This is a genomic window from Bacillus cereus group sp. MYBK245-2 (assembly GCF_051916145.1).
Classification (GTDB): Bacteria; Bacillota; Bacilli; order Bacillales; family Bacillaceae_G; genus Bacillus_A; species Bacillus_A pacificus.
In genome coordinates this window covers 688,985-908,778 of sequence record NZ_JBQAGB010000001.1, presented here as the reverse complement: position 1 = coordinate 908,778, position 219,794 = coordinate 688,985, and the positions used below count along the sequence as shown (strand labels likewise).

The following is a 219,794-nucleotide window of genomic DNA, read 5'->3' as shown; positions in this document are numbered from 1 at the left end:
TAAACGTGTATTGGAAGGAAGTTTAAAAAGTCCGGTTCAGATAACTGTCGCATCTCGTCGTTGCTTCGCCAGTCCGGTGCTCGAGTAGTAACGCTACACTGCGCTCCTCCTAGCATACGTGTCTCGATCTGCTCGGCCCTCTGAATCCTCCTTTTTAAACGTGTATTGGAAGGAAGTTTAAAAAGTCCGGTTCAGATAACTGTCGCATCTCGTCGTTGCTTCGCCAGTCCGGTGCTCGAGTAGTAACGCTACACTGCGCTCCTCCTGGCTTCAGTGCCTCGATCTGCTCGGCCCTCTGAATCCTCCTTTTTAAACGTGTATTGGAAGGAAGTTTAAAAAGTCCGGTTCAGATAACTGTCGCATCTCGTCGTTACGTATGCTAGTCCGGTGCTCGAGTAGTAACGCTACACTGCGCTCCTCCTGGCTTCAGCGCCTCGATCTGTTCGGCTCTCTGAATCCTCCTTTTTAAACGTGTATTTAGGAAGAAACAAAATCCCGGTTTACACTATGTTTTTATTTTCGAAATATGTATTTTTAGGAATTCTATAACTTTTTCTATACAAATAGTCGGAAAAACGCTAGAATACATGGTAGACCATTTTTGTAATAGGAGTGTAGAGCTGAATGTTACATCAATTTTCACGTAATGAATTAGCCTTCGGTAAAGAAGGACTTGAAATATTAAAAAATAGTACAGTCGGTATTTTAGGAATTGGCGGCGTAGGTTCTTTTGCAGCTGAAGCGTTAGCACGTTCTGGAGTTGGGCGTCTCGTATTAGTAGATAAAGATGTTGTAGATATTACAAACGTGAACCGTCAAATTCACGCTTTAGTATCTACTGTAGGACGTTCAAAAGTAGAATTAATGAAAGAGCGTATTGCAGACATTAACCCAGAGTGTGAAGTAATTGGACTAGAAATGTTTTATACAGATGAAACATATGAAGAGTTCTTTAAACACGGTTTAGACTTTGTAGTGGATGCATCTGATACGATTACGTTCAAAATCCATTTAATTAAACAATGTTTACGTCGTAAAATTAAAATTATCTCAAGTATGGGTGCAGCAAATAAAATGGACCCAACTCGTTTCCGTATTGCGGACATCTCTAAAACACATACAGATCCAATTGCGAAAGTCATTCGTACGAAGCTTCGTAAAGAGGGTATTAAAAAAGGTGTAAAAGTTGTCTTCTCTGACGAAAACCCAATCGTAATTCGTGAAGAGGTACGTAAAGAAATTGTACCAGACGAAAATGCAAAAATTCGTAAAGCGAAATTACCACCTTCATCAAATGCATTCGTACCATCTGTGGCAGGCTTAATTATGGCAAGTCACGTTGTACGTGAACGCATTAAAAATGTAGAAATGAAACGTGTAGGGCAAGAATAAAATGAAAGCATATATCCATTTCGGATATATGCTTTTTTAGATGTGCTAAAGAAATAGGGGTATTTGCATTGCTACTAGTTCAAATGTAAGCAAGGCCAGTAAGTAATAATCATATTTGTCTGATTTATAACCTGAGGTCTTTTTTAAACTGTGAATGGTAAAAAGACCTAACGTTAGAACGAGAATACCGAGTGTTATTTTGAAGGCTACTAATGAAATGGCAATCAGCTCCTTTCAATCGTATATGTTTATAGTAACATTTAAGTAAAAAATATCCAGTTGATTCGGGGGGGGCTTTGTATAGCAGGTTTACTTATTTTGTAAATATTTGTCGGTAAATCGATATTCCTTGTCGAATAGTCGATATAATTAAAAAATCGTTGATATATTGTAAGTTACGATAGATATATTCGAAAAATCGTCGATATAATTTCATTTACCAATATGCTATCCACCGAAGAGACAAAAAAAGGATGTCACTTAGCCGGAAAATTGGGCTAGGTAACATCCTTTTTTAATTCTCTGCAGAATAAATAATATCTAAATTTCCATTTTGATCTGTCTTGAAAATGGGAGCGATCTGCTCTTCTTGTTCTTCAACTGAAACGAGTTTTCGAGCACGATCCATAATTCTAACGAGCATTGCATAATCTTCTTCGATTGCTTGTTGTTTTTTTGTGAGTACAGCTAATTTAGTTTCGAGCTCATCATTCGTTTTTTGCAAGGAAGTGAGCTGAGTTTGTAATACTTCATTTTCAGTTTGTAACTTTGCGAGTGAAGGATTATTGTGCTCCAAGTTTTGCAAAAACGAGATGACATTTTGCATTGTAAGTTCTTGTTTACTTGGTACAATATCTTCTGAAAACTCAGCGTCGATTACGAGTTGTTTCGTTTTTGTGAACTGATCTTTTTCTATTTTAGCTTCAGAACGCTTTAATTCTTTACGTTGTTTTTTCGCAAGCTGCACCGCATCTTCATAATTCGGCCTTACTTCAGCATTCCATCTAAAACCGCAAGCTGCGGAAGTGCGGTTTAAAGCATCGCCGACTTCATCGAATGCTTTTATTTGTGTACTGCCGCTGCGAATATGTCGTAAAACAGTTTCTGCTAAAAGGAGATCGTCTTCTTTTGTCCATGCATCTTGACGTGTTTTCATAAGCGAAGCCTCCATAATGGTGACGTTTTCGCTTATGTTACCCTTTATTTTTCGTTTTATTCGAACTTTGTAATTTTTCATATACAGTAGAAAGTGCTTGTTCAAATTTCCCTGTCATTTTCGGTTTATAATATTGTTTGTTTTTTATTTTATCAGGTAAGTATTGTTGCTGTACCCAACCATTTGGATGGTCGTGTGGATATAAGTAGCCAATGCCTCTTCCAAGTGCCTCTGCGCCTTTGTAATGACTATCTTTTAAATGAATTGGGATGTCGCCTGTTTGACCGTTCCTTAAATCGTGTAAGGCAGCATCAAGTGCTTTATAAGCTGAGTTTGATTTTGGTGATAGGCAAAGCTCAATAACGGCATTTGCAAGTGGTATGCGTGCCTCTGGGAATCCAACTCGTTCAGCTGATTCTATAGCGGCTAGTGTACGCGGTCCAGCTTGCGGGCTAGCAAGTCCAATATCTTCATATGCCATAATAAGAAGACGTCTACCAATGCTTTGCAGGTCACCGGCTTCAATAAGACGTGCTAAATAGTGAAGTGCTGCGTTTACATCACTTCCGCGCACTGATTTTTGAAATGCTGATAATACGTCATAATGAGCATCTCCGCCTTTATCGTGAACGAAGCTCTTTTTTTGTAAGCATTCTTCCGCGATTTCCAGCGTAATTTCCGCAGCTTTGTCATCAGTTGTAAAGCTAGATAAAACAGCGAGTTCCAGTGCATTATAAGCGGAACGCATATCTCCGCCTGATGCATTTGCGAAGTGATGTAATGCTTCAGGCGTAACAGTTACATCATATTCCCCAAGACCTTTTTCTTTATCTTCAAGTGCTCGTTTTAAGCCAATTAAAAGATCATTTTCTGTTAATGCGTGTAATTCGAAGATTTGACACCGACTTCGAATAGCAGAATTAATAGCATGGAACGGATTACTCGTCGTCGCACCAATTAAGGTAAGGAGTCCACTTTCTAAATGAGGTAATAGAAAATCCTGTTTTGCTTTATCTAGACGGTGGATTTTTGTATAACTTATTATGATTGGATGAAATTATTAAACGTTGATTTTAAAGGATTGTATGGTTTTTATCCAAAATTTGACGGATAAAATTATAGCTCGATAAAATTAGACTACATTTTTTGTGTACTAAAGTAGAAAAATGGACATTAGGGATATCTGAATGATTATGTTGTCAATACACAAATGAGGAGCTTTTTTTGTAATACAGACTAAGGAGTAAGGTATCAAAAGAAACGGAATTTAGAGTGTATTTGGATGGAGGTTAGTACTCGTTTGCTAAAATTCTCTTCATTGGAAAATTTCTAGTTCGGGTGATGCAGAAGATATTTTGTAAAACAATGTATAAAAATGTATGATTCTTGTACATTGTGTGAGGAATATTTGGTAATATCAAATATAAAGGACATTTAACTGGAGTGAAGAGAGAATGAATTTTGATATTGCCGAATTAAATAAGTTATATCAGCAACAAAAAATTGTACCCTTAATAGGAGCGGGATTATCTTTACCGTTTGAGCTACCTTCATGGGGAAAGTTAATTGAGCTTTTAATGAAAAAAACCGTTAATGAAAAATATTATGAATTTATTCAAGAGTATATAGATGAATATGAATATGATTTTGCTTTAAAATTGATCAGTAAACGTGGGAACTTATCAGAGAGGGATATTCAAGAATGTGTAAAACAAATAATTGAAGAAGAATTTGTTGAGGTAGATAACGATTCTTTACATAATTATAGCGATTTGGCATCGTTAGATTTTCCTGTTTTCTTAACAACTAACTATGACAACTTATTATTTGAACATCTACAACCAAAAAGATTTAAAGTTCACTCTTTAAAAGATACTACATTAAGCTCTCATGAAATAACAAATTTAGAGAAGGATAAGCGAATTTGGCATATTCATGGAAATGTTGATGAGACAGGTTCTATTGTATTAACAGAAAAACAATATGATGAATTATATAGCAATGAGAAATTTAAAACTTTATTTTCCCTGTTTTGTGGTCAGTATACAATGCTCTTCTTAGGGTTCTCATTAAATGATGAATATTTTAAAGGGTTACTTGACCACTACCAAAAATTTTATCAAGGAAAACATTATGTATTATTAGATAATCCTTCTGAAGCAGAGGTTCAAGAATTGAATGACAATTATAGGATTAGAGTAATCTCGTATGATTCTTCTGAAAATGGACATGTTGAAAGTATTAGAGAATTTCTTCGGGAAATTTCAAAAGGAACTCAACCCTCGTCACCCAAAAAAAAAATCATAATACCAACAGAACTTCCTTCTAAAGAGGAAAAAGAAACCCTTAATGATGATTTATTTCACCAAAAATTATTAGTTGAAAATATTGATGAGGATACAAGAGATTTAAGTCAAGAATATTTTTTGTTTGCAGAGAAGTATATTCGTGAACTAACAGAATACGATGGTTTTGATCAGAAAATCATTGGCTCTATGCTAAATTTATGTCGAATGAGGCATAAGGAGACTTATAAAAAGTCCTTCAAAGATCATGAAGATAGCCAAAGTTTTGTGGATGAAATGCATACAATCTTAAATGAGATGAATTATGGACGGATAGAAGGTGTATTAGGAGAAAATAGACCTATGGAGTTTGAGAATAAAGGCTTTATTCATGTTCTTGCTAATAACCCTGAGATGGATATTTGGTGGGGATATAAGAGAGAGATAGGGTGATCACTATGACGAATACAAATGTTTTACCACTATCAATAAGATTGCTTTTTAATAATGTTCATTTAGAGACAGCTAATATGTTATGTGTGTTAAATGAATTTAAATCTAAGAGAAAAGGAATACGAGTGTCTGAATTACTTTTTTATTATGTAATTGTTTCATCAAAAGATTATGAAATAATTTTTAAACACTTAAGTAATCCAGGATCTGAGAAAAAAATCAAAACACAATTTCAAAGATACGAATCTAAAGTGAAAAGTATATTAATAAATTTAGAAAGTACGGACTATGTGGAATTGCCGCTTCGGAGAAGTCAGATGTTTATGTGAAAATTACTAAAAAAGGTATTGATTTTGTAAATGGTTTAGAGAAGGAATATTTCGAATTGTTGCAGCAAAAAACAAGAGAAGCGAAGACGATTCCGTATACAAAAAAGAATGAAAAAACTTTAATGGGTGATTTTTAATGGCTGGAAAAAAATTATTTGTCAGTAAATTAATGTTAGATGGACCTGAATATTGTAGAACTTTAACTTTTGATAAAGGATTAAATGTTATTTCTGGAGAAGCAACATCGGGGAAATCATTAGTATTAAAATTAATAGATTATTGTTTAGGTAAATCAAGTAAGTTCGATTTTAGTGTGCAAAAAGAATTGGGACAATACTGTGAGAGTGTATTTTTAGAAATATATATAGACGAACAAGTATTAACTTTGAAAAGAAACTTAAAATCTAATCATACGAAAATGGAAATATATTATTCTAATATTAGTGATTTAGATAACTATATTCCAAAAGTAGTATTAGTAAAAGATTTAACAGAATTTTTATTTGAATTATTGAATATTCCGATGATCAATCGAGTTAAAAATAAGCCTCGTTCCAATGATAAAACAGTAGAAAAATTCTCTATAAGAGATGTTATGCGATTTGTTTTTATGAGACAAGAGCATATAGGAACACCAAACTTTTTGGAAAACAATGATAAAGATGTGCGATATAAAAACTCTCCAACGTTCGAATTGTTATTTAATTTTTTAGATGCTGACATAGTAAAGATAAATGAACAGATTGCAAAAAAAATAAATGAAATTGAACGAAAAAAACGAGAACGTGGTGGATTATTACAATATCTTCAAGAAAGAGATGCCACATTGAGAGTAGAAGTAACAGAGAAGATTGAAGAAATTGAAAATATCGTAAATAAGGTAGTTGAGCAGAAAAAAGAATTATTAACTTCCAAAGAAAAACAAAAAGAAGTTAGTGATACATATGGAGAAATAAATGAACAGTTGATGACGTTAGAGGATGAAAAATCTCAATTAATTCAAAGAAAGAAAGAACTTTTATTTTCGAAAAGTAGTCATACGATTTTGTTAGAACGATATAAAAAAGAAAAAGAATCATATTGTGCAACACAAGAAGTATTATATAAATTAGAAATTTCAAATCATGAAAAAGTCTGTCCTCTGTGTAATTCTCACGTTCAATGCGATGGGGTAGAAGAAATTCATTCTCAAGATATTAGTGCTTTAATTAAAGAAGTTGAATCCAAAGAAAATACTGCAAATGAAATAATAAAACGTATTGATGAACAACTATCTACTGTTGAAAAGCAAGTAGTAGAATTTAATAAAAAAGTGAATTACTTTAAGGGTGTAAAAAGTAGCTATTCGCAAAATATCAATGTACCTCTTTTGGAAGAAATCGAAGCTCTAAATAAGGTGATATTGGAACATAGAAATCAGTTAAGCTTTTATAAAGAATTGGAAAGAGTATATAAGAAAATTGATGAAAAAGACAGAGATATTACTGAACTAGATAAAGACTTGGAAATTCTCGAAGGGAAAAAATCTAATATTGAAGTGGAAATTGAATATAAAGATAGAATCTTAAAGGATTTAAATCAAAAATATATTAATTTGCTTAAAAAATTCCATTATCATGTGGATGAGAGCACGGATTATATTGATTTTCTAACTTTTATGCCACATTATCAAGATGTAGAGGTCTTTAAACATGAGAGCGGGGGCCTATTATTATGTATACAATTAGCGTATATAGGAAGTATATTGGAAAATAAGCTTGTAAATAATGACAATAAACATCCCGGATTTCTTATGTTGGATAGTATCAGTAATAATTTAGGTACAAATAAAGATGCGAAGAAAGTTGACAATTTAGACCCCGAAAGTTATGAGGCGATATACAAACTGTTACTGTCATTAGCGAAAGATTTTCAGATTTTTGTTGTGGATAATACACCTCCTGAATTTATTAAACCAAAATTCACTTTTTATAGACATAATAAAGAAGGATTGATTAATCCGAAACTTAATGAAAAAAGTGAAAACTAGTTTATAAATAATAGTAATAGTTTAAGATATGTAACGTTAGTATTTTATTAAAAATCAATATATTTCTTCAATATCCTAACAACACTAAGTTTTTATTTAATGTCAGACATTATATGGATAGTAAATTAAAAAGGATAGGAGAGCAGAATAAAATATGCTCTATCTATCTTAAGTTTATGATGTTTTAAACGACTTTATTGTAAATTAAGCAACTTAATTATCTCTGTACAATCACATGTTTTCGAGAAGATTTAGTTGATTATTCGAGGGAAAATGAAGCATAAATTGGCCTTAAACTAAAAGAAGCATAAGTTGACCAAAACGGCCATCTTATGCTTCTTGTTATACTACATATATTAGGATCATGGATAGAATATAAATTTACAAGTATAGTTTCATCCTTTTATAGTGAGTTTTATTAGAAAGGGAAGCCTTCTTCCGTAAGTTCAATCTCCCATAATACTTTCTCAATTTCCACAATATACTTTAAAAGTAGCAAACCTTTTTCTACTGTATTTGTGGGAAGAGAATTAAAGGTTGCCAAATAAGACTGAACTTTATCATGATTCTTTAAACCGAGTTTACCTAATAGTTCTTTAAAACTATCTTCTAACTGGTTAATACTTTTGTGTATAGCCCATGAAATAGCCTCATTATATTTGTCAGGGCTTAAGTTACCAGTAAATGCTTGACCAACTGATGCTCTAAACTGCTCCTTTTCTTCTGCTGTTAAAAACCCCATCAATTTGTTAACATCCAAACTCTTTTTCAAGCTTGTGATATTATCAACATTCTCCTCATCAAAGGCTTTATTAAATCTAAACTTACTAGAATACTCTTTTTCCTCTGATTTCCTAATGTTTTCAACTTGAGTAGTGAGCTTTTCTATTTGTTCCTCAGACACAGCTGCATTTAAATAGAGTTTTGCATTTTCTACAAACTTTTCAATTCTAAACATGTTGAATTTCTGACTTGTTTTCTCAAGAAATTCTTGTACTAATTGAGGTTGTGGTTTCTTAAAAGCTTTTTTATCTTTCTCCCACCAATCGTCTTTCTTTTCCTCAGTTATAAAAATAATTGGTTTAGAAGAATTTTTTGCTTTATCTATCATCTGATGCCACATAATCAAATCACCATATTTTTTTTGATACCTCATAGCACCATAATTCCTAAATCCTTGTTTATCTGGGTCATTTTTATCTGCCCAACCTGGAGGAACCTCATGTGTGTATCTTATTTCCCCGTCTATTTCAATCTCATGAATCTTTCTTTGGGCATAAGGTTGACCAACAATACCATCTAACAAGTCTAAAATATTCTCCTGAATTTCTTTAACATCTGGTAAAGCCTTAAGCTCTATATCTAGCTGTTCCTGTACTTTTTTATTAGCTTCCTCTAATTCCTTAACAAGAAATCTAAAATCATCAACTTTTATGAAAGGATACTCACTTTCAATAGACCTTATGCTAGTATTTGCAGTATCCTTTAAGCTTACTAACTTACTTGCTAATTTTTTATAGCCCTCATGCTGTAAGAACATATTTTTTTCATAGTTATGGAAATATTCTAAGGCAACTTGGTGAGGGATATATAATTTTTGTTTATTCTTTAAATCTTTAAGAATATCAAAAAACATTTTATATGTATCTTTTGTTGTATATTTGTAAAAGTTTATTAATACATTTGTATCTACAACAAATAAAGCGTCATCCCATAATTCTTTATATTCTTTCTCAGTATATCTTATGAAACCTTGAAACATTTCTCTCAACTGCTATTCCCCCTAAAACATTTATAAGATACTAAAAAACATATCATTATTTTACCAAAAATTTCTTTTCATATATATATCATAAAATAATTAAATAAAGCAGATAAAGCGATAATGCTCAATTCCATAGCTGCTTTTTAAATATAATGTAAAAGATGAAAACTTACATTGAAACAAGGGATTTCTCGCGTTAGTTTGAAATAAAGTACAATTAAAAGCAATTCCGTATCCTCTAAGAATTTGATTTGCGTTCGGCTGTTAGTATAAATAAAGATGTTTTGAACTATTTTTATTAGGTAATATATGGTAAGGTTATGTTATTTAAAGGAGAGGATTAATATGGGAGATACTAAGGTACAGATTGAAGAAATTGAAGAATTACCTACACATAGGTTTTATTTTTCATATCAATTTTTAAGGTCGGATGTATCCTATGAAAGGCTTATAGGTGAAAATACAATCAATGAATTATACATTGATATGTACTCCTATTATGAAGAATCATTAGGACTATTACGATCAACCCGAAAATTGTTTGAAACAATAAATAAGGATATTCAAGCTTTTGAAGAAAGATATAGAGAAATCGGTGAGAAGATACAGAAAAGAAAAGAAGAATGTGAAACTGAAGAAGATTTTGCTGATTATGAAATTGTATTATCCAGGTATTTAGAAAGACAAAATCTGTATTATAGAGATAGGGATATAGAAATTAATGCATTTTCTTCAGGAATGATTGTACAACTTTTAAGTTTGTTTGAATCTACATTACACTCAATTTGTAAAAAATTAATGGAAAGTGATCAGAATTTACAAGATATAAAACAAGTTTGTAGTCGTGATAAAGGTTCTGTGAAGTACTTGAAATATATGGATAAATGTTTAAATCCGTCAGTACAGAATGTGTTGATAGGAACACCTAACTATGAAAAACTATGCTCATGGATAGCAATTAGAAATAATATTGTTCATAATAATAATGAGTTTAGGGAAGAACTAAATAACAACATTAAGAAACATGGATTTTCTGTAAATAAATTAAGAAATAAATTTTTATTCAATAAAGATAGTATTCAAGAATTAGCGGATATTTGTGGTATAACAATGGATATTATAGTTGAACAAAAGTTAAGACTCCATTTTATGGAATTAAGAAAAAGATAAACACCGTTTGAAATAAAGTTTGATTCAAATCCAATTCACACGCACATTTTTATTTTGATTTTCAGTTTCATGTGATGATTTATTCAAGCAGTAATATAGTTGATGAACCGGTAGGTTCTGTTTTTGACACCATGCAACTTTGGATAATCCATTGTTTTTATAGTCTTGAATATAAGTTTCCCATTCTTTCTTTAATGGGTGTCTTTTCATAAAAAACTTCACATGTAGTATGTAAGGAGATTATCGCGTGGGTTATTTACAAATAGTATGTGGGAAATATTTGACGTTTACAAATCAAGTCGCCCCAAAAACAAAAAATTCACTTCTTATCTGAAAAGAGATAAGAAGTGAATTTTTTCAAATGCTACTAATAATGTGATCTTATGTATTTAATAAAAGGGCACCCTAGTAGTACCTTTTTATATAGCTTATATGTTTAATCAAATCATATTAAATGTACATAGAGTAGTCTTCAAAATTCCAGAAAAAGTCAATATTCATTTTCATTTTTAGGCTAGGGTTATCTTTAAAATGCCAGATTAGATCTTCTGTTATTTTTTCTACCTTCTCCCTTTCTACCTGTGATATATCATAATATTCTACTTCTCCATATCTCGCCTTATAGAAAGCTACTTTCTTTATGTTTAAATCCTTATAAGGAAAAGGCATACCTATTTCTGCAAACCGTGACGATATGTTATTTAAACAATAATATCCAATTAATTGCGCAACTTCATCCCATGCATAACCTGACTTTTTGGTGGTTTTAAAATCATATAACACCCCATCAATGATTATGTCTGCATCAGCTCCGTTAACCATAAGAGAAGCTACACCGCAATTAGGATTATATATCACTTCACTTTCTGAGGATATAACTTTAGGTATAAGGAATTTATCTTGGAATACCGAGCACATATCTGCTAATTCTCTTATTACATCTTCAGGCTGTTTAGAAAAGAAACGTTTCTTTTCCTCATTAGCAAGTTTGCGCCCACTTCGATAAACATTTTCTAATTTAGCAAAGAAGCATGCTACTGGAATCATCTTGTTAATATCTTCTTCTCCAGCAATATACAATTCAAACAAGCTCATACCTTTTTCATAAACAATCTGCAACTTATCTAAGGGGATTAATGCATCTTCCTTATAAAATCGTTCCATTACCTCATAACCATCTGTTGCTTTTAAATTATTTAGAAATTCTTTTTGGTTGCTTTTAACGATTCTAGCGATCATCAATCTAGCCAAGTAATCAAATGCAGTACCAACTAGCGCTGCATTTTTAAAATTAACTAAATTAAATGGTACGACCATCTTATAATCATTAGCGAAAGCGGGATGGCCAGACAAAGTATAGAACTCATTTGCTTTGGGGATGAGTTCATTCAAGATGGATTGAAACTTTCTATCTGTTTCATTATTGCTTTTAAGCACCTTAGTTAACACACAATCACCTCGTTTGTTTAATTATAATATCACTATTATATAATGATAATAAATAAAATGGATTATATAATTTGTTTATTACACTTTAAGAACGGTAACGTCAACCGTATCAGAAATGGACACGACCTTTGGTAGTAAGAATTTCACTACTTCATATTCAGGAATCCCAATTTTCAGCTCATTATTAAACTACTGAATTTACTTCCCAATATAATTTTTCTATTTTACCATCCATAAAATGAAATTTCATAATTCCAGTTTCTTTTTTATTTCGATTTTCTGGGGTGAATGTTATAAATTCGTCTGTATAAGTTAAGTATCCAGTATATTCAACAAATATACAATCTTCCTTTTCAATTAGATTATTGATAACCCATCTATTAGGGTGAATCATATGCAAGTAAAACGCCATGGATTCTTCAAATTCTTCCCTATTCACAATATTAGATTTTTTTATACCATTATTTATAGAATGAAAGGTAAAATGTGTAGTTATAAGTTCTTCTAATATATTGAAATTGTGTTGAGTAAGGAATTCATTAAACCAAGTTTTAATAATTCCTTGTTTTTCTATGATGTTCATAAGTGCCTCCATAAAATAAAAAAATAGAAAGAAGTGGGGTATGCGATTAAATAGGGCTTATACCCCCTATGAAGAAAGAGCAATAGACTCTTAAGAGTTTTCTCTTTCTCAATTATTTGCAGGAGTTCTTCTATTCTTTTCTTTCTTAGTTGTTTTTGTTCAATTTCATTAGGATTTTCTATTTCAGTAAGAAATCAGTATACCATCCTATATAAAAAATAGTGAACTACAATTATAATTATTATATTCCATAAAGAAACATAAATTAGAGCTAAAAAAGCTTCAAAACGATAAGTGATATAAAGGTTAATAATGTATACCGGAGGACTAATTGAATGAGTAATATTAATAAAATTGCAGGTGAAAATATAAGAGTATTCATTGAATCTAGAGAGTTAAAGAATTCATGGGTAATGGAAAGAGCTGGAATTGGCGAAAATGCTTTTTATGATATGTTGAACGGCAAGGGTAACATAGAAGAGCATATAAAGAAGCTAAGTGATTTCTTTAAAATAGACGATCCTATGTACTTTTATAAAACTGATTATGACTATAACAAACCCAAGAGTATATTGAGTCGTAAAGAAATGGCTCTGAATCTAGTTGGTGGCGAAGACAATCAAGAACTGAACGAGGGGATTGAAGTATTCCTTGAGCTCGTAGAATTAATTGATGTTTTGAAGGTCGCACAGGAGTAAAGACAGAGAGGTAATTAATCCTCTCTGTTTTATTGTATTTGTTACATTAGTAATAATAGTGCTAAACATCTATAAAGTTCAGACACTTCTTTTACTGTGTATTCCTTCAAAGATTTCCCTCTAAACCGAACTGATTATATCTTCTTGTTTTACTGAAACTTTTTATTGTTGTAAAGTGTTCCCTTTTTAAGGTTGTTTTAATAAATGAGGTCTTTTAGACGGTCTAATAAACAAAAAGTACACCACTTTTATATAAGTGATGTACTAAATTTTCATTTAATGTCAGACATTAAAGACAAACTTCTACTTTTTCAGTAATAAGGTACATACACTTGTCTTTAATTTTACAAAGTAGCATCTTAATTATGTGAAATGAATTTATTGGAGGTCTTTTGTTATTTTAATATGTCCCTAAAATTCTAAATTGTGTATTTTTATATTGTTTTTATATTAAAGTCTCTAATAATGATGTGGAAAATACAAAGGGGAAATTCCTTTCAATTGACAGAGTAATTTAAACAAGAATTTAATAAATTTTTCACTCATCCTACTTTATGGTAAGTTTATTAAAGACATAATCTATTTAATAGTGTGCTTTAAACTGAAGGGGAGATATATATAATGTTTTACAATGAACCTTTATCACATAGAATGAGACCGCGAACAATCGATGAAGTAGTTGGACAAGATGATGTAATAGGCCCCAAAACAGCCTTATATCGTATGCTTCAAAATGGACATATCCCATCCCTTCTTTTCTATGGACCGCCAGGTACAGGGAAAACGTCTCTTGCTTTTGCAATTGCAAATACAGCAAAGAAAGAATTTTATGCCCTGAATGCCATTAGTGCTGGAAAAAAAGAAATAGAAGCCGTTATAGAAGAAGCAAGATTAACTCGTAATGCAATTTGTTTTATAGATGAGATTCATTTGTTAAATCGTACACAGCAAGATTCACTGCTTAAGGCATTAGAGGAGGGAGTATTTACTCTAATTGGGGCAACAACAGAAAATCCTTACCATAGTGTGAGAGGTGCGATTTTATCAAGAATTGGACAAGTAAAGCAATTAAAATCTTTGTCTTCTTCTTCTATTCTAAAACTGTTAAGAAGGGCGTTAGAGGATCAAGGAAACGGTTTAGGGAAAATGAATATTACTATATCCGATGAGCTATTAACATTAATTGCTCAAACAACAGGGGATGCGCGTTCTGCACTCAACTTATTAGAAGATATTGCATTCGGTTCTGAAAAAGGTGAAAATAACAAAATTATTGTGACAGAAGATACCGTGAAACAATGTATCCAAAATAAAGGGTTCTCTCATGATAAAAAAGGGGATATTTTTTATAATTTACTATCCAGCTTTCAAAAAAGTGTCAGAGGTAGTGATGTAAATGCAGCCCTTCATTATTTGGCAAGATTATTAGAAGGTGGAGACTTAGTTTCTATTTGCAGGAGATTACTTGTTATGGCGTATGAAGATATTGGGTTAGCCAATCCCGAACTCTGTGCAAGGGTTTTACCTGCAATAGAATCAGTGGAGCGAATAGGGTTACCTGAGGGAAGAATACCTTTATCCGTTGTAACAATTGAATTGTGTTTATCTCCTAAATCCAATTCAGCATATAAAGCTTTGGACAAAGCAATTGACGATGTGAAAAAAGGACGTACAGGTGACATACCTGCACATCTAAAAGATTCCCATTATCAAGGTGCAGAAAAGCTAGGGCATGGTCAAGGATACTTATATCCTCACAATTATCCAAATGGATGGGTGAAACAAGAGTATTTGCCTAATGAATTGAAAAATACTATATATTATGAACCAAAAGTGGCTGGAGAAGAGAAGCAGTTCGGTCGTATTTATCAGAGACTGACTGATTTAAAAAAACAAAATTAATAATAAAAACAGATCTCCCCACCAATTTATGAATAGGTGGGGAGATCTATTTAGAAATCAAAATCGTCTAAAACGCTTCCTTCTTGTTGTGTTGGAGGATTTAGAGGCAATATTTCACTTTGTTTTACTTCGCGTAATGAAGTATTTTTATTGAGCTCATTCATTTTACTAAAAATCTCAACAGGGTTATCTGATAGTATACTTTTTAACAATTCTTCAGCGATGGGTGTTCTTGTTTTACCTACTGTTAATAAATTTGCTAATGGAATATCTTTGTTCATACTGAATTCCATCCATTGGAATAAAGTGTCTTGATAGGATTCTACACTATCTTTAAGGTCTTTATTTTGTTCTGTTGCTTGTACTAAAGCAAATTTCGTTTTAAGTAATTCTTTCTCTAGCTTCTTGCATTTTTTAATATATTGTTGGAGCTTTAATTCATTCATTCCTAAAGCTCCAATTATTTTATTTTTATCGGAGCTTTTTCCTGTGAAAAATTTATTTACGATATCGTTTGTGTTAATAATTGATTCATCTTCTTGAATCTCATTAGGAATGTGGTGTTGCATGACTTGATTTGTTTTGTCAATTGTGTCACGCCCTTCACCTTTGCGCCAAAAAAATTCGCCGATGTTGTGTTCAATCTCACCATTTTCAAACAACTCTTTGGAATAGCGGTATACATCCATATACGCTATTTTTCCAGTAACTTTTCTTTCTTTAGTATAACGGTAGATGATATCTTGTATGAGCTCTGAAGGAAATGTTTTTTTAGGTCTGCCTCGCCTTTGTGTCATTTTTTACTTCGTTCCCTTCATCGTATTTGCTAATTTGGATGAAAAATTCAACATTTTATGCACACTTGTATCTAATTGATTTTTAGTAACGAGTAAATTTCTATTAAATTCTTGGTTGAATTCTGAAAAATCATCTTCAAAAGATTCATTTAAAGCTATGCTATATAAATTGTTCAATGTCTTTATAAGTGCACTTACTTCATTTTTACACTGTTGCAGCTCATGTTCTATTTGTTCTTTTTTTGACAAAAATTCTTCATGACCAATTTTCCAATAATCACAAAAATAGCATTTATCTACTTGGCAAAATACATTTGGGTCTGTACAATAACCTGTTTCAAGCTCCATTTCAAAGCCTGTATCATTAATTTTCAGTACTTTTTCTCGCACAAAATCATCATCTAAGCAGTTATAATATGAATTAGGAGTGGAAGAATTGTCTTTATTTATTTGTTGTTGGAATTTAAATTTTTGCATTAATTGAAGGATTTCAATGTCTACCCAGTATTCCATATGCTGTTGATAATGATATTGTGATTGAACAGAAGTATGACCGCCTAAACGAGCAATTTCCACTGGATGATAGCCCTGTCGCATTAAATTTAAAAAAGCGAAATGCCGTGTATCTCCAAGACGAATTCTATGAGTATATTCTACTTGGTACGCATTTTCTATAATTTGGTCATAAAAGTCATTTAAAAGAAATTTAAGATGATCATATCTGAACCTATTTTTGAAATATTCAGGCTGGTTAAGTTTTCTTTTTAGCCCAGTGGATGCATCTGAAATTAACGTTTTTGATGGGCCGAAAGCATTTGTCATTATGATGTAATTTTCTATTTCCTGATACAACTTTTTGGGTATAGAGATTTTATCGATGATTTGAATTTTATGATGGTTTGCCTTTTGTTTTAAGCGAGGCAATCGTATATAGTGTCTATCATTTTCTGTACTTAGTGCACTTCTATCTATATCACAAAATTCTGCCGGACGCATAGGAATCAAGTTGCTTAGTGTCCACCACAAGTAAATTGGATAGTATCTTAAAAACTGTTGTTCTTCTTTGGATATTTCTTTAAAGAAACTTTCAATTACCCATGAAAATGTTAATACATCGTTTGATGGAGGGAGTTTTCGAACCATTCCGCCAACCTTTTGAATATCAATATCTTTTTTTATGTCTACAAGCATTTTTTTATAAGTTTGCTTAACGTCAATTTCTTCATAAAAATCAATGAAATTGAGAGTAGGAATACATAGGTTCCATCGTGCTCTATCATCGCATTCATAAAGAAGGTGATTGTTAGTTTGTTCTAATAAATCTTCACTACATGCATGAGATAGCGTAAGAAAGTTCTCAACATATTTATGGTATTTATTAAGGGATTCTAAGGAACGATAGGGAATTAAAGTAACAATCCAACATTTTAAAGCTTGAACGATAAGAGTAGAATCTACATTCCAAAATGTCATTCTTTCTCTCATAGTTGAAAAATTAAAGTAAACGCTCGAATGACGAGTGTCGCATATAAAGCGCCACTCATCATTTTCAAAAGTACCTTCAATCAGTAATCCTTTTGACTTTTGCTCTTCTAAAATTTCAATTGCTTGTTGAATCATATTATCTACATAGAACTGGAAATCATTGAATTCTTCAAAGGTTTCTTCAATTGCTTTGTCTTCCATTACAGACATGCTTATCGCCTACCTTAACGTTGAATAGTTACATACTCTTTAATATTAGGAATTGATCGTAAATCTTTTTTTAACTCTTCTAATCCATTCTCAAAGAAAGAAGATACTACGTCCTTTCCAAATTTTTTTACAGCAGCTTCTATTAAATATAGGTAATTATATAGGGTATTAGAAAGACGGATTTTTTCACCTTGTTTAGTTGTTGTATTAAATAGTTCTTTAAAATTGCTGAAATTTAATTGGAATTCTTCTTCTAATTGTGACAATGCATAAAAATTTGGAACCGCAAACTGGCATTTTTCGCAATCTCGATTTGGAAATTTACAGATTGGATAAATACATTGGAAATATTCCTTTTTCGAGGGTTGTTGTCCTAGCCTTATGGACTCGTATATATCTTTTCTTTCTTCAATTGAAAGTCCTTTGATAACTTTGTAAACAATTTGTTGTTCTTCACTTAATCTATTTAAATAGCGAGCTACTTGTTCAATATGATGTACATCACCAAATACTTCTTTTAGTGCTAGAGAAGTTTGAGTTCGCTCTTCTCTGTTATCAATAGATTCTTGTAATATCAATTCACTTAAAGCATCATATGCATAGCCAAAGTGACCGAGATCAAATAATTGTTTTGTTATGAAATCCATTTGTTCTTGAGGTATATCAATATAAATGTTCGTTGTTTCTTCGTTACTGTGACCCCGTATGAATTTGGTGATTTCTAAAGGATTGCGTTTGGTCGTCTTTTTAATCACACTATAAACGTAGCTAATCAATGTGCGATTCATTTGTTTAGATTTAAAGATAAAATTATCGTTATGACTTTCGAAGAAACCATTTTTTTGTCTTGCAGTAAAAACTCTTTTGCTATTATTAAAATTAATTAGAACTTCTGATAAAGGTTGAAAGATTTGACAGCGAAGTTCACATAATACAGTAGAATGCGCAAAGGCAGCCATAAGTTCATATGAACAAAAGAAATGACGTTTTTTCTTTGTTTTTGAATGTACGAACGACATAGCTTTTACTTGATTAACAATATTTATAACATCGTCGTCACTTAAACTATTCCTTTCTAGCCACTCTAATGCCTCCATTACTTCCATATTTCCAAGTTGTGTATGTTGTAAGTTTATTCTGGGAAAAGAGGTTACATCATAATGTCGCCATGCATTGTTCAAATGCAGTAATACATATAACCAGGAAGAATCCCTGTGTAAATGTAGTTCTTTTTGGATTTGCAATCGAATATCTTCTATTGCTCTTTTTTTATGTTTTATAATATCTTTTGTATAATCTAGTAAGCTAATATATTCTTCGAGTGAATAAATGTTTTTTTCTCTTTGTGTATTTTTGGGTTCCTTATAAATATTATGGAGTTTACTGAATTCATAATTAGTAGGTAAACCCGCAATCTCTCTTGTTTCAAATAGTTGTCTTAAAAATTTATACATTTCGGTCTGTACAGTTTTGTTTATGTTTGAATTGAATACTGCCAAATTTAATTCATTATCTGTATAAATGAAAATTTCCTTTAAATCTGTTAATTTACTTAATAATATTGAGGTGTTAAAGAGCATGCGTATTTCTTTTTTCATTGTGACGCTAGATGCTTTACTTTTTGATGATTTTCGTTTTACATATGAAAACCAATATGTTGCAGTTGCTTTTCCTTTATCGCTGAAATTAATACTAGCCTCTCGTAATGCTGATTGTAGTACATCATAGGTGGTTGATTCGGAATTATATATGATGTTTTCAATGCCTTTCTCTCGTTGTCTGCGTTCATTGAGGGATAATACATCTGTTTTTAAAAATATTAAAGCTCGACGAGTGCGAAAATTAATACCATCTCGATTTGTGCATATAAGGGGAGGGATAAAGATTGAATGTATTTTATTTTTAAAAACTATTTGTGTTAATGTGCTCCTAGAAATATTAAGTGCTCTGATTGTTTCGTTGGTAGTAAGGTACTCGTTTCGCACTTTTCCCCACAATTCATTTTGTTTATCGATGAGAAATTGGACATCTTCTTTTTTTATATAGGTAATCGGAGACCCTTCCCTTTTTACAGTTACAATATTGTACTCTTTTACTACTTTTTCAACACTGTCTGCGGTAATACCAAGTGTTTTGGCAACTTGTTCTTTTGCTATGTATCCAACCTTTCTTTTTTCTGTTAGAAATGACTGCCAATCTTTTTTATTAAGGTACATATAATGAAAATTCTTTTGATAGAATCGAACAATCTCTTTGGGGTATGTTTTCAGCCAGTATTGTTTAAAGCTTACCAACAGAACACCGGCTTCTTGAGCAGCATGTACTATTGAGATATATTCCTTTTTAAATCTTGTAATATCTTGTTTAGGAATAAAAAGTTTATTGGAATTTATTTTATGATCAAGCAATATGAGGTTTATATAACCATTTTTGTGTAAGTAGTGAAAGTGTTGCTCAAGCGTATATGGATAGATATGGATATCCTTTTCCTTGTCAGCTAATTTTAAGAAAGCTTCTGGAGTTGTATAAAAATATTTCTTTAACAGTTTTAATGATAACTTATATTTAGCTAATGAATATAGAGAATATAACGAATTTCCTTTGAACTTCTTCTGAGAGACTATACCTTCTTTCTCTAAACGTTTAATAACACTAATTCCAGTAAGTTCAATTAATTTTGGATTTTCTTTCTCAATAGTACCGAGCGTTTTAAATTGACCTTTATAACATTGTAATTCTTTGATTTCTTTTTGGTACTCTTCAAGATGTTGAACAGCTTCTTCAATAGAAATAGGGTTTGGCTTCATTTTTTCACTTCCCAAAAATTAAAATTATCTATATTCTTTTTATTAATATCTGCATTCTTCGTTTCGGCCGCTATTCGTATATTATCAATTGCTTCTTGTGTTATGTGCAGGGCATTCTTTTCTTCTACATAACTCATTATGGAACTTGCGTACTTATCTCCTCTAGCAATTACAACCTCAGGAATAGTAGCGCCAACTTGAAGAAGAAGGTTGGTGAAAATGCCTCGCCCAATATGAGTAGACCATTTTTTATCAGTGAGAAATAAATAATCATCCATTCGCCCTTCATCACTTATACTTTTTAAGAACCCTTTTTTTACTTTATTAAATAACTCTTTATAAGTTTTTCCTGACATTGGTTCTCCTGTCCTTTTTGCAATGAATAATGCATTTTGATTTTTTATATTCATTTGATTATTCAGTCTTTTTAAGAGTTGTTTATGTTCTTTGTAAACTTGAGAAAGAAGTGGATTAATTAACAAAGCTTGATTACGAGGACGTTTTACGCCTTCATGTTGGTGGTTTATTTTATTTTTAAATAACTCTAAATGCCTTTCTCTTACTTTTAAAATGAATTTACGTTCCCCTAAATTTGTATCATCCCAATAGTATGGTGATTCGATTGCCTCTTTAGTTAGATTTACAATTTCTCCTGTTCGTAAACCTCCATAAACCTGGAAACAAACCCCAAGCGCTATATCAGGTGCGATATCCTGAGCGATTCTAATAAATTTTTGAACCAGTTCGTATCTGTTTTCACCAAAGTCCACTAGTTTGTCTGATACTCTTTCGTCTCGGCCAGGATAAATTGTACCTAATTCTAAATTATTAAAAGGAGAGCCTCTCTCTATATTAATCTTTTCTTGAATAATTTGATTAGTCGATAACCATTGATAGAATTTAATTAAATAGCCTTCTATCCTATATACATAATCGGAAGATAATTCTTCGCTTCTTGCTTTGAGTGATAAATAGGATATATATTGTGATCCATGGACTAGTCTTAAGCCGAATAAACCTTTCTCTTTCAAAGTAACAAATTCTGTTCTTTCATTCTTGACCTGATTGCTAATATAGTTTAAAAACTTTATTAGTTCATATGCAGCATTTCTTTGTGAACTCAAAGATTTAGATGCTCCACGATAATATGTCCGTATATAGTGTGTTAAAGGAGAGGGGTATAATCTATTTGTTTCTTTTTCCTTTATTCCTATACCAACCACTCTCTCTTGTATTACCCTTCCATTAATATAATGAAACTTATCATATTCTTTCACTACAAATGTATAATCATGTTCAAACTGCACTTCACGTATCTCCCCCTATATGAACAAATATTATTCGTAATCAATGTTTATTTTTTATCCATTACATATATTCGTGGATAAAAAAATAAACCCTTCTATTATAAGGATTTAATGCATATTTTTATTGGATTTATTATTTACTACCAGATAACGTTATACAAGTACTTCATCTAAAATTAAAACGAGGTGTCGATGCATCTTTGCCTCTTGTACGACAACTTCCATATCTTTTTTATTGTGAGTAACAGCGTTTAATAGGCGAAAAGGGGTTCCGGTACTTCCTGCAATTGCGCTCGCGATGGATGTTTTTCCAGTGCCTGGAGGGCCATATAAAATCATAGATTGAAAATGATTTGCTTGGACCATTCGCCATAAAATTTTTCCTTCACCAACTAAATGTTGTTGTCCGATAATTTCTTGAATATTTGTAGGGCGCATTCGATGTGCGAGTGGTTGTTTCATTTTTACCGTCTCCCTTAATGTATAATCTCTTTCTATCGTATCATTTTTTTTAGTGGAATTTGAAATAGGATGCTGTTTTGTGGGAAAAATGAATATGAATATTTTCATTTTTCTTTCAATTGTAATAATTTCCGAGTTTTTCAATGTGATTTTATGTTATCATTTTGATACACAAGTTGAAATTTCTTATAATACTATATTATGCTATAATTTCATAGGATTTTAAATTGTGTTCTTTTATAAATAAGATATAACCAATAGAAGTGAAAATTTGAAAAGAGGTGCAAAATAGATGAAGATTTCAACGAAAGGCCGTTACGGCTTAACAATTATGATCGATCTTGCAAAAAAGTTTGGTGAAGGTCCAATTTCCTTAAAATCAATTGCGCAGGCACACGATTTATCGGAACATTACTTAGAGCAATTAATCTCACCACTTCGTAACGCGCGTCTAGTAAAGAGTACACGCGGAGCATATGGCGGGTATGTATTATCAGATCAGCCAGCTAACATTACAGCTGGGGATGTAATCCGTGTATTAGAGGGTCCGATTAGTGTTGTAGAAATGATAGAAGAAGAAGAACCAGCACAACGCCAATTATGGATGCGTGTTCGTGATGCGGTGCAAGAAGTGTTAGATAGTACAACGTTAGAAGATTTAGTACGTTATGAGGAAGAAAATCACGGGGGCTATATGTTTTACATTTAATTCCTTGTGAAACGATTTGGAAAGAAGGAGATTTAATGGAACGCATTTATTTAGATCATGCTGCGACATCTCCGACTCACCCGGAAGTGGTCGAAAAGATGATTCCATATATGACAGAAACATTCGGAAATCCGTCTAGTATTCACTTTTATGGACGTCAAACGCGCCATGCAGTAGATGAGGCGAGACGCGCATGTGCACGTAGCATTCATGCGAATCCGAATGAAATTATATTTACGAGTGGTGGTACGGAAGCGGATAATTTAGCGCTTATCGGTGTAGCACGTGCGAATCGTCATAAAGGTAACCATATTATAACGACGCAAATTGAACATCATGCAATTTTGCATACGTGTGAATTGTTAGAACGTGAAGGATTTGAAGTGACATATTTACCTGTTGATGAAACAGGACGCGTTCAAGTTTCTGACATACAAAAAGCATTAATAGAAGAGACAATTCTTGTATCTATTATGTTTGGGAATAATGAAGTTGGGACGATGCAACCAATTGCGGAAATAGGTAAGTTGCTAAAAGATCATCAAGCTTATTTCCATACAGATGCGGTACAAGCTTACGGTTTAGTAGAAATTGATGTGAAAGAGTTTGGTGTTGATTTATTATCAATTTCGGCTCATAAAATTAACGGACCAAAAGGTGTCGGGTTCCTATATGCTGGTGCAAACGTGAAATTTGAACCGTTATTAATAGGTGGGGAGCAAGAAAGAAAACGCCGTGCTGGTACTGAAAATGTGCCGAGCATCGTTGGGTTGCAACATGCAATTTTGCTAGCTGAAAAAACTCGTGAGCAAAAAAATGCCCAATATGAAGAGTTTAAAGATATAATGGTATCTGTCTTCAAAAATGAAGACATTACTTTCGAGGTAAACGGAAACTTAGAATATCGATTACCACATGTGCTTAATATTAGTTTTACAGGAATGAACATTGAACCGTTTCTTGTGAACTTAGACTTAGCTGGCATTGCAGTATCAAGTGGTTCGGCTTGTACAGCTGGTTCGATTGATCCATCACATGTATTAGTGGCGATGTTCGGAAAAGACTCCGATCAAATACGTTCATCCGTACGTTTTAGTTTCGGACTTGGAAATACGAAAGAGCAAGTTGAGAAAGCGGCGTACGAAACAGTGAAAATCGTGAAGCGATTAACACAAAATTAGCATGGGAGGTGACATGATGAACAAACTACCTCACGAAACACGCGTTGTCATTGGGATGTCCGGTGGCGTCGATTCATCTGTAGCGGCTCTTTTATTAAAAGAGCAAGGTTATGATGTAATCGGAATTTTTATGAAAAACTGGGATGATACAGATGAGAATGGTGTTTGCACAGCAACAGAAGATTACAATGATGTAATTGAAGTGTGTAACCAAATTGGTATTCCGTATTATGCAGTAAACTTTGAAAAACAATACTGGGATAAAGTATTTACGTACTTCTTAGATGAATACCGAGCTGGTCGTACACCAAACCCAGATGTAATGTGTAATAAAGAAATTAAATTTAAAGCATTTTTAGAGCATGCCATTGCGCTCGGTGCTGATTATGTAGCAACAGGTCATTATGCACGCGTTGCTTATATGGACGGCGAATATAAAATGCTTCGCGGCGTTGATGACAATAAAGATCAAACGTATTTCCTAAATCAATTAAGCCAAGAGCAATTATCAAAAACAATGTTCCCGCTTGGTGAACTGAAGAAACCACAAATTCGTGAAATGGCGAAAGAAGCTGGTTTAGCGACAGCGGCGAAGAAAGATAGTACTGGTATTTGCTTCATTGGTGAGCGTAACTTTAAAGATTTCTTAAGTAACTATTTACCAGCACAACCAGGTGTGATGCAAACGTTATCTGGCGAAGTGAAAGGGAAGCATGACGGTTTAATGTACTACACAATTGGACAACGTCATGGCCTTGGTATTGGTGGTAACGGTGATCCGTGGTTTGCTGTTGGGAAAAACTTGAAAGAAAACATTTTATATGTTGATCAAGGATTCCATAACGAACTTCTATATGGCGACGAAGTTATTGCTACAAATGTTGGCTGGGTAAGTAATAAAGCGAAAGAGAAAGAATTTAAGTGCACAGCGAAATTCCGTTATCGTCAAGAAGATAATAAAGTAACGGTTCAAATCGTTGATGAAAATACAGTTCGTATTCTTTGTGACGAGCCAATTCGTGCAATTACACCAGGACAAGCAGTTGTTTTCTATGATGGAGATGAGTGTTTAGGCGGTGCTACAATTGATGAAGTGTACCGTAGCGGTAAGAAATTGGATTATTTAGGATAAAACGAGAAGCCTCTACCGATTCGCGGTTAGAGGTTTCTTTTACATAAGGCGAATTTTCGTTCGCTTGGAAAATACATTCTTTGTTATAATTTGTTGTAGAGGTGAAGGACATGTCAAACAAACTTGAAACAGGTATTCAATATATGCAAGAAGGAAACTGGGAAGAAGCTGCTAAAAATTTCACAGAAGCAATCGAAGAAAATCCGAAAGATGCGCTTGGATATATTAATTTTGCAAACTTATTAGATGTACTAGGTGATAGTGAGAGAGCAATTTTATTTTATAAACGTGCATTAGAGTTAGATGATAAATCTGCGGCTGCTTATTATGGATTAGGAAACGTATATTACGGTCAAGAGCAATTTGCAGAGGCTAAAGCTGTATTTGAACAAGCGATGCAAGCTGGATTACAATCAGCTGATGTAACGTTTATGTTAGGTATTACACATGTGCAACTTGGAAATGATCGTCTTGCACTGCCGTTTTTACAAAGAGCAACAGAATTAGATGAAAACGATGTAGAAGCTTTGTTCCAGTGTGGACTTTGCTTTGCGCGACTAGAACATATTCAAGAGGCGAAACCTTATTTTGAAAAGGTATTAGAAATGGATGAAGAGCATGCAGATGCGTATTATAATTTAGGTGTTGCCTACGTATTTGAGGAAAAAAATGAGAAGGCTCTCGCTTTATTTAAGAAAGCAACTGAAATTCAGCCAGATCACTTTTTAGCGGGTAATGGTGTTCGTTTATTAGAGCAAGAAGCTGAATAAGAAAAATGTAGTTTAATGGGTAGTTATCCCTCATCTAAATAGGTGGGGGATGTACTGCTCATTAAAGTGAAGCGAAACCGGAAAGGAGAGGAAAGATGGGAAATCAACATGCAATGGATTTGTTTGAGGAAGAGAAAAAGTTTATAAAAGCGCAAGTTCTTCATACCATTTTCCACAACGAAGAAAACCTCTATTCCGTTGTCAGTATGAAAGTCATTGAAACGAATGAAACGTACGACGAAAAAAAAGTGATGATAAACGGTCATTTTCCCCGCATGCATGAAGATGAAGTGTTTACGTTGACAGGGCATTTTAAAGACCATCCGAAGTATGGGAAACAATATTTAGTTGAAACGTTTAAGAAAGAATTGCCGCAAACAAAAGCAGGTATGGTGCAATATTTAGCGAGTGATTTATTTAAAGGGATAGGAAAGCGTACAGCTGAAAAAATTGTGGACCATCTAGGGGAACATGCTATTTCTAAAATTATGGATGATCCTGAGGCTTTAAATGGTGTTGTAAACAAGCAAAAAGCGCAAGAAATATATGAGACAATTGTTGAACATCAAGGATTAGAGAAAGTAATGAGTTTTTTAAATGGTTACGGTTTTGGAACGAAGCTTTCTATTAAGATTTACCAACAATATAAAGAGATGACATTAGAAGTGATTCGTAATAATCCATATCAGCTTATTGAAGAAGTGGATGGAATTGGATTTGGAAGAGCGGATGATATAGGACGTGCGTTAGGGATATCGGGTAATCATGATGATCGTGTACGTGCGGGATGTTTTTATACGTTAGAGAATGTATCATTACAACTTGGTCACGTTTATATGAGAAAAGATCAACTTGTAAGAGAAACGATGTCACTTTTAAATAATCAAGAAGGAAGAGTGACGGAGGAAGACATTATAGGTTGTATTGAAATGATGCAAAGTGAAGGGAAAGTTATTATTGAAGAAGAACGAGTGTATTTGGCATCGTTATTCTACTCTGAAAAAGGTGTTGTAAAGTCTATTCGCAGGCTCATGAATCAGGAGGAAACACCTTCATTCCCTGAAGCAGAAGTGTTAAAGACGTTAGGTGAAATTGAAGAACAACTGAGCGTACAGTATGCACCACTTCAGCAAGAAGCAATTCAAACGGCACTTCATAAACCGATGATGTTATTGACAGGTGGACCAGGAACAGGAAAAACAACAGTTATTAAAGGAATTGTTGAAATGTATGCGTCACTTCACGGGCTATCGTTAAATCCGAATGAATACAGTGATGATAATCCATTTCCGATATTATTAACGGCCCCAACAGGAAGAGCAGCGAAGCGAATGAGTGAATCAACAGGTCTTCCAGCTTGTACAATTCACCGTTTACTTGGCTGGACGCCAGAAGGGTCTTTCCAGCGTAATGAAACGGATCCGGTACAAGGGAAATTACTCATTATTGATGAATTCTCAATGGTTGATATTTGGCTTGCAAATCAGCTATTTAAGTCATTGCCCACGAACATTCAAGTTATCGTTGTAGGAGATGAAGATCAATTGCCATCTGTAGGACCTGGACAAGTGCTGAAAGATTTATTGAATGCAGGTGCAGTTCCAACAGTAAAGCTTACTGAAATTTATCGTCAGGCGGAAGGCTCATCAGTTATTCAACTTGCCCATGCGATAAAAAATGGAACACTCCCTCCAGATTTAGCGCAAAATCAAAAAGATCGTTCATTTATCGGCTGTACAGGAGCTCAAATTGTTGAGGTTGTTAAAAAGGTTTGTGAAAATGCTAAGACAAAAGGATTTAGCGCAAGAGATGTACAAGTATTGGCCCCGATGTATCGTGGACCGGCCGGTATTAATGTATTAAACGAAGCGTTGCAAGAAGTGTTTAATCCGAAAAGGGAAAAGAGTAAAGAAATTGCTTACGGTGATGTTGTATACCGAAGAGGCGATAAAGTCTTGCAACTTGTTAATCAGCCGGAGAGCCAAGTGTTTAATGGTGATATCGGCGAAATTGTTTCGGTGTTTTATGCGAAAGAGAACGTTGAGCAACAAGATATGATTATCGTTTCATTTGATGGAATTGAGGTAACATATACAAAACCAGATTTAAATCAAATTACACATGCCTATTGCTGTTCGATTCATAAATCGCAAGGCAGTGAGTTTCCGATTGTGATTATGCCGATAGTAAAAAGTTATAATCGTATGTTACGTCGTAATTTAATTTATACTGGTATTACAAGAAGTAAGAAGTTCCTTATTATTTGCGGGGAGGAAGCCGCTTTCCAGTCTGGTGTAAATCGCCTTGATGATGCAATGCGTCAAACGACTTTAGCTAATCGCTTGCAGGAATCGCAAGGAGAAGTACAGATGGTAACAGTGAATGGCGAAGAAATGGACGTGGAAAACATTTCACCGTATGATTTCATGTAAAAAGGTGAAATTATATAGTGAAACTTTCAAACGTATAACGTTGAAAGGCTCCAGCAATGTATAAATGAATGCAGTTTGGAAATAATGGCGAATAGAATCCGGGAGACTGTAAGGAGATGAACGCCATATGTTTATTTGTCCAAATTGCAAAGGAAAAGACATTGGGAAAATAGGTGTCAACCAATTTTATTGCTGGAATTGTTATATCGAATTATCGGTTTCAAAGGGGAAAATCCATACGCATCAAGTAGAAGAAGATGGTTCGTTAAGTTCTCTTGATGATTTATTTGATGAGAATGAAAGAACGATCGGATAACGAAAAGGGGGATTTACTTTGAATCTACGCAATTCATTAATCGCATTAGGTGTTGGAGCGGCAGCATATCAATATGCTCGCAAACAAGATGTCTTTTCAAAACGCAATATGAAAAAAGCACGTAAGATGATTAAATCTTATTTATAAGCGTAAAAAACTCCCTTCATCAACAAGGGAGTTTTTTTATGCATTTGTATGCAAATATAAAAGTCCAATTTCAGAGAAGAGATAAGATAGGCCGTAACATCCAACGCCAAGCATTCCGTAATGAAATAAATGCTTCGCTCTTTCTTTTCGTGAGGAACGAATAAAGAAACCTTTCCAAATACCAAACCCGATACAAATCCATTCAAGAATCATAAAAAGTGCTGATAATACGAGCATAAATAAAACCATTATGAGCCCTCCTGATTAAATTGTTTCACGCTGCGTTCTCAGGGGTGGTTGTCCTTGTTATGTATATATATGTGCGTCTTTACAAAACAGTATGGTCTGCACAAAAAGATTTTAAAACTTTTGCACATAACCTACCCTATTTATTTTCACAATAAAGGTGGAGGAGGTTTTTCGTGTGAAGAATCTTAAAATCATTTGGATATACCGTTTAGGATTATTGTTACTTGTCTTTCTTTGTTTGCTCGTCTTTTTAAAAATTAAGCCGCTATGGGCACCGATTATTTTTGTATGTAAAGTGGCCATTACACCGTTTCTTATCGCGTGTTTTATTGCGTATTTATTGCATCCTTTAATTGAAAAAATTCATAAAGAAGGGATGCCGCGCACACTCGCTATTTTGCTCATTTACATCCTTTTCTTTGGCGGAATTGGTTATGGAATTTATAAAGGAACGCCGGTTGTGATTAAGCAATTACAAGAAATCAATGAACAATTCCCGCAGTTTACAAAAATGTATGATTCTTGGATGGATGGTGTTACAGAACAAACAGCGAACTTCCCGTCATTTATTCATGAAAAGGTGAAACAAATTTTTGTTGGAGTAGAGACGAAGATACAAGCACTTTTAAATAAAGTGATGAGCACAGCTCGCGGTGTACTGGATTCGTTACTCATTATTTTCTTAATTCCGTTCATTGTATTTTACATATTAAAAGATTACGGCGAGTTTTATCATATTTTTTGGAAACTAGTTCCGAGTAAGTGGCGTAGTACGGGGCAAATGCTGGCGAAAGAAATTGATAAATCACTTGGAAGTTATATTCGAGGACAGTTATTTGTTTGTTTAGTATTAGGGGGCGTATCTGCTCTTTCCTTTTGGTTTATCGGTATGAAATATCCATTGTTACTCGGTATTATTATTGGGGTGACGGATATAATACCGTACTTTGGCCCTATTTTAGGGGCGATTCCGACATTAATGATTGCGGCAACGGTATCAACAAGTTTACTCATTAAAGCGGGGATTGCGATTGCTATTTTGCAATTCGTAGAAAGTAACATTTTATCCCCTTATATCGTTGGTAAGTCCCTTCGCATGCATCCTGTCATTATTATGCTTGCACTACTAGTTGGGGGAGAAGTGGGAGGAATTGTAGGGTTATTAATATCAGTTCCTATTTTAGCGGTTATTCGTACAGTAATCGTTCATGTAAGGCCTCTTTGGAAAAAAGAAGATATGCAATAGGAAGGCCCTCTACTTATAAGAGTAGAGGGCTATCATTATTTAGAGAGTTGTTCGTTTATTTTTTGAACGAGAGAGCTTACATCATTTGTTTGAATATGTTTTATTTTTTTCCATTCATTATCATACATAAATACAATTTGATTGCTGAAAAGTCGCTGTTTTTCTTTTAAATTAGAAATTTTCGCGAAAGCGTACTCTTCAAATAATGGGTTCTTACTTACATCTGGTCCATAAAAGAAGAGGCGTTTGTTCGTTAAAATTAACAATCCCGGCCTTGCGACGGAACGATAAATAAATATGTCTAGTGAACAGGCTACGTAAAACAATATTGTTTCATCAGTCTTTAACATATTTTTAGCTTTGCTCAATAAGGTTGTCACTATAATCGCTCCTTTATTATTAATAATTTAATTATAACAAAAATGAAATATTCGGAAAAGTACGCGGGAGTAGTACAATTTAGTAATACATGCATAATATATGAAAAGGCTGTTAAGAATGAATAGTAGAATAGCTATGATTAATAAGTAATTGATATAATATAAATGATTATCTACATTGACAAACTTAAGAGAATTCTATTATATTTAGTCATATAATACATTAAATCAATGACGGAACAAGTACGTTACAGTCCATTTATAGAGAGAAGCTTCCATATGGCTGAAAGAAGCTTTAAATGAAGGGTAACAGAAAGCTAATCCTGAGAGCAGCTAATCACTGCCGTTTTGCCACGTTACGGCACCATGAGGTGATGAATTGATTCATATAGTAATCAATTCATAATTAGGGTGGTATCGCGAGTTAACTCTCGTCCCTTTTATAGGGGCGGGAGTTTTTTATATTTAAGGAGGAAAATACAATGAAACAACTAACAGGCGCACAAATTCGTCAAATGTTTTTAGACTTTTTCCAAGAAAAAGGACATGCAGTAGAACCTAGTGCATCACTAGTTCCACATGAGGATCCATCTCTTTTATGGATTAACAGTGGTGTAGCAACATTAAAAAAATATTTTGATGGACGTGTAATCCCGCAAAATCCACGTATTACAAATGCTCAAAAATCAATTCGTACAAACGATATTGAAAACGTAGGGAAAACAGCTCGTCACCATACATTCTTTGAAATGTTAGGGAACTTCTCAATCGGCGATTACTTCAAAGAAGAGGCAATTACTTGGGCTTGGGAATTCTTAACGAGCGACAAATGGATCGGATTCGATAAAGAATTATTATCCGTTACAATCCATCCAGAAGATGAAGAAGCATTCACAATTTGGAATGAGAAAATGGGTGTTCCAAAAGAGCGTATCATCCGCTTAGAAGAAAACTTCTGGGACATCGGTGAAGGACCAAGTGGACCGAATACAGAGATTTTCTATGACCGCGGAGAAGCTTACGGTAATGACTTTAGTGACCCAGAATTATATCCAGGAGGAGAAAACGAGCGTTACTTAGAAGTATGGAACCTTGTATTCTCTCAATTTAACCATAATCCAGATGGTTCATATACACCACTTCCTAAGAAAAACATCGATACAGGGATGGGTCTAGAGCGTATGACATCTATCGTTCAAGATGTACCTACAAACTTTGACACGGACTTATTCATGCCGATGATTGGTGCAACAGAAACAATCTCTGGCGAGAAATATCGTAATGGTGACTTAGAAAAAGATATGGCGTTTAAAGTAATCGCTGACCATATCCGTACAGTAACATTCGCTGTTGGTGACGGCGCTCTTCCATCTAACGAAGGCCGTGGTTATGTATTACGTCGTTTATTACGCCGTGCTGTTCGTTACTCTAAGAAATTAAACATTAACCGTCCGTTCATGTTTGAATTAGTACCGGTTGTTGGAGAAGTAATGAAAGACTTCTATCCAGAAGTACTTGAAAAGAAAGATTTCATTGCAAAAGTTGTGAAAAATGAAGAAGAGCGTTTCCACGAAACACTTCATGATGGTGAAGCAATTTTAGCTGAAGTTATTGCAAAAGCGAAAGAAGAAAAAACAACTGTTATTTCTGGAGTAGATGCGTTCCGTCTATATGACACATACGGTTTCCCAATTGAATTAACAGAAGAATATGCAGAAGAAGCTGGTATGACAGTTGATCATGAAGGCTTTGAAAATGAAATGGAAAAACAACGTGAGCGCGCACGTGCTGCTCGTCAAGACGTTGATTCTATGCAAGTTCAAGGCGGTGTCCTTGGAGAAGTGAAAGTAGCGAGCGAGTTCGTTGGTTACGGTACGGTTGCAACAGAAAGTAACGTTGTTGCACTTGTGAAAAACGGTGAATACGCAGACAGCTTGCAAGTAGGTGAAGAAGGACAATTAATGCTTGATGTAACACCATTCTATGCTGAGAGCGGCGGACAAATTGCAGACCGTGGTTACCTTCTTGCTGATGGTGTGAAAGTTCTTGTAAAAGACGTACAAAAAGCACCAAACGGCCAAAACTTGCACAAAGTTGTAGTTGAAGAAGGTACATTAACGAAAGATGCGGCTGTAAAAGCTATTATCGATACGAAAAACCGTAGTAGTGTTGTGAAGAACCATACAGCAACTCACTTACTACACCAAGCGTTAAAAGACGTACTTGGAACGCACGTTAACCAAGCGGGTTCTCTTGTAACTTCTGAGCGTTTACGCTTTGACTTCTCTCACTTTGGTCAAGTACAAGCTGACGAATTAGAAAAAATTGAGCGTATCGTAAACGAGAAAATTTGGGAAAGTATTGATGTTGAGATTTCTCAAAAAGCAATCGAAGAAGCGAAAGAAATGGGCGCAATGGCATTATTCGGTGAAAAATACGGTGATGTTGTACGCGTTGTACAAGTTGGCGACTATAGCTTAGAGCTTTGCGGTGGTTGTCACGTTGATAACACAGCTTCTATCGGTATTTTCAAAATCGTTGCTGAGTCTGGTATTGGTGCAGGAACTCGTCGTATTGAAGCAGTAACTGGTAAGTCTGCTTATGAATTAATGAACGATCAAGTAGGTTTATTAAAAGAAGCAGCTGGAAAAATGAAAACAAATCCAAAAGACATTTTAACAAGAGTAGATGGTTTATTTGCTGAAGTAAAACAACTTCAAAAAGAAAACGAATCTCTTGCAGCAAAATTAAGCAATATTGAAGCTGGAAACTTAACTGATTCAGTAATGACAGTTGATGGCGTGAACGTATTAGCGGCAAAAGTAAATGTTGCAGACATGAACAACTTACGTACGATGATGGATGACCTAAAAAATAAATTACAATCTGCAGTTGTCGTATTAGCGTCTGTAAATGATGATAAAGTAAACATCTTAGCTGGCGTAACGAAAGATTTAATTAGCCAAGGATACCATGCTGGTAAACTTGTGAAAGAAGTAGCTTCTCGTTGTGGCGGTGGCGGTGGTGGCCGTCCTGATATGGCACAAGCGGGCGGTAAAAACCCAGCGCAAGTTGAGGAAGCTTTAGCGTTTGTACAAGAGTACGTTAAATCTGTTTCAAAATAAAGAGATAGTAGTGTACAATGGTAGGGAGAGGAGAAGTTCTTCTCCCTATACTTACTATATAAGTGAGGTGCTTGAAATGGACGGTTTTGATAAAACAATGAAGTTTAGCATTCAAGATGAAAAACAGAGTGTCCATGTAAATGATGTACTTTTAACTGTGTATGATGCACTTCAAGAAAAAGGCTATAATCCGATTAACCAAATCGTCGGTTATTTATTAAGTGGAGACCCAGCATACATACCTCGCCATAAAGATGCGCGAAGCATCATTCGCAAGCTTGAACGTGATGAATTAATTGAAGAGCTTGTGAAGTCTTACTTGAAACATCATCGTGAGGAGTAATTTATGCGGATATTAGGTTTAGATGTAGGTACAAAAACAGTCGGAGTTGCAATTAGTGACGAAATGGGCTGGACAGCGCAAGGGCTTGAAACAATCAAGATTAACGAAGAACGAGGTCAATTTGGTTTTGACCGCATTTCTGAGTTAGTAAAACAGTATGATGTGGACAAGATAGTAGTAGGTTTACCTAAAAATATGAATGGTACAATTGGCCCACGTGGTGAAGCATGCCAACAATTTGCAGAAAACCTACGAGAGCTGTTACAATTAGACGTTGTAATGTGGGACGAGCGTTTGTCAACGATGGCAGCGGAACGTCTACTCATTTCGGCCGATGTAAGCCGTAAGAAGCGAAAGCAAGTAATTGATAAGATGGCTGCAGTCGTAATCTTACAAGGATTTTTAGATAGTAAATAAGAGGTGACCAAAATGGAAGAAAATCAAATTACAATTGTAGACGAAAAAGGTAACGAACATTTATGTGAAATTATTTTCACTTTTGATGCTGAAAAATTTGGCAAAAAATCATACGTAGTCTTCTCTCCAATCGGTGAAGTAGACGAAGATGGAGACCAAATTTATGATGCAATGGCTTATGAGCAAAATGAAGAAGAGGGCGGAACTTTACTTCCAATCGAATCTGAAGAAGAGTGGGAAATGGTACAAGAAATGTTCAACACTCTAGCTGATGAGCAAGAAGCTGAATAATAAGTACTGAAAAGGTGGACGGTATATCGTCCGCCTTTTTTATATGTAAAATGAAAGATTTTTTGTCGAAACTGCGTAATCCTTTGTAGTATAATGAGACGGATTGTAGAAAATAAAGTATCTGTCAAAAATGATAGGTAAATGTATTGTGATTTTTTATCGTGTTGTATAGAAAGATGTACATATGGCCTACAATTGAATAAGGAGGAAGAGTTTTGGTAGAGAATCAAGTGAAAAAGAAGCGTAGACGCATTTTTTTATTCTCGATAATTGCACTGCTTTTAGTTTGTGGTTCAGTCTATGCGTATATTTCATCCGCATTAGGACCGGTTGATAGCGGGAATAAAAAAGAGATTGAAGTAGAAATTCCAAAGGGATCATCTACTAGTAAAATTGGTGAGATTTTAGAAGGAAAAGGTGCTGTGAAAAACGGTACAGTTTTTAGTTTTTATACAAAGGCTAAATCTAAAAATTTACAAGCGGGTACATATTTATTAAATCCTTCAATGAGTGCAAAAGATGTTATTGAGCAAATGTCATCTGGTAATGTACATCGTCCAGCTCTTTATAAAGTGACGGTAAAAGAAGGGGCACAAGTAACTGAAATTGCAGAAACGGTTGCAAACGAATTAAAGTGGAATAAAGATGATGTTGTACGTCAATTAAACGATAAAGCATTTATTCAAAAAATGCAGCAAAAGTATCCCAAGCTGTTAACGGATAAAATCTTTGATAGCAATATTAAATATCCATTAGAAGGTTATTTATATCCTGCGACGTACTCTTTCTATAAAAAAGATACGACGTTAGAAGAAATTGTCATTCCAATGCTTGAGAAAACGAATGCAATCATTGTTCAAAACGAAGCAAAAATGAAAGCGAAAAACTGGGATGTTCATCAGCTTTTAACATTGTCTTCACTTATTGAAGAAGAGGCAACAGGCTTTACAGATCGTCAAAAGATCTCTAGTGTCTTTTATAATCGTTTAGCAAAAGGTATGCCGCTTCAAACGGATCCAACGGTATTATATGCACTTGGAAAGCATAAACAACGTGTATTATACGAAGATTTAAAGATAAACTCACCGTACAATACGTACGTTGTGAAAGGATTGCCGGTGGGCCCGATTGCAAACTCTGGTAAACATTCAGTGGAAGCAGCGCTAGAGCCTGCGCAAACAGATTATTATTATTTCTTAGCTGCACCAACTGGTGAAGTGTACTATGCGAAAACATTGGAAGAGCATAATGCACTAAAGCAAAAATATATTACGAAAAAACAGTGAAATGGGGAGGGATAGCGAAAAAGGTCGCACATCCCTCTTTTTTGTGGTAAAATATATCGGGTTAAAAACTGGCAGAAGAATCGTTTTTAATATCAAAACGGGACGTACAAGCTAAGGGTAAAGCTGGCTTGTATTTTTATTGCATTCTATGTGTGAAAAGACGTCATAGAGGCACTTCTCCATGTAAATAAGGAGGACCATTATGGAGGATGCAGTTAACGAGTACCTATTATCATTTATTGATCCGAAAGATAAATTAATTCTTGAAATGGAAGACTATGCGAAAGAAAATCATGTGCCAATTATGGATCGACTTGGAATGGAATTTATGTTGCAATTTTTACGTTTAATTGGACCGAAGAGCATTTTAGAGCTAGGTACAGCAATTGGCTATTCTAGTATTCGTATGATGCAAGCTATTCCAAATTCTCGCATTGTGACAGTTGAGCGCAATCGCGATCGATATGAAAAAGCACTTGAATATATAGAACGTTCACCAGTTAAAGAGCGTATTTCCGTTATTTACGGTGATGCGTTAGAAACAGGCGAGCAAGTAGAAGAACATGGAACATTTGACGTTATTTTTATTGACGCAGCAAAAGGACAATATCGTCGCTTTTTTGACTTATATGAACCGTTATTAAATCCTGGTGGCGTAATTATTTCAGATAATGTTATGTACCATGGCCTTGTAACGACGAAAGAGAAAATTGAAAACAGACGTACACGTGGTTTAATCCGTCGTATTAAGACGTACAATGAATGGCTTATGAACCATGAAGGATATGATACAACGATTTTCCCAATTGGTGATGGAGTAGCTGTTAGTAAAAAGAAAGGGTGACCAAGGTATGAAGAAACCAGAATTGTTAGTAACGCCAAAAGCAGTGGCGGATATCGAACCTCTTGCGAAAGCAGGAGCAGATGCGGTAATGATCGGTGAGCAAAAGTTTGGTTTACGTTTAGCAGGGGAATTTTCACGTGAAGATGTGAAACAAGCTGTGAAGATTGCACATGAAAATGGTGTAAAAGTATACGTAGCAATGAACGCTATGTTCCACAACGATAAAGTAGAAGAATTAACAGACTATGTTGCATTTTTAAACGAAGTACATGTAGATGCAATTGTTTTCGGAGATCCAGCAGTATTAATGGCGGTTCGCGAAGTAGCGCCAAATATGCAATTGCACTGGAATACAGAAACAACAGCAACAAACTGGTTTACTTGTAACTACTGGGGACAAAGAGGAGCAAAACGTGCTGTATTAGCTCGCGAGCTTAGCTTAGATGAAATTGTTGAATTAAAAGAAAATGCTGAAGTAGAACTTGAAGTGCAAATTCACGGTATGACTTGTATGTTCCAATCGAAGCGTTCGTTAGTAGGAAACTACTTTGAGTATCAAGGACGTCATCTTGATATCGAAAAGAAAAAATATGAAGAGAATATGTTCTTATATGACCCAGAGCGTAACAATAAATATCCAATTTATGAAGATGAAAATGGTACTCACATTATGAGTCCAAATGATATTTGTTTCATCGATGAGTTAGAAGAGCTAATTGATGCTGAAATTGATAGCTTAAAAGTTGATGGTGTACTAAAAAGCTCTGCATACATTATTGAGGTAACGAAGAAATATCGTAAAGCAATTGATTTATGTGTAGAAGATCGTGATGCGTATTACGACGTGAAAGACGACTTATATAAAGAGATAGAAGAAATGCAACCGGTGAATCGTCCGTTAGATACAGGATTCTTCTTTAAAGAGACGGTTTACTAAACGAGGAGGGTGTAGGAAATGACTGTACAAGAAATTTCACGAGTGATCGATGGCAAACGCGTTATTGTGAAGAAACCTGAACTGTTAATCCCTGCGGGTAACTTAGAAAAATTAAAAGTAGCTATCCATTACGGGGCAGATGCTGTATATTTAGGTGGACAAGAATTTGGTCTTCGTTCGAATGCAGGTAACTTTACACTGGAAGAAATGGCAGAAGGTGTGGAATTTGCAAAGAAATATGGAGCAAAAATATATGTAACAACAAATATCTTTGCACATAATGAAAATATGGACGGGCTAGAGGAATATTTAAAAGGGATTGAAAAAGCTGGCGTAACGGGAATTATCGTTGCTGATCCGCTTATCATTGAGACTTGTAAACGTGTAGCGCCTTCTGTTGAGGTGCATTTAAGCACACAGCAATCACTATCCAACTGGAAAGCAGCACAGTATTGGAAAGAAGAAGGTTTACATCGTCTTGTATTAGCTCGTGAAGCAAGCTATGAAGAAATGAAAGAGATTAAAGAAAAAGTGGATATTGAAATTGAAGCATTCGTCCATGGTGCAATGTGTATCGCATATTCAGGAAGATGTACGCTAAGTAACCATATGACAGCGCGTGACTCTAACCGTGGTGGTTGTTGTCAATCTTGTCGCTGGGACTATGATTTAGTTCAAACAGTATCACAACATAAAGATGCAAAAGAGCTTCCTCTATTCCAAGAAGAAGATGCTCACTTTGCAATGAGTCCAAAAGACTTAAATTTAATTTTATCAATTCCGAAAATGATTGAAATTGGAATTGATAGCTTAAAAGTTGAAGGACGTATGAAATCAATCCATTACGTAGCGACTGTAGCGACAGTATACCGCAAAGTAATTGATGCATATTGTGCGGATCCTGATAACTTTGAGTTTAAACAAGAATGGTTAGATGAGCTTGATAAATGTGCAAATCGTGATACAGCTCCTGCATTCTTTGAAGGGGTTCCAGGACATCAAGAGCAAATGTTTGGAAATCATAGTAAGAAAACAACGTATGATTTCGCTGGTTTAGTGTTAGATTATAATGAAGAAACGGGCATCGTAACGATTGAGCAACGTAATCATTTCAAACCAGGACATGAAGTGGAGTTCTTTGGGCCAGAAATAGAAAACTTTACGCAAACGGTGGAGAAAATTTGGGATGAGGATGGAAACGAATTAGATGCAGCGAGACATCCGTTGCAAATCGTGAAATTCAAAGTGGATCAACCAGTGTATGTGAATAATATGATGCGCAAAAGCATACTTCAATAAGAAAGAGTGATAGTCGAATGGGGACGAATAAGCCTGTTGTAATTGGAATTGCTGGTGGTTCAGGGTCAGGTAAGACAAGTGTAACGAAAGCGATTTTTGACCATTTTAAAGGTCATTCCATTTTAATCTTAGAGCAAGATTATTATTACAAAGATCAAAGCCATTTACCAATGGAAGAGCGTTTAAAAACAAATTATGATCATCCATTAGCGTTTGATAATGATTTGTTAATTGAACATTTGCAGCAGTTGCTTGCATATAAACAAGTAGAGAAACCTGTATATGACTATACATTGCATACGCGTTCAGATGAAATTATTCCAGTTGAGCCGAAAGATGTAATCATTTTAGAAGGAATTCTTATTTTAGAAGACCCACGTCTTTGTGAGTTAATGGACATTAAGTTATTCGTTGATACAGATGCTGACCTTCGTATTTTACGCCGCATGCAGCGTGATATTAAAGAACGTGGTCGTACGATGGATTCAGTTATTGATCAATATGTAAATGTTGTACGTCCAATGCACAATCAATTTATTGAGCCTTCTAAGAAATTTGCGGATATTATTATCCCTGAAGGTGGACAAAACCACGTTGCAATTGATATTATGGTTACAAAAATTGCAACAATTCTTGAACAAAAAGTAAATTTGTAATAGCATAGTAAAAGATATACGATAGGAAGGGATTTTTTCCCTTCCTATCGAATACAATGAAACATGCAACCTCATCTATATATAGGTGAGGGCATATTTATATCAACTTTCCATACATATCTTCTTTATATAAAGAAGAATTGGGAATACGGGGTTGTATGTGACAACTCCGCTAGTACAGGCGTGCTAGAAACCTCCGCTTTACATATAAGCGGGGGAGTTTTCATATGGAACTCCTCTTTTTTTCGGGGGATTGGTATATAAAAGGAGTGGAAAATATGGCAACAGAAAAAACATACCCTATGACGCAAGAGGGTAAGCAAAAGCTAGAGAACGAACTTGAGGATTTAAAAACGGTAAAACGTAAAGAAGTTGTAGAGCGCATTAAGATTGCACGTAGCTTCGGAGATCTTTCTGAGAACTCTGAGTATGATGCAGCGAAAGATGAGCAAGCGTTCGTAGAAGGACGTATTACACAATTAGAAAACATGATTCGTAACGCAGTTATCATCACAGATAACGGTGAAGAATCTACAGTTGTTACATTAGGTAAAACAGTAACATTTAAAGAACTACCAGATGGAGATGAAGAAGCTTACACAATCGTAGGTAGCGCAGAAGCAGATCCATTTGAAGGAAGAATTTCTAACGATTCTCCAATCGCAAAAAGCTTATTAGGTAAGCAAATTGGCGAAAAGGTAGCAATCCAAACTCCAGGTGGAGAAATGCAAGTAGAGATTATCTCTGTAAAATAATTAAAAATCACTCGTGTAAAAGCGAGTGATTTTTTTATCCCGCATTAACGGGCAGTAAGACCCCCCACCTCAAAAATCAGCGAAAGCAAAGAAGTTAGGTGGGGATCGGGCTGCTTAAAGTTTCACTTTATTTGTATAAAAAATGAAACACTCCGTCCAAACTATAGTAGACGAGGTGTTTTTTTTATGAAAATAAAACAGAGAATTACAATTGTTTTAATTTGTTTTATATGTGTCATGTTTATGTTACTTTGTCGTTTAATTCAAATACAAATTATAGATACGGAATCATTTACGGATCGTAAGATTAACTTAATTGAAAAAAGTGTTACACAACGGACGCAATCCATTACAGTAGATGATGGACGCGGCCATTTTATAGATCGTAATGGTAAGGAGATAGGTGAGAAAAAGTATCCTGTTTTAATTGTTTTTCCATTTCTACAATTAAAAAATGACATGTTGGAGAAAATTGCGCATATCATTGGTATGTCGAGACAAGAGATTGAAAGTCAAATGAAACATAAGAAAAGTGCATTTATCCTGCAAAGAGGAAATGAACCACTTCGCTTGGGACGAGAGCAGATGGAGAAGGTGAATCAATTAAATGTATTAGGCATTGTAGCAGCTGAAGTTCGTTTGCGGCAAACTAGCGTGATGAATCATTTAATTGGTGATGTGGGTGAGAATGAACGAGAATTTCAAAAACGATACGGAGAAGTTAGAAAAATTTCAAAACAAACACCGATTGGCATTTCAGGATTGCAGCAATCATTTGATGAATTTCTTTTGACCGATGGAGAGGCAAAAGTATTGTATCAAGTGGATCGGCAAGGAGAACCGATTTTTGGAAAACAAGCGAAATATACATCGCCTGGAAATCCGTTTTATCCAGTGACGATTCAAACTACTTTACATAACGAGTTACAGAAAAAAGCAGAAGAAGTAGTTGAAGCAAGTGAAATTAAGAAGGGAGGAGTAGTGCTACTTGATGTAAAGAAAAATGAAATTTTAGCAATGGTTAGCAAACCATCTGTACAGGTGAAAGATGAGAGTTTATATAAAACTACACTTGAAAATCAAATGTTAACACCACATTTTCCCGGTTCTGTTTTTAAAACAATAATTGCGGCGGCAGCGATTGATCAAAATGAAAATGTTTTTAATCGCGTATTTAATTGTAATAAAGATTTATATGGTGAAGATCACCCACAAGTTAAGATGGGGACACTTAGTTTTAAAGAGAGCTTTGCTAGAAGCTGTAACAGGACATTTTCAGAGTTAGGCAATGAGTTAATAGAAAAGGATAAGATGGTGTTAGAAACTTATGTAGCGGCTTTAGGAGGCGCTGAGAAGGTTGGATGGAGAGGTTCTGTATTTCATACAACGCATTTTGAGCAAATGCCAGAGGAGAAGAGTGTTACGATTTGGGGGAGTGAAGGAAATAAGAATAGTAAAAAAGCGGTAGCGCAAACAGCAATTGGACAGAAAGATGTACGTATGTCACCTCTAGCGATTGCAAATATGATGGCGACGATTGCTAGAGGGGGAGAAAAGATGGAAGTGAAAGCTGTTGAAAAAATAATGTATAAAAATGGAACGGATTTTTATACATTTGAAGACCATACATTAGGTGGAAAACAGCTTTCATATGGAACAGTGAAAACATTACAACAGTTATTAAGGAGCGTTGTAATAGCGGAGAAAGGCACAGGATCAGCATTCAAGTCGTTACCACTAAGTGTTGCTGGAAAATCTGGGACAGCACAAACAGGAAAAGGAACGAAAGAGAATCGATGGTTTGCAGGTTATTTTCCATATGAAAATCCAAGGTATGCTTTAGTTGTCGTGGATATAGAAACGAATAGCGATGTAAATAAAGTTACACCTATTTTCAAATCTATCGTAGAATCAATCTATCGATTAGAGAATGAAAAGTAATCTTGCAATTTATAGTAAAATGTTTTCATTTCATGAAAATATTATTGTAAATGTTCAACCTTTCTAGATTTAATGTTACAATAGCAAGTATGAAAAACTGCATGGAGGTTTGAAGAATGGCAGGAGGATCTAGATTCCAACAGAAACAACAAAAACGTCGTCAAAACGGTGTTTTAAATATTGCAATCGCTATTGTACTAGTAGCAGTAGCTATTGTAGCATATCAATTGTTTGTTCCTGACACGAAAGAGCAAGCGTCTTCTAGCGATAAAAAGGTAGCTCAGCAAACAACGAAAGAGAATAAGTCTGAGAAAGCTAAAGGCAAAGAAGAGACGAAGAAGAATGAACAAGAGAAAACAGAGGCTAAGAAGAAAGAAGAAGAAGAGAAGCTAAAGGCTGAAGAAGAACAGAAAAAAGCTGAAGAAGAAGCGAAAGCTAACGAGAAAGTACCAGCTGAAAAAACACAGCCAAAGGCAACTGACGCTTATACGAAACCTTCTTGGAAGCCAGTAGGCACAGAGCAAGGTGCAACACCTGCGATGACGTTTAAAAAAGGTACAGCAGATTGGAATGAGATGAATCAAGCGATTTCAGCTGCAATTGACGTTCCAGTAGAGCAATTAATTATTCATCGAATCGGAAATAACGGTAAGAATAAAGCTTACGGTAACGTACAAGATAAACAAACAGGTAAAAGATATTATGTAAATATTGATTGGGTAGACAATGAAGGCTGGAAACCAGTACTTGTTCAAACTCTAAACTAAAAAAGAGAAGCTCCTAAGGAGCTTCTCTTTTTTAGTTAGCGTAATTTCTTTAATTTAAAATGAACAACCGCGCTATAATATGGTCTTTTACTTTCAGGATCCATAACCATTTGATGCGAGATGTGATGAACTTCAAGCATAAGTGCTTTATTATTATCGATTTGTTCACTGATTTTTCGTTCTAAAGAAGCTAAGTCTCCCGCTTCAAAAAATTCTACTTTATCTTCTAACATTTCAAAGGTAAATGACATGAAGACGGCCCCTCTCCTATGTAATCAACTATAGTGTAACAAAGAAAAGAAGGAAATACCATGTACATTTCAATTGACATTTTTAGAAAGAGGGAATATCATACTGATAAAACCGATAAGAAAAAGGGGAATTTTTATGGGTACAGAATTTAATGGTTTATTTGATGAGTGGGCTCATACGTACGACTCATTTGTACAAGGCGAAGATATACAATATAAAGAAGTTTTCGCCCATTATGAGGACATTCTAGAGGATGTAGTTAACAAGTCATTTGGTAACATATTAGAATTTGGTGTCGGTACAGGTAATTTAACAAATAAATTATTACTTGCTGGCCGCACAGTTTACGGTATAGAACCGTCACGTGAAATGCGCATGATTGCAAAAGAGAAATTGCCAAAAGAGTTTTCCATTACAGAAGGTGATTTTCTTTCGTTTGAAGTCCCGAATTCCATTGATACCATAGTAAGCACCTATGCATTTCATCATTTAACAGATGATGAAAAAAATGTAGCGATTGCGAAGTATAGTCAATTGCTAAACAAAGGTGGTAAAATAGTGTTTGCTGATACGATATTTGCAGATCAAGATGCATATGATAAAACTGTTGAAGCAGCAAAACAAAGAGGTTTTCATGAGTTAGCAAATGATTTGCAAACAGAATACTATACACGTATTCCAATTATGCAGACTATTTTTGAAAACAATGGCTTCCATGTAACGTTTACGAGATTAAATCATTTCGTTTGGGTAATGGAGGCAACTAAGCAATAGAAAGAGGGATTAGATTGAGAATTGCTGTAATTGGAGCAATGGAAGAAGAAGTACGTATTTTACGTGATAAATTAGAACAAGCAGAAACAGAAACGGTTGCGGGTTGTGAATTTACGAAAGGACAATTAGCAGGACATGAAGTAATCTTGTTAAAGTCTGGTATTGGTAAAGTAAATGCAGCGATGTCAACGACAATTTTATTAGAAAGATATAAGCCTGAAAAAGTCATTAATACTGGTTCAGCTGGTGGATTCCATCATTCTCTAAATGTTGGGGATGTCGTTATTTCAACAGAAGTTCGTCACCATGATGTAGATGTAACAGCATTTAACTATGAGTATGGGCAAGTACCAGGAATGCCGCCTGGATTTAAAGCTGATGAAGCATTAGTTGCATTAGCTGAAAAATGTATGCAGGCAGAAGAAAATATTCAAGTTGTAAAAGGTATGATTGCAACAGGTGATTCATTTATGAGTGATCCGAACCGAGTTGCAGCAATTCGTGATAAATTTGAAAACCTTTATGCAGTAGAAATGGAAGCAGCAGCTGTTGCACAAGTATGCCACCAATATGAAGTTCCGTTTGTTATCATTCGTGCACTTTCTGATATTGCTGGTAAAGAATCAAATGTTTCATTTGATCAATTTTTAGATCAAGCAGCTCTTCATTCTACAAACTTTATCGTAAAAGTACTAGAAGAGTTAAAGTAATGTAACAAAAAGGCAACTGTCTCATATAAAGAAAATACATACAGTTGCCTTTTCTTTATTGGCAAATAAGGGGGAGAACACGATGAATGTATATCGTGGAGTTCATGAGTTAATTGGTCATACACCAATTGTGGAAATTACTCGTTTTTCACTTCCAGAAGGGGTCCGTTTATTTGCAAAGCTGGAATTTTATAACCCAGGCGGAAGCGTTAAGGACCGATTAGGAAGAGAATTAATCGAAGATGCGCTAGAAAAAGGGCTTGTTACAGAGGGCGGAACAATTATTGAACCGACAGCTGGAAATACTGGTATTGGACTGGCACTCGCAGCGTTACAACATGATTTACACGTTATCGTTTGTGTACCAGAGAAATTTAGCATTGAAAAACAAGAATTAATGAAAGCACTAGGCGCAACGGTTGTGCATACGCCGACTGAGCAAGGAATGACCGGTGCAATTGCAAAAGCAAAAGAGTTAGTAAATGAAATACCGAATTCATACTCTCCAAGTCAGTTCGCAAATGAGGCGAATCCTCGTGCATATTTTAAAACATTAGGACCTGAACTGTGGGACGCATTGAATGGAGAGATTAACATATTTGTTGCTGGAGCAGGAACTGGCGGTACGTTTATGGGGACTGCATCTTACTTGAAAGAAAAAAATATAGATATTAAAACAGTTATCGTAGAGCCAGAAGGATCTATTTTAAATGGTGGTAAGGCTGGTTCACATGAGACCGAAGGAATTGGACTGGAATTTATCCCGCCATTTTTGAAGACATCTTATTTTGATGAAATTCATACGATTTCTGATCGAAATGCATTTTTACGAGTGAAAGAATTAGCGCAAAAAGAAGGACTTCTTGTTGGGAGCTCTTCAGGAGCAGCATTTCATGCAAGTTTACTTGAAGCAGAGAAAGCGGCGCCAGGTACAAATATTGTAACGATTTTTCCTGATAGTAGTGAGCGCTATTTAAGTAAAGACATATACAAAGGATGGGAATAAAAAATGAGAGCAAAGACAAAGTTAATTCATGGTATTCGCATAGGAGAACCTTCAACTGGATCTGTAAATGTACCGATTTATCAAACGAGTACGTACAAACAAGAAGCAGTTGGTAAGCATCAAGGATATGAATATTCACGTACAGGCAACCCAACACGTGCAGCTTTAGAAGAAATGATTGCGGTATTAGAAAACGGCCATGCTGGTTTCGCATTTGGTTCAGGAATGGCGGCTATTACAGCTACGATTATGTTGTTCTCAAAAGGTGACCACGTTATTTTAACAGATGATGTGTATGGCGGAACGTACCGCGTGATTACGAAAGTATTAAACCGTTTCGGTATTGAGCATACATTTGTAGATACAACAAACTTAGAGGAAGTTGAAGAAGCGATTCGTCCAAATACGAAAGCGATTTATGTAGAAACACCAACGAATCCGTTACTAAAAATTACTGATATTAAAAAAATATCTACTCTTGCTAAAGAGAAAGATTTATTAACAATTATTGATAACACATTCATGACGCCATATTGGCAGTCGCCGATTTCTTTAGGAGCAGACATTGTACTTCATAGTGCAACGAAATATTTAGGAGGTCATAGTGACGTAGTTGCAGGTCTAGTAGTTGTAAATAGCCCGCAATTAGCAGAAGACCTTCACTTTGTACAAAACTCAACAGGCGGCATTCTTGGCCCGCAAGATAGTTTCTTACTACTTCGTGGTTTAAAAACATTAGGAATTCGAATGGAAGAGCATGAAACGAATTCACGTGCAATTGCTGAGTTTTTAAATAACCACCCAAAAGTAAATAAAGTATATTACCCAGGCCTTGAGTCACATCAAAACCATGAACTGGCAACAGAACAAGCAAATGGATTTGGTGCTATTATCTCATTTGATGTAGATAGCGAAGAAACATTAAATAAAGTGCTTGAGAAATTACAATACTTTACGCTGGCTGAAAGTTTAGGAGCAGTAGAAAGTTTAATTTCTATCCCCTCTCAAATGACGCATGCATCAATCCCAGCAGATCGTCGCAAAGAATTAGGAATTACAGATACATTAATTCGAATTTCTGTCGGTATTGAAGACGGAGAAGATTTAATTGAAGATTTAGCACAAGCGTTAGCGTAGTAAAGATGCACTGCTAGTATAGGCAGTGCATTTTTACTACATTATTTTGTGAAATATTTCACAAAATAGACATACACAAATAAAATGATTTCATGTATATTGAATTCATGAAGTGTTACTCACGAACAAACTTGTGAAATATTTCACAAACAATGAAGTTCATGTAGGAAAGCAATTCTATTTTTTTACGCTAATCGGGACTAATTATGACCTATAGGGCCTTATTTAGTCCAAGATAGCAGAATAGGAGGAATTTACATGGTAGTCAAAGAGAAAATTGTAAATGAAATGCAGGAAGTAAAAGAGATGATTGATACGTTAGTGAATAACGGTCGAAAGGCTTTACAAGCATTAGAAAGTTTTACACAAGAGCAAATTGACAACATTGTTCATGAAATGGCATTAGCAGGTGTTGATCAACATATGCCACTTGCGAAGTTGGCTGTTGAAGAAACAGGTCGTGGTGTATACGAAGATAAATGTATTAAAAATATTTTTGCTACTGAATATATTTGGCATAGCATAAAGAAAGATAAAACAGTAGGGATTATTCACGAAGATCCTCATGAAGAAATAATAGAAATTGCGGAGCCCGTCGGTGTAGTAGCTGGGGTAACACCAGTAACGAATCCAACATCGACAACAATGTTTAAAGCATTAATCGCGATAAAAACGAGAAATCCAATTATTTTCGCATTTCATCCTTCCGCACAAAACTGTTCTATTGCAGCTGCGAAAACAGTATACGATGCAGCGGTGAAGGCGGGGGCACCAAAATATTGTATTCAGTGGATTGAAAAGCCTTCTGTCGAAGCAACGAAACAATTAATGAACCATGAAGGTGTTGCGCTTGTTTTGGCAACTGGAGGGGCTGGTATGGTGAAATCAGCTTATTCTACTGGAAAACCAGCGCTAGGTGTAGGTCCTGGTAATGTACCATGTTATATAGAGAAATCAGCGCATATAAAACGAGCGGTTAATGATTTGATTTTATCTAAAACATTTGATAATGGTATGATTTGTGCATCAGAACAAGCAATTATTGTAGACAAGGAAATTTATGATGATGTGAAAACAGAAATGATTGCAAATGATTGTTATTTTGTAACCGAGGAAGAGAGAAGTAAATTAGAAAAGCTTGTTATTAATGAAAATACATGTGCAGTAAATAGTGATATTGTAGGGAAATCCGCACAGTATATTGCCAAATTAGTTGGAATTACTGTACCTAAAAATACAAAAATGCTTGTAGCTGAAATACAAGGCATCGGAGCCGCATATCCACTATCTCGTGAGAAGTTAAGTCCAGTATTAGCTTGTGTAAAAGCAAATTCATTAGAAGAAGGATTTACATATTGTGAAGAAATGTTAAACCTCGGTGGTTTAGGACATTCAGCAGTTATCCATTCTGTAAATAAAGAAGTGCAAAAGCAATTTGGATTACGTATGAAAGCTTGCCGCCTTATTGTAAATGCCCCTTCATCACAAGGTGGAATCGGTGACATATATAATGGATTTATTCCATCACTTACGCTTGGCTGCGGTTCCTACGGGAAAAACTCGATTTCTCAAAACGTAACAGCGACGCATTTATTAAATATAAAAAGGTTGGCAAATAGAAAAAAGAATATGCAATGGTTCAAATTACCACCAAAAATTTATTTTGAAAAACATGCGACAGCATATTTAGCAAATATGCCTAACATTTCACGTGCATTTATTGTAACGGATCCAGGAATGGTTGAGCACGGATATGTAGATACGGTCACGCATTATTTACGTAAACATGTAAATGATGTGAAAGTTGAAGTTTTCTTTGAGGTTGAGCCGGATCCATCAGATGAAACTGTGTTTAAAGGTGCAGAAATGATGAGAAGTTTTCAGCCAGATGTAATTATCGCACTTGGTGGTGGTTCAGCGATGGATGCCGCGAAAGGGATGTGGCTTTTCTATGAGCATCCAGAAACAACATTCTATGGAATTAAACAGAAGTTTTTAGATATAAGAAAACGAACATGTAAATATCCGGAATTAGGAAGTAAGGCGCAGTTTGTTGCCATTCCAACAACATCTGGAACAGGATCAGAAGTGACACCATTTGCGGTTATTACAGATAAGAAAAATAATATAAAGTATCCACTCGCGGATTATGAATTAACGCCAGATGTAGCAATTGTTGATCCACAATTTGTAATGACAGTACCACCACATGTAACAGCAGACACCGGCATGGACGTATTAACGCATGCAATCGAGGCGTATGTGTCTGTTTTAGCGAATGACTATACAGATGGATTAGCATTAAAGGCCATTGATCTCGTATTTAAATATTTACCAAGAGCATTTAAAGATGGAAATGATGAAGAAGCACGAGAAAAAATGCACAATGCTTCTGCAATCGCAGGAATGGCATTTGCAAATGCTTTTCTAGGTATTAATCACAGCTTAGCACATAAAATTGGACCAGAATTTCATATTCCACATGGGCGTGCGAATGCAATTCTTATGCCGCACGTAGTTCGCTATAATGCTATTAAGCCAAGAAAACACGCATTGTTCCCAAAATATGAGCACTTTGTAGCCGATGAACGCTATGCACATATTGCGAGAATGCTCGGGCTTCCAGCAAGTTCGACTGCAGAAGGTGTGGAATCACTTGTCAAAGCAATTATTGAGCTCGGAAAAAGTTTAAATATAAATATGAGTATTGCAGGACAAGGAGTTGCTAAAGACCAATTTGAAGAGGTTGTTGGATTATTAGCAGAAAGAGCTTTTGAAGATCAATGTACAACAGCTAATCCAAAATTACCTCTCATTTCAGAGCTGAAAGAAATTTATATGAAAGCATATAAAGGTGAGTAATGGTTATGAAAGAGTCGCAATAAAGCGGCTCTTTTTCTTTTGGAAAACATCTCCCAGAATGGCTGTATTTACTTGTCTTTCAGTTTAATAGAATATGATACAGTGAAATGGAGGAGTGAGAATATAATGAAGGAATTACAAGAAAAGATAGAAGATTATACTCGGTTCGGACAAATTCTTCTCGCTGTCAGTACATTGTTAATGGTTGGCTTATTGATTCCGACTGGAGCAAAAGAAACGATACAATTTTTTGTTATGATGGGGAGCATCGTTATATTTTTAAGTTTATCTTTCTTTTTCTTTCAGCGTGTGAAAGTGATGCGAGACAAGTTAGAGGGAAACGAATGCGAATAATATTGATAAATAGTGCGTTACAAAAAGAAGGAATCTTTTTTGTAACGCTTTTTGTTTTTTTTCTAGAAAATGTATGCGTTTTATATTGACAATGATAATCCTTATCAATTAAAGTAGAATAGTAGTTAATGATTATCATTATCAATTAGAGGTGGAGAATGAAAAAATCTATTACGCTATTTACAGCGATTTTATCTGTTTTTTTCTTATTAATAGGTTGCAGTGCAAAAGGAGACGAAAAAGCAGCGGCAACAAAAACAGAAAAAGGAAAAGAGAAAATAGAAGTTACCGACCTGTCAGGAAGAAAGGTAACATTCGATAAAGTGCCAGAGAGTTTTGCAACATTAAGTATGGGAGACATGAATATTATTCATGCTTTAGGCGGAAAAATAGTGGGTCGTCCGGATGCAAAAATAACTCTTCCAGAGGATATAAAGAAAGTACAAGTAATCGGGAATGCACATCAGCCGAATTTTGAGCAAATTGCTAGCTTAAAGCCCGATGTACTTATTGCTAATAATGGGTTCCAAAAGAATGTTCCAACGGTTGAAGGGCAAGGAACGAAAGTAATGATTTCTTCTGCGAATTCTGTACAAGATATTCAAAAGAATATTGAACTATACGGAACGATAATGAAGAAAGAAGATAAAGCGAAAGAACTTAACCAAAAAATTACGAATCAAATGAAGACATATGAGAAAAAGAGTGATGTGAAAGCATTGCTAGTGTATGGAGCACCTGGTACTTATTTAGCAGCATTACCAACCTCTTTATCAGGTGATATTTTAGAAAAAACAGGTGGGAAAAATATTGCAGCTGATTTTCCAGAAATGAAGGAATATCCGCAATATGCACAGCTAAGTGTAGAACGCATTATTGAAGCGAATCCGGATGTAATTTATTTAATTACACATGGAGATCCAAATAGCGTTAAAAAAGCATTTGAAGGCGAAATGATGAAAAATGAAGCGTGGAAAAATTTAGATGCAGTAAAACAAAATCGCGTAGTTATTTTGCCACCAGACTTATTTGGATCAAATCCTGGAACAAAAGTTACAGAAGCGATGGACTTTATGTATAAAAGTATACAAGATGTAAGGAAATGATAAGTATGGAAAGTAGTGAAGTAGTAAGGGAAAAGGAACATCCTTTTGCGAAAAAAAGATGGATCATAGCAGTTACTTTAGTTGTATTAACGGTTTTATGTCTTTTTTACGGTCTTTTCGCAGGAAGCCTATCCTTTTCTTTACGAGATATTGTAACAGGGATACAAGATGAAGGTTCGACAGTTCATCGAATTGTATGGGACCTTCGTATACCGAGAGTGCTCGTTGGATTTATAGTAGGAACATGTTTAGCTGCATCTGGTGCACTGCTGCAAGGGGTGATGAGAAATCCTCTTGCAGACCCTGGTATTATCGGGGTGTCATCTGGAGCAGGCCTTGTCGCAATTGTAATTATGATTTTATTCCCTCAGCATATGGCGTTTTTACCACTCGGTGCGTTTTTAGGAGCTTTCATAACGGCGATGATCATTTATGCTTTATCATGGCAAAAAGGGGCACCACCTTCAAGAATTGTCTTAGTAGGTGTGTCAATTAATGCATTAATAGGTGCAGCGACGTCAGCATTAATGTTATTACATAGTGACAAAGTACAATCCGTGTTACCGTGGTTAGCGGGTGGTATTGGCGGTGTAAGTTGGGCACATTTAAACATGATTATTTATTATGCAATATTCGCTATTATATTGGCCTTCTTCGGTATCAAACATATTCGAGTATTAATGCTTGGAGATGAAATGGCGAAATTATTAGGTCATAACGTGGAGAGAAGCCGTTTTTATTTAATAGTAGTAAGCACATTATTAGCTGGAATAGCAGTTAGTGTTTCTGGTCTTATTGGATTTGTTGGCCTTGTTGTACCACATATGTTACGTTTATTAGTTGGAAATGACTATAAATATTTACTGCCATTATCATGCCTTGGTGGAGGGATATTACTTGTTTTCGCGGATGCGATAGCTCGAAGTTGGTTTGATCCAATTGAATTGCCTGTCGGTATTTTATTATCCTTCTTAGGCGGTCCGTTCTTCTTATATTTAATTCATAGAGGGGGGAAACAGCGTGATTTCCGTTAATAAAGTGTTTTACGCACATTCTGAAAGATTTCAAATGCAAAATATGAATGTACATATTAAAGCTGGAGAGGTCGTTAGTTTAATTGGACCGAATGGATCTGGGAAATCTACTTTGCTTCGTTTAATAGCAAGACTACTTAAACAAAGCGAAGGGGATATCGTTTTAGATGGAAAAAGTATTCATACGATGAAAAGTGCCGATGTAGCGAAGCAATTAGCGATGTTACCACAAATGCATGATCATCAATTAGATTTAACAGTGAAAGAATTAATTGAATTTGGAAGAGGCCCTCATAAATCATGGAGAGATCGCTTAAATAAAGAAGATGAAGAAATTGTTGATTGGGCATTGTCTGTTACAAATCTTGAAGGGTATGAATATCGTCTTTTACAATCTTTATCAGGAGGGGAAAGACAACGTGCTTGGATTGCAATGACGCTAGCACAACGTACGAACGTCTTATTATTAGATGAGCCAACAACTTTTTTAGATATCGTTCATCAGTTGGAAGTAATGGAACTTGTGAAACGATTAAACGAGGAATTTGGCATGACAATTATAATGGTTTTACATGATATTAACCAAGCGGCTCAATATAGTGATCGTTTACTCGTATTAAAGCGAGGGAAGCTTCAGTATGACGGTATACCAGAAGAAGTGTTATGTCATGAAATGTTTCAACATGTATTTGGCATAGATGTAGATATTTTTCAAGGAAGCGACAAGCCATTTTTTACACCGAAGCGAATTTCTAAAAAAGGAGGAGCAAGATGCGAACAGAAGAACGTATTACCACTGAGTTAGTAAGGGAATTTGTTATGGCAGCTCACGGAGATTTAGAAAAAGTACAAGAACTGTTGGCTGAATCGCCAAGTTTACTTCATGCCTCTTACAATTGGGGCGGATCAGATTGGGAAAGTGCGTTAGGAGCAGCGGCACATGTAGGGCGTAAAGATATTGCTCTTTATTTATTAGAAAAGGGTGCTCGAATGGATATTTTCGCGGCCGCTATGCTTGGAGAATTAGAAGTTGTACAAGCTATTTTAGTAGCACAACCAGAAGCATTACGTGCATCTGGTCCTCATGGTATTTCTCTTCTTCAACATGCACGAATGGGTGGAGAAAAAGCACAGCGTGTATTTGACTACTTAATGGTGCTTTCTTAATGATCGCTAAAGTTCTTATGTGCGGTAAACTTTTCACTTTCATATAATTGGAAAGTTTACCGCCCGTTAGAACGGGATAAGTATCTAGTATATTTGAAAAGCCTACACCCCCCTCAATTGTAGTTTTCTTTATGCTAGTTATGATATGGATGCAGTAGACAATATTTGTCTACTGCCTTTTTTTAATTGTTTAGAGATTGAATATTCTGTATTTTACCTTTAGTTCCTTTATAATAGATAGTAACATTAAGTATATATCCAAAACATGATCGTGTAGGTAAGTACAAATTCGTGGGAAGGAGTGCAGAAATGTTTCATACAGATCGTTTACAAATTCGTAAATATACAATGGATGATTTACAGTTCTACGCTTCATTATGGGGAAATGAGAAGGTAATGCGCTATATTGGAAATGGGACGTTAAAAACATATATGCAGTGTAAAAAAAGTTTGGAAGAGTGGGTGATTCCTAGCTATAAAAACGGTCTCGGTTTATTTGTATTGATTGAAAAGGAAACGGGAATACGAATTGGTCATGCAGGATTAGTAAAGCAGCAAATAGATGGAAAAGAGGAAATTGAAATTGGTTATTGGTTATTACCTCGGTATTGGGGAAAAGGGTATGCGAAAGAAGCAGCGGCAGCATTTCGAGATTATGGCTTCCAAGCGTTACGAATGAATAAATTAATTTCTCTTATTAATCCGGATCACCCCGCCTCAATCTTTGTTGCTAGAAAAACGGGTCTTAGTTATGAGAAAACAACTTCATTTCATGGGATGGATGTTCTCGTTTATTCCATTAGGCGCATTGGATGAAAAAAGGTTAATTGCATCTTTTGAAGAATGGTATATAAAAATAAAGGGGGGATTACATGTACATTTATCATAATGGACTTATTATTCGTGAGGGAACGAATGGTGTACCTGCATATGCAATTAAAACTTTATTCGAAGATGCCGGTTGGAGCAATGATAATATCCCTTCTTGGCAAATTGAAAAATTCACGATAGCATTTGAAAATTCAACATGGGCATTCACAATTTGGGATGAAGAAGAGATGATTGCGATGGTTAGAGTCATTTCTGATGGAATCATGGTCGCCAACATAGTAAATTTAGTTGTGAAATGTGAATATAGAGGGAAGGGATTAGGTAAGAAACTTGTTGCTCTTTGTTTGCAAAAATTGCCACATGGTGACTGGTTTGCGCATACTTCTGCGAGTAATTTTGATTTTTATAGAAGTTGTGGTTTTGAGGTGAGAGAATTATCGAGAAATGGAACATGTGCGTACTATGGATACCAAGCTGCAAAAAGAGATGGGCATCGGTAAAGGAGCGAAAAGTAAGGAAATAGTACAGCTATAAGTATTTTTCGTTCTTTTTATAATAGAAAATGAATTGAGACTCATTTTATGATAAAATGAAAGAAAATTCTGTTTATTATTAGGGGGATAAAAATGAGTATAAAAGTTGGGGATGTATTTAAATATGAAAGAAGATTTACTGAGGAAGAGGTTTTTGAATTTGCAAATATTACAGGGGATAAAGGCAGGCATCATATGGAATATGATGAAAATGGACGTTTAATGGTTCATGGTTTATTGACTGCTAGTATTGGAACGAAAGTAGGCGAAGAATTACATTACATAGCAAGAGAATTAGTAAGTGAGTTTATTAGACCAGTTTTTACAGGAGATACGATCACTTGTGAATTAACTTTAACAAATATTGAACAAATGGAAGGATACAAAAAGGTTTCAATCGAGTCAGTTTATCGCAATCAACACGAAAAGACTGTACTAGTTGGGACAAGCTATGGAGTTATAAGAGGATAAAAAGAAGCCTGATTTACAGGCTTCTTTTTTGTTTAATAAACACGTTTTCGATTTTCTGCATGACTAGAGATGAGTAATAATGCAGTTTCTTCTCCTATATTACGAACGATATGAGGAACACATGCATTCCAGGAGAAAGAATCTCCTTCTTCTACAATTGCAACATCTTCTCCATGTTGAACTTCTAGTGTGCCGCGTAATACAAGGTGACATTCTTCTCCTTCATGGGCATTTGGTGTGTTTTCTTTCGGAAACCCAGCAGGAATTTCTACGAGATTTAGGCGAAGGCCACCTTGCTCTGCAACATGCTCAATTCTTTGTTCATCTTTTCCGTATACACTATATTTACGTTCTACCTTTTTGACAACTTTCAATCGATCTTTTTGTTCTAACAATAAATAGGGAAGAGGAACGTTTAAAAAATTGGAGATCGTTTCTAAAGTTGAGATAGATGGTGATGTTTTATTATTTTCAACCTGACTCATAAACCCTTTAGAAAGACCTGTTCCTTCACAAATTTGCGCGATTGTTATGCCTCTACGCTGACGAATTTCACGTATTGCAGAACCAATATTCATAAAATCAAGCTCCTTTTTATAAACAACTATTTGTATCATAGCAAAAAAAATATATATTTTCCCAGTGAAAATGAATTGACGAATAAAAAAAATTAGTGTATGTTTTGTAATGTAAATAAAAGTTTTGTATAAGAAAACTATAAAGGAGAGAAAGAAATGAATCAACATATTGGTAACTTAATTATTCGTATCGTGTTAGGGGTAACGTTCTTTATGCACGGTTTAACAAAATTCCAATCAGGGATTGACAATATTGCAGGGTGGTTCACAAGCATTGGTTTACCAGGAGGACTTGCATACGGTGTAGCAACAGTTGAATTAGTTGGCGGTCTATTATTAATTCTAGGTTTAGGTGTAAGATATATTGGATTATTATTTGCACTAGTTATGGTTGGAGCAATTGTAAAAGTAAAATGGTCAGCTGGTTTATTAGGAGATGGAAAAAATCCTGGCTTCGAATTAGAGCTTGCATTGTTAGCAATGGGTGCTTACTTATTTGTTGCGAAAGCGGATGGTTTTGTAGATAATTTCTTAAAAGAGAAAATGTCAAAGAAGAACTAATTTAAATGGGAGGCTAACAAGATGAGTTTTCAACTTCATCCCGATACAACACTTGATGTTGTTCATTTATATGTATCAAATATAAAGAAATCACTAGAGTTTTATACAGAAGTACTAAGTATGAAAGTACTAAAAGAAGATGAAATGGTCGTTACATTTGGGAATGAAAATAACGAACCACTCCTGATCATTGAAGAAAAGAAAGAAGCCTTACCGAAGCAAAGAGGGAGAACGGGTTTATATCATTACGCAATTTTATTACCGAGCAGACAGGATTTAGCGAATATCCTTCGTCATCTTGTAGAAATGGTATATCCACTGCACGGCGGAGCTGACCATTACTTTAGTGAGGCCCTTTATTTAGCTGATCCAGATGGAAACGGGATTGAAATTTATCATGATCGTCAAAAAGAAGTTTGGCGTGATGAGAATGGAGAGCTACCATTTGTTAGTAACCCGTTAGCTGGTGAAGAATTATTGCAGCAAGGAAGTACATGGAACGGATTTCCAGCTGGTACTGTGATGGGACATATTCATTTCCATGTAGCTGATTTGGAAGAAGCGAAACGTTTCTATGTGGATGGTCTTGGTTTTGAAGTAACGATCCCAGCTCGTAATGGGGCGCTCTTTGTATCGGCAGGTGGCTACCATCACCATATCGGTTTAAATACGTGGCAAGGTGAAGGAATACTACCGCAAATGCCAAATTCCGTTGGCTTGAAATATTTCACAATTGTATTAGCAAATGAAAAACAAAAAGAGCAAGTATGTGAAAGCTTAAAAAATATTGGCAAGATTGCTACGTACAAAGATGGAATATTACAAGTAGAGGATCCATTTGGACTTTGTATCCATTTCAAAATAAAAGGAGAAGCCTAATAAAGGCTTCTTCTTTTTACTTTCTTATAATGGCTTTTTCATTTTGGACAAATAGTTCATCAAATTGCTTCGCAAGCTCAAAATCGAGTTTCGTTAAACCTTTTGCATTCCAAGATGACAAAGTAATAATGACTGCTTTATACTGGATAAGGATAAATGGGTGGTGATTATGTTCTTCTGATAGTTTGGCGGCTTCAGAGACAAATTCGACTCCTTTTAAGTAGTCGGAAAACATATATTTTCTTTCAATCCATTTTTCATCTTTTACTACCCATTTATCTAACTTCAATAATTCCTCTTGAACTTCTTCTTCAGTTAATCGTAGCATCATTTTTCACATCCTTTACTGGAAGTAGCGTAAGACCATTGTTAATAAGACGTGTCACAGCTTCATCAGTTGTGAAAGTAGAAAGTTGTTGTAATAATGCTGCTGATGTTTCATGCCCTTTGTTATGCTCTAAAAGCAATTCTAATATTTCAAGGCGAAGTAACCATTCTTTCGGATACAATTTATTTAATACCTCTTGAATTGCTACTAATTGCTCGATATGCGCGTCGTGTAAAATACCTTCATTTCGAATGTCACGAACGGTTTGATACATACGTTCAAGTTCATTCAGTACAAGTGGAGCAGGTATTTTTTGAACTTCTTCATCCGTTGGGAAAAATGCTGCAGCATCTGCGGCACCTGGGAATACCGAAGTAATTGTTGAACCAACAGCCATATCAAATGCGCCCCATGAAGCATCAAATAAAACGCGGTCGTTATAAGTAACTGTGCAACTGATAAAGGAAATAAGCGCAATTTTTTTATCGTTTTTTACAATATCAGTCACTGTTCCTTTTACATGAATACCACTTGCAAAAGTAAACTCAGCAACATTTCCAATTGTAATTCCTAATGATTGTAATTGTTCATCTGTACAATTTTCTAGTGCAATATTTTCAGTGAGTAATCCAATTGGTGTTCCAAACCCGTCACTGTGTACAGACGTAGAATGATTCGCTAGCTGTTTATTGTGAATTGCTAATGCTGTTGGCGAACTCGTTCGCATGTAGATCAATTCACCTGCATCGTTTTCAATTGTCTCGGTAAATGTACCCGTAATTTGTAAGCCGCTATTTAATTCAGCAGTTGCATGATTTTCAGAGCGAATTGCTTTTTCTAATCCTTCTTTACCACCTGTTTTAAAGGCCATCGTTTCAGAGAATTTCTCAAGTGCTTCTGTTAATTCTTCAAATGATTCACAAACAAATAGTTGTGGTTGCATTTTTGTTACGTCATAAGTTGTACTTGTACATGCCTCTATAGAGAATGGAACCTTTTCTACAGCGTCTGTTAAGCAATGTTTGCTTTCGCCAACAGAAGAAAGGAGACCAGCACCATATATTTTTGGGGCATCTATATTTCCGATTAATCCATATTCTACTGTCCACCAGAAAAGACGTGAAATTTGTTCCGCTTCTGATAAGCCAGAAACTAACTTTTGTTTTTCAAGTACATTATTCTCAGCAGCTGTAACTTCATCAGGAGTAGAAGTAGGGCTTTCTTTTACAATTGTTAATGTACGAACAGCTTCGAATGCATCATGTTCTTCTTTTGTTGAGAAAGCTTTTGCACCAATTTGTCCAAATCGTTTCACATATTTTGCATATGTAGGATCAAGTAAAATAGGTGCGTGTCCTGCTGCTTCGTGTACAATATCTGGAGCTGGTGTATACTCGATATTCTCTACCTTGCGAATATCTGTTGCGATTGGTAATAATCCGTGTCCTTGAAAATCAAAGAAGGCTACGCCAGGAATAAGCCCGTCAATCGTTACAGCACCCCAGCCGCTTGGTGCTAAACACTCATTCATTTCTTCTACCTTTGGAATTGCATCTATATTAATACCAGATGATTGTAATCCGTTCACATAGGCTGGATGAGCAACGTCTTTTAAGAAACTATGATTTTGTCTCATAATGTAACGCCACACAGCGTGATTCACCGGTGTATATTGATCATAATGCTGTGTGGATACGAATGGTTTTAAATGCGATGGAATTTCTGTTTTCTTTGTCATTTAGACATCCTCCTTTTTTTAAATAAAATTAAGTATCTGTTTCGTATAGCTTGTATCACCCCCTTTCAAAATTGTAAGCGCTTATAAAATTTTATCATAAGATTCGGAATTATTTAACATTTGTTTCTGTGAGAAATAGAAAAAGCCCCTATCGGAAAATCCGATAGGGGCGAAAGAATCGCGGTACCACCCTATTTGTAAGTGAAAATATACTTACATCTCAATTAATGATAACGGAAAAACTCCGTCTTTTCCTTCATGCCTATAAGCACTACGAAAAAGAAGCTCCAGAATTGTAATTCATACTTATATATGTGCTAATTTCCACCGACCATTAGCTCTCTGTAACAGGGATATAAGATACTACTGCGATTCTTTCAACGCGTATATTATGAAATTATGTAAAAGGATGGACGCAAAAAAGTCCCTATCGGAAAATCCGATAGGGACGATAAAAATCGCGGTACCACCCTATTTGTAAACAAGTAATTGTTTACCACTCACTTTAAGATAACGGAAAGATCCGTCTTTCTCTTCATGCATAAAAAGCATTACGGGAAAGAAGCTCCAGAATTGTAATTCACGCTTGTATATGTACTGATTTGCACCAACCATCAGTTCTCTGAGACAGGGATATAAGTCGCTACTAGTATTCCTTCAAAGCCGATATATAATTCGTTCAACTAAACTATGTTTTGTATTATAAAACTATATTAAAAAAATTGTCAACAATAATTTTTTATTTCACATCTAAATCAACATTTAAATTAGATGTATTTCCAGCTGCATCAGTTGCTACAATATGAATTGTATTCTTTCCTTCTTGTAATTGACTACGATCGAAATAAATGCTGTAATTTTTCTCCCAAGGATTTAGGAACACACTTTCCCATACACCATTTCCGTTGATTTCATATTGCATTCTCACTGGAATACCAGGTGCTACCCAACCAGATTCTGTCATCCAATCTAGCAGGATATCATCCACTTTTCCTGTAATTACAAGGTTTTCTTGGTCAACTTCGTATGTTAACTTAGGTGCAGTTCGATCAAGAAATACAGCAGCTGTTTGTTTCGTTTCCCCACCAGAATTAGAGGCAACTGCTTCGATTTGGTATAGACCGTCAGCTAACGGAGTACCATCTGTTTTTGTACCATTCCATTTGAAAGGTTTGTATCCAGCTGTTTCATTTTTAGCTTGATGGATAATCCCTTGGTACGTTACATGTTCTTTTGTAACTAAATTTGCATGCAATGTTACATCATCCACAGGTGCAACTAAATAGTAGTTGATGAGATTATCGTCTAATATTTGGTCACCATTTGGACTAAAAGTAGAATTAATAATTTCGAGTCCATCTATACGTTTGTAATCTTTAGGATCGATACTAAATGTAAATGGAATGCGAGTTTCTTCATTCTTACCTTGTTCTTTTACATACACATTTCCAGTATATACACCTTGGGGTAGCGAACTATCGACAGTGATAGTAAATGGTTTTTCGGTACTACTATTCGGCTGTATGCTAATCGATGAAGGTACAGAAGTTTTTACTTTTGTTTTTGTGTTTGCATCTAGCAATTCCACACGAGTTGAAAAACTTTTCTTTTTACTAGATAGATTTTGTAACGTAATATTTTGCGTCAGTTTTACTTTACCACTGTTTGGCTTAATAAGACCGAAGCTCACATTGTTAGGTTTGACTAATACATCTGTTTGAGCTGCTTTCGGGATGTTAATTAAACCAGATCCTTGCGCCATGACAGGATATGTATTTTCATTTACATCTTTTAAAGTTTTTGCTGTATTGGCAAGAGATGCTTTCAATTGTTCTGGCGTCCAATCAGGGTGCATTTGACGTAATAAAGCAACAGCTCCAGCTACTTGAGGGGCAGCCATACTGGTTCCGTTGTGAGACTCATAGCCACCTCTAGGTACAGTACTCGTAATTTGTACTCCTGGTGCAACGATATCTGGTTTTATAAGCCAACTACCTTGTGATGGTCCTCTAGAACTAAAGTTACCAATTAATTCAGTTGGAACTGGTTGTCCAATTTTTATATTTTTCTTGCGTTTTGTAATTAAGTTTTTTAGCTCTTCACCATTTGCATTTGATAATTGCATAACTGGAAGAGCTAGATTTTCTCGTGCAAAGTATTCAGGCATAATATTGATTTCTTTTTCGTTAGAAATTAATAGTACACCAATTGCACCAGCTTGTTTCGCTTGTTCAGCTTTTACTAACGTACTTGAAGTACCTTGTAAAACAAGTGCAAACTTTCCTTTCATATCTTGTTTTGCATAATCGCTTGGATTACCATAGCCAACATATACAAGTGGAGAATCATTTCCTATTGGGAAATCCGATTTTGATAACGGTAACCCTTGATATGTTTTGGTAGAACCAGCTACTTGGAATGTTGGAAACGGGATAGAAACTGTAGATGCTCCAACTGATATAACACTACTTGCATTGGCAGGGGCATCAACAGACCACGGTTTTGGGCCATCATTTCCATTTGAAACGACTGCAGTAACCCCAAGCTTTGCTGCACGTTCTAACGTTAAAGTTACAGGTTGATCAGGTACATTTAAATCTTGTCCAAGAGACAGATTTAACACATCAGCACCATCTTGAATTGCTCGTTCAATACCTTGAATAATATCGTCTGTTGTACCAGTTCCACCGTCATTCATGACACGATAGGCTAAAATAGAAGCGTTTGGAGCAACGCCTTTAATTTTTCCATTACCAGCAATAATTCCTGCTACATGAGTACCATGTACGTTACCATCCATAGGATCATTATCTTCATCGACTGTGTCATATCCACCAATATAATTTGCTTTTAAGTCAGGATGTGTATAGTCTACGCCAGAATCGATAATTGCTACTTTCATCCCTTTTCCATCAAGAGGTTTGCCAGATGGGTCTTTTAAATTCCACGCTTCAGTTGCACCAATTGTCGGTCCGCCGATGTTTGGTGCTTCTTCATTAGTAGTACTTTTTGATGTTTCATGTAGTTTATATGTTAAGTTCGGATAGACTGCTTTTACTTCAGGTAAAGAAGCAAGAGCAGTAATTTGATCTCCAGGAACTGAAATAGAGAATCCGGAAAATAACGTATTATACACTTCTTTAATTTTTGCACCAGGTGCTTTTTCTTTTATTTTCTTAGTCGTATCTTCTTGTGCTTTTTTTAGCTCGGCATGATAAGACTGTGCATGATTACTTTGTAAATCTGGAGCATGCTGAATATTACCTTGTGCTGCGAGAGGTGCATGTTGCAATTCTACAATGACTGAAATTTCTTTTGCAGTTTTTGTTTCAACATTTTGCGCAATTTTATTTTCTCCCCACTGTTCAATCGTTGTTTTTAGTTGTGGACTAAATTGCTTCTCCTTTTGCAGTGATTCAGCATGTGCGCTTAAAGCTCCAAAACTGGAAAAGACGAGCGCCATACTTAATAGTGTAGATGTAGTTTTTTTCATTGAAACTCCCTCTAATAAAAGTGCTAATATTTAGAAAAATAATCTTGCAAATTTATCCGACTTTAATGGGCAGTAAGACCCCCACCTCAAAATGCAGCGAAAGCAAAGAAGTTAGGTGGGGGATCAACTGCCCATAAAAGTCCGATTGGTTCAACTAATAATCAGTGGGGGATGAAGAAAACCCCCACTGATTAAAGTTTCACTTTATCTCGAATTACATAATCGGATGTTAGCTAAACTATATTTTCGACATAATTCATACCAATCCTCTATGAATTTGAAATTTCTTGGGAAATTTTTTCTGATTATGTCGAATAGGTATTTTTTACATATTGTAGGTGGACATTGAGGAATGCTAGGAAGGAAATGGAGGGGTGTTATGAAAAAGGTTATAGTAAGTGCCATCGTAGTATTATTTATATTTTTAAGTTCAATTACTATTATTAAAGCAGAAAATAGTGGTGTGAAAATTGCTTTAGTTCGTCATCATGACCTTTGGATTAAAATTGATGGAAAGGAAAAACAAATAACAAAAGGTGAATACATAATAGGGCCGAAATGGTCTCATGATGGAGAATGGATTGCCTATGTTAAAGGGAAGAAACAAAACACCTTGGAATTGTACCGACTGGAAGATGGAAAAAAAGTTAGGCCATTGCAATCTGAAGTATCAAATTATCAATGGTCACCGAAAGAGAATACAATTGCATTTGTATTTGCGAATACGTTAAATACGTTTGATGTTCAAAAAAAGAATGTGGATTTTGAAAATGTATCGGCAGGTGTAGGAGATTATGCATGGTATCCTGATGGAAAGAAGTTTTTTGTATCCTCTGAAGCACACTTACTTCCAACAGGATGGACAGGAGCACAGCTATATGAAGTGCAAAAAGATGCCCATATGAACCCTCATAAAATGAAACATTTGTATGCATTGCCAAATGAACATGATGATTTCCTAGCGCTAGTTGCAAGTGGCTTTAAGTGGTCACCAGATCAAAAGTGGATTTCATTTTTAGCGGTACCGACAGCTTCATGGTCAGCTGATAGTAATACGCTTTGCTTAGTTCGTGCAGATGGCAGTCGGTTTGAAAAAGTAGATCAAATGTTATTAAACGCACAATGGTTTCAATGGTCACCATCAAAAAATATATTAGCTTATATTGAAGGGAGCGGAAGAGTTGCGTTAGAGAATAAACATTTAAAAGTAAAAGAACTGCCGGCACTTCAGCAAAATATTTTTACGCCGAAAGGATATGTCGATTGGGATTTTGCATGGAAGAACGATAACATAATTATCGTCTCTCGAGCAAAAGAGGGAGGATTTGAAACATTGCCAGAAAAAAGGCCACTACCATCTTTATATGAGGTTGATAGTACAAGCAATGTACAGCATCGAATCACAAAGCCACCTCATAAGCAGGGTGATTATCATCCAATCTTTATGAAGAAGAGCAATCAATTAATATGGATACGTTCAGACCGTAAGAAAGCAGATGTATGGCTTGCTCATAGAGATGGAAAGCATGAAATGAAGTGGATTGAAAATATAGATGTACCAGAGTGGTATTATGAGAAATGGAATTGGGGAAATGTCATCTCGGTAAAAGAAGAATAAAAAATGTGCCTAAAAGATCATTTTAGGCACGTTTTTTTATTATTATTTATGTGTTTTATTTGGCTTTTTTTTCGCTGGGTTGCCGTTTCCCTGACGCTTTCTGTTCTGTTCATCTTTTGCTTGTTTTTCATGCAGTGTATCTAAAAAATCATTCGAGTTACTCATTTTTATATCGCTCCTTTCATTTCGTCCTAATTACTATAACCATTTAGGAGGATAATCATGAGATGAAAGTTAAGCACTTAGTTTTCTTCGATAGTATACGTAAAATATGCCATACGTAATAAATAGCATAAATAAAATTTGTAACTCTACATTTTCTTTTAAAATAGTTGCGATAGAAGATGGTAAGTAAGGTGATGTATCGCTCGTTCCTACACCTAACCATTTGTTTAAGAGGTTAATGGTACAAAACATAAAAACACCGGACCAGCTTGCAATAATTGCTTTCTGTTTAATTTTTGTTTCCCGTTCATCATCTGTAATCCAAGGATTAGCAGTTTTATCACTGCTGAAAAATCCGTTTATATATCCCCATATAATCATGCCAATTAAGATGGTTATCCATTTCATATGTATGCTTCTCCTCTCCCCTGTAAAAAGTATTTTACATATACAATTGTAATGTTTTCCAATTCGATATGTCAAATGTTTTTTACATATCAGTTTTGTATATAGCAGGAATAAAGGATCAGATAGGGAAGAAATATGTGAGAGAATTTCATAGTGAGAGGAGGATGGGCATGAAACTCGTCTTTGTTCGGCACGGTGAAGGAGAACATACAAAAGATTTGCCGGCAAGTTTACAAATATTGAATCCATCATTAACAGATGAGGGAAGGAATCAAGCTAAATTACTTCAATGCAATGTACCCTTGCAAGAAACGGATATATTAATCGCTAGCCCTGCACTTAGAACTTTGCAAACGGCGGCGATATGGAGTGAGAAGGTAGCTTGTCAAAAAATTGTCCATCCATATGTATCCCCGCGTATTTTTCCTTATCGAGAAGGAGCGAAAACATTACCATGCGATCACATAGTAGATCAGGGAATAATAACAAATTTATTTCCACATTTTTCGATAGAGAAAAACACAAATCAGCAGTTATGGACGGAAGGTATAAATACTATTTCAGAACATAGCTTTCAGCAAATAGTAGATGAATTTCTTCTTTTATGTTATGAGCTCGGTGCGGAAAGAGTTTGCATTGTATCTCACGACGGGACAATTACAGCATATAGGCAATATTTACAGAAGGTCGTGTTAACTAGATCTGATTTTTTGCAAGAAACGGGTATATATGAAATGGATGTATCCCTTAAAAGTTGGATTGAGGAGATCTAATGATAGGATGGAGGGTGTATGTTGAATGTTGCACTAGTAGTTGGCTTTAATTCGGATTTAGAGGCGCAATCAATCAGAGCATCACTTGAATATTTTGGGGCGAAAGTTATAACGTACTGGATCGGTAGACCGAAAGAGTTCGTCGATATTCTTTCTGGAAACGGTTTATATAATGATATCGATTATGTTGTCTTTTGCTTCCATGGTGAGGAAGGAAAATTTGTCATGGAAGAGTTAGGTGAAGATATATATGAACAAGATGAACCGCAGGGATACTTTGGTGCAGCAGAAATTTATAAATATGCAAAATTGCATAATGTAAATATTGTAAATAGTGGGTGTACGTTAGGGGAGCGAAAATTAGCAGAATGTTTCTTACGTAGTGGCGCAAAATCGTATATTGGATCAATAGATTATGTAGATGGGAATGCAGCACTTATGTTTACAATACGCTTATTTTACGGGCTTATTAACCATGAAAAAACGTTAGGAGAGGCTTTTGAAGAAGCACGGTTAATTGATAAAGAGACACATACATTTCAATTATATAAGTAGTGTGAAACACGTTTATTCTATATTCGAATAAACGTGTTTCACATTTAACTCACATTTTTTTACATTTTCTTCAATGAAAACCATTATCACTTATGGTATGATATGTTCAAGTTTTTACAGGTAATAAAAGTTACTATATAAACGTTAGTTTTTGATGTTTCATACACATGTCACGAATTATTCATAATTAACATTTTAAAAATAAGTAACTAATGTTATTATATTATCTGTAACTAACTTAATTACAACTTTAGGAGGAAGATATGGTTATTCAATTTTTAAGAGAAAACAAAGCAGTTTCTTTTGTGTTAGCGGTAATTCGAGTGTATCTTGGTTACACATGGTTAATGGCTGGAATCGGTAAACTACAAGGAAAAGGATTCGATGCAACTGGTTATTTACAAGGTGCAATTGAAAAATCTAAAGGAGCACAACCGGCTGTTCAATCTTGGTGGGCATCATTTTTACAAGATTTCGCAATTCCAAACGTTGATCTATTTAATACACTTGTAACGTGGGGAGAAATTTTAGTCGGAATTGGTTTAATTGTAGGCTGTTTAACAAAAACAGCGGTCTTTTTCGGTCTTGTAATGAACTTTTCCTATATGTTTAGTGGGTCAATTGGTGTGAATCCTGAAATGGTTATTTTATCAATGTTCGTTCTAGTTTCTGGTATGAATGCTGGTAAATTTGGAATAGATGGTTTCGTTATTCCGAAAGTATTAGGTTCAAAAACTCAAAAACGCCAAAAGCAAGCTGCTTAATATATGAAAGCGGGTATCTCAAAATGAGATACCCGCTTATTTTTCAGCTATTATAGGGTTTTTGTCAAAGAAGTCTTTCACATACCCTACAAACTCCTGTGGTTCCTGACGAAATGGTGCGTGATAACCTTTTTCGATAATATGGAAAGTACTATTTTTTAAAAATTGATGATACGTTTCTCCCTCTTCCCAAGAAACGCTACTATCATTTCTTCCCCATATAATTAAGGTTGGCTGTTTTATTTCATCTGCATTAATTTGAAGACGTCTCGGCCATAATTTCATTTTATTGTAATGCTCTTCATCATTACGTTTAAATTTCACTTTGCTCTCATCATAATCTGTAATAGCAGAAACGGTATTTAAATCAGTCGACAACTGTGGTCTTGGTGATCCTTGTTTATTAACGAGTGTATGAGGACCGCCTGTAGCATCAGTTAAAATAAGGTGGGTAACGGCTTCTGGATATAAATATGTTAAATTAAGAGAAATTTCTCCGCCCATTGAGTGGCCCAGTATTGCAAACGAATCGTAACCTAGTTTTTTCATTAATTTATAATACAAATTTGCATGGGTTGGGAAAGAATAATAAAAATCCATCGGCTTAGATGAGCGTCCGAAGCCTAAAGCATCTACAGAAATAATTGTATGATTTTTTGCTAAGTCTGAGTAAATCTTTTGAAAACCATCTGATGATCCTCCAAATCCATGGATCATAAGTAAAGGTGGTTTTTCATTACCAATCTTTTTGAAGTAAATGGTTTGACCATCTATTTCTATCATTTTTTCCTCGGTAGCTAGTTTTGCTGTAAGTGTATTTTTAACTTGTTTTACTTGTTCTACTGGTTTTTCTGCTGCACTACATCCTACTAATAGTGTAAGAGTAAGACAACCTACCATAAAGTAGCTAAATCGCCTCAATTAGGTGTCCCCTTTCTAACATAACGCTGTATCTATCATAGCAAATAGCATATTACGATTTCCAGGAAGTTGGCTACCATTTTTGATCATAAGAGGTGAAAGGAGCGTTTCTTGGAAATTTTCTGTTTGAAGCAATTTGCGAAATGAAAATTGTGAATGTGGGACATCAAGCCTTACTGTGCCATTCCAACATTCACATATCTTTTGTAGTAATTGAATAGCATCTTCTTCTCGTTTGGCGATAAGTGGATTGATACATAATATATTACCTTTTTGTATGCATAAGGAAAAAGCTTCTATACAGTTATGTCTCTCAATTTTAAAAGAGTGACTTGTTCTTGGTAATAGTAATGAATACAGTAAAGAACGATCGGCACCAGTTGTACTTTGATCGAGAGAAATAAGCGATATAATGTCTTTTTCTTTTACTTGTTGCGTATGAGTAATATGTGTTTTAGTAGTTTGTTTCTCAAAACGATGAATCGTCGTTACTGTTTGAAATCCGCATGATGTATAAAGAGGCTCGCCAGCTTTTGTTGCAATAAGTGCAATTGGTTGTTTTGGGTGAGTGTGTGCTAAGCAATGATTTAGCAATGTTCGCCCGATGCCCTGGCCTTGAAAATCAGGATGGACGATTAACATGCCAATAGTAGAAAAACTATCTTTAAAAGGAAATACTCCTCCAGTTGCAATCAGCTTATTGTCATGCATATAACCGATAAGTGTGCCAAGAGAAAAGTACATTTCAAATTGTTTTTTCATAAATGTTTTCTCTTGTAACCATCCAACAGCTTTACAAAGGTCGAGTAGATCGAAAATAAAAGATTCATCTAGCTGTATTGTTTTCATAAATGCTCACCACATTTCTATTAATTTTTATAAAAGTAGATTGAAAATGTTAAAGTAAGAGATTTACGTTAAATGAAATCCAACTTGTTTATATTTTGATTGTAAAGAGGAAGATGATTGATATGAACAGACAAACTTATACAAATTATAACTGATATTTACATAAGTTAACAAAAAATTTACATATAACTAATTTTGTCTTAATAGTCTTCTATTAAATTTGATAGTGGGAAATGAATAACCTAATTAGGGGGACAATACAGTGAAAAAGTTTGTGAAAAAAGCATGGCCATTTGCAGTTGTGGCGTCGTTAGCAGTTACTTCGGTGGCAACATGGAATTTTACACGTTCTAGTGAAGTGAATGCAGATGAGAGCGGAAGCAATGCAAAGATTAAAAATGTTATTGTGTTAATTGGAGATGGTATGGGCCCTTCATATATGACGGCTCATCGTTATATGAAAGATAATCCAAAAACATTCGAGATGGAATCTACAGAGTTTGATAAGCATCTTGTAGGAACACAAAAGACATATCCGGAAGATGAACATGAAAATATCACAGACTCTGCCTCAGCAGCAACAGCTATGTCAGCAGGAATTAAGACATATAATGCGGCAATTGCAGTTGATAATGATAAAGCAGAAGTGAAAACTGTCCTTGAACAAGCGAAAGAGCAAGGGAAATCAACGGGACTCGTTGCTACTTCTGAAATTACACATGCAACACCAGCTGCTTTCGGTGCGCATGACATTAGTCGTAAAAATATGGACGCAATTGCAAATGATTATTTTGATGAGAAAATTAAAGGGAAGCATAAAGTAGACGTTATGCTTGGTGGTGGTGTAAATAACTTTGTTAGAAAAGATCGTAATCTTACAGAAGAGTTTAAGAAATCTGGTTATAGCTATGTAACAGATCGTAATCAATTGTTAAATGATAAAAATGATCAAATTCTAGGTTTATTTGCGCCAGGCGGTTTAGATAAAATGATTGACCGTACTGATAAAACACCTTCATTAGAAGAAATGACAAATGCAGCAATTGAGCGTTTAAACAAAAATAAAAAAGGTTTCTTCTTAATGGTTGAAGGAAGTCAAATTGACTGGGCAGGACACGATAATGATATCGTTGGCGCAATGAGTGAAATGGAAGACTTTGAAAAGGCATTTAAAGCAGCGATCGAGTTTGCGAAAAAAGATAAAAATACGTTAGTCGTTGCAACGGCAGACCACTCTACAGGTGGATTATCTTTAGGTGTGAATGGTGAGTATAACTTTAAAGTAGAGCCAATTAAAGCTGCAAAACGTACACCAGACTTCATGGCAAACGAGATTGCAAAAGGTGCAAACGTAGAAGAAACATTGAAAAAGTATATTGATTTACAATTAACACCGGAAGAAATTAAAGCGGTAAATGATATAGCTCCTTCAAAAGATGTAACGAAGATTGATAATGCGATTGAAGATATTTTCAATAAGCGTTCGTTTACTGGATGGACAACAGGTGGACATACAGGTGAAGATGTAAACGTATATGCATTTGGCCCTGGTAAATACTTGTTCTCTGGCGTTCAAGAGAATACAAATATCGCTAAGCGTGTCTTTGATATTGTTGGCGGTGGCGACCCGAATAAAGGAAGACGCTAATTATAAACGAAAGTGAGGCGAAATGCCTCACTTTTCTTTTTAGGAGATGGGAAGATGAGAGCTTTTTTCAGAGGGATAGTATCCTTTCTAATAGGTGTATTATTGCTAGTTGGATGTCAATCCAAAGAGAATCAGATAGAACAAAAAGCTACTACTACAAAAGATGAAGAAAAGGTACAAATAACGAAAGGAGAAGAGAAAACGATTCAAGGTGTGATAGAGAAATTTGTACGGACGACAAATGAAAAAAATCTTACTGAACATATGGAGTTATTTTCAAAGAACATGCCTAGTGCTGAAGACTTAAAAACGCAAAAAGAAGCAGCTTTTCAAAAGGGAAATAAAAAAATTGAATTGGAACATATAGACATAAAAGCTAGTAAAGCAGGATATGTTGTTGTTGAAACAAAAGAAAAGGAAACAGATGGAGAGGTCACACTTCAGAAGAAAGTACAGTATGCACTTGGAAAAGAAGAGGATGGCTGGAAAATTGAAGAGGTTCGCACGATAGAGAAGAAATAAAGTGAAACTTTCCGTAAATAGCGCAAAAAAGGTTCTCATTGACGAGAACCTTTTTTTATAGTGGTAACATAATTTGATCTGAGCATGCCTCGATATCATCAATATCTTGGCGAATGGTTGCCATTTTATTATCAAGATCTTCAGCTTTCATTGCGGCATCATGTAGTTCATCTTTTAAATACTCAGGTATTTTCCCTTCATATTTATAATAAAGTTTATGTTCTAAACTTGCCCAAAAGTCCATTGCGAGCGTACGTAATTGAATTTCTGCAAAGACTTCTTTTGTACCAGAATTCAGTGATAAAGGATATTTAATAATCATGTGTAAACTTTTATATCCATTTTGTTTTGGATTAGCGATATAATCTTTTATCTCTATGATTTCCATATCTTCACGCTTTTGAATGACTTCTTTTAAATGATAGATATCTTCTACGAAGCAACATGTAATACGAATGCCGATGATGTCTTGTAAATGCGTTTGCGCATTTTCAACTGTCGGTAATAAATTTTTACGTTCAAGCTTTTTAATAATACTTTCAGGTTGTTTTAATCTTGTTTTTATATGTTCAAACGGGTTGTAATCCTCTAAAAATTGGGCTTCCCGGTTCATAATTTCAAATTTAGTTTTTAACTCTTCTAAAGCAAATGTATATGGTAGTACAAAAGCTTTCCAGTAGTTAACTGTTGATTGATTATATTCCATTTCTATACACACCTTTTTCCTATTTACAAGTGAGGTTGTTATTATACTAAACACCAAATCATGTAGGCGCAAGCAGCAAATGATGAGATCATAAAACGATATTTAGTTTTCATACTTTCAACTCCTTTCAAGTGAAATTCTATATAAATAAACGTGATTGTTAATAAGTTCACTATGTACAATTTCTATAGTAATAGATTCGTGTGAATTTCGTATGAACTAATTGTTTCAGATTTTTGTCTTTTTTTGCAATTGACAAATAGAATGAAGTTATATAATATTTAAATCGTAATCATTACGTTTTAGTTTGCGATCTTTAAAAGAAAGGAGAATTACATATGCGTGTAAATATTACATTAGCTTGTACAGAGTGCGGTGATCGTAATTATATTTCTAAAAAAAATAAACGAAACAATCCAGAGCGCATCGAACTAAAAAAATATTGTCCACGATTAAAGCGAGTAACGTTACATCGTGAAACGAAGTAGAAGACTAGAGATATCTCTAGTCTTTTTTCGTTTATCCCGCTATTTGCCGGACAGTAAGACTCTTACCTCAAAATTCAGCGAAAGCAAAGAAGGTAGGTGGGGGTCTTACTGCCCGTAAAAGCCCGATTGGTGAGGGCTGATTAAAGTTTCACTTTATATTTCTTTTGTTTGTTATAATTACCTTAAATTGTAATAAAGGGAGCGGTATGATGAATCAAAAAGATAAAGAAAGAAAAGAGCAAGTGGCTCATATTATTGACATTCCAGATGATTATAGGCTTGTTGTAGATGATCAAGAAGGTGTGGATGACCCATATCATCTATTATGGTGGGAACATAAAGAGGATGGGGAGAGAACAATACAGATTACGTTGAATAGACATACTGGTAATTTAATTGACTTTAGGATAGAGGATGAAAAAGATTTTTCGAACGGTAAGGAAGCGATAGAAGAGAATAAAGCAAGAGAGGTTGCAAATACATTCTTAAAAAAATATACAAAAGAAGGATATGAATTTTATACATATGTAACTGTTAAGGATGATTGGCGCGGTTGGAAAGAAGTAAATTATATGCAAGAAGTGAATGGCTATCCATTGCCGAATACGGGGTGTGTTGTGCTAGTACATCCATTAGGTGATGTGATGCATTTTCATTATAATGGACAAAAAGCTATCGAGAAAAAACCGTTATGGCCAAGTGATATTGTTGAGGAGAACGTCGTCTTAGAAAATTTGAAGGCTAGACAAGATATGAGACTTGTATTTGTAGATTTAACACACTCCTCATGTGAGTATGAAAATGGAGAAGAAGTAAAAGGGTACCACCTTGTATATGAACCAGATCCTAGCCATGCGAGTTCATTTAGAATGGTTTTTAGAAAGAACGATTATTCTTCGTATGTATCAATTTTATATAACCACTTCTGTACACTAGCAGGTGGTCCTTCTGTTCTCCACTTTATTGTACACATTCCACAAGAACAGTGAACTTTTCCTTTTGCAAAAATACCGGCAATTTCAGGAGTATATCCCCATGCGTGTTTTGCAATATTCATTTTTCGACGCATTGTACGTTGACGTTGGTGTCTTGTATAAGCACGTGTTCTTTCAAATTTCATATTTGTAATCCCTCCTTGTAGTACAAGTAGCTTGCAAGAGCGTACAAGGAGTTCATCTCTTACAAGCTACTCAGGTACAAGAGGGAAATGAAATATTTCATATTTCACTCTCCAATCTTTTGTTTAAGTATACGTAGTGAAGCTTTATGAAACAACTATTATGCTTAAAAACATATGGGAATGATATCGTACAGACACAAACAACCTCACGCCCACATACACTTAGTAAAGACCACTATTTTGGCGGAGGTGAAAGGTTTGAGTCTATTCGCCGCAATTGGATATATGGTTCGAGAAGTGTTTGTTTTTGTTTCTTATGTGAAGAACAATGCGTTTCCGCAGCCGTTATCATCAGACGATGAGAGAAAGTACTTAGAGTTAATGGAGCAAGGTGATGCTCAAGCGAGGAATCTGTTAATTGAACATAATTTACGGCTTGTAGCTCATATCGTTAAAAAATTTGAAAACACAGGGGAAGATGCAGAAGATTTAATTTCAATTGGTACAATCGGGCTCATTAAAGCGATCGAGAGTTATTCGGCAGGAAAAGGAACAAAACTTGCGACGTATGCAGCACGCTGTATTGAAAATGAAATTTTGATGCATTTACGTGTACTAAAGAAAACGAAAAAGGACGTTTCACTTCATGACCCGATCGGGCAAGATAAAGAGGGGAATGAGATATCGCTTATTGATATATTAAAATCAGAGTCTGAAGATGTAATTGATATGATCCAGCTGAGTATGGAGTTAGAAAAGATTAAAGAGTATATCGATATTTTAGACGAACGAGAGAAAGAAGTTATCGTGAAGCGTTTTGGACTGGGGCTTGATAAGGAGAAAACACAACGAGAGATTGCAAAGGCGCTTGGTATTTCCAGAAGCTACGTATCAAGAATTGAAAAGCGCGCTTTAATGAAAATGTTCCATGAATTTGTAAGAGCAGAGAAAGAGAAAAAAGCAAAAGAATAATGTACATTGCAAGCAGCCGTATTTTAAAATGGGCTGCTTTTCTTTTTGTAAATAAGGAAAGAAAAAGAGTTGTGTTCAGAAGAAATCCATGTTCACTGTTGAAAATGACGGATTCTATCTGTAATATTAGAAGGTGCTAAACAATTTAAGAATAATACCATACTTAGCTTTCTGCATCTATACTGAAACAGTTCTATATGATATGTGGGAATAAGAACCAATTTTACATATGATATAGGAGGAAAAGAAGGGAAAGCTAAAGTTATAGACTAATTAGGAGGTTCCGCAATTTGCGACGTACATTATATCGACTTATGATCGAACTTACAAATGGTCGTTTTACTTCTTATATATTACGTAAATTTGCACAATCTCGTTTAAGCTCTATCATTATTCCATCGTATGCGAAAGTGTTTCAAATTAATCAAGATGAGATGGAAAAGGGTTTGAAGGAATATAGAACATTGCATGAATTATTTACGCGTAAGCTAAAAGAAGGAAAGCGTAGTATTGATACAGATGCATCGAGTATTGTTAGTCCTGTTGATGGTGTTTTTGCTGATCACGGTCCTATTGAGGACACAAAAACATTTGATATTAAAGGCAAGCGTTATTCGATTGTGGATATGCTAGGTAATGAAGAACGTGCACAGCGATATGCAGGTGGTACATACATGGTTATTTATTTAAGCCCAAGTCATTATCATCGTATTCATAGTCCGCTTTCTGGTTCTGTGACTGAAAGATTTGTACTCGGTAGAAAATCATATCCGGTAAATGCAGCTGGTATGGAATACGGGAAAGAACCATTGTCAAAAAATTATCGTTCTGTTACAGAAGTGAATAGTGACGGTGAACATATGGCGCTTGTAAAAGTAGGAGCTATGTTTGTAAATAGTATTGAGCTGCTGCATGAAAGAGACACTGTTCAAAAAGGTGAAGAAATGGCATACTTTACATTCGGCTCAACGGTTGTGTTATTGTTTGAAAAAGATATGATAGAAGTAGTGCAAGAATTGAAGAGTGGACAAGAACTTCGCCTTGGTGAAAAAATTGCTACTCGATTGGCTCATAAGTAAAAAAGATTTTATAACTGTAAGCAAGATTTATGGACAAAGATGCGTAATGATGAAATTCCCTAGATGGGAGTACTTGTTTATTCGAGAGCCATCGCAGGATGGCTCTTTTTACAAGTTAGTTACTTAAAATTTCACTTTATATGTAATCAAGACGATTTGACGAGCTTGTCCTCTAATGAGCGTCTAATAATTTCTTGTTTTATAAGTAAAATGAAGTCGGGATTTAATTTTAGTTCTTTTGCTTTATAATAAGACTCAGTGAGTAACTCAGTAGATAACTGTTCCATATGTTTTGTTTTCAAGGTGAGTCACCTCCTAATAATATAAGGATTGATTCGTTGTTGCATTTAATGTACCAAAAAAATATGACAGTCACAAACGAGTGGTTATCCACATACCTAGGTGGATAAAATGTGTATAGATTGTTAGTAAATTCCAAATTAACTGAAAAATTAATGTGGAAAATGTGTACAATTTTATCCACAGGCCATATATCGAAATATGTTGTCGAAAAATTTTTATGAAAACTCCTCAAAGAGGTGAAAGAAATTGAAACTATTTTTACCAAATGAATATGTGAAAAATGTATATCATGTTCAACCAGAAGATTTGAAAAAACGTGGAATTAAAGGTGTTATTACTGATTTAGATAACACTTTAATTGAATGGGATCGTCCAAATGCAACGCCACAACTTGAAGAATGGTTTTTGAAAATGAAAGAGCAAGGCATTCAAGTAACGGTCGTTTCAAATAATAATGAGCAACGAGTGAAAGACTTTGCTGATCCATTAGGCATTCCATTTATTCATAGTGCACGTAAGCCATTTGTCCGTGCGTTTAAGCGTGCGATACAAGACATGCAGTTGCAGCCAGATGAAGTTGTAGTAATTGGAGATCAATTACTAACGGATGTGCTAGGTGGAAACCGAGTTGGACTTCATACAATTTTAGTTGTACCAGTAGCACAAACGGACGGATTAGTAACGCGCTTTAATCGAAAAATTGAACGAAGAATTATGAGAAACATGAAGAAAAAAGGTTTAATTAACTGGGAGGAATAAAGTTTGACTGAAACAATTAAATGTATTGGTTGCGGTGTAGAAATTCAAACAGAAGATAAAAATGAAGTGGGATATGCTCCTGCCTCATCTTTAGAAAAAGAACAAGTCATTTGTCAACGTTGTTTTCGATTGAAACATTATAACGAAATTCAAGATGTATCATTAACAGATGATGATTTCCTACGTATTCTAAACGGTATTGGAAAATCAGATGCGTTAGTAGTTAAGATTGTAGATATTTTTGATTTTAATGGTAGCTGGTTACCTGGCTTACATCGTTTCGTGGGAAATAATAAAGTATTACTTGTTGGGAATAAAGCTGATTTAATTCCTAAGTCAGTAAAACATGATAAAGTAAAGCATTGGATGCGCTATAGTGCAAAGCAGCTAGGATTAAAGCCAGAAGATGTCTTTTTAATTAGTGCAGCAAAGGGACAAGGGATTGCTGAGCTGGCAGATGCGATTGAGTATTACCGCGGCGGAAAAGATGTTTACGTTGTTGGATGTACAAATGTAGGGAAATCAACATTTATTAATCGTATGATTAAAGAATTTAGTGATGAGACTGAAAATGTAATTACAACATCTCATTTCCCAGGAACAACGCTTGATTTAATTGATATCCCGTTAGACGAAGAATCTTCTTTATATGATACGCCAGGTATTATTAACCACCATCAAATGGCTCATTATGTTGGAAAACAAAGCTTAAAGCTTATTACACCAACAAAAGAAATTAAGCCAATGGTATTCCAATTAAATGAAGAACAAACATTGTTCTTTAGCGGACTGGCACGTTTTGATTACGTAAGTGGCGGTCGTCGCGCATTTACTTGTCACTTCTCAAATCGTTTAACAATCCATCGTACGAAGCTTGAGAAAGCAGATGAATTGTATAAAAATCATGCAGGGGATTTACTAAGCCCGCCAACACCAGAAGAATTAGAAAATATGCCAGAGCTAGTGAAATACGAGTTTAATATTCGTGAACCAAAAACGGATGTTGTATTCTCTGGATTAGGATGGGTTACTGTGAACGAACCGGGAGCAAAAATTGTTGCACACGTACCAAAAGGAGTAAGTGTTTCATTGCGTAAATCTTTAATTTAATATGGAGAGGGATTTATGAAACAATTATATGGTGTAATCGGAAATCCAATTGGACATTCATTATCACCCGTTATGCATAACGATGCATTTGAACACTTGAATATGGATGCCCATTATCATGCCTTTCTTGTTAAAGAGGAAGTGCTAGGGGAAGCAGTAAGAGGTTTAAAAGCGTTAGGTATTTCAGGATTTAATGTAACAACTCCGCACAAAGTTGCGATTATGGATTATTTGGATGAGATTGACCCGCTAGCAAAACAAATTGGTGCAGTAAATACGGTGGTTCATAAGGATGGGAAATTGATTGGCTACAATACAGATGGAATTGGTTTTGTCCGAGCACTGCAATCCATTAGTAGTGAACCACTTCAAGAGAAACGTATTTTATTACTTGGCGCAGGCGGTGCTAGTCGAGCTATTTATTTTTCACTTGCTGATGTAGGTGTGAAAGAGATTGATGTAGCGAATCGTACGGTAGATAAGGCGAAGGAACTTATTACTGCATGTAAGGCTACTGTCCATTCTGTTGCTTTATCGCTAGAGAAAGCAACAGAAGAACAAGGGAATTATGATATTATCATTCAGACGACAACAATAGGTATGCATCCACGCGTCGAACATACGCCGTTACAAATTTCTTCGTTGAATAAGGGAACGATTGTATCAGATATAATTTATAATCCATTTGAAACGAAAATTTTATGTGAGGCGAAAGAGCAAGGTGCAATGATTCAAAATGGTATTGATATGTTTGTTTATCAAGGAGCGCTTGCATTTGAAATGTGGACAGGGCGTACGCCAAATATCGAACGAATGAAACAATTAGTTATAAGAAAGCTTGGAGGCTAACATATATGTTAACAGGAAAACAAAAAAGATTTTTACGTGCACAGGCACATCATTTAACACCAATTTTTCAAGTAGGAAAAGGCGGAGTAAATGAAAATATGATTAAACAAATCGCAGATACTTTAGAAGCTCGTGAGCTATTTAAAGTAAGTGTGCTACAAAACTGTGAATTCGATCGCCGTGAAGTTGCAGAAGAACTTGCAAAAGGTGCACGTGCTGAAATCGTTCAAGTAATTGGAAGCACAATCGTTTTATACAAAGAGTCAAGAGAAAATAAACAAATTAAGCTTCCTCGATAAAAAGATTAGCATGCGCTATTTTTATCGCTGATGCGTAATGATGTAGAGAGCGAAACCAATTGAACTTTTATTAATAGTAACTCTCTTCTGTTAGGAATGAAGAGAGTTGCTGTACGTAAAAGGAAGGGGCGTTTCTTTTGAGGAAAATTGGCATCATTGGCGGTACATTTGATCCGCCACATTATGGACATTTGCTCATTGCAAATGAAGTATATCATGCTTTGAATTTAGAAGAAGTATGGTTCTTACCGAACCAAATTCCGCCGCATAAACAAGGGCGGAATATTACAAGTGTAGAAAGTCGTTTGCAAATGTTAGAGCTTGCGACTGAGGAAGAGGAACATTTTTCTATTTGTTTAGAAGAGCTAAGCAGGAAGGGCCCATCTTATACGTATGACACTATGCTACAATTGACGAAGAAGCATCCGGATGTGCAGTTTCATTTTATTATTGGTGGAGATATGGTTGAGTATTTGCCGAAGTGGTATAACATTGAAATGTTACTTAATCTTGTAACGTTTGTTGGGGTTGCAAGACCTGGGTATACATTGCATACACCTTATCCTATCACCACTGTGGAAATTCCGGAGTTTGCTGTTTCTTCATCTTTATTACGTGAGAGATATAAAGAGAAGAAAACATGTAAATATTTACTTCCTGAAAAAGTACAGGTATATATCGAGAGGAATGGGTTGTATGAATCGTGAGAAAGCACTTCATATTGTGAAACAACAAATGCATGAAAAACGTTATATACACACAATTGGTGTAATGGAAACAGCAATTGAACTTGCTAAGTTATACGGTGTGGATGAAAAAAAAGCTGAAGTTGCAGCTATATTTCATGATTATGCGAAGTGTAGAGCGATTTCAGAGATGGAAGAGATCATTAAAAGTGAAGATTTGCCGAAAGATTTACTTTGTTATAACAAAGAGTTATGGCATGCACCTGTTGGGGCATACTTAGTAGAAAAAGAAGTAGGTATTACAGATCCTGAAATCCTGCAAGCTATTACATATCATACAAGTGGTCATGAGAAAATGACGATGTTAGATAAAGTAATTTATGTAGCTGATTACATTGAGCCTGGGCGAAAGTTTCCAGGGGTGGAGGAAGCTCGTAAACTCGCATATACGGATATAGATCAAGCTTTATTATTTGCGCTAAAGAGAACAATTCAATTTTTAATGGAAAAAGATCAAACGATTTATCCATTAACATTCCAAACATACAATGCAGTTATCAAGGAGGAAATGAGTAAATGAAAGATAAAGATTTATTAGTATTAGCAGCAAAAGCAGCTGATGATAAGAGAGCGGAAGATATGGTTGTCCTAAATATGCAAGGTATTTCACCAATTGCAGATTATTTCATTATTTGTCACGGTAACTCAGATAAGCAAGTGCAAGCAATTGCGCGTGAAATTAAAGCGAAAGCACACGAGTTCCAAATCGACGTACAACGTATGGAAGGTTTTGACGAAGCTCGCTGGGTATTAGTTGACCTTGGAGATGTAGTTGCTCATGTATTCCATAAAGATGAGCGTAATCACTATAATTTAGAGCGTCTATGGGGCGATGTGCCACGTGAAGATATTACAGAAGAGTTAGGCCAATGAACTACGAGCAATTTGCGTTGCTGTACGATGAACTAATGAATGATGTCCCCTATGATAAATGGGTGGAATTCACAGAGGAAAGCTTACAGCAAGCGGATGTGAAAGAGGCGAAGATTCTTGATGTAGCATGCGGTACTGGTAATGTAACGCTTCCGCTTGTACAAAAGGGTTACGATGTAATCGGTGTCGATCTTTCGGAAGAAATGTTAGCAGTCGCACAGCAAAAACTAGGCGAGGCAGGATATTTTATTCCTTTTTACCAACAAGACATGCGAGAGCTTGATGTTCCAGGTGAGTTTGACTGTGTAACGATCTTTTGTGATTCATTAAACTATGTATTGCAAGAAGATGGAGTGCAAGAAACATTCCGAAGAGTGTTTCATCATTTACGTCAAGATGGTTTGTTTTTATTTGATGTACATTCTTTATATAAAATACATCATGTATTTCAAAATGAAACATACACAGTGAATGGAGAAGAAATATCTCTTATTTGGAATTGCTTCCCTGGTGAAGATTCAAACAGTGTAGAACATGATTTAACATTCTTTGTTCAAGACCCAGAAGAAGATGTGTACCATCGTTTTGACGAATGTCACGTACAACGTGCATATCCGGTTGAAGAGTTAACGAAATGGCTTGAAGAAGCTGGTTTTACAGTGCTTCGTGTAACTGGTGACTTTGAGCGACTTGAAGTTACAGAACAAACAGAGCGTATTTTCTTCATGGCGAAGAAAAACGGATAAAACAAAAGCAACCGAGAAGGTTGCTTTTGTTTTGTAAAGAAGCTGTAATTTTAGTTGTAGGATAATAAGAAGATGATATACGTGAATTTTGAAAGTGCTAGTTTAAGTAAAAATGTAATGTGAAAAATTAAGTATTTATAAAAAGGATTTGGAATGACGATGACGTATTTATTATGTGTGCTTATTGAATTGCTGATCAACGCATTTTAAATCTTCATCAAATTTCTCGTGTGTCCGCTCGATTAATTTATGAAACATATCCCCAACATGTTCTTCTAAAACCCGAATGCCTTCTCCTGTAACGCCGCCTTTCACACATACTTTTTCTTGTAAAGTAGGCAATGTGAAAATCCCTTTTTCGAGTAGTTTCCCCATTCCAACGACCATTTCACTTACTAAAGTAGTGGCTTCTTCATGTGTAATATTTGTTTTATCTACAGCAGCATTAATGAAACATTGTAATAAATAACTAAAGAATGCGGGGCCGCAGCTTGCTATATCAGATGAAACGCGCGTTATATCTTCTTCTATTACAAGGGGAGTAGAAATGTTTTTGAATAAGCGAAATAGTTTTTGTTGCCATTCTTCAGAGCAGTTACTTCCAAATGTAAATAGTGATGCGCCGGATAGGGCGCGGTTTGTAATGCTCGGAATAATACGAGCAACATGGCAAGGTACAAGTGTCTCTAATTGTGATGGAGATATTGGACTTGTGATAGAAACTAAGCACTTTTCATCAGAAAAATGTTCAGCGTATTTTTGCAAGATCGGGTATATATCTATCGGCTTTACGCAAATAAAAATAAGATGTGATCGTTCGATTACCTCATCAATAGTTTTGGCTATATGAACAGAAGGGTGTTTTTCCTTTATATGATATGCTTTGGCGGGCGTTCGATTAATAATCGTAAGGCACGAAGGTTTGACAGCACGGGTTTCTAAAAATGCATCGATTAGTATATTCCCCATGTTTCCTGTCCCTATAATTCCTATGTTCAATGTTTCATCCCTCCTTCGTAACAGCTTTCTCCTAAACAATATGAATGATGTTATAAATTTATGATTAGAGGTGAAAAATGATGTGGGATTTTCCAAAGAAATGGTTAGGATTAGCAGCTATTATTGGAACTGTGCTTTTTCTTCTTTTTTGGAAAACGAACGAGCATACAGAGCGATCAGTTATTGCAACGGATGTTCAAGAGAAAGATATAGAGAAGAAAAGTAAACCGAAAATATCGGATACAAAGCAGCAGAAAAAAATAATTGTAATTGATATGAAAGGGGCTGTTGTTAAAGAGGGGGTGTATGAAATGAAAGAAGGGGACCGGGTCAAGGATGCTATTGAAAAAGCAGGTGGTTTTTTGCCTGAGGCAGATAGGATGAAGGTAAATTTAGCACAAATGGTACAAGACCAAATGATTCTTTACGTACCGAATAAAAACGAACAAGTGCAAGAAGTAGCTGCTGTTTCAAAGGGAGAGGGAAAAATTCAAATAAATGCAGCTTCTAAAGAACAACTTGAAAAAATTACAGGTATTGGTTCTCGGAAAGCAGAAAGTATTTTGAAATATCGAGAGGAACATGGTCCGTTTCAAAAAATAGAAGATTTGTTAGAGATTGATGGGATTGGTGTGAAGTCTTTGGAGAAAATAAAAGATCAAATTATTATTCCGTAAAAGATTGACGAAGTTTTTCTTCATTCGCTACACTACAAGTAGACAAAAAAGTAGGTGAAGAATATGGAACGAATTTCATGGGATCAATATTTTATGACGCAAAGCCATTTGTTATCTTTACGTAGTACATGTACAAGGCTTGCAGTAGGAGCGACAATCGTTCGTGATAAACGAATTATTGCTGGTGGATATAATGGTTCAATTAAAGGTGGCGTACATTGTATAGATGATGGATGCTATGTTATTGATAATCATTGTGTTCGTACAATTCATGCAGAAATGAATGCTTTATTACAGTGTGCAAAATTTGGCGTGAAAACGGAGGAAGCGGAAATTTATGTTACGCATTTTCCTTGTTTACAATGTTGTAAGGCGATTATTCAAAGTGGTATTACAGCAGTTTATTATGCACAGGATTATAAAAATCATCCGTATGCCGTAGAGTTATTTGAAAAAGCGAATGTAACGGTGAAACACGTTCCACTAGAATATGATATTGCAGCATTAGAGGATCAAAAGCGTCATATGGAGTTAAAAGAACTATTTGCATCTTTAGAAAAAGAGAACTTATCAATGGAAGAATTACAGCATGTATTCACGAAAGCAAAAATGATGCTATAAGGAGTGAGTATGAGTTGCAAGGACAATGGGGCTATGTTGCAATCTCATTTATAATAGGGATTGCAATTGCCTTCTCTTCTTCAGTTGTATGGCTGACTTGTTGTCTCGTTCTAAATGTTTTCTTTTGTTTGTATCGTACTCCGCGTAAAACTTTCTTTTATTGTATGGTAGCGTGTTTAAGTGGCGCTATGTACACCACGTATGTTCAAGGGCAAAACAAGCCTCTGGGAGAGTCCTACGAAACTACAAGAGGAGTGATACATAATACACCTCTTATTAACGGAGATCGCCTCTCATTTCAAGTTGAAGATCAGAATAAAAATATAGTGCAGTTAAGTTACAAAATGAAATCAGCCTTGGAAAAGAAACAAATGCGACAATTACATGCAGGAGTATCATGTGTATTCGAAGGTGAGAGGAAAGAACCGCAAATAGCTCGGAATTTCCATGGGTTTAATTATCGTGATTATTTATATAAGCAAAATATTCATTTCATATTGGACGCTACATATATTTCTGAATGCCATAAAACATCGTTGTCACTCGTGCAATGGATTCTTCTTTTGAGGCAACAAGCAATCTCAGAAGTTACAGAAATGTTTCCAGAGCAATCAGGCGCTTTTATGAATGCATTAGTATTTGGTGATAGACAACAAATGACATTTGAAGTTGAAGAGCAATATCAACAATTCGGTCTCGTGCATTTGTTGGCGATTTCAGGATCGCATATCGTATTGTTAATGGTAATCGTGTATTTTATTTTGCTAAGAAGCGGTGTGACAAGGGAGGTAGCAACAGTATGTCTTATCTTCTGCATTCCTCTATATATGATTTTAGCAGGAGCGTCACCATCTGTTATAAGAGCTTCTATAACAGGAGTTTTCATGTTAATTGCTTTTATGTGTTCTATTCGTTTATCTAGCTTAGATGCTTTAAGTATAACAGCTATATGTATGCTTATATTTGATCCATATCTCGTGTTTAATATTGGCTTTCAGTTTTCTTTCGTCGGTAGTTTTGCTTTACTTTTATCTGCCCCGCTTTTACTAGAGAGTGGTAATGGAGTAATTCGAAATTCTATTTATATTTCTTTCATTTCACAGCTCGTTAGTACTCCGATTTTGTTATATCACTTCGGTTATTTTTCTCCATATAGTATTTTCTTAAATATCTTATACGTTCCGTTTTTATCTCTCGTTGTATTGCCGTGCAGTATTGTTATTTTGATATGTATACCGATCATCCCGTTTCTTGCAAAAAGGCTTGCGAATGTACTATCAATAGGTTTGAATCTTTCTAATGATTTTTTAAGTTATTGTGAAAACTTACCATTTACCCGTCTTAATTTCGGACAAACACCTATACTTCTTATAGCCTTATATTGCGTGAGTATTATTAGTATATTGATGGTTTGGGAAAGGCGAATGGCAAAGGGGATTCTGTTTATATCTGCGGGTGTATTTCTTTTTATTAGTACATGCCATTATGTATATCCGTATTTTCGAGAAAGTGGGAGTGTTACCTTTCTCGATGTTGGACAGGGAGATGCAATATTAATTCGCCTCCCGTATGATCAAGAGATTTACCTTATTGATACTGGTGGAACAATTCGTCCGAACAAGGAAGAATGGCAACGGAAAAAGCATGAATTTTCTGTCGGAAATGATATTTTGATCCCTTATTTACAAAAGGAAGGTATTAAAAAGATCGATAAATTAATTATAACGCATGGAGATGCGGACCATATAGGTGCTGCGCAAGAGTTATTATCAAATATAACCGTAAAAGAAGTTGTATTTGGCCGAAAGGAACAAGATGCGGAATTAGAAAAAATAGTAAAGAAACAGGCTTTAGAAAAGGAAGTGAAAATAAGAGAAGTGAGAGAAGGAGAAAGTTGGAGCATAAATGGAGCGGAATTTTTCGTATTAGCGCCAATAGGAAAGGAGAACAGTGAAAATAACGCTTCAATTGTAATGTTGGCAAAATTAGGAGGACTAACGTGGTTGTTTACAGGTGATTTAGAAGAAGAAGGCGAGAAGTTTTTAGTAGCTACGTATCCAGAGTTGCGAGCGGATGTTTTAAAGGTTGCTCATCATGGGAGTAATACGTCATCTACAACACCTTTTCTGAGCGTCATACAGCCTAATATAGCGATTATTTCTGTCGGTGAGCGTAATAGGTATGGGCACCCTCATAAGGACGTTATAGAGCGTTTTGAGAAGAGGGGGATTGAAATATGGCGTACGGATAAGCAAGGGGCTATCTCCTATGTTTTTAAAGGGGAAAACGGAACCTTTCTCAGCAAAATCACATATGATGAAACACATAATAGATAAAAAAGACTGCCAGTAAGCAGCAGTCTTTAAGAACCGATAAATTTAATAACAGTTGCAATGATGAAAAGTGTTGCGAAAAAACCAAATGAGACGATAAATCCTACCCCTGAATCAATAGCGTCATTGCGTTTACTTTGAACGTTTTGTTCAAAATCATTCATTTAGAATCCCTCCCCAACATTCCACTTTAGTATAAAATATTGTCAGAAAAAAATCTACAATTTCCATATGAAGAGAAATAGAGCGTTTTTACTACTTTTAGATCATGAAGTAACGTGAGTTTTTGTTTCCAAGCATGTTAACAGTTGGCACTTATACTCGAATTTTTATTGCGAATAATAAAGGGAAGGTGATTACCGCACACCAATAAGAAACCCGGGGCTTATTGCGTGGCGTTTAATATAAATAAAGGGACGGGTTATATTGCCTGTTCCTTTGTACTTGTAAAACAAAAGCTAGGGCATTAGTATAAATATATATTGCCAAGTTAGGGAGTAGGAAAAAGTATGAGTGATATACATAAAAAGATTAAAAAGAAGCAGTTTGCTCCGTTATATTTACTATATGGAACAGAAGCGTTTTTTATAAATGAAACGATAAAGCTTATTACAACAGAAGCGCTTGAAGAGGAAGATCGCGAGTTTAATGTTGTGACATATGATTTAGAAGAAGCATATTTAGAGGATGTGGTTGAGGATGCACGTACACTTCCTTTTTTCGGAGAACGTAAAGTGTTATTAATAAAATCACCACTCTTTTTAACTTCACAAAAAGAAAAGTTAGAACAAAATATAAAAATTTTAGAAGAATATATTGGGGAACCTTCTCCCTTTTCTATTCTTGTTTTTGTTGCGCCTTACGAAAAGCTGGATGAACGAAAAAAAATTACAAAACTATTAAAGAAAACAGCGGATGTAGTAGAAGCGAATGCAATGCAAGTGCAGGATGTTCAGAAGTGGATTGTTGCTCGGGCAGATGAAGTGCATGTGCATATTGATCATGCGGCTGTTAGTTTGTTGTTAGAGCTTGTGGGAAGTAATGTAACGATGTTGGCGAAGGAAATGGACAAGTTAACGTTATATGTCGGTATGGGCGGAGATATTACACCGAAACTCGTTGCAGAGCTTGTGCCAAAATCAGTTGAACAAAATGTGTTTGCTTTGACAGAAAAAGTGGTAAAAAAAGATATCGCGGGTGCGATGCAAATTTTGGATGGATTATTTACGCAGCAGGAGGAACCTATTAAATTGCTTGCGTTATTAGTAAGTCAATTCCGTTTACTGCATCAAGTGAAAGAGTTACAGCAGCGTGGTTACGGTCAAAATCAAATCGCGTCTCATATTGGTGTGCATCCATATCGTGTAAAATTAGCGATGAATCAAACGAAGTTTTTCTCTTTTGAAGAATTAAAAAAAGTGATAATGGAATTAGCGGAAGCTGATTATAGTATGAAAACGGGAAAAATGGATAAGAAACTTGTGCTCGAGTTTTTCTTAATGCGGTTAAATCATATGTGATGAAACAAAAAAAGTTCACGTGCTAAGAGCGTGAACTTTTTTGTATATAAAAAAACGATCCGAATGGATCGTTTTTTAAACGCCTTACGCGTTTACTTGTTTCGCTAAGCGAGATTTTTGACGAGCTGCAGCGTTTTGGTGGATAAGACCTTTACGAGCTGCTTTGTCAAGTTTTTTAGAAGCAGTTTTGAAAGCTTCTTTAGCATTTTCAAGATCGTTATTAGTAACTAAAGCTTCTACAGTTTTAACAGCAGAACGCATGTCAGACTTGATAGAAGCGTTATGTGCACGACGCTCTTCGCTAAGTTTAGCGCGTTTGATAGCAGATTTGATGTTTGCCATACTTTTCACCTCCCTGGTGCAATCGAATGACTCGATTCTTAACATAGAACAAGTGATATTCTATCAAACGGTGAAGAGAATTGCAATAGTATATCTATGAAATTTCACGTAAAGGAAAGAATGACCTTATATAACTTTGGGAAATCTAACGATATTTACTATGAATGACGGAGGAGATACGATGAAAGAACCATTAGATTTAAGTAAATATAGTGTTAGAACGGACCTTGCTGTAGAGGCGCATCAAATGCTGCAAGAGCGTCAAGAAGAGCAAAAAGAGATAGAAGGCGTTATTGTAAAAGAGAGGGAAGAAGAAGGTATTACCGTTACAAAAGTTACAATTGATGAAGCTGCCTCTGACTCGATGGGTAAAAAACCTGGAAATTATTTAACGCTTGAAGTACAAGGTATACGTCAACAAGATACGGAGCTGCAACAAAAAGTAGAGCGTATTTTTGCAAAAGAATTTTCTTATTTCTTAGAAGAGGTTGGCGTTACGAAAGAAGCGAGTTGTTTAATTGTTGGTCTTGGAAATTGGAATGTAACGCCGGATGCGCTTGGACCGATAGTTGTAGAAAATGTATTGGTAACGAGACATTTGTTTCAATTGCAGCCTGAAAGTGTAGAAGAAGGGTTTAGGCCTGTTAGTGCAATTCGGCCGGGGGTAATGGGGATTACAGGGATTGAAACGAGCGATGTTATTTATGGAATCATTGAGAAGACAAAACCAGACTTTGTCATTGCAATTGATGCGTTAGCTGCTCGTTCTATTGAAAGGGTAAATAGTACGATACAAATTTCTGATACAGGAATTCATCCTGGGTCGGGTGTTGGGAATAAACGTAAGGAACTCAGTAAAGAAACATTAGGTATTCCTGTTATCGCAATTGGTGTTCCGACTGTGGTGGATGCCGTTTCGATTACAAGCGATACAATTGATTTTATTTTGAAACATTTTGGCCGGGAGATGAAAGAAGGAAATAAACCTTCCCGATCTTTGTTGCCGGCTGGTTTTACATTTGGAGAAAAGAAAAAATTAACAGAAGAGGATATGCCGGATGAAAAGAGCCGGAATATGTTTTTAGGTGCTGTAGGTACACTGGGAGATGAAGAGAAGAGAAAATTAATTTATGAAGTGTTATCTCCTCTTGGTCATAATTTAATGGTGACTCCGAAAGAAGTGGATGCCTTCATAGAGGATATGGCAAATGTAATAGCAAGTGGTTTAAATGCAGCGCTGCATCATCAAATTGACCAAGATAATACAGGAGCATATACACATTGATGGGAAGTGACGATAATCATGTAAGTCGCTTTTCGCTTTTATGTATATGTAGTGTGGCTATATGCTTACTTATGGTAATAGCAGGGGTGGCACTTGCAAATCATGGGTTGAAAAGTATGAAAGGTTATCAGCAAATGTCGTATGAACAAATCGCTCATATGACAGGAACAAAAGGTGAGGCCACTGAATCAGAAACTTTGGAGAGTTCGTTTTCCGCTACTGAAAAACAAAAACAATTAGAAAGCTTAAAAAGTTTTAATATTGTAGAAGGAATGGGTATGGCGATAGCAAGCGTTGCCTATGAAATAACAAAGTTTGGAACAGATATAGTTGTTGGGAAAGTAAAAGGGATTTTTAGTTAAGAGTCAAACGGAGGACGGTTGTTTTACAGGTTTGTAAGGCAGCCGTTCTTTAATTTGAAAAAGGTTTGTCTCTTATGGTTTGTTCGCATAAGATATAAATAGAATGATTTGTATCGTAAGCAGCACGAGTTTTCATTGAATCTTTGCTGCTCTATTGATATAATCAGTGCTAGTGTATATTGGCGAGACTATTAGGAGTTGAGAACATAGATGAACAAAGAAGAAAGAGCAAAAAGACAGTCCAAAATTCGTAATTTCTCTATCATTGCTCATATTGACCACGGAAAGTCAACGTTAGCAGACCGTATTTTAGAGAAAACAAACGCGTTAACACAACGTGAAATGAAAGCTCAGTTGCTTGACTCTATGGATTTAGAGCGTGAGCGTGGTATTACAATTAAATTAAACGCAGTACAATTAAACTATAAAGCAAAAGACGGCGAAGAATATATTCTTCACTTAATTGATACACCAGGACACGTCGACTTTACGTACGAAGTATCTCGTAGTTTAGCGGCTTGTGAAGGTGCAATTCTTGTAGTAGATGCAGCGCAAGGTATTGAAGCGCAAACGTTAGCGAACGTATACTTAGCGCTTGATAACAATTTAGAAATTTTACCGGTTATTAATAAAATCGATTTACCAAGTGCAGACCCAGAGCGTGTACGCCAAGAGGTGGAAGATGTAATTGGGTTAGATGCATCAGAAGCTGTACTTGCTTCGGCAAAAGCTGGGATTGGTATCGAAGAGATTCTAGAACAAATCGTTGAAAAAGTGCCAGCACCAACAGGTGATTCAGAAGAACCGTTACAATGTATGATCTTTGACTCTTTATATGATCCATACCGCGGTGTAATTGCGTATATCCGTGTTGTAAATGGAACGGTAAAAGTTGGCGATAAAGTACGTATGATGGCAACTGGAAAAGAATTTGAAGTAACAGAAGTAGGTGTGTTTACACCGAAAACTACGCAACGTGATGAGTTAACAGTAGGTGATGTAGGTTTCTTAGCGGCATCGATTAAAAATGTTGGTGACACACGCGTTGGTGATACGATTACACATGCGAAACGTCCAGCAGCTGAGCCATTACCTGGTTACCGTAAATTAAATCCAATGGTATTCTGTGGTCTGTACCCGATTGACTCTGCACGTTACAACGACTTACGTGATGCGCTAGAGAAATTAGAATTAAACGATTCTGCTCTTGAGTTTGAGCCAGAAACATCTCAAGCGCTAGGATTTGGTTTCCGTTGTGGATTCTTAGGACTTCTTCATATGGAAATCATTCAAGAGCGTATTGAACGTGAATTTAAAATTGATTTAATTACAACAGCGCCAAGTGTTATTTATAAAGTATTCTTAACGAATGGTGAAGACATGATTGTCGATAACCCGTCTAATATGCCGGATCCACAGACAATCGATCGTGTTGAAGAGCCATTTGTTAAAGCGGCAATTATGGTTCCGAATGACTATGTTGGAGCTGTAATGGAAATTTGCCAAGGTAAACGCGGAACGTTTATTGATATGCAATATTTAGATGAAACGCGTGTTACATTGACATATGAAATCCCATTATCAGAAATCGTATATGACTTCTTCGATCAGTTGAAATCAAATACGAAAGGATATGCATCATTTGATTATGAGTTAATTGGTTACAAACCATCTAAACTTGTGAAAATGGATATTCTTTTAAATTCTGAGCAAGTCGATGCTCTATCATTTATCGTACACCGTGATTCAGCGTATGACCGTGGTAAAGTAATCGTAGAAAAATTAAAAGAATTAATTCCAAGACAGCAGTTCGAAGTGCCAATTCAAGCGACGATCGGAAACAAAGTTGTAGCGCGTTCTACAATTAAGGCGATGCGTAAAAACGTACTTGCGAAATGTTACGGTGGTGACATTTCTCGTAAGCGTAAACTTCTTGATAAGCAAAAAGAAGGTAAAAAACGTATGAAGTCTGTTGGTTCTGTAGAAGTACCGCAAGAAGCATTCATGGCTGTACTGAAAATGGATGACAACTAATAGTTGGAATGAAAAAAGAAGTCGTTTATGCGACTTCTTTTTTACGTATAATTACTTTTTAGACATCTGAGTAGCTCTCATTTACAATAGTGAGAGAGCTTTTTAGTTCATATAGAGTTAGGAGTTTGTTAATGTCCGAAAATATTCGAAAAGATATTCAAGAAAAAATACAAAATGGCAATTTTAATTGTGAAAAGGAATTGACGCTTTCTATTATTAGTGGAAAGTGGAAAGTTGTAATATTATGGCATCTTGGTGTGGAAGGGCCTCATCGTTTTAGTGAATTACAACGATTATTTCCGAGCATTTCTCATAAAGTTTTGTCAAACCAATTAAAAGAGTTAATGGAAGATGGGATTGTTGATCGAACAGTATACCCAGAAATTCCTCCGCGAGTGGAATATTATATGACGGAATTAGGCATGTCGCTTTTACCAATCGTTGAAATGATGTATGATTGGGGAAAAATGCGAATGGAACAAATTCGTAATACGTTAGAGAAGTAAAAGAAGCCTCCCGAGCGCGGAGGTTTTCTTTTTAGAAAGGTAGGAGTTATTTTTGGTGCAAGCTGCATATATTCATATTCCGTTTTGTCAGCATATTTGTCACTATTGTGATTTTAATAAAGTGTTTATTGAATGCCAGCCGGTCGATCAATATTTAGAGTATTTAGAGAAAGAAATAATAAATACAGTTCAAAAGGTACCGTTTGATAGTATGAAAACGATTTTTGTTGGCGGGGGAACTCCGACAGCATTAAATATGGAACAGACAAAGAAATTATTAGATATTATAAATCGTCGTTTACGTCCGTTTGCCCCGAATTGTGAATTAACATTTGAAGCGAATCCAGGTGATTTGCCGAAAGAGAAATTAAATGTATTGCTAGAAGGTGGAGTGAACCGAATTAGTTTTGGGGTGCAAACATTTCGAGATGAATTGCTTGAGAAAATTGGACGTAAGCATACGAGAGAAGATGCGTTTGTAGCAATTAGAGAAGCGCAGGAAGTAGGCTTTAAAAATATAAATGTAGATATTATTTATGCTCTGCCAGGACAGACGATAGAAGATGTAAAAGAAACATTAGACATTGCTTTTACGCTTGGTGTACAACATTTCTCGGCATATTCATTAATTGTGGAACCTAAAACAGTATTTTATAACTTAATGAATAAAGGGAAATTAAGACTTCCAGGTGAAGACCATGAAGCGAAAATGTACGAAATGGTAATGGATGAAATGGAGAAACATGGCTATACCCAGTATGAAATTAGTAATTTTTCAAAAGGTAATAATGAAAGTAGACATAATCTCACATACTGGAATAATGAAGAGTATTATGGATTTGGAGCTGGAGCGCATAGTTATGTAAATGGAGAACGTATCCAAAATGTAGGGCCGCTCAAGCAATATTTCAATAAGATCGATGAAACCGGATTTCCGTATTTAGATGTTCATGTGGTGACGGAGGAAGAAAAAATGGAAGAAGAGTTGTTCTTAGGACTCCGAAAAACAAAAGGTGTATCTAAAATAGCGTTTCAAAAGAAATTTAATATGGAAATAGATCAAGTTTTCGCGAAGCAGTTACAAAACAACCAAGAACAAGGATTGCTTGAAGAGAGCGATGGATATGTTCGTTTAACGCGAAAAGGAAAATTATTAGGGAATGAAGTATTCCAATCATTTTTGATTGACTAATTAAATGTTCCATTAACGTGAAAAAGTTTCATTATTTCGTGACGTTTCCGTTGACAATTGAATGTCAATTTTGGTAAGTTATTAATAGATTTAGCACTCGAAGACAAAGAGTGCTAACAGAGGTGATGATGAGATGCTTACGGAACGTCAGCTCTTAATTTTACAAACAATTATTGATGACTTTATTGGATCAGCGCAACCTGTTGGGTCAAGGACGTTGGCTAAAAAAGATGAAATTACATTTAGTTCAGCTACTATACGAAATGAAATGGCTGATTTAGAGGAACTAGGATTTATTGAGAAAACGCATAGTTCTTCTGGACGTGTTCCTTCTGAAAAAGGATATCGATTTTATGTAGACCATCTTTTAGCGCCGCAAAATTTACCGAACGATGAAATTGTACAAATTAAAGATTTATTTGCTGAAAGAATTTTTGAAGCGGAAAAGATTGCACAACAATCAGCTCAAATTTTATCAGAGCTTACAAATTATACGGCCATTGTTCTTGGACCGAAGTTAAGCACAAATAAACTTAAAAACGTACAAATTGTTCCGCTTGATCGTCAAACTGCAGTCGCTATTATTGTAACGGATACAGGGCATGTACAAAGCAAAACGATTACCGTTCCGGAATCTGTTGATTTATCAGATTTAGAAAAAATGGTTAATATTTTAAATGAAAAGCTATCGGGCGTACCAATGTCGGAACTCCATAATAAAATCTTTAAGGAGATTGTTACGGTATTGCGTGGGTATGTTCATAATTACGATAGTGCAATAAAAATATTGGATGGTACATTTCAAGTTCCGTTATCGGAAAAGATATACTTTGGAGGGAAGGCAAATATGCTTTCGCAACCAGAGTTTCATGACATTCAAAAAGTTAGATCTTTACTTACCATGATTGATAACGAAGCTGAGTTTTATGATATTTTGCGTCATAAACAAGTTGGTATTCAAGTGAAAATTGGTAGGGAAAACTCTTCAACGGCTATGGAGGATTGCAGTTTAATTTCTGCAACATATTCAATCGGAGAAGAACAGGTTGGAACAATTGCAATTTTAGGTCCAACGAGAATGCAATACTCTCGTGTAATTAGTTTGTTGCAGTTATTTACAAGGCAAATTACAGATGGACTAAAAAAATAAAGAATAAAGAAGAATACATTCGCTCAAGTGATAAGCAATACATCACTGTGTGTAATATATAACTATACTTAGGTAATCATGCTATGCATGATACCTAATACCTTTTAAGGAGGTGAAAATTGTGGAAGAGCGTAACGAACAAGTTGTAGAAGAAGTGAAAGAAGAAGTAAAAGAAGCACAAGTTGAAGAAGCCGTAACATCTGAAGACAGCGAAGAATCTGTTGAAGAAAAAAGTGAGGCTGCTCTTTTACAAGAAAAAGTAGATGAATTGCAAGCGAAACTGACGGAAACGGAAGGCCGTATGCTACGTCTACAAGCTGATTTTGAAAATTATAAGCGTCGTGTTCAAATGGATAAACAGGCTGCTGAAAAATATAGAGCACAAAGTCTTGTTTCAGATATTTTGCCAGCTCTTGATAATTTTGAAAGAGCGATGCAAGTGGAAGCAAATGATGAGCAAATGAAGTCCTTATTACAAGGGATGGAAATGGTATATCGTCAATTGTTAGAAGCGATGACAAAAGAAGGTGTAGAAGCGATTGAAGCTGTTGGTAAACAGTTTGATCCTCATGAACACCAAGCTGTTATGCAAGTAGAAGACAGCGAATTTGAATCAAATGCGGTTGTGGAAGAATTCCAAAAAGGTTATAAATTAAAAGACCGTGTAATTCGCCCATCGATGGTAAAAGTAAATCAATAATTTACATAAAAGTAGGAGGATTCGCCATGAGTAAAATTATCGGTATTGACTTAGGTACAACAAACTCTTGTGTAGCTGTTATGGAAGGTGGAGAACCAAAGGTTATCCCAAATCCAGAAGGAAACCGTACAACACCTTCTGTTGTAGCTTTCAAAAATGAAGAACGTCAAGTTGGGGAAGTAGCAAAGCGTCAAGCAATTACAAACCCAAATACAATCATGTCTGTTAAACGTCATATGGGTACAGACTACAAAGTAGAAATCGAGGGTAAAGAATATACACCTCAAGAAATTTCTGCAATCATTTTACAAAACTTAAAAGCTTCTGCTGAAGCATATTTAGGTGAAACAGTAACGAAAGCTGTTATTACAGTACCTGCATACTTCAACGATGCAGAGCGTCAAGCAACGAAAGATGCTGGTCGTATCGCTGGTTTAGAAGTTGAACGTATCATTAACGAACCAACAGCAGCAGCGCTTGCTTACGGTTTAGAAAAACAAGATGAAGAGCAAAAAATCTTAGTATATGACTTAGGTGGCGGTACATTTGACGTATCTATCCTTGAGTTAGCAGATGGAACATTTGAAGTTATTTCAACTGCTGGTGACAACCGTCTTGGTGGAGATGACTTTGACCAAGTTATCATCGATCACTTAGTAGCTGAGTTCAAAAAAGAAAATAACATTGATTTAAGCCAAGATAAAATGGCACTTCAACGTTTGAAAGATGCAGCTGAAAAAGCGAAAAAAGATCTTTCAGGTGTAACACAAACACAAATTTCATTGCCATTCATTAGTGCTGGAGCTGCTGGTCCATTACACTTAGAATTAACATTAACAAGAGCGAAATTCGAAGAGCTTTCAGCAAACCTTGTTGAAAGAACATTAGAACCAACTCGTCGTGCTTTAAAAGATGCTGGTCTATCTGCAAGTGAATTAGATCGCGTTATCCTTGTAGGTGGTTCTACTCGTATCCCAGCTGTACAAGAAGCTATTAAACGTGAAACTGGTAAAGAACCATATAAAGGTGTAAACCCGGATGAAGTTGTAGCATTAGGTGCTGCAGTTCAAGGTGGCGTACTTACTGGTGATGTAGAAGGCGTACTATTATTAGATGTAACTCCACTTTCTTTAGGTATTGAAACTATGGGTGGTGTGTTCACGAAATTAATCGAGCGTAACACTACAATTCCAACAAGTAAATCACAAGTATTCTCAACAGCTGCTGATAACCAACCAGCAGTAGACATTCACGTATTACAAGGTGAGCGTCCAATGTCAGCTGACAACAAAACGTTAGGACGTTTCCAATTAACGGATATCCCACCAGCACCACGTGGTATTCCACAAATCGAAGTAACATTCGATATTGATGCGAACGGTATCGTTAACGTACGTGCAAAAGATTTAGGAACAAGCAAAGAACAAGCTATTACAATCCAATCTTCTTCAGGTCTTTCTGATGAAGAAGTAGATCGTATGGTAAAAGAAGCAGAAGCAAATGCTGACGCTGACCAAAAACGTAAGGAAGAAGTTGAACTTCGTAACGAAGCTGACCAACTTGTATTCCAAACAGATAAAGTTGTAAAAGATTTAGAAGGTAAAGTAGATGCAGCTGAAGTTGCAAAAGCAACAGAAGCGAAAGAAGCATTACAAGCTGCGATTGAGAAGAACGAGCTTGAGGAAATCCGTGCGAAAAAAGACGCTTTACAAGAAATCGTACAACAACTAACTGTTAAACTATATGAGCAAGCTCAAGCAGCTGCAGGGCAAGCAGAAGGTGCACAAGGAGCACAAGATGCTGGCGCGAAGAAAGACAATGTAGTAGACGCTGAGTTTGAAGAAGTAAAAGAAGACAAGTAATTCAACTGTAAACATAATAAGTAAGATGACAAAAAGTCAAAGTCAAGCGTGCCTTGGCTTTGGCTTTTTTCACGAATGAGAAGGAATGTGTGAGGGTCTTAAGTTTTTTACTTTGCATACTGTAAGTGAGGAAACTTTGTTGCAAAGCACTTTCTTTCGGTGTTAAAATTACGTTTATGTGAAAGATTCGGGGGTTGTAAATTTATGAGTAAACGAGATTATTATGAGGTCCTTGGACTTAGCAAGGGTGCTTCAAAAGATGAAATAAAAAAAGCGTATCGTCGTTTGGCTAAAAAATACCATCCAGACGTAAGTAAAGAAGAAAATGCAATTGAAAAGTTTAAAGAAGTGCAAGAAGCATACGAAGTATTAAGCGACGATCAAAAGCGTGCGCAATATGATCAATTTGGTCATGCTGGTGCTAATCAAGGCTTCGGTGGCTTTGGCGGCGGAGGAGACTTCGGCGGTGGCTTCGGTTTTGAAGATATCTTTAGTTCATTCTTTGGCGGCGGTGGCGGCAGACGTCGTGATCCAAACGCTCCGCGTCAAGGTGCTGACTTACAATATCAAGTTACTTTAGATTTTGAAGAAGCTATTTTTGGTAAAGAGTTAAATGTTGAGATTCCAGTAGAAGATCCATGTGATACTTGTAAAGGTAGCGGGGCAAAACCAGGAACTTCAAAAGAAACATGTAAACATTGCTCAGGATCAGGGCAAGTAAGTGTAGAACAAAATACACCATTTGGTCGTATCGTAAACCGTCAAGCTTGTGGTCATTGTTCAGGAACTGGGCAAATCATTAAAGAAAAATGTACGACATGCCACGGTTCTGGTAAAGTACGTAAACGTAAAAAAATCAACGTTAAAATTCCAGCAGGTATCGATAATGGTCAACAAATCCGTGTATCTGGAAAAGGTGAAGCGGGCGTAAATGGCGGCCCAGCAGGAGATTTATATGTTGTTGTTCATGTAAGAAATCATGAATTCTTTGAGCGCGAAGGAGATCACATTATTTGTGAAATGCCATTAACATTTGCGCAAATGGCACTTGGTGATGAAGTAGAAGTTCCTACTGTTCATGGTAAAGTGAAGCTGAAAATTCCAGCAGGAACACAAACAGGAACAGAATTCCGCCTAAAAGGAAAGGGTGCTCCGAACGTACGTGGATACGGTCAAGGAGATCAATATGTAGTCGTGCGTGTTGTTGTACCGACGAAATTAACTTCACAGCAAAAAGATTTATTGCGTGAATTTGCAGGACAAGAAGAGCAGGATGATAGTTTATTCGGAAAGCTTAAACGTGCTTTCAAAGGGGAATAATGGAAATAAAAAATGGAGTTGGTAAATTGTGAAATGGTCAGAAATTAGTATTCATACAACAGAAGAAGCAGTAGAAGCTGTCTCTCATATTTTACATGAAGCTGGTGCTAGTGGAGTTGCGATTGAGGATCCGGCAGAGTTGACGAAAGAGCGCGAGCAACAATATGGTGAAATTTATGCATTGAACCCAGATGAGTATCCGGCGGAAGGTGTATTAATAAAAGCATATTTCCCGCAAACGGATTCTTTACATGAAACAATTGCAGGTGTAAAATCATCTATTGATGTGCTTCCATCTTACGACATCGAAATTGGTACTGGAAATATTACCGTTAACGAAGTCAATGAAGAAGATTGGGCTACTGCTTGGAAAAAATATTACCATCCAGTACAAATTTCTGATACATTCACAATTGTGCCGACTTGGGAAGAATATACACCATCTTCTCCGGAAGAAAAAATTATTGAATTAGATCCAGGTATGGCATTTGGAACGGGAACTCATCCGACAACAACGATGTGTATCCGTGCTTTAGAAAAAACAGTACAGCAAGGTGATACGATCATTGATGTAGGAACAGGTTCTGGTGTACTGAGTATTGCAGCAGCGAAATTAGGTGCGTCTTCTGTTCAAGCATATGATTTAGATCCGGTTGCGGTTGAAAGTGCAGAAATGAATGTACGTTTAAATAAAACAGATGATATTGTATCTGTTGGACAAAATAGTCTTTTAGAAGGTATTGAAGGTCCTGTTGATTTAATCGTAGCTAACTTATTAGCAGAAATTATTCTATTATTCCCTGAAGATGCAGCGAGAGTTGTGAAGTCAGGCGGATTATTTATTACATCGGGCATTATTGCTGCGAAGGAAAAAGTAATTTCTGAAGCGTTAGAAAAAGCTGGATTTACAATTGAAGAAGTGTTACGAATGGAAGATTGGGTAGCAATTATTGCACGAAATGCGTAATATAGATTTTAGTCTATAATGAAAAGGGGAGTCTCTCACTATAAGGTGAGGGACTTGCCGTTTGTTATATGAAAAATGATAACGTTTCGTTCTTTTCGTAAGTATTGGCTTACGAAAGGAACGAAACTCTACTAAGGTGATTATATGCAACGTTATTTTGTAGAAGAGAAATATGTAAATGAGACAAGTATTCGCATTGTAGGTGATGACGTCCATCATATCGCAAGAGTAATGCGTATGTCAGCTGGAGATCACATTTATTGCTGTGTAAACGGAAAAACAGCCGTATGTTCAATTGATGAAATTACCAGTGAATTTATTAATACGGCTATTGTAGAATGGGTAGAGGCGTCAAGTGAACTTCCTGTTTTCGTGACGATTGCAAGTGGACTGCCGAAAGGAGACAAGCTAGAGTTAATTTTTCAAAAAGGAACTGAGCTTGGGGCAGCTGCATTCTTACCATTTCAAGCATCTCGCTCTATCGTAAAATGGGATGCAAAAAAAGCTGATAAAAAAGTTGAGCGTTTAAGAAAAATTGTGAAAGAAGCTGCGGAACAATCACATAGAAGTGAAATTCCAGAAGTACACGCCCCAGCATCGTTTAAACAATTGCTGTCAATGAGTGGTGAGTATGATGTTTGCCTTGTTGCTTACGAAGAGGAAGCGAAACAAGGCGAGAAATCTAATTTTGCGAAAGCTTTAACGATGATGAAACCAGGTCAAAAGTTATTGATTGTATTTGGCCCAGAAGGCGGTTTGGCTGAGGAAGAGATTACAGCGCTTCGTGAACATAAATTTGTACCATGTAGTTTAGGACCAAGAATTTTAAGAACAGAAACGGCGCCGTTATATGCGTTAAGTGCTGCTTCGTATCATTTTGAATTGATGGGGTGATGATCAATGTCAACTGTTGCGTTCCATACGTTAGGTTGTAAAGTAAACCACTATGAAACAGAAGCCATTTGGCAATTGTTTAAACAAGGTGGATATGAAAGAACTGAATATGAAAAAAAAGCTGATGTATATGTTATTAATACATGTACAGTAACGAATACAGGGGATAAGAAAAGTCGTCAAGTTATTAGACGTGCTGTTCGTCAAAACCCAGATGCGGTTATTTGTGTAACAGGATGTTATGCACAAACATCTCCAGCGGAAATTATGGCGATTCCAGGTGTAGATATTGTAGTTGGTACACAAGATCGTGAAAAGATGTTAGGATACATCGAAGAATTCCGTAAAGAGCGTCAGCCAATTAATGCTGTGCGTAACATTATGAAAACACGTGTATATGAAGAACTTGATGTACCTTACTTCACGGACCGTACACGTGCATCTTTAAAAATACAAGAAGGTTGTAATAACTTCTGTACATTCTGTATTATTCCTTGGGCGCGTGGTTTAATGCGCTCTCGCGATGGGAAAGAAGTTATTAAACAAGCGCAGCAATTAGTAGATGCAGGCTATAAGGAAATCGTATTAACAGGTATTCATACAGGTGGATACGGTGAAGATATTAAAGATTATAACTTAGCTGGATTACTTCGTGATATGGAAGCGGAAGTAGACGGATTAAAACGTCTTCGTATTTCTTCTATTGAAGCGAGTCAGATTTCAGATGAAGTAATTGAAGTGTTAGATAAGTCTGAAGTAGTTGTACGTCACTTACACATTCCGTTGCAATCTGGATCTAATACTGTATTAAAGCGTATGCGTCGTAAGTATACGATGGAATTTTTCCAAGAGCGCTTAGATCGTTTGAAAGAAGCGTTACCAGGTCTTGCGATTACATCAGACGTAATCGTTGGTTTCCCAGGTGAAACAGAAGAAGAATTCATGGAAACATACAATTTCATTAAAGAGAATCGCTTCTCTGAGTTGCACGTATTCCCGTACTCAAAACGTACAGGAACACCTGCAGCGCGTATGGAAGATCAAGTTCCTGAAGATGTGAAGAATGATCGTGTTCACCGTTTAATTGAACTATCTAATCAATTAGCGAAAGAGTATGCATCACAGTTTGAAGGAGAAGTACTTGAAATTATTCCAGAAGAACAATTTAAAGAGGGCGACCGTGAAGGCCTATATGTAGGTTATACAGATAACTACTTGAAAATTGTATTTGAAGGATCAGAAGAATTAATCGGTAAACTAGTGAAAGTAAAAATCACAAAAGCTGGTTATCCATATAACGAAGCGCAATTTGTTCGTGTCCTTGAAGATGATGTGAAAAAGGAATCAGCAAGCGCATAAAGTGAAACTTTAATGAGCGTGGGATTCATTCCCCGCTCATTATTAGCCCGGACCAATCGGGATAAAAAAGCATGCAAACGGAAACGATTTGCATGCTTTCTTTTTTAGTGGAGAAGTTAAGTACTGAAAATGTATGAAATGAGTAGTTGTTTCGTACGTTCCTGCATGAAAAAAGGTGTAATGATAAAAATATAGTTGCCTTCAGGGGAAAGGATAACAGCTATCTGCATAGTTTTTGAAAAAGGAAGAGCATCTATTCTTCTTTTATTCTGCCAAATAGTTGACCTGAAGTGATAAAATGTATTATAATCGTAAAAGACATGCTGAAGAAGTGTTTCTTTTTGCATGCTGGAGTTAGTATGTAAGTGTGATGTTTCGGAGGGAGGGAAAGAGAATGTCAAAAACAGTCGTTCGTAAAAACGAGTCTTTGGAGGATGCACTTCGCCGTTTTAAAAGATCGGTTTCTAAAACTGGTACACTTGCTGAAGCAAGAAAGCGCGAGTTTTATGAAAAACCAAGTGTAAAACGTAAGAAGAAATCTGAAGCGGCAAGAAAGCGTAAATTCTAAGAGAGGGTGTAAGTTATGAGTCTTCTCGGTCGTTTAAACGATGATATGAAACAAGCGATGAAGAATAAACAAAAAGAAAAATTAACCGTCATTCGTATGGTTAAGGCTGCTTTACAAAATGAAGGTATTAAACTACAGCATACTCTTACTGAAGAAGAGGAACTAACAGTTTTAGCTCGTGAAGTAAAACAGCATAAGGACTCCCTCCTTGAATTTAAAAAAGCTGGTCGTGAAGACCTTGTTAATAAACTGCAAAGTGAAATTCAGATTTTAAGCGCATATTTGCCGGAGCAATTAACGGAAGAAGAGCTAGTTGATATAATCAAGCAAGTAATTTCTGAAGTTGGTGCGACTTCTAAAGCAGATATGGGTAAGGTGATGACTGCTGTTATGCCGAAAGTAAAAGGTAAAACAGATGGATCGCTTGTGAATAAGCTGGTTATCCAGCTATTAGCATAAAAAAACGTCTCATTTCTTATGAGACGTTTTTTTATGCTTTTTTTCAGTTTGGACGTGATATTACAAGCTCTTTTTTCATACATATGGGATGAGAGGGGGTCTTTTGGGATGAAAAAATTAGAACAAATGAAGAATTGGTTAACGAAGCAAATAGACCTACCAGTGGATGTGCTAATGGATCTACCTCGGATCACGCTTGTTGGGCAAGTGCATATCTATATAGAAAATCATCGAGGTTTATTAGTATTTTCAGATAAAGAAGTAAGATTGTTGTTAAAGCATGGTCAGCTATTAATTAAGGGGCAGTCCTTTGTTATTAAAACAATCCTTCCGGAAGAACTTTTGCTTGAAGGGATAATTGAGCAAGTGACGTTTTTAGAAGACGAACAGAAAGAGAAGTAAGGGAAACTTCCGTATGTGAAGTTTTTCTTCTTTATTCTAATGATTTGCCCCTACTATTTAGTTTATCCCGCTTTAATGGGCAGTAAGCCTACGCCTCAAAATTCAGCGAAAGCAAAGAAGTTAGGTGGGGGTCGGGCTGTCCATTAAAGTCCGATTGGTGAGGGCTGATTAAAGTCTCACTTTATCCCGCTATTTATGGAAAATAAAACTCTTTATTTCATTTTCGTACGAGCTATTTTGCTAATTAAAGTGAAAAGTAGTGTGTCTACTTTTGGAAAGGTAGTGAAGGTAGTAGATGAAAAATAAATGGTTTATAAAGTGGCTTGGATATGTAAAGGTACGAATTGAAGGTAGAGGAGCGGAGCGGTTCGTTAACGAATGTGTGCGTAGAAAATTATTAGTTTGGGACGTTAAGAAAATTGCCGATGAAACGTTAGTTTTTTGTATGCTATTACGAGATGTGAAAAAAATAAAGCCGATTTATAGAAAAAATGAGTGTAAACTATATTTTATTGGGCGTTACGGTTTTCCATTTTGGAATAAGCGCTTAATTAAAAATAGTGGATTCTTAATTGGTTTTTTAATTTTCTTCTTTGGCATGATTGCATTATCGAATATGGTTTGGAAAATTGAAATTACAGGAGCGAAACCTGAAACAGAATATATATTGATGAAAGAATTGGACAAAATGGGTATTAAAAAAGGAAAATTACAATTCCAAATGCCTAGTGTAGAAGATGTACAACGTCATTTGACGGACAATATTAATGCGATTACTTGGGCAGGACTAGAAGTAAGGGGAACGACGTACCATTTTAAAATCGTTGAAAAAAATGAGCCGAAAAAAGAAAAAGAACAAAGGCCGCAAAATTTAGTGGCAAAAAAAGAAGCGATTGTTACAAAAACATTTGTTGAAGTTGGAAAACCAGTCGTTTTAAAAAATGATCATGTAGAAAAAGGGCAGCTTCTCGTATCAGGGATATACGGTAATGAGGAGAGTCCAACGATTGTTTCGGCGAAAGGTATTGTATATGGAGAAACGTGGTACACATCTGAGGTGAATGTACCACTCAAGACGCAATTTCAAGTATATACTGGTAATACGTATAATGAGCATTACCTTACATTTGGGAGTACAAAAATAAAAATATGGGGATTTCAGCATGATAAGTATAAACGTTCTCGTACGGAAAGTGTAAAACATGATGTGAAATTATTTGGTTTTACACTGCCGATTGCATATGAAAAAGATGTAGTGCGAGAAGAGGAAGAGGCGAACCGAGAATATACAGAAAAACAGGCAATGAAAGTAGCGAAAGAAATGGCTGAAAAAGAACTAAAGAAAAAATTGGATGAACATGCTATGATTGTAAGTGATAAGATTTTGAGTAAAGAGGTTGAGGCGGATCAACTAAAAGTCACTTTGCATTATACTGTGATTGAAAATATTGCAGAGCCACAACCAATATCCGAATCCGATATTCAAGGAGACTGAGTAATGGCAGAACAATTAGTAGAAATGAACCAACAATTGGAAAATACTAACGAAGCAATCGCTCTTTTTGGAGTCAATGATGCTCATTTGAAAGTAATTGAACGGGAACTGAATGTATCAATTGTAACTAGAGGTGAAACTGTTCATGCATCTGGAGCAGTTGAAACTGTGACACTCGTAGAAAAAATCTTACAGCAACTACTTGTTGTTATTCGAAAAGGTGTGTCAATTACAGAAAGAGATGTTGCGTATGCAATTCAGCTCGCACAACAAGGGAAAATTGCTCAATTTGAAGAGTTATATGAAGAAGAAATCTTTAAAACGGCAAAGGGTAAATCCATTCGTGTAAAAACGATGGGACAAAGAAGATATATTCATGCAATGAAGAAAAATGATATTGTATTTGGAATAGGACCTGCCGGGACTGGGAAAACATACTTAGCTGTAGTAATGGCTGTAAGAGCTTTAAAGCAAGGGTATGTAAAGAAAATCATTTTAACGAGACCGGCTGTAGAAGCTGGAGAAAGTTTAGGGTTTTTACCAGGTGATTTGAAAGAGAAGGTAGATCCGTACTTACGTCCATTGTATGATGCTCTGCACGATATTCTTGGACAAGAATATACGCAGCGTATGATGGAAAGAGGTGTAATTGAAATCGCGCCTCTTGCTTATATGAGAGGACGTACGCTCGATGATTCATTTGTTATTTTAGATGAAGCGCAAAATACAACGGGTGCACAAATAAAAATGTTTTTAACTAGATTAGGTTTTAGTTCTAAAATGGTTATTACGGGGGACCCTTCGCAAGTAGACTTACCAAAAGGGGTAAAATCAGGGCTTACGCTAGCCGCTAACATTTTATCTGGTGTATCAGGTCTTTCATTCATTACGTTAGAACAAACGGATGTTGTAAGGCATCCACTGGTACAACGTATTATTGAGGCATATGATAAAATGGAATGATCCTATTTGTCAGGATCATTTCTTTTTGTATTAAGGTTGGCGAACGGCATATTTTTTACTATCATAAAAGATAAGAGAAATAAACTATAGGTACTGGTGTATAAAAATGTTACCTAAAAGTATCGTTGGCTAGAAGAAATGAAAGCTATAAATAGTTTCACTTTATTTCTAGAGAGGAGAAGGTATTGAAATCATGTTAAGATCTCAAGAAATTTCTAAGTGGTTTCGTAATTTACAACATTCGAAAAAACTAAGTTGGATTTCTTACGTTTTATTAGGGGCAGTGCTGTTTTTTGCACTTATGAATAATGTGAAACCAGAGCAATTAGATGTTGATATGTATTCTATTGCGAAAAAAACAATTCATTCTCCTATTAAAATTGAAGATAAGGTTATAACGGAAAGAAAAAAACAAGAGGCCGCTCAAAAAGTCGGGGATCAATATACATATAGAAGTGAATATAAACAAAATAGAGTAGATATTGTAAATGATGTTTTTGCTAAGGTGAATGAAGTAATTCAGGAGATGAAAGCTGCTGGACCTGAAGAGCAAAAAAAGATGACCGATGCGAATAAATTAGAAAAGTTGAAGAAGAAGTTGCCATCTAATTTAACGAAGGAATTATCGGATGAGAATTTATTATACTTTATTAATGCAGAACCGGATCAATTAGAATTAGCAAAGAATGCGGCTTTAACGTCTGTTAGCGTTATCATGGGTGGAAATATTAAAATGTCCGAAGAAATGGCAGCGAAAGAGCGATTTGTTAATGAAATGAAAAGCCTGAATGTGAATAGCGGATTGAAAGAAGCTGTGAATGCACTAGGATCATATGCGATTACAGCAAATTATTTCTATGATCCTGCTGTAACGAAAGAGAAGAAGAAAGCAGAAGAAGATTTAGTTCCACCTGTTTATATTCTTCAAGGACAAGTTATTGTTAGAGAAGGTGAAACAATTTCAAGTGATATGTATAATCAGTTGAAATTAGTCGGTTTATTAGAGAAAGGTAATAGTTTTCAGCCTTATGTTGGATTAGCTGTGCTCATTGGTGTGTTACTATACTTTATGCATAAGCAGTTTGAATTATTTTTACAGCGGAAAAGAGAAGACAAACCGTACATTTTAGCGTATATTACAATTTTGTCTATCACGATTGTTTTAATGAAAATTATTAGTTTGTTTCAAAAGCTTGAATATGCAGGAATTGCGTATGTTGTCCCAGTTGCGATGGGAACGATACTTGTAAAACTAATGATTGGCGATCGATTTGTATTTTTAACAAGTATGATTTTTTCTGTGTGCGGAAGTATTATGTTTAATGAAGGAGTAACAAGTACACTAAATTATAGTGTGGGTATTTATGTGTTATTAAGTTCATTATCAGTGAGTATTTTCTTAAGAGAAAAAAATCGTCGTACGATGATTTTACAAGCTGGTATACTCGTATCTATCTTAAATGTAGTCGTCTTGGCGGCGTTATTATTATTACGTAATGGGAATTTTTCACCTCTTGAAATTGGTACGCAATTATTAATGGCTTCCCTTTCAGGAATTATCTCATCCGTTTTGGCTATGGGGATATTACCATATTTAGAAAGTGGACTTGGAATTGTATCGAGTATGAAGCTTATGGAATTATCAAGTCCGAATCATCCGCTTTTGCGTAGAATTTTATTAGAAGCGCCAGGAACATATCATCACAGTGTAATGGTAGCGAATCTCTCTGAGGCAGCTTGTGAAGCAGTTGGAGCAAATGGTGTATTAGCGCGTGTAGGGGCGTATTATCATGATGTAGGAAAAACAGTACAACCGCAATTCTTTATTGAAAACCAGATGGGAATTGAGAATCCACATGATAAATTAGATCCTGTGACGAGTAAAGAAATTATCATTGCTCATGTAACCGATGGAGTAAAGATGCTCGAAGAATACCATATTCCGCAAGAAATTATTGATATTGCTGGGCAACACCATGGTACAACGCTTCTTAAATATTTTTATTATAAGGCGATTAAAGAAGATAAAGAAAAATATACAGAAGAGATGTTCCGATATCCGGGATCAAAAGCAACTTCTAAAGAATCGGCAATCGTTGGTATTGCGGATAGTGTTGAGGCGGCGGTACGTTCTATGAATCACCCAACGCCAGAGCAAATTAATAATTTAGTGCAAAGTATTATTAAAGATCGCCTGCAAGATGGGCAATTTAGTGAATGTGATTTGACATTTAAGGAACTACAAATCGTTGGAAAAACGTTATGTGAAACGTTAAATGGTATTTTCCATTCGCGTATTACATATCCGGAACCACCGGAAGAAAAGGAGAAAGAATGAGTTTATTAATTGATTTCATTGATGAAACAGAAGAAGTGAAAGAAGAATATGTGAATTTAATTCGTGAGATATTAGGAAAAGCAGCTCAAATGGAAAAAATAGAGGATGGTGCGGAGTTATCAGTGACATTTGTAGATAACGAACGCATTCGCGAGATTAATCGTGATTACCGAGATAAAGATCAGCCTACTGATGTCATTTCCTTTGCTATGGAAGAAATGGGAGAAGGGGAAATGGAAATTGTGGGCGCAGAAATGCCGCGTATGTTAGGTGACCTTATTATTTCTATTCCGAGAGCGAAAGAACAAGCTGAAGAGTATGGACATTCTTTTGATCGTGAACTTGGCTTTTTAGCGTTACATGGCTTTTTACATTTGCTTGGTTATGACCACATGACAGAAGAGGATGAAAAAGAAATGTTTGGAAGACAAAAAGAAATTTTAGAAGCATTTGGATTAGGACGATGAAAAAAGGAAAACTTATAGATAGTTTTGGATATGCTATAGCAGGTGTATTCTTTTGTCTTCGTCATGAACGAAATATGAAAATTCATTATGTAGCCGCAGTCATTGTTATATGCTGCGGCTTTTATTTCCATATTACGAAAGTAGAGTGGATGATATTACTTATTGTAATAGGAATTGTAATGAGCTTAGAGATGGTAAATACGGCTGTGGAAAAAACAGTAGATTTAGCGACTGCTGATATACATCCGTTTGCGAAAGTCGCAAAGGATGTCGCAGCAGGAGCAGTTTTGTTGTTTGCGATAATAGCCGTTATAATTGGTGCTATTATCTTTTTACCGTATGTGGTATAGTTGCATTCCAAAGCTTTTATTAAGCTTTGAAGGTGCCGTAAAGGCCTTTAATAAGAGAGTGTATCTATTCACAGCTGGGAACAGGAAGGATGCGGGAATATGAATAGTAAACAATTAATTCAAGAAGCAATCGAAGCGCGTAAACAAGCGTACGTACCATATTCTAAATTTCAAGTAGGTGCAGCATTATTAACGCGCGATGGAAAAGTATATCGTGGATGTAATGTTGAGAATGCATCATATGGTTTATGTAACTGTGCAGAAAGAACAGCTTTATTTAAGGCGGTTTCTGAAGGAGATAAAGAGTTTGTAGCTATCGCAATTGTGGCGGATACGAAGCGTCCAGTACCTCCTTGTGGAGCATGTCGACAAGTTATGGTAGAATTATGTAAACAGGATACGAAAGTATACCTATCAAATTTACATGGTGACGTTCAAGAGACAACAGTCGGAGAATTGTTACCAGGAGCATTTTTAGCGGAGGATTTACATGAATAGAAAAGGTTATAAATCAGGTTTTGTCTCTATTATTGGCAGACCGAATGTTGGGAAATCTACATTTTTAAATCGTATTATTGGTCAAAAAATTGCTATTATGAGTGACAAGCCACAAACAACTCGTAATAAAATTCAAGGCGTATATACAGAAAATGATTCACAAGTAATTTTCATTGATACACCAGGAATACATAAACCGAAACATAAACTAGGCGACTTCATGGTGAAGATGGCGCAAACGACATTAAAAGAAGTTGATATCGTTCTGTTTATGGTGAATGCTGTTGAAGGCTTTGGTCGTGGTGAAGAATTCATCATCGAGAAGTTAAAAGAAACGAAACAACCAGTATTTTTAGTTATTAATAAAATTGACCAAGTTCACCCAGAACAATTATTAGAGTTAATTGATCAATATCGCAAATTACACGACTTTGCAGAAATCGTACCAATTTCTGCATTAGACGGTAATAATGTGGAAGCTCTAATTGGTACAATTAAAAAGTATTTACCAGAAGGACCACAATACTACCCAGATAATCAAGTAACGGATCATCCGGAGAGATTTATTATTGCAGAGCTTATTCGTGAAAAAGTACTACATTTAACACGTGAAGAAGTGCCGCATTCTGTGGCTGTTGTTATCGATGCAATTCAAAAACGCGAAGGCGGGGCAGTTTATATCAATGCAACGATTGTTGTTGAACGTCCGTCGCAAAAAGGGATTATTATCGGAAAACAAGGGAAGATGTTAAAAGAAGTCGGTAAGCGAGCGCGTTTTGATATTGAAGCATTACTTGGTTCTAAAGTATTTTTAGAAGTATGGGTAAAAGTGCAAAAAGATTGGCGTAATAAAATGTCTCAGCTTCGTGACCTTGGTTTCCGCGAAGACGAGTATTAAAATAGAGTAAAGCTGTAATCAGCGGATGTTTTGTTCATCCGCTGATTATTGGTTTTTATGAGTTTTGATAAATTAGGAAAAATTTTTCTCACATGAAAATGGACAAAATGGGTCAATTTAATAACAACAAAGGAAATTGGTTTATAGGCTACGCTTATTGAGAAAGGTGGATTCTTATGCTAGATTTTACCTGGAAGTTTTTCTCCAAAACAGGAAGCATTGAGACGTATTTGCTTTTGAAAGAAATGGAAAAAGACGTAAACGATGAGATGGATCAACATGAAGAGGAGCTAGCGCATCTAGACTCTCCAATTTCTTGACCCGTTTTGTTCAAACCTTGGATGGTGACGAACATGTTTCAAAAAGTTGAGGGCATCGTTATCCGTACGACAGATTACGGAGAAACGAACAAGATTGTTACAATATTCTCAAGAGAATTGGGTAAGGTAAGTGCAATGGCAAGAGGAGCGAAAAAACCGAAAAGCCGGTTAGCATCTGTTTCGCAACTTATGACACATGGTCATTTTCTTATTCAAATGGGATCTGGACTTGGAACTTTGCAACAAGGCGAGATTATTTCAACTATGAAAGAAATTCGCGAGGATATATTTTTAACTGCTTATGCATCATTTATTGTTGAGTTAACTGATAAAGCAACAGAAGATAAAAAACATAATCCATATTTATTTGAAATGTTATATCAAACGTTGCATTATATGTGTGAGGGTGTTGATCCAGAAGTATTATCATTAATTTATCAAACGAAAATGCTTCCGGTATTAGGGATGCGCCCGTACTTTGATACATGTGCGATTTGTCATCAAGAAACAGATTTTGTCGCCTTCTCTGTTAGGGAGGGCGGTTTTCTGTGCTCACGTCATGCTGAACAAGATCAGTATCGTATACCAGTGGGGGAAGCCGTTCATAAATTATTGCGTCTTTTCTACCACTTCGATTTACATAGACTTGGCAATGTATCAGTGAAGGATAGTACAAAAAAACAAATGCGTTTAGTATTGAATACATATTATGATGAATATTGCGGGATTTATTTGAAATCAAGACGTTTCTTAGAACAACTTGATAAGTTTCAAATATAATTTGGGGCCGTATACGGTCCTTTTTACATCCTTTCTTTTTCGAATAGCATATTTAGTATATAATATTTAAGAGATAGTATAACTTTTTTCGTTGTGCATTAAAGGTGGTGATTATCATAGAGCTGAATAAACGGCAAGAACATATCATTCAGATTGTAAAAGATCACGGTCCTATTACAGGGGAGTCAATTGCTGCGCAATTGGGATTAACACGTGCAACGCTAAGACCAGACTTAGCAATTTTAACGATGGCTGGTTATTTAGAAGCACGTCCACGCGTAGGTTATTTTTATACGGGTAAAACTGGGGGGCAGTTATTATCTGAAGCTGTTAAGAAAATTAAAGTACAAGATTATCAATCTAGACCGGTTGTAATTGATAAAAATGTATCGGTATACGATGCGATTTGTACTATGTTTTTAGAGGATGTAGGTACATTATTCGTTGTAGATCAATCGACTCTATTAGTAGGCGTTGTATCTCGTAAAGATTTATTACGAGCTAGCTTAGGGAAGCAGGATTTAACCTCACTTCCGGTTAATATTATCATGACAAGGATGCCAAACATTGCGATGTGTCGTAGAGAAGATTCTTTATATGATATTGCGATGGAATTAATAGAAAGACAGATTGATGCGATGCCAGTTGTAAAAGATACGAAACAAGGTTTAGAAGTGGTTGGACGAATTACAAAAACAAATATTACACGTGCGTTTGTAAACTTAGTAAATAACGAATAAGTGTAATTTGTTTAAAGTGAGGTAATGTAATGGATAATAAAATCGTATATGTCGTATCTGACTCTGTAGGAGAAACGGCTGATTTGGTTGTTCGAGCAGCAATGGGGCAATTCCCATTTGCTCCTGATATTAGACGTGTGCCGTATGTAGAAGATACAGGGACATTAAAAGAAGTGATTTCGATTGCTAAGAGCAATCAAGCACTTATTTGTTTTACGTTAGTAAAGCCTGACATGCGCCAATATTTAGTGACAGAGGCTGCAAAAGAAGGTGTAGAGGCATATGATATTATCGGCCCTCTAATTGATCAAATTGAAGAAATTACAGGGCAAGTGCCTAGATATGAGCCTGGCGTTGTTCGTAGATTAGATGAAGAATACTTTAAAAAGATTGAAGCGATTGAGTTTGCTGTGAAGTATGATGATGGTAGAGATGCACGTGGTATTTTAAAAGCAGATATCGTGTTAATTGGGATTTCGCGCACATCAAAAACACCACTTTCTCAATATTTAGCTCATAACAAACGTTTGAAAGTTGCCAACGTACCACTAGTACCAGAAGTAGATCCCCCTGAAGAATTATATCAAGTGGCTAAAGAAAAATGCTTCGGTTTGAAAATTACGCCAGAGAAGTTAAATCATATTCGAAAAGAGCGATTGAAATCACTTGGACTAAGTGATGGAGCAACATATGCCAATATTAATCGTATTAAAGAAGAGATTGATCACTTTGAGAATGTAGTTAGTAAAATAAATTGTCAAGTAATTGATGTATCGAACAAAGCGATTGAAGAAACAGCTAACATTATTGTGAATGCAGTGCAAAACCAAAAAATGTTTTAGCACATTTACCAAAGGTGAATGTGCTTTTTTCGCTCGTGAGAAACACAGTGCCTGCTGATTTCGTAATAGATGATAGTGAAGTGGTTATACTTATATTCTTCTGTCTTTTTATTATGTTAAAAGTAGGGTTTCGCTATCCTGAAATAGAAGATGAAAAAATAAAGGGATATGTAGCGTAGTTGAAGAAAATATATTATAATAAAAAATTGTGATAAAAACCTATATTTTACGTTTAGACTTTAATTTTTCAGAATAAACTAGGGATAGGATTTAAGAAATGACATGTAATTACGTTAAATCGACAAAATCTATACAAGAAAACGCACATTATGGAAGGATTCGCAGAAGGGATGTAGAATACAGAAATATGCAAAACATCAATATGGTATGAGTTGATGCAGATGCATATACTGTGAAGGCTGACAATTGTGCGAGTTGGAACGAAATTTCATGTCAAAATTTTGTTTGTCACATCGTATGCTCATCGTTTAAGGAAGCAGCGAGGGAATTTGGATCTATGTAGATGCTGAATAAGCAAAAGTTGATTTCTTTATATGTATCAACATGCAAAAAACAGATCTCGTGATCACATAGGATATGGTGCTTGCTAGTCTTCTTGTGAAAAAATGCATATGTATTGTCTCCATGAGGTACATTTGTAATAGATGAGCAAATGGATACAATTTTATATAGTAGGTACGTATCTGCGAAGTTACGCAGAAAAGGGTCTGCAAAATCGCTTGATAACGTGATCGACAACATTTTCTAATAAGTTTAGAAAAAATATTGTCGAATTATAAAGGAATTTTTTAATTTATATCGAATACAAAATACGACACGGAGATGGAGTTATGGGGAACAGAATTCCTGAAGAAGTTGTTGAACAAATTCGGACATCATCCGATATTGTCGAAGTGATTGGTGAATACGTTCAACTTAGAAAACAGGGACGTAACTATTTCGGCCTTTGTCCGTTTCATGGTGAGAATTCTCCTTCATTCTCTGTTTCATCTGACAAGCAAATTTTTCATTGCTTCGGATGTGGAGAAGGTGGAAATGTATTTTCCTTTCTAATGAAAATGGAAGGACTGGCTTTTACCGAAGCTGTTCAAAAGCTAGGTGAAAGAAATGGAATTGCGGTTGCAGAGTATACATCAGGGCAAGGACAACAAGAAGACATATCTGATGACACTGTCATCATGCAACAGGCTCATGAACTTTTGAAAAAGTATTATCATCATTTATTAGTAAATACAGAAGAAGGAAATGAAGCACTTTCGTATTTGTTAAAACGTGGTATTACAAAAGAGATGATTGAGAAGTTTGAAATTGGTTATGCGTCACCTGCTTGGGATGCAGCAACGAAAATCTTACAAAAAAGAGGTTTATCGTTGTCTAGTATGGAACAAGCTGGTCTTCTCATAAGAAGCGAGAAGGATGGTAGTCATTATGATCGCTTCCGTGGAAGAGTTATGTTTCCAATCTATACGTTACAAGGTAAAGTGATAGCGTTTAGTGGAAGGGCATTAGGAGATGACACTCCGAAATATTTAAATAGTCCAGAAACACCAATTTTTCACAAAAGTAAATTGTTGTATAACTTCCACCAAGCAAGGCCGTTTATTAGAAAACGTGGGCAAGTGGTCCTTTTTGAAGGGTATGCCGACGTACTAGCTGCGGTGAAAAGTGGTGTGGAAGAAGCCGTTGCGACAATGGGAACGGCTTTAACTGAAGAACAAGCAAAACTTCTGCGACGTAACGTTGAAACTGTTGTTCTTTGCTATGATGGTGATAAAGCAGGGCGAGAAGCGACGATGAAAGCAGGGCAATTATTGTTGCAAGTTGGTTGCCAAGTGAAAGTTACATCCTTGCCAGATAAGCTTGATCCTGATGAATATGTGCAACAATATGGGACAACTGCTTTTGAAAATCTTGTGAAATCAAGTATAAGTTTTGTTGGTTTTAAAATAAATCATTTGCGTTTAGGGAAAAATTTGCAAGATGAGTCGGGCAAAGAAGAGTATGTGAAAAGTGTTTTAAAAGAGTTATCGTTGTTACAGGATGCGATGCAGGCAGAATCATATTTGAAGTCATTATCGCAAGAATTTTCGTATTCAATGGAAACACTTTTGAATCAATTGCACCAATATCGCAAAGAACAAAAGGTACAACAAAAACAAGTAAAGCAGGTTTCTAAACCGTCTCAAATTGTTCAAGCAAAACCGAAGTTAACAGGTTTTGAAAGGGCTGAAAGAGAAATTATTTACCATATGTTGCAAAGTCCAGAAGTGGCCGTTCGTATGGAATCCCACATAGAAGATTTTCATACAGAAGAACATAAAGGGATTTTATATGAACTATACGCATATTATGAAAAGGGAAATGAACCTTCAGTCGGAACATTTTTAAGTTGGCTCTCTGATGAAAAGTTGAAAAATATTATTACTGATATTTCGACGGATGAATTTATTAATCCAGAATACACAGAAGAAGTGTTACAAGGCCATTTGGAGACGCTTAGACGTCATCAAGAAAAACTTGAAAAGATGGAAATCATCTTCAAGATAAAACAAATGGAAAAGACAGATCCTGTAGAGGCTGCTAAATATTATGTAGCATATTTACAAAATCAAAAAGCGAGAAAATAGCTTTTTTGATAAATTTTTAGTATAATGAATGTTTGTATCTCGCGTAAGGAGGGGAACAGATGGCTGACAAACCAGCTCGTTCTAAACAAATTGAAACTGAAATGACCCTTGAGCAAGTGAAAGAACAACTCACTGAGCTCGGAAAAAAACGTGGCGTTCTTACATATGAAGAGATTGCAGAACGCATGAATGGATTTGAAATTGAATCCGATCAAATGGATGAATACTATGAATATTTAGGTGAACAAGGGATCGACTTAGTTGGCGACAATGACAACGACGAAGGCCCTAATAATCGCCAAATAGCAAAATCGGAAGAAGAATTCGACCTCAATGATTTAAGCGTACCACCAGGGGTTAAAATCAACGATCCTGTTCGTATGTATTTAAAAGAAATTGGTCGTGTAGATTTACTATCTGCAGAAGAAGAAATTCGACTTGCAACGCGTATTGAAGAAGGCGATGAAGAAGCGAAACGTCGTCTTGCAGAAGCAAACTTACGTCTTGTAGTAAGTATTGCAAAGCGCTACGTGGGCCGTGGTATGCTTTTCTTAGACTTAATCCAAGAAGGGAATATGGGTCTAATTAAAGCGGTTGAAAAGTTCGATTATCGTAAAGGTTTCAAATTTAGTACGTATGCAACTTGGTGGATTCGCCAAGCAATTACACGTGCGATTGCAGACCAAGCAAGAACAATTCGTATCCCAGTTCATATGGTTGAAACGATTAATAAGTTAATTCGTGTACAACGTCAATTATTACAAGATTTAGGACGTGAACCATCTCCTGAAGAGATTGGTGAAGAAATGGATCTTGCTCCAGAAAAAGTACGTGAAATCTTGAAAATTGCACAGGAGCCAGTTTCTCTTGAAACACCGATTGGTGAAGAAGATGACTCCCATTTAGGTGATTTCATTGAAGACCAAGAAGCAACATCGCCTGCGGACCATGCAGCGTATGAATTGCTAAAAGAACAATTAGAAGATGTGTTAGATACACTAACAGATCGTGAAGAAAATGTTCTACGTCTTCGTTTTGGTTTAGATGATGGACGAACTCGTACGCTTGAAGAAGTTGGGAAAGTATTCGGCGTAACGAGAGAACGTATCCGTCAAATTGAAGCAAAAGCACTTCGTAAATTGAGACATCCAAGCCGTAGTAAGCGTCTTAAGGATTTCTTAGAATAGGCTACCTTTAAGTTTACTTCACTTTTGTGAAGTAAACTTTTTTATTTTGTTAATTTTTGTTAAACTTTAGCTGTCAGCAACGATTACAATTTCTTGTAATTTATTTTACAGAATTGTCTTTTGATTTGCAAATGCTCATTTTTCGATTTTTCGATTAATTTTGTTTATTCTATACAAAAATATATGTAGAAAAGTGAAAAATATGATGAGAAACGTTAATAATTATCGAAATAATAAGCGATATAACAATAAAAAACAATAAACTGAATTTATGGAATATTTTTAACGATTAGTAGTTTACTCTTTTCTGATAGAGCGTTTTCAAGTACAATGGAAATGACTGAATCATCTAACTATTTAGGGGTATAGAGGGGGGAGAAGAGATATGAAACGTAATCCGCTGATTCCGTTCGCTCTTATTGCAGCATTGGGTATTATCGTTATGTTTGTATTTTCATTTCAGGGGCTAAATAAATCTAAAGAGTTAGCTGATGCAAAAAATGGCGGGAAGCCAGCACAAACAGCATCCAAGCCAGAGGATATTGTGAAGCAAAGCTGTACGAGCTGCCACGGTGATCAGTTACAAGGGGCGGTAGGACCTAATTTACAAAAAATTGGTGGGAAACTTTCAAAGGATGAAATTAAAGAAATTCTTTCGAAAGGAAAAGGCAATATGCCTGCCAATATAGTTCCAGCTGATCAAGCCGCTAAAGTAGCTGATTGGTTATCAAAGAAAAAATAAAGTTCCGTATGACAAGCCTTTTGCTTATGCAAAGGGCTTGTTTTTCTATATTTTCTCAAATACGATGAATGATAGAGAAGTGAATTGTTGTTATAGGCTTGCAACAACTACTATAAATTCATTATCATGGAGACAGACTGACAAGAGAAGGAGTAATGGAAATACATGAATGAAGTAAAGCTTTCAAAACGATTAGAAGAAGTTGTGCGTGAAATACCAGTAGGATCTACAGTTGCTGATATTGGATCGGATCATGCTTATTTACCGTGTTATACAATTATAAATAATATTGCTACTAAAGCAGTTGCTGGAGAGGTTGTAGATGGACCATTTCGCTCTGCGCAGGCAACTGTAGCTGAAAGTGGCTTACAAGATAAAGTAGATGTGCGTAAAGGGAATGGATTAGCTGTTATCGCGCCAGGAGAAGTAGATGTAATTACGGTTGCCGGAATGGGCGGAGCGTTAATTCGTGATATTTTAGAAAGTGGTAAAGAAAAATTAGAAGGTGTAACACGTTTAATTTTACAGCCGAATATTGCAGCGCATCACATTCGTGAATGGTTTATTGAGAATGGATGGGAGCTTATCCATGAAAAAATCGTAAAAGAAGATGGAAAAATTTACGAGATTTTAGTAGGGGAGCGAGGAAATATCACGGTTCCTTACTCTGAAAATAAACAGGCTGAATTATTTATGGGACCATTTTTAATGAAAGAAAAAAGTGAAGCTTTCGTTGAAAAGTGGGAAGGAGAATTAAAAAACTTCCAAAATATTTTAAAGCAGTTAGAACGTGCGGCTGATTCTGAAGAAACAAAAGCGAAGCGTGCGGAAGTAGAAGCGAAAATGAAAATGATAGGGGAGGTTTTATCATGAGTAAAATTCCAAATGGCCATGAAATTATTTCGTTATTTGAAAGTATGTATCCGAAGCATTTAGCGATGGAAGGAGATAAGATTGGGCTGCAGATTGGAGCGCTTAATAAACCCGTGCAGCACGTATTAATTGCGTTAGATGTAACGGAAGAAGTTGTGGATGAAGCAATTCAATTAGGAGCGAATGTCATTATTGCGCATCACCCTTTAATTTTTAACCCGCTAAAAGCGATCCATACAGATAAGGCGTATGGGAAAATTATTAAAAAGTGTATGAAAAATGATATTGCAATCTATGCAGCACATACAAATGTGGATGTTGCTAAGGGCGGGGTAAATGATTTACTTGCTGAGGCGTTAGGATTGCAAAATACAGAAGTTTTGGCACCGACATATGCAGAAGAAATGAAAAAAATTGTTGTGTTTGTGCCTGAAACTCATGCAGAAGAAGTACGAAAAGCATTAGGAGACGCAGGTGCTGGTCATATCGGCAATTATAGTCACTGTACGTTTAATAGCGAGGGTACAGGTACGTTTGTACCTCAAGAGGGGACAAATCCTTATATCGGGGAAACTGGACAGTTAGAGCGCGTAGAAGAAGTGCGAATCGAAACGATTATTCCAGCTTCACTACAACGAAAAGTGATTAAAGCAATGGTAACAGCACATCCATATGAAGAAGTAGCCTATGATGTGTATCCACTTGATAACAAAGGTGAAACGTTAGGGCTTGGAAAAATAGGGTATTTACAAGAAGAAATGACACTTGGACAGTTTGCAGAACATGTAAAGAAATCGTTAGATGTAAAGGGTGCGCGAGTTGTTGGGAAATTAGATGATAGAGTGCGCAAAGTAGCTGTACTTGGTGGCGATGGTAACAAATATATCAATCAAGCTAAATTTAAAGGAGCAGATGTATATGTAACGGGTGACATGTATTATCACGTGGCCCATGATGCGATGATGCTCGGTTTAAATATCGTCGACCCAGGACATAACGTTGAAAAGGTAATGAAGCAAGGTGTACAAAAGCAATTACAAGAAAAAGCAGATGCAAAGAAACTGAACGTACATATTCATGCTTCGCAATTACATACAGATCCATTTACATTTGTATAAGAAAAATAAAAACCGTTGCTCATATAGGCAACGGTTTTTATTATTGTTCTTTTTTCACTTTTACACGAGGTAATATTTTTTGTAACGGTACTTTTCGAACTCTTTCCCATGTAGCAGGATTCATTGGGTCATATTGCTCTAAGAAAGCGATAACCTCTTTTGTAATTGGTGTTGGAGTAGAGGCGCCTGCTGTAACAGCTACGTTCTCGACACCTTGTAGCCATTCTAATTTGATTTCACTTACGTCTGCAACGCGGTATGCTTTCGTACCAGCGATTTCTTGTGATACTTGTGCTAAACGGTTTGAGTTATTACTTTTCGGATCACCAACAACAATTGTTAAGTCTGCAACATCAGCTTGTTTGGCAACCGCTTCTTGGCGAACTTGAGTTGCTAAACAAATTTCCTTATGGAATTCTGCTGTTGGGAATTTCTTCTGAATGTCCTCCATTAAATGTTGAACATCCCATTGACTCATCGTTGTTTGATTTGTAACTAAAATTTTATCCGTTGGAATTTCTAATGTCTTTAAATCATCGGCTCTTTCGATAAGATGAACGATATCAGGTGCGATACCAACTGCGCCTTCTGGTTCTGGATGATTTTTTTTGCCGATATAAATGACATGGTAACCTTCAGCTTTCTTTGCTTCAATAAGGTCATGTGTTTTTGTAACATCTGGGCAAGTGGCATCAATTGTTGTTAAACCTTTTTCTTTTGCACGTTGTTTAACTTCTGGAGAAACACCGTGTGCAGTGAAAATAACAGTACCAGAATCGATTTTATCTAAAATGTCTAATCGACTTGGACCATCTAATGTGATGATGCCATCTTCTTCGAATGCATCTGTTACATGTTTGTTGTGAACAATCATACCTAAAATATAAATAGGTCTTGGTAATGATGTATCTAATGCGGCGTTACGTGCAATAACCATCGCGTCCACAACACCGTAGCAATAACCACGAGGGGAAATTTTAACAATTTTCATATGAGTAATCCTCTCCTTCTAAACAAGGGATACTTTTGTGCATAGTCTTTTACATTATAAAGGAGGAGTGGATAGAAAACAAAGGATTGTTACACATATAGTTTTGGTTTTGTTGCTATTTTTTGAACAGGCTCCTCTCGTACTTCTTTTTCTATGACTGGCTCAATCACCATTTTTTTTCTTTTTTTGGATGGAGGATGTGGAGTTGCTACCTCAACCTTTTCTGTTACGTCTTCAGTTTGATCTTCGGTTGGATTTTCTTCCGTACTTTTTCCAGAGGTGAGAATTTTAACAATGCTTGGTAGGTTACGCATAATGGGACCGTACTGTTCGACGACAGGGCTTACAGATTGAACGACTTGTGATACTTTTTCGATATTATTTATCATAGTAGTTGGATTCGAAATTAAATTCGAAAAAAAACTACCGATGCCGCTACTTGATGTGGCTGTAGTTGCTGCACCGCCGCGGGTGTCATTTGATTCATACATTTGAGGAGGGATCATTTGCTCGGGATGCTGCTGCATGTATGGTTGATATTGCTGCGGGTATTGGTGTTGGTATTGTTGCTGATATTGCTGCCGATATTGAGGTGGCGGTTGCTGGTGCATCATTGGCGGTCCTTCTATTTGTCGATAAGGCGGAACCATTTGCATGTAAGGTTCGGTTGGGTCGTGTTTTTTAAAGAGTTTAGCAAGAAAACCTTTCTTTTTTTGTGCCATCGGTGGTAGTTGTGGAATTGGATATGGTGTATAAGGTTGCTGCCCTGGATTCGGATACATTTGTCTCATGGGGGATTTTGGAAACATGTGAGAAATCCTCCTTTCTTCAGTTAGGTATATACACATACAATATGCAATAAGAGGGAAGAAGGTTAGTTTTTAAAGTAAAAACCTAAACTAAAGATGGATTTTACTTGTAGATTTCGATATAATGTAGACTTGACTGATTTGTGCGCGCAGTAGAAATTTAGAAAGAAGGTGTAACTTATGACACAACAAACTTTTACACAGTATGATTTTAAACCATTTTTAATAGATGCAGTTCGTGAACTACGCTTTACAGAGCCGACAGGAATTCAACAGAAAATTTTCCCGGTCGTGAAAAAAGGTGTAAGTGTAATTGGACAATCCCAAACAGGTTCTGGGAAAACACATGCATACTTACTTCCTACATTGAACAGAATTAACCCAGGTCGTGAAGAAGTACAACTTGTTATTACAGCGCCTACTCGTGAGTTAGCACAACAAATTTACGAAGAAATCGTGAAATTAACAAAGTTCTGTGCGGAAGATCAAATGATTACAGCACGTTGTTTAATTGGTGGAACTGATAAACAACGATCAATTGAGAAGTTGAAAAAACAACCTCATATTGTAGTTGGAACGCCAGGACGTATTAAAGACTTAGTAGAAGAACAAGCACTGTTTGTTCATAAAGCAAATACGATTATTGTCGATGAAGCAGACTTAATGCTTGATATGGGATTCATTCATGATGTAGACAAGATTGCAGCACGCATGCCTAAAAACTTGCAAATGTTAGTTTTCTCTGCAACAATTCCTCAAAAACTAAAACCGTTTCTGAAGAAATACATGGAGAATCCAGAGCATATTCATATCAATCCAAAACAAGTTGCGGCTGGAAATATTGAGCATTATTTAGTGCCTTCTAAACATCGCAACAAAATCGATTTAGTGAAAAGAATGTTACTACAATTTAAACCGTATTTAGCAGTTGTTTTCACGAATACGAAGAAAATGGCAGATCAAGTTGCTGACGGATTAACGGAACGCGGCTTAAAAGTTGGACGAATTCACGGAGATTTATCACCTCGTGATCGTAAAAAAATGATGAAACAAATTCGTGACCTTGAATTCCAATATATTGTTGCAACTGATTTAGCAGCACGTGGTATTGATATTGAAGGAATTAGTCATGTTATTAATTATGAACTTCCATCAGATTTAGATTTCTTCGTTCACCGTGTTGGAAGAACAGCACGCGCAGGCTATTCAGGTATTGCAGTGACGATTTATGATCCAGCAAACGAAGAAGCGTTAGATAGTTTAGAAAAACAACGTCATATCGAGTTTAAACATGTAGATTTACGCGGAGATGAGTGGGTGGATTTAGGTGAACGTCGTCGTCGTAAGAGCCGTAAAAAACCAAATGATGAACTTGATGTTATGGCAACGAAAGTTGTTAAAAAACCGAAAAAAGTAAAACCAAACTATAAACGTAAACTTGCAACAGAACGTGACAAAGTGAAAAGAAAATATAGCAATAAAAAAAGATAAGGGATTTCCCTTATCTTTTTTTATCCCGCTATTTACGGGGATAATAATCAGTGGAGAATGGAAAAAACAATTCACTACATATTTCTACAAATTATGCTATCATTATATCTATTGTATATTGAAGAGGTGATTGTATGTTAAAGATTGGATCTCATGTTTCTATGAGTGGTAAGAAAATGTTATTAGCAGCAAGTGAAGAGGCTGTTTCATACGGTGCAACGACGTTTATGATTTATACAGGTGCACCGCAAAATACAAGAAGAAAACCAATTGAAGAATTGAACATAGAAGCAGGAAGAAAACATATGGAACAAAACGGTATCGAAGAGATTATCGTACATGCGCCATATATTATTAATGTTGGAAATACGACGAAGCCAGAAACATTCCAATTAGGTGTAGATTTCCTTCGTATGGAAATTGAGAGGACATCAGCATTAGGTGTGGCGAAACAAATCGTTCTTCACCCAGGTGCGCACGTCGGTGCAGGAGCAGACGCTGGTATTCAACAAATTATTAAAGGGCTGAATGAAGTATTAACGCCAGATCAGACGGTGAACATTGCGTTAGAAACGATGGCAGGAAAAGGAACAGAATGCGGCCGTAGTTTTGAAGAAATTGCAAAAATTATTGATGGTGTAAAATATAATGAAAAACTATCCGTATGCTTTGATACGTGCCATACGCACGATGCAGGATATGACATTGTAAATGATTTTGATGGTGTACTAAACGAATTTGATAAGATTGTTGGTATCGATCGTTTACAAGTACTTCATATTAATGATAGTAAAAATGTACGCGGCGCAGGAAAAGACCGTCATGAAAATATCGGTTTCGGTCATATTGGCTATAAAGCGTTGCATCATATTGTGCATCATCCGCAGTTAACGCACGTACCAAAAATTCTGGAAACGCCATATGTAGGTGAAGATAAAAAGGACAAGAAGCCGCCATATAAATTAGAAATCGAAATGCTGAAAAATGGTACTTTTGATGAAGGACTTCTTGAGAAAATTAAAGCGCAATAAGCAATAAGGAGGGGAATATCCCCTCCTTATTTTAGTAGTTGCTGAAATAAAGTATTTACTTGTTGGGCAGTAGCGGGCGAGGTTACTTGAGCTATTTGTTTTAAGAGCGCTAGTCGTTCGTCATTATCGTAAATGTTAATATTCTTTCCTTTCATAAGTCCAACAATTTGATCAGCTTGTGCAGTCGTAATTGGAACGTCATATTCTTTACTATATTTCAATAATTCCTTTGTAGAAATATGATTTAATTTTTTATTTACAAGTTGTTTAATGAGGTTCATCGAGTTATCCTCCTTCACACGTTCTTCTATCGAAATATATGAGTACGTAGCTTGTACATATTCGTATAGAGTTTCTTTTTTCATGAGAAAAAGAAGCGTATGTTATAATATAAGGACAAAACTATAGAAAAAGAGTATAGGGAGGACTTATGGAGCAAAAGCAACATCGAAAAGAAAGTGTTATCCATCTTATTTATCGTTTAGTTATGATTATTTTTGGGGCAGCATGCGCAGCGGTAGCAATTGAATTATTTTTAATGCCAAATAAAATTATTGACGGTGGAATTATTGGTATTTCTCTTATATTAGATTATCTTACTCCTAATATTTGGTGGTTAAGTTTTTCTACTTTGGTCGTTATTCTCAATATCCCATTTATGTATTCGGGTTATAAGCAAATCGGAAAAACGTTCATGCTATCTTCGGCGTTCGGTATTGTAGCTTTAGCGTTTATTGAATCAACGTTACATGCTGTGCCGCCATTTACAACAGAGCCAATTTTAGCTACAGTGTTTGGTGGTCTTATTTTAGGTCTTGGTGTAGGGCTCGTTATTCGTCATGGTGGATCAATGGACGGAACAGAAATTATGGGTATTTTATTAACGAAGAAATTACCTTTCTCCGTTGGCGAATTTGTAATGTTTGTGAACTTATTCATTTTTGCATGGGCAGCATTTGTATTTGGTGTTGAACAAGCGATGTATTCTGTTATGACGTACTACATTGCATTCAAAACAATTGATACAGTCATTCAAGGTTTAGATGAAACGAAAGCTGTTTTAATTGTATCAGATCAATATGAGGAAGTATCAAATGCGATTTTACATCGTCTTGGTCGTGGAACTACAAAGCTTGTAGCGAAAGGCGGTTACACGGATAAAGAAAAAGAAGTGATTTATGCAGTTGTAACACGTTTAGAAGTGACAAAGTTAAAATCAATTGTGTATGAAATTGATGCGAATGCGTTTGTTACGATTATGAGTACACAAGAGACAAATGGTGGTAAGTTTAAATCAGCTATTCACTAAAAAATTAATTATAATATCTTTTGAAAGCAGAGAATTTTTCTCTGCTTTTTGTTATAATAGTAAGGTTTCTTGAAAAAGTAGATATATTTTAGGCAGATTGGTTTACAACTATAATAAGCTGTACTATAATTCAAATAGATATAAATCGGAATCATTCTGAATTAAAATAGGTGAGATGCTATGAACAACATATTAGAAATAGAAGGATTGTCATTTCGATATGAAGATCGAAATGTGTTAGAAGATATAAATTTGCAAGTTCCGAAGGGAGCTTTTTTAGGTTTAGTTGGGCCAAATGGTTCAGGGAAATCAACTTTGCTAAAATGTTTATTAGGCGTTTTAAAGCCAAAACAGGGAAGCATTCGTTTGTTTGGTGTTGATAGTAAGAAGTTTAAAGAATGGAACAAAGTTGGTTATGTGTCGCAAAAGGCAAATAGCTTTAATTCTGGTTTTCCGGCAACTGTGTTTGAAGTTGTGTCAATGGGACTCGTTTCGAAAAAAGGGTTGTTTCGCTTTTTTACGAAAAACGATAAGAAAAAGGTAGAAAAAGCGATTGCTGATGTAGGAATGAGTGAGTTTCAAGGACGTAATATTGGAGAACTTTCTGGTGGACAACAACAGCGCGTATTTATTGCTCGTGCGCTCGTTAGTGATCCTGAATTACTTATTTTGGACGAGCCCACTGTTGGAATCGATGTGAAGAATGTAGAAAGTTTTTATGAGATATTAGAGGATTTAAACAAAAGGCTAGGAATTACATTAATTCTCGTTACGCATGATATGGGAGCTGTTACCGAGAAGGTAACACATGTTGCATGCTTAAACCAACATTTACATTTCCATGGAAATGTAGAAAAGTTCCGAGAGTTAGAAGATGCAGAAATGTCCGTCTTATATGGACATCATGTTCATCGTTTAGAACACGAGCATGAGCATCACGGGAGGATATAATGATACAAGATTTTTTACAATATGACTTTTTACGTAACTCTTTATATGCAGGGATTTTAATAGGACTTGTTGCGCCACTTATCGGTGTATTTGTTGTCATTCGTCGTATGTCGCTTATTGCAGATGCGTTAAGTCACGTGACATTATCAGGTATTGCTGCAAGTTTATTACTAGAAAAAACAATTTTCACAGGAGGATTTTTAAATCCGTTATATATGGGTATGATTTTTTCTATGGGTGGGGCGTTACTTATTGAAAAACTACGTACTGTATATAAACATTATCAAGAATTAGCAATTCCAATTATTCTTTCAGCAGGAATGGGGATTGGCGTTATTTTTATTTCACTTGCAAATGGATTTAACACAGATTTATTTAGTTATTTATTTGGTAGTGTAAGTGCTGTAACAAGTACGGATTTAATAATCATTGGCATTGTAGCAATTGTTGTTATTGTAACGATTACTTTATTATACAAAGAGCTATTTTTACTATCGTTCGATGAGGAATACGCTGTATCAACCGGTTTGAGTGCAAAGTGGATTCACTTTATTTTCATTATATTGGTTGCGCTTGTCATTGCGGTATCAATGCGTGTAGTAGGGGTTCTTCTCGTATCATCATTAATGACGTTACCAGTTGCAGCAAGTATTCGTATTGCGAATGGATTTAAACAAACAATTTTCTTCTCCATTTTATTTGGTGAAATTGCAGTAATTGGTGGAATGTTTGCTTCGTATCAACTTGATTTAGCACCAGGTGGTACAATTGTTATGATAGCGGTTCTTATTTTAATTGGTGCGATTTTATGGAAAAAGAAAAAAACTGCATAAAGTAGGGATAGATATGAATCTAACAGAAGCTTTACGCCTAATGAAAGATAAAGGATACAAACATACTGGGAAAAGGGAAGAAATGCTCAGGTTATTTGCAGCTCACAATCGTTATTTAACGGCGAAAGACGTTTTAGAGCATATGAAGGATGATTATCCAGGTCTTAGTTTTGACACGATTTATCGTAACTTAACGGTGTTTGCTGAAATCGGTGTTTTAGAACAAACGGAATTAAACGGTGAAAAACATTTTCGTTTTACATGTTCTATTATGGAACATCATCATCATTTTATTTGTTTAGATTGTGGAGGGACGAAAGAGATTACTTCTTGCCCGATGGATTTTATGAATAAAGATTTTAACGGTTATGAAGTAACTGGTCATAAGTTTGAAATATATGGCCGTTGTCCAAAATGTGCAAAGTAAAAGCTCGTCAGTTCTATAACTGACGAGCTTTTTTACGTAGAAAAGAAGGTTGCTCACAAATGTTGTGGGCAACCTTCTTTTTATTTTATTGTTCTTGTGTTTCTTTTTCTTTTTCTCGTTCAGCAGCCATTTCAGCAGCAATTACGTCGATTTCTTTTTTCAGTTCTTCTACCATTATTTCTTCTGGTACTTTACGAACGACTTGCCCTTTACGGAATAATAGTCCTTCTCCGCGCGCGCCGGCAATACCGATATCAGCTTCACGAGCTTCACCAGGACCATTTACAGCGCAGCCAAGTACTGCAACTTTAATTGGTACTTGTAGTGTAGAAATATACTCTTCCACTTCGTTAGCGATACTAATTAAATCAATTTCAATACGACCGCAAGTTGGACAAGAAATAAGTGTTGCTGCATTAGATGCAAGGCCGAATGACTTTAATAGTTCACGCGCAACTTTTACTTCTTCAACTGGGTCAGCACTTAATGAAATACGTAGTGTATTTCCGATGCCTTTACTTAAGATTGCTCCAAGACCAGCGGCACTTTTTACAGTTCCGGCAAATAACGTTCCAGATTCTGTGATACCTAAATGTAGTGGATAATCAAAAGCACGTGCAGCTTTTTCGTATGCTTCAATTGCCAAGTTAACATCAGAGGCTTTCATAGATACGATAATATCATGGAAATCTAAGTCCTCTAAAATTTTAATGTGATGTAGGGCGCTCTCAACCATACCATCTGCAGTTGGGTATCCGTACTTTTCCAAAATGTGACGCTCTAATGAACCTGCGTTTACACCGATACGGATTGGAATACCACGTTCTTTTGCTGCATTTACAACAGCTTCTACTTTATGGCGACGACCAATGTTACCTGGATTGATACGTACTTTATCAATGCCGCCTTCAATTGCTTTTAAAGCAAGGCGATAATCAAAATGAATATCAGCAACAAGTGGAATGTTGATTTGTTTTTTAATATCAGCAATAGCATTTGCTGCGCGTTCGTCTGGAACAGCAACACGCACGACTTGACAGCCAGCTTCTTCTAAACGTTTAATTTCAGCAACTGTTGCTTCAACATCATGTGTTTTTGTTGTTGTCATACTTTGTATAATTAATTCATTATTACCGCCAATTGTTAAATTACCGACTTTAACTGGACGTGTTTTTGTACGATGAGTCATTTCATTCACGAATAGATCGCTCTCCTTATAAAAGAAGTTTCTTATTTAGTCCCTTATATCAATGATAGTATACGTGATACAGGGCTATAGAAACCGAAGTGCTCGGTTTCACTTTTACTATTGTATCAGCGCCTTTATGTAATTGACAAGGATTAAGTGATTGCTTATTGATATAACGGGAATTTATAAGACTTTCCAAGTTGTATTTTTGTAGCAGGTGTATTTTTATTTAATTGTTTAAAATCATCAATTACTTTTTCGATAGAAGGAATTTTTTTCTTATTGATCGCTTCTGTAATGGAAAGAACCGTATCACCTGTTTTGACTTCAATTGTTTTATAAGTGACATCTGTTTCTTTTTCCGCCTTGTTTTCTTTTTTTTGTTTTGTATTTGTACTTTCTTGTTTTATCGTTTCGGCCGCATTTGTCTTTTTATATGAACTTAACATCGGCAAAGTGCCAATTTTTATATCGTAATAAAATATATAACCAAGAACAAGCACAAATAAGAATATACCTAATCTCTTCATATTCTTCACTCCTTTGCTAGGAATATATGCTTGTCCAAAAAAAAAATGCCTATTTAGGCATTTTTTTCGTTCGGTTTTGGAACTTCTTTAATTGTTAAGTATAGAACAATTAAAACAACTGCGATATAAATGAATGTTGAACCAGGTACAACGATTTTGAATAAATCCATAATCATAAAGAAGATTGTTGGAATTGTGTAGCTGTAAGCAGTTAACGTCCATACTTGCTTATAAGATAATTTACGTTGACCACTCATAGCAGAACCGATAAACGCAAGTAAAGTAATTCCTAAGAAAGTAATGAACAATTGGAATAGATATACTAACACGCCGATAACAGCTAGTAAAATTGGATAAATACTATCGAATACTGAAATGAAATCTTGCAAATCTTTTTTCTCAAGAGATGTGCCTAATAAATCATTGTAGGAGTATGTTTGCGTCTGGCCATTTCCTATAGAAACTACTTTATCTTTTAAAATAAATAAACCAGTTTTATTTTGATACTTTTCGATATCTGTTGTATTTGGATCAAATACGAAAAGAGCATCTCCCTCTTCTTTTTGAATAGGTTGTTCAATATCAGCTTTTAGTTCACCATTTTCGATTTTAAAATCAGGTAAATCTTTTTCAATTGCTTGATTTACCATAGTAACACTATCTTGGATAAAGCTACCGTAAAAGAATGTTCTTGGAATAGTAGTGATTAGACAAAGTAGCATAATATACAAAATGGTTTTTCCGATTTTTTGAAAACGGAATAGCGCCATATCTTTAGGCGAATATACGCTTTTGACTAATTGGGTAAATATGGACATAGATTCACTTCCTTTATGTATGTATAAAATCATTGTAACGTAGGAATCTAGGGAATCTCAAGATATATTATATTTACATATAGTAGAGACAACTAAATTTCTTTTTATTAATTTTCTTCTTTTAAATGAGAAAAATACAATTGACACTTTTCTTTTCTATATGGTAAATTTATCTTACATTTCTTAAAGGATATATCCGATAGGAATTCCTTTATTTGATGTATTGTTACATACATAATTGTGGACCCTTAGCTCAGCTGGTTAGAGCAGACGGCTCATAACCGTCCGGTCGTAGGTTCGAGTCCTACAGGGTCCATATCCATTTCACGTGTTTATTATGTCAGTAGGAAGCTTCCTTGTAGAAGGGGGCTTTTTTTATGAAATATATGAGCATTTTAATTGAAAAGAAGTGGGAATTTTGCTACTTTAATGATAGCAAGACAATGCGATTTATTTGTTTGCACCCTATGGCAATTAGGGTAGAATGTAGTTGTATGTCACTTAAGTGGCAATACATAAACTGGGAGGAATATAACAATGGCAAAACACGAATTACCAAATTTACCTTATGCGTATGATGCTTTAGAGCCTCACTTTGACAAAGAAACAATGAACATCCATCATACAAAACACCATAACACGTACATCACAAACTTAAACGCTGCTTTAGAAGGTCATGCAGAATTAGCTGACAAAAGCGTAGAAGAATTAGTTGCAAACTTAAACGAAGTACCAGAAGCAATCCGTACAGCAGTACGTAACAATGGTGGCGGACATGCTAACCACACATTCTTCTGGACGATCTTATCTCCAAACGGCGGTGGACAACCAGTAGGCGAACTTGCAACTGCAATTGAAGCGAAATTCGGTAGCTTCGATGCATTCAAAGAAGAATTCGCAAAAGCTGGCGCAACTCGCTTCGGTTCTGGTTGGGCTTGGTTAGTAGTAAATAATGGTGAATTAGAAGTAACAAGCACGCCAAACCAAGATTCTCCTCTAACTGAAGGTAAAACACCAGTTATCGGTTTAGATGTTTGGGAACATGCTTACTACTTAAATTATCAAAACCGTCGTCCAGACTACATCGGTGCATTCTGGAACGTTGTAGATTGGAACGCTGCTGAAAAACGTTACCAAGAAGCAAAATAATTGTAATAACGATAGAAAAAGCTAGGAGAATGCTCCTAGCTTTTTTCTATGCTTTCCTTTTACATAATTGGGCTTGTCTTTGGAAGACTAGAACATGAAGTAAAGGAGAGTTGTGTATGAAGTGGAAACATATAATTGGTGACGTTGAAGTGAATCGGGATTTAGTGTTATTACTCCTTATTGGAGGTTTATACACGCTCGCAATTTCTTTATCGAATACGTTTGTTAACATTTATTTATGGAAACAAACACAAAATTATGTGAATCTCGGCTTGTATAATTTGGCCAGCGTTGTATTGCAGCCCCTCACATTTCTTATAGGTGGGAAATTAGCGAAGCGTATTGATCGCTCGATCTTGTTACGAATAGGCGTAGGCACGTTAGCGATTTTTTTTATCGTTGTTTTAGTAGCGGGAAAAAGCGCTTCTCACTATATTTTATTAATGGGGGCTCTTTTAGGAGTCGGATATGGTTTTTACTGGCTCGCGTTTAATTTATTAACATTTGAGATTACAGAACCAGAAACAAGAGATTTCTTTAACGGGTTTCTTGGGCTTCTTACATCCTTCTCTGGCATGATTGGACCGATAGCAGCTGGATACACAATTTCACGTATGGAAAAGTGGAGTGGTTATACGGTCATATTCTTCCTCTCGTTACTGTTATTTGCAATTGCTGTCGTTTTAAGCTTTTTTGTATCTAAGAGAGAATGTGAAGGTCGTTATGAGGTTACACAAGTTTTGAAAGAGCGACGGATTGATAAAAATTGGGGGAGAATTACACGTGCTCATTTTTTCCAAGGATTGAGAGAGGGAACATTCATTTTTGTTATTTCAGTATACGTGTACTTAGCAACCGATAGTGAGCTTGCATTAGGGAAATATAGCTTAGTAAATTCTGCTGTATCATTTGTATGTTACTATTTAGTTGCTCGTATGTTAAAGAAAGAGTGGCGAAAAAAAGCAATTTTACTTGGAGGCATTATTTTATATGCTGTCGTATTTTTAGTTATATTCAATGTTACATACACAAAATTACTTATTTATGCAGCATGCATTGCGATTGCATACCCTATTTTACTCGTTCCATATGGATCGATGACATATGATGTAATTGGTAGAGCGAAAAATGCGAGAGAGTGGCGTGTAGAGTATGTTGTTGTCCGAGAATTATGGTTAAATGCTGGGAGAATTTGTTCAGTTTTAAGTTTTTTATGTGCTGTATTATTCTTTCCGCCTGAAAAGAGTTTACCTGTCTTACTATGTATTTTAGGTGCTGGACATTTTCTTATTTATTTTGCAGTTAAAAATGTCAAATATGATGAAGGAAATGCAGGGAACACAAGTGTTGTAGCACAAGGAACCACGCAGAATCAAACAGAACCAGAAGGTTAACTTATCGTTTGTTTTATGCTAGAATAGAAAAAGATGTAAGACAGCAGTGAGGACACCTGTATGAAGGTGTCCCTTTCAAATTACATAGCTGTTGGTAGAGGGGGTTTGTATGGGTAAGAAGCAGAAACAACAAAAGAAAAAGACTCACGTTCCTTTTCGGTTAAACGTGCTGTTTTTCTGCGTGTTTTTAATGTTCTCCGCGGTTATTGTAAGGCTTGGATATGTACAAATTGTTCGCGGTGAGGAATATAAGAATGAAGTGGAGAGGAAAGAAAACTCGACGATAAGTAATCCTGTACCACGTGGGAAAATATTTGACCGTTATGGGCGACCTGTAGTAGATAATGCAGCTGTACGTACGATTACATTTACAAAAATGAAAGGATCAACTGCCGAGGCTCGCTTAGAAACAGCGAAAAAATTAGCAGATTTGATTGAAGTACCGACAGATAAATTAACAGATCGCGATAAAAAAGATTATTGGCTTGCTATTCATAAAGAAGAAGCGCAAGAAAAAATTACGAAAAAGGATCGTCAAGAGTTTAAAGATAAAAAAATTGACGATAAAGAATTAGATGAGCGTCAACGAAATCGCGTGACGGAAGAAGAAGTGAATCAATTATCTGCAAAAGATTTAGAAGTGCTAGCGATTAAAAGCAAAATGGACGGCGGATATGCGATGACGCCACAAGTCATTAAAAAGGATGCTACAGATGAGGAATATGCGATTATTAGTGAAAATTTAGCGCAATTGCCGGGAGTAGATACAAGTGTCGATTGGGAACGAAAATATGCATATGATGGCGATTTGTTCCGAAGTGTACTTGGAGGTGTAACAACTTCTGACGAAGGTTTACCGAGAGAAAGACTAGATTACTATCTTGTTCGTGATTATAATCGAAATGACCGCGTAGGGAAAAGCTATCTTGAGCAGCAATATGAAGATAGTTTGCACGGTAATAAAGCGGAAGTGAGAAATATTACGGATAAAAACGGTAATATTTTAGAAACGATTAATGTATCAAAAGGGCAAAGTGGTAACAATCTGAATTTAACAATTGATATGGAATTACAAAAGCGTGTAGAAGAAATTATCACGAAAAATTTATTGAGATATAAAGGGGGACAACCTCTTTTAGATCGCGCATTCGTTGTAATGATGAATCCAAAAAATGGTGAAGTTTTATCTATGGCAGGGAAACAGTTAGTAGAAGAAAATGGCGAGACGAAAGTGCAAGATTTCGCATTAGGAACGATGACAAGTTCTTATCCGATGGGATCAACTGTAAAAGGTGCGACAGTACTTACTGGGTATCAGACAGGTGCCATTCAACCAGGTTCAGTTCAACTTGATGAACCAATCAGATTAAAGGGAACGCCACAAAAATCTTCTTGGAAGACGATGGGATACATTAATGATTTAACAGCATTAAAAATGTCTTCTAACGTATATATGTTTAAAACAGCGATGAATATCGCAGGTGTTCAATATGTAAGAGGTGGTACGTTAGATATACCACAAAAAGCATTTGATACGATGCGTTATTATTTCGGACAGTTTGGACTTGGTGTAAAAACAGGTATCGATTTACCAAATGAATCTGCGGGTCAAACAGGTAGAGGAAATCAGCCAGGTTTCTTATTAGATTTATCAATTGGGCAGTATGACACGTACACACCACTTCAATTAGCACAGTATGTTTCAACAATTGCAAATGGTGGTTACCGTATGCAGCCGCAAGTTGTAAAAGAAATTCGTCAACCGGAAGCGAAACAAGGCGAAGTTGGAAAAGTCGTTCACTCAATGGAACCGAAAGTACTAAACCGTATTGATATGCCTGAATCACAAATTAAACGTGTTCAGGAAGGATTTAGACAAGTATTTAATGAGTCTGGTGGTACAGCTGCGAAATACTTTACAGGCGCATCATATAAAGCTGCTGGTAAAACAGGTACAGCTCAAACTGTGTATGGCGGAGATAAAGAGATTGGTAGAAAAGCAAACGGTGAGCGTAAAGAAACATATAACTTAACATTAGTAGGTTATGCGCCACTTGAAGACCCTGAAGTAGCATTTTCTGTTGTTGTACCTTGGGTAGATGATAAATCAGGTATTAACGGTTATATTAGTCGTGACATTATGGACGCGTACTTTGATTTGAAAAAGGTAGAAAATGGCGAAGCTACACAAGAGGAAATAGATAAGAAAAATAAAAAGCAAGATGATGAATAAAAAAGTTGTAAAAAAAGCACACTATCTGAAAAGATAGTGTGCTTTTTTTTATGGTTCATGCATACGTTTTAATAAAGTGGACAAGCAGATTATATCGGAATTTTAAGGGACCTCGCAAATAATACGTATGCATTCACTATGGGAGTTATGGACCGATCCTTAGTGAAGATGAACGGTGGCTACAGATTAATAATTTACCTAATGTTGATTCTTGTGGAACTTTACAAAACTTTTACAAACAATTAAAACCGAATTAATAGTTTAGCAGTATTCTTATATCTGTAATCCTGTTATTTCCGGTTACTTCTAGGAGGAAGAACACGTGAAATGGATAAGTGCATCGATTAAAGTTTTCATACTGTCGACATGTTTCTGTTATGTTGGCACGTCTACTGCATTTGCTGTGAATGAAATGGGAGAAGTGAGAGTTGATGGATCCTCAACGGTTTTTCCTATTATAGAAGCAGTAGCGGAGGAATATACAAAGGTGCATCCGAACGTGAAAATTTCCATCAGTGTTTCTGGAACAGGAGGAGGATTTAATCGTTTCAGTAAAGGAGAAGTAGATATAAATAATGCTTCGAGAGTAATGAAACAAGTGGAAGAAAATGAAATGAAGAAAAACTCCATTCAGTTTACACCGTTTGAAGTCGCTTATGACGGTCTTACGATCGTTGTGAATCGTCAAAATAATTGGGTAGACAATATGACGGTAGACGAGTTACGTCTATTATGGAGTGAAGATGCAAGTGAAAAGCGATGGTCACAAATTCATTCATCATGGCCACGTGAACAGGTAAAGTTTTATGCGCCAGGTGTAGACTCTGGTACGTATGATTATTTTCAAAATGTCATCTTACAAAAAAGTCGCATTGTAAAAAAAGTCTCTTTGTCTGAAGATGATCAAGTTATTATGCAAGGGGTAATGAATGATAAAAATGCCATTGCTTTTGTAGGATATGCTTATTATATGGCCAATCGAGATAAGGTGAGAGCAATAAAAGTGAATGGTGTACTTCCGACGAAAGACACGATTCAATCAGGTGAGTATAAGCCGTTATCTAGGTCACTATTTGCTTATGTGAATCATGCATCTATCCGAAATAAAATGAATGTAGCAAACTATATTGAGTTTATGATTCAGCATGTTGGTAATCTTGCTGAAGAGGTTGGATATGTAAAATTACCAAAAGAAAAATACAATGAACAGCTGCGGATGTTAACAGAAATAAAAAGGTAATGTCAGGGTGGAAAGGGGTTTTCATCTTTGGCTTATAATGACAAAAGTCAAACTACATTTTCTGTACAACATTTGATTGAAAGAAATACAAAACATAGAAAAAAAACGCAGCGAATCAATCGAATCGTTCCATTATTACTAAAAATAATTGCTAGCGTGTCTATTGCGACGACACTTGGAATTATTTTTACGCTTTCTAATGAAACAATAATGTTTTTTCAAAAAATATCATTGCTCTCCTTTTTGACAGAGAAAGAATGGTTACCTTTTTTTGAAGACCCTAAATTCGGTATATTACCACTTATATGTGGAACGGTCCTTGTAACAGCGATCGCCATGTTCGTAGCAATTCCTATCGGTTTAGCGTGTGCCGTATTTTTAAGCGAATATGCTTCAAACAGTGTAAGAAAAGTATTAAAACCGATGTTAGAACTATTAGCAGGTATCCCGACAATTGTATATGGCTTTTTTGCATTAACAGTTGTTACACCGCTTTTACAACGGATTATACCTGATTTACAGTTTTTTAATGCGATTAGTCCAGGTATTGTGATTGGCTTTATGATGATACCTACAATTGCATCTCTGTCTGAAGATGCAATGAGAGCTGTAGCAAAAGGAACGAAAGAAGCTTCGTTGGCACTTGGAGCAACTCGGTTTGAGATGGTAAAACAAGTCGTGTTTCCTTCAGCTTTCGCAGGGATTATGGCAGCAATTATATTAGCTGCTTCCAGAGCAATCGGTGAAACGATGATCGTTGTAATTGCAGCAGGATCCACACCGAACGTATCGCTCGATCCGACACACTCTATTCAAACGTTAACAGCTTATATTGTGCAAGTGAGTTTAGGTGATGCTCCGCATGGAACACTTACTTATTACAGCATGTACGCTGTAGGCGCAACGTTATTCTTGTTTACTTTTATAATGAACATCATTTCGCAATTTATTATGCGCCGCTTTAGGAGGGTGACATAATATGCGCATGTTGAATCATAAAAAAATACAAGAAAATATGGCATCACGTTTTTTAAAAGATCGAATTTACCAATTGTTATTTTATATGGCAATTTTGTTTTCAATAGTAATCCTACTTATTTTGCTTTTTCAAATTTTTGGAAAAGGTGTCAGTTACCTTTCGTTAGATTTCTTTACAAACTTCGCTTCGCGTAATCCGAAAGAAGCTGGGATTGCTGCAGCTTTGTCAGGAACAATATTATTTATGAGTATTGTTATATCACTCTCCTTTATATTTGGGGTCGGAACTGCTCTTTATTTAGAGCAATATGCGAAGGAATCTATATTTAAAAAGGTAATAGAAATTAATAATCAAACGTTAGCAGGAGTACCTTCCGTCGTATTTGGATTACTCGGCTTAACCATTTTTGTATACGCTCTTCATTTAGGTGAGAGTATTATTGCAGCGGCACTGACGATGAGCTTACTCGTCTTACCGACAGTTGTTGTAGCGAGTCAAGAAGCGATACGATCTGTACCGAGGTCATTATTAGAAGCTTCTTACGGGTTAGGTGCTACGAAGTGGCAAACGATGTATCAAGTTGTATTGCCATATGCGTTCCCAGGAATTATAACAGGTTGTACGTTAGCGATATCAAGAGCGATTGGAGAAGCGGCACCGTTATTAGTTATCGGGGCACTTGCATTTGCAAATTATGTTCCGTTTAGTATGTTTGATAGATTTACAGTTTTACCAATTCAAATTTTTAATTGGATGAGTAGACCACAGGAAGAATTTCAGTATGTAGCAGCTGCTGGGATGATTGTTTTGTTAGGTTTGTTGCTCTTGATTAATATAGTTGTCCTATGGTTGCGAAATCGAAAATAAGTTGGAAATGGATGAAAGGGGAATTCAAATGGTAGCAACAGTAGTAAATGTACAGGTGAAAAACGAGGAGAAAATCGAGACTGCGCCAAAGAAAGTAGTATTTGATACGAAAAACTTAAATTTATGGTATGGAGAAGACCATGCTTTAAAAGATATTAACTTAAGTATTCATGAGAATGAAGTTACAGCAATTATCGGGCCAAGTGGTTGTGGTAAATCAACGTACTTAAAAACATTAAATCGTATGGTAGAGTTAGTACCAATCGTGCGAACTACAGGCGTAATTGAATATAGAGAGCGCAATATATTTGATAAATCATATCCAGTTGAAGAATTACGAACACATGTAGGAATGGTGTTCCAAAAACCAAATCCATTTCCAAAATCTATTTATGAAAATGTAGCATACGGCCCGAAAATTCATGGTATTAGCGACAAGAAAACGTTAGATGAAATTGTTGAAAAAAGTTTACGTGGAGCAGCGATTTGGGATGAGTTAAAAGATCGTTTGCATGATAATGCATACGGTTTATCTGGTGGACAGCAACAGCGTCTATGTATCGCACGTTGTTTAGCGATTGAACCAGACGTTATTTTAATGGATGAGCCAACATCAGCACTAGATCCAATTTCAACATTAAAAGTAGAAGAATTAATTCAAGAGTTAAAGAAAGATTTTAGTATCGTTATTGTAACGCATAACATGCAACAAGCTGCGCGTATTTCAGATAAAACTGCTTTCTTCTTAAGTGGAGAAGTTGTGGAGTATACAGATACAAATAAATTATTTACGACACCTTCAGATAAGCGTACAGAAGATTATATTACAGGCCGATTCGGTTGATGTCGCTAGCAAGGCTAAGAGCAAATACCCTCTTAACAGAGGGTATTTCTTATTTTTACCTCATTTAAATTAGAGAAGTAATACTTCTCCTATCTTAAGGCTTATTATAAGTAGGCTAGGTAGGAGAGTTATATATATTGGCACATAATATTGAGGGGGAAGAAACAATGGTACGAGAACAATTTCAATGTGATTTAAAAACGTTACAGCAAAAGGTGATTGAGCTTGGTGAACTAGCGAGAGAAGCTTTATTGCTTGCTATGGAAGGGCTTCATAAAAAGGATGTAGAGAAAGCGTTAGAGGTAATAGATGGTGATTATCGTATGGATAATTTAGAAGAGGAAATAAATGATCTTGCGCTTATGCTCATTACGAAGCAGCAACCTGTAGCAAGTGATTTAAGAAGGATTTTCATTTCAATTAAAACAGCGACAGATTTAGAACGTATTGCAGATCATGCTGTTAATATTGCGAAATCAACCATTCGTCTCGGGGAAAAAGACGTGTCTGTTAGTTTGCACAATCTTGATGAGATGTTTGCGATTGCAAATAAGATGTTACAGTTAGCGCTAGATGCATATGAGCAAGAAAATTTAACTTTTGCGAAGCAAATTGCCGAAATGGATGATTCTGTTGATGAAATATATGGGAAAGCGATTCGTGAATTTATATCTTCAGTTCCAGAACAACCAGAAGCAATTACACAAATTACACAATTATCCTTTGTAGCGAGATATATTGAACGTGTAGCAGACCATATTACAAATATTGCTGAAAATGTTTTTTATTTAGTAAAGGGAAAGCATTACTTATTAAATGAATAAAGAAAAAAAGCAGGTGAAACATCACCTGCTTTTTTTAGTCAAAACATGACAAAAAAAGCTCGTTGTTTCCTTTAGTTTATGATGATAAGATGTATCATAATATAATGGAAAAAATAGGGCGTATATGTTATTCGCTTATTAAGTAATATTTTAAAAGTTGATAGTAAACGCTTTCTTCACTTGTTGAAAGGTGAATGTATATAAGGGGAACTTTACTGCCTGTCGGCCCGATTGGGCAAGGCTAATAATCAGTAGGGGATGAAGAACCCCCCACTAATGAAATTTTTATACTGCTAGTTAATGCTGGGTAGATAATATACATATCGTATATGAAGTTACTGAACATTATATAAGTGGAGGCTGAAGTATATGAAGGGGGTTATTTTAGCTGGAGGAAAAGGACGACGCCTTAGACCATTAACATGTAATACTCCAAAGCCGATGTTGCCATTATTAGAAAAGCCAGTTTTAGAATACAACATTGAATTATTGCGTCAGCATGGTATACGTGAGATTGCAATTACTGTTCAGTATATGAGTACGGCTATTAAGCAATATTTTGGTGACGGTAGCAAATGGGGCGTTAACTTGTACTACTTTGAAGACTCTCCACCGCTTGGAACTGCAGGGAGTATTAAACAAGCGGAAAAATTTTTGGATGAACCGTTTGTTGTCATAAGTGGGGATGCGTTAACTGATTTTCAATTATCAGAAGGAATTACGTTTCATGAACAAAAGAAAAGAATGGTAACTATGTTTGTAAAGGAAGTAGAAAATCCACTCTCATTTGGTTTAGTTGTAATGAACAAAGAACAAGAGGTTACACGATACATAGAAAAACCGAGTTGGAATGAAGTAGTCTCTAATATTGTGAATACAGGTATATATATTATGGAGCCAGAAATTTTTTCTTACATACCGCCCCAAGAATTTTTTGATTTTAGTCAAGATGTGTTTCCGTTATTGGCAAATAAGAACGCATTATTTGCATATTTGTCAGAAGGTTACTGGTTAGATATCGGTACATTTGATCAATATCGACAAGCACAATTTGATTTGTTAACGAAAAAATTGCAAGTACCTATTCCATATACGGAAGTATTACCGATGGTATGGATGGGAGAAGGGGTAACGATTGGAAAAGGAACGAAAATTCACGGTCCTTCTTTTATTGGTGAAGGAGCAAGAATTGGTGCTGGATCTGTAATTGAGCCATACTCTATTATCGGGAAAAATAGTGTTGTTTCAAGTTATTCTCATCTTCAAAAGAGTATTATTTTTGCAAATGCGCACATTGGGAAATATTGTGAGTTACTAGAAACGACAATAGGAGAACATACAATGGTGGAAGATGACGTTACATTGTTTCAAAAAAGCATTGTAGCGGACCATTGTCATATAGGGAAAAGTACGGTAATTAAGCAAAAGGGAAAACTATGGCCATATAAGGCGATTGATAGTCATTCGGTAGTCGGATCGGCTGGTGTTCAAGAAAGTGAGAAGAGTGCAGGATGGTTGCAAAAAAGCCGAATTGTAGGAAGAGGTAATGTGGAGATTACGCCTCAATTTATTGTAAAGGTTGCGATGGCGTACGGATCTCTTTTCACAAAAGGGGAAAGTATATTAATCGGGAGTCAAGAACATATAGAAACGACTTCTTATAAAAATCTTTTTCTTCATGCAATTCATGGTATTGGGATTCATACGATGGAATGCAAAGAAATGAACGAATCACTTTTTCAGTACAGCATTCAAGATTTGCAATGTGCGGGTGGGGTTTTCATTCAAGCGGAAAAAGAAAAAGAGATTGTTATAAAGTTGTATGGTAAGGATGGGGCACAGTTAACGTATAAGCAGCAAAAAGCGATAGAACAAGTGTATATGTCTGAGTCGTTTTATTACGTATGTGAGAAGGAAATGGGGCGGAATAAGCTAGTACACGTTTCTTTACATAATTATATAGAGGCTGTATTAGAGCGTATTGATATTGAGAAAATAAAAAAACAGAAGTTTCATCTTCTTATTAATAAGAGAAATGATATGTTACAACATTTGCTTATGCTCTTTTTGCAAAGGCTCGGATGCACAGTTACGTGGATTTATGCGGGCGAACAAAAGGATCATGTGAAAGCTTTGATGAAATCAAGTAAAGCAAATATGGCGCTTATGTTTTCAGAGCAAGGAAATTATTTCGAGTTATATGATAATCATAGTAATATTTACCAAGGGACGGATTTTGAAGAGATTGATATTCCAGATTTATTACTGGAATCGGCAGGAAATATTTACCCAATGTCTTTGAAATTAGGAGAATGTTATCTTCTATTTTATACGCAGGATGAAAAAAAATCGTTTCAAGCGAGATGGAAGCGAGATATTTTATATCGAATTGGAAAATTATTCGAGTTAATAGCATTGCAGGGAAAAACCTTTCTCAGCATAGTAGAGCAATCACCGCCGCTTTATTTACTTTGTGATGAAGTTGTATGTTCATGGAATGAAAAAGGGAAAGTGATGAGGAAATTATTGGCTGATATCGAAAGGAAGGAAGAAGGCATATTTGAAGGAGTACAGTTCAAATATACCGAAAAAGAGTGGTCTTATATCGTTTCTGACACAAAACAACCGAAATTTTTAGTGTATTCACATGCTAGAAACCCAGTAATAGCAAGGGAAAACATGAAAAATCTTATAGAAAAAATTAGACAATATCAAAAGGTGTAGAATTTTTATTTTAAAAGTGGTATTATAGTATAGTCTGATTTAAGTTATTAGTACTGGAGGGAAATAAGAATGCGTGTGAATATTACTCTAGCATGTACAGAATGCGGAGATCGTAACTATATCTCAAAGAAAAACAAACGTAACAACGCTGAGCGTATCGAGCTTAAAAAGTATTGCAAGCGTGACAAGAAGTCTACGTTACACCGTGAAACAAAGTAAGCAGTAGGAATATTTTCCTACTGTTTCTTTTTTTATTCGATTCCTCTCTTAAAAGTGATACACTATCATCGTAGAGCAAAGTATCACTGTGAGGGGGGAAATGTGTGAGAGAAGAGAAACTACGTTTACGTAAACAAATAATAGAGCACATGAATTCTTTATCAAAAGAACGGTATACAACTTTATCAGAGCAAATAGCATTTTCGTTGTATGAGCAAAAAGAGTGGGCTGAAGCTAAAACAATTGGAATCACTCTCTCAATGGAAAATGAAGTGAATACATATCCTATTATCGAAAAAGCTTGGGAAGAAGGAAAGAAAGTTGTCGTTCCGAAGTGTAATAAAGAAGCAAGAACAATGTCCTTTAGGAAAATTAGCAATTTTGATCAGTTAGAAACAGTGTATATGAATTTACGTGAGCCAATTCCAGCGCTTACGGAAGAAGTGAATGCAGATGAAATTGACCTTCAAATTGTACCAGGTGTAGCTTATACAGAGCGAGGAGAACGGATTGGATATGGTGGTGGCTATTATGATCGTTATCTCATGCATTATAAAGGGAAAACGCTATCATTAGCTTATAGTTTTCAAATGGTAGACCATATTCCAATAGAGCCGTTTGATAAAAATGTAGAAAAAATTATTACAGAAAAAGGAACAATGGTTAAAAATGGGCTTGTATAGACAAATAAAAATTGACGAGACTTTTTCTTCTTGATTATAATAAAATATGTGAACGTTTTCTTATTATAATTTTTTATAGTAAGTGAGCATAGAGGGTGATGAAATGGTATCTATATATGATATTCAGCAATTGCTAAAGAAATTTGGTACGATTATTTATACGGGAGATCGAATTGCAGATTTACAATTAATGCAAGATGAATTGCGTGAATTAAATCAATCACAGCTAATCGATCCACAAGACTATCAAACAGCTTTATTTTTATTGAAGCAAGAAATTCAAAAAGAGCTAAATAAGAATTAGATAAAGGTAGGTAAGCAACATGGAAGAGAAATGGTTAGTTGGTGTTGACCTTGGTGGTACAACGATTAAATTAGCATTTATTAATGTATACGGTGAAATTTTACATAAGTGGGAAATCCCTACGAATACAAATGAGCAAGGAAAACATATTACACTTGATGTAGCGAAAGCTATTGATAAAAAGTTAGAAGAGTTAGGCGAATTAAAAAGTAAGTTAATCGGTATTGGTATGGGAGCTCCTGGCCCTGTACACGTGGCGTCTGGAATGATTTATGAAGCGGTTAACTTAGGATGGAAGAACTATCCGTTAAAAGATTTATTAGAAGTAGAAACAGGATTACCTGTTGTGATTGATAATGATGCGAACTTAGCAGCGCTTGGTGAAATGTGGAAAGGTGCTGGTGAAGGAGCAAAAGATTTAATTTGTATGACGCTTGGCACTGGTGTTGGCGGCGGTGTAATTGCCAATGGAGAGATTGTACACGGCGTAAGCGGTGCTGCTGGTGAAATCGGACATATTACAGTCGTTACAGAGAATGCTTTCCCATGTAATTGTGGGAAGTCTGGTTGCCTAGAAACTGTAGCATCTGCAACAGGTATTGTGCGTGTTGCTATGCAAAAAATACAAGAGACTGATAAAGAAAGTATTCTACGTTCTATGTTAGCAGAAGAAGGACGTATCACATCAAAAGACGTATTTGAAGCACATGGACAAGGTGATGAACTAGCAGGCGAAGTAGTAGAAAAGGTAGCTTCTTATTTAGGATTAGCTGTAGCGAACCTTTCTAGCACGTTGAACCCAGAGAAAATCGTTATTGGCGGAGGTGTTTCTAAAGCTGGAGATGCACTTTTAGAACCAATTCAACGCTATTTTGAGCAATATGCTTTCTCACGTGCTGTAAAGAGCACGAAGTTAGCTATTGCAACACTTGGTAATGATGCAGGTGTTATCGGAGGAGCTTGGCTTGTAAAAAAGCACAAATACGAAGCGAAGATGATATAAGTTGTGAAGTATGAAAAGAGGAAGGGGAAACCCTTCCTCTTTTTGTGCGAAATCTTGATGAAGACGAGCATGTAAATGAATTAAGCTGCTGGTGGGTACCCGTTATATAGAACAGTCATGATTGTAAACCATCCGAAAACGAGTACAGTTGCAATTGCAAAGCCGCCCGCGAGAAAATTCTTTTCGCGAAGTGTTCTAAGCGTAGCAAATACAGCTAACAGAGTGACAAGCGTAAAAATAATAACAAGGCCCATACAATATCCTCCTCTGTCTACCCATTCTTTAATATGAGTTTTTGGAATATTTACTCTTTTATATTGTACATGTTTTAAAAATGATTGTCGAGATAGCATCCTTTCTTTTCCTAAGAGAAAAAAATGTTGTATCATTGAAAGTAAGTTTAATAATTGGAGGAGATTTTCATATGAAATGGATACAAATGCCGTTAGGCCCATTACAAACAAATGCTTATATTTTAACGAATGAGCAAAATGAGTGTATTATCTTTGATCCTGGTCACGAAGGAGAGAAGCTCGTTACATATTTACAAGAAGAACAATTAAAGCCATTGGCTGTTTTATTAACACATGCTCACTTTGATCATATTGGTGCTGTTGATGCGGTAAGAGACGCTTTTCATATTCCTGTGTACGTACATAAAGAAGAAGCAGATTGGTTAGGCGATGCAACTGTAAATGGTTCTCAAATCTTTATGATGAATCGCAGCATTACAGCAAAACCAGCAGATCATATTATTGATGCAGAAGGTGCATTAGCAATTGGTTCATTTAACTTTGAAATTTTTGAGACACCAGGACATTCTCCAGGCAGTATTTCTTATTACTGTAAAGAGGCGAATGCTGTATTTTCTGGAGATGTATTGTTCCAAATGAGTATTGGAAGAACAGATTTACCTGGTGGAAGTTTTGCAGAATTGATTGGAAGTATTGAAGAGAAATTATTTGTATTACCTGATGAAACAGCGGTGCTATGTGGACATGGTCCAGAAACAAGCATTGGTTTTGAAAAAGAAAATAATCCATTTTTACAGTAAGGAGCTAGTGTGAAGATGGAGCTCATTTTAAAAGAATGGATGGAAAAAGAAAAGGATTATTCAATTTCATACAGTACATATATGAGCCTCGCATTATACGCAGAGGAACATGGATATTATATGAAAGAACGTGAAAAAATAGGAAGACAAGGGGACTTTTTTACAAGTAGCAACGTATCCTCTGTGTTTGCAAAAACCTTTGCTAAGTTTTTTATTCGTCTTGTTGAAAATGGTGAAGTTGTTCCACATATTTGTGAGATTGGTGGGGGGACAGGAAGGTTTGCCTATGATGTTTTACAAGAATGGAAGCAATTATCACCGGAAACCTTTATTGATTTAAACTATTCGATAATTGAAATGAGCCCTTTTCATAGAAAATTGCAGCAAAAAACTCTTTGTTCGTTTTCTAATGTGTCATATTATACGTCGCATAGTGAAATGGGAGAATCGTTCGAGGGGATTCTTTTTTCGAATGAGTTATTTGATGCATTTCCTGTTGAAGTAATTGAGAAGAGAAATGGAATATTGTATGAAGTACGTGTTACGTACACAGAGGAAGGGAAACTTGCAGAAGTATGTAGGCCGTTACATAAAAGAATTGGTCGATACTTATTGAAATATAATATTCATCTTGCTGAAGGCCAGCGTTTTGAAGTGCCGATTGCGATGGAAGAATATATAAAAGAAATTGCGAAATGGTTTCAACGAGGTGTATGTATTACAGTTGATTATGGATATACAAAAGAAGAATGGATGCATCCTGCACATCAAGAAGGGAGTTTACGAGGATATTACGAGCATAAGTTAATTCGTAATCCTTTAGCGTATCCAGGTGAAATGGATCTTACTACTCATATTCATTGGGACGAACTGAAAGAAATGTTTAGCCTGCAAGGTATGAATATGGTATGGCATAAGAAACAATCTGAGTTTTTGTTAGCAGCAGGAATACTAGAGCTGCTTACGAATCATCAAGATAGGGATCCTTTTTCTGAAATTCAAAAACAAAATCGTGCAGTTCATTCTATGATTTTGAGTGGAGGATTAGGGAGTGCATGTGATGTTGTTATACATACGAAACATATGCAACGGTTACACTTGGATCGGTATTTGAAAATATAAAAAAACAAGACACAGCATAGTTCTGTGTCTTGTTTTTTAATACGACTTATGTAGCATCATATATTTCCTCTCATGATATATATTTATATTAAAGATATGAGATGAAAAATATAAAATACGTCCTTTTTCTCTGTCTATGAGTCCCTAACCCAATAATACGCGAACGAGTTGAATAATTGTCTCGTTTTCTACTTTGTAATAAATCTCCAATCCTTTTCTTTCACTTGAAACGATTTTAGCACTTTTTAACTTTGCTAAATGCTGTGAAATTGTAGATTGTGGCATGTTTAAGCCAGTGTACATTGTAGAAACGTTGCTTGGACCACGTTCAATTAATCCTTTTACAATACATAAGCGAACAGGATGAGCAAGTACTTTCAATAATTCTGCATTGCTTTCATATAGTTCTATTTCTTTTTGAAAGGTTTCTAACATGTTCTTTTCCACCTCCGTGTGAGCTGTTATACCATATTATACATACCAAAAAATTAAAGAAAAGGAAACAGTTGTTGCAGAAAAACATTCCTAAAGTAAAGAAATTGTAAGAAAAGAGACCCTGATGTAAATAAAGTAGATAATTTAGCACGGTTTTGTAAAATGACATTTTTGGGTGAAAATTTCGATGCGTTTTAAAAATTGAAAGATATAGATATATTTGTAACACAATTTTATCATGATTTTCTTATTCTTTCAAATGAATATACAAAATTTTTAAAATAATATGACAAAGGAATTATAATGTTATATATAGAATATAAAACAGGTTAAAAGAAAAGAAGCCGAATGTAGTCAGCTTCTTTATGGTGAAAATGAAATGTTTGAATATAGCTGATACATCTTAGAATTACCAAGACGTTAGTTATGTATTCTAGATTTCATCTTTCATCAATTTTAAAAATCTGTGGTTCCATATATTTTCATAAAAATCAATTGTCTCTTTTGCGGACATAAATGGATTATTTAACGTAGAGGTTGCTTTCTGGAACATGAAGTTTTTGTACCCTAGTCCATGGGCAAATTTAATCGTGGTATCCATACAGTACTCTGTTTGGGCACCACAAAATTCAATACGATGTACAGATAATTGATCTAAAATCTCTTTCAAGTTTGTGTTATAAAAAGAATTGGCATGTGTTTTTCTTACAAAAAAATCTTGTTTTTGAACATCTAAATCTGAATGAATAGCCCAAAGTTCTTTTTCAGGTACTAAATCATCATCACAATGTTGAACGAAAAGAATTGGTTTATTTGATTTTCTGTATGAAGAAATTCTTTTATTTACTTTTGTAAGTAAATTTTGTAAATTAAATAAATGCTCCTCACTATAACATACTCCATTTTGTAAATCGATAACGATTAAAACATCTGCACATGTATCCATTATTTTTGCCCCTTTTTTACTTCTTAATATATCAATTAATTCATTACTTGGAAACAGATAGTGATCTATCATTTTTTTATGAATTATACGAAGGGTTGAAAAATATACTTATCAGCGTAAAAAAGAAGATATGATAACTTAATTTCATATCTTCTCTGCTCTCTATGCATTTACAGGTTCTTCTACATAAGAAAGGGCATTTTCAAAATCGGATATTAAATCGTCAACATTTTCAAGACCGACGGATAGCCGAAGTAATGAATTTGAAATCCCTCTTTCATCACGAGCTTCTTGCGATAGTGCTGCATGTGACATTTTAGCTGGGTAGGAAAGGATCGATTCGACAGCCCCTAAACTAACCGCAAAGACAGGTAATTTTACTTTTGATAAAAATTGGCGGAGTGCGTCTTCTGATTGTAAAGTGAAAGATAGGACAGCTCCTGCTGATGTAGCTTGAGATTGTTGAATGTTAAATCCAAGATGTGTTTGTAATCCTGGATAATAGACATTTTGAACTTTAGCGTGCTCTTGTAAATAGTGTGCAATTTTATTGGCATTAGCAGCTGAATGCTCAAGACGTACATGCAATGTTTTTAGACCACGAAGTACGAGAGAACAATCTTGCGGGCCTAGAATAGCGCCGAATGAATTTTGTAAAAAGCCAAGTTTTTGAGCGAGATCGGTATCTTTTACAACTGCTAATCCGGCAGTAACATCACTATGACCGGCAATGAATTTTGTGGCACTATGAAGAACGACATCAGCGCCAAGGTCAAGTGGTTTCTGGAATAGTGGTGTCAAAAATGTATTATCAACAAAAGTAAGGGCGCCAATAGATTTTGCAAGTTTAGAAACAGCACGAATATCTGTTACTTTTAAAAGTGGATTGGAAGGTGTTTCTACATAAAAGAGTTTTGTATTTGGCTTAATGTTTTGTTTTATTTCTTCTAAATTGGTCATATCAACAAATGTATGTGAAACACCGTAACGGGAGAGAACTTCAGTTATCATTCGATAAGTCCCTCCGTATACGTCTTCTGAAATGAGTACGTGATCACCTTGTGAAAGGAGGAGGAATGCAGTAGAAATCGCTGCAATTCCTGATGCGAAGGCAAATCCTTTTGTTCCGCCTTCTAATAAAGCAATGATGTCTTCAAGAGCTTCACGAGTTGGATTTCCTGACCTGCTATAGTCATATTTCCCAAACGTATCTACATCAAATTGGTGAAATGTTGATGTGTTATAGATGGGAACGTTAACAGCTCCTGTTTGCGAGTCATGTTTATATTGGTTGTGCAGTAAGAGTGTATCTATAGAATAACTCATATTCTTACACCTTCTTTTACAAGTTTAACGGCTTGCTGTAAGTCTTGAATTAAATCGTTACTATTTTCAATACCAACGGAAAATCGAAGAAGACGATTACATACACCGTTTGCTGTTCTAATTTCTTCAGGAATATCAGCGTGTGTTTGCGTTGCTGGATATGTCATTAAACTTTCAACACCACCGAGACTTTCGGCAAATGTAATTAAGGATAAAGATTGTAAGAATGGATTAATCCATGTTTCATCTTTCAGACGAAATGAGATCATGCCGCCTCTTCCAGGATAAAATACATCTGTCACCCCATCCTCATCATTTAAATAAGCAACAACTGCTTTTGCATTTTCTTCATGTTGTCTCATGCGAAGCGCTAACGTTTTCATACCACGAATTAATAGCCATGAGTCAAATGGACTTAAGACGGCACCAGAGGCATTATGATAATGAGCGATTTCCTCACAAAGTTCCTTTCCTTTTGCAACGACAAGTCCGCTTAGTACATCGTTATGACCACCTAAATATTTCGTTGCACTATGAAGTACGATATCGGCACCTTCTGTTAATGGCTGCTGTATATAAGGTGTGTAGAATGTGTTGTCTACAATAAGAAGTAGTCCGTGTCTTTTCGCTACAGTTGCAACAGCGGCAATATCGGTAACTTGCATTAATGGATTAGTTGGAGTTTCTATGAAAATAGCCTTCGTTTTCGTTGTGATGGCTTGCTCAATTTGTTTAATAGATTGTGTATTTACGTATCTACATCGAACGTTCCACTTTTTTTCGTGCTCAGAAAATAATCGATAAGTGCCACCGTATAAATCTTCGGAAACAATAAGTTCGTCTCCAGAGTGGAATAGGGAAAGGACAAGAAGAACGGCTGCCATCCCTGAACTACAGGCATAACCTTGTTCGCCGCATTCTAAGTCTGCGATTGCCTGTTCTAATAGGCCGCGCGTTGGATTTCCAGTTCGTGAATAATCAAATCCAGTAGATTTACCAATTCCTTCGTGACGATAAGCAGTTGAAAAATAAACAGGTGGATTAACAGTTCCTGTTGTAGTTTCACTCCGGTTTCCGATTTGCGCTAATTTTGTTTCGATAGTTGACATGTGAAAATTCCTCCTTTTTAAATTGAACCATTAGTTGAATATAAAATAAAAAAAGCCTTCTAAGAAGAAGGCTTTCGGTTTGAATAGAGTCTTCTTCTCATCTGTCAAATCTTTCACAATTTGCTGGAATTAGCACCTTATTAACAAATGTTAATGGTTGCTGAGGCGTCATAGGGCCAGTCCCTCTACCTCTCTAGATAAGAATGTTCGTATGAAATTTTATTATGTTTTTAACTTTACAACAAAAGATAATTGAATTGCAACTTTATTTTAAATAATTTTTATTTTTCCGCAAGTGTCATTGACTTTTGTATTTGTGCGTGCTAAATTTATAAAAAAATTAACAAACATTGTTAAAAGGGGAACGCATTTCCTTTTAGCTACATAAATAAAATAATAAAGACAAACTCTTATTGAGAGCGGTGGAGGGAAAGGCCCTGTGAAACCCGGCAACCTTCAAACGAAATGTTTGAAACGGTGCTAATACCTGCAAAACGAATGTTTTGCATAATAAGAGGAGGATCGATTATGTCCCCCTCTTCAAAGTGAAGAGGGGGTTTTTATATTGATAGAAATGAGGGAGATTTGTGAAATTACTAGATTTATTATCAAAAGGAATTGTAATAGGTGATGGTGCGGTTGGGACGTTATTACATTCACATGGTTTACAAAGTAGTTTTGAAGAATTGAATATATCTGATCCAGATTTAATTATATCGATTCATAAGCAATATGTAGCGGCTGGGGCAGATGTGATTCAAACAAATACGTACGGAGCAAATGAAGCGAAATTACGTATGTATGGATTAGAAAATCAAGTTACTGAAATTAATAGAGCGGCAGTAAAACTGGCGAAAGCATCTGTTACAGACAGAAATGCAATTTTAGGCACAATTGGTGGTATGAAACATATCGGGGCGGTTACGACAACTGATATGGAGCGAGAATTTATGTTACTGGAACAGGCAAGTGCATTATTAGAAGAACAGGTAGATGGACTGCTATTAGAGACTTTTTATGATGAGTTTGAATTACTTCATGCTGTCCAGGTGTTACGAAAAGAAACAAATATTCCAATTGTAGCGCAATTGGCGTTACATGAGGCGGGTACGACTCAAAATGGAAATGATGTAAATGAAATATTAAAACAGCTTTTAGATTACGGTGCAAATGTTGTTGGATTGAACTGCCAACTAGGGCCACTTCATATGACGGAAGCTTTTAAAATGATATCGATTCCGAAAAATGGTTACTTGTCAGCATATCCAAATGCAGGTCTCCCAAATTATGTAGAGGGACGATACGTATATGAGGGAAGTCCAGCTTATTTTGAAGCGATGACACCGAAATTTATTGAGCAAGGTATTCGGTTATTGGGTGGTTGTTGTGGCACGACTCCAGAACATATTGAAAGTATGAAACGTGCTACTCTAAATGTTACGCCTGTAATAGAAAAGGATACGGTTCAAAGACCGAAAGTAGTTCATACACATGAGAAACGTTCAAAAGCTCATGTCACTTTAGCAGAGAAAGCAAAAAAACAAACGACAGTAGTAGTGGAATTAGATCCACCAAAAACGTTAGATACGCAGCGGTTTTTTGAAGGCGCAAGAGCATTGAAAAGAGCTGGAGCAGATGCTATTACTCTAGCAGATAATTCGTTAGCATCGCCCCGTATCTCGAATATGGCAATGGGAGCATTATTAACGAAGCATGATATTCCGGTATTGACGCACTTAACATGTAGAGACCATAACGTCATCGGACTACAATCTCATTTACTAGGATTATCAGCGTTAGGCATGGAAGAAGTGTTAGCTTTAACTGGAGATCCAGCACGCGTTGGTGATTTTCCAGGTGCCACTTCTGTATATGATTTGTCCTCTATCGAGCTCATTAAAATGATTAAAGAAATGAACGATGGGCGTTCCGTTTTAGGGAAATCCATTGGACCGGCAACAAGGTTTTCTGTGGGCGGTGCATTTAACCCGCATGTAAGACATTTAAAAGCAGCGGTTAAGCGAATGGAACGGAAAATAGATGCTGGAGCAGAATATTTCTTAACGCAGCCAATCTATGATATCGCGTTAATTGAAGAAGTGTATGAAGCGACAAAGCATTTAGAACAACCTATTTTTATTGGGATTATGCCATTAATAAGTAAACGGAATGCAGATTTTCTTCATTTTGAGGTGCCCGGTATTACTTTACCTGAAGCAGTAAGAGAGAGAATGGATGGACATGAAACGAAAGAGGCAGCAATTGAGGAAGGGATTCGTATTTCTCAAGAATTAATCGATGCGGCGATGAAATACTTTAACGGCATTTATCTTATTACACCATTTCTAAAATATGAAATTACAGAACATCTTGTTAAATATGTGAGAGAAAAGCAAGAAGTGAAAGAAGGTATTAATTGATGAAATGTATAGAAGAAAAATTACAAAATAACATCTTAATATTAGATGGTGCAATGGGAACGATGATCCAGCAAGAGGACTTAACTGCGGAAGATTTCGGAGGAGAGGAGTACGAAGGGTGTAATGAGTATTTAGTAGAAACAAGACCAGATGTTATTTTAAAGATTCATAAAGCTTATATTGAAGCTGGAGCGGATATTATTGAAACAAATACATTTGGGGCAACCAATATTGTACTAAGTGATTATGAGTTATCTCATTTAGACGAGGAGCTAAATGAGAAGGCAGCTCGTTTAGCGAAGCAAGCAGTCGAAGAAAGCGGGAAGGAAGTATATGTTGCGGGAGCAATGGGACCGACGACGAAAGCGATTAGTGTTACTGGTGGTGTAACGTTTGAAGAATTAATTGAAGCCTATACGCGGCAGGCAAGAGGATTGTTGAAAGGAGAAGTGGATGTATTACTCGTTGAGACGAGTCAAGATATGCGTAACGTGAAAGCTGCTTATATTGGAATTCAAGCGGCTTTTGATGAACTAAATACAATTGTACCTATCATGATTTCGGGAACGATTGAACCGATGGGAACGACTCTAGCTGGGCAAACAATTGAGGCTTTTTACTTATCGGTAGAACATATGAAGCCATTATCTGTTGGATTAAACTGTGCGACTGGTCCGGAGTTTATGAGAGACCATATTCGTTCTCTATCTGATTTATCGGAGTGTTACATTTCTTGTTATCCAAATGCAGGTCTTCCTGATGAAGATGGACATTATCATGAATCTCCATCCTCGCTTGCCGAGAAAGTGAAGCGATTTGCAGAAGAAGGATGGGTTAATATTATCGGTGGTTGTTGTGGTACAACACCAGAACATATAAAAGCAATGAAATCCGCATTAACGTCTCTTAAAACTCGTGAACAGCAAGAGAGAGCGGGACACGGGGTTAGTGGATTAGAGGCACTGCAATATGATGACTCTATGAGACCGTTATTTGTTGGTGAAAGAACAAATGTTATTGGATCACGTAAATTTAAACGATTAGTAGCAGAAGGGAAATTTGAAGAGGCTGCTGAAATCGCTAGAGCGCAAGTGAAGAAAAATGCTCATATTATTGATATTTGTATGGCAGACCCGGACCGCGATGAAATAGAAGATATGGAAAACTTCTTGGCAGAAGTTACAAAAGTGCTAAAAGTACCGATTATGATTGACTCAACAGATGAACATGTGATGGAGCGAGCTCTTACTTATATTCAAGGGAAAGCTGTTATTAATTCAATTAATTTAGAAGATGGAGAAGAGCGATTTAAAAAAGTGACACCGCTTCTTCGTAAATATGGTGCTGCAATTGTAGTTGGAACAATCGATGAAGATGGAATGGCAGTAAGTGCGGAAAGAAAACTAGAAATTGCGAAAAGAAGTTATGAGTTATTGACGACGAAATATGGTATACGCCCATCAGATATTATTTTTGATGCACTTGTATTTCCTGTAGGGACAGGTGATGAAGAGTATATTGGCTCGGCGGCTGCGACGATAGAAGGGATTCGCCTTATTAAAGAAGCATTACCAGAGTGTTTAACGATTTTAGGTGTAAGTAACATATCATTTGGTTTACCACCAGCTGGTCGCGAAGTGTTAAATTCCGTCTTTTTATATCATGCAACGAAAGCAGGGTTAGATTACGCGATTGTAAATACGGAAAAATTAGAGCGCTATGCGTCAATTCCTGATGAAGAAAAACGCCTTGCAGATGCATTGCTTTTTGAAACGACGCAAGAGACGTTAGAAAAATTTACAAACTTCTATCGCGTGGCAAAAAAGAAAGATGTTGTTGTCCAAGAAACATTAACTCTTGATGAAAGGCTCGCAAATTACATTGTAGAAGGTACGAAACAAGGTTTACACGAAGATTTAAGTCTCGCACTTACAGAAGGAAGAAAACCTTTGGATATTATTAATGGCCCACTTATGACAGGAATGGATGAGGTAGGACGATTATTTAATAATAATGAGCTTATCGTTGCTGAAGTATTGCAAAGTGCTGAAAGTATGAAAGCTGCTGTAAGTTATTTAGAGCCACATATGGAATCTAGCGATAGTGCGAAAAAAGGGAAAGTATTATTAGCAACTGTAAAAGGTGATGTGCATGATATTGGGAAAAATCTCGTTGAAATTATTTTAGCAAATAACGGATATGAGATTATTAATTTAGGAATTAATGTTCGCTCGGATCGAATTGTGCAAGAAGTACAAGAAAAGAAGCCTGATATTATAGGTCTTTCTGGTTTATTAGTAAAATCGGCTCAACAAATGGTAACGACTGCTGAAGATTTAAAAGCGGCGGATATTGATATTCCAATTGTTGTAGGGGGGGCAGCGTTAACGAGAAAGTTTACAGATAATCGCATTTCGCCATCTTATAAAGGGCTCGTATGTTATGCAAGTGATGCGATGACGGGGCTGGATATTATTAATAAGCTTCAAAAAGAAGAAGAGCGTGAGAAGATGAAGCAGGATAAAAAAGAACGTCATCTTCATATCGTAACAAAAGAAGAGAAGAAAGTAGAAATTCCAGCAGTAATTGAGCCATTACCGAAGGCTGAGGTTATCGTGCCGGATTCAACAAAACGAATTGTATTAAGAGATGTTCCTGTTTCACATCTCGCGCCATTTCTAAATAGACAAATGCTGCTTGGACATCACCTTGGCCTAAAGGGAAGTGTGAAGAAACTTTTGCGAGAGGGAGATAAAAGAGCGCATGAATTAAATGATTTAATAGATGAATTATTGCAGGAAGGACAATCTTGGTTAAAACCGAAAGCAGTGTATCAATTTTTCCCAGCGCAAAGCGACGGACAGAATATTGTAATATATGATCCAGAAGATCATACGCGTGTTATAGAACGTTTCACATTTCCAAGACAAGGAAAAGCACCATATCGTACTTTAGGTGATTATTTACGCCCAGTCGGAGATAAGATGGACTATGTTGCTTTCCTATCTGTTACGGTTGGAGAAGGTGTTCGTGACATTGCTGAAGAGTGGAAGGCGAAAGGTGATTATTTACGCAGTCATGCCATTCAATCGTTAGCGCTCGAACTAGCAGAAGGACTTGCTGAAAAGACACATATGCTTATTCGTGATCGTTGGGGTATTCCAGATTCACCAGAACTGACAATGGAAGAACGCTTCCGTACGAAATATAGAGGAATACGAGTGTCCTTCGGTTATCCAGCATGTCCAGAACTCGCAGATCAAGAAAAGCTATTTCGCTTAATTCATCCAGAGGAAATAGGTATTTCATTAACGGAAGGATTTATGATGGAGCCAGAAGCGTCTGTAACGGCTATGGTATTTTCTCACCCCGAGGCAAGATATTTTAGTGTATTATAGTCTAGAAGGGGGAGACGTATGAAAAAAATAGTCTTTACAGGTGGCGGTTCGGCAGGGCATGTAACACCTAATTTAGCCATCATTCCACATTTACAAGAACAGAATTGGGATATTTCTTATATTGGTTCTCATCAAGGAATTGAGAAAACGATTATAGAAAAGGAAGGCATTCCGTACTATAGTATTGCCAGCGGAAAGCTACGCCGTTATTTTGATTTGAAAAATATAAAAGATCCATTTCTTGTAATGAAGGGTGTTATGGATGCGTATGTAAGGATTCGAAAACTAAAACCGGATGTGATTTTTTCAAAAGGTGGTTTCGTATCTGTACCAGTCGTAATTGGAGGATGGCTAAATAGAGTCCCTGTTTTATTACATGAATCTGATATGACGCCAGGACTAGCAAACAAAATTGCGCTCCGTTTCGCTTCGAAAATATTTGTTACATTTGAAGAAGCTGCGAAACATTTACCGAAAGAAAAAGTAATTTATACAGGATCTCCTGTACGTGAAGAAGTACTAAAGGGAAATCGGGAAAAAGGTTTAGCATTTTTAGGTTTTTCACGTAAAAAGCCAGTTATTACAATTATGGGAGGAAGTTTGGGCGCAAAAAAAATTAATGAAACGGTTCGAGAAGCGTTACCAGAACTTCTGAAAAAATATCAAATTGTTCACCTTTGCGGAAAAGGTAATCTTGATGAAAGTTTACAAAATAAAGAAGGATATAGACAATTTGAATATGTACATGGAGAATTGCCAGACATATTAGCGATAACAGATTTTGTTATTTCACGTGCGGGCTCTAATGCCATTTTTGAGTTTTTAACATTGCAAAAGCCGATGGTTTTAATTCCACTATCGAAATTTGCAAGTCGTGGAGATCAAATACTAAATGCAGAGTCTTTTGAAAGACAAGGATATGCTTCCGTATTGTATGAAGAAGATGTGACTGTGAAATCTCTTATAAAGCATGTCGAAGAATTAAATCAAAATAATGAAATGTATAAAACAGCTCTAAAAAAATATAATGGAAAAGAAGCAATTCAAACAATCATTCAACATATTTCAGAGGCATGATGAAACAATCATGCCTCTTTTAATAGGGTGAAAGATTCCAAGAAACGGTGTTTTTATGTTACAATAGCAAATGGATTAGTAGGGAAATTCCAATTAAAGAAGCGTGAAAATACGAATGGATTAGGAGTGACTGTGTTGGAGCTAAGTCTCTATGAAAATACTGCACTTATTATATGCTTTGTGTTGTACGTTGGTAGTGTTATTGTTTATATTTCAAGGAAGTTTTCGCAAGAAAGAGAGCTTGAAAAATCAGAAATAACAGCTGAACTAGAAATGTTAGCTGATGAAAGTTATAAAAAACAAAAAATAAAAGAAGACCATGAGGCATCCCATCATTTAAACGCAAATAAGTTTTAAAGATGGGGATTTTTTTTGAAGTTATTCTTTATTATATTTATAGCAAATAACGCTAAAATGGAGTTTCCCCCTTATATAATGAAGGAGTGTATATAAATGAATTTTTATATCGCCTCAGGATTCCAAAATAAACACCTTGTACGTTCTATAGCAAATGAACTGAAACATGCAGGATGGCACCATACATATGATTGGACAAGAAATGAAAGAGCAGTGAATCAAGAACAATTAAGAGAAATTGGTCAGGCAGAAAAGAATGCTATTAAAGAAGCGGATGTATTTTTACTTATATTAGATGGTGGAAACGGCAGCCACACAGAGTTTGGAATGGCGATTGCGCTAGAGAAAAATATATATGTATATCATGAAGGAAACCTGCTCCAAACAACGTTCTATCATTTGCCAGAAATAAATATTTTTGAAGGAGATGCAGCAGAATTTGCATCTTATGTTATGAATCATGTGAAATAATAGTAACTGTCTACAAGGTTATAAAAGTGATCTTTTGGGTACAGTGATGATAAGAAATGTATATAAAGGAGTACATAATATGAAATTAGAAAATGGATGGGAAACGAGTTTTTTAGAAGTCGTACAAAATAGTGAATTCAAGAAAGATGCGCAGCTTAACCAATTACTTTTTGCAGATAGTGAAGAAGTAGAAGAGCTTGTTGATGATTATGGTTATGAAGAAATCATTGACCGCGAACATGATGATGAATTAGCGCATATTTTAGGAGAAGAACTTTTTAGTGAGATGGAACGACACGTATTTTTATCTTCACAGCCAGAAGAAAAACTTATTTCATTCGTAAATGGATTAGGTTTTCATGTGTTAGATTGGATCGTTCTTCTTGAAACAGAATTTAGCATTGATAGTGCACACTTTACGTCGGATGCTGTGAAAATGTTAGAAAAGCGTTTCAGACAGTTTCCATACATAGAAGATAAAACAATTTTTGACATGACATTTGGAGAAGCAATGGATGTATTAGAGTCTATTACAGGATTACAACTGAAGGAAAAGATGAACGTATAATGTAAAAAAAGAACGTGAGGCTATCACGTTCTTTTTTACATTATAATAATTTTGTCATCTAGCTTTGTTTGTCCGCTAAGAAGTGCGTTTAAATATTCCACTTTTCTTATACAGGCTTGTATATGTCTTTCAACCTCTTGTAACTCTCCTTGGTGATGCGTTTCAATTGGATGAATTTGTACGCTGAATTTTTCAAATTGACTACTATATGTTATTTCTGCATAGCCGCTCATAATATCGGTTTCGTTATGAAATAAAAATTGCTTCGTTTTGTCACAGAATGATACATCTTGAAATCCATATACTTTTAATGCTTCAATTACTTTTTTTATCATTTTTATATTCATTTTTTTACCCTCTTTACGAAGTTCTACTTATACATTATAACATAAAAAATTACATAGAAAGCGCTTCCAAGTGTATTTTATTATAAACTTTACGTTTCAATCACAAAAATGAAACAAAGAAAAAATAATTGTAAAGAAGGAAGGACTCTTTTATTGTTTCGTCATATATATAGAGAAATAGTGCAATGAAAGGAAATTTTCCGAGGTGGAGATCGTATTTCCAATTTGAGCGCAGTAAAAGAGGTGAAGATCTTGAACTTTGATATTGTAGGACAAAAAGCATATATAAAAGATGGACCGCATCGGAACCGAATTGGAATTGTAAAGAAAAACGAGACAAAATTAGAATCGCAGTTTGCTATTGTAATTGGAGAACAAATCATTGATGTAGAGCTAAAGGATATCGTGTTAGTTGGAGTAGACGTAGGACAATTTCATAAATGGTGCGAACAAAATGGTTATTTGTGAAAAGGACGGGCTGTGAGATAATGAAATATATTTGAGGAAAGAGAATATATTATTGTATTCTCTTTTTCTATGTGTAAGGAGACGGAAATGAAGTATAAAGAACGAGATTTTACATTGGAGCTAAAGGAGAAAATTCAATGTATGGAAAAAGAAATAGAGATCATATCACGTAAACTCTCTAAAGAATATTCGAATTTATACATAGAAAAAAACATGGAATTAGATATGGGATTTGCAAGAGAAAAAGAGAATCCTTTTGAGGTGGGTTATTATTCATCAGTTGCGATAGCTATATTAGATGAAGAAAAAGAGAGGATTGAATTTCACAATATTTCAATTTGGAAATGCGAAAGACTCTTTTTAGGAATGCCAATTCAATCCAATATTTTTGGGAGTAAGAAAGTAGGGGAACTTGTTGATGAATCTTGTTATGAGATTGAGGAAGAGTTAAAAGAGCAACTAGAAGAATACTTGAATTGATAATTCTCAAGATAAGATCTATAAAGAGGGAACGGAATAAAAAAGACGCTAACATACAATTGTTAGCGTCTTTCTTTTATTATGAAGCAATTTCACCAGTTTTTGTATCATCTTGGTTGTACGTATCTTGATCTAATTCACCAAGCCATTTACTAGAAATAAGACCTGCTGTCATAGAACCACTTACGTTAAGAGCTGTACGACCCATATCGATTAATGGCTCAACCGAGATAACAAGAGCGACAATACCGATTGGTAAGTTCATTGTAGATAGTACGATTAATGCTGCGAATGTTGCACCGCCACCGACACCGGCAACACCGAATGAGCTAATCGCAACGACAGCGATTAAAGTTAAAATAAATTGCGGTTGTAATGGATCGATTCCTACAGTTGGAGCGACCATCATTGCAAGCATCGCTGGATAAATACCTGCGCAACCGTTTTGTCCGATAGATACTCCGAATGATGCTGCGAAGTTAGCGATTCCTTCAGAAATACCAAGTTTTTCTTTTTGCGCTTCAATATTTAATGGCATTGCGCCAGCACTAGAGCGAGATGTGAATGCAAATGTTAATACAGGGAACACCTTTTTCAAATATTGAATTGGATTTAAACCAGATAGAGCAATTAATAATAAGTGGATAACGAACATTACGATAAGTGCTACGTAAGACGCTAACACGAAGTTACCAAGTTTTAAAATAGCATTTATGTCGCTACCAGCAACTGTTTTTGCCATAAGAGCTAATACGCCGTATGGAGTAAGACGTAAAATTAATGTTACCATACGCATTACAATTGCATATACAGCATCAAGCATTTTCTTAAATAGCTCTGCTTGTTCTGGATATTTTCGTTTTACACCTATAAAGGCGATGCCGATAAAGGCTGCAAATATTACAACAGAAATTGTTGATGTTGGACGAGCGCCTGTTAAATCAAGAAATGGATTTGTAGGCAATAGTTCTAATAATTTATCTGGAATTGTTGTTTTTTCAATAGAAGTAAATCTTTCTTCAACTAGCTTCAGACGAGCAGATTCTGCATCACCTTGTTGCAGACCAGTTGCAGATACATCAAATCCTGCACTTGCAGCGATACCGACAGCTGCAGCAATTCCTGTAGTAAGAATTAAAATTCCGATAATAAGACCACTAATTTTACCAAGATTTTTCGTTAACTGTAATTTTGTAAATGCTGAAATAATAGATACTAAAATAAGTGGCATAACGATCATTTGAAGTAACTTCACATAACCGTTACCGATTAAGCCAAACCAAGTATTTGATTCAATAATTACTTTAGAAGTTGGCTCATAAATAAATTGTAATATAAGACCGAAGATAATTCCGACTCCTAAAGCGGTAAATACGCGTTTATTAAAAGATACATGCTTACGTTGCATATAATATAATACGCCAACTAAAATGAGCATGACTGCAACGTTAATTCCGACAAGCAGTGTATTCATGTTGATTCCCCCTAATTCCAATCTGTTATATAGAATATAAGTCAATAAAACCCATAAGTCAACTAGGGAATTCCGGAATTAAAAAAAAGATGGCAAAATGCCATCTTTTAATGTCCAGCGCCAGGCACAAGTAAAAACGTCGTGTAGTATGTAAATCCTATGAAGAAAACAGTTAAATATGCCCCGAATACGTATATATACATACGCTCTGTTAATTTTAAATAGCTTAAAAGTACGAAGAAGCCTGTTTGTCCTAAAAATAGTAGTGCAGTCGAATGCATATCTCCTACGTAAAACATAACCGAGAAAATTCCAGTCCAAAAGCCGAGAACGCGAAACATGCGCTCCATGCCATCTCCCTCCTTTTCTAAAAAAAGTAAACCTCACTTCATTATAGTTTATTTTTCTTACTATTGTAAATATTCGTTCATATAAAAAGAAGCCAATTATCATCGGCTTCTTTTTATATGAGAGATTAAATTGTTAGTTTATAATTACAAGATTTACATCCATCTAGTAAACTATCGTTTCGTGTTAATTCCGTGTTAGGGAATAGGATTTCAAAAATCCCTTTCATCATATCTCCGTGCATATTACAAATTTCAGTTGGGTGATGGGCAGCAACTTCTTTAAATGGACAATTGTGTACATCATAGAAAATTTTCGTTCCATCTGTACTTAATTCAAATGCAGGTGATAAGCCAGCTGTCGAAAAGGCTTCTTTTGCAATTTGAATTTTTTGTTCAACTGTTAAGGCATCTTCACTCACATTTAAACGCTGCATATGTTGTTGCATTAATTCGGCCCCGAATTGTTTCCCTGTTTCGTAGAGCGCTTTTTCACCAGCAGCACCAAGGCTAAGTAAAGAATTAAACGCGATTCTTGCTAACAATTGATAGTCACGGAATGGGAATTGTAATTGGATAACATCTTCAGATAATACATATAATCTGCTTGGTCGTCCGCCTTTTCCAGTTTTCTTCGTTTCAGATTTCAGCATATGAACATCTTCTAATTTAGATAAATGTAAACGCGCTACGTTTGGATGAATGTCAAACTCATCTGCAATTTCTTGTACAGTTACGTAACTATGTTTTTGAGAAATATATTTATAAATGTAATAACGAGTTGGGTCAGCTAAAACACCTGTAATTTTTAAAGCTTGTTCCATGAGGATCTCCACCTTTATCACTTTATCCAAGATAATAACATTATAATACAGATAAACATGGGTATAGGTAATTTTAGACAATAATTCGGAAATTGTTCATAATTTCACAAACATATTTTTCCTTTTTCGTTTAGTGAAAATGCAAAAATACCGATTTTTCAGATGGATTTCTTCATGCTATATACATAGTGGGGAGGGAAAAATGATGAATGGAATTGAAAGCTTTGCGAATATGATTTTAAAAGAAGCGTGCAGGGTACAAGCGTCGGACTTACATATTGTGCCCCGGCAGAAGGATGTAGTGGTTCAACTGCGCATAGGAAAAGATTTAATGACGAAACAATACATTGAAAAGGAATTTGGAGAAAAACTTGTTTCACACTTTAAATTTTTAGCCTCCATGGATATAGGAGAGAGGCGGAAACCACAAAACGGTTCACTATATATACAAATAGATGGACAAGAAGTGTATTTACGCCTTTCCACGCTTCCAACCGTATATCAAGAAAGTCTCGTTATTCGTCTTCATTTACAAGCGTCTATTCAGCCGTTATCTCATCTTTCGTTATTTCCAAGTACAGCGAAGAAACTACTTTCTTTTTTACATTATTCCCATGGATTACTCGTCTTTACGGGACCGACTGGTTCAGGAAAGACAACAACAATGTATGCATTATTAGAGGTGATTAGAAAAAAGAAAACACGTCGCATCGTTACGCTGGAAGATCCAGTTGAAAAAAGAAATGACGATGTATTACAAATTCAAATAAATGAAAAAGCAGGTATCACATATGAGGCTGGACTAAAGGCTATTTTGCGTCATGATCCAGATGTTATTTTAGTGGGTGAAATTCGTGATGAAGAAACAGCAAAAATCGCTATAAGAGCAAGTTTGACTGGCCATTTAGTAATGACGACACTGCATACGAATGATGCGAAAGGAGCAATACTTCGGTTCATGGATTTTGGTATAACGAGGCAAGAGATTGAACAATCTTTATTGGCTATAGCTGCACAGCGACTTGTTGAATTGAAGTGTCCGTTTTGCAAAAGAAAGTGCTCAACTGTATGTAAATCAATGAGGCAAGTAAGGCAAGCGAGTATTTATGAGTTGTTATATGGATATGAGTTAAAACAAGCGATTAAAGAAGCAAACGGGGAATGTGTCACGTACAAGCATGAGACATTAGAGTCTTCGCTGCGAAAAGGATACGCTTTAGGATTTTTAGAAGAGGATGTTTATGTTTAAGAAAATATGGAGTTTAAGTGATCAAGTAATATTACTGAAACGATTAGGAGAACTATTAGAAAAAGGATACTCTCTTTTGCAGGCATTAGAATTTTTACGGTTTCAATTACCTTTAGAAAAGAAAGTACAATTGCAGCACATGATTGATGGATTAAAAAATGGAAAAAGTCTACACGATTCTTTTCATCAATTAAAGTTTCATCAGGAGATGTTAAGCTATTTATTTTATGCCGAGCAACATGGTGATATTTCTTTTGCGTTGCAACAAGGGAGTGTACTTCTTTATAAAAAGGATAAGTATAGGAAAGATATGATGAAAATAATGCAGTATCCTATGTTTTTGGCGTTCTTTTTAATAATCATGATTTTGATTTTTAACCGCATTTTATTACCACAAGTTGACATGGTATATAGTTCATTTGGTTCTACAGCACCGTTATTCACAGAACAAATATTAAGTACAATTAAGCTACTACCCTATCTTATTTTTAGCACAATTTTTATCGTTATGATTGGCTGTAGTGTATATATATTGTACTTTCAGAAACTCCCGCATATGAAGCGAGTAAAAATTATACTTCGTATCCCCCTCTTAAAAACATTTCTTATTTTAAAGCATTCGCATTATTTCGCCACTCAATTGAGCGGTTTATTACACGGTGGGCTATCAATACTTGAGGCTCTAACAATAATGATGGAGCAAAAGTATCAGCCGTTCTTTCAGTATGAAGCGGGCCGAGTTAAACACCAATTAATTGCGGGAGAACCGTTGCAATCTATTATTGCTAAAAGCGGATATTATGAGGAAGAACTTTCTTATATTATTACACATGGACAAGCAAACGGTAATTTGGCGATTGAATTAGGTGATTATAGTGATCTGATTATGGAAAAGATGGAGCAAAAAATTAAACGTATGTTAGTGATTATTCAACCGATTTTATTTACGTGTATTGGAGCAATAGTTGTTCTTATGTATTTAGCGATGATTATGCCAATGTTTCAAATGATGAATTCTATATAGGAGGCATTTACATGCAAAATGAGGAAGGGTTTACCCTTTTAGAAATGTTATTAGTTATGGTCGTCATCACTGTATTATTACTATTAATTATTCCGAATGTAGTTACGCAGCGCTCATCCGTCGAAGGAAAAGGATGTAAAGCCTATGTGAAATCTATAGAAGCGCAAATACAAGTATATCAACTACAACATAATAAAATTCCCTCGCTAAAAGAGCTAATTGATGGGAAATATATTACAAAGGATGAGTGTCCGAATGGTGAAGCTATTCATATTTCCAATGATGGCACGGTAACAAGTGGGAAACTGTGAAGCAAAAAGGTTTTACACTTTTAGAAATGCTACTCGTTTTATTTGCAATTTCTGTACTAAGTATGGTCACGTATTTTCATGTACATTCATTATATGAAAAACAAAAAATTGAACAATTTTTAAGACAGTTTTCAAATGATATTTTGTATATGCAACAATTAGCCATAAATCGTCAAAAACACTATACATTACGATGGCATAAAGATAGACATATGTATTATATAGGGGAATCGAGTACGGATCTTTCTATCATTAAAAGAGAATATGATAGCGATATACAATTGGATTTGAATACTTTTCCAAATCCGATGACATATAATCCGAGTGGAAATATTAATAGAGGTGGCACGATTTTACTTTCGTATCGAAGTTATAAATATGAGATTGTATTCCAGCTTGGAAGAGGGAGATTTACGTATCGTGAAATGTCAAAAAGGGTCAGTGATGGCTGAAATGCTTGTAGCATTAAGTATAGTAATGATGATGGTATCTTTACTACTTCCGCAAACAGTATTGATTATGCAAGAACGAAAAAACATACAAATTCGTTATAAGGCATTTGTATTATTAAAAAAAGAAGCAGCTTTATATATGTATCAGAATGAGGCAAAACAACAGAAAGAAAAAGTCATAAACGGAAATGTATATTACACATATTGGGGAGGAAATGAAGTTTGTGCGATGTGGAAAGATGTGAAAGGAAAAATGATGGAACAATGCTTTTATGCAGGAGAAAAAATGAATTAGAAGCTGGGTTTACATTAATAGAAATGATCGTATGTTTTTTTCTGTTATCACTGTTCTTTTTACTCTTACCACGTTTAAACTTTATTGGAATAGAAAACAAGCAATCAAAAGGGTTAAATAATTGGGAATGGGATGTGTTTGTAGGACAAGTACAGTTAGAGTTTCGAGAAGTATCATTTGTGGAAAAAATAGTTCCTGAAAATAGAGAGAGTATGTTGCGCTTCCGTCTTAGCACTGGAGATGAAGTGACGTATGAAAAATTGAATAATCATCTTATAAGAAAAGTGAACATGCGCGGAAGAGAAGTTATATTACAAAATGTTGAAATGGTTTCGTATGAAGTAACACCTCATTTGCTCTTTATAAATGTGAAAGATATGGGTGGGACAATATATGAAGGTGTAGCTATCAGGTATAGTGAAATGGAAATAAATACATGAGAAAACAAGATGGATTTACGATGCCAGGAACAATCATTTTTCTTGTATTATTAACTTCGTTCTTTGTATACGAAACGAATATGATGCTTATAGATAAAAAATTTTATACTGAAATAGAGCAAAAGTTTGTACTGGAGGAAATACTAAATCAATCTATTACAAATATAAAAAAAGACTTACAGCAAAAAGAAAAGGAAGATGCTTTTTTCTTTTCATATGAAAAGGGCGAAGCAAGTGGAAATTACGTATTTGAAAACGACGTTATTCTCGTTTCATTGCAGTGCAAAATAAAACAAGGAGTTTTCTATAAAGTAAGCTTTCGATATAGAAAAAAGGATGAGAAAATATTCGATTGGATAGAAGGATAGTATGTAAAATATATGGATAAAAAACTATGATTTATCATTTGAAAATAGGCTATTTTTCAAAAAGAAATGGATAAATAAAACGATTAAAAGTTTAAATTTTCTCAAAAAAGAGAAAGGTAGAAAGAATATGATATATTCATGCTATCCAATCATTATTTTTAGGGAGAATAGGGAAATGACAAACAACAATCAAATAGGTGAAAATAAGGAACAAACTATTTTTGATCATAAAGGAAATGCAATTATGACAGAAGATAGGGAAATACAAATTATTTCAAAATTTGAAGAACCTCTTATTGTCGTGTTAGGAAATGTATTAAGTGATGAAGAATGTGGTGAATTAATCGAATTGTCTAAAAATAAATTAGCACGTTCTAAAGTTGGTTCATCACGTGATGTAAATGATATTCGAACGAGTAGTGGTGCATTTTTAGATGATAATGAACTTACTGCGAAGATTGAAAAACGAATTTCATCTATCATGAATGTTCCTGTTTCGCATGGAGAAGGATTGCACATTTTAAATTATGAAGTGGATCAACAATATAAAGCACACTATGATTATTTTGCGGAACATAGTAGATCAGCTGCTAATAATCGTATTAGTACGCTTGTCATGTACTTAAATGATGTAGAAGAAGGCGGAGAAACTTTCTTTCCGAAATTAAATCTTTCTGTGCACCCTAGAAAGGGAATGGCAGTATACTTTGAGTATTTCTATCAAGATCAATCACTAAATGAGCTTACGTTACACGGAGGGGCACCTGTAACGAAAGGTGAGAAATGGATTGCAACGCAGTGGATGAGAAGAGGTACTTATAGATAAAGCGAGTATGTTACGTTTTGTTCTTCAGTGTATAAGAAGAACAAAACGTTTTTTTATTAAATAAAGTAGCATCTTTCGTTATAATAACAAGTAATACATGACGATTGAGAGGAACGAAAATGAAATCTATATACATAACCGGCTATATGGGAGCTGGGAAAACAACAATTGGAAAAGCATTAAGTAAAGAACTTCATATGGATGTTATAGATACAGATCAAAAAATTGAAGAGAAGCAAGAGAAGGAGATTCGTGATATTTTTGCCGAAGAAGGTGAAATGGCTTTTCGGGAATATGAAAGTGAGATGTTACGTTCACTACCTGTTGAAAATGTAATCATTACAACTGGCGGCGGAATCATTGAGCGAGAGGAAAACCGAAAGTGGATGAAGGAAAATGGAACTGTCGTGTATTTATATTGTGATCCACATGTAATTGCAGAAAGGCTTCGTGAAGATACGACACGGCCACTATTTCAGAAGAAAGATATAGATGCATTTGTAATGAAATTCGAATTGCGCCGAGCTTATTATGAAGAGGCCCATATCCATATTGATACGACGAATAAGTCTGTAAAGCAAATTATGGATGAATTAAAAGAAAAGATTAATGAATAAAAAAGTGGACATACTAATCAAGTAGAGGTGATGATAATATGTCTACTAATGATTATGTTCGCTTTGTGACACAGCAGTTTGTGTCGTATATGGATGCTCCAAAAGAAGATCGTAAACAAAAGAAAGAACAACGCCGTGCTGAAAAAGAGCCATTTATGAATAAGTGGTTTGGTGTTATGCCGCTAAGTGCTGCTTTGTTTTATCAAAACGTAAAAAATAAAAGGAAAAAATCAAGTTAAAGATTTCGTAATATGTGTAGCAAAATGAAAATCCCCTAGTAGCATCATACTACTAGGGGATTTTCATTTACTGCATAGACTCTTTTTCTTTTGTAACGGCATGTATTTTATTGTTCACCCAGACAAATCCAATTCCGATACAAATGGAAATGCCCCATCCAACAGCGGTCATAATTGCTCTCATTTCACCGTAGCCATCTACACCGAAAACAGAGATGAAATAAATTTTTAAGAAGCTTTTTAATATGAATTGTAGACCGAAAAAGAGCGTTAAATATTGCAATGCTGGATAGATACGACTATCACGATACATTTCACGACTTTTATCACGGTCATGGCCTTGCAGTGCAGCAATATCTGCTGCGAAATATAACATAAGTGGTTTTTTTATAAAAATTGTACATATAACGATAATACCGAGTACGATGTGATAATACGCATCGTTCCACAACATTCGTTCAGCTGATCCAGATAATAGATCTACCGTTGTATTAGAAATGAGTGTAATTAAAATAAAGAACCCTGTTACGTTAAACTGTTTTTCTTTTTTAAAGGTATACAGTGTATAAATAATCCCTGGAACAGAGGAAAGTAACATCGCGTAATAAGGATCGATATAAGGTTTTGCAAATTTCCAAATGAGGAATGGGATTACGAGATAAAAGACAAGATCTAATATAGCTTTTTTATTTTGATTCATACAAATCCTCCTTAAGTCATACATATATTTTATCATTTCCCGACAGAAAATTTCCACCTCAAGGAATGGGTAGGACATGGTCCAATGAGTAGGTGGGAGCTGAATGCCGGTTAGGAAAAAGCCTAAAGGTTCTTTTGGTGAAGAATTAGTATGAGATATCGGTATTCTAATCAGTTCGTTCCTATAGGAAGAAAATGTTATAGCTCCGAGGCATTTTTACATCTACGAAATGGTTTCATTGTAAAGGCTCTTTCATTTGTATTTTTTTTGAAAGGGACAGAGGAATTTCGACAAAAAAGAAGAAATGAATACGTAATTAGTATTTTTTTGCTACATCATGATATCGTTCTCATGCATATCATGAAAAAGATTGTAAACAAATAAAAAAAGGAAGTGAGGTGAAAAGCGGTGCTTATCCATAAAGCGTATCAGTTTCGGATCTATCCTAGTTTAGAACAAAAAATAGCTATTACAAAAACAATTGGTTGCTCACGATTTGTATTTAACTACTTTTTGGAAAAGTGGAATGATAGATATAAAGAAACAGGAAAAGGGTTATCCTATGGTACTTGTTCTTCGCAATTACCTACTCTCAAAAAAGAATTTGTATGGCTAAAAGAAGTGGACAGTATCGCTCTTCAATCTTCTCTTCACAACCTAGCTGACTCGTATGCAAGATTCTTCAAAAAACAAAACAAAGCACCTCGGTTTAAATCGAAAAATAATAAAGTCCAATCCTATACAACGAAACATACAAATGGAAACATTGCGATTATAGATAATAAATTGAAGTTACCGAAACTTGGTCTTGTCAAATTTGTCAAAAGTCGTGAGATAGAAGGACGAATTTTGAGTGCTACTGTCAGAAGGAATCCAAGTGGAAAATATTTTGTCTCGATTCTTGCTGAAGCAGAAGTACAAGAATTGCCGAAGACCGATTCCACTGTTGGTATAGATGTTGGTGTGAAAAACTTTGCTATTCTTTCAACGGGTGAGGTATTCGGTAATCCAAAATGGTCTCGGGTATTAGAAAAGAAACTCGCTCATGCCCAGCGTATTCTATCTAGACGTACAAAAGGCGGAGCGAATTGGAATAAACAGCGAATGAAAGTCGCTCGTATTCATGAACGAATCAAAAATGCAAGAACGGATTACTTGCAAAAACTCTCTACAAGAATCATCAAAAACCACGATGTGATTGGGATAGAAGATTTGCAAGTATCGAATATGTTACAGAATCACAAACTAGCGAAAGCGATTCAAGAAGTATCATGGGCACAATTCAAAGCGATGTTGTTGTATAAGGCACGCTGGTATGGAAAAAAAGTGATTGTGGTGTCAAAAACATTCGCTAGTTCCCAAACCTGTTCGCATTGCGACTACAAAAATAAAGATGTGAAAAGCCTGAACCTGCGTGAATGGAAGTGTCCTTCTTGTGGTATGTATCATGATAGAGATGTGAATGCAGCGGAAAATCTGAGAAAAGAGGCCATAAGGCTCCTAACCGTAGGGATTACGGGGATTGCCTACTCATAAAACTGAGGAATACCTTAGTGTTCGTAGGAATCCCCCACTTCAAACAACTCGTTAGAGTGTTAAGTGGGGGTAGTTCAAAATATAATTTCTGAAAATTGTATAAGGTTTAATGGGAAAAGAAAAAATATATCAATTTTTGAGGGGTTAGTAGATTGAAAAAAATACCCCTAGCGTAGTAAGTTTTTTTAGTATATAATAAAGGAAACGCTTTCATTTTTGGTTTGTTCACAAAATGGACGGAAAATCACATATTTACTATCGATATGTTGCTTTATAATGAAACTAATTAAATATACATGCATACAATATTGTGAAATAAATAACATAAATAATTTATATAAATGTAAACGTTATCAAAAGAGAGAGGTGGAGGCAATGAGTAAATTTTTCTTCAATCATAATCCAGCAACAGTAGAGGATGGAAGGCTTGTTGAATATGCTGAAATTATTTATGGAGAAGGCGGCCGTTCTGTATTAGAAAATTTAATGGTGAAGGCATCTATCAGATTGCGTGATCGTTATCCGAATAAATCTGACGAGCAGATCTCGAACCTAGTAAATAAAGGCATCCATGATATGTTTCAAAAATATGTGAGTGAGTAAGAGTAGCCATTGGCTACTCTTATTTTTTTGTATAAGGATGGTGTCTCTAGCTGAAAATAAGGGTGTATTTTGAAAGATATAAAAGGAGTGAAACAGATGAGCAACGGAATTGGCCGTTCAAAAGAAAATCTTCCAACTGATGCAAATCATGTGAGTGCAAAGGATCGTGCGTATCAAAAACGCATGGCAAAGCAAAAACAACAAGAGCGTAATGGTGATAGAGGATAATTCAAAAAAGCTCCTTCAAAAATGAAGGGGCTTTTTAAGTTAGAAAATGATTCGCCGTAACATAAAAGAGTCCACCGTTAATAATTTGTACTGTAATGCGGGGTTCATATTGTTCTTGCAGTGCTTGTTTTTCAATTTCATAGCTTTCAGGAAGTTCATCACTTTCTTCATAAAAACGATTTAAAAGGTCCAAATCGTGATTCCAGCGCACTCTTGCTTCTTTCGCCCACGTATGGTCATCTTCTGCAATAATATTTTTTAAAGCATCCTCTATGCGTTGTAAACCACTTTGCGGTTTAATAATAGGCGAGAGCGTAAAACAAAAGTCAGGTATTTTCGGTGTAAGTTTAATTTTAGTTAATGTTTCATGAAAGTTTGCAATCATTGTGCCAGAAATAAGATGAATGCCAATCGAATGAAGAATATCTTTTTTTCGATCACATTGATAGGAAACTTTTATATTTACACCGAGCCACGGATGGAGCGGTGTATGCGTTGCTCCGCTATGCCGTATTTCTTCATATAAACGTATGTAAGAACCTAATTCTTTTGTCGTTTGAAAAATTTGATGAAGGCGTGGGGAACCGTAGTGGATAAGCTCACCATCGTTTTCTTCATTTTCTGGATTTGTAATAAGAGTAAGGCGCATCGGATTCGGTACGCCTCCTGTTTTTTCAAGATAGTGCCAATAAAAAGGGCGATTCATTAATAATTTATCCATTTCAATTGTTAACTGCACATCTAATAAATGAGGAGAACGTTCTAAAATTTCACAGTTATTCGCCTCAAAGAAATTGTATAAGTAATTATGAATTTCATGTTGCTGCATAGCCTTGCACCTCAGCTTCATTTCGCTTCGCAAAGTCGATAATAGATGTTAAGTTTTCCATCTTAATTCGGATTTCTCCTTCGCTTTTTGATTGCGCAAATATTTCTTGAATGTGTGCGTCGATGTTTTTCATATTAATTCTCGTTAAAATTTCATCAAGTTCACCGATCACACGCTCAAATAAATTAATTTTTTCATATAACAGTTTCAAAATATGTTCTTCCACAGTGTGTTTTGTAGCTAAGTTATAAATATGAACATCATTCTTTTGACCAAGGCGGTGAATACGTCCGATTCTTTGTTCAAGGCGCATTGGGTTCCATGGTAAATCGTAATTGATCATATGGCTACAAAATTGTAAGTTAATTCCTTCACCACCAGCTTCCGTTGCGATTAGCACTTGCGCATGATTTTGGAAAAGTTCCTTCATCCAATCTTTCTTTCCCCGTTTAAATCCGCCGCGGAATGGGACAGAAGAAATACCGTGCTGTTGTAAAAACCATTGTAAGTACATTTGTGACGCTCGGTATTCTGTGAAAATGACGACTTTATCGTCAATTTCTTTTATAAGCTCTAGCGCTTTATTTGCTTTTGAGTTAAAAGGAATACGGTTAATTTTGTCCATTAGCACATCAATATGCGGATCTTTTACGTAATTCTCATTTTCCTTCTGTCGTTTTTCTACATGTTTTTTTAATGAATAGTAAACGGCCTCGCGACTACTACACGCTTCCCGTTTTAAAGTTAATGATGAGAAAGCAGATGTGAAGGCGTCTTGTCCTCGCCAATTTTCGATATCATTATATAGAGCTTGCTCTTCTTCATTAAACTCAACAAAGATTGTACGTACATGTCTCTTTGGCCAATCAATCCCGGTATTATGACGCCGATTTCGGACCATTACTTTGTTAATAAGAGCTTTTAAATCTTCATCAGATTCGGCTGAACGATTTTTTGAAGCATAATATTCTTCAAAATTGGATTGATTGCCTAAGTGTCCTGGTTTTAATAAAGAAACGAGGTTGAAAATTTCATCAATCTTATTTTGGACAGGAGTAGCGGTTAATAATAAACAAAATTTCTTTTTTAATCGCTGTGCAAATTCATAGTTTTTTGTTTTATTATTTTTAAGTTTATGTGCTTCATCGATAATAATAAGGTCATATTCTAAGTTCAAAACGATATCACGATGTGGTGAACGTTTTGCAGTATCAATTGATGATACAATCACATCGGCTTGTTCCCACGAGTAGCTTTTCTTTTGAGCTACAGCTGGAATGAAAAACTTTGTATTTAATTCGTATGCCCATTGTGATACGAGAGAGGCTGGAACGAGTATAAGTACTTTTTTCACAAGGCCGCGGACCATATATTCTTTTAAAATAAGTCCAGCTTCAATCGTTTTTCCAAGTCCTACTTCATCTGCTAGAATCGCTTTACCATTCATTTGTTCAATAACATTTTGAGCGACTTCTAATTGATGAGGAAGTGGTGTGAAATGGGATAAATGTTTCGGTGCTTGTAATCCATCAAAAGTAGGAACAAGTAATGATTTTTCTGTTTCATAAGCTAAATGATATAAATCCCAGTTTGTCCAAGGACCATCTTCATCAATTCTATTTAAAAAATTGTTTTGCCACGTTCGATCTATGGAAATATCGACATTCATTACGACTCTCCCACCTTTTATAAACTAAAGTAATTATGAAAAAATCTTTAATATATAAGCCTTGTAATAAGGCGCTATTACACTTACTGAAAGGTAAATAATAAGTAAAGATAAAGGACTAAATCTTAAAAACTGTATGTAATAAGATTAAGCGTAAAAAATTCTAAATTATTTTTTATGCTAGAATATTGATGAAATATAGCGAATAATGTTAGGATAATGGTGTGAAATGTGTGGAATCTTTCGTATTTTATCCAAGAAAGTGATTTTTTATTTACGCTTTCATAAAAAAATATAATGAGATTCCGTATATCCTATCTTTTCAGAGTGAAAATGTTTAGATAAGGGAAACAACTTTTATTGATTTGTCAGAGCATAAGGGGGAGAGAGCATGATTACATTACAACGTACACCGTTATTTGATGTATACGCGAAGTATGGTGGGAAAACAATCGACTTCGGTGGTTGGGAGTTACCAGTTCAATTTTCAAGCATTAAAGAAGAACATGAAGCTGTACGTACAGCGGCAGGTTTGTTCGATGTGTCTCATATGGGAGAAGTTGAGGTAAAAGGTGTAGATAGTTTAGCATTTTTACAACGTGTTGTTACAAATGACGTATCTACCTTAAAGGTAGGGGGCGCACAATATACAGCTATGTGCTACGAAAATGGTGGTACAGTAGATGATTTATTAATCTACAAACGTGGTGAAGAAGACTATTTATTAGTTATCAACGCATCAAATATCGAGAAAGATTACGAATGGTTAGCTAGCCATGTAATTGGCGATGCGACAGTAGTCAATGTTTCTAGTGAAGTTGCACAGCTTGCAATTCAAGGACCAAAAGCAGAAGGCATTTTACAAAAAGTTGTGTCAGAAGATTTGAAAGAAATTAAGTTCTTTAAATTTAAAAACGATATTCTTGTAGATGGAATTCCAGCACTTGTATCTCGTACAGGTTATACAGGTGAAGATGGATTTGAAATTTACTGTAAGAGTGAAGATGCTGCAAAACTTTGGGAGAAACTTCTTGAAGTTGGAGCAGAAGAGGGCTTAAAACCATGTGGTTTAGGTGCTCGTGATACACTTCGTTTCGAAGCAACATTACCACTTTACGGTCAAGAATTATCAAAAGATATTACACCGGTTGAAGCTGGAATTGGCTTTGCGGTAAAACCAAATAAAGAAGCAGACTTCTTTGGAAAAGCGACTTTAAAAGAGCAAAAAGAAAACGGTGCGCCTCGTAAGTTAGTCGGCATCGAAGTAATCGAACGTGGAATTCCTCGTACGCATTACCCTGTATTTATTGGAGAAGAAAAAATCGGGGAAGTAACGAGTGGTACACAATCTCCAACGTTAAAGAAAAGCATTGGTTTAGCACTAATTGATGTAAAATACGCAGCAGTTGATACAGAAGTAGAAATTGAAATTCGTAATAAACGCGTCAAAGCAGTAGTTGTTCCAACACCATTTTATAAACGTTCAAAGTAACGGGGAGAGGGGTAGATTTCATGTTGCATCGTTATCTTCCAATGACAGAAGAAGACAAAAAAGAAATGTTACAAACGATCGGCGTTCAAACGATCGATGAGTTATTCTCTGATATTCCAGAGAGTGTTCGTTTTAAAGGGGATTTAAAAATTAAAGAAGCAAAATCAGAGCCAGAGCTTTTAAAAGAGTTATCTCAAATGGCTAGTAAAAATGCTAACTTAAAAGAGTACGCTTCTTTCTTAGGAGCAGGCGTATACGACCATTACGCTCCAGTAATCGTAGATCATGTTATCTCTCGCTCAGAATTTTATACAGCTTACACGCCATACCAACCGGAAATTTCACAAGGGGAATTACAAGCAATTTTTGAATTCCAAACAATGATTTGTGAATTAACAGGAATGGATGTAGCAAACTCTTCTATGTACGACGGAGGTACAGCTTTAGCTGAAGCGGCAATGCTAGCAGCTGGCCATACTCGTAAAAAGAAAATTCTTGTATCTAGCGCAGTTCATCCAGAATCAAGAGCTGTACTTGAAACATATGCAAAAGGTCAACACCTTGAAGTTGTTGAAATTAATCATAAAGATGGTGTAACAGATTTAGACGTATTACAAAGTGAAGTAGATGATACAGTTGCTTGTGTAATCGTTCAATATCCAAACTTCTTCGGACAAGTTGAAAAATTAGCTGATATTGAAAAAATCGTTCATCAACAAAAATCATTATTTATCGTTTCTTCAAATCCATTATCATTAGGCGCATTAACACCACCAGGAAAATTTGGTGCTGATATTGTCATTGGTGATGCACAACCATTTGGTATCCCAACGCAGTTTGGTGGACCACACTGTGGTTACTTTGCAACGACGAAAGCATTCATGCGTAAAATTCCAGGACGTCTTGTCGGACAAACTGTAGATTCAGATGGTAAACGTGGATTTGTATTAACGTTACAAGCACGTGAACAGCATATTCGCCGTGACAAAGCGACATCTAACATTTGTTCAAACCAAGCGTTAAATGCATTAGCAGCATCAGTTGCAATGACGGCACTTGGTAAACAAGGTGTGAAAGAAATGGCACGCCAAAACATTTCTAAAGCACAATATGCAAAACGTCAATTTGAAGCGAAAGGCTTCACAGTTACATTTGCTGGACCATTCTTCAATGAGTTCGTTGTAGATTGCAAGCGCCCAGTGAAAGAAGTAAACGATGCATTATTACAAAAGAATATTATCGGCGGTTACGACCTAGGCCGTGATTATAAAGAGCATGAGAACCATATGCTTGTAGCAGTAACTGAGCTTCGTACAAAAGAGGAAATTGACACACTTGTAAACGAAATGGGGGCTATCCAATGAAGAACCAAGACCAAGCACTTATCTTTGAAGTAAGTAAAGAAGGACGCATAGGATATAGCCTACCAAAATTAGATGTAGAAGAAGTGAAACTAGAAGATGTATTTGAGAGCGATTATATTCGAGTAGAAGATGCAGAGCTACCAGAAGTATCTGAACTTGATATTATGCGCCACTATACAGCACTTTCAAACCGTAACCACGGTGTTGATTCTGGTTTCTATCCACTTGGATCTTGTACGATGAAATATAATCCGAAAATTAATGAGAGTGTAGCTCGTTTCGCAGGATTTGCAAATATTCATCCGTTGCAAGATGAAAAGACAGTACAAGGTGCAATGGAATTAATGTACGATTTACAAGAGCATTTAATTGAAATTACAGGTATGGATACTGTTACATTACAACCAGCAGCTGGTGCACACGGAGAATGGACAGGCTTAATGTTAATTCGTGCATACCATGAAGCAAATGGTGACTTTAACCGTACGAAAGTAATTGTTCCTGACTCTGCTCACGGAACGAATCCAGCATCTGCAACTGTAGCTGGTTTTGAAACAATTACGGTAAAATCAAATGAACATGGTCTTGTTGACTTAGAAGACTTAAAACGTGTTGTAAATGAAGAAACAGCAGCACTTATGTTAACAAACCCTAATACATTAGGTTTATTCGAAGAAAATATTTTAGAAATGGCAGAAATCGTCCATAACGCAGGCGGTAAATTATACTATGATGGTGCAAACTTAAATGCGGTATTAAGCCAAGCGCGCCCAGGAGATATGGGATTTGACGTTGTGCATCTAAACCTTCATAAAACATTTACAGGCCCTCACGGCGGCGGTGGCCCAGGTTCTGGTCCAGTAGGTGTGAAAGCTGATTTAATTCCGTACTTACCAAAACCAATTTTAGAGAAAACGGAAGATGGCTATCGCTTTAACTATGATCGTCCAGAAGCAATTGGGCGCGTAAAACCATTCTACGGTAACTTCGGAATTAACGTTCGTGCATACACATACATTCGTTCTATGGGTCCAGATGGCTTGCGTGCAGTAACGGAGTATGCGGTATTAAATGCGAACTATATGATGAGAAGATTAGCACCATTCTATGATCTTCCATTCGATAGACATTGTAAGCATGAGTTTGTATTATCAGGTCGTCGTCAAAAGAAACTTGGTGTACGTACATTAGATATCGCAAAACGTCTGCTTGATTTCGGTTACCATCCACCAACAATTTACTTCCCATTGAATGTGGAAGAATGTATTATGATTGAGCCGACAGAAACAGAATCAAAAGAAACATTAGATGGTTTCATTGATAAGATGATTCAAATCGCTAAAGAAGTAGAAGAAAATCCAGAAGTTGTACAAGAAGCACCTCATACAACAGTCATTAAACGTTTAGACGAAACGATGGCTGCACGTAAACCAGTTTTACGTTATGAAAAGCCAGCTCCTGTACAAGTTTGATTAGAATAACAAAAGAAGAACTCGCTGCGGCGGGTTCTTTTTTGTATGGAGAATTTGTGCAGAAGTGGTGAAGAAAATGTTAAAAATTTATATTTTTTGTTTCATAATGGTGTAAAGAAGCAGTTTTATAGGTGATTTTGTTGAAAAAGTCAGTTTGATAAAAGTATTTATTTTTGTTAGAATTTTATTGAAATTAAGAAGATGTGATGAGGCAAAAATTACTCATTTTTATGTATATGTGAAAAAACGAGCAAGACGGGGGTGAAAGTGTGGGATATCGATGTTATAGAATGGTATACCATTTAGAAAATGGAGAAACAATTAAAGATGTAAAAGAATTTTGCTATCGAGACCAAGGAAAAGTGTTAGAAAGAGTAGCGCATCGTGTAATGGATAATAGAGAAGTGACGGCAATTGATAAGCAAGGAACGATCATTTCAATAGCATGTGAGGACATTGTAAAGGTGGAACTTGATTACATAACAGAAAGTTAACCTTGAGTCATATCGAATTATTCGATAAAATATACTGTTGAATGGTGAAGTGAGAAGAGAGGAGTTTATCATGGGTAGTACAAGACACTTTTATATGTTTATCTTAGCGTTTGTTCTTGTTGTGGCATTAACGATTTATTTAATTGTTGATAGCACTTGGTACAACACAGTTCATCCGGCGTTCCTTCTGTTTATGTATGTAGGAATTGCGGTAGTGAGTTTCGGAATGAGAGATGAGATGTTAGATCGCTTTGAAAAGTGATACATATACGAAAGACCAACAGGAAAATGTTGGTCTTTTTTTCTTGCCAAAAATAGGATGGTGTGTATATACTGTATATATAAGGTATATACAGTATATACACACTGGAGGAAAACATGAATATTATTATTTCGAATTCTTCCCAAGACCCTATTTATGTACAAATAAGAAAACAATTAAGCCAGCTTATTTTAAATGGTGGTTTAAAGGGTGGAGACCAATTACCGTCTATTCGTAGCTTAGCGAAGGAATTGCAAATTAGTGTAATTACAACGAAGCGTGCGTACGAGGAGCTTGAGAAAGAAGGATATATAGAAACTGTTGCTGGGAAGGGGACTTATGTTTCACGTAAAAATAATGAACTATTAAAAGAACAGCGGCTTCGCCTATTGGAAAGTAAAGCGGAAGAGATTGTGAATGAAAGTAAAGCGTTACAGCTTTCACTTGAAGATTTACAGCAGATGATAGCGTGTTTATATGAGGGGGAATAAAGGGTGTTAGAGCTAAAAAACGTATGTAAAAGCTATGAAGATTTTGCAGTGAAAAATATAAGTTTTACATTACCACGCGGATATATTATGGGATTTGTCGGACCGAATGGGGCCGGGAAAAGTACGACGATTAAAATGATTATGAATTTAATTAGAAAAAATAGCGGCGATATAAAAATTTTTGGCAAGGACAATAAGAAAGCCGAAAAGGAAATAAAACAAAATATCGGCTTTGTATATGATGAAAATCATTATTACGAAGATTTAACGTGTGAACAAATGAAGCGTATTATTGCACCGTTATATAAAAAGTGGGATGAAGAGCAGTATCAATCGTATATGCATAGATTGCAAGTTCCGAAGTATAAAAAAATTAAAGAACTATCAAAAGGGATGAAAATGAAATTTGCGATTGCCATCGCGCTCTCGCACCACGCAGAATTTATCATCATGGATGAACCAACAGCAGGATTAGATCCAGTTGTTCGAAGTGAATTACTTGATATGTTGCAAGAAATTGTAATGGAAGATGAAGTATCCGTATTATTCTCAACGCACATTACAACAGATTTAGAGCGCATTGCAGATTATATTACGTTTATCAACGATGGAGAAATTATATTTACTGGTGAAAAAGAAGACTTAATGGAGAACTACGTAATCGTAAAAGGAAGTAATGATTTATTAGATCGAGAAGGAAAAGAACTATTTGTTGGATTACGAAAAAATAAATTTGGTTTCGAAGGTTTAGCGAAGGATAAACAAGCAATTATAGACTGGTTTGGAAATGAGGTTGTACTAGAAAAGCCTACATTAGATGATATTATCGTTTACACGGCGAAAGGGAGAAGTGCTTATGCGTCAGCTCGTATATAAAGATTTGTTCTTTTTTCGGGTGATGTGGTTAGTGAATTTTGTTATGCCCCTTTTGTTTTTTATGTTAGAGCCAAGTGGTGAATTTTTATTTCCGATGAGTTGTCTATTTATAACCCTTTCCTCAGTTATGACGCTAACCTTTATGGATGAAAGGAATAAAAGTGACATTATTATAAATAGTTTACCAGTAAGTCGGAAGGATATCATTATTGCTAGATATATTTCCTGTGCAATATTTATTGTCGGTGCCATGGTTTCAACTATGATAATTGTATTCCTTTTAAGAGGTATCGCTGTTATTGATGATATTGGTGTATATCATCCTAATTTTTATATTGAAATTCCATGGTATGTAGTGGGAAGTGGAGTGATTTATTCTTTAGTATTTGTGGCGACATTTTTTCCTAGTTATTATGGTACAAAATCAAAGGGCATGAGAAGTATAGTATCAGCGGCAGCAATGGGGATTGGTGTACTTCTTTGGATGTTTATTAGTGATGATCTGAACCAAGCTACACCATCATTTATAAATTGGATTATGAATCCATTACATTTTGGCATATTTATAGTTGGATTAATCACACTAGCTAGTGTCTATATCATTTCTATGTTTCTTACAATTAAAATTTATGAAACGCGTGATTTATAGAGAGGAGAATTCATATGCAACAGTTGATTTTGAAGGAGTTTTTTTTACAGAAGAAGATGTTTCCTTTCTATTTTTTAATCCCTATTTTATCTATTTTTAAGGATTCCGTCGAACCAATGGGGATTGCAATAGGATTATTTATAACATGTAGTACGATTATATATATTTCTTTTTATTATGAAGAGAAAAGTAAAGCAGAAAAAGTATTAGTGAGTTTGCCTATAACGAGAAAAGAAATAGTTATAGCTAAATATATTTCAAGCACATTATTTATTATGGTTGGTTTGAGTGTAACTTTTATAGTCGTAATATTAGGAAATATTTTATTGGGCAGGGATATAGTCATGCCTGGATATGCAGTGTTTTCAGCAATAGTAGCAACTTTGATCTATTGTATTGTAACGATACCTGCTAATTACATTGGAGGATATAAAGCTACTTCTGTTTTGAATGTTATTATGGTTTTGCCTTTAACAGGTATGATCGGTCTTATGTGCAATGTTTTTGGTGATAAAACAATTATGTTAAAAGTACTTCAATCTGAAGATGCTACGCTAGCAATGGGTGTTCTTGGAATCGGAGTGTTAGTAAGCATATTCATATCAATGATTCTCTCAATGAAAATGTTTCAGGAGGTAGAGTTATAGAAGGGACATTTTCATATTAGGAGGTGTAATACATGATCAAGCAACTAGTTTTAAAAGATATGATGTTGCAAAGAAAGTTAGGGTTTGTTTATCTTATATGTTTCTTGTTCCTACTCATTGTTGATTTTCGCAGTGATAGTTTTTTGATGACATTTAGCATGTTTGTACCTGCTCTTGGCATAATACTCTCAATGAGTTATGAGGGGAAAAATAAAAGTGAAACGATAGTAAATAGTTTACCGTTTGAGCGTAAAGATATTGTAATAGGGAAATACATATTTGTAAGTGTTTTAGTTGCTCTAGGTGGATGTTTCTCACTAGTGGTTGGTTTCATACAGTTACAAAATGAACATATGACTGGATTTATGCTGTGGGGACAAATTCTCGGTGGTATAACAGGTGGGGTTGTTTGTAGCATAATTGTACTTCCGATTGAATTCTCAGTAGGATATAGCAGTGCCAAACAAATTGCTCCGTTCGCCGGACTTGCATTGGGGTATTTAAGTGGACTGATTGTCAGTAACGTCTGGTTAGATGTAGAGAACGCTTGGAGCACGAGTCTAGTCGTAAATATTTGTTTTATAGCAGGGCTCATTCTTTTGTATGTTATGTCCATGTTTTTCTCAATTCATTTGTACAATGAACGTGATCTGTGAGAGGGGGAAAATAGCGTTGAAACAACTAATTTTAAAAGATTTTATCATTCAATGGAAGTTTTTAATTTGGTACATACTGTATCCTGTTTTCTTTTATATGGCCTTAACAGATACGGAAAATCTGTTCATAATTATGTCCGTAATTATTACAATTGGAGCAACAGTAAAAACATTTGAAGCAGATAGTAAAAATGAGAGTGAAGTCATAGTAAATAGTTTACCAATATTAAAAAAACAAATTGTGTATGCGAAATATATAGTAGCAATTATTATTCTTTTTATAAGCGTAACGGTCGGTTGTTTTACGATGGGAATGAAGAATGGGGTTAACCTATTTGAATTTATTGAAACGACAATGGTTGCTAGTATTAGCTTTATTTTAGTGTATTTAAGCTTTGTTCTACCAATATCCTTTTGGTTAGGGTATAAGAAAACTATTTTTATTACGATAGTAATATTCATGGCACCGATAGTTGTTTTAGAAGCTTTGTTTCAAATTAACTTGGAACAAATTCAACTATATAATAACGTGTTATTCATTAGTTCCATATGCATGTTCATAGTATCTATCTTCGTTTCAGTGAAATTGTATGAGAAGAAAGAATTTTAAAAGGTGCCCTATAAAAGGCACCTTCTTCAATAACGACAATAGGAAAGTAAAAGTTTATAAACAGAGAGATTACTCGGTACAACATCTTTCGGAGTATGTAATATAAAGCTGAAAACGATAACGAGAATGAGAAAGAGGAAAAATAAAAATAGGATCTGCTTATGTACGGAATTTTGCATATTATTCACTCCTTTTTTAGGTAGTATGTCCAAAAGAAAGGAGTGTATGAAACATTTTAGGAGGGGAGAATGATGAACAAAAGAAAATGGTTATATAGAATAGGGGTATTTTTCGTTTCAATCGGTCTCATATTAGCAAATGTTTATTCAGATATACCACCGTTATTTCCTAGTTTGCATAAAGGGGTTGGTATAAGTATTGCCATAGTCGGTCTGTTTTGTCTTATCACATCAAACTTTTATAGAAAGTCTGAATGAATATAAAAAAGGACAGTTACTCTTTTTCAGAAGAACTGTCCTTTTTAAATAACTTATTCCATAGCCTGGCGATATTCCATATAATGACGATTGCAATGGAGGCAATAATGGACCAGACGATTGATATTATTTCAAGTGTCATGTTAGGAAGGAATGTGAGAATGGATACTACTTTATGAAACAACCATTCTATTATGTGAAAACTGATTTGTAATAGAATGACGATACCAAGTGTGATCCATGCTAACAGTTGCTTCCCTTTTTCTTTCCACATGACATTCACCTCACGTTAGCTTAATAGTTTTAAGCCAACAGCGCCACATAGAATGCAGCTTAAGAAAGCAAGACGACGCCAATCCGCTGATTCGCGGAAAATAAGGATGCCTAGAAGTGCACTTCCGGCAGTTCCGATTCCAGTCCAAATCGCGTAAGCAGTTCCCATCGGTAATGTGTTCATCGCAAGGGATAAGAAGAAGAAGCTTACGCCGAAGTTAGCGATTAAAATAACTTTTGGTGCCCAGCCTTTCTTTTCAGTGGCTACTTTCATAAAGAGTACACCAATAATTTCACAAATACCAGCTAGAATTAAAAATACCCAAGCCATTTTATGCGGCCTCCTTCGCTTCTTTTTCTTCTGTTACTCGCTTTAAACCAATTACGCCAAAGAAGATTAAACCAATTAATAATACTTTTACGATAGAGAATGGCTCTCCGAAAACGAAAATTTCTGTAAGAACGATTCCACCAGCTCCAATTCCAGTGAAGACTGCGTATACAGTACCAACAGGTAAATCTTTATAAGCTCTAAATAATAAGACGAAACTAATTGTAATTAATAACGCAACACCAGCCCATTCAAGTGGAGCCTCCGCGTGTTTTAATCCAATTACCCAAAAGATTTCAATAATACCAGCTAAGATTACATAAATCCATGCCATATGTCATTTCTCCTTCCTACCAGTCGTTAGGTAAAGGGCTTAAAAACGACGCATTGCAAAGGAGCAATCCGTCAGTTTGAAAGTCCACGCCAAAATACTTTCCAAGAAGCGTCTAAACGTGTCTCAAAACGATTTAAACCTGCGTATAGTAGTTCAACCATAAGACCGTCAAGTAAGCATAGAAAAGCCTCTAAGGCGTCTTTTACTTCAATGTTATGCAACTCATCTTGTTCGCTTGCTCTTTTAAATACAGGGAATAAAAGTTTTCCGACGTTTTCAATGTGTACATTTGCTTTATTAATAATTTGTTCGCGAAATGCATCAGGTGGAAAATAAGAAGTTCGTAACCAAAACATTGATTCTTCACTTTCACCAAATCGTTTTGCATAGCCCTTTAGTAACTGTAAGAGCAATTCTTCAGTAGACGAATTGGAAAACTTTTCGATATCGCCTGTGAAGCTCTGTAAATCTTTTTGAAGAGCGGATTCTAAGCATATAAAATATAGCTCTTCTTTTCCTTTAAAGTGTGCGTAAATTGATGGTTTTTTAATCCCGACTTCTTGAGCAATATTTGCTAATGAAGTTCCTTCGTAGCCGTAGCGTGCGAAATGAGAAAGTGCTACAGCTTTAATGCGGTTTGCTGTCATTTTCATCCCCTACCTACCGTTCGTTAGGTTTATTATATGCGAGTAAAAATATAAAGTCAATAGGTGAAGAGCTGAAAAAGAGCGCTATAGGTAACGCTCTTTTTAGACAGTATCTCGTTCAATTAAATGGAATGAAAGCTCTTTTGCGTTCCCGATAATTTGCTCGCTTTGGATTTGTTTATGGAATAAAGAAAACGCATGTGAGCCCATTTCGAGACCGGGATGTTCAATTGTTGAAATTTCTAACGCCTTTGAAATTTCATGATTATCAAATCCGAGGATAGCAAGATCTTCGGGTACTCGAAGACCTTGCTTTCGAGCCTCTGTTAATAAACCTGCTGCAACTTGATCGTTCGCTGTAAAAATAGCGGTTGGACGATTTTTCATGTTTAAAATACGATGGAGTATTTGTGCACCGTCTTGCATTGTATAGCATTGATGAAAAATCCATTCGGGATGTAACGTTTTGCCTTCGTTACGAAGTGTATCAGCAAACGCTTTTTCACGTTCCATAGAATTTACACTTGTTTTTCTTGCTAAGCAAATCCCGATTTTTTCATGACCTTTCTTGAGTAAATAGGCGGTGCCGAGACGGAAGCCTTCATAATGATCTACGTAGACAGATGAAATGAGGGGGTGGTGCATTTTTTCGCATGAAATAATAGGAGCAAATTTTGCGAAAGGTTCAATTTGTTCCCATGAACTCGTTCGAGAGCAAATAATCATCCCGTCGAATTGTTTCATTTTCATCATTTCCAGAACACGAATTTCTTCGATACTATCGTAATTCGTTTGACATAAATTAATGTGATATCCAGCTGCTAACGCTTCGTTACCGATTCCTTCAATAATGGTACTGAAGTATGGAAGGTTAATGAAAGGGAGCATAACACCGATCGTATATGTTTTTCCTTTTATTAAATGAATAGCATTTATATTTTTGGCATAGTTCAATTCTTCAACAGCATCTAGAACACGCTTACGTTTTTCTTCTTTTACGTAAGGGTGATTATTCAGGACGCGAGAAACAGTTGATATGGATACACCAGCGGTTTTTGCAATTTGTTTTATATTGGCCATATGTATCACCTCTTCCCCTTATTATAAAGGGAAAATAATAAGAATGAAAAAATCTTGACCTGAAAAGCTTTTCACAAACTATGGTATGAATAAGGCTTCTTTTTATTCGCGTAACCTTTTCACTTGGGCGTAAGAATGATAGAGGTCTTTTTGTTTGCAAAATAGTTTTGTCAAAATGTGTGAGAATAACGTGGAAAGTTTTCAAAGGTGGAGCTTGGTGGCGAAGCGAATATGAAGAGCATATAAACGCTTCGTTCGTTAAGAGGGCGGTATGAAAGGGCGGAAACAAATTGAAAAAAAGGATCATTTGTTTCGTGTTTTCTAGTTTCGTACTAAGTTCATGTTCGTTTCAGCAAACGATGCAAGAAGAAAAACACTTTGTGGGAACAACAGGGGGAGCTATGGATCGTGTTACGGATCCAATTCCGCTGAAGGAGCTTTCGAAATATTTTCCAGTGAAATTTAAAGTTCCGGCATTTTTACCGTATGACATTACGAGTGATGTGAAGGGGGAAGTCAGAACGATTGGAAAAAAGAAGGCTGTTGTCATGATTAAATATAAACAGCAGGAGTCAGGTAGAAATGAATATATTGAGTTAAATGTTGCGAACTTTCCTTATAGTTTTCCAGATCTCGTGGAAGAGAAGCGATTTCAAGAACAAATGAAATTGAATAATGGAGCATTCGCTTATTTTAAAAATAAGAATGACTCTGAGCGAGGAGATGAATTTGCTGCACTTATATGGAAAGAGAAAGGACTTGAATATCAGCTGCTGTATCGTAATGCACAAGAAAATGATAAAGATGTGATTAAGAAAAATTTAGTATACATTGCAAATAATATGGAATGAAAAAACTAGCTGAATCATTCAGCTAGTTTTTGTATGTTATTATTTCTTTTTAATTTTTCCAGTCCACGTTTTGAATCCACCTTGTAACTGGTAGAAATCTTTGTAGCCTTGTTTCTTTAAGTATTGAGCCGCACGACCAGTACGGAATCCGCTTTGACAGTATAAGTAAACTGGTTGATCTTTACGAAGTTCTTTATGACGAAGGCGAATTTGTGATAACGGAATGTTACGTGCGCCTAAAATATGCCCTGCAGTATATTCGTCTGCTTCGCGAATATCGATAAGCTGTGCTTTACGGTAGCCAGCGCGAAACTCTTCTTCTGAAAGTGTTGTAATTAATTTCTTCTGATAGAAATACATCCATACAGTGTAACCGATGAACGCTACGATTACGGCTAATAAAATAATCCAAGTTGTTGACACGATTCTATCGCTCCCTTTTTTCTTATCCTACTTTCAATATTATAATGCCCGTATGTATTTATGCAACAGATTCATTTGTATATAAGAAGAAATTTCGTATTCTTTCACAAATTTTGTCGAATTTGGTAGACTAGAGAATGTGAAAAATAATTGGTTATATGAGGTGCAGGATGGGAAAAGAAAAATGGTGTTATATTAACTCTGGTCAATGTTCACCGGCATTTAATATGGCGTTAGATGAATGTTTATTAAATTGGCAAAGTGAAAAGAAAATGCCACCAACCATTCGTTTTTACGAATGGGAAGTACCAACATTAACAGTCGGGTATTTCCAACGTGTTGAAAAAGATATTAATATGGATGTAGTTAACGAAAAGAAATATGGATTCGTTCGTCGTCAAACAGGCGGCAGGGGTGTACTACATGATAAAGAATTAACGTACAGTGTTATTGTGTCTGAAGATCATCCAAATATGCCAAAAACAGTTACAGAAGCGTATCGTGTTATTTCGCAAGGTTTATTAGATGGTTTTAAAGCATTAGGGTTAGAAGCGTATTATGCAGTTCCAAAAACAGAAGCAGATCGTGAAAATTTGAAAAATCCACGCTCAGGCGTATGTTTTGATGCACCGTCTTGGTATGAAATTGTAGTAGAAGGAAGAAAAATCGCAGGTAGTGCGCAAACACGTCAAAAAGGCGTTATTTTACAGCACGGGTCGATTCCATTAGAAATAGATTTAGATGAGTTATATGATCTGTTTTTATTCCCGAATGAACGTGTGAAAGAACGTATGAAGAGTATGTTCTCTTCTAAAGCGGTAGCAATTAATGAATTAACAGACCGTACGTTTACAATCGAGCAGTTAATTAAAGCGTTTGAGGTTGGGTTTGAAAAAGGATTAGATGTAGAGCTTGTTCCGTATGAATTAACAGAAGAACAATTACGTGAAGTGCAAACGTTAGCAAAAGAAAAGTATGAAAGTAAAGAGTGGAATTATAAAAAATAAGAGATGGCAATTGCCACCTCTTATTTTTTTTATAGTAAATTAAGTACTTTTTCTACTTTGATTCCTTTATCTTGTAAAGAACGAAGGCGATTGACAACGTCCATAATTTCTTTGTCAAATGTAACGCTAATACCTTGGCTTTGTAATTCTTCTTTTAAGCTTTCAATAGAATCATCTATGTCGATGCCAAGCTCGTAATCTTGACAAACTTCAATTGTCTTTTTCACGAGTTTCACATAATTTTCTTGTAGTTTTGAATTTGTTTCAGTCAAAGCAGGTTGCTTCGGTTTTGCAGGCGCGACCGGCGTTGTCTCTTGCTTTGTAACTGGAGTTGGTACTTCTCGTTTCACAGGTGCTGGAGTAGATAATTCCACAGCTGCTTCTACACTTACTGGCTTCGGTGCCGGAGTAGGCTTAGGTGTTGGTGCTATAGCAGGTGTTTCCACACGTGTAACAGGCTTTGGAGCAGGTGTAACTGCTTTTGGAGCTTCTACAATTACTTCTTTTTTCGGAGTAGCTTCTACAACTGTTTCTTCTTGTTCAGCAGCCTCTTTATTTTCTTTACTCCACATAACGCGTTCTATTTCTAGAGAAACATTATTTTTGTTCATCGCTGTTAATGTAACTTTACCAACTTCAGCGTTTCCAGTGAAATCAACAATTTTATAAATAACACTCTTGTTCCAATCCACGTTTCCGCTCAAAAATAATTCTTCGTTACATTTCGGCGTTAAGCCCTCGATTTTAATTTCTGCGTTTACACCGTTTTCACTATATACCATAATTAGCGAAGCATTTACATCTTCGTCTGCTAACATTAGTTCACGTACCATTTTGCCGGTGCGTACTTGCGTTTTCTTCTTAACTGACATCTAATTTCTCCTCTCAAAAATTCAGTAATAATAAAAAAATCGTATAACGAAAAATAATTGCTCACGAAGATTTATGATACCGATAATAAAAGCATCACGTCAACAATTAACTTTAATTATTTTGCATTTTTCTTATTTTCTTTATGAAATTTTTCAATTTGTAAAATTAGACAGAAGAAAAACAGCCTGTTGAAGGGCTGTTAAAATTTAGATGTTTTATATAAAAATTTGTATAAAATATAAAAAGAAAGTGTAACAAGGGCACCTTGCAAAATAGACAAATTATAAAATAAGTATGGTCGTGTTTTGAAAAATACGTTTGAAAAAACTGATAAGATAAAAGGTATAAATACTGATAATAAGAGGAGTACTTTTTGTTTCCAGGAAACCATTATTGTAAAAGAAAAACGTCTAAATAAAGAAAAAGTTATGAAAGCGCCAATTGCTAAAACAATAGCAGATAATATTGTTCCAGGAATACTAAATGGAATTCCTGAAGTGTTTGTATTTGAAAATAATTTTTGCATAAGAGTAGTGAATGTATCGTATCCAATTTGAACAGCTAATAATAAACTAACTGCAAACCCAATAACGGCAGCTTGTTGGAAAGAATTTTGATGTTCCGAAGACTTAATTAATTCATCGCAGTACGCTTTTAAATCTTCTCCGAAAATGTCATGTGCAGTTTTACCGTCTTCTTGCGCTTCTAAAAGATGATCCAATATTTCTAAAAGTAATTCTTCCATTTGTTTTTGTGGAACGCTAGTAAGGCGTAAATAAATAAGCATATCACCATAAGCAGCTTCGTTTTCAGCTGTTAATAACTTTCTTTTTTCATTGTTTAACTGAACCATTTCTTTTTCGGTCATCGTATCGTTACTCCTTTTTAAAGTCTAAATATTCTCTTTTGAAGAAGATTTTGTATAGTGCATAGCAAGAGATAGCCAGTAAAGCGCCAATCCAAGGTGAGATTTGTAATGTAGTATAGGGCTGTTTCATAAATAAAAAGGAAATACCGATTAATAGTATCCATAGGCTATGGCGTATGAAAAATCCTCCAATATGCCTCCAAATAGTTGTTTTATTTTTAAATAAATCAGTATTTATAAAATCGAAAACAAAACGTATCATAAGATGTACGGACAATATAAATGCAAGCAGATAAATGAAATCGATGTGTACAAATTTAAAACGTCCTTCATTTGAAAATAAGGGAAATACCAATGCAATTACGGAAGAAACAGTAAAATATATTGCTAACAGGTAACTAGTTATAAATAAAGGAATCGATAATTGTTCCCATAAGCTTTGTTTCGGTAGGGCAGCAATTAGTTCGTCACAGTATGCCTGTAAGTCGTCGCCAAAAATGTCATAAGCACTTTTTTCTTCTTGCTGGGCTTCAATAAGGTGATCGAGAATTTCGATTAGCAATTCTTCCGCGTGGTATTCTGGTACTTTAGCTAAGCGAATGTATATTAACATGTCACTATAGGCGGTTTCATTTTCTGTAGTTAATAATTTACGCTTTTCGTTATTTAGTTCGATTAAATCTTTCGCTTCCATCCTCATCACTCCCCCTGTAATAAATTGTTCACCGTTGTTGAAACCATTCCCCAGCTTTGTTTAAATTCTTCAAGCTGTTCTAATCCTTTATCCGTTACGTGATAATATTTTCTCTTTGGCCCAAGTGAGGAGGCTTTTAATGTTCCTTCAATCAATTTCTCTTTTTGCATACGTAACAATAACGGATATATGCTTCCTTCACTTACGAATGTAAATCCGTGTTTATTTAATTTTGTACTCAGTTCATATCCGTACACTTCTTCTTGTGAAATGATGTATAGGATGCAGCCTTCGAGTACACCTTTTAACATTTGGCTGTGCATGATTTCACCACCTTTTACTCAGGTAACTTGCTGTGCAAGGTAGCTGTTATCCGAATTGTAACATTCAGTAACTTGCAACGCAAGTTACTGAGGTGGAAAACTTTAATGCGTTTTAATTTTTCTATGTTCCCCATACTAACGAGAGGAGGGAAGCGTATGAAACCATTTATGCCAAAACTCGTTTACTTTGAACCGAAGGCACTTGAATATCCACTTGGAAAAGAGCTATATGAGAAGTTTACGAAGATGGGATTAGAGATTCGTGAAACGACATCCCATAATCAAATTCGAAATTTGCCGGGTGAAAATGATTTGCAAAAGTATCGTAATGCAAAAGCGACGCTTGTCGTTGGGGTGAGGAAGACATTAAAGTTTGATACGTCAAAACCGTCAGCTGAATATGCAATTCCACTTGCAACAGGATGTATGGGACATTGTCATTATTGTTACTTGCAAACGACACTTGGGAGTAAGCCTTACGTTCGCGTGTATGTGAATCTTGATGAAATATTTGAGAAGGCACAGCAATATATGGATGAAAGAGCACCTGAAATAACAAGGTTTGAAGCTGCTTGTACATCAGATATCGTTGGGATCGATCATTTAACACATGCATTAAAGCGGGCAATCGAATTTATTGGAGAAAGTGAGCATGGGCGTTTACGTTTCGTTACGAAATATTCGCACGTTGATCATTTGTTAGATGCAAAACATAACGGGAAAACTCGTTTCAGGTTTAGTATTAATTCACGGTATGTGATTAAAAATTTTGAGCCGGGGACGTCACCCTTTGAAGAGCGTATTGAAGCAGCACGTAAAGTAGCAGGTGCTGATTATCCACTTGGTTTTATAGTTGCGCCACTTTATATGCATGAAGGATGGGAAGAAGGATACCGTGAATTATTTGAACGACTGTACAATGCACTAAAAGATTTGTCCATACCGAATTTAACATTTGAATTAATTCAACATCGCTTTACAAAACCAGCAAAAAAGGTCATTCAGGAGCGTTATCCGAGTACGAAGCTTGAAATGGATGAAGAGAAGCGTAAATATAAATGGGGACGATACGGCATCGGGAAATACGTATATAAAAAAGATGATGCGGAAGTATTGGAAGAAACAATAAGAGGATATATATATGAGTTTTTTCCTGATGCAGAAATACAATACTTTACTTAAGAGGAGTCTGTATACAAATACAGATTCTTTTTTGTTTTATATATTTAGGCTTGTTTTCAACTTGTCACGTTATTCTTTCTGGTGTATCATTTTATTGATTGCTTCGTACGGAATGAGCAAAATGAAATTGGATGGAGGAAACCGATGCCTACCCCTAGTATGGAAGATTATATTGAACAAATTTATTTGTTGATTGATGAAAAGGGTTATGCCCGCGTATCTGATATTGCTGAAGCGCTGAGTGTACATCCATCCTCTGTAACAAAAATGGTGCAAAAATTAGACAAAGATGAATATCTAATTTATGAAAAATATAGAGGGCTTGTATTAACATCAAAAGGTAAAAAAATCGGAGAACGTCTCGTATACCGTCATGACTTGCTAGAGCAATTTATGCGTATTATCGGTGTGGATGAAAGTAAAATTTACAATGATGTAGAAGGAATTGAACATCATTTAAGCTGGGAAGCAATTGACCGCATTGGTGATTTAGTGCAATACTTTGAACAAGATGAGGTTCGAGTGGAAACCCTTCGTGGTGTTCAAAAAGCAAATGAAGAGAAAAGTAATTAAGGGGAACGTATGTCGTTTCCTTTTTTATTTCAACTGAAAAGGATGGGAGAATTATGAAAGCAATTATTTTTGATTTTGATGGATTAATTGTGGACACAGAAACAATATGGTTTCACTCTTTCAGAGACGCCGTTCGTGAGTATGGCGGGGAGTTACCTTTAGAAGAATTTGCAAAATGTATTGGAACGACAGATGATGTACTGTATGCATATTTAAATGAGCAATTAAAAGAGAAGTTTAACAAGCATGTATTAAAAGAAAAAGTGAAAACTTTACATAAAGAGAAAATGAAAATAACAGAAGCTCGTGACGGGGTAAAAGAATACTTACAAGAAGCGAAAGAAATGAGATTAAAAATCGCATTAGCTTCTAGTTCATCTAGAGAATGGGTTATTCCTTTTTTGGAAGAGCTACAAATTCGAGATTATTTTGAAGTCATTAAAACGAGAGAAGATGTTGAAAAGGTAAAACCAGATCCAGCACTTTATCAAATTGCAATAGAAGAGTTAGGGATTGATCCGTCTGAAGCTGTTGTATTTGAGGATTCATTAAACGGATTGAAAGCAGCGATTGCGGCAGGGTTAACGTGTGTTGTTGTACCGAATGATGTAACACGGAATTTACCCTTTGAAAATCATCACCTTCGAATTGAAAGTATGAAAGATAAAAGTTTGAAAGAAGTGCTTCAAAGTATAAAAAAAGACCGTATTTCCTAAAAGGAAGCACGGTCTTTCTTTTTTGTCTTTTTACCTTCAATGACAGTTAAATGAGATTGTTTTCTTTTACGCTTCAAAGTGGAAGGAGTGCCTTTTTTCCCTTTGTCATTAGAAGCGTTTGATTTAAAGAAAGAATTGCTTAGGGGTGCTACATTTTGTTTCCCATGTTTGCGGCTCGATTGTTTTGCAGCACGCTTATATGAGCTTTGCGAATTTGCAGAACCACTAGAGTTTGTAAACATTTTGTAGAGTAAATAAAAGATACCAACGACAGCCAACATGATACCAATATTTCTTAACACTCCCATTGGATCTGTAATGACAGATGAAACAAGGCCGAATATTGCTAATCCGATAATAAGCACAAATATAGCGAAAGTAAACGAACGACCGTTCATAAGGAACACCTCCTAAAAACATATATTAAAATTAGTATATTAACGATGAGGAAAGGAGTTGAACACCATTTTTAAATAATTATTGTTTGTTTTCTAAACGTAATAATTCTTCAAACGATGCAATGGCTACTTCCACTTGATCATCTGTTGGTTCTTTCGTTGTTAATAGTTGTAGCCATAATCCGGGATATCCAAGTATGCGTAATACTGGAATATCGCGTAATCGATTCGTAAATTGTAACACTTCAAAAGAAATGCCGAGAACGACTGGAATTAATAAAATTCGGTTTACCACTCTGGCCCAAAGTGGATCTGTAGGGACAAGGAAATAAACAAACATTCCAATAATGACTGTAAATATAATGAAGCTACTGCCACAACGATAATGAAGGCGAGTTTGTTTTTGAACATTTTCTACAGTCAATGAAAGATTATTCTCATAGGCATTAATTACTTTATGCTCCGCACCATGGTACTGAAATACCCGCTTAATGAGTGGCGTTAAAGAAATAAAGTATATATAGCTCAATAATAGCATGAGCTTAATGACACTTTCGACAATGATTTGCCCTGTATGAGATGGGAAAATCGGTCTCGTTAATTCAGCTAGTAATGCAGGAACTGCTGTAAAAATGACTTTACCGAATATGAAAGATAAAACGCCAACAGCTGCAACTCCTAATACCATCGTTAACTTCGATTGTTCTTCTTTTTTATTTGCAATTTGTTCGTCTTCTTCTGGGTGAACATCAAATCGTTCTGAAGCAAAGTTTAAATGTTTTGCCCCGTTCGCGCTTGCATCCACAATAGCGGCAATCCCTCGTAAAAATGGAATTTTTTTTAGGATAGATAATGCTTTATTACGAACGCGTGGTAATCGATAAAATTCAATCGATTTATCTTTACGACGAACCGCTGTAACAGTATATTCTCTACCGCCAAACATAACTCCTTCTATGACTGCTTGCCCGCCATATATTTGTTTTGACTCTTCTGCCATGTTATTAACACCAACCTGTATTTGTTTCTCTCTTATGTAGAAAAAGAGGCAATTGTCATACTGGGTTCTGTCGTTTTGAAATAAGACAATCACCGAGTTTCCTTTATTTTATCGACAAATACAAGTAGATGACAAGGAAAAATGTTACGAGAGTCGGACATTTCTTATTCTTTTTATAGACAAATTTCGCAGTATTTAAACATGGTTCAAAATAGTTTCGGGCATACTATTGAGCGGAGGTGTCGATGTGAGTCAAGAACAATTAGGAACAAGGAATTTTGTACAAATTGGTTTATTTGGTGGACTGTTTTGGGGAGGGATATGGTATTTCCTTCATATATTTTCATTTACAGAAGCGGGGCCGAACTATTTACTTTTACCATTTGCCTTTGGAAGCTGGAAAGAAGGGGTATGGGGAAATGTGTCAGGAATTGTTTGTATGGGACTACTTTCGATTTTAATTGCCTTTTTGTATAAAGCGTTTTTGGCAAAGTTTGAAGGGATTCTTCCAGGGATGATTTATGGTCTATTTTGGTGGGCGTTACTATTTTTCGGAGTAGGGTTAATAGCACCTGCTATTAAAAGTGCACTCCATTTACCGAAAGAAACAATTGTGACGACAATATGCATCTTTATATTGTATGGTGTGTTTATAGCATACTCTGTTTCTTACGCAGTAAATACCAATAAAGCCGAGCGAGAAGGGGAAGAGAAGACAAACTATTCAAACAAGTAACTCCTATGTTAAAATGTTATATAGACATTTAATATTAAGGAGTTTTAAGCATATGAAAAAGGTACTCCTCGTAAACGGTCCTAACCTAAATCGCCTCGGTGTCAGAGAGGTAAATGTATATGGAAAGGGCACGCTAGCGACACTTGAAGCAGATATGAAGCAAGAAGCAGAAACAATGGGAGTAGAGTTAGAATGTTTCCAATCGAATCATGAAGGTGCGATTATCGATCGTATTCATGAGGCGGAAGATATATATGAAGGGATCATTTTAAATCCTGGAGCATTTACGCATTATAGCTATGCGATTCGAGATGCAATTGCAAGCATTTCGATTCCTGTTATTGAAGTACATATTTCTAACATTCACCAGCGTGAGTCGTTCCGTCACGAATCTGTGACGGCAGCTGTTTGTGCGGGACAAATTGTTGGATTTGGTTTTTATGGCTATAAGTTAGCGTTATTTGCATTAATGGAGAAATTGAGGGAGGCATAAAGTAATGGAGAAAATCGAAAGATTAAGAAGTGCATTTGATGAGGCTGGTATTGACGGTATTTTGTTAACAAATGAACATAGTCGTAGATATATGGCTAACTTCACAGGAACAGCTGGTGTTGTACTCCTTTCGAAAAACCGTGCTCAATTTATTACAGATTTCCGTTACGTAGAGCAAGCTACTAAACAAGCGGTTGGATACGAGATTGTACAGCATGCAGGACTAATCATTGATGAAGTTGCAAAGCAAGTGAAAGAATTAGGAATTCAAAAGCTTGGCTTTGAGCAAGATACTCTTACATATAGTTCTTATTCAGCGCATAAAGAAGCAATCGATGCTGAATTTATCCCAACTTCTGGGCTTGTAGAAAAGTTACGCTTGATAAAGACTGATTCAGAGATTAAGATATTAAAGGAAGCTGCACAGATTGCAGATGCTGCCTTTGAACATATTCTATCATTCATTCGCCCGGGAGTATCTGAAATTGAAGTGTCAAATGAACTTGAATTTTTCATGAGAAAACAAGGAGCAACATCTTCTTCGTTTGATATTATCGTTGCTTCAGGTCTTCGTTCGGCATTACCGCACGGCGTGGCATCTGAAAAAGTGATAGAAACAGGAGATTTCGTTACATTAGACTTCGGCGCTTATTACAAAGGATATTGCTCTGATATTACTCGTACGATAGCAGTTGGTGAACCATCTGATAAATTGAAAGAAATTTATAATATCGTTTTAGAAGCACAATTACGTGGTGTGAACGGTATTAAAGCTGGTTTAACTGGCCGTGAAGCGGATGCGTTAACGCGCGATTACATAACGGAAAAAGGATACGGTGAATACTTCGGACATTCTACTGGTCATGGAATCGGTCTTGAAATCCATGAAGCACCAGGTTTAGCATTCCGTTCTGATACAGTACTTGAACCAGGTATGGCTGTAACAGTAGAACCAGGTATTTATATTCCAGGTATTGGCGGCGTACGTATTGAAGATGATATCATTGTAACAAGTGAAGGTAATGAAGTAATTACGAAATCACCAAAAGAACTTATTATTTTGTAACATACAGGAGGATTTTTTTACATGATTTCAGTAAACGATTTTCGTACAGGTTTAACAATTGCAGTGGATAATGGCCTTTGGCAAGTACTTGATTTCCAGCACGTAAAGCCAGGTAAAGGTGCTGCATTCGTTCGTTCTAAACTACGTAACCTTCGCACAGGTTCTGTTCAAGAGAAAACATTCCGTGCAGGTGAGAAAGTAGAAAAAGCACACATCGAAAACCGTCGTATGCAATATTTATACGCAAGCGGTGAGGCTCACGTATTTATGGATAACGGAACTTATGAGCAAATCGAACTTGGTGAAAAACAAATCGAGCGCGAGCTTAAATTCCTAAAAGAAAACATGGAAGTATCTATTATGACTTACCAAGGCGAAGTACTTGGTGTTGAACTTCCAAACACAGTTGAATTACAAGTTACAGAAACAGAGCCAGGTATTAAAGGTGATACTGCTTCTAACGTAACAAAACCAGCTACATTAGAAACTGGCCTTGTTGTACAAGTACCAATCTTCATTAACGAAGGAGAAACACTTATCATCAACACTGGTGAAGGTAAATACGTTTCTCGTGCATAGTAGAAAAGCACTCGTGATTATCACGAGTGCTTTTTTTATAGAAAATAGGGCAGATAATGAATAGTGGTTATTATAAAACTGAAAGCCGTAAGACTAGCAGCGCCTGTTGTGTAAGGACCCCATGTCATTTGAAAAGGTTTTACCGTACCTGTTTTATATATAGTGTGATCAATGTTGTTATTTTGATTTATATTTAAAGCAATGAGCCAGATTGCCCCGAATATCGCTAAACTACCAAGAAAAAAGGCCTCCATAAATGACCAACCGACCAATAATGAAAAAAGATAAATAAGAGCTACTTCTACTACAACGGTTAAACTAATTTTCAATATCTTCATATTTTTCCTCCTCCTTTTGTAGGTCTAGCCAATTGAGAAAGTTCTCACGTGACACAACATGTAGTACACAAGAAGATTTTACTTCATTCTCTAAGGCAGAATGTTCATCAGGGAACGTATCTTCCACATGCAATGAAATATAAGGGAGTTTTTCTTGTGCTTTTAACGAGCGAATATTATTCGTTTTAGCACCAGCAAATACGTAGGAAAGTTGTAAGTCTAAAAAAGCAATCTTAAAAATTTCTTTTTTAGCAGCCTCATTATATCCTTTTCCTCAGTACGGATAGCCGAGCCAACTACCAATGTGAGATTGTTTCTTCTCGTAATTAATATGTTTAAGTGTGGTGAGACCAATTATTTCATTCTCTTCATTTACAATCACTCTCGATAAAGACTTCTTTTGGCGTTCTTCTTCTATGGCGAAAAGAAGGAATGCTTTCGTGTCTTCGATTGTTTCTACTTTTATTCCTAATGCGTTTTTTACATGTGGATCACTTGATAGCTTGAAAATCACATTTGCATACCGGAAATCGAGTGGTAATAAAGTAACTCGTTGCATTATTTTCCCTCCTTTTCAATAAATATACCATAAAATACCATAATTATTAAGAATATTCAAATTATTATAGGCGGTAGATAAAAATTATGTTTTTAATTCTGAAATAGACAACCTCTGCATATGGTTGTACAAATATATTCTTTTTTGGAGTGCAGCACTAGTAACCGTTATGGGAGAAGGTGGGAGAATGAAACAGTGGCTAGCGGCAATGGAAACATCTGTGCTTGTAATGGGGCTGCTTCGGTTGTTTTCAGGTAGCGCGGAAATATTCGCCGCTTTGCTTATGCTTTATGTGAATGATGCGAAGAAAGCATTGTTTATAAATGGTATGTTGGCGTTTGTTGGACCGACCGTATTAATTTTAACAATGACAATAGGCATAGCGAGTGTGGCAAGTGAGATCTCTTTCTTGAAACTCTTTTTTCTAGCGCTTGGAATTGGCTGTATTTTTATCGCGTTGTTGAAATAAGTAAGTCGAGTATAGTGGGGCGAAGATGATGAAAGAAGTATTAGAAGTTTTACCAAAAACGATGAAGCAGTTAGTGGAAAATTGTAAGCAGTACGATGCTCTAGAGGAAATCCGTGTTCGAATTGGAAGACCGCTAGAGTGTATTGCTCAAGGTGAAGTGTTTTTTTATGACTATATCGTTACAGCAGAGGATGCTATTTACTTATTGAATAAGTTAAGTCACTTCTCAATTTATACAATGGAAGAAGAATTAAAGCGTGGGTATGTGACACTCCGAGGTGGGCATAGAATAGGCTTAGCAGGAAAAGTTATTACAGAAAAAAGCACAGTGAAAATGATTCGAGATGTCTCTTCTTTTAATATTCGTATTGCTCGTCAAAAAATAGGCATTGCTGAACCACTTTTACCGTATTTGTATGAATCACGATGGTTAAACACGATGGTAATTGGCCCGCCACAAACGGGAAAAACAACACTTTTAAGAGATGTAGCGCGTTGCATGAGTCAAGGTGTAAGTACTTCGAAAATTCCTTCTTGTAAAGTCGGGATTGTTGATGAACGGTCAGAAATTGCTGGCTGTGTGAAAGGCATCCCGCAATATGACTTTGGCACACGAGTAGATGTGTTAGATGCATGTCCAAAAGCTGAAGGAATGATGATGATGATCCGTTCTATGAGCCCAGATATATTAATTGTGGATGAAATTGGTCGTAAAGAAGATAGTGAAGCAATTATGGAGGCTGTACATGCAGGGGTTCAGCTTTTTATAAGTGCACATGGATTTTCCTATGATGATGTTGTGAAACGCCCATCATTAAAGGCAGTGCTAGAGCTCGGCATTTTTGATAGGTTTGTGGAATTGTCAAAAGCAAGAGGGCCAGGAACAGTTATGCAAGTGAAAGATAAATATGGAAAACCGGTATTACCTCATAGAAAGGCTGAGGGCGTATGGTGAAAATATTTGGTGCAGTGTTAATCGTTGCGGTCAGCACCTTTTTCGGGTTTTCATACGCCAAAAGATACAGTGAGAGACCGAGGCAACTTAGATTATTAAAAGCGGCACTGCAATCATTAGAGGCAGAAATTATGTATGGGCATACACCATTGTCTGAAGCCGCTGAGCGATTAGTGAAACAAATGCCGAAGCCGTTAAATTGGATATTTCAAAGTTTCGCTAGCAGGCTAGAAAGTGGAGAACAAACAGTTAGAGAAGCTTGGATAGATAGTTTGAAAGAAAATTGGAAGCTAACAGCATTTCAACAAACTGAGTATGAGATTTTGCAGCAATTTGGTGAAACGCTCGGACAACATGATCGTGAATCACAACAAAAACATATTCGGTTATGTATTACACATTTAGAGAGAGAAGAAGAAGAAGCGAAAGCATTACAGCTGCAATATGAAAAGATGATTAAGAGCTTAGGAGTACTAGCGGGGCTACTTATCGTAATTTTACTGCTATAGGGGGGAGAAAGGCGATGTCCATTGATGTTGGATTAATATTTCAAATCGCCGGAATCGGCATTGTTTTAGCTTTCATTCATACTGTACTAAAAGAATTAAAGCGTGAGGATATTGCAAATTGGGTTATCCTCGTCGGTTTTGTCGTTATTTTATTTCATGTCGCATTTTTAATTAATACACTATTCGACAAGATTAAAAGTGTCTTTCTCTTCCAGTAAAGGGGGCGGTTCGAATCGAAATTATACAAATTGTCGGATTAGGCCTCGTTGCTACGTTTTTAGCAGCTGTATTGAATCAGCATAAATCTAGCATTACGTCATTATTTATTGTGTTCGTAGGTAGCGTAATGTTCCTTCTTTTAATTGATCAAATTCACGCTATTTTACAAATGATTGAGAGAGTAGCGAGTGAAGCGAAAGTTAGCAACGTATATGTAGAAACGTTGCTAAAAATTATTGGGATTGCTTATATCGCTGAGTTTGGAGCGCAAATTACAAAGGATGCAGGGCAGGGGGCAATCGCTTCGAAAATTGAATTAGCTGGAAAGATTTTAATTCTCGTTATGGCAATCCCTATTTTGACGGTTGTAATTGAAACTATTCTCGGATTTTTACCGACGGGATAAGGGGGAGTGAATGTTGAGGGGGTTTGGAGCTAAGCTGCTATTTGCTTGCTTCCTTTTCTTTTCTTTACCGGTTGTTGTACAAGCTTCTCCTGTAGAGACAAACGTCGTTGATCAACAATTGGATAAGCTCGGAATTGAAGATGTGAAGCAATTTTGGGACGGGCTTGTTACAAAATATGGAGGTTACTTACCAGAGAGTCAAAAAGGTAGCTTTATGGAGTTTGTAAAGGGAGAAAAAGAAATCTCTATAAAAGAGTGGATGCTAGGTTTATTAAAGTACTTATTTCACGAACTTGTTGCAAATGGGAAACTACTCGGAACGCTCATTATGCTCACAATTTTTAGTGCATTGTTGCAATCACTGCAATCTGCATTTTCAAAGAGTAGCGTAAGCAAAATAGCCGATGCAGTTGTATATATGGTACTGATTATTTTCGCTTTAAATAGCTTTTATGTCGTTATGACATATGCAAGAGAAACGATACAAACAATGGTAGATTTCATATTAGCGTTATTGCCTATCTTGCTTGCACTCATAGCGACAGGCGGTGGTGTTGTATCCGTATCGTTTTTTCATCCGATTATCATCTTCTTAATGAATACGAGTGGGCTTTTGATGAATTATATCGTTCTACCACTTTTATTACTTGCAACGATATTAAGTATTGTAAGTACGATGAGTGATCAATATAAAGTTACGAAATTGTCCAAGCTTCTGCAAAACGTTAGCGTCGGGATTATCGGTATCTTTTTAACGATTTTTTTAGGCGTATTATCTGTACAAGGAACAGCGACAGCTGTTGCTGATGGAATTGCTGTGAAAACAGCTAAATTTGTAACAGGAAACTTTATTCCCGTAGTAGGAAGAATGTTTACAGAGGCGGCGGATACAGTTATTAGTGCGTCGGGATTATTAAAAAACACAGTCGGAATTATCGGACTCGTCATTCTATGTTTAATTGTCGCTTTTCCAGCGATTCAAATTTTTTGCATTGCATTTATTTATAAGTTCGCAGCAGCAGTATTGCAACCAGTTGGCGGCGGAGCAATTATTCAATGTTTAGATATCATTGGACGGAGCATTATTTATGTATTTGCTTGCTTAGCTATCGTATCGTTTATGTTCTTTTTAAGTATCACAATTATTATTGCTGCGGGGAATATTACACTTATGATGCGGTAGGAGGTGAAGAGTATGCAATTTGTTACAGAGTGGATTAGAAATATTATCGTTTTTTTACTCTTAGCGACAATGCTTCATCTTATTCTTCCAAATTCTAATTTGCAAAAGTACGTTAAATTCGTTGTAAGTCTATTATTAGTTGTTTTAATTTTAACGCCTCTATTTAAACTATTGCAAACAGATGTAAATGAAGTAATCGCAAATTTTAATGAAGGGAAGTACGTAGCAGAAGGATCTGTAAAAAATTCAATAGATTCGAAGAAAAAAGAAATACAAGCTCTAACACGTGCATATAGTTTAGAAGAGATGGCTACCAAAATGAAAAAAGAAGTAGGAAAAGAGTTTGAGAAACAGTATGGTATGTCAGTCTCTGAAATACAAATAGTCGCAGCGGAAAGTACAGCGGAAGTAAAGTCAGCGAAAGATATTCAATCTGTTGTTGTGACGTTGAAAGAAAAAGAGCGTAGTAAAAATGATGCAATCGAAACAGTAAAACCAGTTGAAATTAACACGAAAGAACCACCGAAAAAAGTAGAGGAAATGAATGGAGAAATGAAAGACTTCTTTTCAAGCAGGTGGCAACTAGAGAATAAACAAATCCAAGTTCAAATGGAAGGGAGGACAGGTAGAGTAAATGGACAATAAAGATAAAAATTCGAAGTTCTCATTTTTTCGAAACTTATTGAATGGAGATGAAAAAGAAAGTAATGAGAAGGGAAAAAAGGTAACACCTAAGTTCTTACTTGTCCTACTCATACTTGGAATGTTGCTTATGTTTTCTAGTAGTTTTTTTTCAAGTAAAAAAGAAGAAGTACCTGTATTTAAAGAACAAAAAACTCAAAACCAAGAAAAAGACGTACCAACTTTTGGACAAAAAAATAATGATAATATGTCAAATGTAGAAAAATATGAAAAAGCGTATGAGCAAGAATTAAAAGCAGCCTTAGAAGAAATAGCAGGAGTAAAAGATGTAACGATTAATGTGAATTTGGACTCATCAGAGGAAAAAATATTAGAAAAAAATACAGTGAAACGTTCACAAACAACAGGTGAAACAGATAAAACAGGTGGCAAGAGGGAAGTAGAAGATGAGTCTCTTGATGAAAAGACAGTCATTATACGTGAAGGGGATAAAGAAACTCCCGTTGTTTTACGAACAGAGAAACCGAAAGTGCGAGGTGTTCTTGTCGTAGCAAAGGGAGTGGATAATATACAAGTTAAAGCGATGGTAAAAGAAGCTGTCATACGGCTGCTAGATGTACCAGCCCATCGCGTTTCAGTATCACCGAAAAATTGATAGGGAGGAAATAAAGTGTTAAAAAAACAAACGGTTTGGCTATTAACGATGTTGAGTTTAGTTGTTGTACTATCTGTGTATTACGTAACAACTCCAGAAAAAATGAATACAGCATCGCCGGCAACAGGTGAAAAGATTGGACAAGAAAAACAAGGTACTGATAAAGCAGTAACAAATGAAGCACCTAAAGAAACGCCAAAAAAAGAGAATACAAGCAAGGAAACATCAAATAAAGAAACAAACAAAGAAACAGATAAAAAAGAGAGTGCTACAAAAGAAACAAGCAAAAAAGAAGCTAACGTAACAGTTCAATCAAGTGATGAAAATTTCACAGCATTACGTATGCAAATGGAAGATCAGCGAAGTGAACAAAAAGCAAAATTACAAGAAGTGATGAGTTCAACAAAAGCTTCAGCAACAGAAAAAAATAAAGCGAAAGAAAATTTTGATGCCATTACGACAATGGAAACGAAGCAAGAATTACTTGAGACAGTAATTAAATCTCAAGGTGGATATAAAGATGCCCTTGTAAGAGCTGATGGAACTGACATTAAAGTGACTGTAAAAGCAGCAAAACATTCACAAAAAGAAGCGAATAAAATTATACAACTTGTAAGAAGTGAAGGCGGATCAAAAGATGTAGGTGTAAAATTTGATCCACCAACAAAATAAAACGAATAATCCGTGGGGAAATCCTCCGCGGATTATTCGTTTTTAAGACTCGGATTGTTTGAAAATAGTTAGATAAAGTGAAATTTTAATCAGTGGGGTAAAAATAATAATAGAAAAAAAGCTATCATTTTCGATAGCTTTTTTCTGTTTCGTCTTTGTAATTGTTTTTACTATGTTCAACTCGGAACGGAGAAATACGTTGTGAGTAAAAGATTAGTGGTTCATGGTAGCGGTGATTACTTTTTCCGGATTTGACGTGGATGAAGAGAACGAATGCCCAGACCATTACGGCAGGTAAGAAGAGAATGAGCCATATCATATGTCCACACCTCGATACAATATATTTTCTACACTTTGAACATACTATTCTTATATGAAGGAATGATGAACGACGTGTAAACAAAAAAATAATATTTGGTAAAAATACGTTATTGACTATAGATGTGGCGAAGAGTAGAGAGGGAGTGGGGGGTTACTGTGTACAGTTTTGAATAAGTAGTGGATGTTTTTTAGGAAGTGGTCTTGCCAATTTCATGTGAAACTTGGTATTATTACTAGGTATTAAGTTTTTAATGGGATAACATTTTTACAGGAATTTCGATTTATTATAAAGAAATATAAATTGGAATGTTTAAAAAATTTATCGTAAGATGGAAATAGTAACTATTTCTATTAGTAAATGAAATGCAGGATCTAATAGAGTACATCGTATTTTTACAGTCAATCTAGTTTTTAGTGACGAGAAATCTGTAAAAACGGGACAAACAAGAGTATGGGAGTGGATTTTACATGTTTAAAATTCAAGAAGTTCGTGAATTAATTAAATTAATTGATAGCTCTAATATTGATGAATTTGAATACAAAAAAGATGGTACGACAATCAAAATGAAAAAGCGTGGTAATGAAGTTGTTGCGGTGCAAGCACCTGTAGCAAAACAAGCCGTGCAACCAGTAGCACCTGTTGAAGTTGAAACAACAGTAGCGGCAGCACAAGTGGAAGTGCCAAAACAAGAAGAGAAAAAAGCTGTTCAGAATGAAAACCTACATAAAATTACATCACCAATGGTAGGTACATTCTATTCTTCTTCTTCTCCTGATACGCCTCCATATGTAAGTGTAGGGGATAGAGTATCGAAAGATTCTATCGTATGTATTGTCGAGGCTATGAAGTTATTTAACGAAATCGATGCAGATGTAGATGGAGAAATTGTTGAGATTCTTGTTAATAACGGACAGCTTGTTGAGTATGGACAACCGCTATTTCTTGTAAAAGCGTAATAAGGGAGTCTTTGTGATGATAAAAAAAGTATTAATAGCCAATCGTGGGGAAATTGCTGTACGAATTATTCGTGCTTGTAAAGAAATGGATATTGAAACAGTCGCAATTTATTCAGAAGCAGATAAAGAGTCACTTCACGTACAAATTGCTGATGAGGCGTATTGTGTAGGACCAACGATTTCGAAAGAAAGCTATTTAAATTTGACGAACATTATTAGTGTTGCGAAGTTAACAGGCTGCGATGCAATTCATCCGGGATACGGATTTTTAGCAGAGAATGCAGATTTTGCAGAGTTATGCCGTGAGTGTAACTTAATTTTTATCGGTCCAAGTCCAGAAGCTATTTCAAAGATGGGCACAAAAGACGTTGCTCGTGATACAATGAAAGAAGCAGGGGTTCCGATTGTACCAGGTTCACAAGGAATTATTAAAAATACCGAAGAAGCGATCGAACTTGCGAATCAAATTGGGTATCCTGTTATTATTAAAGCGACTGCAGGTGGCGGCGGAAAAGGTATTCGTGTTGCGCGCCATGAAGAAGAGCTTGTAAAAGGAATTCAAATTACACAGCAAGAAGCTAGTACCGCTTTTGGGAACCCTGGTGTATACTTAGAAAAGTACGTTGAAGATTTCCGCCATGTTGAGATTCAAATAATGGCAGATACACACGGAAATGCCATTCATTTAGGAGAGCGTGATTGTACAATTCAGCGCCGCTTGCAAAAACTACTAGAAGAAAGTCCATCACCAGCACTTGATGAAAATGTGCGTAAGCAGATGGGTGAGGCGGCAGTTAAAGCGGCGGTAGCGGTTGATTATACAGGTGCTGGTACGGTTGAGTTTATTTATGAATATAAAACGAAAAGCTTTTATTTCATGGAGATGAATACGAGAATCCAAGTTGAGCATCCAGTTACTGAAATGGTAACAGGGGTAGACTTAATTAAAGAACAAATTCTTGTTGCTTCTGGAGAAAAGTTATCGTTACAGCAAGAAGAAGTACAATTTAATGGTTGGGCAATTGAATGCCGAATTAATGCGGAAAACCCTGCCAAAAAATTTATGCCATCTCCAGGTAAAGTAGAAATGTACTTACCACCAGGCGGATTTGGTATTCGCGTCGATTCAGCTGTATATCCGGGATATTCAATCCCACCTTTCTATGATTCGATGGTTGCTAAATTAATTGTTCACGGAAAAACACGTGAAGAGGCAATTGCAAAAATGAAGCGTGCACTCAGTGAGTTTGTCGTTGAAGGCGTACATACAACAATCCCGTTCCATTTGCAATTGTTAGATCATCCTGATTTTGTAAAAGGTGAGTTTAATACGAAATTTTTGGAAGAGCATGAACTTGTGACGCAGTGATACATTAAAGGAGGTTTTTTTCATGGCTGAACATATGTTAGATATGGGTCAAGATACAACTCTTGGTAAAGTAGAAATTGCACCAGAAGTAATTGAAGTAATCGCAGGTATTGCAGCTGCTGAGGTAGAAGGCGTAGCGGCAATGCGTGGTAATTTTGCTACAGATGTTGTTGAGAAGTTAGGTAAGAAAAATCATGGTAAAGGTGTAAAGGTTGAATTAGCAAACGAAGATATTATCGTTGACCTTTATGTTGTGATGTATTTTGGCGTAGCAATTCCAGTTGTTGCACAAAAGATTCAAGACAACATCCGCCAAGCACTCTTTACAATGACAGGGCTTGAGCCAAAAGAAGTGAATGTTCACATCGTTGGCGTAACATTCGAAACACAAAAAACAGAAATCGAACCAGTGTAAGAATGAAAAAGGTGCCTAGTAACATAGGCATCTTTTTTATCGTTTCGTTTCTTCACAAATTACAACCCTCTAATTATTATACTATTTCAAAAAATGAGAAATAAAAAAGAAAATGTTTCGTTTTACCAAAAAACGTACATTGTGATAAGATATGGAACTTGAAGTTAATCTTTTTATTATTTTTCAGCCTTGTAACCCGTGTGTGAAACGATAAATTGTGTTATTATCATTGTATTATAAGGTTGGAAAATCAATGAAAACTGTAAGAGTAAGTGAATTGACGGCTTATAAATTATAATAATATAACAAAGCATAAGGAAAGACTTGAAGCATAAAGGAGAGTTACAATGAAACGTAGGACGGCTAGAGAAAGAGCTATGCAAGCATTATATCAAATGGATATTACAGGTGAATTAGAACCGAAAGTAGCGGTGGAAAACACGCTAGATGAAGGTGAAGAAACAAATGAGTTTCTAGAATCACTTGTAGTAGGTTTTGTAGAAAATAAAGAAGTAATTGATGAAGCGATTCGTCAAAACTTAAAAAAATGGAAGCTTGAGCGTATTAGTATTGTTGATCGCAGTATTTTACGTGTAGCTGTGTATGAAATGAAATATATGGAAGAAATTCCGCACAACGTAACAATTAACGAGGCAATTGAAATTGCTAAAACATTTGGGGATGAGGAATCTCGTCGTTTTATTAACGGCGTTTTATCTAATATAAAAGATACACTGTAATTTCTTTAAGGGGGAATCTTAAAATGGTAGCAGTAATCATCAAAGGAAATGAAGTTGCGGAGAAAAAACGAGCACAATTAACAGAAGAAGTTGTGAAGTTGAAAGAGCAAGGGATTGTACCAGGATTAGCAGTTATTTTAGTTGGAGAAGATCCAGCATCTCGTTCTTATGTAAAAGGAAAAGAAAAGGGCTGTGAACAAGTAGGAATCTATTCAGAGCTAATTGAATTTCCTGAAACAATTACGGAGGAGCGTTTGCTTGCTGAAATCGATCGCTTAAATGGAGATGACCGCATTAATGGCATATTAGTGCAATTACCTTTACCAAAACATATTGAAGAAAAAGCTATCATTGAAAGAATTTCACCAGAAAAAGATGTAGATGGATTTCACCCAATCAGCGTGGGACGTATGATGACGGGACAAGATACATTCCTTCCATGTACACCGCATGGTATTGTAGAGTTAGTAAAAGAAACAAATCTTGATATCTCGGGAAAACATGTTGTAGTAATTGGAAGAAGTAATATTGTCGGCAAGCCAGTGGGACAATTGTTCTTAAATGAAAATGCAACTGTCACATACTGTCATTCAAAGACGCAAAATATGAAAGAGTTAACGAAGCTAGCTGATATTTTAATCGTAGCAGTAGGACGACCTAAAATGGTAACAGCTGATTATCTGAAAGAAGGAGCGGTTGTAATTGACGTTGGTGTAAACCGTTTAGAAACAGGAAAACTTTGTGGTGATGTTGACTTTGACAACGTGTTAGATGTTGCAGGTTACATTACACCTGTTCCAAAGGGTGTTGGTCCAATGACGATCACAATGCTTCTTCATAATACTGTTGAATCGGCTAAGCGTGCAGGTGTCGTTTGTAAATAATTTGAGTCGGCTATGAGGAGAGAGAAATGGAGAAACAATATTTAACCGTTACAGCGTTAACACGCTATATAAAAACAAAAATAGAATATGATCCGCATTTACAGTCTGTTTGGTTAAAAGGTGAAATTTCCAACTTTAAAAATCATAGCCGTGGCCACATGTATTTTACATTGAAAGATGAAAATGCAAGAATCGCAGCGGTTATGTTTGCGGGTCATAATCGTAATATTAAATTCAGACCTGAAAATGGGATGAAGGTACTCGTGAAAGGGAAAATTTCTGTTTACGAGGCGAGTGGTTCTTATCAAATTTATATTCAAGACATGCAGCCTGACGGAGTCGGAAACCTGCATTTAGCTTACGAACAATTAAAGGTTCGTTTAGAGGAAGAAGGATTGTTTTCTCAAGTTTATAAAAAAACAATCCCTCCTTATGCGAAAACAATAGGTGTGATTACGTCACCAACAGGAGCAGCGATTCGTGATATTATAACAACGATTAAACGTCGTTATCCAATTGGAAATGTTATTGTGTTTCCAGTACTTGTACAGGGGGAGTCAGCAGCTCCCTCAATTGTACAAGCGATCCGTACAGCGAATGAAATGGAAGGGATAGATGTCCTAATCGTTGGGCGCGGTGGAGGTTCTATTGAGGAATTGTGGGCGTTTAACGAAGAAATGGTTGCAAGAGCTATTTTCAAGAGTGAGATCCCTATTATTTCAGCAGTAGGACATGAAACAGACTTTACAATTGCGGATTTTGTTGCCGATTTAAGAGCACCAACACCAACTGCAGCGGCTGAGCTGGCAGCGCCTAATATTATCGAGTTACAAGAAAAGGTATTACAAAGAACTCTAAGGTTGCAAAGAGCAATGAGAGAGTTAGTACATAAAAAAGAAGAAAAACTACAAGTATTGCAAAAATCTTATGCGTTCCGTTATCCAAGACAAGTATATGAGCAAAAAGAAGAACAATTGGATAGAGCGTTAGAACAGCTTGTGTTAGCGAAAGAGCGCTATATTGATAAAAAGGTAAATCAGTTAAAACAGCTTTCATTTTATTTAGAGAAGCACCACCCATCTCAAAAAATTATGCAAACGAAGGTAGCAGTTGAAACATTGCAAAAGCAATTGCAACGTGAAATGCAAACGTTACTCCAAACGAAAGAATTTGCCTTTGTAAGAGCTGCTCAAAAACTTGAAGCGCTAAGTCCGCTTAAAGTAATGATGAGAGGGTACGGGCTTGTATATGATGAAGAGAAGCAAGTGTTAAAAAGTGTGAAAGATGTTAGCCTTGGAGATGCTGTTTCAGTTCAATTACAAGATGGAATACTAGATTGTAGCGTATCAGGAATAGAGGAGCGTGAATTGAATAATGGAAAATAAATTAAGCTTTGAAGAGGCAATTTCGCAACTTGAGCACCTCGTTTCTAAGTTAGAGCAAGGTGACGTACCTTTAGAAGAAGCAATTTCTTATTTTAAAGAGGGTATGGAATTATCTAAGCTTTGTGATGAGAAGTTGAAGAACGTACAAGAACAAATGGCAGTTATTCTTGGGGAAGATGGAGAGCTTGAACCGTTTACTGCTTTAGGAGATGAAGCATAGTGACAATTGCTTTTGATACTTTTTTGAAAGAAAGTAAAACTTTCGTAGAAGAGAAGCTTGTAAGCTATGCAAATGAATTACAATGTCCAAATGTACTTCGTGAAGCGATGGCATATTCTTTGGAAGCGGGTGGAAAGCGTCTCCGCCCGTTACTTTTATTTGCAACATTACAAGCGTTTGGTAAAGAAAAAAATCTTGGTGTAGGTGCAGCTTGTGCTCTTGAAATGATACATACATACTCGTTAGTTCATGATGATTTACCTTGTATGGATGATGATGATTTAAGAAGAGGGAAGCCCACAAATCATAAAGTATTTGGTGAAGCGATGGCAGTTTTAGCAGGAGATGGTTTGTTGACATATGCTTTTCAAGTTATTATGGCATATGAACAAAAGGAAATCTCTGCTGAGAAAAAAGTAAGACTTGTTCTTGAGCTTGCAAAGGCGGCAGGGCCAGAGGGAATGGTTGGCGGACAAGTAGCAGATATGGAAGCGGAAGGGAAACAGCTTACGATCGATGAGCTAGAGTATATTCATAAGCATAAGACTGGGAAACTACTTGAATTCGCTGTACTTGCAGGGTCGATACTTTCTAATGCCACAGAAGAACAGGAAGAAAAATTACTTGAGTTTGCAAAATATATCGGCCTAGCTTTCCAAATTCGAGATGATATTTTAGATGTGGAAGGAACCGAAGAAGAGATTGGAAAACCGATTGGTAGTGATGTTTCCAACGAAAAGAGCACATATACGACGTTATTTACTGTAGATAGAGCAAAGGATATTTTAGAAGAAACGATTGCAAAAGCAAAAGATGCTATTAGTTCCTTGCAATTACAAGATGAATATTTACTATCTATTTGCGATTTGATTGCAAAACGTAATAACTAATATAACAGCGTTTTCATTTGTTGAGTCATTCATCATTTTATGATATAAATGTAGGAAAAGGTTTTTCTTTTCTTGTTATTGGCAAAAATATATGTAGATTACATTGCCGTTATCACTTCGTGTTAGCGGCTATTTTTTTCATCGCCTAAAGAAATATGGTTTATAATAAGATTAGGGCGCAATAGACTGGTTAATAGCAGGACAAGGTGAAAAATAAAAAAAGAGAATTTCTTGTTTTGTGTAAATGTTTTTTATAATATTTGACATGTTGACAGATTATGAAATGAAAGTGAGTGATCCATGTGGATCTAACGCAAATTCAAAACCCTAGTTTTTTGAAAGATATGTCTATCAGTGAACTAGAGGGATTGAGTGAGGATATTCGTAAGTTTTTAATTGAAGAGCTCTCTCAAACAGGTGGACATATTGCGCCTAATTTAGGTGTAGTAGAACTCACAATTGCTCTGCATAAATTATTTGATAGTCCGAAAGATAAATTTTTATGGGATGTAGGACATCAATCCTATGTACATAAAATTTTAACTGGACGTGCAAAAGAATTCGGCACATTAAGGCAATATCAAGGTCTATGTGGTTTCCCAAAACGTTGTGAGAGTGAGCACGATGTATGGGAAACTGGCCATAGCTCGACATCATTATCTGCTGCAATGGGAATGGCTCTAGCACGTGATTTAAAGAAAACGAAAGAATATGTTATACCAATCATTGGTGATGGTGCTTTAACGGGCGGAATGGCTTTAGAGGCATTGAACCATATTGGACATGAAAAAACAGACATGATTGTTATTTTGAATGATAATGAAATGTCAATTGCGCCAAACGTTGGTGCGCTTCATAATGTGCTTGGACGTCTACGTACCGCAGGAAAATACCATTGGGTAAAAGACGAGCTAGAGTATATTTTGAAGAAAATCCCAGCTGTCGGTGGGAAAGTTGCTGCGACAGCAGAGAAAATAAAAGATAGTCTTAAATATTTACTAGTATCCGGTGTCTTTTTCGAAGAGTTAGGCTTTACATATTTAGGTCCAGTCGATGGACATGATTATGAAAAGTTATTCGAAACGTTGCAATATGCAAAGAAAACAAAAGGCCCAGTGCTTGTTCATGTTATTACGAAAAAAGGAAAAGGTTACAAACCAGCAGAGAGTGATGTTATTGGCACTTGGCATGGAACAGGACCTTATAAAATTGAATCAGGTGACTTCGTTAAACCGAAAGAAGTTGCACCAGCATGGAGTGCTGTTGTTAGTGAAACAGTACTTAAGTTAGCGAGAACGGATGAGCGTATCGTTGCAATTACACCTGCAATGCCTGTTGGATCGAAACTTGAGAAATTCCAAAAAGAATTCCCAGATCGTATGATTGATGTAGGTATTGCAGAACAGCATGCTACAACAATGGCAGCGGGTATGGCAACGCAAGGTATGAAACCATTCTTAGCGATTTATTCAACATTTTTACAAAGAGCATATGACCAAGTTGTTCATGATATATGCCGCCAAAATTTAAATGTTTTCATCGGAATCGATCGCTCTGGTTTAGTAGGAGCAGATGGTGAAACGCATCAAGGTGTATTTGATATTTCATTCTTACGCCACTTGCCGAATATGGTACTTATGATGCCAAAAGATGAAAATGAAGGGCAACATTTAGTATACACGGCAATGCAATATGAAGATGGACCAATCGCATTACGTTATGCGCGAGGTAATGGACTTGGCGTTCATATGGATGAAGAATTAAAGGCGATTCCAATCGGTTCATGGGAAACGTTAAAAGAAGGTACACAAGCAGCTATTTTAACATTTGGTACGACAATACCAATGGCAATGGAAGCGGCTGAGCGTCTTGAAAAGGCTGGAGTTTCAGTGAAAGTAGTGAACGCTCGCTTCATTAAACCAATGGATGAAGCATATTTACATGATCTCTTAGGAAAAAATATACCAATTTTAACGATTGAAGAAGCTTGCTTAATTGGTGGTTTTGGAACAGGAGTAGTTGAATTTGCGTCTGAGAACGGGTACCATAGTGCGTTAGTTGAACGAATGGGTATTCCAGATCGTTTCATAGAGCACGGTAGTGTAACAAAATTATTAGAAGAAATCGGTTTAACGACAGATGCTGTTGTAGACCGTATTCATACAATGATTCCATCAAAACAAAAAAGGGCGTAACAAATGAGTGCGAAAAAAGAAAGAGTAGATGTACTATTAGTAGAGCGAGGGCTTATAGAAACACGTGAGAAAGCAAAACGCGCCATTATGGCCGGCCTTGTATATGCGAATGAGATGAGATTGGATAAGCCAGGAGAGAAAATCCCACAAGATACAGAGATTACGGTGAAGGGGCAAGTTATGCCGTATGTAAGCCGTGGTGGTTATAAACTTGAAAAGGCATTAGAGACATTTCATCTTGATTTACAAGATAAAGTTATGATAGATATTGGTTCATCAACTGGTGGCTTTACCGATTGCGCGCTTCAAAATGGAGCGAAATTATCTTATGCATTAGATGTAGGGTACAATCAACTTGCGTGGAAATTGCGTCAAGATGAGCGTGTTGTCGTAATGGAACGAACGAACTTCCGTTACGTAACACCAGCAGACTTAGAACGTGGTTTACCGCAATTTGCTAGTATCGATGTTTCGTTTATATCATTAAAACTTATATTACCAGTTTTAAAAACAATGCTTATGCCGAATGGGGATGTAGCAGCGTTAATTAAACCTCAGTTTGAAGCTGGAAGAGAGCAAGTTGGTAAAAAGGGTATCGTTCGCGATCGAAAAGTACATGAGGCTGTCGTAGAAATGATTGTAGACTTTGCTATAAAAGAAGGATACGACGTAGAAGGTTTAACATTCTCACCGATTACGGGCGGGGATGGTAACATTGAATTTTTAATTCATCTGAAATGGCATGGTGAACGTGAGAATGGCGAAAATCATTCTCCAGTTTCTGTTGAGCAAGTAGTTACAGAGGCACATGATGTCCTAAAACAAAAAGGGAAAGGGGAATAACATATGTTGTTCCTCTTTTTGTTGTAATTGTATAATGATTGTAAAAACAATTGTGTACAAGTAACGAATTATAAGTTAACATAAATAAGTGAAGTATACCAATGTTTAAACTATGGTAAGAGATAGTGTGAGGTGCAAATGTATGAATAAAGGTCAGCGCCATATTAAAATCAGGGAAATTATTGCGAACAAAGAAATTGAAACACAAGATGAATTAGTTGATATTCTACGTAATGAGGGATTTAATGTAACGCAAGCAACAGTATCGCGCGATATTAAAGAATTGCACTTAGTGAAAGTGCCATTACATGATGGTCGCTATAAATATAGCTTGCCAGCAGATCAACGATTTAACCCGTTACAAAAATTAAAACGCAATCTAGTGGATTCATTTGTAAAATTAGACACGGCAGGACATATGCTTGTGCTAAAAACATTGCCTGGTAACGCTCATTCACTTGGAGCACTTATTGATCATTTAGAGTGGGATGAGATCATCGGAACCATTTGTGGTGATGATACTTGCTTAATTATTTGCCGTACACCTGAAGATACAGGTGTTGTCTCTGATCGTTTCTTAAATATGCTGTAACAAAAAAATCTTGTTTGCTTTCCTCTGTAAAGTGGAAAGTGAACAGGATATTTTTATTGGTTAAAAACGTGAATTCTTAATTGTAATATAATATTTTCTTTGAATAAAATTAGGAAATAGGTGGATTGACCCGTAAAACAAATGTTTGGTACAATGGAGCGGTTAGAAAAGTAATTTATACATACAAACATATAGTATGACTATTTGAATAAAGAACTGAGAAAAGCCCTTCATAGGGGATTAGTTTATAACGAGGTGAATGGGGCATTGTTATCGGAATTATCGATTAGAAACTTTGCTATTATTGAGGCATTAAATATTTCTTTTCAAAAAGGATTAACGGTTTTAAGTGGTGAAACAGGGGCCGGAAAATCGATTATTATTGATGCGATTAGTTTACTTGTAGGTGGCCGTGGTTCAGCAGAATTTGTTCGATACGGAACAGAAAAAGCTGAGATAGAGGGGCTATTTTATGTGGAAGATGATAAGCATCCATGTATTGAAAAAGCAGAAGAGTTGGATATAGAAATAGAAGACGGCATGATTATTTTGAAGCGTGATATCGCTGCAAACGGAAAAAGTGTATGTCGTGTAAATGGAAAACTAGTTACCCTTAGTGTATTAAAAGAAATTGGAAAAACACTTGTTGATATTCATGGGCAACACGAAACGCAAGACTTAATGAATGAAGAACGTCATTTATTTATGCTCGATCATTTTGATGGAGAGCGTATCGTTAAACAATTAGATATATACCAAAACGTATATGCTGACTATGAGAAATTAAAAAAACAGTTGAAATCGTTAAGTGAAAATGAACAACAAATGGCGCATCGCTTAGATTTAATTCAATTCCAGCATGAAGAAATCCGTAAAGCTGATTTAAAGATGGATGAAGAAAATGACTTAACTGAAGAACGATTGCAAATTTCTAATTTCGAAAAGATTTATAAAGCATTAGGTGACGCGTATCGCTCGTTAAGTGCTGACGGACAAGGGTTAGATAATGTACGAAGCGCAATGGGACAAATGGAGAGTATTACACATTTAGATGAAGTGTATCAAGAAAATCATGATTCCATTGCCAATAGTTATTATTTATTAGAAGAAGTTGCGTATCAACTAAGAGAAAAGCTCGATATGATGGAATATGATCCGAATCGCTTAGACGAAATTGAAACGCGTTTAAATGAAATTCGTATGCTAAAGAGAAAATATGGAAATACTGTAGAAGAGATTTTAGCGTATGCTGATAAAATTGAACAAGAAATTTTTACGATTGAAAATAAAGACGTTCATATTGAAACGACGAAGAAACAGTTGAAGGAATTAGAAAGTGTTATTCTGAAAGAAGCAACGTTGTTAAGTAATATGCGTCATGAACTTGCAGAGCATCTTACAAATGCCATTCATCAGGAATTAAAAGAATTATATATGGAAAAAACAAAATTTGAAGTGAGAATCATGAAGCGAGAAGGAAATGCAGAAGAGCCTCTCGTGGAGGGAGCACCGGTAAGACTTACAGCGGATGGTTACGATCATGTGGAATTTTATATTTCAACAAATCCGGGTGAGCCGCTAAAACCACTTTCAAAGGTTGCTTCTGGCGGAGAGTTATCCCGTATTATTTTAGCTTTAAAAAGCATTTTTTCTAAGCATCAAGGTGTTGCATCTGTTATTTTTGATGAAGTGGATACTGGTGTAAGTGGCCGGGTCGCACAGGCTATTGCGGAAAAGATTTATCGAGTATCAGTAAACTCACAAGTACTTTGTATTACGCACTTACCTCAAGTAGCTTCAATGGCGGATTCGCATTTATTTATTCGAAAACAAGTAGCAAATGATCGAACAATTACATCAGTTACCGTTTTAACTATGGAGGATAAAGTAACAGAAATAGCTCGAATGATTTCTGGTGTGGAAATTACAGATTTAACGACAGAACATGCGAAAGAATTACTTACGCAAGCGCATCATTTTAAACAGACAGCAGAGGCTATCCAGTAATGGATAGCTTTTTTTCTCAAATGATGATTTCTTAATTCTTCCGGTTATAAATAAAGCATTGCAAGGAGAGATTAAAAAGTGAAGCCAAAAGGCTGAATGTGGGGTAGGAGCGAGGAGAGTGAATAAATTGAAATTAGAAAGATTTCGCAAAATAATAGGTATTTTTCTCCTTGTTTCTTTAGTTTTTATTGGGTGTTTTAAACCGCTTCGGACGTTTATTTCATCTCCGAAGCAACTTGTTGTTTTTGAAGGACAACAATCAGAAATAGCTTCATTACCAGTGTTTAAAGCTTCATCTACAGATCGTCATGTGTTTACAGTAAGTTCAAATGAACAAAAACAAGGACTTATGGTAAATTCTCATCAAAATGGTGAAGCAGATATGGTGTTTCAGCTTGCTGGTTTTCCAGTGAAAAAAGTAAATGTGAGAGTATTAAAAGATTTCAAAGTTATTCCAGGTGGACAATCAATTGGTGTAAAGTTAAACACAAAAGGGGTACTTGTTGTAGGCCATCATTTAATTCAAACTGAAAAAGGGAAAGTATCTCCTGGTGAAACAGCTGGTGTGCAAATTGGAGATATGATTACTGAAATTAATGGTAAAACAATTGAAAGAATGAGTGATGTAGCACCATTTATTCATAATAGTGGGGAAACGGGCGAACCGCTTAATCTCGTTTTGTTAAGGGATGGAAAGCATATCCGCACTAAATTAACACCACAAAAAGACAGTGGAGAATCGTCTTATCGCATTGGTTTATATATTCGTGATTCGGCAGCTGGAATCGGAACAATGACATTTGTTCATCCTGATTCTATGAAATATGGGGCACTTGGTCATGTCATTTCTGATAATGATACGAAAAAGCCGATTCAAGTCGAAGATGGACAAATTATGCGTTCGACAGTTACATCAATTGAAAGAGGTAGTCATGGGAATCCAGGGGAGAAATTAGCGAGGTTCTCACCTGATCGTGAAGTGATTGGCAATATTACAATCAATAGTCCATTTGGTATTTTTGGCAAATTGAATACAAATATGACAAATGGCGTAATGGATAAAGCAATGCCTATTGCACTATCTCATCAAGTAAAAGAAGGACCAGCAAAAATATTAACGGTTATTGATCAAGATAAAGTGGAAGCGTTTGATATTGAAGTTGTGAGTACAGTACCGCAAAAGTTTCCGGCAACAAAAGGCATGGTAATAAAAGTAACAGATAAACGTTTATTAGCGAAAACAGGTGGTATCGTACAGGGGATGAGCGGAAGTCCAATTGTACAAAATGGAAAGGTAATTGGCGCTGTTACACATGTATTTGTAAATGATCCAACATCAGGATATGGTGTTCATATTGAATGGATGTTACATGAGGCTGGAATTAACATTTATGATCAAGAAAGAAAAGCGAGCTAATTAATAATTAGCTCGTTTTTCTATTGAAAAATTCGTTGAAATTTTGTAAAAGCTCCGCAAGAGGTGTTTTTTGTTGTAAAATAAAAGGAAAGGGTTGAACGTTTCGTTGTTTTTCTATGATGGAATGTGTTGCGAAAAGGAATAAATAAACGATAAACATATTTTTTTGTGATTTTATCGGAAAGTAACAAACTTTAAAAGGGAATTTTCACACAATTGTCGAACAATTCATGTAGCCTAGAAGGATACACATGTCGGAGAATCGATTCGGTAAGGGAGGAAAAGCTGTGGAGAAAATTAAAGTATGTCTTGTGGATGATAATAAAGAATTAGTATCAATGCTAGAGAGTTATGTAGCTGCTCAAGAGGATATGGAAGTAATCGGTACTGCTTATAATGGTCAAGAGTGTTTAAATTTATTAAAAGATAAGCAGCCGGATGTACTTGTATTAGATATTATTATGCCACATTTAGATGGGTTAGCTGTACTAGAGAAAATGCGCCACATTGAAAGGTTAAGACAGCCTAGCGTAATTATGTTGACAGCGTTTGGACAAGAAGATGTGACGAAAAAAGCAGTTGACTTAGGTGCGTCATATTTCATATTAAAACCATTTGATATGGAGAATTTAACGAGTCATATTCGTCAAGTGAGCGGTAAAGCGAACGCTACTATTAAACGTCCACTGCCATCTTTCCGATCAGCAACAACAGTAGATGGAAAACCGAAAAACTTAGATGCAAGCATTACGAGTATCATTCATGAAATTGGTGTGCCTGCTCATATTAAAGGGTACATGTACTTAAGGGAAGCAATTTCTATGGTGTACAATGACATCGAATTACTTGGATCTATTACGAAAGTATTGTATCCAGATATCGCGAAGAAATATAATACAACAGCAAGCCGTGTCGAGCGGGCAATCCGTCACGCAATTGAGGTAGCATGGAGTCGCGGGAATATCGATTCTATTTCGTCCTTATTCGGTTATACAGTATCCATGTCAAAAGCAAAACCTACGAATTCTGAGTTCATCGCAATGGTTGCGGATAAGCTGAGACTTGAACATAAGGCTAGCTGAGAATAGAAGAAGTAAGGGATTTAAGTTTTTAATAATTCTTGAAATGTATACTTGATAGTAAATTTAAAACCAATGAACTTTTTAATTAAAGACCAATGAATGTTAGAATTCGTTGGTCTTTT

General features: G+C 35.8%; 240 protein-coding genes, 1 tRNA gene, 4 pseudogenes, 2 riboswitches and 3 other annotated features. Of the genes and pseudogenes, 183 read left to right on the top strand and 62 right to left on the bottom strand.

The features are described 5' to 3' along the window. Window positions 1–624 precede the first annotated feature (624 nt). On the top strand, window positions 625–1,392 hold the full coding sequence (locus tag ACTFRN_RS04765) for a tRNA threonylcarbamoyladenosine dehydratase (protein WP_088106403.1): 768 nt from the start codon (window positions 625–627) through the stop codon (window positions 1,390–1,392). A gap of 514 nt (window positions 1,393–1,906) precedes the next feature. On the opposite strand, the gene ACTFRN_RS04760 is transcribed toward ACTFRN_RS04765, so the two are convergent. After that, window positions 1,907–2,548: an RsfA family transcriptional regulator gene (locus tag ACTFRN_RS04760; RefSeq protein WP_000857700.1), complete on the bottom strand. Its 642-nt coding sequence runs from the start codon at window positions 2,546–2,548 to the stop codon at window positions 1,907–1,909. A gap of 37 nt (window positions 2,549–2,585) precedes the next feature. After that, a pseudogene (locus ACTFRN_RS04755) lies at window positions 2,586–3,575 on the bottom strand (replication-associated recombination protein A); the annotation flags it as partial. Window positions 3,576–4,002: 427 nt separating this feature from the next. Here ACTFRN_RS04755 and ACTFRN_RS04750 point away from each other — a divergent pair. The 4 genes from ACTFRN_RS04750 to ACTFRN_RS04735 are packed head-to-tail and all read left to right on the top strand — an operon-like array spanning window position 4,003 to window position 7,644. Next, the gene (locus tag ACTFRN_RS04750; protein WP_088106404.1) at window positions 4,003–5,286 is read left to right on the top strand and encodes an SIR2 family NAD-dependent protein deacylase; all 1,284 of its coding nucleotides are present in this window, start codon (window positions 4,003–4,005) and stop codon (window positions 5,284–5,286) included. A gap of 5 nt (window positions 5,287–5,291) precedes the next feature. After that, window positions 5,292–5,615 (top strand): hypothetical protein, encoded by a 324-nt coding sequence (locus ACTFRN_RS04745; RefSeq protein ID WP_088106405.1) that lies wholly within the window; start codon window positions 5,292–5,294, stop codon window positions 5,613–5,615. Further along, on the top strand, window positions 5,612–5,752 hold the full coding sequence (locus tag ACTFRN_RS04740; RefSeq protein WP_176359596.1) for a hypothetical protein: 141 nt from the start codon (window positions 5,612–5,614) through the stop codon (window positions 5,750–5,752). The genes ACTFRN_RS04745 and ACTFRN_RS04740 overlap by 4 nt, the downstream gene beginning before the upstream one ends. Next, window positions 5,752–7,644, top strand: coding sequence for a hypothetical protein (locus ACTFRN_RS04735; protein WP_088106406.1), 1,893 nt, complete (start codon window positions 5,752–5,754; stop codon window positions 7,642–7,644). The genes ACTFRN_RS04740 and ACTFRN_RS04735 overlap by 1 nt, the downstream gene beginning before the upstream one ends. Window positions 7,645–8,062: 418 nt before the next feature. Here ACTFRN_RS04735 and ACTFRN_RS04730 read toward each other — a convergent pair whose 3' ends face one another. Beyond that, window positions 8,063–9,406, bottom strand: coding sequence for a PIN-like domain-containing protein (locus ACTFRN_RS04730; RefSeq protein WP_254231475.1), 1,344 nt, complete (start codon window positions 9,404–9,406; stop codon window positions 8,063–8,065). A gap of 348 nt (window positions 9,407–9,754) precedes the next feature. Here ACTFRN_RS04730 and ACTFRN_RS04725 point away from each other — a divergent pair, with 348 nt between their 5' ends. Continuing rightward, window positions 9,755–10,579, top strand: coding sequence for a hypothetical protein (locus ACTFRN_RS04725; RefSeq protein WP_088106408.1), 825 nt, complete (start codon window positions 9,755–9,757; stop codon window positions 10,577–10,579). 24 nt (window positions 10,580–10,603) lie between these two features. Here ACTFRN_RS04725 and tnpA read toward each other — a convergent pair whose 3' ends face one another. The 3 genes from tnpA to ACTFRN_RS04710 all read right to left on the bottom strand — a co-directional run bounded on the left by tnpA (window position 10,604) and on the right by ACTFRN_RS04710 (window position 12,611). Then, complete coding sequence (gene tnpA / locus ACTFRN_RS04720; RefSeq protein WP_411537482.1) at window positions 10,604–10,789, bottom strand: IS66 family insertion sequence element accessory protein TnpA; 186 nt, start codon at window positions 10,787–10,789, stop codon at window positions 10,604–10,606. Window positions 10,790–11,029: 240 nt separating this feature from the next. Continuing rightward, a complete protein-coding gene (locus ACTFRN_RS04715; RefSeq protein WP_088106409.1) occupies window positions 11,030–12,028 on the bottom strand; it encodes a hypothetical protein in 999 nt (332 codons plus the stop codon). Window positions 12,029–12,212: 184 nt separating this feature from the next. Continuing rightward, window positions 12,213–12,611 (bottom strand): nuclear transport factor 2 family protein, encoded by a 399-nt coding sequence (locus ACTFRN_RS04710; protein WP_088106410.1) that lies wholly within the window; start codon window positions 12,609–12,611, stop codon window positions 12,213–12,215. Window positions 12,612–12,946: 335 nt separating this feature from the next. Here ACTFRN_RS04710 and ACTFRN_RS04705 point away from each other — a divergent pair, with 335 nt between their 5' ends. Together ACTFRN_RS04705 and ACTFRN_RS04700 are read left to right on the top strand one after the other, a co-directional pair. Beyond that, window positions 12,947–13,309 carry a hypothetical protein gene (locus ACTFRN_RS04705; RefSeq protein WP_088106411.1) on the top strand — a complete coding sequence of 121 codons (363 nt, stop codon included), beginning with the start codon at window positions 12,947–12,949 and terminating at the stop codon, window positions 13,307–13,309. Between the two features lie 621 nt (window positions 13,310–13,930). Next, complete coding sequence (locus tag ACTFRN_RS04700) at window positions 13,931–15,211, top strand: replication-associated recombination protein A (protein ID WP_088106412.1); 1,281 nt, start codon at window positions 13,931–13,933, stop codon at window positions 15,209–15,211. 50 nt (window positions 15,212–15,261) lie between these two features. Here ACTFRN_RS04700 and ACTFRN_RS04695 read toward each other — a convergent pair whose 3' ends face one another. From ACTFRN_RS04695 to ACTFRN_RS04675, 5 genes and pseudogenes are all read right to left on the bottom strand, one after another. Continuing rightward, window positions 15,262–16,008: a hypothetical protein gene (locus tag ACTFRN_RS04695; protein ID WP_088106413.1), complete on the bottom strand. Its 747-nt coding sequence runs from the start codon at window positions 16,006–16,008 to the stop codon at window positions 15,262–15,264. Window positions 16,009–16,011: 3 nt separating this feature from the next. Beyond that, window positions 16,012–17,703 carry a site-specific integrase gene (locus ACTFRN_RS04690; RefSeq protein ID WP_088106414.1) on the bottom strand — a complete coding sequence of 564 codons (1,692 nt, stop codon included), beginning with the start codon at window positions 17,701–17,703 and terminating at the stop codon, window positions 16,012–16,014. Between the two features lie 14 nt (window positions 17,704–17,717). Then, window positions 17,718–20,510 (bottom strand): hypothetical protein, encoded by a 2,793-nt coding sequence (locus ACTFRN_RS04685; protein WP_254231465.1) that lies wholly within the window; start codon window positions 20,508–20,510, stop codon window positions 17,718–17,720. Beyond that, entirely contained in the window at window positions 20,507–21,817 is a 1,311-nt protein-coding gene (locus ACTFRN_RS04680; RefSeq protein WP_088106415.1) for a hypothetical protein, read from the bottom strand. The genes ACTFRN_RS04685 and ACTFRN_RS04680 overlap by 4 nt, the downstream gene beginning before the upstream one ends. Window positions 21,818–21,979: 162 nt before the next feature. Further along, window positions 21,980–22,279, bottom strand: a pseudogene (locus ACTFRN_RS04675) (AAA family ATPase); the annotation flags it as partial. A 292-nt stretch (window positions 22,280–22,571) separates the two neighbouring features. Here ACTFRN_RS04675 and cymR point away from each other — a divergent pair. From cymR to ACTFRN_RS04640, 7 genes are all read left to right on the top strand, one after another. Further along, on the top strand, window positions 22,572–22,988 hold the full coding sequence (gene cymR, locus ACTFRN_RS04670; RefSeq protein ID WP_000704116.1) for a cysteine metabolism transcriptional regulator CymR: 417 nt from the start codon (window positions 22,572–22,574) through the stop codon (window positions 22,986–22,988). A gap of 35 nt (window positions 22,989–23,023) precedes the next feature. Further along, window positions 23,024–24,169 carry a cysteine desulfurase family protein gene (locus ACTFRN_RS04665; RefSeq protein ID WP_074567757.1) on the top strand — a complete coding sequence of 382 codons (1,146 nt, stop codon included), beginning with the start codon at window positions 23,024–23,026 and terminating at the stop codon, window positions 24,167–24,169. Window positions 24,170–24,185: 16 nt separating this feature from the next. After that, window positions 24,186–25,301 carry a tRNA 2-thiouridine(34) synthase MnmA gene (mnmA, locus tag ACTFRN_RS04660; protein WP_001038008.1) on the top strand — a complete coding sequence of 372 codons (1,116 nt, stop codon included), beginning with the start codon at window positions 24,186–24,188 and terminating at the stop codon, window positions 25,299–25,301. A 110-nt stretch (window positions 25,302–25,411) separates the two neighbouring features. Beyond that, window positions 25,412–26,071: a tetratricopeptide repeat protein gene (locus tag ACTFRN_RS04655; RefSeq protein WP_000066391.1), complete on the top strand. Its 660-nt coding sequence runs from the start codon at window positions 25,412–25,414 to the stop codon at window positions 26,069–26,071. A 95-nt stretch (window positions 26,072–26,166) separates the two neighbouring features. Continuing rightward, window positions 26,167–28,503 (top strand): SF1B family DNA helicase RecD2, encoded by a 2,337-nt coding sequence (gene recD2 / locus ACTFRN_RS04650; protein WP_074567756.1) that lies wholly within the window; start codon window positions 26,167–26,169, stop codon window positions 28,501–28,503. A 127-nt stretch (window positions 28,504–28,630) separates the two neighbouring features. Continuing rightward, window positions 28,631–28,819, top strand: coding sequence for a hypothetical protein (locus ACTFRN_RS04645; protein WP_000469281.1), 189 nt, complete (start codon window positions 28,631–28,633; stop codon window positions 28,817–28,819). 18 nt (window positions 28,820–28,837) lie between these two features. Next, the gene (locus ACTFRN_RS04640; RefSeq protein WP_001053553.1) at window positions 28,838–28,966 is read left to right on the top strand and encodes a YrzQ family protein; all 129 of its coding nucleotides are present in this window, start codon (window positions 28,838–28,840) and stop codon (window positions 28,964–28,966) included. A gap of 36 nt (window positions 28,967–29,002) precedes the next feature. Here ACTFRN_RS04640 and ACTFRN_RS04635 read toward each other — a convergent pair whose 3' ends face one another. Then, window positions 29,003–29,215 carry a hypothetical protein gene (locus ACTFRN_RS04635; protein ID WP_000242550.1) on the bottom strand — a complete coding sequence of 71 codons (213 nt, stop codon included), beginning with the start codon at window positions 29,213–29,215 and terminating at the stop codon, window positions 29,003–29,005. Between the two features lie 175 nt (window positions 29,216–29,390). Here ACTFRN_RS04635 and ACTFRN_RS04630 point away from each other — a divergent pair, with 175 nt between their 5' ends. Next, window positions 29,391–30,461, top strand: a complete 1,071-nt coding sequence (locus tag ACTFRN_RS04630) for an AI-2E family transporter (protein ID WP_000793116.1) — start codon at window positions 29,391–29,393, stop codon at window positions 30,459–30,461. A 35-nt stretch (window positions 30,462–30,496) separates the two neighbouring features. Here the strand turns inward: ACTFRN_RS04630 and ACTFRN_RS04625 are convergent, their stop codons facing one another. Beyond that, on the bottom strand, window positions 30,497–30,841 hold the full coding sequence (locus ACTFRN_RS04625; protein WP_000209593.1) for a PH domain-containing protein: 345 nt from the start codon (window positions 30,839–30,841) through the stop codon (window positions 30,497–30,499). A 222-nt stretch (window positions 30,842–31,063) separates the two neighbouring features. Next, window positions 31,064–31,283, top strand: a binding site (T-box leader). Window positions 31,284–31,323: 40 nt separating this feature from the next. On the opposite strand from ACTFRN_RS04625, the gene alaS reads away from it, so the two are divergent. The 12 genes from alaS to ACTFRN_RS04565 all read left to right on the top strand — a co-directional run bounded on the left by alaS (window position 31,324) and on the right by ACTFRN_RS04565 (window position 43,502). Next, window positions 31,324–33,966 (top strand): alanine--tRNA ligase, encoded by a 2,643-nt coding sequence (gene alaS / locus ACTFRN_RS04620; protein ID WP_000811833.1) that lies wholly within the window; start codon window positions 31,324–31,326, stop codon window positions 33,964–33,966. A 76-nt stretch (window positions 33,967–34,042) separates the two neighbouring features. Next, the gene (locus ACTFRN_RS04615) at window positions 34,043–34,309 is read left to right on the top strand and encodes an IreB family regulatory phosphoprotein (protein ID WP_000348590.1); all 267 of its coding nucleotides are present in this window, start codon (window positions 34,043–34,045) and stop codon (window positions 34,307–34,309) included. A gap of 3 nt (window positions 34,310–34,312) precedes the next feature. Further along, window positions 34,313–34,726 (top strand): Holliday junction resolvase RuvX, encoded by a 414-nt coding sequence (ruvX, locus tag ACTFRN_RS04610; protein WP_001221197.1) that lies wholly within the window; start codon window positions 34,313–34,315, stop codon window positions 34,724–34,726. 12 nt (window positions 34,727–34,738) lie between these two features. Then, window positions 34,739–35,017 (top strand): DUF1292 domain-containing protein, encoded by a 279-nt coding sequence (locus tag ACTFRN_RS04605; RefSeq protein ID WP_000392247.1) that lies wholly within the window; start codon window positions 34,739–34,741, stop codon window positions 35,015–35,017. A gap of 215 nt (window positions 35,018–35,232) precedes the next feature. After that, window positions 35,233–36,303, top strand: a complete 1,071-nt coding sequence (mltG, locus tag ACTFRN_RS04600; RefSeq protein WP_000230089.1) for an endolytic transglycosylase MltG — start codon at window positions 35,233–35,235, stop codon at window positions 36,301–36,303. 202 nt (window positions 36,304–36,505) lie between these two features. Next, complete coding sequence (locus tag ACTFRN_RS04595) at window positions 36,506–37,147, top strand: O-methyltransferase (protein ID WP_000389089.1); 642 nt, start codon at window positions 36,506–36,508, stop codon at window positions 37,145–37,147. A 7-nt stretch (window positions 37,148–37,154) separates the two neighbouring features. After that, on the top strand, window positions 37,155–38,084 hold the full coding sequence (locus tag ACTFRN_RS04590; protein ID WP_000742781.1) for a peptidase U32 family protein: 930 nt from the start codon (window positions 37,155–37,157) through the stop codon (window positions 38,082–38,084). An 18-nt stretch (window positions 38,085–38,102) separates the two neighbouring features. Next, entirely contained in the window at window positions 38,103–39,383 is a 1,281-nt protein-coding gene (locus ACTFRN_RS04585; RefSeq protein WP_000217969.1) for a peptidase U32 family protein, read from the top strand. A gap of 17 nt (window positions 39,384–39,400) precedes the next feature. Beyond that, window positions 39,401–40,039: a uridine kinase gene (udk, locus tag ACTFRN_RS04580; RefSeq protein ID WP_000537087.1), complete on the top strand. Its 639-nt coding sequence runs from the start codon at window positions 39,401–39,403 to the stop codon at window positions 40,037–40,039. Between the two features lie 278 nt (window positions 40,040–40,317). Further along, complete coding sequence (greA, locus tag ACTFRN_RS04575; protein ID WP_000179963.1) at window positions 40,318–40,794, top strand: transcription elongation factor GreA; 477 nt, start codon at window positions 40,318–40,320, stop codon at window positions 40,792–40,794. A gap of 186 nt (window positions 40,795–40,980) precedes the next feature. After that, window positions 40,981–42,735 (top strand): peptidoglycan D,D-transpeptidase FtsI family protein, encoded by a 1,755-nt coding sequence (locus tag ACTFRN_RS04570; protein WP_000695080.1) that lies wholly within the window; start codon window positions 40,981–40,983, stop codon window positions 42,733–42,735. A gap of 116 nt (window positions 42,736–42,851) precedes the next feature. After that, complete coding sequence (locus ACTFRN_RS04565) at window positions 42,852–43,502, top strand: YrrS family protein (RefSeq protein ID WP_000897107.1); 651 nt, start codon at window positions 42,852–42,854, stop codon at window positions 43,500–43,502. A gap of 35 nt (window positions 43,503–43,537) precedes the next feature. Here ACTFRN_RS04565 and ACTFRN_RS04560 read toward each other — a convergent pair whose 3' ends face one another. Beyond that, window positions 43,538–43,753 carry a YrzA family protein gene (locus tag ACTFRN_RS04560; protein WP_000010984.1) on the bottom strand — a complete coding sequence of 72 codons (216 nt, stop codon included), beginning with the start codon at window positions 43,751–43,753 and terminating at the stop codon, window positions 43,538–43,540. A 136-nt stretch (window positions 43,754–43,889) separates the two neighbouring features. Between ACTFRN_RS04560 and ACTFRN_RS04555 the strand changes: the two genes are divergently transcribed. The 13 genes from ACTFRN_RS04555 (at window position 43,890) to ACTFRN_RS04495 (ending at window position 55,739) form a co-directional block, all read left to right on the top strand. Further along, entirely contained in the window at window positions 43,890–44,528 is a 639-nt protein-coding gene (locus tag ACTFRN_RS04555; protein ID WP_000536312.1) for a class I SAM-dependent methyltransferase, read from the top strand. 14 nt (window positions 44,529–44,542) lie between these two features. Further along, window positions 44,543–45,238: a 5'-methylthioadenosine/S-adenosylhomocysteine nucleosidase gene (gene mtnN / locus ACTFRN_RS04550; RefSeq protein WP_001217039.1), complete on the top strand. Its 696-nt coding sequence runs from the start codon at window positions 44,543–44,545 to the stop codon at window positions 45,236–45,238. A gap of 82 nt (window positions 45,239–45,320) precedes the next feature. Then, window positions 45,321–46,244: an O-acetylserine dependent cystathionine beta-synthase gene (locus ACTFRN_RS04545; protein WP_001103854.1), complete on the top strand. Its 924-nt coding sequence runs from the start codon at window positions 45,321–45,323 to the stop codon at window positions 46,242–46,244. A gap of 3 nt (window positions 46,245–46,247) precedes the next feature. After that, window positions 46,248–47,381 carry a bifunctional cystathionine gamma-lyase/homocysteine desulfhydrase gene (locus ACTFRN_RS04540; protein WP_001201908.1) on the top strand — a complete coding sequence of 378 codons (1,134 nt, stop codon included), beginning with the start codon at window positions 46,248–46,250 and terminating at the stop codon, window positions 47,379–47,381. Window positions 47,382–47,639: 258 nt separating this feature from the next. Continuing rightward, window positions 47,640–50,243 carry a bifunctional acetaldehyde-CoA/alcohol dehydrogenase gene (gene adhE / locus ACTFRN_RS04535; RefSeq protein WP_000260443.1) on the top strand — a complete coding sequence of 868 codons (2,604 nt, stop codon included), beginning with the start codon at window positions 47,640–47,642 and terminating at the stop codon, window positions 50,241–50,243. A gap of 126 nt (window positions 50,244–50,369) precedes the next feature. Then, window positions 50,370–50,597 carry a YrhC family protein gene (locus ACTFRN_RS04530; protein WP_000661450.1) on the top strand — a complete coding sequence of 76 codons (228 nt, stop codon included), beginning with the start codon at window positions 50,370–50,372 and terminating at the stop codon, window positions 50,595–50,597. A 158-nt stretch (window positions 50,598–50,755) separates the two neighbouring features. After that, window positions 50,756–51,703: a helical backbone metal receptor gene (locus ACTFRN_RS04525; protein WP_000748489.1), complete on the top strand. Its 948-nt coding sequence runs from the start codon at window positions 50,756–50,758 to the stop codon at window positions 51,701–51,703. A 5-nt stretch (window positions 51,704–51,708) separates the two neighbouring features. Further along, window positions 51,709–52,737, top strand: a complete 1,029-nt coding sequence (locus tag ACTFRN_RS04520; RefSeq protein WP_000445965.1) for a FecCD family ABC transporter permease — start codon at window positions 51,709–51,711, stop codon at window positions 52,735–52,737. Further along, complete coding sequence (locus tag ACTFRN_RS04515) at window positions 52,724–53,542, top strand: ABC transporter ATP-binding protein (RefSeq protein WP_000626536.1); 819 nt, start codon at window positions 52,724–52,726, stop codon at window positions 53,540–53,542. The genes ACTFRN_RS04520 and ACTFRN_RS04515 overlap by 14 nt, the downstream gene beginning before the upstream one ends. Beyond that, the gene (locus ACTFRN_RS04510; RefSeq protein ID WP_001258459.1) at window positions 53,509–53,904 is read left to right on the top strand and encodes an ankyrin repeat domain-containing protein; all 396 of its coding nucleotides are present in this window, start codon (window positions 53,509–53,511) and stop codon (window positions 53,902–53,904) included. Before ACTFRN_RS04515 ends, ACTFRN_RS04510 begins: the two co-directional genes overlap by 34 nt. 309 nt (window positions 53,905–54,213) lie before the next feature. Next, entirely contained in the window at window positions 54,214–54,720 is a 507-nt protein-coding gene (locus ACTFRN_RS04505) for a GNAT family N-acetyltransferase (protein ID WP_000469130.1), read from the top strand. Between the two features lie 56 nt (window positions 54,721–54,776). After that, window positions 54,777–55,235, top strand: coding sequence for a GNAT family N-acetyltransferase (locus ACTFRN_RS04500; protein WP_000276115.1), 459 nt, complete (start codon window positions 54,777–54,779; stop codon window positions 55,233–55,235). Between the two features lie 126 nt (window positions 55,236–55,361). After that, the gene (locus ACTFRN_RS04495) at window positions 55,362–55,739 is read left to right on the top strand and encodes a MaoC/PaaZ C-terminal domain-containing protein (RefSeq protein ID WP_000025009.1); all 378 of its coding nucleotides are present in this window, start codon (window positions 55,362–55,364) and stop codon (window positions 55,737–55,739) included. Window positions 55,740–55,771: 32 nt separating this feature from the next. On the opposite strand, the gene ACTFRN_RS04490 is transcribed toward ACTFRN_RS04495, so the two are convergent. Next, window positions 55,772–56,317, bottom strand: coding sequence for a helix-turn-helix domain-containing protein (locus ACTFRN_RS04490; RefSeq protein ID WP_014893504.1), 546 nt, complete (start codon window positions 56,315–56,317; stop codon window positions 55,772–55,774). 156 nt (window positions 56,318–56,473) lie between these two features. Between ACTFRN_RS04490 and ACTFRN_RS04485 the strand changes: the two genes are divergently transcribed. Next, complete coding sequence (locus ACTFRN_RS04485; RefSeq protein ID WP_001071557.1) at window positions 56,474–56,878, top strand: DoxX family protein; 405 nt, start codon at window positions 56,474–56,476, stop codon at window positions 56,876–56,878. Between the two features lie 21 nt (window positions 56,879–56,899). Next, window positions 56,900–57,757, top strand: coding sequence for a VOC family protein (locus ACTFRN_RS04480; protein WP_000009826.1), 858 nt, complete (start codon window positions 56,900–56,902; stop codon window positions 57,755–57,757). A 16-nt stretch (window positions 57,758–57,773) separates the two neighbouring features. Here the strand turns inward: ACTFRN_RS04480 and ACTFRN_RS04475 are convergent, their stop codons facing one another. The 3 genes from ACTFRN_RS04475 to ACTFRN_RS04465 form a co-directional block, all read right to left on the bottom strand. Continuing rightward, entirely contained in the window at window positions 57,774–58,088 is a 315-nt protein-coding gene (locus tag ACTFRN_RS04475; RefSeq protein WP_000979541.1) for a 4a-hydroxytetrahydrobiopterin dehydratase, read from the bottom strand. Next, window positions 58,069–59,823: an aromatic amino acid hydroxylase gene (locus ACTFRN_RS04470; RefSeq protein ID WP_000163202.1), complete on the bottom strand. Its 1,755-nt coding sequence runs from the start codon at window positions 59,821–59,823 to the stop codon at window positions 58,069–58,071. The genes ACTFRN_RS04475 and ACTFRN_RS04470 overlap by 20 nt, the downstream gene beginning before the upstream one ends. A 162-nt stretch (window positions 59,824–59,985) precedes the next feature. Beyond that, window positions 59,986–60,213 (bottom strand) — a binding site (T-box leader). Window positions 60,214–60,264: 51 nt separating this feature from the next. After that, window positions 60,265–60,493 (bottom strand) — a binding site (T-box leader). Window positions 60,494–60,562: 69 nt separating this feature from the next. Next, entirely contained in the window at window positions 60,563–63,316 is a 2,754-nt protein-coding gene (locus ACTFRN_RS04465) for a S8 family serine peptidase (protein ID WP_074567754.1), read from the bottom strand. A 379-nt stretch (window positions 63,317–63,695) separates the two neighbouring features. Here ACTFRN_RS04465 and ACTFRN_RS04460 point away from each other — a divergent pair, with 379 nt between their 5' ends. Next, window positions 63,696–64,934 (top strand): eIF2A-related protein, encoded by a 1,239-nt coding sequence (locus ACTFRN_RS04460; RefSeq protein ID WP_088106416.1) that lies wholly within the window; start codon window positions 63,696–63,698, stop codon window positions 64,932–64,934. Window positions 64,935–64,976: 42 nt separating this feature from the next. Here ACTFRN_RS04460 and ACTFRN_RS04455 read toward each other — a convergent pair whose 3' ends face one another. Both ACTFRN_RS04455 and ACTFRN_RS04450 read right to left on the bottom strand, forming a co-directional pair. Beyond that, the gene (locus ACTFRN_RS04455) at window positions 64,977–65,099 is read right to left on the bottom strand and encodes a DUF4023 domain-containing protein (protein WP_000071861.1); all 123 of its coding nucleotides are present in this window, start codon (window positions 65,097–65,099) and stop codon (window positions 64,977–64,979) included. 69 nt (window positions 65,100–65,168) lie between these two features. After that, complete coding sequence (locus ACTFRN_RS04450) at window positions 65,169–65,507, bottom strand: phosphoglycerate mutase (RefSeq protein WP_074567753.1); 339 nt, start codon at window positions 65,505–65,507, stop codon at window positions 65,169–65,171. Window positions 65,508–65,575: 68 nt separating this feature from the next. Between ACTFRN_RS04450 and ACTFRN_RS04445 the strand changes: the two genes are divergently transcribed. From ACTFRN_RS04445 to ACTFRN_RS04435, 3 genes are all read left to right on the top strand, one after another. Beyond that, window positions 65,576–66,280: a histidine phosphatase family protein gene (locus ACTFRN_RS04445; RefSeq protein ID WP_124878171.1), complete on the top strand. Its 705-nt coding sequence runs from the start codon at window positions 65,576–65,578 to the stop codon at window positions 66,278–66,280. Between the two features lie 18 nt (window positions 66,281–66,298). Next, the gene (locus ACTFRN_RS04440; protein WP_074567751.1) at window positions 66,299–66,835 is read left to right on the top strand and encodes a delta-aminolevulinic acid dehydratase; all 537 of its coding nucleotides are present in this window, start codon (window positions 66,299–66,301) and stop codon (window positions 66,833–66,835) included. Window positions 66,836–67,098: 263 nt separating this feature from the next. Continuing rightward, window positions 67,099–67,599 carry a DoxX family protein gene (locus ACTFRN_RS04435; RefSeq protein WP_000236600.1) on the top strand — a complete coding sequence of 167 codons (501 nt, stop codon included), beginning with the start codon at window positions 67,099–67,101 and terminating at the stop codon, window positions 67,597–67,599. A 36-nt stretch (window positions 67,600–67,635) separates the two neighbouring features. On the opposite strand, the gene ACTFRN_RS04430 is transcribed toward ACTFRN_RS04435, so the two are convergent. Together ACTFRN_RS04430 and ACTFRN_RS04425 are read right to left on the bottom strand one after the other, a co-directional pair. Next, window positions 67,636–68,520, bottom strand: coding sequence for an alpha/beta fold hydrolase (locus ACTFRN_RS04430; RefSeq protein ID WP_014893506.1), 885 nt, complete (start codon window positions 68,518–68,520; stop codon window positions 67,636–67,638). A 15-nt stretch (window positions 68,521–68,535) separates the two neighbouring features. Then, entirely contained in the window at window positions 68,536–69,369 is an 834-nt protein-coding gene (locus tag ACTFRN_RS04425; protein WP_000849425.1) for a GNAT family N-acetyltransferase, read from the bottom strand. Window positions 69,370–69,631: 262 nt separating this feature from the next. Here ACTFRN_RS04425 and ACTFRN_RS04420 point away from each other — a divergent pair, with 262 nt between their 5' ends. Both ACTFRN_RS04420 and ACTFRN_RS04415 read left to right on the top strand, forming a co-directional pair. Continuing rightward, window positions 69,632–71,017, top strand: coding sequence for an alkaline phosphatase (locus tag ACTFRN_RS04420; RefSeq protein WP_000714924.1), 1,386 nt, complete (start codon window positions 69,632–69,634; stop codon window positions 71,015–71,017). A gap of 54 nt (window positions 71,018–71,071) precedes the next feature. Beyond that, window positions 71,072–71,539 carry a hypothetical protein gene (locus ACTFRN_RS04415; RefSeq protein WP_001201022.1) on the top strand — a complete coding sequence of 156 codons (468 nt, stop codon included), beginning with the start codon at window positions 71,072–71,074 and terminating at the stop codon, window positions 71,537–71,539. A gap of 55 nt (window positions 71,540–71,594) precedes the next feature. On the opposite strand, the gene ACTFRN_RS04410 is transcribed toward ACTFRN_RS04415, so the two are convergent. Then, window positions 71,595–72,245 carry a GTP pyrophosphokinase gene (locus tag ACTFRN_RS04410; protein WP_000456211.1) on the bottom strand — a complete coding sequence of 217 codons (651 nt, stop codon included), beginning with the start codon at window positions 72,243–72,245 and terminating at the stop codon, window positions 71,595–71,597. Between the two features lie 338 nt (window positions 72,246–72,583). Between ACTFRN_RS04410 and rpmG (ACTFRN_RS04405) the strand changes: the two genes are divergently transcribed. Both rpmG (ACTFRN_RS04405) and ACTFRN_RS04400 read left to right on the top strand, forming a co-directional pair. Then, the gene (gene rpmG, locus ACTFRN_RS04405) at window positions 72,584–72,733 is read left to right on the top strand and encodes a 50S ribosomal protein L33 (protein ID WP_001265617.1); all 150 of its coding nucleotides are present in this window, start codon (window positions 72,584–72,586) and stop codon (window positions 72,731–72,733) included. Window positions 72,734–72,942: 209 nt separating this feature from the next. Next, a pseudogene (locus tag ACTFRN_RS04400) lies at window positions 72,943–73,590 on the top strand (YcdB/YcdC domain-containing protein); the annotation flags it as partial. A gap of 32 nt (window positions 73,591–73,622) precedes the next feature. On the opposite strand, the gene ACTFRN_RS04395 reads toward ACTFRN_RS04400, so the two are convergent. Next, window positions 73,623–73,853 (bottom strand): hypothetical protein, encoded by a 231-nt coding sequence (locus ACTFRN_RS04395; RefSeq protein ID WP_000667453.1) that lies wholly within the window; start codon window positions 73,851–73,853, stop codon window positions 73,623–73,625. A gap of 258 nt (window positions 73,854–74,111) precedes the next feature. On the opposite strand from ACTFRN_RS04395, the gene sigK reads away from it, so the two are divergent. Together sigK and ACTFRN_RS04385 are read left to right on the top strand one after the other, a co-directional pair. Then, on the top strand, window positions 74,112–74,825 hold the full coding sequence (sigK, locus tag ACTFRN_RS04390; RefSeq protein ID WP_000051382.1) for an RNA polymerase sporulation sigma factor SigK: 714 nt from the start codon (window positions 74,112–74,114) through the stop codon (window positions 74,823–74,825). A gap of 290 nt (window positions 74,826–75,115) precedes the next feature. Beyond that, entirely contained in the window at window positions 75,116–75,904 is a 789-nt protein-coding gene (locus ACTFRN_RS04385) for a phosphatidylserine decarboxylase (protein ID WP_001254997.1), read from the top strand. 146 nt (window positions 75,905–76,050) lie between these two features. On the opposite strand, the gene ACTFRN_RS04380 is transcribed toward ACTFRN_RS04385, so the two are convergent. Beyond that, window positions 76,051–76,206 (bottom strand): sporulation histidine kinase inhibitor Sda, encoded by a 156-nt coding sequence (locus tag ACTFRN_RS04380; protein WP_000850094.1) that lies wholly within the window; start codon window positions 76,204–76,206, stop codon window positions 76,051–76,053. A 247-nt stretch (window positions 76,207–76,453) separates the two neighbouring features. Between ACTFRN_RS04380 and ACTFRN_RS04375 the strand changes: the two genes are divergently transcribed. The 8 genes from ACTFRN_RS04375 (at window position 76,454) to ACTFRN_RS04340 (ending at window position 81,589) form a co-directional block, all read left to right on the top strand. Further along, window positions 76,454–76,966: a YqeG family HAD IIIA-type phosphatase gene (locus ACTFRN_RS04375; RefSeq protein WP_000765306.1), complete on the top strand. Its 513-nt coding sequence runs from the start codon at window positions 76,454–76,456 to the stop codon at window positions 76,964–76,966. A gap of 3 nt (window positions 76,967–76,969) precedes the next feature. Then, window positions 76,970–78,076: a ribosome biogenesis GTPase YqeH gene (yqeH, locus tag ACTFRN_RS04370; RefSeq protein WP_000140795.1), complete on the top strand. Its 1,107-nt coding sequence runs from the start codon at window positions 76,970–76,972 to the stop codon at window positions 78,074–78,076. A gap of 15 nt (window positions 78,077–78,091) precedes the next feature. Continuing rightward, a complete protein-coding gene (gene aroE, locus ACTFRN_RS04365) occupies window positions 78,092–78,925 on the top strand; it encodes a shikimate dehydrogenase (protein WP_000812093.1) in 834 nt (277 codons plus the stop codon). A gap of 5 nt (window positions 78,926–78,930) precedes the next feature. After that, a complete protein-coding gene (gene yhbY / locus ACTFRN_RS04360; protein ID WP_000955224.1) occupies window positions 78,931–79,224 on the top strand; it encodes a ribosome assembly RNA-binding protein YhbY in 294 nt (97 codons plus the stop codon). A gap of 137 nt (window positions 79,225–79,361) precedes the next feature. Beyond that, window positions 79,362–79,931 (top strand): nicotinate-nucleotide adenylyltransferase, encoded by a 570-nt coding sequence (nadD, locus tag ACTFRN_RS04355; protein WP_001226059.1) that lies wholly within the window; start codon window positions 79,362–79,364, stop codon window positions 79,929–79,931. Continuing rightward, entirely contained in the window at window positions 79,921–80,490 is a 570-nt protein-coding gene (yqeK, locus tag ACTFRN_RS04350; RefSeq protein ID WP_001078362.1) for a bis(5'-nucleosyl)-tetraphosphatase (symmetrical) YqeK, read from the top strand. The genes nadD and yqeK overlap by 11 nt, the downstream gene beginning before the upstream one ends. Beyond that, complete coding sequence (gene rsfS / locus ACTFRN_RS04345; protein WP_000653200.1) at window positions 80,487–80,843, top strand: ribosome silencing factor; 357 nt, start codon at window positions 80,487–80,489, stop codon at window positions 80,841–80,843. The genes yqeK and rsfS overlap by 4 nt, the downstream gene beginning before the upstream one ends. Further along, the gene (locus ACTFRN_RS04340; RefSeq protein WP_001105574.1) at window positions 80,840–81,589 is read left to right on the top strand and encodes a class I SAM-dependent DNA methyltransferase; all 750 of its coding nucleotides are present in this window, start codon (window positions 80,840–80,842) and stop codon (window positions 81,587–81,589) included. The genes rsfS and ACTFRN_RS04340 overlap by 4 nt, the downstream gene beginning before the upstream one ends. Window positions 81,590–81,760: 171 nt before the next feature. On the opposite strand, the gene comER is transcribed toward ACTFRN_RS04340, so the two are convergent. After that, the gene (gene comER / locus ACTFRN_RS04335; protein ID WP_001020541.1) at window positions 81,761–82,588 is read right to left on the bottom strand and encodes a late competence protein ComER; all 828 of its coding nucleotides are present in this window, start codon (window positions 82,586–82,588) and stop codon (window positions 81,761–81,763) included. A 77-nt stretch (window positions 82,589–82,665) separates the two neighbouring features. Here comER and ACTFRN_RS04330 point away from each other — a divergent pair, with 77 nt between their 5' ends. The 3 genes from ACTFRN_RS04330 (at window position 82,666) to ACTFRN_RS04320 (ending at window position 86,222) form a co-directional block, all read left to right on the top strand. Next, window positions 82,666–83,265 carry a helix-hairpin-helix domain-containing protein gene (locus tag ACTFRN_RS04330; RefSeq protein WP_041184493.1) on the top strand — a complete coding sequence of 200 codons (600 nt, stop codon included), beginning with the start codon at window positions 82,666–82,668 and terminating at the stop codon, window positions 83,263–83,265. A 63-nt stretch (window positions 83,266–83,328) separates the two neighbouring features. After that, window positions 83,329–83,886 (top strand): ComE operon protein 2, encoded by a 558-nt coding sequence (locus ACTFRN_RS04325; RefSeq protein WP_000439783.1) that lies wholly within the window; start codon window positions 83,329–83,331, stop codon window positions 83,884–83,886. 14 nt (window positions 83,887–83,900) lie between these two features. After that, complete coding sequence (locus ACTFRN_RS04320) at window positions 83,901–86,222, top strand: DNA internalization-related competence protein ComEC/Rec2 (protein ID WP_001162023.1); 2,322 nt, start codon at window positions 83,901–83,903, stop codon at window positions 86,220–86,222. A 26-nt stretch (window positions 86,223–86,248) separates the two neighbouring features. Here ACTFRN_RS04320 and ACTFRN_RS04315 read toward each other — a convergent pair whose 3' ends face one another. Beyond that, a complete protein-coding gene (locus ACTFRN_RS04315; RefSeq protein WP_000997609.1) occupies window positions 86,249–86,383 on the bottom strand; it encodes a YqzM family protein in 135 nt (44 codons plus the stop codon). Between the two features lie 345 nt (window positions 86,384–86,728). On the opposite strand from ACTFRN_RS04315, the gene holA reads away from it, so the two are divergent. Then, window positions 86,729–87,739 carry a DNA polymerase III subunit delta gene (holA, locus tag ACTFRN_RS04310; protein ID WP_001279918.1) on the top strand — a complete coding sequence of 337 codons (1,011 nt, stop codon included), beginning with the start codon at window positions 86,729–86,731 and terminating at the stop codon, window positions 87,737–87,739. A gap of 84 nt (window positions 87,740–87,823) precedes the next feature. Here holA and rpsT read toward each other — a convergent pair whose 3' ends face one another. After that, complete coding sequence (rpsT, locus tag ACTFRN_RS04305; RefSeq protein WP_001274011.1) at window positions 87,824–88,081, bottom strand: 30S ribosomal protein S20; 258 nt, start codon at window positions 88,079–88,081, stop codon at window positions 87,824–87,826. Between the two features lie 181 nt (window positions 88,082–88,262). On the opposite strand from rpsT, the gene gpr reads away from it, so the two are divergent. The 31 genes from gpr to ACTFRN_RS04150 all read left to right on the top strand — a co-directional run bounded on the left by gpr (window position 88,263) and on the right by ACTFRN_RS04150 (window position 119,400). Then, complete coding sequence (gene gpr / locus ACTFRN_RS04300; RefSeq protein ID WP_000662629.1) at window positions 88,263–89,366, top strand: GPR endopeptidase; 1,104 nt, start codon at window positions 88,263–88,265, stop codon at window positions 89,364–89,366. Beyond that, entirely contained in the window at window positions 89,366–89,728 is a 363-nt protein-coding gene (locus tag ACTFRN_RS04295; RefSeq protein ID WP_016718499.1) for a YqxA family protein, read from the top strand. The genes gpr and ACTFRN_RS04295 overlap by 1 nt, the downstream gene beginning before the upstream one ends. 210 nt (window positions 89,729–89,938) lie before the next feature. Further along, a complete protein-coding gene (gene lepA, locus ACTFRN_RS04290) occupies window positions 89,939–91,762 on the top strand; it encodes an elongation factor 4 (protein ID WP_001030957.1) in 1,824 nt (607 codons plus the stop codon). A 131-nt stretch (window positions 91,763–91,893) separates the two neighbouring features. Then, window positions 91,894–92,268 carry a winged helix-turn-helix transcriptional regulator gene (locus ACTFRN_RS04285; RefSeq protein ID WP_001293546.1) on the top strand — a complete coding sequence of 125 codons (375 nt, stop codon included), beginning with the start codon at window positions 91,894–91,896 and terminating at the stop codon, window positions 92,266–92,268. Window positions 92,269–92,320: 52 nt separating this feature from the next. Next, window positions 92,321–93,460, top strand: a complete 1,140-nt coding sequence (gene hemW, locus ACTFRN_RS04280) for a radical SAM family heme chaperone HemW (protein ID WP_088106417.1) — start codon at window positions 92,321–92,323, stop codon at window positions 93,458–93,460. A gap of 133 nt (window positions 93,461–93,593) precedes the next feature. Continuing rightward, complete coding sequence (gene hrcA, locus ACTFRN_RS04275; protein WP_000954951.1) at window positions 93,594–94,610, top strand: heat-inducible transcriptional repressor HrcA; 1,017 nt, start codon at window positions 93,594–93,596, stop codon at window positions 94,608–94,610. A gap of 121 nt (window positions 94,611–94,731) precedes the next feature. Beyond that, on the top strand, window positions 94,732–95,310 hold the full coding sequence (gene grpE, locus ACTFRN_RS04270; protein WP_000392719.1) for a nucleotide exchange factor GrpE: 579 nt from the start codon (window positions 94,732–94,734) through the stop codon (window positions 95,308–95,310). Between the two features lie 26 nt (window positions 95,311–95,336). Beyond that, on the top strand, window positions 95,337–97,172 hold the full coding sequence (gene dnaK, locus ACTFRN_RS04265; protein ID WP_000034690.1) for a chaperone protein DnaK: 1,836 nt from the start codon (window positions 95,337–95,339) through the stop codon (window positions 97,170–97,172). Window positions 97,173–97,376: 204 nt separating this feature from the next. Next, window positions 97,377–98,492: a chaperone protein DnaJ gene (dnaJ, locus tag ACTFRN_RS04260; protein ID WP_000043935.1), complete on the top strand. Its 1,116-nt coding sequence runs from the start codon at window positions 97,377–97,379 to the stop codon at window positions 98,490–98,492. Between the two features lie 28 nt (window positions 98,493–98,520). Beyond that, entirely contained in the window at window positions 98,521–99,459 is a 939-nt protein-coding gene (gene prmA / locus ACTFRN_RS04255; protein ID WP_000872110.1) for a 50S ribosomal protein L11 methyltransferase, read from the top strand. A 144-nt stretch (window positions 99,460–99,603) separates the two neighbouring features. Continuing rightward, window positions 99,604–100,353, top strand: coding sequence for a 16S rRNA (uracil(1498)-N(3))-methyltransferase (locus ACTFRN_RS04250; RefSeq protein WP_001190157.1), 750 nt, complete (start codon window positions 99,604–99,606; stop codon window positions 100,351–100,353). 6 nt (window positions 100,354–100,359) lie between these two features. Continuing rightward, window positions 100,360–101,712: a tRNA (N(6)-L-threonylcarbamoyladenosine(37)-C(2))-methylthiotransferase MtaB gene (gene mtaB, locus ACTFRN_RS04245; RefSeq protein ID WP_000108677.1), complete on the top strand. Its 1,353-nt coding sequence runs from the start codon at window positions 100,360–100,362 to the stop codon at window positions 101,710–101,712. 394 nt (window positions 101,713–102,106) lie between these two features. Continuing rightward, window positions 102,107–102,280: a 30S ribosomal protein S21 gene (gene rpsU, locus ACTFRN_RS04240; protein WP_000048061.1), complete on the top strand. Its 174-nt coding sequence runs from the start codon at window positions 102,107–102,109 to the stop codon at window positions 102,278–102,280. Window positions 102,281–102,295: 15 nt separating this feature from the next. Further along, window positions 102,296–102,739: a GatB/YqeY domain-containing protein gene (locus ACTFRN_RS04235; protein WP_000054571.1), complete on the top strand. Its 444-nt coding sequence runs from the start codon at window positions 102,296–102,298 to the stop codon at window positions 102,737–102,739. A 108-nt stretch (window positions 102,740–102,847) separates the two neighbouring features. Continuing rightward, window positions 102,848–103,141, top strand: coding sequence for a sporulation protein YqfC (gene yqfC, locus ACTFRN_RS04230; RefSeq protein WP_000732266.1), 294 nt, complete (start codon window positions 102,848–102,850; stop codon window positions 103,139–103,141). 295 nt (window positions 103,142–103,436) lie between these two features. Then, complete coding sequence (yqfD, locus tag ACTFRN_RS04225) at window positions 103,437–104,636, top strand: sporulation protein YqfD (RefSeq protein ID WP_000792485.1); 1,200 nt, start codon at window positions 103,437–103,439, stop codon at window positions 104,634–104,636. Window positions 104,637–104,639: 3 nt separating this feature from the next. After that, the gene (locus ACTFRN_RS04220; RefSeq protein ID WP_000840516.1) at window positions 104,640–105,599 is read left to right on the top strand and encodes a PhoH family protein; all 960 of its coding nucleotides are present in this window, start codon (window positions 104,640–104,642) and stop codon (window positions 105,597–105,599) included. 193 nt (window positions 105,600–105,792) lie between these two features. Continuing rightward, entirely contained in the window at window positions 105,793–107,937 is a 2,145-nt protein-coding gene (locus tag ACTFRN_RS04215; RefSeq protein WP_000946449.1) for an HD family phosphohydrolase, read from the top strand. Then, a complete protein-coding gene (ybeY, locus tag ACTFRN_RS04210; RefSeq protein WP_000054691.1) occupies window positions 107,934–108,404 on the top strand; it encodes an rRNA maturation RNase YbeY in 471 nt (156 codons plus the stop codon). Before ACTFRN_RS04215 ends, ybeY begins: the two co-directional genes overlap by 4 nt. Beyond that, window positions 108,401–108,754, top strand: coding sequence for a diacylglycerol kinase family protein (locus ACTFRN_RS04205; RefSeq protein ID WP_000715476.1), 354 nt, complete (start codon window positions 108,401–108,403; stop codon window positions 108,752–108,754). Before ybeY ends, ACTFRN_RS04205 begins: the two co-directional genes overlap by 4 nt. 99 nt (window positions 108,755–108,853) lie before the next feature. Beyond that, window positions 108,854–109,252: a cytidine deaminase gene (locus ACTFRN_RS04200; protein WP_001086296.1), complete on the top strand. Its 399-nt coding sequence runs from the start codon at window positions 108,854–108,856 to the stop codon at window positions 109,250–109,252. Further along, on the top strand, window positions 109,245–110,150 hold the full coding sequence (gene era / locus ACTFRN_RS04195) for a GTPase Era (RefSeq protein ID WP_001080241.1): 906 nt from the start codon (window positions 109,245–109,247) through the stop codon (window positions 110,148–110,150). Before ACTFRN_RS04200 ends, era begins: the two co-directional genes overlap by 8 nt. A 176-nt stretch (window positions 110,151–110,326) precedes the next feature. Beyond that, window positions 110,327–110,470: a YqzL family protein gene (locus tag ACTFRN_RS04190; RefSeq protein ID WP_000883924.1), complete on the top strand. Its 144-nt coding sequence runs from the start codon at window positions 110,327–110,329 to the stop codon at window positions 110,468–110,470. Between the two features lie 33 nt (window positions 110,471–110,503). After that, window positions 110,504–111,250 (top strand): DNA repair protein RecO, encoded by a 747-nt coding sequence (gene recO / locus ACTFRN_RS04185; protein ID WP_000487010.1) that lies wholly within the window; start codon window positions 110,504–110,506, stop codon window positions 111,248–111,250. Window positions 111,251–111,357: 107 nt separating this feature from the next. Beyond that, window positions 111,358–111,990, top strand: a complete 633-nt coding sequence (locus ACTFRN_RS04180; protein ID WP_000583759.1) for a helix-turn-helix transcriptional regulator — start codon at window positions 111,358–111,360, stop codon at window positions 111,988–111,990. A gap of 29 nt (window positions 111,991–112,019) precedes the next feature. Next, window positions 112,020–112,832, top strand: coding sequence for a pyruvate, water dikinase regulatory protein (locus ACTFRN_RS04175; protein WP_000368943.1), 813 nt, complete (start codon window positions 112,020–112,022; stop codon window positions 112,830–112,832). Between the two features lie 851 nt (window positions 112,833–113,683). Then, window positions 113,684–115,480, top strand: a complete 1,797-nt coding sequence (gene dnaG / locus ACTFRN_RS04170; protein ID WP_000528214.1) for a DNA primase — start codon at window positions 113,684–113,686, stop codon at window positions 115,478–115,480. 59 nt (window positions 115,481–115,539) lie between these two features. Then, window positions 115,540–116,667: an RNA polymerase sigma factor RpoD gene (gene rpoD / locus ACTFRN_RS04165; protein ID WP_000764060.1), complete on the top strand. Its 1,128-nt coding sequence runs from the start codon at window positions 115,540–115,542 to the stop codon at window positions 116,665–116,667. Window positions 116,668–117,052: 385 nt separating this feature from the next. Beyond that, on the top strand, window positions 117,053–117,409 hold the full coding sequence (gene cccA, locus ACTFRN_RS04160; protein WP_000828141.1) for a cytochrome c550: 357 nt from the start codon (window positions 117,053–117,055) through the stop codon (window positions 117,407–117,409). 165 nt (window positions 117,410–117,574) lie between these two features. Continuing rightward, window positions 117,575–118,282, top strand: a complete 708-nt coding sequence (locus ACTFRN_RS04155) for a tRNA (adenine(22)-N(1))-methyltransferase (RefSeq protein WP_001006540.1) — start codon at window positions 117,575–117,577, stop codon at window positions 118,280–118,282. Next, the gene (locus tag ACTFRN_RS04150; protein WP_074567746.1) at window positions 118,279–119,400 is read left to right on the top strand and encodes a Nif3-like dinuclear metal center hexameric protein; all 1,122 of its coding nucleotides are present in this window, start codon (window positions 118,279–118,281) and stop codon (window positions 119,398–119,400) included. Before ACTFRN_RS04155 ends, ACTFRN_RS04150 begins: the two co-directional genes overlap by 4 nt. A 40-nt stretch (window positions 119,401–119,440) precedes the next feature. On the opposite strand, the gene ACTFRN_RS04145 is transcribed toward ACTFRN_RS04150, so the two are convergent. Then, window positions 119,441–120,391, bottom strand: a complete 951-nt coding sequence (locus tag ACTFRN_RS04145) for a 4-hydroxy-3-methylbut-2-enyl diphosphate reductase (protein WP_000706669.1) — start codon at window positions 120,389–120,391, stop codon at window positions 119,441–119,443. 89 nt (window positions 120,392–120,480) lie between these two features. Further along, complete coding sequence (vrrA, locus tag ACTFRN_RS04140) at window positions 120,481–121,200, bottom strand: VrrA/YqfQ family protein (RefSeq protein ID WP_000484144.1); 720 nt, start codon at window positions 121,198–121,200, stop codon at window positions 120,481–120,483. Between the two features lie 180 nt (window positions 121,201–121,380). Here vrrA and ACTFRN_RS04135 point away from each other — a divergent pair, with 180 nt between their 5' ends. Beyond that, the gene (locus ACTFRN_RS04135; RefSeq protein ID WP_000194029.1) at window positions 121,381–122,691 is read left to right on the top strand and encodes a DEAD/DEAH box helicase; all 1,311 of its coding nucleotides are present in this window, start codon (window positions 121,381–121,383) and stop codon (window positions 122,689–122,691) included. 134 nt (window positions 122,692–122,825) lie between these two features. Next, a complete protein-coding gene (locus ACTFRN_RS04130) occupies window positions 122,826–123,722 on the top strand; it encodes a deoxyribonuclease IV (protein ID WP_000912466.1) in 897 nt (298 codons plus the stop codon). A gap of 26 nt (window positions 123,723–123,748) precedes the next feature. On the opposite strand, the gene ACTFRN_RS04125 is transcribed toward ACTFRN_RS04130, so the two are convergent. Further along, window positions 123,749–124,003, bottom strand: a complete 255-nt coding sequence (locus ACTFRN_RS04125; protein WP_001048963.1) for a DUF2624 domain-containing protein — start codon at window positions 124,001–124,003, stop codon at window positions 123,749–123,751. A 149-nt stretch (window positions 124,004–124,152) separates the two neighbouring features. Here ACTFRN_RS04125 and ACTFRN_RS04120 point away from each other — a divergent pair, with 149 nt between their 5' ends. The 4 genes from ACTFRN_RS04120 (at window position 124,153) to ACTFRN_RS04105 (ending at window position 127,242) form a co-directional block, all read left to right on the top strand. Continuing rightward, complete coding sequence (locus ACTFRN_RS04120; protein WP_000435958.1) at window positions 124,153–125,031, top strand: YitT family protein; 879 nt, start codon at window positions 124,153–124,155, stop codon at window positions 125,029–125,031. Window positions 125,032–125,211: 180 nt separating this feature from the next. Continuing rightward, a complete protein-coding gene (locus tag ACTFRN_RS04115; RefSeq protein WP_001059653.1) occupies window positions 125,212–125,982 on the top strand; it encodes a metal ABC transporter ATP-binding protein in 771 nt (256 codons plus the stop codon). After that, a complete protein-coding gene (locus ACTFRN_RS04110; protein WP_000613827.1) occupies window positions 125,982–126,815 on the top strand; it encodes a metal ABC transporter permease in 834 nt (277 codons plus the stop codon). The genes ACTFRN_RS04115 and ACTFRN_RS04110 overlap by 1 nt, the downstream gene beginning before the upstream one ends. A 13-nt stretch (window positions 126,816–126,828) precedes the next feature. Next, complete coding sequence (locus tag ACTFRN_RS04105; protein WP_001054512.1) at window positions 126,829–127,242, top strand: Fur family transcriptional regulator; 414 nt, start codon at window positions 126,829–126,831, stop codon at window positions 127,240–127,242. Window positions 127,243–127,327: 85 nt separating this feature from the next. On the opposite strand, the gene ispG is transcribed toward ACTFRN_RS04105, so the two are convergent. The 3 genes from ispG to ACTFRN_RS04090 all read right to left on the bottom strand — a co-directional run bounded on the left by ispG (window position 127,328) and on the right by ACTFRN_RS04090 (window position 129,779). Continuing rightward, window positions 127,328–128,431 carry a flavodoxin-dependent (E)-4-hydroxy-3-methylbut-2-enyl-diphosphate synthase gene (gene ispG / locus ACTFRN_RS04100; protein ID WP_011040674.1) on the bottom strand — a complete coding sequence of 368 codons (1,104 nt, stop codon included), beginning with the start codon at window positions 128,429–128,431 and terminating at the stop codon, window positions 127,328–127,330. Between the two features lie 164 nt (window positions 128,432–128,595). Next, window positions 128,596–128,961, bottom strand: a complete 366-nt coding sequence (locus ACTFRN_RS04095; protein WP_000825406.1) for a hypothetical protein — start codon at window positions 128,959–128,961, stop codon at window positions 128,596–128,598. 53 nt (window positions 128,962–129,014) lie between these two features. Then, window positions 129,015–129,779, bottom strand: coding sequence for a DUF1189 domain-containing protein (locus ACTFRN_RS04090; RefSeq protein ID WP_000021910.1), 765 nt, complete (start codon window positions 129,777–129,779; stop codon window positions 129,015–129,017). Window positions 129,780–130,021: 242 nt separating this feature from the next. On the opposite strand from ACTFRN_RS04090, the gene ACTFRN_RS04085 reads away from it, so the two are divergent. The 14 genes from ACTFRN_RS04085 (at window position 130,022) to glcK (ending at window position 144,242) form a co-directional block, all read left to right on the top strand. Beyond that, window positions 130,022–130,095, top strand: a tRNA-Ile gene (locus ACTFRN_RS04085). Between the two features lie 221 nt (window positions 130,096–130,316). Beyond that, a complete protein-coding gene (gene sodA / locus ACTFRN_RS04080) occupies window positions 130,317–130,928 on the top strand; it encodes a superoxide dismutase [Mn] (RefSeq protein WP_001052031.1) in 612 nt (203 codons plus the stop codon). Window positions 130,929–131,044: 116 nt separating this feature from the next. Further along, window positions 131,045–132,322: an MFS transporter gene (locus ACTFRN_RS04075; protein WP_000871368.1), complete on the top strand. Its 1,278-nt coding sequence runs from the start codon at window positions 131,045–131,047 to the stop codon at window positions 132,320–132,322. A 109-nt stretch (window positions 132,323–132,431) separates the two neighbouring features. Continuing rightward, on the top strand, window positions 132,432–134,555 hold the full coding sequence (locus ACTFRN_RS04070) for a peptidoglycan D,D-transpeptidase FtsI family protein (RefSeq protein WP_000516829.1): 2,124 nt from the start codon (window positions 132,432–132,434) through the stop codon (window positions 134,553–134,555). Between the two features lie 322 nt (window positions 134,556–134,877). Then, window positions 134,878–135,795 (top strand): phosphate ABC transporter substrate-binding protein PhoX, encoded by a 918-nt coding sequence (gene phoX, locus ACTFRN_RS04065; RefSeq protein WP_049113852.1) that lies wholly within the window; start codon window positions 134,878–134,880, stop codon window positions 135,793–135,795. 27 nt (window positions 135,796–135,822) lie between these two features. After that, the gene (gene pstC / locus ACTFRN_RS04060; protein ID WP_000323888.1) at window positions 135,823–136,773 is read left to right on the top strand and encodes a phosphate ABC transporter permease subunit PstC; all 951 of its coding nucleotides are present in this window, start codon (window positions 135,823–135,825) and stop codon (window positions 136,771–136,773) included. 1 nt (window position 136,774) lies between these two features. Beyond that, window positions 136,775–137,641 (top strand): phosphate ABC transporter permease PstA, encoded by an 867-nt coding sequence (pstA, locus tag ACTFRN_RS04055; RefSeq protein WP_001242548.1) that lies wholly within the window; start codon window positions 136,775–136,777, stop codon window positions 137,639–137,641. 28 nt (window positions 137,642–137,669) lie between these two features. Then, window positions 137,670–138,485: a phosphate ABC transporter ATP-binding protein gene (gene pstB / locus ACTFRN_RS04050; RefSeq protein ID WP_000226683.1), complete on the top strand. Its 816-nt coding sequence runs from the start codon at window positions 137,670–137,672 to the stop codon at window positions 138,483–138,485. Between the two features lie 167 nt (window positions 138,486–138,652). Further along, window positions 138,653–139,309 (top strand): phosphate signaling complex protein PhoU, encoded by a 657-nt coding sequence (gene phoU, locus ACTFRN_RS04045; protein WP_000251231.1) that lies wholly within the window; start codon window positions 138,653–138,655, stop codon window positions 139,307–139,309. Window positions 139,310–139,678: 369 nt separating this feature from the next. Next, window positions 139,679–142,033, top strand: coding sequence for a sugar phosphate nucleotidyltransferase (locus tag ACTFRN_RS04040; RefSeq protein WP_000679294.1), 2,355 nt, complete (start codon window positions 139,679–139,681; stop codon window positions 142,031–142,033). Window positions 142,034–142,102: 69 nt separating this feature from the next. Then, window positions 142,103–142,252 carry a 50S ribosomal protein L33 gene (gene rpmG / locus ACTFRN_RS04035; RefSeq protein WP_001265616.1) on the top strand — a complete coding sequence of 50 codons (150 nt, stop codon included), beginning with the start codon at window positions 142,103–142,105 and terminating at the stop codon, window positions 142,250–142,252. A gap of 104 nt (window positions 142,253–142,356) precedes the next feature. Further along, on the top strand, window positions 142,357–142,935 hold the full coding sequence (locus ACTFRN_RS04030) for a 5-formyltetrahydrofolate cyclo-ligase (protein ID WP_001206422.1): 579 nt from the start codon (window positions 142,357–142,359) through the stop codon (window positions 142,933–142,935). 103 nt (window positions 142,936–143,038) lie between these two features. Further along, a complete protein-coding gene (locus ACTFRN_RS04025) occupies window positions 143,039–143,239 on the top strand; it encodes a YqgQ family protein (protein ID WP_000253699.1) in 201 nt (66 codons plus the stop codon). A 19-nt stretch (window positions 143,240–143,258) separates the two neighbouring features. Then, complete coding sequence (gene glcK, locus ACTFRN_RS04020; RefSeq protein WP_000391706.1) at window positions 143,259–144,242, top strand: glucokinase; 984 nt, start codon at window positions 143,259–143,261, stop codon at window positions 144,240–144,242. Between the two features lie 80 nt (window positions 144,243–144,322). Here the strand turns inward: glcK and ACTFRN_RS04015 are convergent, their stop codons facing one another. Next, window positions 144,323–144,496: a DUF2759 domain-containing protein gene (locus ACTFRN_RS04015; protein ID WP_000524853.1), complete on the bottom strand. Its 174-nt coding sequence runs from the start codon at window positions 144,494–144,496 to the stop codon at window positions 144,323–144,325. Window positions 144,497–144,666: 170 nt separating this feature from the next. Between ACTFRN_RS04015 and ACTFRN_RS04010 the strand changes: the two genes are divergently transcribed. Beyond that, entirely contained in the window at window positions 144,667–145,296 is a 630-nt protein-coding gene (locus tag ACTFRN_RS04010) for an MBL fold metallo-hydrolase (RefSeq protein WP_000871248.1), read from the top strand. A 9-nt stretch (window positions 145,297–145,305) separates the two neighbouring features. Beyond that, complete coding sequence (locus ACTFRN_RS04005) at window positions 145,306–146,418, top strand: class I SAM-dependent methyltransferase (RefSeq protein WP_049113848.1); 1,113 nt, start codon at window positions 145,306–145,308, stop codon at window positions 146,416–146,418. 144 nt (window positions 146,419–146,562) lie between these two features. Here the strand turns inward: ACTFRN_RS04005 and ACTFRN_RS04000 are convergent, their stop codons facing one another. From ACTFRN_RS04000 to metI, 4 genes are all read right to left on the bottom strand, one after another. Then, on the bottom strand, window positions 146,563–146,853 hold the full coding sequence (locus tag ACTFRN_RS04000; protein WP_000894375.1) for an ArsR/SmtB family transcription factor: 291 nt from the start codon (window positions 146,851–146,853) through the stop codon (window positions 146,563–146,565). A 433-nt stretch (window positions 146,854–147,286) separates the two neighbouring features. Beyond that, complete coding sequence (locus ACTFRN_RS03995; protein WP_014893511.1) at window positions 147,287–147,799, bottom strand: cysteine hydrolase family protein; 513 nt, start codon at window positions 147,797–147,799, stop codon at window positions 147,287–147,289. A gap of 162 nt (window positions 147,800–147,961) precedes the next feature. After that, a complete protein-coding gene (gene metC, locus ACTFRN_RS03990) occupies window positions 147,962–149,125 on the bottom strand; it encodes a cystathionine beta-lyase (protein ID WP_000122291.1) in 1,164 nt (387 codons plus the stop codon). After that, window positions 149,122–150,234 (bottom strand): cystathionine gamma-synthase/O-acetylhomoserine thiolyase, encoded by a 1,113-nt coding sequence (gene metI, locus ACTFRN_RS03985; protein WP_014893512.1) that lies wholly within the window; start codon window positions 150,232–150,234, stop codon window positions 149,122–149,124. The genes metC and metI overlap by 4 nt, the downstream gene beginning before the upstream one ends. Window positions 150,235–150,328: 94 nt before the next feature. Next, window positions 150,329–150,438: riboswitch (SAM riboswitch) on the bottom strand. 203 nt (window positions 150,439–150,641) lie between these two features. Beyond that, window positions 150,642–150,751, top strand: a riboswitch (SAM riboswitch). 70 nt (window positions 150,752–150,821) lie between these two features. Here metI and ACTFRN_RS03980 point away from each other — a divergent pair. The 6 genes from ACTFRN_RS03980 to ACTFRN_RS03955 all read left to right on the top strand — a co-directional run bounded on the left by ACTFRN_RS03980 (window position 150,822) and on the right by ACTFRN_RS03955 (window position 158,525). Continuing rightward, complete coding sequence (locus tag ACTFRN_RS03980; RefSeq protein ID WP_000770334.1) at window positions 150,822–152,654, top strand: bifunctional homocysteine S-methyltransferase/methylenetetrahydrofolate reductase; 1,833 nt, start codon at window positions 150,822–150,824, stop codon at window positions 152,652–152,654. After that, complete coding sequence (metH, locus tag ACTFRN_RS03975) at window positions 152,654–156,052, top strand: methionine synthase (protein WP_000649695.1); 3,399 nt, start codon at window positions 152,654–152,656, stop codon at window positions 156,050–156,052. Before ACTFRN_RS03980 ends, metH begins: the two co-directional genes overlap by 1 nt. 18 nt (window positions 156,053–156,070) lie before the next feature. Further along, a complete protein-coding gene (murG, locus tag ACTFRN_RS03970; RefSeq protein WP_000724750.1) occupies window positions 156,071–157,129 on the top strand; it encodes an undecaprenyldiphospho-muramoylpentapeptide beta-N-acetylglucosaminyltransferase in 1,059 nt (352 codons plus the stop codon). Window positions 157,130–157,192: 63 nt separating this feature from the next. Next, window positions 157,193–157,486, top strand: a complete 294-nt coding sequence (locus tag ACTFRN_RS03965) for a DUF3966 domain-containing protein (RefSeq protein ID WP_046648288.1) — start codon at window positions 157,193–157,195, stop codon at window positions 157,484–157,486. Between the two features lie 96 nt (window positions 157,487–157,582). Further along, the gene (locus ACTFRN_RS03960; protein WP_001012337.1) at window positions 157,583–157,957 is read left to right on the top strand and encodes a nucleoside 2-deoxyribosyltransferase; all 375 of its coding nucleotides are present in this window, start codon (window positions 157,583–157,585) and stop codon (window positions 157,955–157,957) included. A 79-nt stretch (window positions 157,958–158,036) separates the two neighbouring features. After that, window positions 158,037–158,525, top strand: a complete 489-nt coding sequence (locus tag ACTFRN_RS03955; RefSeq protein WP_000764258.1) for a hypothetical protein — start codon at window positions 158,037–158,039, stop codon at window positions 158,523–158,525. Window positions 158,526–158,560: 35 nt separating this feature from the next. Here ACTFRN_RS03955 and ACTFRN_RS03950 read toward each other — a convergent pair whose 3' ends face one another. After that, complete coding sequence (locus ACTFRN_RS03950) at window positions 158,561–158,872, bottom strand: hypothetical protein (RefSeq protein WP_014893513.1); 312 nt, start codon at window positions 158,870–158,872, stop codon at window positions 158,561–158,563. Between the two features lie 252 nt (window positions 158,873–159,124). On the opposite strand from ACTFRN_RS03950, the gene ACTFRN_RS03945 reads away from it, so the two are divergent. Both ACTFRN_RS03945 and ACTFRN_RS03940 read left to right on the top strand, forming a co-directional pair. Next, a complete protein-coding gene (locus ACTFRN_RS03945) occupies window positions 159,125–159,340 on the top strand; it encodes a DUF3912 family protein (RefSeq protein WP_001008330.1) in 216 nt (71 codons plus the stop codon). Between the two features lie 87 nt (window positions 159,341–159,427). Next, window positions 159,428–159,820: a hypothetical protein gene (locus ACTFRN_RS03940; RefSeq protein ID WP_049113842.1), complete on the top strand. Its 393-nt coding sequence runs from the start codon at window positions 159,428–159,430 to the stop codon at window positions 159,818–159,820. 79 nt (window positions 159,821–159,899) lie between these two features. Here the strand turns inward: ACTFRN_RS03940 and ACTFRN_RS03935 are convergent, their stop codons facing one another. The 3 genes from ACTFRN_RS03935 to ACTFRN_RS03925 form a co-directional block, all read right to left on the bottom strand. Next, complete coding sequence (locus ACTFRN_RS03935) at window positions 159,900–161,294, bottom strand: L-cystine transporter (protein ID WP_001094339.1); 1,395 nt, start codon at window positions 161,292–161,294, stop codon at window positions 159,900–159,902. 107 nt (window positions 161,295–161,401) lie between these two features. Next, window positions 161,402–161,644 (bottom strand): DUF2626 domain-containing protein, encoded by a 243-nt coding sequence (locus tag ACTFRN_RS03930; protein ID WP_000440713.1) that lies wholly within the window; start codon window positions 161,642–161,644, stop codon window positions 161,402–161,404. 125 nt (window positions 161,645–161,769) lie between these two features. Next, window positions 161,770–162,465, bottom strand: coding sequence for a helix-turn-helix transcriptional regulator (locus tag ACTFRN_RS03925; protein ID WP_014893514.1), 696 nt, complete (start codon window positions 162,463–162,465; stop codon window positions 161,770–161,772). A gap of 205 nt (window positions 162,466–162,670) precedes the next feature. Between ACTFRN_RS03925 and comGA the strand changes: the two genes are divergently transcribed. The 10 genes from comGA (at window position 162,671) to ACTFRN_RS03875 (ending at window position 168,286) form a co-directional block, all read left to right on the top strand. Continuing rightward, window positions 162,671–163,714 carry a competence protein ComGA gene (comGA, locus tag ACTFRN_RS03920; protein WP_001013195.1) on the top strand — a complete coding sequence of 348 codons (1,044 nt, stop codon included), beginning with the start codon at window positions 162,671–162,673 and terminating at the stop codon, window positions 163,712–163,714. Next, window positions 163,707–164,738 carry a competence type IV pilus assembly protein ComGB gene (gene comGB, locus ACTFRN_RS03915; RefSeq protein WP_074567440.1) on the top strand — a complete coding sequence of 344 codons (1,032 nt, stop codon included), beginning with the start codon at window positions 163,707–163,709 and terminating at the stop codon, window positions 164,736–164,738. Before comGA ends, comGB begins: the two co-directional genes overlap by 8 nt. An 11-nt stretch (window positions 164,739–164,749) precedes the next feature. After that, on the top strand, window positions 164,750–165,049 hold the full coding sequence (gene comGC / locus ACTFRN_RS03910; protein ID WP_001178694.1) for a competence type IV pilus major pilin ComGC: 300 nt from the start codon (window positions 164,750–164,752) through the stop codon (window positions 165,047–165,049). After that, window positions 165,046–165,501 (top strand): comG operon protein ComGD, encoded by a 456-nt coding sequence (gene comGD, locus ACTFRN_RS03905; protein WP_000810388.1) that lies wholly within the window; start codon window positions 165,046–165,048, stop codon window positions 165,499–165,501. Before comGC ends, comGD begins: the two co-directional genes overlap by 4 nt. Further along, on the top strand, window positions 165,494–165,796 hold the full coding sequence (gene comGE, locus ACTFRN_RS03900; RefSeq protein WP_124878201.1) for a competence type IV pilus minor pilin ComGE: 303 nt from the start codon (window positions 165,494–165,496) through the stop codon (window positions 165,794–165,796). The genes comGD and comGE overlap by 8 nt, the downstream gene beginning before the upstream one ends. Further along, window positions 165,766–166,236: a competence type IV pilus minor pilin ComGF gene (gene comGF, locus ACTFRN_RS03895; RefSeq protein WP_000923092.1), complete on the top strand. Its 471-nt coding sequence runs from the start codon at window positions 165,766–165,768 to the stop codon at window positions 166,234–166,236. Before comGE ends, comGF begins: the two co-directional genes overlap by 31 nt. After that, window positions 166,233–166,604, top strand: a complete 372-nt coding sequence (gene comGG / locus ACTFRN_RS03890; protein ID WP_074567439.1) for a competence type IV pilus minor pilin ComGG — start codon at window positions 166,233–166,235, stop codon at window positions 166,602–166,604. The genes comGF and comGG overlap by 4 nt, the downstream gene beginning before the upstream one ends. Before the next feature lie 175 nt (window positions 166,605–166,779). Next, window positions 166,780–167,430: a 2OG-Fe(II) oxygenase gene (locus ACTFRN_RS03885; RefSeq protein WP_000183849.1), complete on the top strand. Its 651-nt coding sequence runs from the start codon at window positions 166,780–166,782 to the stop codon at window positions 167,428–167,430. Window positions 167,431–167,549: 119 nt separating this feature from the next. Next, the gene (aroK, locus tag ACTFRN_RS03880) at window positions 167,550–168,047 is read left to right on the top strand and encodes a shikimate kinase AroK (RefSeq protein ID WP_000836625.1); all 498 of its coding nucleotides are present in this window, start codon (window positions 167,550–167,552) and stop codon (window positions 168,045–168,047) included. A gap of 38 nt (window positions 168,048–168,085) precedes the next feature. Continuing rightward, the gene (locus tag ACTFRN_RS03875) at window positions 168,086–168,286 is read left to right on the top strand and encodes a YqzE family protein (protein ID WP_000106079.1); all 201 of its coding nucleotides are present in this window, start codon (window positions 168,086–168,088) and stop codon (window positions 168,284–168,286) included. Between the two features lie 67 nt (window positions 168,287–168,353). Here the strand turns inward: ACTFRN_RS03875 and ACTFRN_RS03870 are convergent, their stop codons facing one another. Further along, the gene (locus ACTFRN_RS03870; protein ID WP_074567437.1) at window positions 168,354–168,986 is read right to left on the bottom strand and encodes a VC0807 family protein; all 633 of its coding nucleotides are present in this window, start codon (window positions 168,984–168,986) and stop codon (window positions 168,354–168,356) included. 408 nt (window positions 168,987–169,394) lie between these two features. On the opposite strand from ACTFRN_RS03870, the gene tnpB reads away from it, so the two are divergent. Beyond that, the gene (tnpB, locus tag ACTFRN_RS03865) at window positions 169,395–170,522 is read left to right on the top strand and encodes an IS200/IS605 family element RNA-guided endonuclease TnpB (RefSeq protein WP_000905288.1); all 1,128 of its coding nucleotides are present in this window, start codon (window positions 169,395–169,397) and stop codon (window positions 170,520–170,522) included. A gap of 185 nt (window positions 170,523–170,707) precedes the next feature. Here tnpB and ACTFRN_RS03860 read toward each other — a convergent pair whose 3' ends face one another. Further along, window positions 170,708–170,824: a hypothetical protein gene (locus tag ACTFRN_RS03860; RefSeq protein WP_003279814.1), complete on the bottom strand. Its 117-nt coding sequence runs from the start codon at window positions 170,822–170,824 to the stop codon at window positions 170,708–170,710. 73 nt (window positions 170,825–170,897) lie between these two features. Here ACTFRN_RS03860 and ACTFRN_RS03855 point away from each other — a divergent pair, with 73 nt between their 5' ends. Further along, window positions 170,898–171,125, top strand: a complete 228-nt coding sequence (locus ACTFRN_RS03855; RefSeq protein ID WP_000032699.1) for a hypothetical protein — start codon at window positions 170,898–170,900, stop codon at window positions 171,123–171,125. Between the two features lie 96 nt (window positions 171,126–171,221). After that, window positions 171,222–171,353: a hypothetical protein gene (locus ACTFRN_RS03850; RefSeq protein WP_000064669.1), complete on the top strand. Its 132-nt coding sequence runs from the start codon at window positions 171,222–171,224 to the stop codon at window positions 171,351–171,353. Window positions 171,354–171,387: 34 nt separating this feature from the next. Here ACTFRN_RS03850 and ACTFRN_RS03845 read toward each other — a convergent pair whose 3' ends face one another. Both ACTFRN_RS03845 and ACTFRN_RS03840 read right to left on the bottom strand, forming a co-directional pair. Then, entirely contained in the window at window positions 171,388–172,182 is a 795-nt protein-coding gene (locus ACTFRN_RS03845; RefSeq protein ID WP_001183968.1) for a YqhG family protein, read from the bottom strand. Further along, window positions 172,169–173,851 (bottom strand): DEAD/DEAH box helicase, encoded by a 1,683-nt coding sequence (locus tag ACTFRN_RS03840; RefSeq protein ID WP_001100019.1) that lies wholly within the window; start codon window positions 173,849–173,851, stop codon window positions 172,169–172,171. The genes ACTFRN_RS03845 and ACTFRN_RS03840 overlap by 14 nt, the downstream gene beginning before the upstream one ends. Window positions 173,852–174,242: 391 nt before the next feature. Here ACTFRN_RS03840 and gcvT point away from each other — a divergent pair, with 391 nt between their 5' ends. The 12 genes from gcvT to ACTFRN_RS03780 all read left to right on the top strand — a co-directional run bounded on the left by gcvT (window position 174,243) and on the right by ACTFRN_RS03780 (window position 183,301). Beyond that, window positions 174,243–175,343, top strand: a complete 1,101-nt coding sequence (gene gcvT / locus ACTFRN_RS03835; RefSeq protein ID WP_000631772.1) for a glycine cleavage system aminomethyltransferase GcvT — start codon at window positions 174,243–174,245, stop codon at window positions 175,341–175,343. A gap of 20 nt (window positions 175,344–175,363) precedes the next feature. Beyond that, on the top strand, window positions 175,364–176,707 hold the full coding sequence (gene gcvPA, locus ACTFRN_RS03830; RefSeq protein WP_000903231.1) for an aminomethyl-transferring glycine dehydrogenase subunit 1: 1,344 nt from the start codon (window positions 175,364–175,366) through the stop codon (window positions 176,705–176,707). Next, entirely contained in the window at window positions 176,704–178,179 is a 1,476-nt protein-coding gene (gene gcvPB / locus ACTFRN_RS03825) for an aminomethyl-transferring glycine dehydrogenase subunit 2 (protein WP_000795696.1), read from the top strand. The genes gcvPA and gcvPB overlap by 4 nt, the downstream gene beginning before the upstream one ends. A 290-nt stretch (window positions 178,180–178,469) precedes the next feature. Continuing rightward, window positions 178,470–178,673, top strand: a complete 204-nt coding sequence (locus tag ACTFRN_RS03820) for a DUF3929 family protein (protein WP_000262495.1) — start codon at window positions 178,470–178,472, stop codon at window positions 178,671–178,673. 70 nt (window positions 178,674–178,743) lie between these two features. Next, window positions 178,744–178,935 (top strand): hypothetical protein, encoded by a 192-nt coding sequence (locus ACTFRN_RS03815; RefSeq protein WP_000535935.1) that lies wholly within the window; start codon window positions 178,744–178,746, stop codon window positions 178,933–178,935. A 116-nt stretch (window positions 178,936–179,051) separates the two neighbouring features. Continuing rightward, the gene (locus ACTFRN_RS03810; protein ID WP_001021351.1) at window positions 179,052–179,426 is read left to right on the top strand and encodes a GntR family transcriptional regulator; all 375 of its coding nucleotides are present in this window, start codon (window positions 179,052–179,054) and stop codon (window positions 179,424–179,426) included. Window positions 179,427–179,429: 3 nt separating this feature from the next. After that, window positions 179,430–180,302, top strand: a complete 873-nt coding sequence (locus tag ACTFRN_RS03805) for an ABC transporter ATP-binding protein (RefSeq protein WP_000891300.1) — start codon at window positions 179,430–179,432, stop codon at window positions 180,300–180,302. Further along, complete coding sequence (locus tag ACTFRN_RS03800; protein ID WP_074567436.1) at window positions 180,283–180,951, top strand: ABC-2 transporter permease; 669 nt, start codon at window positions 180,283–180,285, stop codon at window positions 180,949–180,951. The genes ACTFRN_RS03805 and ACTFRN_RS03800 overlap by 20 nt, the downstream gene beginning before the upstream one ends. 14 nt (window positions 180,952–180,965) lie before the next feature. Then, window positions 180,966–181,598: an ABC-2 transporter permease gene (locus ACTFRN_RS03795; protein WP_001186548.1), complete on the top strand. Its 633-nt coding sequence runs from the start codon at window positions 180,966–180,968 to the stop codon at window positions 181,596–181,598. Window positions 181,599–181,630: 32 nt separating this feature from the next. Next, window positions 181,631–182,254 carry an ABC-2 transporter permease gene (locus ACTFRN_RS03790; RefSeq protein ID WP_000595367.1) on the top strand — a complete coding sequence of 208 codons (624 nt, stop codon included), beginning with the start codon at window positions 181,631–181,633 and terminating at the stop codon, window positions 182,252–182,254. Then, entirely contained in the window at window positions 182,238–182,864 is a 627-nt protein-coding gene (locus ACTFRN_RS03785; RefSeq protein ID WP_440038033.1) for an ABC-2 transporter permease, read from the top strand. Before ACTFRN_RS03790 ends, ACTFRN_RS03785 begins: the two co-directional genes overlap by 17 nt. 248 nt (window positions 182,865–183,112) lie before the next feature. Beyond that, window positions 183,113–183,301 (top strand): hypothetical protein, encoded by a 189-nt coding sequence (locus ACTFRN_RS03780; protein ID WP_014893516.1) that lies wholly within the window; start codon window positions 183,113–183,115, stop codon window positions 183,299–183,301. 16 nt (window positions 183,302–183,317) lie between these two features. On the opposite strand, the gene ACTFRN_RS03775 is transcribed toward ACTFRN_RS03780, so the two are convergent. From ACTFRN_RS03775 to ACTFRN_RS03755, 5 genes are all read right to left on the bottom strand, one after another. Continuing rightward, on the bottom strand, window positions 183,318–183,575 hold the full coding sequence (locus ACTFRN_RS03775) for a DUF3975 family protein (protein WP_074567435.1): 258 nt from the start codon (window positions 183,573–183,575) through the stop codon (window positions 183,318–183,320). Between the two features lie 15 nt (window positions 183,576–183,590). Further along, entirely contained in the window at window positions 183,591–183,905 is a 315-nt protein-coding gene (locus ACTFRN_RS03770; RefSeq protein ID WP_000312623.1) for a DMT family transporter, read from the bottom strand. A gap of 1 nt (window position 183,906) precedes the next feature. Further along, the gene (locus ACTFRN_RS03765; protein WP_000312349.1) at window positions 183,907–184,239 is read right to left on the bottom strand and encodes a DMT family transporter; all 333 of its coding nucleotides are present in this window, start codon (window positions 184,237–184,239) and stop codon (window positions 183,907–183,909) included. 71 nt (window positions 184,240–184,310) lie between these two features. Continuing rightward, on the bottom strand, window positions 184,311–184,892 hold the full coding sequence (locus tag ACTFRN_RS03760; RefSeq protein ID WP_003267456.1) for a TetR/AcrR family transcriptional regulator: 582 nt from the start codon (window positions 184,890–184,892) through the stop codon (window positions 184,311–184,313). 96 nt (window positions 184,893–184,988) lie between these two features. Beyond that, on the bottom strand, window positions 184,989–185,966 hold the full coding sequence (locus tag ACTFRN_RS03755) for a LacI family DNA-binding transcriptional regulator (protein WP_001273957.1): 978 nt from the start codon (window positions 185,964–185,966) through the stop codon (window positions 184,989–184,991). Between the two features lie 314 nt (window positions 185,967–186,280). On the opposite strand from ACTFRN_RS03755, the gene ACTFRN_RS03750 reads away from it, so the two are divergent. Beyond that, complete coding sequence (locus tag ACTFRN_RS03750; RefSeq protein WP_041184575.1) at window positions 186,281–186,817, top strand: hypothetical protein; 537 nt, start codon at window positions 186,281–186,283, stop codon at window positions 186,815–186,817. Window positions 186,818–186,856: 39 nt separating this feature from the next. Here the strand turns inward: ACTFRN_RS03750 and ACTFRN_RS03745 are convergent, their stop codons facing one another. Further along, entirely contained in the window at window positions 186,857–187,240 is a 384-nt protein-coding gene (locus tag ACTFRN_RS03745; RefSeq protein ID WP_000108655.1) for a rhodanese-like domain-containing protein, read from the bottom strand. Window positions 187,241–187,410: 170 nt separating this feature from the next. Here ACTFRN_RS03745 and ACTFRN_RS03740 point away from each other — a divergent pair, with 170 nt between their 5' ends. Then, complete coding sequence (locus tag ACTFRN_RS03740; RefSeq protein ID WP_000514083.1) at window positions 187,411–188,247, top strand: lipoate--protein ligase family protein; 837 nt, start codon at window positions 187,411–187,413, stop codon at window positions 188,245–188,247. Window positions 188,248–188,276: 29 nt separating this feature from the next. Here the strand turns inward: ACTFRN_RS03740 and ACTFRN_RS03735 are convergent, their stop codons facing one another. The 4 genes from ACTFRN_RS03735 to ACTFRN_RS03720 form a co-directional block, all read right to left on the bottom strand. Further along, window positions 188,277–189,119: a hypothetical protein gene (locus tag ACTFRN_RS03735; RefSeq protein ID WP_044793817.1), complete on the bottom strand. Its 843-nt coding sequence runs from the start codon at window positions 189,117–189,119 to the stop codon at window positions 188,277–188,279. 200 nt (window positions 189,120–189,319) lie between these two features. Then, a complete protein-coding gene (locus tag ACTFRN_RS03730) occupies window positions 189,320–189,988 on the bottom strand; it encodes a DUF1129 family protein (protein ID WP_000136524.1) in 669 nt (222 codons plus the stop codon). Between the two features lie 7 nt (window positions 189,989–189,995). Next, entirely contained in the window at window positions 189,996–190,682 is a 687-nt protein-coding gene (locus tag ACTFRN_RS03725; protein ID WP_074567444.1) for a DUF1129 family protein, read from the bottom strand. A gap of 5 nt (window positions 190,683–190,687) precedes the next feature. After that, window positions 190,688–191,005 carry a PadR family transcriptional regulator gene (locus ACTFRN_RS03720; protein ID WP_000556083.1) on the bottom strand — a complete coding sequence of 106 codons (318 nt, stop codon included), beginning with the start codon at window positions 191,003–191,005 and terminating at the stop codon, window positions 190,688–190,690. A gap of 156 nt (window positions 191,006–191,161) precedes the next feature. Between ACTFRN_RS03720 and splB the strand changes: the two genes are divergently transcribed. From splB to ACTFRN_RS03705, 3 genes are all read left to right on the top strand, one after another. Continuing rightward, on the top strand, window positions 191,162–192,187 hold the full coding sequence (splB, locus tag ACTFRN_RS03715; protein WP_000802117.1) for a spore photoproduct lyase: 1,026 nt from the start codon (window positions 191,162–191,164) through the stop codon (window positions 192,185–192,187). 144 nt (window positions 192,188–192,331) lie between these two features. After that, window positions 192,332–192,760, top strand: a complete 429-nt coding sequence (mntR, locus tag ACTFRN_RS03710; RefSeq protein WP_001143073.1) for a transcriptional regulator MntR — start codon at window positions 192,332–192,334, stop codon at window positions 192,758–192,760. 53 nt (window positions 192,761–192,813) lie between these two features. Further along, complete coding sequence (locus ACTFRN_RS03705; protein ID WP_124878167.1) at window positions 192,814–193,476, top strand: HAD family hydrolase; 663 nt, start codon at window positions 192,814–192,816, stop codon at window positions 193,474–193,476. On the opposite strand, the gene ACTFRN_RS03700 is transcribed toward ACTFRN_RS03705, so the two are convergent. Together ACTFRN_RS03700 and ACTFRN_RS03695 are read right to left on the bottom strand one after the other, a co-directional pair. Continuing rightward, window positions 193,473–193,874, bottom strand: a complete 402-nt coding sequence (locus tag ACTFRN_RS03700; protein WP_061661232.1) for an SA1362 family protein — start codon at window positions 193,872–193,874, stop codon at window positions 193,473–193,475. The genes ACTFRN_RS03705 and ACTFRN_RS03700 overlap by 4 nt on opposite strands. A gap of 79 nt (window positions 193,875–193,953) precedes the next feature. Further along, on the bottom strand, window positions 193,954–194,874 hold the full coding sequence (locus tag ACTFRN_RS03695; protein WP_000807112.1) for a DUF1385 domain-containing protein: 921 nt from the start codon (window positions 194,872–194,874) through the stop codon (window positions 193,954–193,956). Window positions 194,875–195,121: 247 nt separating this feature from the next. Here ACTFRN_RS03695 and ACTFRN_RS03690 point away from each other — a divergent pair, with 247 nt between their 5' ends. Genes ACTFRN_RS03690 through efp form a run of 4 tightly spaced genes read left to right on the top strand, consistent with a single transcriptional unit; the run spans window position 195,122 to window position 197,748 of the window. Beyond that, window positions 195,122–195,610, top strand: coding sequence for a YqhR family membrane protein (locus ACTFRN_RS03690; protein ID WP_000076898.1), 489 nt, complete (start codon window positions 195,122–195,124; stop codon window positions 195,608–195,610). 52 nt (window positions 195,611–195,662) lie between these two features. Continuing rightward, window positions 195,663–196,103, top strand: coding sequence for a type II 3-dehydroquinate dehydratase (aroQ, locus tag ACTFRN_RS03685; RefSeq protein WP_000757087.1), 441 nt, complete (start codon window positions 195,663–195,665; stop codon window positions 196,101–196,103). Window positions 196,104–196,107: 4 nt separating this feature from the next. Further along, window positions 196,108–197,169 carry a Xaa-Pro dipeptidase gene (gene pepQ, locus ACTFRN_RS03680; RefSeq protein WP_074567432.1) on the top strand — a complete coding sequence of 354 codons (1,062 nt, stop codon included), beginning with the start codon at window positions 196,108–196,110 and terminating at the stop codon, window positions 197,167–197,169. A 21-nt stretch (window positions 197,170–197,190) separates the two neighbouring features. Beyond that, the gene (efp, locus tag ACTFRN_RS03675; protein ID WP_000626508.1) at window positions 197,191–197,748 is read left to right on the top strand and encodes an elongation factor P; all 558 of its coding nucleotides are present in this window, start codon (window positions 197,191–197,193) and stop codon (window positions 197,746–197,748) included. 35 nt (window positions 197,749–197,783) lie between these two features. Here efp and ACTFRN_RS03670 read toward each other — a convergent pair whose 3' ends face one another. Both ACTFRN_RS03670 and ACTFRN_RS03665 read right to left on the bottom strand, forming a co-directional pair. Then, window positions 197,784–198,086: a hypothetical protein gene (locus ACTFRN_RS03670; RefSeq protein WP_049112501.1), complete on the bottom strand. Its 303-nt coding sequence runs from the start codon at window positions 198,084–198,086 to the stop codon at window positions 197,784–197,786. Then, window positions 198,067–198,645: pseudogene (locus ACTFRN_RS03665) on the bottom strand (GNAT family N-acetyltransferase). Before ACTFRN_RS03665 ends, ACTFRN_RS03670 begins: the two are co-directional and overlap by 20 nt. Before the next feature lie 187 nt (window positions 198,646–198,832). Here ACTFRN_RS03665 and ACTFRN_RS03660 point away from each other — a divergent pair. From ACTFRN_RS03660 to ACTFRN_RS03620, 9 genes are read left to right on the top strand one after another with little or no spacing between them, the layout of a single operon-like run. Continuing rightward, complete coding sequence (locus tag ACTFRN_RS03660) at window positions 198,833–199,114, top strand: YqhV family protein (protein ID WP_000816054.1); 282 nt, start codon at window positions 198,833–198,835, stop codon at window positions 199,112–199,114. 28 nt (window positions 199,115–199,142) lie between these two features. After that, window positions 199,143–200,069 carry a stage III sporulation protein AA gene (gene spoIIIAA / locus ACTFRN_RS03655; protein WP_000665886.1) on the top strand — a complete coding sequence of 309 codons (927 nt, stop codon included), beginning with the start codon at window positions 199,143–199,145 and terminating at the stop codon, window positions 200,067–200,069. Further along, window positions 200,063–200,578, top strand: a complete 516-nt coding sequence (spoIIIAB, locus tag ACTFRN_RS03650; protein ID WP_000238697.1) for a stage III sporulation protein SpoIIIAB — start codon at window positions 200,063–200,065, stop codon at window positions 200,576–200,578. Before spoIIIAA ends, spoIIIAB begins: the two co-directional genes overlap by 7 nt. A gap of 14 nt (window positions 200,579–200,592) precedes the next feature. Then, on the top strand, window positions 200,593–200,796 hold the full coding sequence (gene spoIIIAC, locus ACTFRN_RS03645) for a stage III sporulation protein AC (RefSeq protein ID WP_000020914.1): 204 nt from the start codon (window positions 200,593–200,595) through the stop codon (window positions 200,794–200,796). Between the two features lie 23 nt (window positions 200,797–200,819). Next, window positions 200,820–201,203, top strand: coding sequence for a stage III sporulation protein AD (gene spoIIIAD / locus ACTFRN_RS03640; RefSeq protein ID WP_077317075.1), 384 nt, complete (start codon window positions 200,820–200,822; stop codon window positions 201,201–201,203). Window positions 201,204–201,213: 10 nt separating this feature from the next. Continuing rightward, entirely contained in the window at window positions 201,214–202,386 is a 1,173-nt protein-coding gene (spoIIIAE, locus tag ACTFRN_RS03635) for a stage III sporulation protein AE (RefSeq protein WP_000943695.1), read from the top strand. Between the two features lie 12 nt (window positions 202,387–202,398). Then, entirely contained in the window at window positions 202,399–203,031 is a 633-nt protein-coding gene (spoIIIAF, locus tag ACTFRN_RS03630; RefSeq protein ID WP_074567431.1) for a stage III sporulation protein AF, read from the top strand. Further along, window positions 203,021–203,683, top strand: a complete 663-nt coding sequence (spoIIIAG, locus tag ACTFRN_RS03625; protein WP_000368876.1) for a stage III sporulation protein AG — start codon at window positions 203,021–203,023, stop codon at window positions 203,681–203,683. The genes spoIIIAF and spoIIIAG overlap by 11 nt, the downstream gene beginning before the upstream one ends. A 15-nt stretch (window positions 203,684–203,698) precedes the next feature. Further along, on the top strand, window positions 203,699–204,355 hold the full coding sequence (locus ACTFRN_RS03620) for a SpoIIIAH-like family protein (RefSeq protein WP_000914729.1): 657 nt from the start codon (window positions 203,699–203,701) through the stop codon (window positions 204,353–204,355). Between the two features lie 124 nt (window positions 204,356–204,479). On the opposite strand, the gene ACTFRN_RS03615 is transcribed toward ACTFRN_RS03620, so the two are convergent. Further along, window positions 204,480–204,674: a hypothetical protein gene (locus ACTFRN_RS03615; protein ID WP_033678013.1), complete on the bottom strand. Its 195-nt coding sequence runs from the start codon at window positions 204,672–204,674 to the stop codon at window positions 204,480–204,482. 470 nt (window positions 204,675–205,144) lie between these two features. On the opposite strand from ACTFRN_RS03615, the gene accB reads away from it, so the two are divergent. The 14 genes from accB to spo0A all read left to right on the top strand — a co-directional run bounded on the left by accB (window position 205,145) and on the right by spo0A (window position 219,672). Beyond that, entirely contained in the window at window positions 205,145–205,633 is a 489-nt protein-coding gene (accB, locus tag ACTFRN_RS03610; RefSeq protein WP_000472870.1) for an acetyl-CoA carboxylase biotin carboxyl carrier protein, read from the top strand. Between the two features lie 16 nt (window positions 205,634–205,649). Beyond that, window positions 205,650–207,002, top strand: a complete 1,353-nt coding sequence (accC, locus tag ACTFRN_RS03605) for an acetyl-CoA carboxylase biotin carboxylase subunit (protein WP_000592876.1) — start codon at window positions 205,650–205,652, stop codon at window positions 207,000–207,002. 22 nt (window positions 207,003–207,024) lie between these two features. Further along, window positions 207,025–207,417 (top strand): Asp23/Gls24 family envelope stress response protein, encoded by a 393-nt coding sequence (locus ACTFRN_RS03600; protein ID WP_000807630.1) that lies wholly within the window; start codon window positions 207,025–207,027, stop codon window positions 207,415–207,417. A gap of 347 nt (window positions 207,418–207,764) precedes the next feature. After that, window positions 207,765–208,157, top strand: coding sequence for a N utilization substance protein NusB (gene nusB, locus ACTFRN_RS03595; RefSeq protein WP_000830249.1), 393 nt, complete (start codon window positions 207,765–207,767; stop codon window positions 208,155–208,157). Between the two features lie 23 nt (window positions 208,158–208,180). Beyond that, entirely contained in the window at window positions 208,181–209,041 is an 861-nt protein-coding gene (gene folD / locus ACTFRN_RS03590; protein ID WP_000226727.1) for a bifunctional methylenetetrahydrofolate dehydrogenase/methenyltetrahydrofolate cyclohydrolase FolD, read from the top strand. 26 nt (window positions 209,042–209,067) lie between these two features. Further along, the gene (xseA, locus tag ACTFRN_RS03585) at window positions 209,068–210,426 is read left to right on the top strand and encodes an exodeoxyribonuclease VII large subunit (protein WP_000415266.1); all 1,359 of its coding nucleotides are present in this window, start codon (window positions 209,068–209,070) and stop codon (window positions 210,424–210,426) included. Then, window positions 210,416–210,646 carry an exodeoxyribonuclease VII small subunit gene (xseB, locus tag ACTFRN_RS03580; RefSeq protein ID WP_000428423.1) on the top strand — a complete coding sequence of 77 codons (231 nt, stop codon included), beginning with the start codon at window positions 210,416–210,418 and terminating at the stop codon, window positions 210,644–210,646. The genes xseA and xseB overlap by 11 nt, the downstream gene beginning before the upstream one ends. Next, a complete protein-coding gene (gene ispA / locus ACTFRN_RS03575; RefSeq protein ID WP_000150362.1) occupies window positions 210,646–211,536 on the top strand; it encodes a (2E,6E)-farnesyl diphosphate synthase in 891 nt (296 codons plus the stop codon). Before xseB ends, ispA begins: the two co-directional genes overlap by 1 nt. 302 nt (window positions 211,537–211,838) lie before the next feature. Continuing rightward, window positions 211,839–213,731, top strand: coding sequence for a 1-deoxy-D-xylulose-5-phosphate synthase (dxs, locus tag ACTFRN_RS03570; RefSeq protein ID WP_000366448.1), 1,893 nt, complete (start codon window positions 211,839–211,841; stop codon window positions 213,729–213,731). 3 nt (window positions 213,732–213,734) lie between these two features. Next, on the top strand, window positions 213,735–214,574 hold the full coding sequence (locus tag ACTFRN_RS03565; RefSeq protein WP_001274742.1) for a TlyA family rRNA (cytidine-2'-O)-methyltransferase: 840 nt from the start codon (window positions 213,735–213,737) through the stop codon (window positions 214,572–214,574). A gap of 142 nt (window positions 214,575–214,716) precedes the next feature. Beyond that, on the top strand, window positions 214,717–215,166 hold the full coding sequence (gene argR, locus ACTFRN_RS03560) for an arginine repressor ArgR (RefSeq protein WP_001032581.1): 450 nt from the start codon (window positions 214,717–214,719) through the stop codon (window positions 215,164–215,166). Window positions 215,167–215,433: 267 nt separating this feature from the next. Further along, window positions 215,434–217,173, top strand: a complete 1,740-nt coding sequence (gene recN / locus ACTFRN_RS03555; protein WP_000947752.1) for a DNA repair protein RecN — start codon at window positions 215,434–215,436, stop codon at window positions 217,171–217,173. A gap of 118 nt (window positions 217,174–217,291) precedes the next feature. Beyond that, window positions 217,292–218,590, top strand: a complete 1,299-nt coding sequence (spoIVB, locus tag ACTFRN_RS03550; protein WP_002028467.1) for a SpoIVB peptidase — start codon at window positions 217,292–217,294, stop codon at window positions 218,588–218,590. A gap of 287 nt (window positions 218,591–218,877) precedes the next feature. Continuing rightward, on the top strand, window positions 218,878–219,672 hold the full coding sequence (spo0A, locus tag ACTFRN_RS03545; protein WP_014297988.1) for a sporulation transcription factor Spo0A: 795 nt from the start codon (window positions 218,878–218,880) through the stop codon (window positions 219,670–219,672). Window positions 219,673–219,794 lie beyond the last annotated feature (122 nt).

What these genes read in the sequence shown, in the direction of transcription:
- ACTFRN_RS04765 (WP_088106403.1), top strand. Translation starts at nt 625, where the DNA reads ATGTTACATCAATTTTCACGTAATGAATTAGCCTTCGGTAAAGAAGGA.
- ACTFRN_RS04760 (WP_000857700.1), bottom strand. Translation starts at nt 2,548, where the DNA reads ATGAAAACACGTCAAGATGCATGGACAAAAGAAGACGATCTCCTTTTA.
- ACTFRN_RS04750 (WP_088106404.1), top strand. Translation starts at nt 4,003, where the DNA reads ATGAATTTTGATATTGCCGAATTAAATAAGTTATATCAGCAACAAAAA.
- ACTFRN_RS04745 (WP_088106405.1), top strand. Translation starts at nt 5,292, where the DNA reads ATGACGAATACAAATGTTTTACCACTATCAATAAGATTGCTTTTTAAT.
- ACTFRN_RS04735 (WP_088106406.1), top strand. Translation starts at nt 5,752, where the DNA reads ATGGCTGGAAAAAAATTATTTGTCAGTAAATTAATGTTAGATGGACCT.
- ACTFRN_RS04730 (WP_254231475.1), bottom strand. Translation starts at nt 9,406, where the DNA reads ATGTTTCAAGGTTTCATAAGATATACTGAGAAAGAATATAAAGAATTA.
- ACTFRN_RS04725 (WP_088106408.1), top strand. Translation starts at nt 9,755, where the DNA reads ATGGGAGATACTAAGGTACAGATTGAAGAAATTGAAGAATTACCTACA.
- tnpA (WP_411537482.1), bottom strand. Translation starts at nt 10,789, where the DNA reads ATGAAAAGACACCCATTAAAGAAAGAATGGGAAACTTATATTCAAGAC.
- ACTFRN_RS04710 (WP_088106410.1), bottom strand. Translation starts at nt 12,611, where the DNA reads ATGAACATCATAGAAAAACAAGGAATTATTAAAACTTGGTTTAATGAA.
- ACTFRN_RS04705 (WP_088106411.1), top strand. Translation starts at nt 12,947, where the DNA reads ATGAGTAATATTAATAAAATTGCAGGTGAAAATATAAGAGTATTCATT.
- ACTFRN_RS04700 (WP_088106412.1), top strand. Translation starts at nt 13,931, where the DNA reads ATGTTTTACAATGAACCTTTATCACATAGAATGAGACCGCGAACAATC.
- ACTFRN_RS04695 (WP_088106413.1), bottom strand. Translation starts at nt 16,008, where the DNA reads ATGACACAAAGGCGAGGCAGACCTAAAAAAACATTTCCTTCAGAGCTC.
- ACTFRN_RS04690 (WP_088106414.1), bottom strand. Translation starts at nt 17,703, where the DNA reads ATGTCTGTAATGGAAGACAAAGCAATTGAAGAAACCTTTGAAGAATTC.
- ACTFRN_RS04685 (WP_254231465.1), bottom strand. Translation starts at nt 20,510, where the DNA reads ATGAAGCCAAACCCTATTTCTATTGAAGAAGCTGTTCAACATCTTGAA.
- cymR (WP_000704116.1), top strand. Translation starts at nt 22,572, where the DNA reads ATGAAGATTTCAACGAAAGGCCGTTACGGCTTAACAATTATGATCGAT.
- ACTFRN_RS04665 (WP_074567757.1), top strand. Translation starts at nt 23,024, where the DNA reads ATGGAACGCATTTATTTAGATCATGCTGCGACATCTCCGACTCACCCG.
- mnmA (WP_001038008.1), top strand. Translation starts at nt 24,186, where the DNA reads ATGAACAAACTACCTCACGAAACACGCGTTGTCATTGGGATGTCCGGT.
- ACTFRN_RS04655 (WP_000066391.1), top strand. Translation starts at nt 25,412, where the DNA reads ATGTCAAACAAACTTGAAACAGGTATTCAATATATGCAAGAAGGAAAC.
- recD2 (WP_074567756.1), top strand. Translation starts at nt 26,167, where the DNA reads ATGGGAAATCAACATGCAATGGATTTGTTTGAGGAAGAGAAAAAGTTT.
- ACTFRN_RS04645 (WP_000469281.1), top strand. Translation starts at nt 28,631, where the DNA reads ATGTTTATTTGTCCAAATTGCAAAGGAAAAGACATTGGGAAAATAGGT.
- ACTFRN_RS04635 (WP_000242550.1), bottom strand. Translation starts at nt 29,215, where the DNA reads ATGGTTTTATTTATGCTCGTATTATCAGCACTTTTTATGATTCTTGAA.
- alaS (WP_000811833.1), top strand. Translation starts at nt 31,324, where the DNA reads ATGAAACAACTAACAGGCGCACAAATTCGTCAAATGTTTTTAGACTTT.
- ACTFRN_RS04615 (WP_000348590.1), top strand. Translation starts at nt 34,043, where the DNA reads ATGGACGGTTTTGATAAAACAATGAAGTTTAGCATTCAAGATGAAAAA.
- ruvX (WP_001221197.1), top strand. Translation starts at nt 34,313, where the DNA reads ATGCGGATATTAGGTTTAGATGTAGGTACAAAAACAGTCGGAGTTGCA.
- ACTFRN_RS04605 (WP_000392247.1), top strand. Translation starts at nt 34,739, where the DNA reads ATGGAAGAAAATCAAATTACAATTGTAGACGAAAAAGGTAACGAACAT.
- ACTFRN_RS04595 (WP_000389089.1), top strand. Translation starts at nt 36,506, where the DNA reads ATGGAGGATGCAGTTAACGAGTACCTATTATCATTTATTGATCCGAAA.
- ACTFRN_RS04590 (WP_000742781.1), top strand. Translation starts at nt 37,155, where the DNA reads ATGAAGAAACCAGAATTGTTAGTAACGCCAAAAGCAGTGGCGGATATC.
- ACTFRN_RS04585 (WP_000217969.1), top strand. Translation starts at nt 38,103, where the DNA reads ATGACTGTACAAGAAATTTCACGAGTGATCGATGGCAAACGCGTTATT.
- udk (WP_000537087.1), top strand. Translation starts at nt 39,401, where the DNA reads ATGGGGACGAATAAGCCTGTTGTAATTGGAATTGCTGGTGGTTCAGGG.
- greA (WP_000179963.1), top strand. Translation starts at nt 40,318, where the DNA reads ATGGCAACAGAAAAAACATACCCTATGACGCAAGAGGGTAAGCAAAAG.
- ACTFRN_RS04570 (WP_000695080.1), top strand. Translation starts at nt 40,981, where the DNA reads ATGAAAATAAAACAGAGAATTACAATTGTTTTAATTTGTTTTATATGT.
- ACTFRN_RS04565 (WP_000897107.1), top strand. Translation starts at nt 42,852, where the DNA reads ATGGCAGGAGGATCTAGATTCCAACAGAAACAACAAAAACGTCGTCAA.
- ACTFRN_RS04560 (WP_000010984.1), bottom strand. Translation starts at nt 43,753, where the DNA reads ATGTCATTTACCTTTGAAATGTTAGAAGATAAAGTAGAATTTTTTGAA.
- ACTFRN_RS04555 (WP_000536312.1), top strand. Translation starts at nt 43,890, where the DNA reads ATGGGTACAGAATTTAATGGTTTATTTGATGAGTGGGCTCATACGTAC.
- ACTFRN_RS04545 (WP_001103854.1), top strand. Translation starts at nt 45,321, where the DNA reads ATGAATGTATATCGTGGAGTTCATGAGTTAATTGGTCATACACCAATT.
- ACTFRN_RS04540 (WP_001201908.1), top strand. Translation starts at nt 46,248, where the DNA reads ATGAGAGCAAAGACAAAGTTAATTCATGGTATTCGCATAGGAGAACCT.
- adhE (WP_000260443.1), top strand. Translation starts at nt 47,640, where the DNA reads ATGGTAGTCAAAGAGAAAATTGTAAATGAAATGCAGGAAGTAAAAGAG.
- ACTFRN_RS04530 (WP_000661450.1), top strand. Translation starts at nt 50,370, where the DNA reads ATGAAGGAATTACAAGAAAAGATAGAAGATTATACTCGGTTCGGACAA.
- ACTFRN_RS04525 (WP_000748489.1), top strand. Translation starts at nt 50,756, where the DNA reads ATGAAAAAATCTATTACGCTATTTACAGCGATTTTATCTGTTTTTTTC.
- ACTFRN_RS04520 (WP_000445965.1), top strand. Translation starts at nt 51,709, where the DNA reads ATGGAAAGTAGTGAAGTAGTAAGGGAAAAGGAACATCCTTTTGCGAAA.
- ACTFRN_RS04510 (WP_001258459.1), top strand. Translation starts at nt 53,509, where the DNA reads ATGCGAACAGAAGAACGTATTACCACTGAGTTAGTAAGGGAATTTGTT.
- ACTFRN_RS04505 (WP_000469130.1), top strand. Translation starts at nt 54,214, where the DNA reads ATGTTTCATACAGATCGTTTACAAATTCGTAAATATACAATGGATGAT.
- ACTFRN_RS04500 (WP_000276115.1), top strand. Translation starts at nt 54,777, where the DNA reads ATGTACATTTATCATAATGGACTTATTATTCGTGAGGGAACGAATGGT.
- ACTFRN_RS04495 (WP_000025009.1), top strand. Translation starts at nt 55,362, where the DNA reads ATGAGTATAAAAGTTGGGGATGTATTTAAATATGAAAGAAGATTTACT.
- ACTFRN_RS04490 (WP_014893504.1), bottom strand. Translation starts at nt 56,317, where the DNA reads ATGAATATTGGTTCTGCAATACGTGAAATTCGTCAGCGTAGAGGCATA.
- ACTFRN_RS04485 (WP_001071557.1), top strand. Translation starts at nt 56,474, where the DNA reads ATGAATCAACATATTGGTAACTTAATTATTCGTATCGTGTTAGGGGTA.
- ACTFRN_RS04480 (WP_000009826.1), top strand. Translation starts at nt 56,900, where the DNA reads ATGAGTTTTCAACTTCATCCCGATACAACACTTGATGTTGTTCATTTA.
- ACTFRN_RS04475 (WP_000979541.1), bottom strand. Translation starts at nt 58,088, where the DNA reads ATGATGCTACGATTAACTGAAGAAGAAGTTCAAGAGGAATTATTGAAG.
- ACTFRN_RS04470 (WP_000163202.1), bottom strand. Translation starts at nt 59,823, where the DNA reads ATGACAAAGAAAACAGAAATTCCATCGCATTTAAAACCATTCGTATCC.
- ACTFRN_RS04465 (WP_074567754.1), bottom strand. Translation starts at nt 63,316, where the DNA reads ATGAAAAAAACTACATCTACACTATTAAGTATGGCGCTCGTCTTTTCC.
- ACTFRN_RS04460 (WP_088106416.1), top strand. Translation starts at nt 63,696, where the DNA reads ATGAAAAAGGTTATAGTAAGTGCCATCGTAGTATTATTTATATTTTTA.
- ACTFRN_RS04455 (WP_000071861.1), bottom strand. Translation starts at nt 65,099, where the DNA reads ATGAGTAACTCGAATGATTTTTTAGATACACTGCATGAAAAACAAGCA.
- ACTFRN_RS04450 (WP_074567753.1), bottom strand. Translation starts at nt 65,507, where the DNA reads ATGAAATGGATAACCATCTTAATTGGCATGATTATATGGGGATATATA.
- ACTFRN_RS04445 (WP_124878171.1), top strand. Translation starts at nt 65,576, where the DNA reads ATGTCAAATGTTTTTTACATATCAGTTTTGTATATAGCAGGAATAAAG.
- ACTFRN_RS04440 (WP_074567751.1), top strand. Translation starts at nt 66,299, where the DNA reads ATGTTGAATGTTGCACTAGTAGTTGGCTTTAATTCGGATTTAGAGGCG.
- ACTFRN_RS04435 (WP_000236600.1), top strand. Translation starts at nt 67,099, where the DNA reads ATGGTTATTCAATTTTTAAGAGAAAACAAAGCAGTTTCTTTTGTGTTA.
- ACTFRN_RS04425 (WP_000849425.1), bottom strand. Translation starts at nt 69,369, where the DNA reads ATGAAAACAATACAGCTAGATGAATCTTTTATTTTCGATCTACTCGAC.
- ACTFRN_RS04415 (WP_001201022.1), top strand. Translation starts at nt 71,072, where the DNA reads ATGAGAGCTTTTTTCAGAGGGATAGTATCCTTTCTAATAGGTGTATTA.
- ACTFRN_RS04410 (WP_000456211.1), bottom strand. Translation starts at nt 72,245, where the DNA reads ATGGAATATAATCAATCAACAGTTAACTACTGGAAAGCTTTTGTACTA.
- rpmG (WP_001265617.1), top strand. Translation starts at nt 72,584, where the DNA reads ATGCGTGTAAATATTACATTAGCTTGTACAGAGTGCGGTGATCGTAAT.
- ACTFRN_RS04395 (WP_000667453.1), bottom strand. Translation starts at nt 73,853, where the DNA reads ATGAAATTTGAAAGAACACGTGCTTATACAAGACACCAACGTCAACGT.
- aroE (WP_000812093.1), top strand. Translation starts at nt 78,092, where the DNA reads ATGAAACAATTATATGGTGTAATCGGAAATCCAATTGGACATTCATTA.
- yhbY (WP_000955224.1), top strand. Translation starts at nt 78,931, where the DNA reads ATGTTAACAGGAAAACAAAAAAGATTTTTACGTGCACAGGCACATCAT.
- yqeK (WP_001078362.1), top strand. Translation starts at nt 79,921, where the DNA reads ATGAATCGTGAGAAAGCACTTCATATTGTGAAACAACAAATGCATGAA.
- rsfS (WP_000653200.1), top strand. Translation starts at nt 80,487, where the DNA reads ATGAAAGATAAAGATTTATTAGTATTAGCAGCAAAAGCAGCTGATGAT.
- ACTFRN_RS04340 (WP_001105574.1), top strand. Translation starts at nt 80,840, where the DNA reads ATGAACTACGAGCAATTTGCGTTGCTGTACGATGAACTAATGAATGAT.
- ACTFRN_RS04330 (WP_041184493.1), top strand. Translation starts at nt 82,666, where the DNA reads ATGATGTGGGATTTTCCAAAGAAATGGTTAGGATTAGCAGCTATTATT.
- ACTFRN_RS04325 (WP_000439783.1), top strand. Translation starts at nt 83,329, where the DNA reads ATGGAACGAATTTCATGGGATCAATATTTTATGACGCAAAGCCATTTG.
- ACTFRN_RS04315 (WP_000997609.1), bottom strand. Translation starts at nt 86,383, where the DNA reads ATGAATGATTTTGAACAAAACGTTCAAAGTAAACGCAATGACGCTATT.
- holA (WP_001279918.1), top strand. Translation starts at nt 86,729, where the DNA reads ATGAGTGATATACATAAAAAGATTAAAAAGAAGCAGTTTGCTCCGTTA.
- rpsT (WP_001274011.1), bottom strand. Translation starts at nt 88,081, where the DNA reads ATGGCAAACATCAAATCTGCTATCAAACGCGCTAAACTTAGCGAAGAG.
- gpr (WP_000662629.1), top strand. Translation starts at nt 88,263, where the DNA reads ATGAAAGAACCATTAGATTTAAGTAAATATAGTGTTAGAACGGACCTT.
- ACTFRN_RS04295 (WP_016718499.1), top strand. Translation starts at nt 89,366, where the DNA reads ATGGGAAGTGACGATAATCATGTAAGTCGCTTTTCGCTTTTATGTATA.
- lepA (WP_001030957.1), top strand. Translation starts at nt 89,939, where the DNA reads ATGAACAAAGAAGAAAGAGCAAAAAGACAGTCCAAAATTCGTAATTTC.
- ACTFRN_RS04285 (WP_001293546.1), top strand. Translation starts at nt 91,894, where the DNA reads ATGTCCGAAAATATTCGAAAAGATATTCAAGAAAAAATACAAAATGGC.
- hrcA (WP_000954951.1), top strand. Translation starts at nt 93,594, where the DNA reads ATGCTTACGGAACGTCAGCTCTTAATTTTACAAACAATTATTGATGAC.
- dnaK (WP_000034690.1), top strand. Translation starts at nt 95,337, where the DNA reads ATGAGTAAAATTATCGGTATTGACTTAGGTACAACAAACTCTTGTGTA.
- dnaJ (WP_000043935.1), top strand. Translation starts at nt 97,377, where the DNA reads ATGAGTAAACGAGATTATTATGAGGTCCTTGGACTTAGCAAGGGTGCT.
- ACTFRN_RS04250 (WP_001190157.1), top strand. Translation starts at nt 99,604, where the DNA reads ATGCAACGTTATTTTGTAGAAGAGAAATATGTAAATGAGACAAGTATT.
- mtaB (WP_000108677.1), top strand. Translation starts at nt 100,360, where the DNA reads ATGTCAACTGTTGCGTTCCATACGTTAGGTTGTAAAGTAAACCACTAT.
- rpsU (WP_000048061.1), top strand. Translation starts at nt 102,107, where the DNA reads ATGTCAAAAACAGTCGTTCGTAAAAACGAGTCTTTGGAGGATGCACTT.
- ACTFRN_RS04235 (WP_000054571.1), top strand. Translation starts at nt 102,296, where the DNA reads ATGAGTCTTCTCGGTCGTTTAAACGATGATATGAAACAAGCGATGAAG.
- yqfC (WP_000732266.1), top strand. Translation starts at nt 102,848, where the DNA reads ATGAAAAAATTAGAACAAATGAAGAATTGGTTAACGAAGCAAATAGAC.
- yqfD (WP_000792485.1), top strand. Translation starts at nt 103,437, where the DNA reads ATGAAAAATAAATGGTTTATAAAGTGGCTTGGATATGTAAAGGTACGA.
- ACTFRN_RS04220 (WP_000840516.1), top strand. Translation starts at nt 104,640, where the DNA reads ATGGCAGAACAATTAGTAGAAATGAACCAACAATTGGAAAATACTAAC.
- ACTFRN_RS04215 (WP_000946449.1), top strand. Translation starts at nt 105,793, where the DNA reads ATGTTAAGATCTCAAGAAATTTCTAAGTGGTTTCGTAATTTACAACAT.
- ybeY (WP_000054691.1), top strand. Translation starts at nt 107,934, where the DNA reads ATGAGTTTATTAATTGATTTCATTGATGAAACAGAAGAAGTGAAAGAA.
- ACTFRN_RS04205 (WP_000715476.1), top strand. Translation starts at nt 108,401, where the DNA reads ATGAAAAAAGGAAAACTTATAGATAGTTTTGGATATGCTATAGCAGGT.
- ACTFRN_RS04200 (WP_001086296.1), top strand. Translation starts at nt 108,854, where the DNA reads ATGAATAGTAAACAATTAATTCAAGAAGCAATCGAAGCGCGTAAACAA.
- era (WP_001080241.1), top strand. Translation starts at nt 109,245, where the DNA reads ATGAATAGAAAAGGTTATAAATCAGGTTTTGTCTCTATTATTGGCAGA.
- ACTFRN_RS04190 (WP_000883924.1), top strand. Translation starts at nt 110,327, where the DNA reads ATGCTAGATTTTACCTGGAAGTTTTTCTCCAAAACAGGAAGCATTGAG.
- recO (WP_000487010.1), top strand. Translation starts at nt 110,504, where the DNA reads ATGTTTCAAAAAGTTGAGGGCATCGTTATCCGTACGACAGATTACGGA.
- ACTFRN_RS04175 (WP_000368943.1), top strand. Translation starts at nt 112,020, where the DNA reads ATGGATAATAAAATCGTATATGTCGTATCTGACTCTGTAGGAGAAACG.
- dnaG (WP_000528214.1), top strand. Translation starts at nt 113,684, where the DNA reads ATGGGGAACAGAATTCCTGAAGAAGTTGTTGAACAAATTCGGACATCA.
- rpoD (WP_000764060.1), top strand. Translation starts at nt 115,540, where the DNA reads ATGGCTGACAAACCAGCTCGTTCTAAACAAATTGAAACTGAAATGACC.
- cccA (WP_000828141.1), top strand. Translation starts at nt 117,053, where the DNA reads ATGAAACGTAATCCGCTGATTCCGTTCGCTCTTATTGCAGCATTGGGT.
- ACTFRN_RS04155 (WP_001006540.1), top strand. Translation starts at nt 117,575, where the DNA reads ATGAATGAAGTAAAGCTTTCAAAACGATTAGAAGAAGTTGTGCGTGAA.
- ACTFRN_RS04150 (WP_074567746.1), top strand. Translation starts at nt 118,279, where the DNA reads ATGAGTAAAATTCCAAATGGCCATGAAATTATTTCGTTATTTGAAAGT.
- ACTFRN_RS04145 (WP_000706669.1), bottom strand. Translation starts at nt 120,391, where the DNA reads ATGAAAATTGTTAAAATTTCCCCTCGTGGTTATTGCTACGGTGTTGTG.
- vrrA (WP_000484144.1), bottom strand. Translation starts at nt 121,200, where the DNA reads ATGTTTCCAAAATCCCCCATGAGACAAATGTATCCGAATCCAGGGCAG.
- ACTFRN_RS04135 (WP_000194029.1), top strand. Translation starts at nt 121,381, where the DNA reads ATGACACAACAAACTTTTACACAGTATGATTTTAAACCATTTTTAATA.
- ACTFRN_RS04130 (WP_000912466.1), top strand. Translation starts at nt 122,826, where the DNA reads ATGTTAAAGATTGGATCTCATGTTTCTATGAGTGGTAAGAAAATGTTA.
- ACTFRN_RS04125 (WP_001048963.1), bottom strand. Translation starts at nt 124,003, where the DNA reads ATGAACCTCATTAAACAACTTGTAAATAAAAAATTAAATCATATTTCT.
- ACTFRN_RS04120 (WP_000435958.1), top strand. Translation starts at nt 124,153, where the DNA reads ATGGAGCAAAAGCAACATCGAAAAGAAAGTGTTATCCATCTTATTTAT.
- ACTFRN_RS04115 (WP_001059653.1), top strand. Translation starts at nt 125,212, where the DNA reads ATGAACAACATATTAGAAATAGAAGGATTGTCATTTCGATATGAAGAT.
- ACTFRN_RS04110 (WP_000613827.1), top strand. Translation starts at nt 125,982, where the DNA reads ATGATACAAGATTTTTTACAATATGACTTTTTACGTAACTCTTTATAT.
- ACTFRN_RS04105 (WP_001054512.1), top strand. Translation starts at nt 126,829, where the DNA reads ATGAATCTAACAGAAGCTTTACGCCTAATGAAAGATAAAGGATACAAA.
- ispG (WP_011040674.1), bottom strand. Translation starts at nt 128,431, where the DNA reads ATGACTCATCGTACAAAAACACGTCCAGTTAAAGTCGGTAATTTAACA.
- ACTFRN_RS04095 (WP_000825406.1), bottom strand. Translation starts at nt 128,961, where the DNA reads ATGAAGAGATTAGGTATATTCTTATTTGTGCTTGTTCTTGGTTATATA.
- ACTFRN_RS04090 (WP_000021910.1), bottom strand. Translation starts at nt 129,779, where the DNA reads ATGTCCATATTTACCCAATTAGTCAAAAGCGTATATTCGCCTAAAGAT.
- sodA (WP_001052031.1), top strand. Translation starts at nt 130,317, where the DNA reads ATGGCAAAACACGAATTACCAAATTTACCTTATGCGTATGATGCTTTA.
- ACTFRN_RS04075 (WP_000871368.1), top strand. Translation starts at nt 131,045, where the DNA reads ATGAAGTGGAAACATATAATTGGTGACGTTGAAGTGAATCGGGATTTA.
- ACTFRN_RS04070 (WP_000516829.1), top strand. Translation starts at nt 132,432, where the DNA reads ATGGGTAAGAAGCAGAAACAACAAAAGAAAAAGACTCACGTTCCTTTT.
- pstA (WP_001242548.1), top strand. Translation starts at nt 136,775, where the DNA reads ATGCGCATGTTGAATCATAAAAAAATACAAGAAAATATGGCATCACGT.
- pstB (WP_000226683.1), top strand. Translation starts at nt 137,670, where the DNA reads ATGGTAGCAACAGTAGTAAATGTACAGGTGAAAAACGAGGAGAAAATC.
- phoU (WP_000251231.1), top strand. Translation starts at nt 138,653, where the DNA reads ATGGTACGAGAACAATTTCAATGTGATTTAAAAACGTTACAGCAAAAG.
- ACTFRN_RS04040 (WP_000679294.1), top strand. Translation starts at nt 139,679, where the DNA reads ATGAAGGGGGTTATTTTAGCTGGAGGAAAAGGACGACGCCTTAGACCA.
- rpmG (WP_001265616.1), top strand. Translation starts at nt 142,103, where the DNA reads ATGCGTGTGAATATTACTCTAGCATGTACAGAATGCGGAGATCGTAAC.
- ACTFRN_RS04025 (WP_000253699.1), top strand. Translation starts at nt 143,039, where the DNA reads ATGGTATCTATATATGATATTCAGCAATTGCTAAAGAAATTTGGTACG.
- glcK (WP_000391706.1), top strand. Translation starts at nt 143,259, where the DNA reads ATGGAAGAGAAATGGTTAGTTGGTGTTGACCTTGGTGGTACAACGATT.
- ACTFRN_RS04015 (WP_000524853.1), bottom strand. Translation starts at nt 144,496, where the DNA reads ATGGGCCTTGTTATTATTTTTACGCTTGTCACTCTGTTAGCTGTATTT.
- ACTFRN_RS04010 (WP_000871248.1), top strand. Translation starts at nt 144,667, where the DNA reads ATGAAATGGATACAAATGCCGTTAGGCCCATTACAAACAAATGCTTAT.
- ACTFRN_RS04000 (WP_000894375.1), bottom strand. Translation starts at nt 146,853, where the DNA reads ATGTTAGAAACCTTTCAAAAAGAAATAGAACTATATGAAAGCAATGCA.
- ACTFRN_RS03995 (WP_014893511.1), bottom strand. Translation starts at nt 147,799, where the DNA reads ATGGATACATGTGCAGATGTTTTAATCGTTATCGATTTACAAAATGGA.
- metC (WP_000122291.1), bottom strand. Translation starts at nt 149,125, where the DNA reads ATGAGTTATTCTATAGATACACTCTTACTGCACAACCAATATAAACAT.
- metI (WP_014893512.1), bottom strand. Translation starts at nt 150,234, where the DNA reads ATGTCAACTATCGAAACAAAATTAGCGCAAATCGGAAACCGGAGTGAA.
- metH (WP_000649695.1), top strand. Translation starts at nt 152,654, where the DNA reads ATGAAATGTATAGAAGAAAAATTACAAAATAACATCTTAATATTAGAT.
- murG (WP_000724750.1), top strand. Translation starts at nt 156,071, where the DNA reads ATGAAAAAAATAGTCTTTACAGGTGGCGGTTCGGCAGGGCATGTAACA.
- ACTFRN_RS03960 (WP_001012337.1), top strand. Translation starts at nt 157,583, where the DNA reads ATGAATTTTTATATCGCCTCAGGATTCCAAAATAAACACCTTGTACGT.
- ACTFRN_RS03955 (WP_000764258.1), top strand. Translation starts at nt 158,037, where the DNA reads ATGAAATTAGAAAATGGATGGGAAACGAGTTTTTTAGAAGTCGTACAA.
- ACTFRN_RS03950 (WP_014893513.1), bottom strand. Translation starts at nt 158,872, where the DNA reads ATGAATATAAAAATGATAAAAAAAGTAATTGAAGCATTAAAAGTATAT.
- ACTFRN_RS03940 (WP_049113842.1), top strand. Translation starts at nt 159,428, where the DNA reads ATGAAGTATAAAGAACGAGATTTTACATTGGAGCTAAAGGAGAAAATT.
- ACTFRN_RS03935 (WP_001094339.1), bottom strand. Translation starts at nt 161,294, where the DNA reads ATGAATACACTGCTTGTCGGAATTAACGTTGCAGTCATGCTCATTTTA.
- ACTFRN_RS03930 (WP_000440713.1), bottom strand. Translation starts at nt 161,644, where the DNA reads ATGGAGCGCATGTTTCGCGTTCTCGGCTTTTGGACTGGAATTTTCTCG.
- ACTFRN_RS03925 (WP_014893514.1), bottom strand. Translation starts at nt 162,465, where the DNA reads ATGGAACAAGCTTTAAAAATTACAGGTGTTTTAGCTGACCCAACTCGT.
- comGA (WP_001013195.1), top strand. Translation starts at nt 162,671, where the DNA reads ATGAATGGAATTGAAAGCTTTGCGAATATGATTTTAAAAGAAGCGTGC.
- comGB (WP_074567440.1), top strand. Translation starts at nt 163,707, where the DNA reads ATGTTTAAGAAAATATGGAGTTTAAGTGATCAAGTAATATTACTGAAA.
- comGC (WP_001178694.1), top strand. Translation starts at nt 164,750, where the DNA reads ATGCAAAATGAGGAAGGGTTTACCCTTTTAGAAATGTTATTAGTTATG.
- comGE (WP_124878201.1), top strand. Translation starts at nt 165,494, where the DNA reads ATGGCTGAAATGCTTGTAGCATTAAGTATAGTAATGATGATGGTATCT.
- comGF (WP_000923092.1), top strand. Translation starts at nt 165,766, where the DNA reads ATGCTTTTATGCAGGAGAAAAAATGAATTAGAAGCTGGGTTTACATTA.
- comGG (WP_074567439.1), top strand. Translation starts at nt 166,233, where the DNA reads ATGAGAAAACAAGATGGATTTACGATGCCAGGAACAATCATTTTTCTT.
- ACTFRN_RS03885 (WP_000183849.1), top strand. Translation starts at nt 166,780, where the DNA reads ATGACAAACAACAATCAAATAGGTGAAAATAAGGAACAAACTATTTTT.
- aroK (WP_000836625.1), top strand. Translation starts at nt 167,550, where the DNA reads ATGAAATCTATATACATAACCGGCTATATGGGAGCTGGGAAAACAACA.
- ACTFRN_RS03875 (WP_000106079.1), top strand. Translation starts at nt 168,086, where the DNA reads ATGTCTACTAATGATTATGTTCGCTTTGTGACACAGCAGTTTGTGTCG.
- ACTFRN_RS03870 (WP_074567437.1), bottom strand. Translation starts at nt 168,986, where the DNA reads ATGAATCAAAATAAAAAAGCTATATTAGATCTTGTCTTTTATCTCGTA.
- ACTFRN_RS03860 (WP_003279814.1), bottom strand. Translation starts at nt 170,824, where the DNA reads ATGCATGTATATTTAATTAGTTTCATTATAAAGCAACATATCGATAGT.
- ACTFRN_RS03855 (WP_000032699.1), top strand. Translation starts at nt 170,898, where the DNA reads ATGAGTAAATTTTTCTTCAATCATAATCCAGCAACAGTAGAGGATGGA.
- ACTFRN_RS03850 (WP_000064669.1), top strand. Translation starts at nt 171,222, where the DNA reads ATGAGCAACGGAATTGGCCGTTCAAAAGAAAATCTTCCAACTGATGCA.
- ACTFRN_RS03845 (WP_001183968.1), bottom strand. Translation starts at nt 172,182, where the DNA reads ATGCAGCAACATGAAATTCATAATTACTTATACAATTTCTTTGAGGCG.
- ACTFRN_RS03840 (WP_001100019.1), bottom strand. Translation starts at nt 173,851, where the DNA reads ATGAATGTCGATATTTCCATAGATCGAACGTGGCAAAACAATTTTTTA.
- gcvT (WP_000631772.1), top strand. Translation starts at nt 174,243, where the DNA reads ATGATTACATTACAACGTACACCGTTATTTGATGTATACGCGAAGTAT.
- gcvPA (WP_000903231.1), top strand. Translation starts at nt 175,364, where the DNA reads ATGTTGCATCGTTATCTTCCAATGACAGAAGAAGACAAAAAAGAAATG.
- gcvPB (WP_000795696.1), top strand. Translation starts at nt 176,704, where the DNA reads ATGAAGAACCAAGACCAAGCACTTATCTTTGAAGTAAGTAAAGAAGGA.
- ACTFRN_RS03820 (WP_000262495.1), top strand. Translation starts at nt 178,470, where the DNA reads ATGGTATACCATTTAGAAAATGGAGAAACAATTAAAGATGTAAAAGAA.
- ACTFRN_RS03815 (WP_000535935.1), top strand. Translation starts at nt 178,744, where the DNA reads ATGGGTAGTACAAGACACTTTTATATGTTTATCTTAGCGTTTGTTCTT.
- ACTFRN_RS03810 (WP_001021351.1), top strand. Translation starts at nt 179,052, where the DNA reads ATGAATATTATTATTTCGAATTCTTCCCAAGACCCTATTTATGTACAA.
- ACTFRN_RS03800 (WP_074567436.1), top strand. Translation starts at nt 180,283, where the DNA reads ATGCGTCAGCTCGTATATAAAGATTTGTTCTTTTTTCGGGTGATGTGG.
- ACTFRN_RS03795 (WP_001186548.1), top strand. Translation starts at nt 180,966, where the DNA reads ATGCAACAGTTGATTTTGAAGGAGTTTTTTTTACAGAAGAAGATGTTT.
- ACTFRN_RS03790 (WP_000595367.1), top strand. Translation starts at nt 181,631, where the DNA reads ATGATCAAGCAACTAGTTTTAAAAGATATGATGTTGCAAAGAAAGTTA.
- ACTFRN_RS03785 (WP_440038033.1), top strand. Translation starts at nt 182,238, where the DNA reads ATGAACGTGATCTGTGAGAGGGGGAAAATAGCGTTGAAACAACTAATT.
- ACTFRN_RS03780 (WP_014893516.1), top strand. Translation starts at nt 183,113, where the DNA reads ATGATGAACAAAAGAAAATGGTTATATAGAATAGGGGTATTTTTCGTT.
- ACTFRN_RS03775 (WP_074567435.1), bottom strand. Translation starts at nt 183,575, where the DNA reads ATGTGGAAAGAAAAAGGGAAGCAACTGTTAGCATGGATCACACTTGGT.
- ACTFRN_RS03770 (WP_000312623.1), bottom strand. Translation starts at nt 183,905, where the DNA reads ATGGCTTGGGTATTTTTAATTCTAGCTGGTATTTGTGAAATTATTGGT.
- ACTFRN_RS03765 (WP_000312349.1), bottom strand. Translation starts at nt 184,239, where the DNA reads ATGGCATGGATTTATGTAATCTTAGCTGGTATTATTGAAATCTTTTGG.
- ACTFRN_RS03760 (WP_003267456.1), bottom strand. Translation starts at nt 184,892, where the DNA reads ATGAAAATGACAGCAAACCGCATTAAAGCTGTAGCACTTTCTCATTTC.
- ACTFRN_RS03755 (WP_001273957.1), bottom strand. Translation starts at nt 185,966, where the DNA reads ATGGCCAATATAAAACAAATTGCAAAAACCGCTGGTGTATCCATATCA.
- ACTFRN_RS03740 (WP_000514083.1), top strand. Translation starts at nt 187,411, where the DNA reads ATGGGAAAAGAAAAATGGTGTTATATTAACTCTGGTCAATGTTCACCG.
- ACTFRN_RS03735 (WP_044793817.1), bottom strand. Translation starts at nt 189,119, where the DNA reads ATGTCAGTTAAGAAGAAAACGCAAGTACGCACCGGCAAAATGGTACGT.
- ACTFRN_RS03730 (WP_000136524.1), bottom strand. Translation starts at nt 189,988, where the DNA reads ATGACCGAAAAAGAAATGGTTCAGTTAAACAATGAAAAAAGAAAGTTA.
- ACTFRN_RS03725 (WP_074567444.1), bottom strand. Translation starts at nt 190,682, where the DNA reads ATGGAAGCGAAAGATTTAATCGAACTAAATAACGAAAAGCGTAAATTA.
- ACTFRN_RS03720 (WP_000556083.1), bottom strand. Translation starts at nt 191,005, where the DNA reads ATGCACAGCCAAATGTTAAAAGGTGTACTCGAAGGCTGCATCCTATAC.
- splB (WP_000802117.1), top strand. Translation starts at nt 191,162, where the DNA reads ATGAAACCATTTATGCCAAAACTCGTTTACTTTGAACCGAAGGCACTT.
- mntR (WP_001143073.1), top strand. Translation starts at nt 192,332, where the DNA reads ATGCCTACCCCTAGTATGGAAGATTATATTGAACAAATTTATTTGTTG.
- ACTFRN_RS03705 (WP_124878167.1), top strand. Translation starts at nt 192,814, where the DNA reads ATGAAAGCAATTATTTTTGATTTTGATGGATTAATTGTGGACACAGAA.
- ACTFRN_RS03700 (WP_061661232.1), bottom strand. Translation starts at nt 193,874, where the DNA reads ATGAACGGTCGTTCGTTTACTTTCGCTATATTTGTGCTTATTATCGGA.
- ACTFRN_RS03695 (WP_000807112.1), bottom strand. Translation starts at nt 194,874, where the DNA reads ATGGCAGAAGAGTCAAAACAAATATATGGCGGGCAAGCAGTCATAGAA.
- aroQ (WP_000757087.1), top strand. Translation starts at nt 195,663, where the DNA reads ATGAAAAAGGTACTCCTCGTAAACGGTCCTAACCTAAATCGCCTCGGT.
- pepQ (WP_074567432.1), top strand. Translation starts at nt 196,108, where the DNA reads ATGGAGAAAATCGAAAGATTAAGAAGTGCATTTGATGAGGCTGGTATT.
- efp (WP_000626508.1), top strand. Translation starts at nt 197,191, where the DNA reads ATGATTTCAGTAAACGATTTTCGTACAGGTTTAACAATTGCAGTGGAT.
- ACTFRN_RS03670 (WP_049112501.1), bottom strand. Translation starts at nt 198,086, where the DNA reads ATGAAGATATTGAAAATTAGTTTAACCGTTGTAGTAGAAGTAGCTCTT.
- ACTFRN_RS03660 (WP_000816054.1), top strand. Translation starts at nt 198,833, where the DNA reads ATGAAACAGTGGCTAGCGGCAATGGAAACATCTGTGCTTGTAATGGGG.
- spoIIIAA (WP_000665886.1), top strand. Translation starts at nt 199,143, where the DNA reads ATGAAAGAAGTATTAGAAGTTTTACCAAAAACGATGAAGCAGTTAGTG.
- spoIIIAB (WP_000238697.1), top strand. Translation starts at nt 200,063, where the DNA reads ATGGTGAAAATATTTGGTGCAGTGTTAATCGTTGCGGTCAGCACCTTT.
- spoIIIAC (WP_000020914.1), top strand. Translation starts at nt 200,593, where the DNA reads ATGTCCATTGATGTTGGATTAATATTTCAAATCGCCGGAATCGGCATT.
- spoIIIAE (WP_000943695.1), top strand. Translation starts at nt 201,214, where the DNA reads ATGTTGAGGGGGTTTGGAGCTAAGCTGCTATTTGCTTGCTTCCTTTTC.
- spoIIIAF (WP_074567431.1), top strand. Translation starts at nt 202,399, where the DNA reads ATGCAATTTGTTACAGAGTGGATTAGAAATATTATCGTTTTTTTACTC.
- spoIIIAG (WP_000368876.1), top strand. Translation starts at nt 203,021, where the DNA reads ATGGACAATAAAGATAAAAATTCGAAGTTCTCATTTTTTCGAAACTTA.
- ACTFRN_RS03615 (WP_033678013.1), bottom strand. Translation starts at nt 204,674, where the DNA reads ATGATATGGCTCATTCTCTTCTTACCTGCCGTAATGGTCTGGGCATTC.
- accB (WP_000472870.1), top strand. Translation starts at nt 205,145, where the DNA reads ATGTTTAAAATTCAAGAAGTTCGTGAATTAATTAAATTAATTGATAGC.
- accC (WP_000592876.1), top strand. Translation starts at nt 205,650, where the DNA reads ATGATAAAAAAAGTATTAATAGCCAATCGTGGGGAAATTGCTGTACGA.
- ACTFRN_RS03600 (WP_000807630.1), top strand. Translation starts at nt 207,025, where the DNA reads ATGGCTGAACATATGTTAGATATGGGTCAAGATACAACTCTTGGTAAA.
- nusB (WP_000830249.1), top strand. Translation starts at nt 207,765, where the DNA reads ATGAAACGTAGGACGGCTAGAGAAAGAGCTATGCAAGCATTATATCAA.
- folD (WP_000226727.1), top strand. Translation starts at nt 208,181, where the DNA reads ATGGTAGCAGTAATCATCAAAGGAAATGAAGTTGCGGAGAAAAAACGA.
- xseA (WP_000415266.1), top strand. Translation starts at nt 209,068, where the DNA reads ATGGAGAAACAATATTTAACCGTTACAGCGTTAACACGCTATATAAAA.
- xseB (WP_000428423.1), top strand. Translation starts at nt 210,416, where the DNA reads ATGGAAAATAAATTAAGCTTTGAAGAGGCAATTTCGCAACTTGAGCAC.
- ACTFRN_RS03565 (WP_001274742.1), top strand. Translation starts at nt 213,735, where the DNA reads ATGAGTGCGAAAAAAGAAAGAGTAGATGTACTATTAGTAGAGCGAGGG.
- argR (WP_001032581.1), top strand. Translation starts at nt 214,717, where the DNA reads ATGAATAAAGGTCAGCGCCATATTAAAATCAGGGAAATTATTGCGAAC.